Below are 226,956 nucleotides of genomic sequence, written 5' to 3'. Positions count from 1 at the left end.
GACGACGATGGTGAACCGTGACGCGGCCGACGAGCGGTTGCGCGCGGAGTCGACGGCGCAGGGCAGCTCCGTGCGTACCTATCAGGTCCGCACCTACGGCTGCCAGATGAACGTGCACGACTCCGAGCGGCTGTCCGGCCTGCTGGAGGACGCCGGCTACCGGCGTGCCCCCGAAGGCACCGACGCCGACATCGTTGTGTTCAACACGTGTGCGGTGCGCGAGAACGCCGACAACAAGCTGTACGGCAACCTCAGCCACCTGGCCCCGCGCAAGCAGTCCGATCCGAACATGCAGATCGCCGTCGGCGGTTGCCTGGCCCAGAAGGACCGCGATTCGGTCCTGCGCCGCGCGCCCTGGGTCGACGTGGTGTTCGGCACCCACAACATCGGGTCCCTGCCCACGCTGCTGGAGCGGGCCCGTCACAACCGGGCCGCCCAGGTCGAGATCGTCGAAGCACTGCAGGAGTTTCCGTCCACCCTGCCCGCGACGCGGGAGTCCGCCTATGCCGCCTGGGTGTCGATCTCGGTGGGCTGCAACAACACCTGCACCTTCTGCATCGTGCCGTCCCTGCGCGGCAAGGAGGTCGACCGCCGGCCCGGCGACATCCTGGCCGAGGTGCAGACCCTGGCCTCCCAAGGCGTGCTCGAGGTCACCCTGCTGGGCCAGAACGTCAACGCCTACGGGGTGTCATTTGCAGCGGACGAGCGCTTGCGCGAGGACCCGACGAACTGGTCGGATGTACCCCGCGACCGCAGTGCGTTCGCCAAGCTGCTGCGCGCCTGCGGTGACATCGACGGGTTGGAGCGGGTGCGCTTCACCTCACCGCACCCCGCCGAGTTCACCGACGATGTGATCGAGGCGATGGCGCAGACCCCCAACGTCTGCCCGACGCTGCACATGCCGCTGCAGTCCGGTTCGGACCGCATCCTCAAGGCGATGCGCCGTTCCTACCGGGCCGACCGGTACCTGGGCATCATCGACAAGGTCCGGGCCGCGATTCCCCATGCCGCGATCACCACCGACCTGATCGTCGGGTTCCCCGGCGAGACCGAGGAAGATTTCCAGGCCACCCTCGACGTCGTCGAGCGGGCCCGTTTCGCCACCGCGTTCACCTTCCAGTACTCCATCCGGCCCGGCACCCCGGCCGCCGAGATGCCCGACCAGTTGCCCAAAGCGGTTGTCAGCGAACGTTATCAACGCCTGATCGACCTGCAGGAGCGAATCTCGTGGGAAGAGAACCAAGCTCAGGTGGGCCGGGAAGTCGAGTTGCTGGTCGCCACCGGAGAGGGGCGCAAGGACGCCGCCACCGCCCGCATGTCCGGACGGGCTCGCGATGGCAGGCTCGTGCATTTCGCCCCCGGCGACACCGACATTCGGCCCGGCGACATCGTGACCACCACGGTGACCGGCGCCGCGCCGCACCATCTGATCGCCGACGCCCCATTGACCACGCATCGGCGTACCCGCGCCGGTGACGCCCATGAGGCGGGGCGGCGCCCGCGAACCGGTGTCGGCCTCGGCCTGCCGCGGATCGGTGCGCCGGAAACCTCGCCGTCATCAGAAGGATGTGGCTGTTGAGCAACGAACGCGACTTCGATCGGTTCAAGGACGACCTGGCCGCCGTCGAACGCAAGGTCACCCGCGAGTTCGACACGGGTCCGCGGGCGATGGTCGTGGCCATCCTGGTGTTCGTGGTGCTGCTGTCGTTCGTGCTGCCGCACACGGGTTCAACCAAGGGGTTCGACGTCCTGGTCGGTGACGCCACGGCGCTGAACGACGGCATCTCGCTGCCGTCGCGGGTGTTCACCTGGTTGGCGTTGGTGTTCTCGGTCGGGTTCTCCACCCTGGCGCTGATCACTCGCCGCTGGGCGCTGGCCTGGACGGCCCTGGCGGGTTCGGCGGTGGCCAGTGCGCTCGGCATGCTTGCGGTGTGGTCGCGGCAGACCGCCGCGGGGCATCCCGGCCCCGGAATCGGGCTGATCATCGGCTGGCTGGCCGTGATCGTGCTGACGTTCCACTGGGCCCGCGTGGTGTGGTCGCGCACCGCGCTGCAGCTGGCGGCCGAAGAGGACCGGCGCCGTGACGCCGCGCAGCATCAGCAGCGCAGCGTGCTCGGCATGCCCCTGCCCGGCGACACCGAGAGGGGCGCCGGCAAGCCCGACACCACCGGCGAGAAGCCGGACCAGCCGGATCAGACCTAGCCAGGGTTATCCCCCCAGCCCTCAGGTGCTACTTGCGCTCTCCGAGCGTGGCGGCCGCGGCGTCGGCCCACTGACGCCACTGTTCGGCACTGGCCCTGGCCTCGGCCGCGTCCTTGGCGCGGCCGGCGGCCTCGGCCTTCTCGGCCTGCTTCTCGAACTGCTCGGCACGTGAGCGGAACTGGTCGGCGCGAGCCTGGGCCTCGGGATCGACACCGCCCGTCGGAGCGTCGCGGATCTTCTTCTCCACGTTGCGCAGGCGTCGCTCCAGATCGGCGGCGCGCTCGCGGGGAACCTTGCCGATCGCGTCCCACTTGTCGCCGATCGTGCGCAATGCCGCACGGGCCGCATCCAGATCCGTCGTATCGATCTTCTCGGCCTCGGCCAGCAGTGCTTCCTTGGCGGTCGCATTCGCCTTGAACTCGGTGTCACGTTCGGCGTGGGCGGCGTTTCGGGCCCCGAAGAACGTGTCCTGAGCGGCCTTGAACCGGTGCCACAGCGCGTCGTCGACATCCTTGGAAGCCCGTCCGGCGGCCTTCCACTGGGTCAGCAGATCGCGGAAGGCGGCGCCGGTGGCGCCCCAATCGGTCGAGCCGGACAGCTGCTCGGCCTGATCGCACAGCGCTTCTTTGGCCTGACGGGCGCCGACCCGGCCACGGTCCAGTTCGGCGAAGTGCGAGCCGCGACGGCGGTTGAACGTTTCGCGGGCCGACGAGTAGCGCTTCCACAGGGCATCGTCGATCTTGCGGTCCAGCCCGGTGATCGTGCGCCACTCATCGAGGATCTCGCGCAGACGGTCACCCGCGGATTTCCACTGCGTGGCATTGGCCGCCAGATCCTCGGCCTCGACGGCGAGTGCCTCCTTGCGTGCCGTTTGGGCGGCGCGATGCTCGTCGCGCTGGGCCCGCTCGGTCGCCGCGGCGGCATCGGCATGTTCCAGGATGGCGGTCAGCCGCGAGCTCAATGCCTCCACATCACCGAGAACTGCTGCAGTGGGCAGGCTTTCGGCCAAGGACGCCGCCGCAGACTTGATCTTGCGGGCATCCCCGGTACCGGAAGTCAGCCGGCGTTCCAGCAGCGCGATCTCGGTGTGCAGATCATCGAAGCGTCGGCCGAAGTGGACGAACGCCGATTCAGTGTCACCGGCCTGCCACGAGCCGATGACACGCTCGCCGGATCCGGTGACCAACCACACCGTGCCGTCGTCGTCCACCCGCCCGAATTTGCGTGGATCGCTGGATGGCGCCACCGCAACCACCGGGGCGACCCGGCTGGGGCGGGGTGCCGGGCGGGGTGGTCCGGGCCTTGGGGCAGGCGTAGGAGTGGGCCTCGGTGTGGGCCCGGACGCCGGCTGGGGGGTGGCTTCGCCTGGCTCACTAGTTGTCATATCCGCTCCTCGTACTCCGCACGGTTGCCCGCGCATCTGCCGCGCGACGCGGCGCCTGATGCTGTCGCTTTTGTCCGCTATTCAAGCAGGTCGTGCTGTGCCGTGCGCACGCCTTTAGTCGCAATGTCCTGACAAACTCGCCCCGGCGGTGTCCGGAATCCGCCGTTCCGGGCGTCCTACCGGCCCTCGGCGCGAGGCGAACCAGGGGTCGCGCACTAGTTTGGTGAGGTGCTGAACGCCATCGCGATCGTTCCCGCCACCCCGGTTCTGGTGTCCCAACTTGTGGGTGCGGCCGCGGTCGAGGTGGCTGACCTCCGCGAGTCCGTCCTCACCGCGGCGGGCTCGCTGCCGTCACGCTGGCTGGCGATCGGGGTCGGCCCCGATGATGCGGTGTACGGGCCGGACTGCGTCGGGACCTTCGCCGGCTACGGCGTCGACGTCCCGGTGGCTCTCGGCCCCGGGCCCGGGGGAGAGCCGGTCGAGCTGCCGCTGTGTGCGCTGGTCGCCGGGTGGATCCGCGGGCAGGCCACGCCCGGCACAGACATCGAGGTGCATACCTACGCTTCCGCGCACCCGGTCGGCGACGCATTGGCGCGGGGCCGCGCCCTGCGCGCCCGAATTGAGGAATCCCCGGATCCCGTCGGCGTCCTCGTCGTCGCCGACGGGGTGAATACTCTGACCCCGGCAGCCCCCGGCGGGCATGATCCGGACTCGCTGCCGGTCCAACAGCAACTCGACGACGCACTGGCCACCGGCGACCTCTCGGCGCTGGCCGAGCTGCCCGAGACCGTGCTCGGCAGGGTGGCCTACCAGGTGCTGGCCGGACTGGCCGAACCTGGAACGAGCTCGGCCCGGGAGCGCTACCGTGGAGCGCCGTACGGAGTCGGCTACTTCGTCGGCGAATGGCTGCCGTGACCCGGCCGATCGCGATCATCGGGCCCACCGGCACCGGGAAATCGAACTTGGCATTGGCGGTTGCCGAGCAACTGGGCGGCGAAATCGTGAATGCCGATGCGATGCAGTTCTACCGCGGTATGGACATCGGCACCGCGAAGCTGCCGGTCGCCGAGCGGCGCGGCATCCCGCACCATCAGCTCGATGTCCTCGACGTCACCGAGACCGCGACGGTGGCCCGCTACCAGCAGGATGCCGCGGCCGACGTGGAGGCCATTGCGGCGCGCGGCGCGGTCCCGGTGATCGTGGGCGGTTCCATGCTCTACATCCAGTCGCTGCTGGACGAATGGACGTTCCCCGCCACCGACCCGCAGGTGAGGGCCCGGTGGGAGCTCCGATTGGCCGAGGTGGGGGTGGCCGCACTGCACGCCGAACTGACCCGGGTGGATCCCGCGGCGGGGGCGTCGATCCTGCCGACCGACGGCAGGCGCATCGTGCGGGCTCTGGAGGTCGTGGAGCTGACCGGTCAGCCGTTCGCCGCCTCGGCGCCGGCCATCGGTGCACCCCGTTGGGACACTGCGATCATCGGATTGGACTGGGACACCGCCATTCTCGATCAACGTCTGGAACAGCGGACGGACCTGATGTTCGACGAGGGGCTGGTCGATGAGGTGCGCACGCTGAGCGGCCGCGGGCTGCGTGACGGCGTCACCGCGGCGCGCGCACTCGGCTACTCGCAGGTGCTGGCCGACCTGGATGCCGGGGGAGACGGCTCGGCGGCTCGCGAGCCGACGTTCATCGGCACCCGCAGGTATGTGCGCCGGCAACGGTCCTGGTTCCGGCGTGACCACCGAGTGGTGTGGCTGGACGGTGCGGCCGAGGGCCTGGTGCACGACGCACTGCGGGCGTGGCGGCACGTATCCTGATCAGGTGATCTTCGGCTCGATCCCTTTCGCGAAGGGGCACGGCACCCAGAACGATTTCGTGGTGCTGCCCGACCTCGACGCCGCGTTGTCGCTGACGCCGGCCGCGGTGGCCGCGCTGTGCGACCGACGCCGCGGCCTCGGCGCCGACGGCGTACTGCGGGTGACGACGGCCGGTGCCGCGCAGGCCGCCGGGGTTTTCGAACGACTTCCGGACGGCGTGGCAGTATCCGACTGGTACATGGACTACCGCAATGCCGACGGGTCGATCGCGCAGATGTGCGGCAACGGCGTGCGGGTGTTCGCGCACTACCTGCGGGCCGCCGGGCTGGAATCGGCTGACGAGTTCGTGGTCGGCTCGCTGGCCGGCCCCCGCCCGGTCGTGCTGCACAGCGTCGACGCCACCACCGCGGACGTCACCGTCGAGATGGGCAAGGCGAACCAGTTCGGTACGGGCACCGCCGTGGTCGGGGGCCGCAGCGTCAGCGGAGTGGCCGTCGACGTGGGCAATCCGCACCTGGCCTGTGTCGGGCTGACCGAGGACGAACTGGCGGCCCTCGACGTCGCGGCGCCGGTGTCCTTCGACCCGAAACTGTTCCCCGACGGCGTCAATGTCGAGGTCCTGACCGCACCGGTCGACGGCGCGGTGTCGATGCGTGTGCATGAGCGGGGCGTCGGCGAGACCCGCTCATGCGGTACCGGCACTGTTGCGGCCGCACTCGCGGCGCTGGCCCACCAGGGTGCCGACACCGGGATATTGCGGGTGCGCATCCCGGGCGGTGAGGTCACCGTGACGATCACCGAGTCCACCAGCTATCTGCGCGGGCCCTCGGTACTGGTGGCGCGCGGCGAACTCAGCCCCGTGTGGTGGAGTGCCGCCCATGCGTAATTGGAGTGCGCGCGGCCCGATCCACGTGACAATCTGTAAGTACATATGACACATCCAGAACATCCCGTCATCCCCAGCACCGGTGAGCTCGCCCTCGAAGACCGCGCCTCACTGCGCCGCGTCGCCGGGTTGTCCACCGAACTCACCGACGTCACCGAGGTCGAATACCGCCAGCTGAGGCTGGAGCGGGTGGTCCTGGTCGGCGTGTGGACCGATGGCAGCGCGGCCGACGCCGATGCCAGCTTGGCCGAGTTGGCCGCACTCGCCGAGACCGCCGGTTCGGAAGTACTCGAGGGGCTCATCCAACGCCGGGACAAGCCCGACCCGTCGACCTACATCGGCTCGGGCAAGGCCATCGAACTGCGCGAGATCGTGCTGGCCACCGGCGCCGACACCGTCATCTGCGACGGCGAACTCTCACCTGCGCAGCTCAACTCGCTGGAGAAAGTGGTCAAGGTCAAGGTCATCGACCGCACGGCGTTGATCCTGGACATCTTCGCTCAGCACGCCACCAGCCGGGAGGGCAAGGCACAGGTGTCGTTGGCGCAGATGGAGTACATGCTGCCCCGGCTCCGCGGCTGGGGTGAATCGATGTCGCGCCAGGCCGGCGGTCGCGCCGGCGGTGCCGGTGGTGGCGTCGGCACCCGTGGACCCGGTGAGACCAAGATCGAAACCGACCGCCGCCGCATCCGGGAGCGGATGGCCAAGCTGCGCCGCGAGATTCGCGACATGAAGAAGATCCGCGACACCCAGCGCAGCCGACGGCTGGGCTCGGAAGCTGCGTCGGTAGCCATCGTCGGCTACACCAACGCCGGCAAGTCGAGCCTGCTCAACGCACTGACCGGGGCCGGCGTGCTGGTGGAGAACGCCCTGTTCGCCACGCTCGAACCCACCACGCGGCGTGGCGAATTCGACGACGGACGGCCGTTCGTACTGACCGACACCGTCGGCTTCGTCCGGCACCTGCCGACCCAGTTGATCGAGGCATTCCGGTCCACTCTGGAAGAGGTGGTCGACGCCGAGCTGCTGGTGCACGTGGTGGATGGTGCCGACGAACATCCGCTGGCGCAGATCAACGCGGTACGGCAGGTGGTCAACGAGGTGATCGCCGAGTACGACATCGCGCCACCGCCGGAGTTGTTGGTGGTCAACAAGATCGACGCGGCCACCGACCTCGGTCTGGCCTCGCTGCGGCGTGCGCTACCCGACGCCGTGTTCGTCTCGGCGCATACCGGCGACGGGCTGGATCGGCTACGGTCCCGGATGGCCGAGATGATCCCTCCCACCGACGCCACCGTGGATGTGACGATTCCCTACGACCGCGGGGATCTGGTGGCGAAGGTGCATGCCGACGGCCGGGTGGACGCCACCGAGCACACTGCCGACGGCACGCGGATCAAGGCGCGGGTGCCCATGGCGTTGGCCGCGAGCCTGAGCGAGTTCGCCACCTTCTGAGCGCGAGCGTCAGGCCGCCGGCTTCTTCTTGTTGCTGCTGGTCTTGCTGCGGGTGTCCTTGTTGCCGGTGTTCTTGTTGCCGGTGTTCTTTGCCTCGGCACGATCCTTGTCGTTGTCCTTCGCGCCGTCCTGGCCCAGCGCCTTGCGCACGGTGCTTCGGATCGACTTCGCCATGTCACGAGCCGGATGCCCCTTGAGGCCCAGGGCTTTCGGCACGGACGGACGCTGCTTCACGGCCGTCGTGCCGTCGTCGGACGCGGTCAGCGCTGTCCCGGACTCGGCGAGCGTGGCCAGTCGCCGAAGCGGCTTGTCATCGGATGTGGCGGCGACCTTCGTGGTCTCGACAACAGTGTTGTCCGCGGTGTCCGGCACTCGGGCGGTAACGCCGGACTGCGTCGGATCGGTCCATCCGGGCAGTGGATCGAGCCCGGGGTTGAGTGCCGCGTTGATGCCTTCGGGGATGTCGTTGATCAAATCCGATGCCAGCTTGACCGGGTTGAAGTTCGGCAGCAGCTGGAACGGCGTCGGTTTGCCGTAGTCGGTTCGGGTGTAACCGGTCTCGATCAAGGTCTGGGTGATCGGTGAGACCAGGTCGACGATCGGTATCACCAGCGCCGATGTGCCGGTGGCCGCACCGAGGTCGAGGAACGGTTGCATGATCGGCAGGGTCTTGGCGGGCAGGGTGATGTAGTACGTGTCACCGTGCTGCTGGCAGTGGGTCGCCGCACTGCAATCGGCTTCGGCGTTCTCGAGCGCGGCCTGCACCTGCTCGGCGGTGTAGCCGTACGGTGTTGCGTCGGCCGGATCGTCGCCGCGGGGATCCAGGTAGGTGCCGTGCACGTACTGGAAGCCGGCCAACGCGTTCAGCAGGGCGAGAGGATTGAGCACCCACGATGGCGCATCGGCCACCCCGTCGTACTGCAGTGCGATGTCGTGGGTTTCGATGCCGGTGTCCGTCGGTGTGGGCTGTCCGAACGTCGCGTCGAGGATGGGGACCGTGCCCAGGATCGCAAGCCGCTCGAAGAGTCCGCCGTCAGGCCGGTTCGGGTTCCCGATCAGGACGAAGGACAGGTTCGCCTTCTGCTCATCGGTCAGGTCCGCCAGGTTGGCTTTGACGATGCTGGCCACCGTGGCGCCCTGCGAATAGCCGAACACCGTCACCGGATGCGTCCCACTCGGATTGTTGGCACCGACGAGTTCGCTGGTCAGCCGGGTGACCCCGCTGGCGACCGATACGTTCCATTTCGCGCCCTCCAGACCGCCCCAGCCCTCGAATGGGAACGGCCAGAACTGGGCGATGTAGGGGATTGCCACCGGGGCCGCGCAGTCCTCGGCGCCACAGCTGCCGCTTGGCTGGACGTAGTACGAGACGGCGTTGGCCATGTAGTTGTTGGAGTTCTGCGGGTTCGGGGTCCCGGTCCCGGGTACGACGAGTGGCGTCACCGCCACCACCAGGCCGATTGCCGCCGTGCCGATGGGCGTCAGGCCGATGACGACCGAGCCGGATACAGCTACGGCGCCCACCAGCAGTGACCTGGCGGCAGAACGGGGTGAGAATCGCATCGGCCCGGATCTCCTTCCGCCGACCCCTCGTCAGCGCTGAGGGGATCTTTGCACCGGCACGCAACAGTTCACGGGCAAACGGCCGAAGTGATGCTCGCCCAACGGCTTCAGCGGGTCCGGATCACCGGTGGTCGGTGCGCCCGCACCGGCGGCAGCGGGTGAGCGAACTTCTCGATCTGCACCAGGACATGGGCCCCGGTGCAGCCGCGCGCCAGCGACGACGTGCCGACATCCTCGGTCAGCACGTTGGGGTTCCCGTGCACGCACATCGCGTCGGGGTCGGCCGGATCGGCCGGGTCGAACCATGCCCCGGTGGACAGCTGCACGACCGCAGGACGCAACCGGTCGTCGATCACCACCCCGGCCAGGCACGCCCCGCGGTCGTTGAACACCCGCACCACGTCGCCGCCGGCGAGTCCGCGGTCCGCCGCATCGTCGGGGTGGATCCGGATCGGTTCGCGCCCTTGGACTTTCGATGACTGGCTGGTGGCGCCGCCGTCGAGTTGGCTGTGCAGGCGGGTGGCGGGTTGGTTGGCCAGCAGATGCAACGGATAGGTCCGGGCGCGCTCGCCGCCGAGCCACTCCGTCGGCTCGTACCACCGGGGGTGGCCGGCGCAGTCGTCGTAGCCGAACCCGTCGATGGCGTGCGAGAAGATCTCGATACGGCCGCTCGGGGTGGCCAGTCGGTGCCCGACCGGGTCGGCCCGGAAATCGGCGAGTAGCGTCAGCCCCGGTTCGGTGGGCAGTCGCAGGTGTCCCGCGGCCCAGAACTCATCGAATCCGGGCACCTCGAAATCCAGCCCGGCAGACCACTTTTCATACATGTGGACCAGCCACTGCCGCGCCGTGCGGCCCTCGGTGAACTCTTCGCCGAACCCGAGCCGCTCGGCCAACGCCGAGAATGTGGCGTAGTCGTCGCGGGAGTCGGCATACGGCTGCGTCAGCGCGGGCATGGCCACCAGCAGCGGGTCGTTACGCGAACCCGAGTAGTCCTCTCGCTCATAGGCCGTGGTCGAGGGCACCACGATGTCGGCGTGCTTGGCCATCGCCGTCCAGTACGGGTCATGCACCACGATGGTGTCGACCCGGGCCAGGGCCCGGCGCAATCGCGGAATGTTCTGGTGGTGGTGGAACGGATTGCCGCCGGCCCAGTACACGCATCTGATGTCCGGGTAGGTCAGCTGCATGCCGTTGTAGTCGAACGGCTGCCCCGGCTGCAGCAGCATGTCGGTGACGGCGGCCACCGGGATGAATGTCTGCACGGGGTTGAGGCCCTGCGGCAGCACAGGCAGGCCGCAGCGCAGCGGTGGCAACCCCGGCTCGTTCATCGAGCCGTAGCCGTGCCCGAAACCACCTCCTGGGATACCCACCTGGCCCAACATGGCTGCCAGGGTCAGTCCCATCCACGGAGCCTGCTCGCCGTGCCGGATCCGCTGCAGCGACCAACTGACGGTGACCAGGGTGCGCGCGGTGGCCATGCGCCGGGCCAGTGCCCTCAGCTCCCCGGCGGGCAGACCGCTGAGGCGCGACGCCCACTCCGGGGTCTTGGCGACGCCGTCGTCGCGGCCCAGCAGGTAACGCTCGAACCGCTGGTATCCGGTGCAGTGCGTGTCGAGAAAATCCAGATCGGCCAGGCCTTCGGTAGCCAGGACGTGGGCCAGCGCGAGCATCACCGCGACGTCGGTGCCGGGTACCGGAGCCAGCCATCGGCAGTCACCGTCGACATCGTCGCGCAGTGGGCTCAGCGACACGATCTGCCCACCGCGCTCACGCATCCGCCGCAGCGCGTCGCGGGCCGGATGAGCCGTGGTGCCACCGTGATTGATGCCGGTGTTCTTCAGCGCGACACCGCCGAAACACACCAGCAGGTCGGTCTGTTCGGCGATGACATCCCAGTCGGTGGAGCGTTTGAACAGGTCGTCGTGGGTTCCGACCACCCGGGGCATGATCACCCCGGTCGCGCCCAGGCTGTAGGAATGGCGGGAAAAGGTATAGCCGCCGAGCATTTTCAGAAAGCGGTGCACCTGACTCTGGGCGTGGTGGAAGCGCCCGGCGCTGGCCCAGCCGTAGGAGCCGCCGTAGATCGCCTCGTTGCCGTGGGTGTCCACGACCCGTCGCAGCTCGTCGGCCAACAATTCGGTGAGCTCGTCCCAGGACACCGCGACGTACTCGTCGGCACCCCGCTCGGCGCTGGGGCCGGGGCCGTGGCGCAGCCAGCCGCGACGGATCGCGGGTCCGGCGACGCGGGAGCGGTGCCGGATCGAGCCCGCGAGGTTGCCCAGCAACGGGGAGGGGTCGGTGTCGCCGGACATCGGCGTGACGGCGGCGATGTCACCGCCGGCGAGGTCGGCGGTGAAGGCGCCCCAGTGCGCGAGGCTCGCGGGCGACCGGGGCATGGTCCGAGTTTACGGTCGGCGACCCTCCCCGGAGCTGACCAACCACCCGGTTGGTATAGGTTGGCCTCCAAATCCGTAACCAGTACCGGAGGTCACACCATGGGCAGTGTTGTGAAGTACGAACGCACGTTGTTCGAGCCGGAGCACCAGCTGTTCCGCGAGTCGTACCGGGCGTTCCTGGACAAGCATGTGGCGCCGTTCCACGAGCAGTGGGAGAAGGACAAGATCGTCGACCGTGGTGTCTGGCTGGAGGCTGGTAAGCAGGGCTTTCTCGGCATGGCGGTGCCCGAGGAGTACGGCGGCGGCGGTAACGACGACTTCCGGTACAACACGATCGTCTGCGAGGAGACCGTGGCCGGCCGCTACAGCGGCATCGGTTTCAGCCTGCACAACGACGTCGTCGCGCCCTACCTGCTGCGGCTGGCCAACGAGGAGCAGAAGCAGCGGTGGCTGCCCAAGTTCTGCACCGGGGAATTGATCACGGCGATCGCAATGACCGAGCCCGGCACGGGCAGTGACCTGCAGGGCATCAAGACCCGCGCGGTCCGCGACGGTGACCACTACGTGCTCAACGGGTCGAAGACGTTCATCACCAACGGCATCAACTCCGATCTGGTGATCGTCGTCGCTCAGACCGACCCGGAGAAGGGTGCCCTTGGCTTCTCGCTGTTGGTGGTGGAGCGGGGGATGGAGGGCTTCGAACGCGGACGGCATCTGGACAAGATCGGTCTGGACGCCCAGGACACCGCCGAGCTGTCGTTCACCGACGTCAAGGTGCCCGTGGAGAATCTGCTCGGTGAGGAGGGCCAGGGTTTCGTCTACTTGATGCAGAACCTGCCGCAGGAACGCATCTCGATCGCGATCATGGCCGCCGCGGCGATGGAGGCGGTTCTGGAGCAGACGGTGCAGTACACCAAGGAGCGCAAGGCGTTCGGCAAGCCCATCGGCAGCTTCCAGAACAGCCGGTTCCTGCTGGCCGAACTGGCGACCGAAGCCACCGTGGTGCGGATCATGGTCGACGAGTTCATCCGTTTGCACCTCGATGAGAAGCTCACCGTGGAGCAGGCGGCGATGGCCAAGTGGTACTCGAGCGAGAAGCAGGTGAGCCTCATCGACCGCTGTCTGCAGTTGCACGGCGGATACGGGTACATGCGCGAGTATCCGGTCGCGCGGGCCTACCTGGACGCCCGCGTTCAGACCATTTACGGCGGCACCACCGAGATCATGAAGGAGATCATCGGACGCGGTTTGGGCGTCTGATTTCCCCGCTTAACTCGGCGCGAGGCCCCGAAAAGCCCCAAATCTGGGCCGTCGGACCCAGATATTGGGGCTTTTTTGGTCATGATCGGCCGCGTTCCTTGGTTATCGTCACGTGCTGAAGCAGAGTTGTCGGGCGGGACATCTCTACGGAAACTTTGCCGAACGAGCGGGGGAGGGCGCATGACTAGGCCGGGAGTGAGGCTGAATGCGGCCGTATTGCGGTTGGCGGTCGGCCTGCTCGCACTCATCGTCGCTGCTTTGATGGTGCCGGCGGTGGCCTCGGCCACCCCCGAGGCGGATGCCGATGCCGCGATCGTCGCCGCCTGGGAATCCAACGGCGGCGACGGCGGTCCGCTGGGCCCGAGGCAGGGCGGTGTGTACGCGGCCGGTTCCGGCTTCGCTCAGAACTTCGCCGGCGGGAAGATGTTCTTCACCCCGGCGACCGGTGCCCACTTCATGCAGGGCGCCATCCTGGAAAAGTACGAGTCGTTGGGTGGTGCAGCGGACGGCGATCTGGGATTCCCCACCATCGACGAGGGCGCCGGGCGTGCTGCCGACAGCCGCAACTCGACCTTGAGCGCGCCGGACCACCCGGTCATCTTCTGGACTCCGTCCACCGGTGCCCGCGTGGTGCGGGGCGCCGTCAATGCCGCATGGGACAAGCTCGGTGGCTCCGCGGGGGTGCTGGGCGTCCCCGCGGACGACGAGATGTTCAACGGCGATGTGATCTCACAGAAGTTCACCGGCGGTGAGATCTCCTGGAACCGCAAGACGAAGGCATTCACCACCGAACCACCGGAACTGGCCGGTCAGCTTGCCGACCTGGACGTACCGTCGGATCCCGCTTCGGCGATCGCCGCCGCGCGTCGCGCGGCAGGTGGCGCGATGGGACCACTGGGAGCCAAGGACGGCGACCAGTATCCGATCGGCGACGGCGGGTTCGGCCAGAAGTACGCCGGTGGCACGATCTTCTACAGCCCGGCCACCGGAGCCAATGCCATCACCGGTCAGCTGCTCGAGAAGTACGAAAGCGTCGGTGGTCCCGAAGGTGATCTGGGCTTCCCGACCGCCGGCGAAACCGAGGGCGGTCTGGGCCCCAACAGCAGGATCAGCACGTTCGCGGCTGCCGACAACCCCGTCATCTTCTGGACTCCCGACTACGGCGCGGTGATCGTGCGTGGTGCGATGAACGCGGCCTGGGAGAAGCTCGGTGGCGCGAAGGGCGCACTGGGCGCCCCCATGGCCGACCAGACCGAAGACGGCAGTGTCATCAGCCAGCGCTTCAGCGGGGGAGCGATCTCGTGGGACCGCGACTCCAACGCGTTCACCACCGAGCCGTCGAAACTCGCCTCCGAACTGAGTGGACTGGAGGTTCCTGGACTCGGACAGACCCCGGCCACGGCGCCGCAGCCCTCCGGTACGGACACCAAGAAGCCGTTCTCCTGGCATTGGAGCTGGTGGTGGCTGATCGCGGTGGTCCCGGTCGTGCTGCTCGCCGGGCTGATCGTGGGGGCTGCGCTCTGGCACCGTCGCCGCGCCGGTGGCGATGACGACTTCGACCATGACCCGTTCGACGACGACTACGCCGACGGCCCCAAGGCTTCGTCCTATGACGAGGACCGATACGGCGATGCTCGGTATGGATCGGGTGGGTACGACCGCGACGAGTATCGCGATGATCGCGGGTCCGATGTGGCGAACGACTACGGGCCGAGCGCTGCCTATGGCGGCGAGGTCGCGACGACGCGGTTCGCCGAACCCGGCGAGCAATCGACGAGTGCGGCATCTCCGTACGACGAGCCCACCGACATCGCCATCCCGGTCAGTCAGTGGGCCGCCCCGCACGGAGCGGCCGGCGGCTACGGGGCACCGGGCGAGGACGAGGAACCGCCGGAGGATTCCTCGCGGCTGGCCGGCCCGGAGCAGGGCTTTGACGACTATGACGACTTCGAATCCGACTATGACGATGAAGACGACGATTTCGAGGACGATGGATTCGACGACGAAGACCTCGATACGCCCATCGACGCCGACTTCGAGGAAGTCGCCGAAGACGACGACGTCGATGACTTCGAAGCGGAGCTCGTAGACGAGAACCCGCCGGACACCCGGTCGCTCGGCGGTGCAGTCGGCGGGATGCGCGAGGCCGGGGCTTTCGCGGCGCTGAGCGGACTGGTGCCGGGCGATCAGGACAACGTGGACACCGCGCCCACCCGCGTCATCACCGAGGCGGAGGCCTACAGCGGTGAGGCCTACAGCAGTGAGGCGCACAGCGGGCGCCATGCCGCCATCGAACTCGACGAGATACCCAGTGCCACCGCGATCCACCTACCGTTGGAGGACCCGAACCGCGCGCCGGAGGGCTATCCGATCAAGGCGGACACCAAGTCCGGCCGATACTGGGCGCCCGACAGCAGTGAGTACGACGATGCAGTGGCCGAGATCTGGTTTGCCAGTGAGGAATTCGCCCGTACGAACGGATTCGTGCGCACGGATTGAGCGGTAGGGCCCGGGCCGCCATCCGGTGCAACCGGGCCCGCCGGACGGTCAGATCTTGCGGATCACGGTGACAACCTTGCCGAGCACCGCGGCGTCGTTGCCGGGGATCGGCTCATATGCCGGGTTGTGCGGCATCAGCCAGACCTGACCGCGGGTCCGCTTGAACGTCTTGACCGTGGCTTCGCCGTCGATCATGGCTGCCACGATGTCTCCGTTGTCGGCCACACTCTGCTGGCGCACGACCACCCAGTCGCCGTCGCAGATGGCGGCATCGACCATCGAGTCGCCGACGACCTTGAGCAGGAACAGCGACCCTTCGCCGACCAGTTCGCGCGGTAGCGGGAAGACGTCCTCGACGGCCTGTTCGGCCAGGATGGGACCGCCCGCGGCGATACGCCCGAGCACCGGCACGAAGGTCGGCTCGGGAAGCGCATCGGAACCGGCCACGTCGGTGGACACCAGAGCGGTGGGCGACGGATCGTCGGCGACACGTACGTCGACCGCGCGCGGGCGGTTGGGATCCCGACGCAGGTAGCCCTTGCGTTCCAGGGTGCGCAACTGGTGGGCGACCGACGAAGTCGAGGTCAACCCGACCGCATCGCCGATCTCGCGGATGCTCGGCGGGTAGCCGCGACTGCTCACCGACGCGCGGATCACGTCGAGAATGGTGCGTTGCCGGTCGGTGAGCCCTTCGGTTCGGCGTGGGCCGGCGCCGTCCGATCCGGCCGGGCTGTCGGTGCTGCCGTCCCTGCTGCGATCGTCGCTCATGGGGCCGAATGTAGTCGTTGATCGAACATTAATCAAACATGTGTTCGACGCGTGTTGTGGGCGTGTCTGCTGGTGGGGCCGCGTGGTGGGGTGCGCGACGGGTGTTTCCGGCCCGGGTGCGGGATCGGCGACCCCGGAGTCGTCGGTGCCCTGCTCTATCGTTTGGCAACAGTTCGATCACATGTTCTATCAATCGAACACCTGAGCGAGTACATTCGAACACAAGAGCGAATCCGTCCCACCGAAAGGCAGTCAGATGGCGATCATCGATATCCCCGCCGATAGCCGTTCCCGCGCGGCTCGGGCCGTGCCCCAGTCGCCACCGCAGCGCGCCAGGGTTCGGGGCGGTGCCGGCACTGCCGGTGCTGTAGGTGCGAAGGGCAGCGCCACCTTCGGTAGCGGTGCGGCCAGGCCGGTCCGCCGGGTGCAACGCCCGGCCCCGGACCGCCCCGCTGCCGGCACGGTCCGCTACCGCGGAACCGGAGTGCTGATGTCGCGCGCATCCCATCGCAGTCGGCCCATCACGCCGGTGACCACGGTGTTGCTGGCCCTGGTCGCCGCCGGCATCACGGTGTGGCTGGGCCTCGTGGCCCAGTTCGGTGGGGTGATGGGGATCGAGAGCCCGGAGCCGACCGAGCTTGCGGTGGTCCAGGTGAAATCGGGGGAGACGCTGCAGCAGGTGGCGCGCAGGGTCGCCCCGGATGCCCCGGTGTCCCGGGTCGTCGAGCAGATCCGTGACCTCAACCAACTGGAATCCGCAGCAGTCGACCCCGGGCAGACGCTGCTCGCGCCGGTGGGCTGAGCAGCCCGATGCCTGCTGAATCGTCCTGGCCGGCAGCCACACTGGCCGGCGTCGGAGTGAGTCCCTACATGCCACTGGACCCGGCGGTGAGTCTCCCGCGGGCATCGCGGGTACGCTCAAGGACGCTCGAACTAGTTGTCCGGCGGTATGACGAAGGAGCGGTAATGCACTGTCCGTTCTGCCGTCATCCTGATTCGCGCGTCGTCGATTCCCGGGAGGCCGACGAGGGCCAGGCCATTCGGCGCCGGCGATCATGCCCGGAGTGCGGACGTCGGTTCACCACCGTGGAGACCGCGGTGCTGGCTGTGGTGAAGCGCAGCGGCGTGACCGAGCCCTTCAGCCGGGAGAAAGTCATCCGTGGCGTGCGCCGGTCCTGTCAGGGCAGGCAGGTCGACGATGATGCACTCAATGTTTTGGCGCAGAAGGTCGAGGATGCCGTCCGGGGGCTCGGCACGCCGGAGATCCCCAGCAATGAGGTCGGCTTGGCGATTCTCGGACCGCTCCGCGAGTTGGACGAGGTCGCCTACCTGAGATTCGCCTCGGTGTACCGGTCGTTCTCGTCGGCCGAGGACTTCGAACGCGAGATCGAGGCGCTACGGGCGCATCGCGGCGCCGAGGCGTAGAGGCGTAGATCAACCCACTCGCGTGGTGCCGTCATTGACGACGTGGCCGGCGAGACGAACCCAGCCCTCCGGACTCCAGCGGGTCTCGATCACCGAACCCTTCCCCTGGATGATCGTCAGATCCCGGCTGAGGTAATCCGTCATCCGTACCGCCGCGGCTCCGGTGGCCTCGTCCTCGGGGATTCCCAGGTGCGGAGCGAACGATCTGGCTCGCAGCGTGCCGTGCGCCTCATCGATCCAAGCCCACAGATAGTTCTCGTCGGCCTCGGCGAAATCATCGGGATCGGCGGCAAGTAGTTCCTCGACGGAAGGCAAGTTGTGGATTGCGAACTCCGGGGCCCATTCCGAGCGGGCATTGACCACCGCGCGATCACCGTCGTATTCCACCTGGATGATCCCGGCCGGCACCCGCAATGTATTGACCGGCGATCCGGTTTCGCGCAGCCACCACGCTGCGCCCACCGTGGGGTGCCCCGCGAACGGCAGTTCGGAGACCGGGGTGAAGATGTGGGCCACGGCCGAGTTGCCGCCCGGCGACGGCAGATCGATGAATACCGTTTCGCTGTAGCCCAATTCGGTCGCGATTCGCTGGCGATCGGCAGGAGCGACAGTGCTGTTGTCTACCACGCCGAGCGGATTGCCGTACCTGCCGTCTGAGTCGGTGAATACCCGCAGGACGGTGACGCCGATGGCCATGATTCGATGCTACGTCGCGGCTCGGGTCAGGTGGCGCTGCGCTCGTCTGCGTCCATCGCGTCGAGCACCGCAAGCTGAGTGTCGAAGGGCCCGCTGATCGCCGATGCGCTCCTGCCGTCACGCAGGAGGCTGCGCAGCCGATCCTGGTCGTACACCGACGGTTCGGTCGAGTCGATGAAGCGTTCGATGACCTCGACGAAGCGGTCGGGATCGGTGCGGAACGGAAAGTGCCCGGCTCCCTTGAAGATCTCCAACCGGGAACCGGGCATTGCGGCGTGTGCCATCTGGGCGTGGCTGACCGGGATGACCGAATCTCGTTCACCCCAGATCAACTGGACCGGAACGGATTCGGTCAGGTAACAGCGATCCAGCATCGTCACCACCTGACCACGCCAGTCCACCACAGCGCGCAACGTCCGAGCGAATGCCGAGGACGCCGTCGGCTCCGGCAGATCTGCCAGGACCCGCAGCATGTCCGGAATGTCGTGGCCGAGCCCGGCTGAGCCCAACAGCGTGCCTGCGGCCCGACCGAACAGTTGTAACGCGGGTAGCACCAGGGGGATTCTCAGCAGGGCCAGTGCCTCACTGCCCATCGGGAGTGACGCGACCCGCAGTGCCACATTCACTTCCTTGGTGACTCCACCGGCGCCCACGAGGATGAGACGATCCACCAACTGCGGGAATTGGTAGGCGAACTGCATGGCCACGCCACCGCCGAGCGAATGACCGACCACGGTCACCCGGTCGATGTCGAGCACGCTGAGTAGGTCGCGCATGCCGTTGGCGTAGGCCGCGACCGAATAGTCCGCCCGGGGTTTGTCGGAACTACCGTGGCCGAGCAGATCCGGGGCGATCACGGTGAACCGCTGGGCCAGCGCCGATTGCACGGTGTGCCAGGTGGTGGAGTTGTCACCGATGCCGTGGATCAGCAGGATCGCCGGACCGGATCCGGCGATGCGGAACGCCCGCCGATATCCGTGGATCCTGCGGTATTCGAGAGTCGGGGTGTGCTCGCGAACGGTCCGCAGATGGGGTTTGCGCTCGGTCATGCTGGTCAACCTCGCCCTCGGCCCGGCGTCGGGCTGCCTATGAGTGGTTGTCGCCGTTCGGGAAGCCGTCGCCGAAGCCGTCCCGTCCGTCCTTGTACCTGTCGTCTTTGTGCTTGTCACCGGTCTGCTGGGCGAGGAACCGTTCGAACTCGGCTCCCAACTCGTCACCGCTGGGCAGTTCCTCGTCGCGCGCCAGCAGAGACCGATTTTCCTGTGCGGCAACGAACGCATCGTACTGGCGCTCCAGCCCGGTCACCACCTGAGCGACCTCGGTGCTGGCCTCCACCTGCTCGTTGATCTTGCCGTACACCTCGGCTCCGGCCTCGGAAAGTTTGCCCAGCGGCAGTTCTAGCGAACCGGTCCGGGCCACTTCGGACAACAACGCCTCGGCGGCCGGCGGATAGGCCGTCTGGGCCAGGTAGTGCGGTACGTGCACCGTGTAGCCCACCACCTCATGTCCGTGCTGGGCCATGCGGTATTCGAGCAGGTTGGAAACGCTCGCCGGAACTTGGACTTCGCCGACCCACGGGGTGTGGTCGAGGATCAGATCCTTGTTGTTGGCGTGCGCCGTGAGCATGACCGGGCGGGTGTGGGGCACCGCCATCGGAATGGCGCCCAGCCCGATCACCTGTCGCACGCCCAGTTGCCCGCAGAGCAGTCGCACCGCGGTGATGAACCGTTCCCACCGCAGGTCCGGCTCCAGCCCGGCCAACAGCAGAAACGGCGTCCCCGCGTTGTCACGGAGCGCGTACAGATTCAGCGCGGGTTCTTCGTAACTGGTGAAACGGTCGGTCTTGAACGTCATCAGCGGCCGGCGCGACCGATAGTCGAGCAGCTCGTCGATGGCGAAGGAGGCCACCAGTTCGGTGTCGAGGGTGTCCTTCAGATGCTCGGCGGCCAGTCGGATCGCGTGACCGGCATCGGAGAACCCCTCCAGGGCATGGATCAGCACCGGGCCGCGGCCATCGGACGCCGACAGCTGCGGAGCCGGGAACTCGAGCTCGTACATGCCGCTCTGGTCGGGTTGGTAGTGCTGATCGGGGGTGTCGCTGTTGTCGGTCATCTCGCTTCGTCTCCTCGCTGCGGTAGGACGCGGTGACGGCCTACCGCCGTGTCACCTAGTGTCCCGCATACCCGGACGGCGGGTTCGTTCCGCCCCGCTTGCGCGTTCGAACGCGCCGGGCCGGAGCAGGCATTCCGGCGGTGATCCCCGCGGTGGGGCAAAATCGTGAGGATGCGCGGGACCCGGATCACGAAGTTCGCCGTCGCGGCGGCCATGCTGGCTGCCGGGGCCGTGGCGTGCACGGTCCCGGGCACCACCACCGGCGGAGCGGCCGGCCCTCCCACGTCGGTCCCGCCCAGCTCGGCGGCCGCGGCCAGTGCGCTGTCGCAAGCCGGCGTCGAATCGGTGACGCCGGATCGGCGGGTGGGGGCGTTGTTCCTGGGCGACACTACGACGCACACCTGTAGCGGCTCGGTCTTGGCAACCGTGTCGGCCGACCTCATCCTGACGGCTGCGCACTGTCTGCTCGACGGTGTCGACACCACCTTCGTCCCCGGTTTCGGTGCCGGCGCCGGCGATACCTGGCACGTCAGCACGGTGTACCTGGATCCGCGCTGGCTGGCCGACCAAGATCCCGAAGCCGATTACGCCATCGTGCGGGTGACCGGGGATTCCGGCGCGAGCCTGATGTCCGCGGCTGGCGGCGGACTGGTCCTCGGGTCGGCCCCTGGGTCGGGAAACCCGGTGACGGTGACCGGTTACCCGATGGGTGAGGGCGGTAGCCCGCTGGCCTGTCAAGGTGCGGTCGAGTCGTCACCGCAGGGGTTTCCGTCCCTGGCCTGCGCGGGCCTGACCGATGGTTTCAGCGGTGCCCCATGGGTTTCCGGGGCAACGGTGACCGGGTTGGTCGGCGGACTCGACGGTGGCGGCTGCGACGACGACGTGTCCTATTCACCGCGCTTCGACGATCGGATCGCCCGGTTGCTGACCCGTGCCGAGGCCGGCGGGCCCGGCGACGCGGCGCCCGCTGCCCCCGAATCCGACTGCTAGTCGACCGGGCTGTCCCCAGCGCAGGATCCATCCCCAACCGGCTGCCACCGCCCGGTCGGGCAGCAGTTCGTGACGGCACACGTTGGCACCGTCGGGCCATGACCACACCATCGCCTTCCTCGCCAGAGTTCGACTTCCACCTCAACCGCCCCGGTGCGCTGATCGCCGCGCTGCCCGCGGTGCTCGGCTTCGTCCCCCACAAGAGCCTCGTCCTGGTCACCGTCGACCGGGGCGAGCTGGGCTGCGTCATGCGCGCCGATCTTGCCGATGACATGACCGGACGCGTCGAGCACCTGGTTGACCTCGCGGCCACTGCAGGAGCGGATGCGGTGATCGCCGTGGTGGTGGACGACGAGAGTAGGGACTGCCGGGTGTGCGATGACCGCTACCGCGACTTGGCGGCGGTGTTGGACCAGGCCCTTGCCGCAGACGGCATCGTCCTCTACGCCGCACATGTGGTGGACAAGGTGGCCCCCGGTGGGTCCTGGCACTGCGCCGACGGTTGTGGCGAACAGGGGTGGGTGGATGACCCGGGGGCTTCGCCGCTGGCGGCCGCGGCGGTGCTGGACGGTCGTCGGCTCTATGCGAGTCGGGATGAGCTGCTGCAGGTGATCCGGCCGGATCCGGTCGCCTGTGACTCGATGAAACGGCCGTTGGCTCTCGTGGCGCAGCGGCCTGGATATCAGGAAACCCGGCCCGACGTCGAGGTGCGCGGTGATGTCGAGGCCACGATGCGGGCGGCGGTGCAGATCGCCGAGGGAGATCGACCCGCTGACGCCGAGTTGGCGCGGTTGGCCGTCGGATTGTCCGATCCCAGGGTCCGCGACACGCTCTATGCGCTGGCGGTCGGGGAGCGCGCCGAGCAGGCCGAAGCGCTGTGGGCGCTGTTGGCCCGCAATCTACCCGACCCGTGGCGTGCCGAAGCGCTTGTCCTGCTGGCCTTTTCCGCTTACGCCCGGGGTGACGGACCGCTGGCCGGGGTATCGCTCGACGCCGCGTTGGAGGCGCGGCCGACGCACCGGATGGCCGGCATGCTCGACACCGCGCTGCAGGCGGGCATGCGACCGGAGCGGATTCGGGAGCTGGCGGTCACCGGCTATCGGCTGGCCGAACAGCTCGGTGTGCAATTGCCGCCTCGACGGACGTGGCGGCGCAGGGCCGGTTGAGTGGCTAGACCTTCTCGACGCGAACCGCGTGGGCCATGTGATGGGGAAGTTCGACCTGCTCGTGTCCCGGGATCACGATCATCACACCCCCGTGGTCGTTGGCCTCGACGGTGACCCGCGCATTCGGCACCACGCCGGCGTCCTTGAGTCGGCCGATGAGCTCGGTGTCGCCCTGCACGTGTTCGGTGAGCTGGCGGACCACCACGGCGACCGGCAATCCGACCGGGAGTTCGGTGAGCCGGACCAGGCTGACATCGTCGTAGCGCGCCGCACCGACGCCGAGGTCCGTCAGGCCCGGGATGGGGTTACCGAACGGCGAGGTAGTGGGGTTGTCGAGCACCTGCACCAGGCGCCGCTCCACGTCCTCGCTCATTACGTGCTCCCACCGGCATGCTTCGGCGTGGACCTCTTCCCACGGCAACCCGATCACATCGACGAGCAACCGCTCGGCCAGTCGGTGCTTGCGCATCACGGCCACCGCGAGGGCTCGACCCTTGTCGGTCAGCTCCAGATGGCGGTCGCCCGCGACGTGCAGCAGACCGTCGCGTTCCATCCGCGATACCGTCTGGCTGACCGTCGGACCACTTTGGTCGAGCCGTTCGGCGATACGGGCACGCAACGGCACCACGCCCTCTTCTTCGAGGTCGTAGATCGTCCGCAGGTACATCTCGGTGGTATCGACCAGATCGTTCATGCGCGCCTTCCCAGCCCCAACGTCACGGCACAGTCTACCGTTCCCGGCTGTTTAACTGCGGCGCAACATCGGGTCGTCGGGTACCTCACTCAACAACGACAAACCCCAGGACAACGGCCTGTCACCGGCTGGTGAGGTCCCAAAAACACCCGGATACGCGATGTGCCCGCCGGAAACCGGCGGGGCACATCGGGAAAACGACTAGCTGGCGTAGGAGCGCAGGCGGTCCGCACGCTCGCCGTTGCGGAGCTTGGACATCACCTCACGCTCGATCTGGCGGACCCGCTCGCGGGACAGCCCGAACAGCTTGCCGATCTGATCCAGCGTCCGGGGCTGGCCGTCGTCGAGGCCGAACCGCAAGCGGATCACCTGCTGCTCACGCTCGTCGAGCGTGGCCAGCACGTGGCGGATGTCGGTGTGCAGCAGCTCGGAGATGACGGCGTTCTCGGCCGACATCGCGTTCTCGTCCTCGATGAAGTCGCCCAGCGGGGCCTCCTCGTCGGTGCCGACCGGCATATCCAGGCTCACCGGGTCGCGGCTGTGCTCGAGCAGGTCGTTGATCTTCTCGACCGGGATACCGGACTCCTCGGCCAGTTCCTCGTCGGTCGCCTCACGGCCGAGGTTCTGGTGCATCTCCCGCTTGATCCGGGCCAGCTTGTTGACCTGCTCCACCAGGTGGACGGGCAGGCGGATGGTACGGCTCTGGTCGGCCATCCCACGGGTGATGGCCTGCCGGATCCACCAGGTGGCGTAGGTGGAGAACTTGAAACCCTTGGCGTAGTCGAACTTCTCCATCGCGCGGATCAGGCCCAGGTTTCCTTCCTGGATCAGGTCCAGCAGTGGCATGCCGCGTCCGGTGTAGCGCTTCGCCAGCGACACCACCAGGCGGAGGTTGGCCTCCAGCAGGTGCCGGCGTGCTGCCTCACCATCGCGGACCACGGTGGCCAGGTCGCGTTTGCGATTCTCGCCCAGGCGCTTCTTGGTGTTGAGGACGTGCTGGGCGTACAAGCCCGCCTCGATGCGCTTTGCGAGCTCTACCTCATCGGCGGCGTTGAGCAACGCCGTTTTGCCGATGCCGTTCAGATACACGCGCACGAGGTCGGCGGCAGGACTCTGGGCGTCCAGATCACTGTCGACGCGGCTTGTGGTGGCATTTGCCATGGCGGCCTCCTGATCAGCTCGAACTGTCATGATCTACAACGTCGTAGGTGCCATGAGAGTTCCCGCTGATCCCCGGATTCATGCCTGCTGAGCTGCGGTTTTTCCGGAACGACCTGAGAATGTCCTGAGAATGGCTAAAGAAGTCGCTCAGCTGGGGTCATCGGGGTCGGATCGCGCTGGGTCCGGTTGCGGTGGCATAACCGCGTCACTCTGTAACGCTGGACGCTCCGCGGTGGGGAACAGCGGGATCCGCTCGCCGCGACCGGCGTATCGCCGTGGCTCCTCGGCCGAACGCGGAGGACGATCGTTGGCGATCAGTACCGCGATCCACGGCAGCGGTATCGACGCCACGATGATCGCCAGCGAGATGAGCCCGTTCTGCCAGATGTTGTAGGCAACAGCGGCCAGCAGGAGTGCCGGGATGCGGAACGCCATCAGCGTGAGGTACTTGCGGACGCGCTGACGGTGCTGCACTTCGTAGGCGGGTGCGGCTTGGGTGATGAGAACCGGGCGGGCTTCCTTGCCGAAATCGTCGCCGAAATCGTCGTCGAAACTCAGCTCGTGGCTTTGTTTCATGCTTCTACTGTTCCACACCTGCGCCCGATGGCGACAGGTGGATTTCGCTAAGCCGCGCAGCCAGGCACAATAAGAATATGGAGACCCAGACCATCGAGCGCCCGGACACCGACGAACGCGTCGACGACGGGACTGACGACGACAGCCCCAAGTTCTTCCATTACGTCAAGAAGAACAAGATCGCCGAAAGCGCCGTCATGGGTACGCATGTGGTCGCGCTGTGTGGCGAGGTGTTCCCGGTGACGAAATCAGCCAAGCCCGGCTCCCCGGTGTGCCCGGATTGCAAGAAGATCTACGAATCGCTCAAGCAGTAGGCGGCCGCAGCGGCGGTTCGGCGGCCTCGGGCACGGGAACGGGAGTGTCGTCCGGTGCCTGGGCTTCGTCGTTGTGGGAGCCGTTGAGAGCTTTGTCGCCCAGCCATTCCCGCAGTCTCCTGGCGTGGGTATCCGACGCCGGCCACTCCTCTTGGATCGCCGCGTTGAGTTCGGCGCCGAGCATGATGGCGAATCCCAGGAAGAACGCGAACAGCAGGAACGCGATCGGCGTGGCCAGCGCACCATAGGTGTAGCCCGTGCTGGTGATCCAGGTCAGGTAGATCCGCAGCCCGAAGGTGGCGACCAGGAACACCACGGTCGCCAGGACGGCGCCGAGCACCAGACGGTGGGTCGGAATCGGAGCAGGCAGCGAGACCCGGTACAGCACGGTCACGCCGACGAATACGGCCAGGAACAACGCCGGGTAGTACCCGTAGCGCAGCACGTTGTCCCAGCTTTCGGGGATGTGCTCGGAGATCGCCCGCGGCCCGAGCGCCAGCAGCGGCGCCACCCCGATCGCAGAGACCAGCATGATCACGTAGAGACCCAGTGCGTAGAACCGCTGACGCACCGGATGTCGCAGCAGTGTCTGATCGTGCGCCTCCACGATCGAGTCCACGAAGGCCGATACAGCCGATGATCCGGCCCACAACGAGATCACGAAACCGACCGACACCACCTCGCCGCGGGCACCCTTCACGATGTCGCGGATCGTCGGTTCGATGATCTCGTTGACGACGTTGGGGGAGAAGAAGCTGTTCGCCGCGGTGATCAGCTGATCCTGGATCGTCGGCAGGGTGTCCGGCCCGAACATCGGTGCGATGTACGCCAAGCTGCCCAGCATCCCCAGCAGCAGCGGAGGCAATGACAACGCGCACCAGAACGCCGCCTGCGCCGACTCCGAGAAGATGGAATCGTCCCAGCTCTTCGACAATGTGCGTCGAGTGATGTGCCAGATGTGGTGGCGTGTTGGAGGTACGGGAAGCGGCTGGCGAGTCATGACCAGTCAAGCATTACTGACGGAACGTGCTCCTGCCCAGGCGGGTGGTGTCGGCCGGTGGCGGTCAGGCGTCTGCCGCGCTGGTCTCCAGCACTGCAGCCAGCTCGACCAGCTTTGCCTCGTGCTCGTTGGCGTGGTGTTGGCAGAAGAGCAGCTCGGCCCCCGAGGGCAGCTTCGCGCGCACGCGTGCGGCTGCGCCGCAACGATCGCAGCGATCGGCTCTGGTTAGCTCCGGACTGGTCAGAGTTGCGTTCACGGCTCCTCCGTCTTCTGCTCTGCGCATCTCGGCAAAGGCGCCTTGATTGCGTATGTCTACTGTGTCAGACGTTTTGGATTCCGGCCTTGTTCCCCGGGGGTTCACCGGTGTGTCGTGTCTCACTTGGCCGGCGTGTTGCTGGCCGGGCAAGCTGACACCGTGCATCCGTCGACGCGTGTTCTGGTTCACCTGTGCAGCGCCGAGGAGTGGTTGGCGGCCCAGCGCAGCGGCGAACTCCGTCCGGACTCGCTGAGCGTGCAGGGCTTCGTCCACCTATCGGCTCCTGAGCAGGTACATCTGCCGGCGAACCGGCTCTACTCCGGACGCCGCGACCTGGTGCTGCTGCACATCGATCCCGCGAAGCTGACGGATCCGGTGCGTTGGGAGCCGGGGGTTCCGACGGACCCCGACGCGATGTTGTTTCCGCACCTGTTCGGTCCGCTGCCGGTGGGCGCCGTGATGACCACCACCACCTACGTGCCCGACGCCCAGGGGCGGTTCGCGCCGTTGGCCGGCGACCCGCCGTCGGGGCCGTCAGCTACGTGAAGGCGCGGTGATCAGGCGTGGGTACCGCCGTCGATGCGGATCTCGGTGCCGCTGATGAACGCGCCGTCGTCGGACACCAGCATGGCGATCACCCCGGCGACCGCGGACGGGTCACCCATCCCGGCGCCGCCGGAGGCCAGGTCGGTCGGCATGATCGGCGACAGCTTGGCGAACAACGACCAGTCGCTGTCGGCGGGGAGGAGTCCCGGTGTGGCGTCGGTGATTCCGGACTTGATGCTGCCCGGTGCGACACACACCGCCCGCAGACCCTGCTTGCCGTATTCCAGGGCGAGTGCGTGGGTCATCGCCTGGATACCGCCCTTGCTGGCCGCGTAGGCCGCCATGTACGGGTGGGCGAACGCCGCCGACGTGGAACTGAAGTTCACGATCGCGCTCTGCGGATTCTCCAGCAGCGCCGGCAGCGCCTCGCGGATCACCAGGAACGTCCCGGTGAGATTCACGCCGATGATCTGGTTCCAGGCCGCCAGGCTCATCTCGTGGGTGTGCACCGCGCGCAGTATGCCCGCGGCGTTGACCACCGAGTCGAGGCCGCCCAACGCCTCCACGGCGGTGCGCACGCCGTCGACCACCGATGTCTCGTCGCCGACGTCCGTGGTGCGCACCGTGAGCTTGCCGGCGGTGCCTGCCTGTTGCGCGCTCTGCCGGGTGGCCTCCAGACCATCGGCAGAGATGTCGGCGCCCACCACCGCGGCGCCCTCGTCGAGCAGTCGCAGCGCGGTGGCCTGCCCGATGCCGGATGCGGCGCCGGTAACCAGGATCCGGCGCCCCTCAAGTCGTTTCATGATTGTCACTGTCCCATGACGTACTTCGTCCCATGACGTACTTCGCGGTCGGGCCTGCGGTCCATCCTCGGCAGCCGCCGGCCAATAGATCCGGACGGGGTGTCAGTGCGGGCAGCAGATCGGCCCCTCCGTCAGACGGAGGGGCCGATGTCGTTGTCTGTCGGCGACGCGACCGGACTAGTCCAGGTAGTCGCGCAAAACCTGCGAGCGGCTGGGGTGGCGCAGCTTGCTCATGGTCTTGGACTCGATCTGGCGGATGCGCTCACGCGTGACGCCGTAGACCTGGCCGATCTCGTCGAGCGTGCGCGGCTGTCCGTCGGTGAGGCCGAAGCGGAGCCGGACCACGCCGGCCTCGCGCTCGGACAGCGTCTCCAGCACCGACTGCAGCTGATCCTGCAGCAGCGTGAAGGACACCGCATCCACGGCCACCACGGCTTCGGAGTCCTCGATGAAGTCACCGAGCTGGCTGTCGCCCTCGTCGCCGATCGTCTGGTCCAGCGAGATGGGCTCACGCGCGTACTGCTGGATCTCCAGCACCTTCTCCGGCGTGATGTCCATTTCCTTGGCCAGCTCTTCGGGCGTGGGCTCGCGGCCCAGGTCCTGCAGCAGCTCACGCTGGATGCGGCCGAGCTTGTTGATCACCTCGACCATGTGCACCGGGATACGGATGGTGCGGGCCTGGTCGGCCATGGCGCGGGTGATGGCCTGACGGATCCACCACGTCGCGTAGGTCGAGAACTTGTAACCCTTGGTGTAGTCGAACTTCTCGACGGCGCGGATCAGGCCCAGGTTGCCTTCCTGGATCAGATCGAGGAAGGCCATGCCGCGGCCCGTGTAGCGCTTGGCCAGCGACACCACCAGGCGCAGGTTGGCTTCCAGCAGATGGTTTTTCGCGCGGTCTCCGTCACGGCAGATCCACTGGAAGTCACGCCGCACCTGAGTGGTGAGCTTCTCGCCCTTCGCGGCGAACTCGGTCATCTTCTGGGTGGCGAACAGGCCGGCCTCGATGCGCTTGGCGAGCTCGACCTCTTCCTCGGCGTTGAGCAGCGCGACCTTGCCGATCTGCTTGAGGTACGCACGGACCGAGTCGGCCGAGGCCGTCAGCTCGGCATCTTTACGTGCCTGTCGCAGTGCCTCGGACTCTTCCTCGTCCCAGACGAAGTCGCCGGAGGCCTTGTCCTTCTCGGACGGCTCGGGGTGCTCCTCGGCGGCCTTGCCTGCCTTGGCCGCAGCCGGTGCGGCTGACTTGGCGCTCTTGCCTTCCTCGGCCTCGTCGTCATCGTCGTCGTCGGACTCCTCGACGTCATCGTCGGCGCCGAGATCGTCGTCGAGCTCGAGGTCGGTGTCCTCGGCATCGAGCTCCTCGCCCGGACCTGCCTCCAGATCGTCGGTGCTGTCCGGATCGTCGTTGACGTCCTCTGGCTTGCTCGCCGCGGGCTTGGTGGCCTTCTTGGCGGGCGCCTTCTTGGCGGCGGCCTTCTTGGCTGGGGCTTTCTTCGCCGGTGCGGCGCCCGCGGCCTTGGCGGCGGTGGTCTTGGCTGCCCGCTTGGCCGGTGCCTTCTTGGCGGGAGTCTTGGTAGCGGTGCGCTTCACCGGCTCGTCGGTCGCCGGGCTTGCTTCTGTCGCTGCCACGTACACCCTTTCGGTCTCGCAAAATCTCGGCGGGTATGGGCATACTCCACCGACGGCGTCTGCTATCGAATGTTGGCGTTCTTATCGGCTGGGATATTCACCGCTATTCGGTAGGCGGCCGCCGAGGACCATTGTAACGACAGTGTGGGAGTTCCCCGTGCCGAGCGGCAAATTTCGCCCTGCGGACCGGCCCGGTCGGTGAAGTTACCGGTTGGTAGCTTGCGGGTCGGTGGTCGTCGGGAGCTCACTGGCCATGGCCGCCCCGACGATGCCTGCGGTGTTGAGCAATGTCGCGGGCACGATCGGGGTGCGGATCTTCAGCAGGGGTAGCCACTTGTCCGATTTGCGGCTGATGCCGCCGCCGGCGATGAACAGGTCCGGCCAGATCGCGTTCTCGATCGTCACGAGAACCTTGTTCACCTCTTCGCTCCAGCGCGCGTAACTCCAGTCCTTGCGCTCCTTGACCGACGACGCCGCACGGTGCTCGGCTTCCTTGCCGTCGACCTGCAGATGGCCGAACTCGGTGTTGGGCAACAGCACACCGTCGTGGATCACTGCCGAGCCGATGCCGGTGCCGAAGGTCAGGAGCACCACGACGCCGGAGTTGTCCTTGCCCGCCCCATACCGTTCCTCGGCCAGACCCGCCGCGTCGGCGTCGTTGAGTACGCGCACCGGCAACCCGCCAAGCGCGGTGCTGATCACCTCGGAGGCGCTTACGCCGATCCAACCCTTGTCGACATTGGCCGCGGTGCGCACGATTCCTTCGGTGACAACCCCCGGGTAGGTGACGCCCACCCGGCCGGTCCAGCCGAACTCGGCCACCACCGCAGCCACCGTCTCCGCCACGGATTCGGGGGTGGCCGGCTGCGGCGTGTCGAGTTTGAACCGCTCGCCGACGAGTTGTCCGGTGTCGAGGTCGACGATGCCGCCCTTGATCCCGCTGCCGCCGACGTCGACACCGAATCCGCGGTGCTGGGATGCGGTCATGGTTGCTCCTTTGCGGGACAGGGTGCGGGACTAACCAAGGCGCGCCCCCACCCTAGTAGTTCACCAACGCCCGTGCCTGCGGTCCGGCATCCCCCCCGGAAGCGACTTTTCGGTCCGAAGGTGTTGCGATGGAGCCGTGACCGACAACAGTTTCGATGCGCCCGCGCTGAGCGTGGTGGCCGAGCAACTCGCCACCGAAGCCGCAGAATTCGTCGCACGCCGGCGTGCCGAGGTGTTCGGCGCCGTCGCGAACTCCGACGGTGCCGGGGTACGTGACGACGTGCGGACTGTCAGATCTAAGAGCACCCCGACCGACCCCGTCACGATCGTCGACACCGAAACCGAACGGTGGCTGCGTGAGCGGCTGGCCGTATTGCGGCCGGCAGAGGCGATCCTGGGGGAGGAGGAAGGCGGTCAGCGGGAGGGCCGCGACGGGCTGAGTTGGGTGCTCGATCCGATCGACGGCACGGTGAACTTCGTCTATGGGATCCCGGCCTATGCGGTGTCGGTGGCCGCGCAGTACGACGGCCGCTCGGTGGCCGGAGCCGTGGCGAATGTGCCCGGCGGTGAGGTGTACTCGGCCGCCCTGGGACACGGCGCGGAGGTGGTGCGGGCCGGGGTGCGGACCCCACTGAGGTGCAGTGCGGTCGAGGAATTGTCGATGGCGCTGTTGGGTACCGGGTTCGCCTATGAACCCGTCCGGCGCGCGCGGCAGGCAGGCGTGCTGGCACAGGTTCTGCCCGTCGTGCGTGACGTGCGCCGCATCGGCTCGTGTGCGCTCGACCTGTGCATGGTTGCCGCCGGCAGGTTGGACGCCTACTACGAAGACGGTGTCCAGGTCTGGGACTGGGCCGCGGCGGCGCTGATCGCGGCCGAGGCCGGGGCGACGGTGTGGTTGCCGACTACTCCCGGCGCCGCGTACGCGGCGGCATCGGCGCCTGGCATCGCCGAGGATCTGCGTGACGCGTTAGCAGGCGCCGGCATGGATCTTTGACAGCAGCGCGGAATCCGACGGCGCGGTGGCGTCGGGTCGCAGGCTGGCCAGCACGGCCCTGATGTCGTCGTTGCTGGCGAGTTCACTGAACTCGGTGCCCAGCGCCAAATCGACTCCGGCATCAGGTCTTTCGTCCTGGAACAGTTCGGTGCACGGAGCCACCAGCCATACCGCGGCGGCGGCGGTGCGGCCGGACGGGCCGAACCGGATCTGACCGTGGCATTCCAGCCGGGTGTTGGCGTAGATCGGGTCATTCGCCGCCTCGGGCTGGGCGAAGCCCAGATCGCGCAGCGCGCCGGCCACCTCGCCGGCCTGGCCGCCCTGGCCGCTGGCGTTGAGCACCCGGATCCTGGTCTCGGCCAGTGGTGCCGGGGTGACGTCGGTCATCGCCGAGAACGCCACCTGCTCACCGAGCTTGGGGGCCGCCGGATCGGTAGCGGGCGGCGGGTTGTTGCACACCGCGGCCTCGTGCACATCTGTCGGCTGGTTGAGCGCGATGATCCACACGATCATCGTCACCACCGCAAGTGCGACGAACAGCACGATGCCGGGAACGAAACTGCGCCGACGGAACGGTCGACCATGCCGGTCGAAGGCGGTGCCATCGGTGATTTCTGCGACCACACCAGCACTCTAAGCGCTGGCGAGTCCGCCGATGCAGCAGAGCTCAGACGCCAGTGTGATGTAAATCACACTGGAACACGTGGCAATACGGGCACGAATCATTTGGGGAATGCGTTCGACGCTGGTACAAAGCTCTGCTGCAAGGTAAGGGAGGGGACACAGACGATGGCTACCGACTACGACGCTCCGCGGCGTTCCGAAGCAGACGAGGTTTCCGAGGATTCACTGGAGGAGCTCAAGGCGCGCCGCAACGAGGCGCAGTCCGCCGTGGTGGACGTTGACGAATCGGAATCTGCCGAGTCGTTCGAGCTGCCGGGAGCGGACCTGTCCGGCGAGGAACTGTCCGTGCGGGTGGTTCCGAAGCAGGCCGACGAGTTCACCTGCTCAAGCTGCTTTCTGGTGCACCACCGGAGCCGGCTGGCAAGCGAGAAGAACGGCGTGATGATCTGCACGGACTGCGCAGTGTGATTTCGCGGCTCAGCCGCCTGAGCTGGATTCGCGGCTCAGCCGCCTGAGCTGGATTCGCGGCTCAGCCGCCTGAGCTGGATTCGCGGCTCAGCCGCGGAGCGCAGCCAGGACACGATCCGGATGCCGCGAACTGATCAACCAGTACGGGGTGGGGTCTTCCGGATCTTCGAGCACCACCAGGATCATCGGGCCCACCCAGGCCCGGTGCACGACATAGGCCGCGGGATCGAGCTGGCGACCCAGTGCGGCCGTTTTCGCTGACCTCGGAACCTCCGCGGTACGCGAGATCACGCTTGTCGGCAGGTGGGCCTCACCGATCCACAACTCGGTGTCGCCCCCGCTGTCGCGTGTCACCTTCAATTCGGTCTTGCTGAACCACATCAGCACGGCCGCCGCCACGCCGAAGAGCAGCACGTAGGGCAACCATGCCGGAATGGCCGGGGCGGCCAGGCCGATCTCGAATGCGATCACCCCTGCCAGCACCGCAGCGGGCAGCGACCACCACCACGGGACCCACAAACGTTCGCGGTAGTGAACGTTTTGGGCGGTTGCGCGCGTGTCTGACACGGGGCTCAGAGTAATCTGTGACGTCGTGTCCACCTCTCTGGCGGTCGTCCGATTGGACCGCGAACTACCGATGCCTACCCGGGCGCACGATGGTGACGCGGGTGTAGACCTCTACAGCGCGCGCGATGTCGAGCTGGCCCCCGGGCAGCGCGAGCTCGTGCCCACCGGTCTCGCCGTGGCCATCCCGCACGGAATGGTGGGCCTGATCCACCCGCGCTCGGGTTTGGCTGCACGCGTGGGCCTTTCGATCGTCAACAGTCCGGGCACCGTCGACGCCGGCTACCGCGGCGAGATCAAGATTTCGCTGATCAACCTCGATCCCGACACGCCGATCGTGGTCAATCGGGGTGACCGGATTGCCCAGCTGTTGGTTCAGCGGGTAGAACTGCCCGAGTTGGTTGAGGTGACCTCGTTCGACGAGGCAGGCCTGGCTGACACCTCCCGTGGCGATGGCGGCCACGGTTCCTCCGGCGGACATGCGAGTTTGTGATGGCATTCGGAAAACGCAAGAACGATGCAGCTGATGACACGGCTGGCCAGAACGACGACGAGCGGGTTGAGCAGTCGGCGCCGGTAGATGCGGCTGCCGACGACCGGGGCCCGTTCGACGTCGAGGACTTCGACGACCCCGCCGTCGCGGTGCAGGGTCGGCTCGACCTCGGCTCGGTGTTGATTCCGATGCCCGACGGCGGCCAGGTGCAGGTTGAGCTCAACGAGGCCGGGGCCCCGAGCGCAGTGTGGGTGGTGACCCCCAACGGGCGGTTCACCGTCGCCGCCTACGCCGCGCCCAAGAGTGCGGGCCTGTGGCGTGAGGTGGCCGGTGAGCTCGCCGATTCGCTGCGCAAGGACGCCAGCTCGGTGGCCATCCAGGACGGACCGTGGGGTCGCGAGGTGGTCGGCGCGGGTAATGGCGGCGTGGTGCGCTTCATCGGTATCGACGGCTACCGCTGGATGGTGCGGTGTGTGGTCAATGGCGCTCCGGAAACCATCGATGCGCTGGCCGACGAGGCGCGGACCGCACTGGCCGACACCGTGATTCGTCGCGGGGAGACTCCGCTGCCGGTGCGCACACCGCTGCAGGTGGAGTTACCCGAGCCGATGGCCGCCCAACTTCGCGCCGCGGCGCAACAGGCCGCGATGCAGCAGGCTGCCCAGCAGGTCGCCGCCGCGGCACCGGACCAGCCGCAGGACCAGCCGCCGGCCGAGCCGGTGGCACGGCGCAGTGTGCAGGGTTCGGCGATGCAGCAGCTGCGCACCATCACCGGGGGCTAAGGCCAGCGGTACCTCAGGTCGCGACCGTATCGCTGGCGGCCTCCTGCAGCGCTGCCACGCATGCCGCCCCCAGGACGCCGGTGTCGCGCCCCATCTGTTCGAGCGTGACCGAGCGCAGTGCGGCCTGCGGTGCGGCCGCCACCCACTCGTAGCCGACCTCGGCCGGATGCACGGGATCGTCGGTTGCCACCGCGACGCCCATCGGCACCCGAAGTTGTTCGAGTTCGTCGCTGCCGGGTGCGCGGTACCCGGCCGCTTCCTCCATCGCGTCGGGCAGGGTGGGCCACTGGCACACCCAGGAACGGGCCAGTTCGTCGGCCAGCCACGGCGGGCTGGAGGCCCGCATCTGCGCCACCGTGGCCGCCAGTCCGTCCCGGCGCAGCAGATCCGCCGACTGGCGGGCCAACAGCGCGGCGGGAGCATGCTGGGAGCTGCCCGTCCAGGGCGGCAGGGCGGCCAGTACCGCCACGGCCCGGCCGGGATGGTCCAACGCCCACCGTGCTGCGACGACGGCGCCGATGGACACCCCGCCGACCGCGATGGGGCCCGACCGGGCGGCGTCGTCCAGTGCCTGCAGATAGCCCTCGATGAGCCGGTCCGGGGTCGGTGCCGGCGTCACCACCAGCGCGCCTGCATCATGCAAGGCTTCGGAAAAAGCCCGGTAGACGTAGTTGTCGTCGGACCCGGTGCCGGGCAGGAGAACGGTTGGGACGCCGCGCAGAATGACGCTCATCACACGATCGTGCCTGCCCCGTCAAATCGTCGGCGTGCCGACCCGCACCCCACGTGGCATTCGGTGAACAAGAGGTCTACGGTGGCGTTGGTTGGGCGGATTCACAGTGGATCCGCAGAAGGTCAGGAGAGGCCATGGCTACGGCCGAAGGGTATCTGCGCCGACTTACGCGACGCCTGACAGAAGACCCCGAACAGCTTGATGTAGAAGAGCTCAGCGATGACGCCGCCAATACCGGCGCCCTGAAGGCGATCGACGCCCGGCGCGGCCAAGAAGTGACGATGGTGGGCACCCTGCGCAGCGTGGAATGTAACGGCAAGGGGTGTTCCGGCGGCATCAAAGCCGAGTTGTTCGACGGTACGGACACGGTGTTGTTGGTGTGGCTGGGGCAGCGCCGTATTCCGGGTATCGAATCCGGGTGCACGCTGAGGGTGCACGGCCGGGTGGGCAAGTTGGAGAACGGCGCCAAAGCGATTTACAACCCCCGGTACGAAATTCAGAAGTGAGTCAGGCCGACAACAACGCGCCCGCGCAGCCCGACAGTGATCCGGCGCCGCCCCCTTCCCATGGTGGCGGACGTGCAGTGCTGGACCAGATGGGCGGCGTCAGCGGCCTGATCTATTCGTCGCTGCCGGTGGTGGTCTTCGTCCCGGTGTCCACGACGTTCGGGCTGATGCCGGCGATCTCCGCCGCACTCGGCGTCGCGACCCTGATCCTGATCTGGCGGTTGATCCGCCGTGAATCCGTTCAGCCCGCGGTGTCGGGATTCTTCGCCGTGGGTGTCAGTGCCCTGATCGCCTATCTGATGGGCGAGTCGAAAGGCTATTTCCTGCTTGGTATCTGGAGCTCACTGGTGTACGCCGTGCTGTTCGGGGTATCGGTGATCATCCGGCGTCCGGTGGTCGGCTACGTCTGGGGTTGGGTGAATTCACACGACCGCGACTGGCGCAGCGTGCGCCGGGCGGTGCTGGCCTTCGATGTCGCCACGCTCACCTGGGTAGCGGTGTTCGCGTCCAAGTTCGTCGTCCAGAAGTATCTCTACGACGCCGACGAGACCGGCTGGCTCGGCGTCGCCCGCATCGCCATGGGGTACCCGTTGTCGGCCGTGGCCGCCTTGGTGACCTATCTGGCCATCCGCTCTGCACAACGCGCGATGCACGCTCAGGATGCGGCCGCGGCGCACTGAGCCGTCATCAGCGTGGCGCCGGGCGCAGCAGCAGCTCGCGCAGTTCGTCCTCGGACTCGGTGACGGCGACGAACAACAATTCGTCTCCACCCTCAAGCGGGTCATCGGATTCGGGCACGATCACCCTGGCTCCGCGCAGGATCGTCACCAGTGCGGTGTCCCGGGGCAGCTCGAGCCGCTTGACGGGCTTGCCGCCCCACGGGGTGTCGTCGGGCAGGGTGATCTCGACCAGGTTGGCCTGTCCCTTGCGGAACTCCATCAGGCGCACCAGATCGCCGACCGCGACGGCCTCCTCGACGAGCGAGGCCAGCATGCGCGGCGTCGACACCGCCACATCCACACCCCAGTTCTCGTCGAACAGCCACTCGTTGCGGGGATCGTTGACGCGGGCCACCACGCGTGGAACCGTGAATTCGGTCTTGGCCAGCAGGCTGACCACGACGTTGACCTTGTCGTCACCGGTCGCCGCGATCACCACATCGAATTCTTCGAGCTTGATCGACTCCATCACGCTGAGCTCACAGGCATCGCCCAGCCGCCAGTGTGCGGCCGGAATGGCGTCGGCGTCGATGTGGCCGGGGTTGCGCTCCAGCAGCGTCACATCGTGGTTGTTCTCGAGCAATTCGCGGGCTATGGAGCGGCCCACGGCGCCGGCCCCGGCGATCGCAACTTTCATCAGTGGGACTCCAGGTCGTCACTCGGTGGCAGTGCCGCGATCGCCAACGCCTCGGCGATGTGACCTGATACCGCCGCGATGTACACCTGATCGCCGGCTTGGATCACGGTCTTGGGCTCGGGCAGGTAGCCGCTGCCGAACCGGATCATGAACGCCACCCGGCCGCCGGTGGCCGCTTCCAGGTCGGTGACCAGGTGCCCGGCCCAATCCTGGTGCAGCGGAAGTTCGGCCACGCCCACGTTCCCGGACGGATCCCGCCACTTGGTGGTCTCGGTTTCCTTGGTCAGCACGTTGAGCAGACGATCGGTGGTCCACGGCACAGTGGCCACGGTCGGGATGCCCAGCCGCTCGTAGACCGCGGCGCGCTTGGCGTCGTAGATACGCGCGACCACGCGCTCGACGCCGAATGTCTCGCGGGCCACCCGGGCCGAGATGATGTTGGAGTTGTCACCGGAGGACACCGCGGCGAACGCACCGGCCTCCTCGATGCCGGCACGCAGCAGCACATCGCGATCGAAGCCCATGCCCAGCACACGTTCACCGGCGAAGTCGGGCGAGAGCCGGTGGAACGCGGTGCTGTCGCGGTCGATGACCGCGACCTCGTGGCCGATGTGGGCCAGGCTGTCTGCGAGGGATGCGCCGACCCGGCCGCACCCCATGACGACTACACGCACCCGACGGTCCTTTCCGGTGGCAGCGGAGCGCTGTTGCGATTATCCGTTGGACTCGAACGCTACAGCTTTGTCACGACTATTCCCCTTCGGGCTTAGTCTTGGCTCTCGTGTCCAAGCTTTCGACGGCGGCGCGCCGTCTGGTCCTCGGGCGGCCGTTCCGCAGTGACAAGCTGTCTCACACCCTGCTGCCCAAACGGATCGCTCTTCCGGTGTTCGCCTCCGACGCGTTGTCGTCGGTGGCCTACGCCCCGGAAGAGGTCTTTCTGGTGCTCTCGGTGGCGGGGCTCACGGCGTACTCGCTGACACCCTGGATCGGCCTGGCGGTGGCCGGCGTCATGCTGATCGTGATCGCCAGCTACCGGCAGAACGTGCACGCGTATCCCTCCGGCGGCGGTGACTACGAAGTCGTCACCACGAACCTCGGGCCGACGGCGGGGCTGACCGTGGCGAGCGCGTTGATGGTGGATTACGTGCTGACCGTTGCAGTGTCGATGTCCTCGGCGATGTCCAACATCGGTTCTGCCGTGCCGTTCGTTGGTCAGCACAAGGTGCTGTTCGCGGTGGTGGCGATCCTGCTGCTGGCCTCGATGAATCTGCGCGGGCTGCGGGAGTCGGGCACGGCGTTCGCCATCCCCACGTACGCCTTCATGATCGGCATGTACATCATGCTGGGGTGGGGTCTGTTCCAGATCTACGTTCTGGGCCACCCACTTCGGGCGGAGTCCGCCGGTTTCGAGATGCATCCCGAACACGGGGAGGTGCTCGGTTTCGCGCTGGTGTTCCTGGTGGCCCGGGCGTTCTCCTCGGGCTCGGCCGCGTTGACCGGTGTCGAGGCGATCAGCAACGGCGTACCCGCATTCCGGAAGCCGAAGTCGCGTAACGCGGCAACGACCCTGCTGCTGCTCGGGGTGATCTCGGTGAGCCTGCTGATGGGCATCATCGTGCTGGCCAAGGCCACCGGGGTGAAGATCGCCGAACGCCCGCACGAGCAGCTGATCGGGGCACCCCCGGATTATGACCAGAAGACGCTGATCGCCCAGCTCGCCGATGCGGTGTTCCACAACTTTCCGGTGGGCCTGTTCCTGATCGCCGGGGTGACTGCGCTGATCCTGATGTTGGCCGCCAACACGGCGTTCAACGGGTTCCCGGTACTCGGGTCCATCCTGGCCCAGGACCGTTACCTGCCACGGCAGCTGCACACCCGGGGCGACCGGCTGGCGTTCTCCAACGGCATCCTGTTCCTGGCCTTCGCCGCGATCGCTTTCGTGGTGGCGTTCCGCGCCGAGGTGACCGCGCTGATCCAGCTCTACATCGTCGGGGTGTTCGTATCGTTCACGCTCAGCCAGATCGGCATGGTGCGCCACTGGACGCGGTTGTTGCGTACCGAAACGGACCCGATGGTGCGGCGGAAGATGATGCGCTCGCGCGTCATCAACGCGATCGGTCTGACCGCCACCGGAACGGTGCTGGTGGTCGTGGTGGTGACCAAATTCGTCGCCGGTGCGTGGATCGCGATCCTGGCGATGGGCGCGCTTTTCGTGATCATGAAGCTCATCCGCAGGCACTACGACACCGTGGCCCGTGAGCTCGACAAGGAGGACGAGGAAGCGGGCGACATCGTCCTGCCGAGCCGCAATCACGCCGTGATCCTGGTTTCGAAGCTGCATCTGCCGACCAAACGGGCGCTGGCCTACGCCCGTGCCACCAGGCCGGACCTGCTGGAGGCGATCACGGTCAGTGTCGACGACGCCGAGACCCGCGCCCTGGTGCACCAGTGGGAGGACAGTGACATCAGCGTGCCGTTGAAGGTGATCGCCTCGCCTTACCGCGAAATCACCCGGCCGGTACTCGATTACGTCAAACGGGTAACCAAGGAATCTCCGCGCACGGTGGTGACGGTGTTCATCCCCGAATACGTGGTGGGCCGCTGGTGGGAACAGGTGCTGCACAATCAGAGTGCGCTGCGGCTGAAAGGCCGGCTGCTGTTCATACCCAACGTGATGGTGACATCGGTTCCGTGGCAACTGAGTTCGTCGGAGCGGCTGAAGTCGCTGCAGCCTCGTGCCACACCGGGTGACGCGCGGCGGGGGTTCCTGGAGTGACTGACCTGACGCTGACCACGGGTGCGGCGGCCAACGGCGGCAGTTGCGTGGCCCGCCACGACGGCCGGGTGGTGTTCGTCCGCTATGCCCTGCCCGGCGAGACGGTACGGGTCAAGGTGCTCGACGAACGCGGATCGTATTGGCACGCCGAGGTTGTCGAGGTCATCGAGGCTTCCCCGGACCGTATCGACCCGCTGTGCCCGATCTCCGGCGTCGACGGTGCCGGGTGTTGCGATCTGGCATTCGCCGAGCCGGTCGCGGCACGGCGGCTCAAGGGCTCGGTGGTGGCCAACCAATTGGCCCGGCTGGGCGGATACACGTGGCGCGATGAGCAGACTGCGGTGGCCGAAGCGGTCGGTGCCGGTGAGGTGCGCGGCTGGCGTACGCGGGTGCGGCTGGACACCTCGTCCGACGGCCGGGCCGGATTCCACCGCTACCACAGCGCCGAGTTGGTCACCGATCTGAGCTGCGGACAACTACCCGCGGAACTGACCGACGGATTGGCCGGGATGCGGTGGACACCGGGGGCCCATGTGCATGTGGTGCTGGATTCCGACGGCCGCAGACACGTCGTGCAGTCCGGCCCGAAGAACGATCGCAAGGGTGGGCGCAAGAATGCCACGCGCGTCGTCGAGGGCGAGTACGAGGCTGTGCAGCGCATCGGCGGGCGGTCGTGGATGCTGCCGGTGACGGCGTTCTGGCAGGCCCACCGCGACGCGGCGGCCCTCTACAGCGGGCTGGTGGCCGAATGGTCCGGGCTGCAGCCGGGCATGACGGCATGGGACCTGTACGGCGGCGCCGGGGTTTTCGCCGCCGCCCTGGCCGAACAAGTAGGCCCGGACGGACAGGTGCTCACCGTCGACACATCCCGCGGAGCAGCACGCGCGGCGCGCAGCGCACTGGCCGACCTGCCCTGGGTCTCGGTGGTCACCGATTCGGTGCGGCGGGCACTGTCCGCGCAGTCGGGACGCGCCGACGTCGTGGTGCTCGATCCGCCGCGCACGGGTGCCGGCCGCGAGGTGATCGATGCGCTGGCTGCCACCGAGGTGCCGCGGATCATCCACATCGGTTGTGAGGCTGCGTCATTCGCCCGTGACGTGGGACTGTATCTGCGGCACGGTTACGCCGTGGAGGAATTGCGGGTGTTCGATTCCTTCCCGCTCACCCACCACGTGGAGTGCATCGCGGTGCTGACGCGCTGAGCCTATGGACGAGCGTGGCTCACTCCTAAGCGTCGGGGTCCATCGTCGGGGTGGGGAAGTGGGCGTAGGTGGCGCGGTTTCCGCCCTGTGCCTTCGACTGGTTCATCGCGGTGCCGGCCAGCGCCACCAGGGCGTCGACGACCTGCGGGGTGGGCAGTTCGGTCAGCGGACGCAACTGGCTGCAGGCCGTGCCGATGCTGGCCGTGAGGCGCATGGGCGTGGTGGTCAGGGCCATCCGGATCCGGTTGACCAGCGGTGAGGGATCGTTGGTCTTGAACACGTCGGCGATCAGGAACTCGCTGTCGGACACGTGGGCCAGCGGAACCTTGTGGCGCACGGTCTCGCGGATCGCCTGTGCGACGGCGATGCGGGCGTGCAACGTGCTGTGGTTGCCGTCCATGTCGCCGAGCAGCGCCATGTCGTCGATGCCCACGGCCACGACCACCAGGTACTGGTCGTCGTGGCGGCTGTGCGACCCGAGCATCGTGGCGGTGTGCATGTCGAATGCCCCGCGGTTGAGCAGACCGGTCAGCGGGTCGATCTCGCCCGGGTGCTGGAGGCGGTCGGGTTCGATCAACTCGACGGCGATCCGGCACAACGCCGAGGTGCTCAGGATCACCAGCAAGGCGACGAGCGTGCCCGCCACACCCAGCCAGACGTCCGTCAGCGCCACCCGTACGCCCAGAAAGACCACGATCGCGCCGGAGGCGACCCAGATCAGATGCAGCACCCGGCGGCTGTGCAGGAACGCCGTATAGGCGGCGACCAGGCTCAACGAACTGGAACCCATGAGGCCGACGACCGGGTCCACCAGCAGGATGCAGGTGGCGCCGATACAGGCCGTACCGAGGGACACGACGGTCCATGACTGGGTGCGGCTGGGCCACTGCCGCCGCCACCACCACTGGGCCAGGGTGAGTCCGCCGATACCGACCGCCACAGCCACGTACTGGAGGCCGCCGTGCGGACCCTTCGGGCTGACCAGCACCAGCAGGGGGACCAGGCTGAGTCCGATGATGGTGACCCCGATGAGCCGCTGCATCTGGGTGCGCTTGCCCTGCGCAGCCAGCAGGGCGGTACGCGCGTAATAGTGATCGAATGGATTCAACCCGCACCCCGGAGTGATCGACTGCATCTACACCTTACGTAATCACGACCGTGGGGTTCTTGCCGCCGGTTTGACGTGCTGCCACGGTCTTTGCCGACGGTTGCCGGTGGGCCCGGCCTGTTAGCGTGAACCGCAGGTGTGCCGGGAAGTCTGGTCGGCGTGCATCCCATGCTGACTTCAGGAGACCGAATGCGTGACCGTCGTGAGCCCGATAACCGGCGCCGCCTGCTGGCGCGGGGATCGTGGCCGGAATGGCAGCGGGTCTCGGACCTACTGCGCACCGAGACGACGGGTGGGGCGTTGCTGCTGGCGGCCGCGGGCGCGGCGCTGGTGTGGGCGAATTCACCGTGGTCGAGTGGCTATCACCGACTGTCGGAATTCGTCGTCGGTCCGCAGTCCCTGCACCTCGACCTGAGCCTGTCGGCCTGGGCCGCCGACGGCCTGTTGGCGGTCTTCTTCTTCGTCGTCGGCGTGGAGCTCAAACGCGAGTTCGTCGCCGGTGATCTGCGGGATCCGGCCCGCGCCGCGCTGCCCATCGCGGCTGCCGTCGGCGGCATGGCGGTGCCTGCGGCGATCTTCGTCGGGATCAACCTGTTCTCGGGCCATCCGGAGACCATCGACGGGTGGGCGGTGCCGATTGCCACGGATATCGCCTTCGCGCTGGCCGTGCTGGCCGTGGTGTCCACCCATCTGCCCGCAGCGCTGCGGATCTTCCTGCTGACGTTGGCGGTCGTCGACGATCTGCTGGCGATCGTCGTCATCGCGGTCTTCTACACCGATGACGTAGCGCTGGGTCCGTTGGCGGGGGCGCTGATCCCGATCGCGTTGTATGCGTTCGCGGTGCAGCGGGGTGCGCGCCAGTGGTGGATCCTGATGCCGCCGGCGATCGTGGCCTGGGCGCTGGTCCATGCCAGTGGCGTGCACGCCACGGTGGCCGGGGTGGTGCTCGGGTTCACCGTGCCGGTGCTGGGTCGCCACGCTTCGGCCAAACACTTCGAACATCTCGTACGGCCGCTCTCGGCAGGGTTCGCCGTGCCCGTGTTCGCGTTCTTCGCCGCGGGGGTGACGGTCGGCGGGTGGTCGGGCTTCGCCGACGCCCTGTCGCACCCCGTGACGATCGGGGTGATCGCCGGGCTGGTGCTCGGCAAGCCCATCGGCGTGCTGGGCACGACGTATCTGTTGGCCCGCTTCACCCACGCCAGCCTCGATGAGGACCTTGCGTGGCGGGATGTGCTCGGCGTCGCAATGCTGGCCGGGATCGGCTTCACGGTGTCGCTGCTCATCGGCGAGCTGGCTTTCGGACCCGGCAGCGTTGCCACCGATGACGTCAAGATCGCGGTGGTCACCGGATCGGTGGTGGCGGGGCTGCTGGCGTCGGTGGTTCTGGTGTCGCGCAATGCCGCATACCGCCGGATTCACCAGTGGGAGACCCTCGATGCCGACCATGATGGTGTGCCCGATGTCTATCAGCCTCGCCAGGACTGACCCGACATGCGTGCGTACACTGGCTGGATGCTTGAACAGGTCCGCGGTCCCGCTGATCTGCAGCACCTGTCACAGTCCGAGTTGACTGATCTGGCACAGGAAATCCGTCAGTTCCTGATCCACAAGGTGGCTGCAACCGGGGGACATCTTGGCCCCAACCTGGGTGTCGTCGAACTCACCTTGGCGCTGCACCGGGTGTTCGATTCGCCACACGATCCGATCATCTTTGACACCGGCCATCAGGCCTATGTCCACAAGATGCTGACCGGGCGTGCCCAGGATTTCGACACCCTGCGGAGCAAGGACGGCCTGTCGGGGTACCCGTCGCGCAGCGAGAGCGAGCACGACTGGGTGGAGTCCAGCCACGCCAGTACGGCGCTGTCCTATGCCGACGGTCTGGCCAAGGCCTTCGAGTTGACCGGGCACCGCAATCGCCACGTGGTGGCGGTCGTCGGTGACGGCGCCCTGACCGGCGGCATGTGCTGGGAGGCGCTGAACAACATCGCCACGGGTGGCCGGCCGGTGGTCATCGTCGTCAACGACAACGGCCGCAGTTACGCGCCCACCATCGGCGGCTTCGCCGACCATCTCGCCGGTCTGCGGTTGCAACCGGGCTATGAGCGGATCCTGGAGGGGGGCCGCAAGGCCGTCCGCGGGCTGCCGGTCGTCGGCGAGTTCTGCTACCAGTGCATGCACAGCATCAAGGCAGGCATCAAGGACGCGATCTCCCCGCAGGTGATGTTCACCGATCTGGGCATCAAGTACGTCGGCCCGATCGACGGTCACGACGAGCATGCGGTGGAGAGCGCGCTGCGCAACGCCCGTGGCTTCAACGCCCCGGTGATCGTGCACGTGGTGACCCGCAAGGGCATGGGTTATGCGCATGCCGAGAACGACGAGGCCGAGCAGATGCACGCCTGCGGTGTCATCGACCCGGAGACCGGACTGCCGACGAAGGCTTCGGCCCCCGGTTGGACGTCGGTGTTCTCCGACGAGCTGGTCAAGATCGGCACCAAACGCCGCGATGTCGTGGCGATCACCGCGGCCATGCCCGGGCCGACGGGTCTGAGTGTGTTTCGGGATCGGTTCCCGGACAGGTTCTTTGACGTGGGTATCGCCGAGCAGCACGCCATGACCTCGGCGGCCGGCCTGGCCATGGGCGGTCTGCATCCGGTGGTGGCGATCTACTCCACGTTCCTCAACCGGGCGTTCGACCAACTGATGATGGATGTGGCGCTGCACAAGCTGCCGGTCACCATGGTGCTGGACCGGGCCGGGGTCACCGGGCCCGACGGCGCCAGCCACAACGGGGTCTGGGACCTGTCGGTCCTCGGCATCATCCCGGGTATCCGGGTCGCCGCCCCCCGCGACGGCGCCAGCCTGCGCGAGGAACTCGGCGAGGCGCTCGCGGTCAATGACGGTCCGACGGCTCTGCGGTTCCCCAAAGGGGATGTCGGCCAAGACATTCCCGCGCTTCGGCGGCACGGTGGTGTCGATGTGCTCGCCGTCCCGGCAGACGGTCTGACCGAGGACGTGCTTCTGGTCGCAGTGGGGTCGTTCGCGGCGATGGCGCTTGCGGTCGCCGAGCGGCTGCGCAACCAGGGCATCGGTGTCACGGTGGTGGATCCGCGCTGGGTGCTACCGGTCCCGGAAGCGGTCGGTGAGCTGGCCCGCCGTCACAAACTGGTGGTCACGGTCGAGGACAACGGGGTACACGGCGGCATCGGCTCCTCGGTGTCAGCGGCGCTGCGCCACGCCGAGATCGACGTGCCGTGCCGGGATCTCGGTGTCCCGCAGGTGTTCCAGGAGCACGCCTCGCGTGGGGAGGTCCTCGCCGCGGTTGGTCTGACCGACCAGCACATCGCCCGCCAGATCACCGGGTGGATCGCTGCAATCGGTGCGCCGGTGGGCGAGCAGGAAGTCAGCAACCAGGTCGACTAGGAGTCATCGTCCGGCTTGTCGCGCATGTGGTCGGCGCCGCGGCGCTGCAGCCGCAGCACGAAGATGGCGATCGCCAGGACGAGTACCAGGCCGCCGAGCACGCCGACCTGAACGATGGCGCGGGCGAACTCCGGCCCTTTGTCGAGCAGTTTGGCCGCGTCTACCGACACCACCACGATCTCCTTGATGCAGGCCAGGATGCCGACGATCAGGAACGGTTCGGCGACGAGTTCGCGCGATCGCAGTGAGGTCCGCACCGCATACAGCAGTTCCACGAAGATGAAGACGAGCAGCAGGCCGTCGAGTAGTTCCAGCATGATCTGCGCGGCGGGTGCGCTCCTCAACTGCAGCATGAGGTTGACCTGGGCGGCGATCAGCACGACCGAGCCCGCAAATAGCAGGATGGCGATCGACCAGTAGATCGCGTCCTCGGCGATCCTCAGGACGCGGTCGGCGAAGCGCTCGCGTTCCTGCTCGGCTTCGGTTTCTTTCGACTGCGCCACCGCACTGACGTTATTCCGGTCTGTCCCGGCCCACGTGCGAAATCACCGTCAACCTCCGAAACCGGCGTGGGAGATTCAGTCGGTTTCGAGTGCAGCGGTCAGCACCGGGACCGTCAGTTCCCGCTGCCACGGCCGGACCTTGGCGTCGACGAGAAATTCCTCCACCGCGGTGGCCGTATCGCCGACCGGATGCCAACCCCAGCACAGTCGGCGCACCACTTCCGGGGTGATGAGGTTCTCGGCGGGCACCGAGACCCGCTGGGACAGTTCGGCCAGACTGGCCTTGGCGGCTTCGAGGCGGGCTGCGGCCTCCGGTTTGCGTCTGGCCCACCGCGCCGCCGGGGGCGGGCCGCTCTGGGCCTCGTTGGCCTCGGGCGGGTCGGTGTTGTCCCTGGCCCGGGCCAGGGCGTCCAGCCAGACCTTCGCGCTCTTGCGCTGCTTGGAGCCACCGAAGACCGGTAGTGCGATCAGTTCGTCGAGCGTCTTGGGGTCGGTTGTGGCGGCGTTGATGATGGCGGCGTCGGGCAGGATCCGTCCCGGTGCGATGTCGCGGCCACGGGCGATGGTGTCGCGGGTGGTCCACAACTCGCGCACGGCCGAAAGTGCCTGAGGGTTGCGCACTTTGTGGATGCCGGAGGTGCGCCGCCAGCGGTCGCGCCGGGTGGGTTGTGCGACATAGGTGCGCAGGTGCTCGAATTCCTGTGCCGCCCAATCGGTTTTGCCCTGATCGTCGAGTACAGCGGCGATCGCGTTGCGCAATTCGACGAGTACCTCGACGTCCAGTGCGGCGTAGTTCAGCCAATCGGCCGGCAGCGGGCGCTTGGACCAGTCGGCGGCGCCGTGGCCCTTCATCAGCTGCAGGCCGAGCAACCGCTGCACCATCGCGGCGAGGTTGACCCGCTCGAAACCGGCCAGTCGACCGGCCAACTCGGTGTCGTACAGCTTGCCGGGGCGCAGGCCGATCTCGGACAGGCACGGCAGGTCCTGATCGGCGGCGTGCAGCACCCATTCGTCGGCGGCCAGCGCGTCGGCGACCGGAGCCATCGCGTCGATGGGGGAGCCGCCGTGGTTGACCGGGTCGATCAGTGCGGTGCCGGAACCGGAGCGTCGGATCTGTACCAGGTACGCCCGGTTGGAGTAGCGGAATCCCGACGCGCGTTCCGCATCGATCGCGAACGGACCGCTGCCTTTCGCCAGAGATGTTGCGGCAGATGATATTTCACCGGCTGTGACGCATACCTCGGGTACTCCGTCGGCGGGGGAGAGCAGCGGAGTCGATTCGGCTTCGTCGGGCTCGGCAGCGTCTAGGTCTGCTGAAACTTGAGGGTCTTCGTCCATCATTTACGCGCGGGTACGGGAATTCAGGTCGGTCACGCCGGCGGGAGGCAACCCGGCGGCGTGCTCGAGAACTTCGCAGAATGCCTCCACGTGCGGTCCCAGCTCCAGATCGGTGGCAGTCCAGGAGGCCCGCAGCTCGAGCTGGTGGGCCCGTGGTGGGCCGGAGATGTCGCCGTAGCGCACCGAGGTGGTGGCGGTGACGGTGCCGCCCAGCGCGGTGACGTGCTCGGCACGGGCTTCGAGGGAATCGACCAGCCAGCTCCAGGCCACCTCGGGCAGGAGCGGGTCGACGGCTTCGCTGGAGTCCAGGTCGGCCTGGATGTAGGCGACCAGCCGCATGGTGCCGTCCCAGGCCTCGGCGCCCTCGGGGTCGTGCAGCAGGATCAACCGCCCGAAGGCGTCACCCTCGGAACGCTCCGGGACGACCGTTGTCTCGGGATGTCGAACCTCAGCGCCCAGCGCGTAGCTGTAGGGCGCCAGCCGCTGGGGCGGTCGTATCGGACCCAGTTCGATTTCCGGCCGCACGGTGGTGGCACTCATCGCCGCCACCGCCGTCCGGAACTGGGCCGGTTCGGCAGAGGTCACGGCATTTGACGCTAGCTGATAAGGCCACGACGGTACGCAGGCGCGCCGAAGTGGGGCCGTCACGAACAGGCAACGGCCGGCGCCACGGGACACATGGCACCATGGGACCCGATGAGTACCCGCCGGGAGCTGCCCGAATCCCCCTACCTAGCCGCCGCCAGCGGCCGCACCCCGCACCGTGTGCCGGTGTGGTTCATGCGGCAGGCCGGCCGGTCGCTGCCGGAATACCGCGCGCTGCGTGCCCAGCACCGCATGCTCGAGGCCTGCTTCGACCCCGAACTGGTCTGCGAGATCACGCTGCAGCCCGTACGCAGGCACGGCGTGGACGCCGCGATCCTGTTCTCCGACATCGTGGTGCCGTTGAAGGCGGCCGGGATCGGACTGGACATCGTCCCCGACGTGGGCCCGGTGATCGAACAGCCGATCCGGACGCGGGCCGATGTCGAGGGCATGAAGGCGCTCGATCCGGGGCAGGTGTCGCCGGTCACCGAAGCGGTCTCGATGCTGGTGCGCGAACTGGGCGACGTGCCGTTGATCGGCTTCGCGGGCGCCCCGTTCACACTGGCCTCGTACCTGGTCGAGGGCGGTCCGAGCCGTCACCACGAACGCACCAAGGCGATGATGCTGGGCGATCCGGCCACGTGGCACGCGCTGATGACCGCGCTGACCGAGCTCACCATCACCTTCCTGCAGGCCCAGGTCGATGCCGGGGTGGATGCGCTGCAGGTGTTCGACTCCTGGGCCGGGACGCTGTCGCTGGCCGACTACCGCACCTACGTGCTCCCGCACACCACCCGGGTGTTTGCCACGATGGCCGCCGCAGCCGTGCCGATGACGCACTTCGGCGTCGGCACCGCAGAGCTGCTGGGGGCCATGTCCGAGGCGCTGGGTTCCGCGCCGGCCAGCGTGGTCGGGGTGGATTGGCGGACCTCCCTGGTGGATGCCGCGGCGCGGGTGAAGCCCGGCACCGCCCTGCAGGGCAACCTGGATCCGGTGGTGTTGCTGTCGGGTTGGCCGGTGGCCGAGGCGGCGGTGCGCCGGGTGGTCGACGATGGGCGGGCCGCGGTGGCCGCGGGAGCTGCCGGTCACGTCTTCAACCTGGGCCACGGTGTGTTGCCGGCGACCGATCCCGGCATCATCACCGAGGCGGTGACCCTGGTGCACTCCCTGTGAGTGCTTCCTATTGCGTTGTCGGCGGCGGCATTTCAGGGCTCGTCGCGGCGTATCGGTTGAGACTCGCGGCCGGACCTCGGGCGCAGATCACGCTGCTCGATCCGGCTGACCGGCTCGGCGGCGTGCTGCGGACCGAACGCGTCGGCGGGCAGCCGTTCGATGTCGGTGCCGAGGCGTTCATCGTGCGCAGACCCGAGATGCTCGATCTGCTCGACGAGCTGGGCCTGACCGGCCGCCGGCTCAGTCCCACCGGCACCCGCCCGCTGATCTACAGCGGCGCGCGACTCCATCAGTTGCCGCAAGGCACTGTGCAGGGCATTCCGGCGCAGGCGTCGTCGCTGCTCGGGCTCGTGGACGACGAGACCGTGGCGCGCATCCTCGACGAGCGCGCCCGGCCACTGCAATGGACCCCGGGCGTCGATCCGTCCGTCGCCGACCTGGTCGGTGACCGATTCGGCCCGCAGGTGGTGACGCGGTCCGTAGACCCTCTACTCACCGGCGTGTACGCGGGGTCATCGGCCACGATCGGGGTGCGTTCGGCGGTGCCGTCGGTGGCCGCCGCGTTGGACCGCGGGGCCCGAAGCCTCACCGAGGCGGTGCGCGAAGCACTCCCGCCGCCATCGACCGCGCCGGTGTTCGGTGCGGTCGACGGCGGCTACACCGTGCTGCTCGACGAGTTGCGCCGGCGGGCCGATGTGCGGTGGGCCCAGGTCGCCGCGGTGCGGGTGGATCGCCGCGGGCACGGCTGGTCGGTGCTCGACGACGAGGGTGCGAGCTGGCACGCCGATGCGGTCCTGCTGGCGGTCCAGGCGCCGCACCTGCCCTCGCTGATCGAGCACATCGCGCCGCAGACGGCCGCCGCGGCCCGACGCATTCGGGTGGCGTCGGCGGCGGTGGTGGCCCTGGCATTGCCGGGCGGGACACCGTTGCCGCAGCAGTCGGGTGTGCTCGTGGCCGCAGGGGAGCGTCTCAACGCCAAGGCGATCACGATGTCTTCGCGCAAGTGGGGACGTCGCGGGAACGTCGAGATGGTGCGACTGTCGTTCGGCCGATACGGCGACGACATCGCCGCGCACACCGGTGACGACGATCTACTGGCCTGGTCGGCCCGCGACCTGAACACGCTGTTCGGGGTCACGGTGGACCCGGTGGACAGCCATGTGCACCGCTGGATCGATGCGATGCCGCAGTACGGTCCCGGCCACGGCGATCTGATCGCCGAACTACGGTCCGGGCTGCCCCCCACCCTGGCCGTGGCCGGCGCATATCTGGACGGGATCGGGGTGCCCGCATGTGTGGGATCTGCCACACGAGCGGCCACTGAACTGGCGAACCGGCGCGTGGCACGATAGGCGTATGGCCAAGCTCGACTATGACGAACTGAACTCCACTCTCCGCTACCTGATGTTCTCGGTGTTCGCCGTGAGCCCGGGGGAACTGGGTGAGGACCGCGCCGAGGTGACTGAGGAGGCCGCGGCCTTCTTCAAAGCCCAGGAAGAGCGTGGTGTGATCGTGCGCGGCCTGTACGACGTGGCGGGCCTGCGTGCCGACGCCGACTTCATGTTCTGGACCCACGCCGAGACCATCGAGGCGCTGCAGGCGACCTATTCGGACTTCCGTCGCACCACCGCACTGGGCCGGATCAGCGACCCGGTGTGGAGCAGCGTGGCGCTGCACCGCCCGGCCGAGTTCAACAAGAGCCACGTTCCGGCCTTCATCGCCGGTGAGGATCCGGGCGACTACATCTGCGTGTACCCGTTCGTGCGGTCCTACGAGTGGTATCTGCTGCCCGACGAGGAGCGCCGTCAGATGCTCTCCGAGCACGGCATGGCCGCCCGCGGCTACAAGGATGTACGGGCCAACACGGTGCCGGCGTTCGCACTCGGTGACTACGAGTGGATCCTGGCCTTCGAGGCTCCCGAACTCGATCGCATCGTCGACCTGATGCGCGATCTGCGGGCCACCGACGCGCGTCGCCACACCCGCGAGGAGACGCCGTTCTTCACCGGCCCGCGGGTCACCGTCGAGAATCTGGTCGCCAAGCTGCCCTAGGCGCATTGACCTGGCCTTTCAGCCCGCGGGTCTACCCTCGCGGACATGACTGCTCCGCAAGAATCCGATCGCTTCGAAGAGATGTACCGCGACGAGCGGACTGCGCACGGACTGCCCGCCGCGACACCATGGGACATCGGTGGGCCGCAGCCGGTCGTGCAGCAGCTCGTCGCGTTGGGCGCGGTCAAGGGTGAGGTGCTCGATCCCGGTACCGGACCCGGTCACCATGCCATCCACTACGCGTCAAAAGGCTTGTCGGCCACGGGTATCGACGCGTCACCGGCCGCAATCGAACGGGCTCGGCAGAACGCGCAGAAGGCCGGCGTGACGGTGGACTTCCGGGTGGCCGATGCGACCAAGCTGGAGGGACTGGAAGCGAAGTTCGACACGGTCGTCGACACAGCCTTCTATCACGTCTTCACCGATGAGCCCGAGCTGCAGAACTCGTACGCGCGAGCCTTGCACCGGGCCACGAAACCCGGTGCGCGGCTGTACATGTACGAATTCGGCGACCACACCGTCAACGGCTTCAAGATGCCGCGCTCGATGACGGCCGACGATTTCCGTGGTGTGCTTCCCGACGCCGGCTGGGAGATCACCTATCTCGGCACGACCACCTACCAGGGCAACGTCAGCGTCGAGGTCTTCGAGATGATGGCGGCCCGCAATCCCGACATGGCCGACCAGGTGGCCCCGCTGCTGGAGCGATTGCGGGTCATCGAGCCGTGGCTGGTCGACGGACGGGTGCACATGCCGTTCTGGGAGGTGCATGCCACCCGGGTCGACTGAGGCCCGGCCTCACTCCGTCGTGGGCACCAGCTTCAGTGAGATGGAGTTGATGCAGTACCTCTGATCGGTCGGGGTGGGGTAGCCCTCGCCCTCGAACACATGCCCCAGGTGGCTGTGGCAGTTCGCGCAGACCACCTCGACGCGGCGCATGCCCAGCGAGGTGTCCGACCGCAAGATCACCGCGGCCGAATCGGCGGGGTCAAAGAACGACGGCCAGCCGCAGTGGGATTCGAACTTCTCGGTGCTGCGGAACAACTCGGCGCCGCAGGCCCGGCACTCGTATACCCCGTCGGTCTTGGTGTCGGTGTACTCACCGACGAAAGGGCGCTCGGTACCCGCCCGGCGCAGCACGGCGAACTCCTCGGAGCTGAGCTTGGCGCGCCACTCATCGTCGGTCAGTTGCACCTTGGGGCCCTCGGTCGTCATGTCCCCAAGTTACGTTCTGCGCGGGGGTTGGCGCCAGCGACCGGGCAAGCTGGAAGATCGGCCAGGCTGTGCTTGGCCGCAGTTCACCTCAGACTGATTCGGCTTCCTTGGGGCGGCCCAGCCACACCGGGTCGATGCCCTCGTCGAGCCTGCCGTCCTGCTTGGCGTCCAGGTAGCGGAAGTACAACGCGCAGAACACCACTACCAGCAGCAGTGACCAGCCGTAGGTGATCTTCATGTACTCCAGGAACCGGCCCGTGGTCGGCCAGCGCCACATCAGCCAGCGGTCCATCGTGAGGAAGCCGTAGACCGCCAGCCAGGCCGGCCAGTTCCGTAGCACCGAGTTCGGCAGCACGACCGTCATCAGGAACGGGAACAGCATCATCGAGTAGTAACCCTGTGCCAGCCCCATCACCAGCCACCAGGTGACCAGCAGCACCCCCGATGAGGTCAGCATCCAGAAAAGTTGATCGCGTTCGCGGTAGTAGCGGTACAGCAGCCACAGGCTGATAACCGCCAGCACGAGCGCCGTCAGTCGCATCACCACGATCAGCCAGATCGGCAGGCCGTAGTAGATGCCGTTGCCCTGGATCGAGGAGTTGAAGTAGTCGCGGGTCTCCAGGATGTAGGGGATCGTATTGTGCACGAAGCCCATCGGGTCGGCCGACAGCGGCCAGGCGACTGCGTTGAACACCAGGGGCACACCGAATGCGGTGATCAGGGTTCGCCACTGACGGTTGAGCAACGGCAACAGCAGCAGGGGCGCCAAGGACGGCTTCAGCACCAGCGTCAGTCCGATCGCCGCTCCGGCGAGCAGTTCGTTGCGGGTGCCGCCCTTGAGGAGGAACCAGAAGAACACCACCTCGCCCAGCAGGATGCAACCGTTGATGTTGGTGAAAACCAGCGTGTTGGTGACTGATTCGGTGCAGAACATGGCCAGCAGCAGGGCCGGTAGCGCCACCGAGGTCAGCGAGAACTTGAACAGCCGCACCAGAATGCACGCCGCAATGATGATGGCCACCGCGTTGATCGCGACGAACCAGAAGCGCGAGGCGAACTCTGGCAGGAACCCGAACGGAGACAACAGCAGAGTGCCGCCAGGTGGGTACAGGTAGTGCGGATCGACGAAATTGAAATGCTCGTTGTAGATCGCCCAGTGCCGACGGAAATTCGAGACCGCGCGGTATACGGGACCGAAGTCGTCGGTGATGTAGCCGTTGGTGGCCAGCACATAGCTGCGGTGGATGATCGACATGATCGCGATCGGCCACAGCACCGAGCGCAGCACCGCAGCGGTGCTCGGCGCTGAGGTGCGGGGACGGAAGGAGTTCAGAAGACCGACTCTGACTGAATTGGTCGGGGGTTCTGCTTCGGCCACCAGCGAACCGTACACCGACGCCGATCGAGCTCGGCGTCAGGCAGGACAGTACGTGTCGGTCTCGGGCAGTTGGCCGCTGTCGAGATAGCCCGTCATCGGCGGGAGCGCACACGCGGTGTAGATGCTGGCGCCGTGGCCGATGCCCTGCCACATCACCCGCCGGTTGTTGGCGCCGGCGTTGATGATGGTCGCCGCGACAGCGGCGACGCCCTCGTTGCCGACGATCGGGTCGTTGCGCACGCCGAGCAGCAGCACCGGAATCTTGAGATCCTGCGGGTCTTTCGGTGCCGAGCCGCTGGGCCAGTTGAGGCATTTGACGAGGTTCAGCGCCCCGACGGCACCGAACTGCGGGTAGAGCTTGCCCCAGGCGACCACCAGTTCGCGGACCCGGTCCGGGGTGGGCCGGTTGAGTGCGTCGCTGCAGGAGTTGACGAACTGGCCATCGGATTGGCGCAGGTTGTCGGACTGGGTGATGAGGCCCGAGATCGGGCCGACGTCACCGGCGCGCGCTGCGGCCAGGGCACCGGCCAGGTTGTTGGTGGCGGCCACCCGGTCACCTTGCGGGAAGCCCATTCCCGTGGTGATTGCGTCGGCCAGGGTGGCCACCGAGGCCCCGCCGGGGCCGCGGCCGGCCCGGGCTTCGGCCAGCAGCGCGTCGACGGCGCCCTTCGGGTCGGGAGCCAGGGCACAGTTGGTGGCCACGCACTGCGCGGCGAACGCGTCCAGCGCGGCCTGCTGGCCCTTGACGCGTTGTTCGGCCGCTGCCTCTGCACTGATCGCCAGCGGCAGCGGGGAGTCCAGGATCAGCCGGGACACCTTGTTGGGGTGCGAGCCGGCGTAGGCCAGTGCCACCTGGGCGCCGTTACCGATGCCCAGCAGTGCCAGCGTGGGCACATCCCAGGTGCTGCGCAGCTGTTCCAGATCCTCGGCGGTGTGCGCGTTGTCGTAGGCCGAGTCGCCCGGGGCGATGGTGTCGGTGCAGCTGGTGGTGGCGGTCATGGTGACCGCACCCAGGTTGGCCACCGGATCGTCGCCTGCCTGAAACTGTGTCTGGTCGAGCATTTCCTGACGGTCGTAGGCGTCACGGCAGTCCACCGCGCTGGACATCCCGATGCCGCGCCGATCCACCGCGACGATGGGATGCGATTTGAGGATGTCGGTTCCCGAGCGCGCCAGCCACGCAGGCAGTTGCACCGAGGTGGGGACGTCGGATCCGGTGGTCATGACGAGCGGGCCGGTATCGGGCGGGGTCTGTGTGGACCGGGCCCGCACCACGCCGATGCTGAGCGTTCCGGTGGCCCCGTTGATCGAGTCGAGGTCGGCATCGTAGGTCGCGCAGTCCAGCGTGATGTCGGGGAGCGGCGGGATGCCGGCGCCGTTGAACACCCGCGGGGTGCAGTCGCGCCACGACAGGTCGTTCTTGGGTGCTTCGATGCCGGGGGGACCGGGCGGGAGCGCCACGGTGGTTTCCGGCTGACCCTGCGGGTGGGCGCCGGAGTCGGTGGCATAGTGCGGATCTGCGGCCAGCAGGGGTGCGCATGCGGTGAGCAGAAGTGACAGGACGGGCGCGGCGACGGCCGACCTCCGCAGGGCTTTCACCAGCTGATGACGCATGGTGACCACAGTAGCGACCTGGGCGGTGTGCTAACCGCGGACGTAGCGCATGTAGAGGTAGCCCTCGTCGTCGGTGAGCAGGTGCGCGGGTCGCATCCGGGTGAACGTGTGGCCGGGCCCGGTGGCGATGCGCCGGGCCACGCCCCCGACCAGCACGGGCGCCACGGTCAGGCACAGTTCGTCGAGCAGATCGTTTTCGATCAACAGGCTCAGCAGCGACGGGCCGCCCTCGGTCAGGACCCGGAAGAGCTTGCGTTGAGCGAGGATTCGCAGTGCGACTGCCGGGTCGACGCGGGTCGGGTCGGCGCCGGATGCGTCGAGCACCTCGGCGACCGCACCCAGCCGGTGCTTCGCGTCGGCCACTGTCTTTGTGGCAGTGAGGATCAGCGGCGGCGTCTCGGTGCGGGTGAAGAACTTGGTGTCGGGTTCGAGTGCAGCCGATGCGGTGACGACAGCGATCGGTGGAACTTCGGCCTGTCCGCGGCGCTGGCGTTCCTGCCGTTGCGCGACGGACAGCTGCACCCCGGAATAGTTCTCGATCCGTACCGTGGCCGCGCCCATCAGGATGACGTCAGCGGCCTGGCGCATGAGATTGAACACAGCCCGGTCACCCGGACTGCCCAGCCCACCGGACTTGCCATCCTCGGTGGCACCGCCGTCCAGGCTGCTGATCATGTTGCCCCGCACCCAACATTTCTGCAGGTCATCGGGGTAGGCGTAATGGTCGGCCAGCTGCCCGTCGGCGATCTTGTCGACGTTTCCCAGCACGGTCAGATCTGCCCCGGCGGTGTTATCGGACATGAACTGAATTGGATCACGTGGCTACGCTGCCTGCATGCACGGGCCCAGCGGCGTCGCTCATCTCGCCGATCGTCATCCCACCGTCACGCCGGAGCGGTTGGTCGCACAGTTGACTCCGCCGCCGACGTTCGCCGACGTCAGCTACGACAGTTACCGGCCGGATCCGGGCGAACCGTCTCAGGCCGCCGCGGTGCAATCCTGCCGCAGTTTCTGTGAGCAGGCCGCAGTTCAGCGGGCGGGAAAGAAGAAGCTGTTCGGTAAGCGCGAGGTGCTGCCCGGGGTCGGGCTGTACCTGGATGGCGGGTTCGGTGTCGGCAAGACCCACCTGCTGGCCTCGACGTATTACACGCTGTCGCAGGGCGATGCCCCGACCGCGTTCGCCACCTTCGGTGAGCTGACGCAGCTGGCCGGTGTGTTCGGCTACAACGAGTGCATCGACTTGCTCTCCGAGTACTCCGTGGTGTGCATCGACGAGTTCGAGCTCGACGACCCGGGAAACACGACGCTGATCTCGCGGCTGCTCTCGGCGTTGGTGGAGCGCGGCGTGTCGGTCGCGGCCACCTCGAACACGCTGCCCGAGCAGCTCGGTGAGGGCCGGTTCGCCGCCCAGGACTTCCTGCGCGAGATCAATACGCTGGCCCAGATCTTCACCACGGTGCGGATCGAGGGGCCCGACTACCGGCATCGTGATCTGCCGCCCGCCCCCGAGCCGTTGTCCGATGACGAGGTGGCCCAGCGGGCCGAGGGCGTCACCGGCGCGACCCTCGACGACTTCGACGCGCTGTGTGCGCATCTGGCCACCATGCATCCGTCCCGCTATCACGCGTTGGTCGAGGGTGTCACCGAGGTGTTCATCACCGGCGTGCACCCGATCGAGGATCAGAGTGTGGCGTTGCGGTTGGTGGCGCTGACCGACCGGCTCTACGACGCGGGTGTCCCGGTGCTGGCGTCGGGGACCAAGCTCGACACCATTTTCAGCCCCGAGATGGTGGCCGGTGGTTTCCGGAAGAAGTACCTGCGGGCGACTTCCCGGCTGCTGGCGTTGACCGCCGCGGCGCAGAAGACCGTCTAGACCGACGGGCCGACCGACCGGACCATCACGTAGTCGCTCTCCACACCCGTCCCGAGCCGGAATGTCTTGGTGCCGCTGACGGTGAAACCGTTCTTGGCATAGAAGCGCTGGGCGCGCCGGTTCTCCTGGTTGACCCCCAGCCATACGCACCGCACGCCGGAATCGGCCGCGGCCTGCAGGGCCTCGGTCATGAGGGCCTGGGCCACCCCGCCGCCGTGGCGATCTGGCAGCACGTAGATCTTGGACAGCTCGAGTGCGGGCCGTTGCGTCACCGCCCGCTGCACATCGGCGTCGTCGGGAACACCGTGAATCAGCATGGCGTAGCCGGTGATCGCGGGGTCGCGGGCCACCAGCACGATCCGGTTCGGATCAGCGAGATACTCGCCGAAGCGGTCCTCCGAGAGCGTTGCGGCGACGAACGCGGCGACGTTGTCCGGTGTCACCGATGGGGGACAGGCCAGGGGAAACGTGGCGGCTGCGACCGCGGCGAGTTCTGGAACATCAGCCGCCGTCGCGCGGTCTATCAAGGAAGCGGTGCGCCTGGCTGCCACAGATTCCACTGCGCCAGGTGTTCGCCGGTCTTGGTGTCGGTCAACACCACATTGGTGACCAGCGCGCGGTAGACGTCCCAGTAGACGTCGCCGTTGACGGTGGCTCCCGGGGGCGCGTTGCGCAGCGCTGCTTCGAGCCGGTTGGGTGCATCGGTGTGCTTGGGTGCGTACGCGTCGGCGTACGGGGTGACGCCGTTGAACGTGAACGCCAGCGCCATCGCGTAGGGGTTGGGCGCAGCGACGGTGGTCACCGTGATCGGCACCCGCCACGGGCCGCCCTGTGCGCGCCAGCGCGGCGAGCCGTTCCAGCCCCAGCCGGGCGGAACGTCACTGGGGAGCACGTCGTGCACGGTGACGTCGGCGACGATGCCGTTGGCCGTCTTCACCCGCAGCGTCTGGCCGACGTTGCCGATCGGGGTTCCTTCGGCCGAGGCCGCCGGCGGGGCGACCAGGGCGGTAACCGCCACCACCATGGCCGTGAACATGAGCGCAAACCAGCGAGGCATGCCAGGCATGATCGCACAGAGTGAAACGTGTTACAGCCGGATGGGTCAGGACACACCAGGGCCGTCGTCCTGATTCGGGGCGGTGAGCTGTGCCAGGGCTGCGGTCAGCTCGGTTTCGAACCGGTCGGGGTCGGCGCCGAGTCGGTGTAGCGGGCCGTCGTCGCCTTCGGCCTCGGCCAGGGCGAGCAGGATGTGCTCGGTGCCGACGTAATTGTGTCCCAGCCGAAGGGCTTGGCGGAAGGTCAGTTCCAGCGCCTTCTTGGCCCCCGGATTGAACGGAATCAGGGCCGGCACCGCCCCGGTGGGTGGCGGCAGAGTGATGGTGGCGCGGGCGGTCTCGGCGGTGATGCCTTGGTTGGCCAGGAGTGTGGCGGCCAGTCCGTCGGGTTCGGCGAACAACGCCAGGACCAGGTGCTCGGGGGCGATCTCGGCATTGCCCGCTGCATGGGCGGTGTTCTGGGAGGCCACGACGACGTTGCGGGCTCGCGGGGTGAATCGGCCGAATCCGGCATTGGGGTCAAGGGCGGCCGGGTCGAAATCGGGAACCTTTGGCACGAAGCGTTTCTGGGCGGCCTGTTTGGTGACACCCATGGACTTGCCGATGTCGGTCCAGGATGCGCCGGAACGCCTGGCCTGGTCGACGAAGTGTCCGATGAGGTGGTCGGCAATGTCGCCGAGGGCGTCGGCGGCGATCACGGCGTCCATCAACTGCTCGAGTGGTTCGGTATGAGCCTTCTTGATCGCACCGATGAGGTCGTCGAGACGAACGGGGTTGGTGAGGGTGACGGGTTTGCTCATTCGTCAACTGTAGGTTGACGATGCGCGATCGTCAACCATAAGTTGACGCTCTTTCGGCTGTCGGTGCGGTGCTGGAGGAGCCGACCCGCACGGATCGGGCAAGATGGCGGCGGTGAATCTCGAAGATCGCGTCCTTCAGCTGCTGCGCCCGGTGCTGCGGCCGGTGATGCGCGTGCTGTCGCTGCGCACGATCGTCATCGTGGGTGCGTTGTCGGTGGTGATCACCGTCATCACGCTCGGGACCTGGGTGTGGATCGGCGTCACCAACGACCAGTACAGCCAGCTGGACCGGCGGCTCGACTCGTTGAGCAGCCTCGGTGACGTGAGCACGCTTCTCACCGCCACGAGGCAGGGAGCGACCGACAAGCCCCTCACCGACGACGGCGGGCTGGTCCGCACCGCGCACATCGGCGGCGTGAGTGTCTCGGTGCCCAGCAACATCGTGCTGCCGAAGCTGGAGAACGGTTACACGAACACGACTATCGACGGCGTCGAGTACCGCGTCCGGACGTTCACCGCGGGGCCGGCCGTCATCGCGCTGGGGGCGCCGCTGGCCGAGACGCAGCGCCGCATCGATGAACTGCATCTGCGGGTATTGCTGATCTGCGCCGGCGTCATCGGCAGCACCATCGTGGTCGGCTGGATGATCTCGCTCGTCATGATCACCCCGTTCCGGCTGCTGGCACAGCAGGCTCGCGCCATCAACGCCCAGTCCAAGCCCGACGAGGTACAGGTGCGCGGTGTGCGTGAGGCGGTGCAGATCGCCGAGGCGGTCGAGGGCATGCTGGCGCGCATCGGCGACGAGCAGGAACGCACCAAGGCCGCCCTGGAATCGGCCCGCGACTTCGCCGCGGTGGCGTCCCATGAGCTGCGCACTCCGCTCACCGCGATGCGCACCAACCTGGAAGTGCTGTCCACACTGGACATGACCGATGAGCAGCGCGATGAGGTGATCGGGGACGTGCTGCGCACGCAGAGTCGGATCGAGGGCACCCTGACGGCCCTGGAGCGATTGGCGCAGGGGGAGTTGACCACCGTCGAGGATTTCGTGCCGATGGACGTCACCGAACTGCTCGACCGTGCGGCACATGACGCTCTGCGGACGTATCCGGGCCTGCGCGCCACGCTGATGCCCTCGCCGACGGTGTTGATGCTGGGCATGCCCGCGGGCCTGCGACTGGTGATCGACAACGCCATCGCCAATGCCGTCAAGCACGGCGGTGCCACCGAAATCCGGCTCAGTGCCGTCAGTTCGGCCGACGATGTGCAGATCGTGGTCGACGACAACGGCTCGGGCGTGCCCGAGGCCGAGCGGGCCGAGGTGTTCGAGCGGTTCGCGCGTGGATCGACCGCGTCCCGGTCGGGATCGGGCCTGGGTCTTGCCCTGGTGGCTCAACAGGCGGAATTGCACGGTGGCACAGCCGCTTTGGTGGAAAGCCCGCTGGGAGGCGCGCGGTTGTTGCTACGGCTGCCGTTGACCCGGGGCCGGGTGGACGACGCCCCGTTCTGAGACGGGGCCGGGTGATGTCCGGGCCAGGATCTCGTCGAGGAACCCCGCGGCCTCCAGGCCGGCACGGTCCACGTCGCCGTCTGCGATCGCTTCGACCAGATCGTCGTGCGCGAACATGCCGCCGGGGCCTGCACTCGCGGTCGCGACGCTGGCGGTGATCGCCTCCAGGAGCCCGCGGTAGATCTCGATCAGCACCGGGTTGTGCGATGCCCGCACCACGGCCAGGTGGAATTCGGTGTCGGAGTGGGTGAATCGCGCGTGGTCGGTGGTGTCGGTGTGGGCCAGGTGGGCGCGCAGCCCGACCAGGTCCTCTTCGGTGCGGGCCACGGCGGCCAAGCGGGCGCCCTCGACCTCAAGGCAGCGTCGGACCTGGAGCACGTCGCGCAGTTCGGACCCGCAGAGTCGGCGCAGGGCGGCTGATACCTCGCTGGTGGCGCGCACGTAGGTGCCTGCGCCCTGTCGTACTTCGAAGATGCCGTTGTGTGCCAACGCGCGGATCGCTTCGCGCACCGTATTGCGGCCCACGCCGAGCGCCTCGACCAGTTCGGGTTCGGTGGGAATCCGGCTGTCGACCGGCCATTCGCCCGAGGTGACCAGAGCGCGCAGTTGGTCGATCACCTGGTCGACCAGGCCGGTGCGACGCGTTGTGGCGAGGGGCACTCAAAAACCCTTTCATCCAATCATGGGATGTATGGCACCATAGCCGAGTGAACCGGCCCCTGCGCAATAAGGCGCGTGACAGTTACGAGCACGATCTGGAGCTCGAGCTGGACGGCGCCGTAGAGGTGCGCCCCGCGGCGATGGCGGCCGGCGGTGCCCTGCTGATCGTGGCAGTCGTCCTGACCGCGCTGAACCTGCGCCCGGCGATCACCAGCATCGGGCCGGTCCTCGGGGAGATGCGCGAAACGCTCGGTGCCTCGGCGGTCTGGGCCGGCGTGCTGACCACCCTGCCCGGACTGTGCTTTGCCGCCGCCGGCCTGGCCGCACCGTGGCTGGCCCGGCGGGTGGGTCTGGGCCGGGCGATTTCGCTCGGGTTGGTGGTCCTGAGTGTCGGTCTGGTCATCCGGGTGCTGGACGGTCCGTACGTGGTCATCGGCGGAACGCTGGTGGCCACCGGCGGCATCGCGGTGGTGAACGTGCTGATCCCGGTGGTGATCAAGGGTTCGTTCCCGGCGCAGATCGGCCTGATGACAGGTGTCTACACCGCGGCGCTCCAGGGCGGTGGCGCGTTGGGTTCGGCGATCACCGCGCCGCTCGAACCGCTGCTCGGCGGTTGGCGCGGGGCGTTGGGCTCGTGGGCGGTGGTGGCCACCGTCGCGCTGCTCTTCTGGCTCGTGGGTGCCCGGGGCATCAGCCAGGCTCGCACCGAGCACGCCGCTGCCGGTCGACCCGCGCATTCCCTGTTGCGCAGCCCGTTGGCGTGGACGATCACGTTGTTCTTCGGCTGCCAGTCGTTCCTGGCCTACATCGTCATGGGCTGGCTGCCCGAGGTGTTCATCGACAGCGGGGTGAGCAAGACCGACGCCGGCCTGCTGCTCGGGTTGGTGTCCATCCTGGCCGTCCCGATCAGCCTGATCGTTCCGCCGTTGGCGGCCAGGCAGAAGAACCAGAGTGGCTGGATCGTGGGGCTCGGCGTGGTCGGCATGGTCGGCATGATCGGCCTGCTCGTGAATCCGGGCGCGGCACCGTTGGTGTGGAGCTTCTTCGTGGGCATCGGGATGAGTGTGTTCTCGTTGGCGCTCACGGTGATTGCGCTGCGCGCCCGTAATGCCGAGGACACCGCACGACTGTCCGGGATGGTGCAGGGCTTCGGTTATCTGCTGGCCGGTGTGGGTCCGTTCTCCTTCGGGCTGCTCCACAGCATGACCGCCGGCTGGACCGCGCCGTTTGCCATGGTGCTCGTCATCTACGTGGTGCAGATGGTGGCGGGGGCGCTCGCCGGTCGCAGTCGCTACGTGTGAGTGCGGGTTGCGGGGCTGCCCTGGCCGTGGTGTAGCCTGGGCGACGTGATTATCGGTGTGTGTGCCAGCTATTGGCGCTTTATTGAGGCTCCGGGCGGAGCCGATAAAGCGCAGCACTAAGCACGCATCCACCCGGAGCCCAGGCAGTGACCATCGGTCGCTGCCTTTCGTCGTTACAGGGCGCCGGAATCCTTGCCAGGTGCCCACCACCAGGAAGGCCCCTGACAATGAACTTGGCGCAGATCGCCAACGCCCCGGCCACATCGGACCGGCGCGTCCGAAGTTTCAGCGCGATCCCCAGCCCGCACGATGTGCTGACCGAATTCCCGTTGGGGGAGCGTCGCGCCGAACGGGTGGCGCGTGACCGCGACGAGATCGCCGACATTCTGGCCGGCCGTGACGATCGGCTGCTGGTCGTGGTCGGACCGTGTTCGGTGCACGATCCCGCCGCCGCTCTGGAGTACGCGAGCCGCCTGGTCAAGGTGGCCGATGAGCTCAAAGATCAGCTCAAGATCGTGATGCGGGTGTACTTCGAGAAGCCGCGCACCACGATCGGCTGGAAGGGCCTGATCAACGATCCGGGGATGGACGGCACCTACGATGTCGCGCGTGGCCTGCGGGTGGCTCGCCGGTTGTTGCTCGACATCATCGACATCGGCCTGCCGGTCGGGTGTGAATTCCTGGAGCCGACCAGCCCGCAGTACATCGCCGACGCGGTGGCCTGGGGTGCGATCGGAGCCAGGACCACCGAGTCGCAGGTCCATCGCCAGTTGGCATCGGGTCTGTCGATGCCGGTCGGGTTCAAGAACGGCACCGACGGCAACATCCAGGTCGCGGTCGACGGTGTGAAAGCCGCTGCGGCCCAACATGTGTTCTTCGGTATGGACGATATGGGCCGCGGCGCGGTGGTGAGCACCGCGGGCAATGAGGACTGCCACGTCATCCTGCGCGGTGGCACCGACGGCCCGAACTACGACGCCGACGCGGTGGCGGGCACGGCGGCCAAGTTGGCCGCGGCCGGGCTGCCCGGCCGCGTGGTGATCGATTGCAGTCACGCCAATTCCGGCAAGGATCATGTCAGGCAGGCGTCCGTGGCCACCGAGATCGCCCGAATGGTCCGTGACGGACTGCCGATCAGCGGTGTGATGCTGGAGAGCTTCCTGGTTGCGGGCGCGCAGTCGCCCGAGGCTCGGCCGCTCACCTACGGACAGTCGGTCACCGACAAGTGCATGGATTGGGCCGCAACCGATCTGGTGCTGCGGGAGCTGGCCCGGCGCGAGGGCTAATTTCCGCCCGGGTCGTCGCCGTCGGCGTCGATCTGCCAGCTTCCCGGCATCATCGGGATCGTCGTCCCGTTTCCGAAGGTGTCGTCGGCCAATGTGGTCATGCCGACCGGTCCGGCCGGGGTGGACTTCACTGCGGTGCCGCTGAATCCGAGATTTCCGACACCGCTGTCGCAGGCGCCCGTGGTGACGGGCGTCTCGGGCAGCGGCGCGGCAGCGGGTCCGTCGGCCGTCATGAACTCGTAGCGGTACCCGCGGTCCTTGGCGGTCCCGTCACGTCGCTTACGGGCCTGTGACCGTCGTTTGTTGATCGCGGCGGCTGTGGCGGCGGCCGCCGCGGACGTCCCGACGGAGTCCGAGGCCTTGGCTGTGGCGCTGTATTTCGACGTCGAGCCGAAACCGAATCCTGAACCTTCATAAGCTAAGTTGCCCCGATTTGGGGCGTGGCCGTCCCCGGTAATTGGCGGGGTGTGATCAGCGCCGGTAGGCGGGCAGGTTGGCCGTGAGTTCGTCGAACAATGCCTGGTTCAGGGCGAACGCCACCTTCACCTCGTCGACGACGCGGTCGATGTCGTCGAGGTCGAGGCCGAGGCCGTCCAGGCGGGCCCGGTAGGCATCCTTGTACGGCTTGGCGCGCATCGGGAATTGGTAGAAGGACAGGCCGTCGCCCTGCAGGTCGAATGCGCGGTCGAGTACCCGACCGATGGCCTGGCCGCCGGACAGGTCGCCGAGGTAGCGGGTGTAGTGGTGGGCCACAAGCGCACCGCCCCAGGCGGATTCGGTGATCCGGGTGCAGTAGGCGCGGGCGGCGGGGGAGTCGACGTCGCGTGCTGCGCCCGGGGCCCAGTGATCGAGATCGGCATCGATGGTGGCCAACCGCTCCAGCATCGGGTCGTAGAACGCGGCGACGAGGGGGTCGGCCTGTCGGGCTCGGACCGTCTCCTCAAGCGTGCGGTAGACCGCGCGCAGTCGCAACAGGTAATCGACGTAGCCCTGGCTGTTGACCCGCCCGCTGAGCAGCTCCGACATGAACGACGACTGCTCGGCCGCGTCGTGTTCGCTGCGTGAATCCTCGCGCATGGCGACGGACAGCGATCGGACGGTTTCGGGGGCAACGGCGCTCGGCATACTCAGGCTCCAGGTGTTTTAACGACAGGTTGTCAACATCATGCCGACAGTCTGTCAATAAACCTAGCACCGGGTCGCGTGCCGTGGGGTCCTACGTTTTCGCGGACAGTGCGCGCAGGACGAACTGCTCGATGGCCGCCACCGGAAGATGGCGTGGGGCCAGGCACGCATGAATCAACGACATCGTGGCGGTCGCGTCGTCGACGACGAACTGTCCGGAACCCTGGCCCTGGCTCAGGATCTCGCGCAGCACGTCCTCGACGGCCACCACATGTTCACGGATGGCCAGCATCGTTTCGGTGGACAACGCACCGTAGAGCTGCATGCCCATGCCCATGTGGAATTCCTGCCCGGCCTCGAGCTGATGCCGGATGTAGACCTTCAGGCGCTCGACGGGATCATCGATCTCGGACAGAGCCGCCCGCAATCCGTCGAGGTACCGGGTCGTCTCGTGTGAGGCGAACGCGATCACCACTGATTCCTTGTCGGGAAAGTGGTGATAGATCGCAGTCCGCCCGATCCCGGCCTCGGCCGCGAGCTTGGCCATCGTGATCGCGTCGAAGCTCTGGTCGGCCATCAGTGCCGCGAAAGCCTCGAAGATGCGCTGTTGGACCAGCTCGCGGTGTTCTTCGACCGATGAGGCGCTGATCCTGGGCACGCCCGACTCTAACGCCGGCTTTGCCTGCGGATCCTGTTAGTGCAGGCTTAGCTGCCGGGCCGTGACCGCACGGTCCACTACAGTTTCGAAACCCATCTGAATGAAGGACGGTACTTCGTGCTGCGTGCCTTGCGGGACTTACCCATCCGTGGGCGCGTGGCAACTGCCGCGCGCACTCTGCATCCGGTCGGATTGTCCGGCGCGCTGCTGTTCTTCGCCTGGTCGATGAGCCCGTCACTGCTACCGCGGGCCTGGTATCTGCAGGGGGTCGCGACGGGCATCAGCGTCGGGATCGGATACGGGCTGGGATGCGCGACGGCGTGGGTGGTGCGACGTTGCGGCATCAGTCCGCAATGGTCCTCGCGCACCCGGCGGATCGGGTGGTGGATGCTGGCCGGTGCCGCCGTCGTGGTCGTCCCGGCGTTTCTGATGCTCGGATCATGGTGGCAGCAGATCCTGCGTGACCTGATCGGCATGCCACGCGCTGAGCGGTCCTTCTACATCCTGGTGTTGGTGATCGCGGTGGCCATCGCGTTGGCACTCGTGGCGATCGGGCGTGGGTTGCGTTGGGCCACCAATCGCCTGACCGATCTGGGCGGTCGGGTCGTGCCCGGTCCGGTGGCCCGGTTGGCCGCGGTGGTGATCATGGTCGTGCTGGCGGTGGCGGGGCTCGACGGTGCCTTGCACCGCGGACTGCTCAGCACGGCCGAACGATCTGCGAAGGTGGCCGACAAGAGCACGGCCGACGGCGTGACCCAGCCGAGCGCGCCCGAACGCTCCGGTTCGCCGGCCTCGATGCAGGCGTGGGACACCCTCGGCAGGGAAGGTCGGAATTTCGTGGCCGGTGGCCCCAGCGCCGAACAGATCTCGAAGGTGACCGGCGCCCCGGCACGTACCCCGATTCGGGTGTATGCCGGTCGCACCTCCGCAGACGGTGTCGCAGGCATCGCCGAGCAGGTGGTCGCCGAGCTGCACCGCACCCACGCCTTCGAGCGCAAGGTATTGGCGGTGGTGACCACGACGGGGCGCGGCTGGGTGAACCCAAATGTCGCGGCCGCCCTCGAATACGTCAACGGCGGCGACACCGCCATCGCATCGATGCAGTATTCGTTCCTGCCCAGCGCGCTGTCCTTCATCGCCGATCGCGAGACTCCGCCGTTGGCCGGGAAGGCACTGTTCGAAGCGGTGTACCGGGTTTGGGCAGCGCTGCCGGAGGCCAAACGGCCGAAACTGGTGGTGTTCGGGGAGAGCCTGGGGTCCTTCGGCGGACAGTCGGCATTCGCCTCCGGTGCGGATATCGTTGCCCGTACCGACGGTGCGCTGTTGGTCGGCACGCCCAACTTCGCCCAGCCCTGGGGGAGGCTCACCGCCGACCGGGACCCTGGATCGCTGGAACGCCTGCCGGTGATCGACGAAGGACGCCACATCCGCTTCGCGTCCCGGACCTCCGATGTGAATCTTTCTGGGCCCTGGGAGTTTCCGCGTGTGGTGTTCTGGCAGCATGCCAGCGATCCGATCACCTGGTGGTCGTTCGATCTGCTGCTGCACCGGCCGGACTGGTTGCGGGAACCGCTGGGGCCCGATGTGGATCCGGGAATGCGGTGGCTGCCGGTCGTGACGTTCTGGCAGGTGACGCTGGACATGATCTTCTCGGCCGACGTGCCCTACGGGTACGGCCATGCCTTCGGTCCCGATGCCGCTGACCTCTGGGTCGATATTCTCGCGCCACGCGGGTGGGATCCCGCGCTGACCCAGCGGATCCAGGACGCCATAGCCGGGGCTGAGAGCGGATGACGGGATTCGAACCCGCGACCCTCACCTTGGCAAGGTGATGCGCTACCAACTGCGCTACATCCGCGCGCCACGAGCGAGATCGTCGCCCGTCGCGATGCCGAACACTAGTGCACCGAAGCGTGCGGGCACAAATCCGTCATTCTGATTTGCATTGTGGGGCAACGTAAAAAGTGTGCAAGGGGGCAAAGGTGTCGGCGAGCGGGATGCCGGCGTCGGGCGTCCGGGGGCAGTTCGTAGGATTCCTGGATGCCGCTCGACGTCGGTGAGACGTTCTCCGTGTTCCGGATTGTTCGACCGCTGAGCTCAGGCCGGGCAGGGGATGTCTACCTCGCTCAGCATCCCAGGCGTCCTGGGCCTGACGCGCTCAAGGTGTTGTCCAAGGAGCGTTCGGCCGACCCTGAGCGGCGGGCGAGATTTTGCCGTGAGGCCGATGTGGCGGCCACGTTGTGGCATCCCAGCATCGCCAGGGTCCATGGCCGCGGGGAACATGACGGTCAGCTCTGGATCTCGATGGATTTCGTCGACGGTGTGGATCTCGCTGGTCTCCTCGAGCAGCGATACCCGAACGGCCTACCGCGCGAACAGGTTTTCCGCACGGTGCTCGCGGTTGCCGGTGCGCTCGACTATGCGCACAAGCATGGTTTGCCGCACTGCGACGTCAGGCCGGCCAACATCATCGTCGCTGACGTCGAGGGTGATGCGGAACCGCGCGTCGTTCTCGCCGACCTCGGTATTGCCCGCGATATGCCGGCCGTGGACAAGCCCGGATACGCCGCACCCGAACAACTGATGGGGGAGGACGTCGACGGCCGCGCTGACCAGTACGCCCTGGCCTGCACCGCGTACCACCTCTTGACCGGCACGCAACTGTTCGCGCACCCCAATCCCGCAGTCGTGGTCAGCCGCCACGTCAACTCCAAACCGCCGGCGTTGGCCGACACCCGGCCCGAGTTGGCCGACCTGGACCCGGCGCTGGCCAAGGCCCTCGCCAAGAGCCCGGCTGACCGATTTCTCAGCTGCGGCGCTTTCGCGCACGCCCTGGCCGATGAAACCCCGGTGCCCGCGCTGACTTTGGTGCCGACGCCGGGCGCGCCGGTGCCCACGACCGGGTTTCGGTGGCCCGAGAAACCAGGCTGGGTGCCCGTCGCGGCGATGGCGGCCGTCGGCGTCATCGCCGGCGTCGGAATGTGGCAGCTTTGGCCATCCGCTGATGCCGCAGCGAGTGAGCAGTCGAGTTCAGCGCCGAGCACAGCGACGGCAAGCGCCGCCAACGCGGCGGCCACCCCAGCGCCGGGCGGTCCGGTCTTCGACGGGCTCTACCGCCTCGACTACGACAACCTCGCCGCCTCCCTCAACGGCAATCCCTGGCCGGCGGCGGGCAACCAGATCGCCAGCTACTGGTGGGCATTCCGCTCGACTTGCAAGCCCTCGGGGTGCGTTGCGACGTCGACGCGCATGGACAGCAGCAACCATGCCGTCCCCTTCATCGAAGGTGGCGGCATGACAGCGGTATTCCGCTTCGTCAACGATTCTTGGCAGGGTGATCCAGCGAGGGGTTCACTGCCCTGCGAGGCGCCGAACGTCATGCAAGCGCAGGCGATGGATACGGCCTTGGCATTGACGCCGCAGCCGGACGGTGCACTGGCGGGTGTTCAAACCACCACCATCCAATCCAACGAGTGCGGGCTGCAGGGTGCGGTGATCACAGTGCCGGTTCGCGCGACTTGGCTCGAAGGCGTTCCACCGGGCAGCCCGATTGCCGACCCTGCCGCGGTCCCCGATCCGCTGCCGCCCGCTCCGCAACTGCCGGTACCGGTCGGCCCGCCGGTACTTGCGCCGCCTCCGCCGCCCGCCGATCCGATGCTCCCGCCACCACCCGCCCCACCGGTACCCGCCCCACCGCCAATCGGCACGATCATGCCGAATCCCATCCCGGACGTCGCTCCGCCGAGCTGATCGAAGGGGCGCTCGGCCCTCCCTTGACCTGCCGCCACACGCCGCGTCCTGGTCGTCGGCGTGGGATCCGTCGTTCCGGGTCCGCGGGCCGCATGATTGCCCGATGACGAAGCGCGCGGAATACACCTTTGCGCTCTACTCCGGCTCACTCGCCGAACCCGGCGACCGCAACCCGTATGCAGGCCGATCGCTGGTCCTCGCGAAGCTGTGGATGCGGGGATACATGCGGATGTTGCGGGTGAGGACCGAGACAGGGCCGGCGATGCAGCGTTATCGCGCGGGTGATCGCTGAGCGCAGCCGTGGCCGCGCCGACCCGGGTGCTGGGTGGGGGTTGTCATGCGGCGAAGCTGACCTGAATCAGTCACGAATTTTCAAGGGCTGCACGGAAAGTCGTATCCAGGTCGTGGGGCACAGAAACAAGAAAGGCCCGGGGATGCCGGGCCTGACCTGCATAAAACGTGGTGCGCGATACTGGGATTGAACCAGTGACCTCTTCCGTGTCAGGGAAGCGCTCTCCCGCTGAGCTAATCGCGCGGGTTGAAAATATTCCTTGGAGGTGGAGACGGGAATCGAACCCGTGTGCACGGCTTTGCAGGCCGTTGCCTCACCACTCGGCCACTCCACCGCTGGGGTTGATGCCACAATCGCACCTTCGAGCGGATGACGGGATTCGAACCCGCGACCCTCACCTTGGCAAGGTGATGCGCTACCAACTGCGCTACATCCGCGCGCCACGAGCGAGATCGTCGCCCGTCGCGAAGCAGAACATTAGTCCACCGATGCTTGCAGACACAAATCGCCATGACGAGCGGGCAACGTGCGGCTGAAAACGGTCTTTCAGAACAGGTGATAGGCAGCTCGCGAGAGGGTGAATCCGCGGCGGGTCTTCGTGTCGCGACATGTAATCCCCGCCGCAACGCTCTCGCACCGCAGCGTCCCGGCGGTGACCGAGTCGTGGTCTCCCAGTGGGACACCCGCACTCGGCCTGGCGCCGCCGGCGCAGACGAATTGCGCGGGCCGTCCCGGGTTGAGGGTGATTCCGTGGCCGTAATCGGATGCGCAACTGGCCGGTCGCAGTGGCGGAGCCCAGTTACGTTCGTCGATGTCGCAGCGCGCGGTCGTGGCATCGAGGTAGCACTGCACGTTGCCCGACGGTGCGCTGAAGCTCGTCGGGCCCGTGACCTGCCGGTTCACCACGTCGGAGACGCTGCGGAAGTGCGGCGTTACGGCCGGAGCTGATTCTGTCACGGGGCCCGGAGCGCTGTGGCAACCGGAAAACAGTGCACTAGCAGCAAAAACAGTGCCACTGACGGCCGGCCAGCGGACCCGCAGGTGAACCATGACGGGTGACCATACGCCCGCATCGGGGTGCATATTTGGCAAATCAAACAAGTCGATTCGGCGGGCGTCGATTCGGGCCCGGCCGAGGACGCGTGCTAGTGTTCGACGTCGTTCCCACGGTCTCGTAGCTCAGTGGGAGAGCGTCCGCCTCACACGCGGAAGGTCGCTGGTTCGATACCAGCCGGGACCACCATCGGCACCAGCAGCCTCGGAGATATCCGGGGCTGTTTTTTCGTGGCCGAACACTTTTCGTGGCCGAACACACAGCTCTTTGTGACCGGGTGTTGTCGGTTCGATTCGGTAGGGTCCTCCGACGTGACTCAGAGCGTGACCGTCGGAACCATCAAATCCGTAACCGCCCGTCTGGCCGAGGAACTCGCCGTGCGCGAGGGGCAGGTCGCCGCCACGGTGGCCCTGCTGGACGAGGGCGCGACGGTGCCGTTCATCGCCCGCTACCGCAAGGAGGTCACCGGCAGCCTCGACGACGGCCAGCTGCGCACCCTGGAGGAGCGCCTGGGTTACCTGCGTGAGCTCGACCAGCGTCGTGAGGCGGTGCTGGCCTCGATCCAGGAGCAGGGCAAGCTCACCGACGAGCTGCGGGCGGCCCTGATGGCCGCCGAGACCAAGGCGCGGGTCGAGGACATCTACCTGCCCTACAAGACCAAGCGGCGCACCAAGGCCCAGATCGCCAGGGAAGCCGGCCTGGAGCCGTTGGCCGACCGGCTGCTGTCCGATCCGACGCTGGTGCCCGACGAGGCGGCCGGGGAGTTCCTCAACGACGACGTCGCCGACGTGGCCGCTGCGCTCGACGGCGCCCGGCACATCATCATCGAGCGTGCCTCCGAGGACGCCGAGTTGGTCGGCGCGACCCGGGAGAAGTTCTGGGCCGACGGCGCACTGCGCACCGGTCCGTGGTCCGAGGAGGCCGCGAAGAGCGCTGCCGCACAGAAATTCCGGGACTACTTCGAGTTCTCCGAACCGCTGGAGAACATGCCGTCGCACCGGGTTCTCGCCGTGCTGCGCGGCGAGAAGGAACAGGCGCTGTCGCTGAACTTCGACGGCGGCGAGGACGAGCTGTATCAGGCGATGATCGCCCAGTCCCTGGGCATCGACATGGCTGCCAAGACACCGGCCACCCCGTGGCTGACCACCACCGTGCGGCTGGCTTGGCGCGCCAAGCTGATGATCTCGGCCGCTGTCGACGCGCGCATCCGGCTGCGGCAGCGCGCCGAGGAAGAGGCGGTCGCGGTATTCGCCCGCAACCTCAAGGACCTGCTGCTGGCCGCCCCGGCCGGCACCCGCGCGACCCTGGGGCTGGATCCGGGTTTCCGCACCGGGGTCAAGGTCGCCGTCGTCGATGCCACCGGCAAGGTCGTCGACACCTGCGCGATCTTCCCGCACCAGCCGCAGAAGCAGTGGGACCAGTCGAAAGCCGTCCTGGCGGCCCTGATCGCCCGGCACAACGTCGAGCTGATCGCCGTCGGCAACGGAACCGCCTCGCGGGAGACCGATGCGCTGGCCGCCGAGCTGATCGCCGATATCCGGTCGGCCGGGGCGAAAGCGCCGGTGACGGCCATGGTGAGTGAGGCCGGTGCCTCGGTGTACTCGGCGTCGGAATACGCGGCTCGGGAAATGCCCAACCTGGACGTGACGCTGCGCGGGGCGGTCTCGATCGCGCGTCGCCTGCAGGACCCGCTGGCCGAGCTGGTGAAGATCGACCCGAAGTCGATCGGGGTGGGGCAGTACCAGCACGACGTGACGCCGGGCTCCTTGGCGCGCAGCCTCAATGCCGTCGTCGAAGACGCGGTGAACGCGGTGGGAGTGGATCTCAACACCGCTTCGGTGCCGCTGCTGGCCCGGGTTTCGGGAGTGACCGAGTCGCTGGCCGAGGCGATCGTGGCGTACCGGGAGAGCGCCGGGGCCTTCCGCAGCCGCAAGGCGCTGCTGGACGTTCCGCGCCTGGGGCCCAAGGCCTTCGAACAGTGTGCGGGCTTCTTGCGGATCCGCGACGGTGAGGACCCTCTGGATGCGTCCGGGGTGCACCCCGAGTCCTACCCGGTGGTGCGGCGCATCCTGGACCGCTCAGGCGTGACGCTGGCCGAGTTGATCGGTGACGAGCGCACGCTGCGGGGCCTGAAGCCCGCTGATTTCGCCGATGAGCGCTTCGGTCTGCCCACGGTGACCGACATCCTGGCCGAGCTGGAGAAGCCCGGGCGCGACCCGCGGCCGGCGTTCTCCACCGCCACCTTCGCCGCCGGTGTCGAGAAGGTCGCCGACCTCAAGCCAGGCATGGTGCTCGAGGGCGTGGTGACCAATGTGGCTGCGTTCGGTGCCTTTGTTGATGTGGGTGTGCACCAGGACGGCCTGGTGCACGTCTCGGCGATGGCCGACCGGTTCGTCTCCGATCCGCACGAGGTGGTCAAGTCGGGACAGGTCGTCAAGGTCAAGGTCGTCGACGTCGATGTGGAGCGGCAGCGGATCGGACTGACGCTGCGGCTCAACGACACCCCGCAGGCGGGCAAGCGGCCCGACCGCAACGACGGAGGCGGCAATCAGGGTCGCGGCGGTGATCGGCGGAACCAGAACCAGAAGCGCGCCAACAACTCCGGTCGCCGGGACTCGAATCAGCCCACGGGCTCGATGGCCGACGCGCTGCGCAACGCCGGGTTCGGCAAGTAGCGGTTACGGGGCCTGATCGGTCCCGGAGCGATGGCGGCGCCAGGAGCGGTAGCCGCGATGGGCGGCGAACGCTCCGATGACGGCGGTGACACACCACACGCCGATCGCGGTGTAGGCGAGCGGCGCCGACAGATCGCCGATCGAGGCGCCCAGCGCGGTGTAGACGAACGCGCGCGGCACCGACCCGATGAATGCGCCCGCGGCCATCTGCCACAACGGAACCCCGAAGGCGCCGAAGGCGTAGGAGGCCAGCGCGTCGGACACGCCGGGGACGAAACGCTGCCCGACTACCGCCCACAGGCCGCCCTGTTGGATCTGGCGGTCGAGCCGGTCGGCGCGTTGGGCCCCGAGCAGGGCCCGGGCGCTGTCGCGTCCGGCCCGTCGGCCGATCAGGCTGGCCACCACGGCGGTACCCACCGTCGCGCCCAGGGTCACGAAGGTGCCCAACACCGGGCCGAACAACACGCCGCTGCCTGCGGCCAGGATCGGGCCGGGTACGAACAGCGCGCCCAGACAGGCCGAGACGAACACGTAGGCCAGCGGGGCAGCGGGTCCGGTGGCGGCCACAGCGCCCCGGATGTCGCCGACGTCGATCAGCCGGGCGACAGCCACCAGATAGAACAGTCCGAACAGGAATGCCGCGAAGGCGACGAGTCGCAGGATGTGCGGTCGTCGATCGGTGCCGGGAGAATCGTCGCTGTCAGTCATGGCGGCGACGATTCTTCCCTACCACCGCGACCTCGGAGGGCCGTCAGTTACCGGTGTGCGCGGTGATTCTCGGTGCTGTGCGCGCATTCGCAGCGCTGGGCCGGTGGCACCGACCCCATCACCTCGTCGGCGTGCTGTCCGCAGCCGTCCCAGGTGGTCTTCGCGCAGCGCGGACATTTCGCGGGGTAGCACATGGTCTTACCTTTCAGTGGGTGTTGGCGGTTTCGGCGGCGATCGAGGCCCGGACCTTGTCCATGTCGAGCGCCGCGATCTGGGAGATCAGGTCCTCCAGGGCGGCCGGCGGCAAGGCTCCGGCCTGGCGGAAGACCAGTATTCCCTCGCGGAACGCTGCGATGGTCGGGATGGACTGGATCGCCATCGCGGTGGCGAGTTCGTTCTCCGCCTGAGTGTCGACCTTGGCGTGCACGATCTCGGGGTGGGCGGCCGCGGACTTCTCGAAGGTCGGGGCGAACGCCCGACACGGGCCGCACCATGAGGCCCAGAAGTCGACCAGGACGATGTCGTTGTCGCGGATGGTGGATTCGAAATCCGTGTAGGTGAGGTTGCGGGTGGTCATGATGTTCTCCTTCGTTTGAGACGGATCAGTTGGCGTGGACGTGTGCTTCGGCCCAGGCGTTGTAACCACCGACCAGGTCGGCGGCGCCGGCGAAACCTTCGGCGCGCAGCAGTGATGCGGCCACGCTGGAACGCCAGCCGCCCGCGCAGTGCAGCACGATTGGCTTGTCGGTGGGAATGTCGGCGAAGCGGGTCCGCAACTGCGCCAACGGGATTGGCAGCGAGCCGGGAATGACGCCGGATTCGCGCTCACCCGGGTTGCGGATGTCGATCAGCGTCACCTCGTGCTGGTCGAGCATCCGGTCGAGCTCGGCGATCCCCACCCGCGGTGCGGCGACCACGAGATCGGACAACTCCGCGGGGAAGGTGCCGTCGGCGGCCACGTTGAGGTAGCCGATGGCGTTGTCGGAACCGATGCGGGCCAACCGCAGCGCGGCCTCCTGTTCCTCGCCCGGGTAGGCGATGAGCACGATCTGCTCGCCGACCTCGGCGACCATGCCGCCGGTCTCGGCGAAGCGGCCGTCGAATCCGACGTTGACCGAACCACCCAGGTGGGCCGCGGAGAAATCGTCCACGCTGCGGGCATCGACCACCCGGATGCCGGCGGCGAGCGCCTCGCGCACCTGAGCCGGGCTGAACTCGGGGATTGACCGGGATTGGTCCAGCAGCGGATGCTGGCGCTTGTTCATCGCGGCGTTCACCGAGAAGTACGACGGTGCGGCGGGTTGACCGTTGGTGATCAACTCGACGAAGTCGGCCTCGCTCATCGGCTGCACCGACGGATTGGTGCGGCGCTGCTCGCCGATGGTCGACGTCAGCTCCGTGGACAGGTTCTTGCCGCAGGAGGAGCCCGCACCGTGGGCGGGCATGACCGCCACCTCGTCGGGCAGCGTGAGCAGCGTGTCGTGCACGGTGTGGTACATGGCGCGGGCCAGATCGCTGGTCGAACCGTTGCCCAGGTTGACCAGATCGGGTCGGCCGACATCGCCGATGAACATCGAGTCACCGGTGAGCACGGCCGTGGGGGTGGCCCCAGGACGTTCGCGGACCAGCACGCTGATCGACTCCCAGGTGTGACCCGGCGTGGCCAGGATCTCCAGTTCGACGGTGCCCAGCGAGATGCGTTCGCCGGCCGCGAGACGGCGGATCGGGTAGTCGGTCTCGGCCGCCTCGCCGAATCCGATCCATGCGCCGGTGGCTTCGACGAGCTCGAGGTGCCCGGAGACGAAGTCGGCGTGGAAGTGCGTGTTGATCACACCTTCGATGGTCAGCCCGAAGCGATCGGCATCGGCCAGGTACTCGGTGATGTCTCTCCGGGGGTCCACGACGATTGCCCGGCCTGACGTGGGGTCGCCGATCAGATACGAGGCGTGCGAGAGGCATTCGATGTAGTACTGCTCGAGGATCATCTGGACTACTCCTTGGTTCTTTTCGTCGGGCTCGGGTCCTGCGGGATTGCTTTCGATTGATTCAACCATACCCCCGGGGGTATTTATTTCGTGGTTCCGATACCCCTACCGGTATGTGGTAACCTGACTGCGAACATACCCCAGGGGGTATAAAAATCAAATGTCTCTCCAACAGCTGAAGGTGTCCCATGACTGACGTCGCCACTCCCAAGACCATCGATTCGCACGGTCTTGCCGAACGTCTGCAGGCAGCCAATCCGCCCAGGCTGCTCGATGTCCGCACCACCGCGGAGTTCGAGACCGCGCACATCCCCGGTTCCTACAACGTGCCGTTGGATCTGCTCCGCGAACACCGCGCCGAGATCTCGAACACCGCCCAGGCCGGCGGTGCCGAGGAGTGGGTCCTGGTCTGCCGTTCAGGCCAGCGTGCAACCCAGGCAGAAGAGGCGCTGCGGGAGCACGGACTGCCCAATGTCCATATCCTCGACGGCGGCATTGTCGATTGGGAATCAAAGGGATTCAAGGTCAATCGCGGTGCGGCGAAGTGGGACCTGGAACGCCAGGTGCGCCTGGTGGCCGGATCGATCGTGCTGACCTCGATCGTGGGCAGCATTGCCGCCCCCAAGCTCAAGTGGCTCGCGGGCGCGATCGGTGGCGGGCTGACCTTTGCGGCACTGTCGAACACGTGTGCCATGGGAATGCTGTTGTCGAAGCTTCCCTACAACCGTGGCGCCGGCTGCGATGTCGACTCGGTCGTCGGCCAGCTCTCCAGCTGCCCGGCAAGTAGGCCACGATGATCGGCCTGACACTGGCCCTGGCCGTCGTCGTCGGGATCACGCTGGGCGTGCTCGGCGGCGGCGGTTCCATCCTCACGGTTCCGCTGCTGGCCTACGTCGCGGGCATGGATGCCAAGCAGGCCATCGCCGCCTCGTTGCTCGTCGTCGGCGTGACCAGTGCCGTCGGCGTGATCTCGCATGCCCGGGCGGGACGGGTGCAATGGCGGGTCGGCCTGATCTTCGGTGCGGCCGGCATGGCCGGGGCATATCTGGGCGGCCTGCTGTCGCGGTTCATTCCGGGCACGGTGCTGCTGATCGGGTTCGCCCTGATGATGGTCGCCACCGCCGTGGCCATGCTGCGTGGCCGCAAAGCCACCGAGAACGCCGACCCCGATGGTCAGCAGCGGCCTTTGCCGGTGGTGAAGATTCTGGCCGAGGGCCTGGTGGTCGGGCTGGCGACGGGACTGGTCGGTGCCGGTGGCGGCTTCCTGGTGGTGCCGGCCCTGGTGCTCCTCGGCGGGCTCTCGATGCCGGCGGCCGTGGGCACCTCGCTGGTGGTGATCGCCATGAAATCGTTCGCCGGTCTGGCCGGATATCTGTCCACCGTGCAGATCGACTGGACGCTGGCCCTGATGGTGACCGCTGCAGCGGTGGTCGGTGGATTGATCGGTGCCCGGTTGACCGCGTTGATCAAACCGGATGTGCTGCGTAAGGGCTTCGGCTGGTTCGTCCTGCTGATGTCGTCGGTCATCTTCGCTCAGGAGGTGCACCCGGTACTCGGCGCCACGGTCGGCGGTCTCACCGTGCTCGCTGCGGTGCTGAGCGGAGTCTGCGCCCGCGTCGCGCGGTGCCCGCTGCGGCGGATCACGATGACGGCGCCTCGGCAGACGGTGTCGGCGGGCTGACGGTGTTGGCGGGCTGACCCGTCGGCCTGAGATGCAAACCTGGGTGGCACCCCCGCCGCCACGGGTAGCTTGAGGTCTTGGCCTGGGAAATGAGAGGAACCACGAGATGGACATCGCATTAGCGACCACCACGCAAGGACCGTTCGACGAGGCTGTTGCTCGTACCCGAAACGCACTGGGCGAGCAGGGGTTCGGAGTACTCACTGAGATCGACATCCGGTCCACGCTCGACGCCAAACTGGGCGGTGGTGCCGGCGACGAGCTGGGGGAGTACCTGATCCTGGGCGCGTGCAATCCCCAGTTCGCTCAGCAGGCGCTGCGCGCATTTCCGCGGATCGGCGTGCTGTTGCCGTGCAACGTGGTGTTACGGGCACCTCGTGACGGTGACGGGGTGGTCGTCGTCGAGGCGATGAACCCCAGCCTGATGGCCGAGGTGACCGACGAACCGGCGCTGGTCGATGTCGCCGCCGAGGTCGGCCGACGCCTGCAGGCGGCACTCGACAGCCTCTAGCGCACACGGTTGGGCGCGCCCCGTAGGTTGACAGCCGTGGATATCCCGATCGCCGTGGTCACCGGGGCGAGTCGTGGCGCGGGCCGCGGCATCGCCGCAGCCCTGCTCTCCTCGGGTTGGCGGGTGTACGTCACCGGCCGGACCGTGACCGACCCGGGGGAAGGCGGTATCGCCGTCCAGCTCGATCACTCCGACGACGCTGCCGTGGGTGCGCTGTTCGAGCGGGTCGCCGAACAGGAGGGCCGGCTGGACCTTCTGGTCAACAATGCCGCCGCCGTGCACGATGACCTGGTCAACCCGAAACCGTTCTGGGAGAAGCCGATCGAGTTGGCCGATGTGCTGGAGGTGGGATTGCGGTCGGCGTATGTGGCGTCGTGGTACGCCGCGCCGCTGCTGTTGGCCGCCGATCATGGTCTGATCGCGTTCACCTCCTCGCCCGGATCGGTCTGTTACATGCACGGACCCGCTTACGGCGCCCAGAAGGCCGGCGTGGACAAGCTGGCGGCGGACATGGCGGTCGATTTCACCGACACCAGGGTCTCGACGGTGTCGATCTGGATGGGCATCCTGCTCACTGAGAAATTCAAGGCCGCGTTCGCCGGCCACCCAGACGCGCTGGCCAAGACTGCCGAGCACGCCGAAACCCCGGAATTCACCGGTCATCTCATCGACGCGCTGTACCGGGATCCTGATCTGAAGCAGTTGTCCGGGCACACCGTGATCGGTGCCGAACTCGCGGCCCGCTACGGGATCACCGACGAAGGTGGCCGGGTGCCGCCGTCACACCGGGAAATGCTCGGCTCACCGAGGGAACCGAGTTCGGCCGTCGTCCGGTAGTCGGTGACGCTCAGATGCCGCTGAGATAGCGCCGCGTCACCACCCGCTGGAGCAGCCGCGTCACCGGGCCGCCCAACCGGCTCCACCACGTGGCCGGCCGGGAGAACGCGACCACGTCGGCGTGCACGATGTCGGTCGCCGGGTCGTACCGGACCGAGAACAACTCCTCACCCGATTCGGGATGGCCGGCCAGGGTGCCGTAGGCGAAGCCGCGCCGGTCGGTCTCGTCGAGCACATAGACCACCCGGCACGGCGCCGGAACGGGTCCGAGCCGGACGACCAGTTCGGTGCCCACCGCGGCGGTCTCGGCGGTGGCCCGCACCCGCAGGCCCGCGCCGCGTTGCATACCCCACCGCAGCACGTCCGCGCCGGCCCGCTCGAAGCGGTCGCGGCCGGTGCCGATCTGCGCCGACGCCCGGGTGTGGCGGTAGCCCGCGGGCAGATCGCCGGCCGTGGCGCCCACCTCCGGATAGGTCAGGGGCAGCCGTGCCAGGTCGTCCAGTTTCACGTCCACCACCATGGCACCTTTACGGTGGCGGTGTGGCCCCAGAAAACGACACCGCCGGCACGCACCCCGGCGGCGGGTTCAATCCGCCCGACCCCACCGATCGCGGCGGCCCGGATTACGGCCGATTCATCGAAGCGGTGCGCACTCTGCAGGACCACGCGCGCGGTGCGGACGCCCCTGACGAGGTCATCACCGAGGCCGCGGACCTGATCGAGCAGGTGTCGGCGCTGCTGGCGCCGTATGAGGCCGACGAGTGGAATTCACCGTCGGGCCGGCGGATAGACCTGCCCAACCGGGGCAACGTCAACAACGTGCCGGTGCATCTGGAACGGACCGCCGACGACCGGATCGCCGGAACCGCCCACTTCCGGCGCTTTCACCTCGGCCGCAACGGCGCGGTGCACGGCGGGTCGCTGGCGCTGCTGTTCGATTCCCTGCTCGGCTATACCGCCGCCAAACTGACCGGCAGCATGTATCAGCGCACCGCATACCTGCACGTCAACTACCGCCGGATCGCTCCGATCGAGAAAGAACTTCAGGTACAGGCCGGCATCGACCGCATCGAGGGCCGCAAGATCTTCGTCGAGGGACGGCTGCTCGACGGCGACGACGTGCTCGCCGAGGCCGAGGCATTGTTCGTCCGACTCAAGCCGGGACAGCCGTGAATCCGGCGGCAGTGAAGCAGCGCTGGACGCGCTGGCGGGAGGGGTTGCGGTCACGCCCGGCCGCCGAATTCACCTACCGGATCGTCGTCGGCGTCGTCGGCACACTCGTGCTGGCGGTCGGCATCGTGGCGATCCCGTATCCCGGTCCCGGTTGGGTCATCGTGTTTCTGGGCCTGGCGATCCTGGCCAGCGAATTCGACTTCGCGAAGCGGGCGCTGCGCTACGTCCGGGCCCGCTACGACGCCGTGATGGCGTGGTTCGATCGCCAGCACATCGCGGTCAAGGGGGTCAGCGCGGTGTTCACCGGACTGGTCGTGCTGGGCACGCTGTGGCTGTTCGGCGTGGTCGGTTGGAGCGCCGGACTGGTCGGACTGGAGCAGCAGTGGCTCAAGAGCCCCATCGGGCTGGGGTCCTGATCAGGCCCACCGATAGCATGACAGCGTCCGCATCAGCCCTTGCATGGTAGGAGACTCCCCGATGAGCGCCGCCCCCAGCCCAGCCCCCGCTGCCCCGATCCGGGTCGCGGCCGGGACTACCGCCGGCGCGGCGGTGCGCGAGGCGGATCTGCCCAGTCGTGGCACCCCGGACGCGATCGTGGTGGTGCGCGACAGCGAGGGGCGCCTGCGGGATCTTTCCTGGACCCCGGACACCGATGTCGAGGTGACGCCGGTGGCGGCCAACACCGACGACGGCCGCAGCGTGCTGCGGCACTCGTGCGCCCACGTGCTGGCCCAGGCCGTGCAGGACCTGTTCCCGCAGGCCAAGCTTGGTATCGGCCCGCCGATCACCGACGGTTTCTACTACGACTTCGCCGTCGCCGAGCCGTTCACGCCCGAGGACCTCACCAAGCTTGAGAAGCGGATGCAGAAGATCGTCAAGGACGGTCAGCTGTTCTCCCGGCGCGTCTACGAATCCAAGGATCAGGCGCGCGAGGAACTGGCCGGCGAGCCCTACAAGCTCGAGCTGGTCTCCGGAGATTTCGCCAAGTCCGACAACCTGGACGAGGTGATGGAGGTCGGTGGCGACGAGCTCACCGCGTACGACAACCTCAACGCCCGCACCAAGGAACGGGTGTGGGGTGACCTGTGCCGCGGCCCGCACATCCCGACCACCAAGTACATCCCGGCCTTCAAGCTGACCCGCAGCAGCGCCGCGTACTGGCGCGGCGATCAGAACAACGCCAGCCTGCAACGCGTGTACGGCACCGCCTGGGAGTCGCAAGAGGCCCTCGACCGTCACCTCGAGCTCATCGAGGAGGCGCAGCGCCGCGATCACCGCAAGCTGGGCGTCGAACTGGACCTGTTCAGCTTCCCCGACGAGCTCGGCTCCGGACTGCCGGTGTTCCACCCCAAGGGCGGTGTGATCCGTAAGGAGCTGGAGGACTACTCGCGGCGCAAGCATTCCGAGGCCGGCTACGAGTTCGTCAACACCCCGCACATCACCAAGGAGCACCTCTACATCACGTCGGGTCACCTGGAGTGGTACGCCGACGGCATGTACCCGCCGATGCACATCGACGCGGAGTACAACGACGACGGCACGGTACGCAAGCCCGGGCAGGATTACTACCTCAAGCCGATGAACTGCCCGATGCACCACCTGATCTACCGGGCCCGCGGGCGCTCGTACCGCGAACTTCCGTTGCGGCTCTTCGAGTTCGGGTCGGTGTACCGCTATGAGAAGTCCGGCGTGGTGCACGGGCTGACCCGGGTGCGCGGCATGACCCAGGACGATGCGCACATCTACACCACGCGGGAGCAGATGCGCGGCGAGCTGACCTCGCTGCTGCAGTTCGTGCTCGACCTGCTCTCCGATTACGGGCTGGACGATTACTACCTGGAGCTGTCCACCAAGAATGCCGACAAGTACGTGGGCTCCGACGAGATGTGGGACGAGGCCACCGAGACCCTGCGGTCGGTGGCCGAGGCCTCGGGCCTGGACCTGGTGCCCGATCCAGGTGGCGCGGCGTTCTACGGCCCCAAGATCTCGGTTCAGGTCAAGGACGCGCTGGGTCGCAATTGGCAGATGTCGACCATCCAGCTGGACTTCAACATGCCCGACCGCTTCGAGCTCGAGTACACCGCCGCGGACGGGAGCAGGCAGCGCCCCGTGTTGATCCACCGCGCCCTGTTCGGCTCGATCGAACGCTTCTTCGGAGTGCTCACCGAGCACTACGCGGGTGCCTTCCCGGCCTGGCTGGCGCCGGTGCAGGTGGTCGGCATCCCGGTCGCCGATGCCCACCTGGACTATTTGTATGACGTTGCGGCCCAACTGAAGTCACGTGGCGTACGGGTCGAGATCGACGGCAGCGACGACCGGATGGCGAAGAAGATCGTCAACCACACCAACCAGAAGGTGCCGTTCATGCTGCTGGCCGGGGACAAAGACCTCGAAGCCGGCGCGGTCAGCTTCCGCTTCGGTGACCGCACCCAGATCAACGGCGTGCCCGTCGACGAGGCCGTGGAGGCGATCGTGAAGTGGATCGCCGACCGCAACAATGCGGTGCCGACCGCCGAACTGGTCAAAGTGGGAACCAGCCAGTGACCGACGACGAGCGGTCGATCATCGACCACGGCGGCGGAGACGCCATCATCGACCACGGCGGCGGAGACGCCATCGTCGACCGTGGCGTGGGTAGGCCGGACCACCTGCAGCGGCTCTGGACGCCGCACCGGATGAGCTACATCGTCGATGCGGTCAAGGGCGATAACAAGGTCGGCTCGGCCGGTTCGTCCCAGCCGTTCACCGACATCCCCGAGATGTCCGACGAGGACGGGCTCATGGTCGCCCGCGGCGAGCTGGTGTATGCCGTGCTCAACCTCTACCCGTACAACCCGGGCCATCTCATGGTGGTGCCGTACCGGCGGGTGTCGGAGCTGGAGGACCTGACCGAGGCCGAGAGCGCCGAGCTGATGGCGTTCACGCAGAAGGCAATTCGTGTCATCAAGGCCGTGTCGCGCCCGCACGGGTTCAACGTGGGCCTGAACCTGGGCATCTCGGCGGGCGGATCGCTGGCCGAGCACCTGCACATGCACGTGGTGCCGCGCTGGGGCGGCGATGCGAACTTCATCACGATCATCGGTGGCGCCAAGGTCATTCCACAGTTGCTGAGCGAGACCCGGGAACTGTTGGCGACGGAATGGGCGCGCCAGTCGTGAGCAATCTCTTTCTGATGAGCCGGGCGGCCTACGCGAAGCTGTCGCGGCCGGTGGCCAAGGCGGCGCTGCGCGCGGGCCTGACCCCCGACATCGTCACCATCGTCGGTACCGCCGGAACGGTGACCGCCGCGCTGACGCTGTTCCCGATGGGCCAGTTGTGGTGGGGTGCGTTCGCCGTATTCGTCTTTGTGCTCGCCGACATGCTCGACGGGGCAATGGCCCGCGAACGCGGTGGCGGCACCCGGTTCGGTGCCGTGCTGGACGCGGCCTGCGACCGCATCGCCGACGGCGCGATATTCGCCGGCCTGCTGTGGTGGGCGGCGTTCGGCATGCACAACCCGACGCTTGTGGTCGCGATCCTCATCTGCCTGGTGACTTCACAGGTCATCTCCTACATCAAGGCCCGCGCCGAGGCCAGCGGCTTGCGCGGTGACGGCGGCATCATCGAGCGCCCGGAGCGGCTGGTGATCGTGCTCGTAGGCGCGGGGCTGTCGGGGGTGCCGTGGCTGCATGTGCCGTGGCTGCTGCACGTCGCGGTATGGCTGTTGGCCGTGGCCAGTGTGATCACCGTGGCGCAGCGACTGCACGCGGTGCGCACATCGACGGGCGCCATGGATCTGATTCAACCCCCGGGGGCCTCGTGAACATTCCGTTCTCCGGGCAGGTGACCGATCTGGGTTACGCAGCAGGGTGGCAGCTGGTTCGCTCGATGCCGGAGTTCGTGGCGCGCAACCTGTTCGACGCGGGTGCCCTCTACGCCTCCCGCGGCGGTGGGCCGCAGCAGCTGCGCAAGAACCTGTCCCGGGTCATCGGGGTGCCTCCGGCCGAGGTGCCCGACGACCTGATGCGGGCGGCGCTGGCCTCCTACGCCCGGTACTGGCGCGAGGCGTTCCGGCTGCCGTCGATGGACCTGACCGCCGTGGCCACCCGTCTCGACGAGGTGTTCGTCGGCGCGGACAAGCTTCGGGCTGCCAAGAAAGCAGGCCGCGGCGCAGTGCTGGCGCTGCCGCACAGCGGGAACTGGGACATGGCCGGAGTGTGGCTGGCCCAGCAGTTCGGCACCTTCGCCACCGTCGCCGAACGACTGAAACCCGAGTCGCTGTATCGGCGTTTCATCGACTATCGGGAGAGCCTCGGATTCGAGGTGTTCCCGCTGTCCGGTGGTGAGCGCCCGCCGTTCGAGGTGCTCTCGGACCGCTTGCGGGACAACATGTTCGTCTGCCTGATGGCCGACCGGGACCTCACCCGCAACGGTGTGGAGGTCAACTTCTTCGGCGAGCCCACCCGGATGCCCGCCGGGCCGGCCAAGCTGGCGATCGAGACCGGCGCCCCGCTGCATCCGGCGCATGTCCACTACGACGGAGAGGATTGCGTGGTCGAGATTTTCGATGCACTCGACACCTCGTCGGGAGACGTGTCGGTGGTGATCCAGAAGTTGGCCGATCGGTTCGAGGCGAACATCGCGGCGCATCCCGCCGACTGGCACATGCTGCAGCCGCAGTGGCTGTCCGATCTGTCCGACGAACGTCGTGCCCGACTGGGTACCACCTGATGAGCGCTTGCGCGAAGAGGCGACGGAGCTAGCCATGCGTATCGGGATGGTCTGCCCGTATTCGTTCGATGTGCCGGGCGGAGTGCAATCCCATGTGCTGCAACTGGCCGAGGTGATGCGCGCGGGCGGACACTACGTCAGCGTCCTGGCGCCGTCGTCACCCCATGTGAAGCTGCCCGATTACGTGGTGTCGGGCGGCAAGGCCGTTCCGATTCCGTACAACGGCTCGGTGGCCCGGTTGCGGTTCGGGCCGGCCACCCACCGCAAGGTCAAGAAGTGGATTGCCGAGGGTGACTTCGACGTGCTGCACCTGCACGAGCCCAATGCCCCCAGCCTGTCCATGCTGGCGCTGCAGGCTGCCGAGGGTCCGATCGTGGCGACATTTCACACCTCGACGACGAAATCGTTGACGCTCAGCGTGTTTCAGGGGCTCCTGCGACCCTTCCACGAGAAGATCGTCGGCCGCATCGCGGTGTCGGACCTGGCCCGTCGCTGGCAGATGGAGGCGCTCGGCTCGGATGCGGTCGAGATCCCCAACGGGGTCGACGTGCCCTCGTTCGCGAATGCGCCGCGGCTGGAAGGGTATCCGCGGCCCGGTCGCAGTGTGCTGTTCCTCGGCCGGTTCGACGAACCTCGCAAGGGCATGCCGGTGTTGCTCGGCGCGCTGCCGAAGCTGGTGCGGCACTTCCCCGATGTCGAGGTTCTGATCGTGGGCCGCGGCGACGAAGACGCGCTGCGGCAGGAAGCCGGCGAGTTGGCCGGGCATCTGCGTTTCCTCGGGCAGGTCGACGACGACGCCAAGGCGGCCGCGATGCGCAGCGCCGACGTCTACTGTGCGCCGAATCTGGGCGGGGAGAGCTTCGGCATCGTGCTGGTGGAGGCGATGGCAGCCGGCACAGCCGTGGTAGCCAGCGAATTGGACGCCTTCAGCCGCGTTCTCGATCAGGGGCAGGCCGGCCGGCTGGTGCCGGTCGGCGACGCCGACGCCCTGGCCGATGCGCTGATCGAGGTGCTCGGAGATGACGCACGGCGCGAGCAGTACATCGCGGCGGCCACCGAGCGGGTGGCGCGCTACGACTGGTCGGTGGTGGCCGGCCAGATCATGCGGGTATATGAGACGGTGGCCAGTGCCGGAGTGAAAGTACAGGTGGGCGACTAGACATGGCCGTCTGGATAGTGATCGCGGCGGTGACCGCGCTGGTCGTCCTGCTGCTCGTCGGCGGGTGGGCCTATCAGACCGCCAACCGGCTCGATCGGCTCCATGTGCGCTACGACCTGTCGTGGCAGGCGCTGGACAGCGTTCTGGCTCGCCGCGCCGTCGTGGCCCGCGCCGTCGCGGTCGATGCCTACGCCGGCGCTCCTGCGGGCAAACGTCTTGCGAAGCTGGCGGACTCCGCCGAGCGGGCCTCGCGTCCGGCACGTGAGGCCGCCGAGAACGAACTTTCTGCCGCACTGGCCGCGGTGGACCCCGCCGAGCTTCCGGTGGCGCTGGTCGCCGAGCTTGCCGATGCCGAAGCCCGGGTGCTGCTGGCACGGCGTTTCCACAACGATGCCGTCCGCGACACCCTGGCGCTGCGGGAGCGCCCGATGGTGCGGGCGCTTCGACTCGGTGGAACCGCTGCGTTGCCAACCTATTTCGAGATCGTCGAACGTCCGGACTCCCAAGCCGAGGCGAACCCGGTGAGCCGTCGGACCTCCGCACGGGTGGTGCTGCTCGACGAGACGGGCGCGGTGTTGCTGCTGCACGGCAGCGACCCGGCGATCGACGATCCGGACCAGGCGCCGCGGTGGTGGTTCACCGTCGGCGGCGCTGTCCGCCCGGACGAGGAGAAGGCGGCCGCCGCGGTGCGTGAGCTCGCCGAGGAGACCGGGTTGCAGGTGACGGCCGCCGAACTGGTCGGACCGGTGTGGCGGCGCGAGGCCGTCATCGACTTCAACGCCTCGGTGATCCGCAGCGAGGAGTTCTACTTCATCCACCGGACCACCCGGTTCGAGCCGTCGGCAACCGGGCGCACGACGCTGGAACGGCACTACATTCACGGGCACCGCTGGTGCGATGCGACAATGATCGCCGAGTTGGTTGCCGGCGGAGAGGCCGTGTATCCGCTGCAACTGGGTGAGCTGCTGGCTCAGGCCAATGATCTGGCCGAACAGCCGACGGCGCCGCCGGCGAATACGCGCACAACCGCGGATCGGGAGCTGCAGGCCATCCGGTGATTGCGGATTTAACGGATTTGGCAGCTCTACTAGACTGAATCAGTGGGAATTTGGAGGTGATTGCGATGGATATCGGTGGGCAGGAGCGCAGCGACCGGGGAATCGTTGGCGCAGCGCAGAACGGTTCGAGCAACCAGACCGGCACCGCGCGCGTGAAGCGCGGGATGGCTGAGATGCTCAAGGGTGGCGTGATCATGGACGTCGTCACCCCCGAACAGGCGAAGATCGCCGAAGGTGCGGGCGCCGTCGCCGTCATGGCCCTGGAGCGGGTCCCCGCCGACATCCGCGCCCAGGGCGGGGTGTCGCGGATGAGCGATCCCGACATGATCGAGGGCATCATCTCCGCGGTCACCATCCCCGTCATGGCCAAGGCGCGCATCGGGCACTTCGTCGAGGCGCAGATCCTGCAGAGCCTGGGCGTGGACTACATCGACGAGTCCGAGGTACTCACCCCGGCCGATTACGCCAACCACATCGACAAGTGGCGCTTCACCGTGCCGTTCGTGTGCGGTGCCACCAACCTGGGCGAGGCGCTGCGCCGGATCACCGAGGGGGCGGCGATGATCCGCTCCAAGGGCGAGGCCGGCACCGGCGACGTCTCCAACGCCACCACCCACATGCGTCAGATCGGCGGCGAGATCCGTCGGCTCACCTCGATGAGCGAAGACGAGCTCTACGTCGCGGCCAAGGAACTGCAGGCGCCGTATGACCTCGTCGTCGAGGTGGCCCGGGCCGGCAAGCTGCCGGTGACGATGTTCACCGCAGGCGGCATCGCCACCCCGGCCGACGCCGCGATGATGATGCAGCTCGGCGCCGAGGGCGTGTTCGTGGGGTCTGGCATCTTCAAGTCCGGCAACCCCGCCGAGCGGGCCGCCGCGATCGTCAAGGCGACGACGTTCTACGACGATCCCGACGTGTTGGCCAAGGTGTCGCGCGGCCTCGGCGAGGCGATGGTCGGTATCAATGTCGAGGAGATCGCCCAGCCGCACCGGCTCGCCGAGCGCGGCTGGTAAATACCTCCTATGGCGATTGAAGAGATCCTCGATCTGGAGCAGCTCGAGGTCAACATCTATCGCGGCGGGGTATTCAGCCCCGAGTCGGGTTTCCTGCAGCGCACCTTCGGCGGCCACGTGGCCGGTCAGTCGCTCGTTTCGGCGGTGCGCACGGTGGAGCCGACGTTCCAGGTGCACTCTCTGCACGGTTATTTCCTGAGGCCGGGCGACGCCCGGGCACCGTCGGTCTACATCGTCGAGCGCATCCGGGACGGCGGCTCGTTCTGCACACGACGGGTGAGCGCGATCCAGCACGGCGAGACGATCTTCACGATGTCGGCGTCGTTCCAGACCGACCAGACCGGCATCGAACATCAGGACGCGATGCCCGAGGCGCCCGGGCCCGACGATCTGCCCGGGTTCCGGTCCGGGGGAGCGTTCGACGACGCCGGCTTCGCCCAGTTCGCCGAATGGGACGTGCGGATCGTGCCGCGGGACAAGGTGGCGCGGCTGCCGGGCAAGGCCTCGCAGCAGCAGGTGTGGTTCCGCCACCGTGACCCGCTGCCCGACGATTACGTGCTGCACATCTGCGCGCTGGCCTACATGAGCGATCTGACCCTGCTCGGTTCGGCGCAGGTCAACCACCTCGACGTACGCAAGCATCTGAACGTGGCGTCACTCGACCACGCCATGTGGTTCATGCGGCCGTTCCGCGCCGACGAATGGCTGCTCTACGACCAGTCCTCGCCTTCGGCGTGCGGCGGGCGCTCGCTGACCCAGGGCAAGATCTTCAACCGCTACGGCGAGCTGGTGGCCGCGGTGATGCAGGAGGGTCTGACCCGCTACCAGCGCAATTTCACGCCACCGGAGGGCTCATGACCCCCCGGGTCGGTGTGCTCGCGTTGCAAGGCGACACCCGCGAGCATCTGGCTGCGTTGTGTGAGGCAGGCGCCGAGGCGGGCACCGTGCGGCGGCTTTCCGAACTCGACGCGGTCGACGCCCTGGTGATCCCCGGCGGCGAATCCACGGCGATGAGCCATCTGCTGCGCGAGTTCGACCTTCTCGAACCGTTGCGGGCCCGCATCGCCGCGGGGCTGCCCTGTTACGGCTCCTGCGCGGGGATGATCCTGCTGGCCAGTGAGATCAAAGACGCCGGTGTGCCGGGCCGTGCGGCGCTGCCTCTCGGTGGCATCGATATGACAGTGCGGCGCAACGCCTTTGGCCGCCAGGTCGATTCCTTCGAAGGGGACATCGACTTCGTCGGCCTCGACACTCCGGTGCATGCGGTATTCATCCGGGCGCCGTGGGTCGAGCGGGTCGGCGCCGAGGTCGAGGTGCTGGCCCGTGCCGCTGACCACATCGTGGCGGTGCGGCAGGGCTCGATGCTGGCCACGTCCTTCCACCCGGAGGTGACAGGGGACCGGCGCATTCACAAGCTGTTCGTCGATTCGCTCTGAGCCGATACGATCCGGCGGTGAACTGGCTGGGCGCCTGGTGGCAGCACGACGTGGTGGACGGTTACAAAGGGCCACTGCTGCTGAGTTTCGTGGCTTTCGTGGTGACGTTCGTGACCACCCGCACCATCACCCGGCTGATCCGTGACGGCAGAGGGCCGTTCCACAACGTCAGCACGGGCGGTGTGCACATGCACCACTCGACACCCGGCGTCATCCTGCTGATCGCGGGTGCCTTCACCGCCGTGGGTTGCCCGCCGCTGTCGGGCTGGGCCTATCTGGCCGCCCTCCTCGTCGGCGTCGGCGCCTCACTGGTGCTCGACGAGTTCGCGATGATCTTCCGGCTGCAGGATGTGTACTGGAGCCAGGAGGGCCAGCTGTCGGTCAACATCGTCACGCTGGCCGCGGCTTGCGTCGGCCTGGCCGTCGCCGGCGTGTCGCCCATCCACACCGACGATCTGCCCGCCGGGGTGGCCGCGCTGCGCTACACGGCCGTGGTGGCCCTGCTGCTGCACTTTCTGGTCGTCTCGGTGGTCGCCCTCAAAGGCAAGTACCCGACCGCGTTGATCGGCTTGTTCGTGTCGCCGGTGGCCTGGGTGGCCGCGGTGCGGCTGGCCAGGCCGACCTCACCATGGGCCCGTTGGCGGTACAGCCCGAAGCGGCTCGAGCATGCCCGCCGTCGTGCGGCCGAATTCGACGCACGATGGGCGCCGGTGCGCCGGCACTGGGACGACCTCGTCGGGGGCACGCCGACGGCGCCCAACCCCGATCAGTAGTCGGCAATCCCGCCGTACGCAGGAACTACCCGGCTGGCACTCAGCTCGGTCAAATCTCGGCACGCCTTAATCGAGTGGTGACATCGACTCTTGACCAACGGTCGGCGGCGGATCCGGATCTTGCACCGATCGAGGGCGCCCGACCGGTGCGAGGGGATTCCTCCCGGGCCGAACGCCTGGCGCCGCCCGCTCTGCTGGCCGCCACGGCCCTGGCCTACCTGTGGCACATCACCGTCAACGGCATGGGCAACCAGTTCTACGCTGCCTCCGCCTGGGCGGGGTCGCGGAGTTGGAAGGCGTTGCTGTTCGGATCGCTGGATCCGGCCAATTTCATCACCGTGGACAAGCCGCCGGTGTCGCAGTGGGTGCTGGGGCTGTCCGGTCAGCTGTTCGGGTTCACCAGTGCCGGCATGCTCATCCCCGAGGCGTTGATGGCCGTCGGTTCGGTCGCGCTGCTCTACGGTGCGGTCCGCCGTATCAGTGGTCCGCGGGCGGCGCTGCTGGCCGGTGCCGTGCTGGCGCTGACGCCGGTGGCCGCGCTGATGTTCCGGTTCAACAATCCCGACGCGGTCATGGTGTTGCTGATGACGGCCGCCGCCTACTGCGCGGTGCGCGCGTTGCAGGGCGCTGGTGCCCGGTGGCTGATGCTGGCCGGCGTGGCGCTGGGGTTCGCGTTCCTGGCCAAGATGCTCGAGGGGCTGATGGTGATGCCGGCCATCGGGCTGGTGTATCTGGTGGCCGCACCCGTCACAGCGCGCCGCCGGCTCATGCACCTGGCGGGCTCGCTGGCGGCGTTCCTCGTCTCGGCCGGATGGTTCGTGGTGCTCACCCTGCTGTGGCCCGCCTCGTCGCGGCCCTACCTCGCCGGGTCCACCGACAACAACTTCATGAATCTGGTGTTGGGCTACAACGGATTCGGCCGGGTTCTCGGCCACAACCATGACGGCATGCACGTCGACGTCGATCCGGCGGCCGCGGCGGCGCAGCACCACGGTGGCTTCGGTGGCTTCGGTGGGTTCGGCAACCAGGCCCAGGGCCTGCCACGCCTGTTCACCGGCGAGTTCGGGTTCGAGATCGGCTGGCTGCTGCCGGCCGGCCTGCTCGCCGTGGTGCTGGTCGTGATCTCGCGGCGCGGCCGGCCCCGAACTGACCTCGTCCGTGCCGGAACCATCCTGTTCGGCAGCTGGCTCGTGATCGACGGCTCGGTTCTCAGTTTCATGAAGAGCATGGTCCACCCGTACTACTGCCTGTCGCTGGCGCCTGCCGTGGCCGCGATGTTCGCGATCGGTGTCACCGAGATGTGGCGCCGGCGTGATGACCGGCTGGGTCAGATCGGTTTGGCGACAATGCTTCTGGGCACCGCAGGGTGGAGTTTCTGGATCCTGGCCCGTAATGCGTCGTGGCTGCCACCGCTGCGCTGGGCAATCGTGGTGACCGCCGGCGCCGCCACGACCACCCTGTTGTGGGCACTGCGGAGGGGACACCGCGCCACCGCCGCCGCCGCGCTCGCAGTGGCGATCATCGGTGGGCTGGCCGGATCCACCGCCTACACCGTCGCCACCCTGGAACAGTCGCACACCGGAGGCGGCCCGAGTGTGGGGCCCGCCGACCCCGACGGCAACCACAACCACGGATGGAACTCGGACAATCCCGAGGTGAACGCGATGCTGCGCGGCACCGACACCACGTGGTCGGCGGCCATCAACAGGTCCGGGGCTGCGGCCGGCCTCGAATTGTCCACCGACACAGCGGTGATGGCGATCGGCGGCTTCACCGGAACCGATCCGGCGCCGACGCTGGAGCAGTTCCAGACCTACGTCGCCGACCGGCAGATCACCTACTACATCCTTCCGGAGTCCAAAGCCGACCGCGGCGGCTTCTTCGGCAACAATTCCCACACCGACATCTCCGAATGGGTGAAAGCGAACTTCACCTCGACCAAGGTAGGTTCGGACACGGTCTACGACCTGAGTGCACCTCTCACCGGGACCCTCCCTCGACAGTGACGCCCGCGGCCGCCTCCATCGGTTTGATCACGGAGGTGAAGTCGGATTCGGGTCCCTCGGTGTGCAGGGTGTGCTCCCAGATCCGTTGCACGGTCTGGGCCATCTCCACCGGTAGGCCGAGCGTGGTGGCCTCGGCGAGGTAGAGCCCGACATCTTTGGTCATCAGGCCGGTGGCAAACCCGTAGTCGAACGTGCGGGGGAGTACCGCGCGCGGGAACTTGTCGCGGCTGGCATGCGTGCCACCGGATCCGGCGTTGAGCACGTCGATCATCACGTCGGCGCTCAGACCGGCCTTGACGCCCATCACCATCACCTCGGCGGTCGCGGCCAGGGTGGTGGCGGCCATGAGGTTGTTGATCAGCTTCATGGTCTGCGCTGCGCCAGGCTGTTCGGATACGAAGATCGCCCGACCGAGAACCTCGAAAACAGTTGCCAACGAATCGAATTCGCTGCGCGGTCCGGAGACCATGATCGCCAGGGTGCCGGCCTGGGCGCCGTGCATTCCGCCGCTGACCGGGCTGTCGAGCGCGGCGATGCCCCGTGCGCCGAGGAGTGCGTGATTGCGTTGTGCGGCTTGGCCTCCCACTGTCGACAGGTCGACGAAACGCTGTACCCGGGATCCGGTGGCGACGTCGGCCACCACGGACTCGGAGATCTGCGGGGTCGGCAGGCTGGCCAGAACCGTCTCGGCCCGGTCGGCCACATCGCGCACCGACCGCGCCGGCTGAGCACCCAGCGCGGCTGCGTTGGCGAGCACGTCCGCACGGACGTCGAAGACCACCACCGGAAATCCGGCCGTCGACAGCCGGCTGATCATCGGAAAACCCATGTTGCCCAGGCCGATGAAGCCGATCGGTTCACTCATCGGCTGCCGGGCTCTCGTCGAGGTCGGCGAACACGGCGCGGGCCAGCCGGAAGCTGTCGACCGCGGCCGGGATGCCGGCGTAGATGCCCACCTGCAGGAAGATCTCGCAGATCTCCTCCCGGGTGACGCCGTTGGTGAGGGCGCCGCGGAGGTGTGTGCTCAACTCGTTCGGCCGGTTGAGCACCGCGATCATCGCGAGGTTGAGCATGCTGCGGGTCTTCAGTTCCAGACCGTCGCGGCCCCAGACTGCGCCCCAGCAGTATTCGGTGACCAGGTCCTGCAACGGTTTGGAGAAGGCGTCGACGTTGCCGGCAGCCGTGCGGACGTACTCCTCACCGAGGACTGCGGTGCGGATCGCCAATCCCTTGTCGTACGTGTCTTGATCCATGGTGTCCTCTCGGAAGTAGCGAGCCGTCATGGTCTGCGCGGCCTCCAAGTTACGTCCCACGGTGCGGCGTACGCTGCCGACATGTCTGCGTCGCCAACGGCCGTTCGGCGCAGGCCGGGTGTCGTCGAGTCGGTGATCAGTTGGGCCGCGTGGGCGGTGGTCGGCCTGCTCGTGCTGTTGTTGGTGTACGCCTCGATCATTCCTCTGGGTTTCAGTGGGGCGTCCCCCGAACAGGCCGATGCGGCCGGGACCCTGGTGGGGTGGTTGGTACTCACCCTGGCGATCGTGGTGCTCGCGCCGATCGGGATGGCGATCGGACATTGGCGGCGGTGGCACATCTGGTACTGGCCGGTGCTGTGCAGCGCCGCGGCGGCTGTCACTTTCGTCGTGCTGCGGGCACTATAGGCGTCGTATCGAGTGGGGCAGGACCGGCCACGTAGACTGGGGGGCCGGAGTTTTAACCGGGAAAGAGGGCAGAACCTGCATGAGCGGCCATTCCAAGTGGGCGACCACCAAGCACAAGAAGGCCGTCGTCGACGCCAAGCGCGGCAAGATGTTCGCCAAGTTGATCAAGAACATCGAGGTCGCAGCCCGTGTTGGCGGCGGTGACCCGGCCGGCAACCCCACGCTCTATGACGCGATCCAGAAGGCCAAGAAGTCTTCGGTTCCCAATGACAACATCGAGCGGGCTCGCAAGCGTGGCGGTGGTGAAGAGGCCGGTGGCGCCGACTGGCAGAACATCACCTATGAGGGCTACGGCCCCAACGGGGTGGCCGTGCTCATCGAATGTCTGACCGACAACCGCAACCGCGCCGCCGGTGAGGTCCGCGTCGCGATGACCCGCAACGGCGGCAACATGGCCGACCCGGGTTCGGTGGCCTACCTGTTCACCCGCAAGGGCGTGGTGACGCTGGAGAAGAACGGCCTGACCGAGGACGACGTGCTGATGGCCGTCCTGGAGGCGGGCGCCGAAGAGGTCAACGACCTAGGCGACGCCTTCGAGATCATCGCCGAGCCCACCGACCTGGTCGCGGTACGCACCGCGCTGCAGGATGCCGGCATCGACTACGACTCGGCCGAGGCCAGCTTCCAACCCTCGGTGAGCGTGCCCGTCGACCTCGAGGGCGCCCGTAAGGTGCTCAAGCTCGTCGATGCGCTGGAAGACAGCGACGACGTGCAAGAGGTGTACACCAACATCGACATCCCCGACGATGTCGCCGCACAGCTCGACGAAGAGTAGTGGCAAGCGTCCTCGACCCTGAGGGCGTCACATGGACGGTGCGCCGGCGTTGGTTGCCCTGGCGTCCGCGTCGAAAGATGCCCGACGAGTGGGGTTTTGGCGATACGTCCTTCGGCAACGGGGACGACATCATCAGCATCGTGCTGAACATCGCCCTGATAGTGCTGTTGATCCCGGCGCTGGTGTTGGCGTTGCTGGTGGCCGCGGAGTTCCTGCTGTTGCTGCTCCTGCTGCCGCTGTGGGTGCTGGCCCGCTCGTTGTTCGGCACGCCGTGGATCGTCGTGGTGCGCCGTGACCACAAGATCGTCGCCGAGGAAGCCGTGCCCGGATGGGCCGCAACCACCGCCCGCATCGTTCAGATCAAGTCGGTCATCGCATCTGGCGCAGCGCTGCGTCGATAGGCGTCTCGCCCGAGATGACCTCGAAGGTGCGTCCGGTGGTCTCCGGTTCATGCAGGACGGCGAGCAGCACGCGGGCGACGTCTTCGCGGGGAACGCTTCCGCGGCCGGTCGATTCGGCGATGGTGACGTTTCCGGTGCCCGGTTCGTCGGTGAGCCCGCCCGGTCGCACGATCGTGGTGCGCAGTCCGGTGCGTGCCCGCACGTCGGCGTCGGCCTCAGACTTCGCCCGCATGTACGCCAGGAACACCTCGTCGTAGTTCTTGTCGAGCGACCGGTCGTCGGCGGCCAAGGCCGAGACCATCACGTACCGGCCCACACCCGCGGCCTCGGCGGCGTCGGCCAGCACGATCGCGGCGTCGCGATCCACGGTCTGTTTGCGGTCTGCCCCGCTGCCGGGACCGGCACCGGCGGCAAACACCACCGCGTCGGCGCCGCGCACCGCGTCGGCCACCTCGGTAACCGACGCTTGCTCCAGATCCACAACGACGGCCTTGGCCCCTGCGGCCTCTAGATCGGCCGCCTGGGCCGAGTTGCGGATGAGGCCGACTGCCTCGTCGCCCCGCGCCGACAACAGCCGCTCGAGGATCAGGGCGATCTTTCCGTGTCCACCTGCAATCACTACTCGCATGTCCCTACCTCCCTCGGACACGGTATCCCCGTTCGCTCACTGGGCCAGGAACCGGCCGATCTCGGAGGCGGTCTGTTCGGGTTGATCGAGCATGACGAGTACCCGGGCGTCCTCGATGTGTCGGAGCTGTCCGTTCGGGAGCAGGTCGGCCAGCCGTTGCCCATGCGCGGTGGGCATCACGGTGTTGTCGCTCCACAACACCAATGCGGGGCCGGTGAAATCGGCCAGGGCGTTGGTGGCCCGGATCAGCTCCGGCTTGTCGAATCGGCTGCGGCAGTAGCGGATCAGGTCGCGGCGAATTCGCGGATCGGCCAGCGCGGCATTGGTCCATCCCTCGAAAACATCTTGGGGAATCGGCTTTTTCGACATCTGCCCGAACATCATCGGTAGCCTGCGCAGCCAGCTGATCCGCATCTGGCGCAGGGCGAAGGCCACGGTGCCGGTGGTGCGGGTGGCGAGCCAGAGCACCTTGGCGGCCGGAGCCGGCGGGAAGTTGTCGAACGCTTCCGCAGGGCAGATCACCAACCGCGCAATCCGTTTGTCGCGGCCGGTATCGGTCAGCAACAGCGGCCCGCCCCAGTCACTGATGACCAGGGTGACATCGGCCAGGTCCAGGGCATCGAGGAAATCGGCGAGGATGTCGAGCATCCCGTTCATCTTGAGGTCGGCGTCCTCGCGCATCGGGATGCGGTGCCCGCCCATCGGGAGTACCGGCAGCAGATAGCGGAATCCGGTGGGCAACAGGGGCAGCGTCGAACTCCACTGGGTGTCGTTCATGAGCAGCCCGTGTAGCAGCACCACCGGCGGACCTGTCGGGTTGCCTTCCTCGCGGTATTCGACGGTTCCAGCGGACAGGTCTACTGACTTCATGGTGGCCTTCCCATTGTTAGAACGCTGATTCTAGAACTAATGCTCTAGTGTGTCGGCAGGAGGTTTGAATGGCAAGGTCTACGAGGGAGGCGATCTTGACCGCCGCGGCCGAGCTGATGCGGCACAAGGGCTACGCGGCGGTCGGGATGAAGGACATTGTGGTGGCGTCGGGGGCTCCGATCGGTTCGCTCTACCACCACTTCCCGGGTGGGAAGTGCCAGATCGCCCGCGAGGCGCTGGTCGACGCGGGCGCCGCCTACGGATTGCTCATCCCGACGATCGTCGACGAGTACGACGACCTGGGTGAGGCGATCGAGGGAGTGTTCACCCAGGCCGCGGCGGACATGGCCGCCACCGGCTTTGCGAACCTGTGCCCGGTCGGCACCGTGGCGGGCGAAACCGCCGACACAGTCGAGGAATTGCGGGTCGCGGCGGCCGGCGTGTTCAATGCGTGGTTCGACGGCGGTGCAGCTTATTTCGCGCAACGCGGTGTCGACCCCGCGAATGCTCGCAACGTCACGATGGCGCTCGTCGCCGCACTCGAAGGCGGGTTCATCCTGGCCCGCACGCTGCGCGACGTCGAGCCGTTGCTGGCCGCCGGCCGCGCACTGGGCCCGCAATACCGGGGGATCACGCTCGGGGTGAGCGTATTCGCCGAGGACTGAGCGTGTCCCTGCGGCCGGCTGTCGTCGGCTCGCGCTAGGCTATCGAACAGGTGTTCTGACGAAGGGGTTCGTGTGCGGGTGATGGGAGTGGATCCCGGGTTGACGCGCTGCGGCCTGTCGGTGGTCGAGAGTGGCAAGGGTCGGCAGGTCACCGCGCTGGATGTGGACGTGGTGCGCACCCCGGCGGACGCACCGCTGCAGAAGCGGTTGCTGGAGATCAGCGACGTGGCCGAGTACTGGATGGACACTCACCGGCCCGACGTGATCGCGATCGAGCGGGTCTTCGCTCAACAGAATGTTTCCACCGTGATGGGTACGGCCCAGGCCGGCGGGGTGATCGCGCTCGCCGCCGCCCGGCGGGACATCGAGGTGCACTTCCACACCCCCTCCGAGGTGAAGGCGGCAGTCACCGGCAATGGCCGCGCCGACAAAGCTCAGGTCACCGAGATGATCACCAGAATTCTTGCGCTGCAAGCCAAGCCGACCCCGGCGGACGCCGCCGACGCGCTGGCCCTGGCTATCTGCCACTGCTGGCGCGCCCCGATGATCGAGCGGATGGCCGCCGCCGAGGCGATGGCCGCCGAACAGCGCCGCAAATACCAGGCCCGGTTGAAGGCCACGGCGAAGGCGGCCCGGGCATGATCGCGTCGGTGCGCGGTGAGGTCATCGACATCGCTCTCGACCATGCCGTGATCGAGGCCGCCGGCGTGGGCTACAAGGTGATGGCGACCCCGTCGACCCTGGCCAACCTGCGCCGCGGTACCGAATCGCGGCTGATCACCGCGATGATCGTGCGCGAGGATTCGATGACGCTGTACGGGTTCGTCGACGGTGAGGCCCGCGACCTGTTCCTCACACTGCTGGGGGTATCGGGCGTCGGCCCGAAGATCGCATTGGCGACGCTCGCGGTCTACGACCCGCAGGCTCTGCGCCAGGCGCTGGCCGACGGAGACGTGACGGCGTTGACCCGGGTTCCCGGCATCGGCAAACGCGGTGCCGAACGTATGGTGCTCGAACTGCGCGACAAGATCGGGCCGGTCACTCCGGGGGCCATCGGTGCGGCGATCGGTCACGCGGTGCGGGCACCGGTGGTGGAAGCCCTTGTCGGACTTGGCTTTGCAGCCAAGCAGGCCGAGGAGGCCACCGACAAGGTGCTGGCCAATGATCCGGAGGCCACCACGGCGTCCGCGCTGCGGGCGGCGCTGTCCATGTTGGGTAAGAAGTAATGGGCCGCTTCGACGATACCGAGGAGCCCGACGATCGGGAGGTTTCACCGGCGCTGACCGTCGGTGAGGGCGATGTCGACGCCAGCCTGCGCCCACGCTCGCTGGGGGAGTTCATCGGTCAGCCCCGGGTCCGAGAGCAGCTGCAACTGGTCCTTGAGGGCGCCAAGAACCGCGGTGGCACACCCGATCACATCCTGTTGTCGGGTCCGCCCGGGCTGGGTAAGACCTCGCTGGCGATGATCATCGCCGCCGAGCTGGGCTCCTCGCTGCGGCTCACCTCCGGTCCCGCGCTGGAGCGGGCCGGTGACCTGGCCGCGATGCTGTCCAACCTCGTCGAGCACGATGTGCTGTTCATCGACGAGATCCACCGCATCGCGCGGCCGGCCGAGGAAATGCTGTATCTGGCGATGGAGGACTTCCGCGTCGACGTGGTGGTGGGGAAAGGCCCTGGGGCCACGTCGATCCCGCTCGAAGTCGCACCCTTCACGTTGGTGGGGGCGACCACCCGATCCGGGGCTCTGACCGGTCCGCTGCGTGACCGGTTCGGTTTCACCGCGCACATGGATTTCTACGAACCGGTCGAACTCGAGCGGGTTCTGGCCCGGTCGGCCGGCATCCTCGGCATCGAATTGGGCAGCGAGGCCGGTACCGAGATCGCCCGACGCTCCCGGGGTACGCCCCGCATCGCCAACCGGCTGCTGCGCCGGGTACGGGACTACGCGGAGGTCCGCGCGGACGGGGTGATCACCCGCGATATCGCCAAGGCTGCGCTGGAGGTCTACGACGTCGACGAACTCGGGCTCGATCGCCTGGATCGTGCCGTGTTGTCGGCGCTCACCCGCAGTTTCGGCGGCGGTCCGGTCGGCGTGTCGACCTTGGCCGTGGCGGTGGGGGAGGAAGCCACCACCGTCGAAGAGGTCTGCGAGCCTTTCCTGGTGCGTGCCGGCATGGTGGCCCGCACGCCCCGGGGCCGGGTGGCCACGCCGCTGGCATGGACACATCTGGGTATGCAACCGCCGATCACCGGACTGGGGCAGACCGGGCTGTTTGAATAGACCGCATGGTCATCGCCGGTCTGGTGTTCGCCGCGCTCGCCGCGGCCCTGCACGTCTACATCTTCGTGATGGAGTCGCTGACCTGGACGTCACCACGCACCCGCGCCACCTTCGGGATCAGTGTGGAGGAGGCGACGGCCACCAAGGAGCTGGCCTTCAACCAGGGCTTCTACAACCTGTTCCTGGCGATCGTCACGGCCGTGGGCATCGTCGCGATGGGTGTGGGGCACAACGCGGCGGGAGCCGCCCTGGTGTTTGCCGGCGTCGGCTCCATGCTGGCCGCGGCCGCAGTGCTGCTGACCAGCTCGCCGGACAAGGCGCGGGCAGCCATCACGCAGGGTGTATTCCCGCTGATTGCGGTCGTGTTGCTGGCCGCGGCGCTACTGATCTAAGCGGCGCCCTTGTTGGTCACCACGTGGATTTCGCGGTTGAGTGTCCGGATCCCGCCGGGCAGTGGCGGCGCGGTGGAACGGTAGACCGCGCCGGTGGGGGTGATGTGTTCGGTGCAGTGGCGGCCGAACTCGTCGACGGTGGCCACCACGCGCCAGCCCGGTGATTCTTTGACGTAATTGCAGCGTTCACACAGTCCTTCGCCGTTGGCGGCGCTGGTCGGCCCATGGTGGTGATGCGGGGTTACGTGGTCGATGTGTCGTATCGGGGCATTGCAGTACGGGGTGCGGCAGATTTCGTCACGCACGGCGATGAAATGGGCGAGGCCTCTGGGAAAGCGTCGTGATCGGGATTCCATGGCGACCAGGGCACCGGTGTCGGGGGCGGCGTAGAGGCGGCGCAGGGTGGCCCAGGAATCGTCGTCGGCGACGGCATCGCTGATCAGGCGGCGCGCCATGGTGGCAGGGATGGGTCCGTAGCCCTCCAGGCGCGCGGGATGGGCGGACCCGCCGAACAGGGTGTTGTCGGAGAGCACGAGTTTGACCGCGACCGGGACGGGCACCGTGACATCGCGACCGGTCACGCGGGCCACCAAAGTATCGGCCATGGCCTGCCCGCGGTTGCGCCCGTCGGCGCAGCGATCGGCCGCTTCGGTGAGTGCAGAACGCACCGAAGCCGCATCCGTCGCGCGTAGCAGGGCGGTGACGATGGCCATGTCGTCGGCGGCGGGCCGAAACGTCACCGCCCGGTCTTCGGGGGCGCGGGCGGCGCGGTCGATGACAGCTTGCGGGTCCAGTTGGTAGGCAATGGTTTTGGCGTTGCCTCTGATGAGTTTGTCGCCGAGGCCGATCAGCGTCGTGGGGTCGGCGCAGAGTTGTTCGTCGAGACGGCGCCGATCGGCGGGGCACAGGCAGGTGGCTTCGCGAGCGATCAATCCTGCTCGCCACTCGGTGAGCGCCCCGCATTCCAGGGCGGCCAGGGTGTACGGCAGGTCATCGACGAGGACGCGGGCGTCGCTCAGGTGTTGCTGACCGCGGGTCGGGGAGTCTTGACGGGCCAGCCCGATCTCGGAGCCCAGCCCGCGGCCCCGCCGGGTGATGGATACCCCGGCCGCGGCTTCTGCGGCATGGCGGGCGGTTTCCAGAGCGGCGGTGGCACGCGCCTGGCCGGCCGCGGCGGCCGACTTGAGTCGTTCGAGCTCGGCGATGCGATCCCGCAGCGCCGCCTCGCCGGCAGTGGGGTCCACTTTCGAGAACGTATCGAACATATGTTCGAGTCTATGCGCGGGGTCTGACATATTTGGAAAAGTGGGTCCAGGTGCGGTTTTCCACCCAAGCGGCCAGTTACTGATCGGCCGCAGTCCTGGATAAGGACCGCGGCCGCTCAGGGGATTCTTCCCTGGTGGGGAAGTCGGTTACAGCAGTCCGAGCTGCTGCAGGTTGGTGATGTACTGCACGATGACCGCCGGGGTGACATGCGGGATGTCCTTGTCCGGCCCGATCTTGGCTTCCTGTACCGCGGCCCGGAACCGGTCGGTCGGCGCGATTGCGCCGAGCAACGGGTACGACGGCTGCTGGTAGTTGTGCAGCAGCGGCAACAGTGAGGCCTGACGCTGCCTGTCTGGAAGGGCGCGCAGCGCAGTGTCGAAGCGCTGCAACCACTGGCCGTAGTCGTCGATGCGGTGCACCGGGTAGCCGGCCTCGATCAGCCAGTCGGTGAACTCGTCGAGTCCGAGACCGTCGTCGTACGGGTTCATCACGTGGTAGGTCTCGAACCCCTGGGTGACGTGCACACCCAGCGTCGAGATGGCCTCGGAGATGAACTCGACCGGAAGCCCGTCGTAGTGGGCCCGTTGGCGGTTGCCGTCAGCGTCGAGCTCGTAGAACGATCCGGGTGCGATGCCGGTGGCCACCAGGCTGAACATCAGCCGGGTGAACATGTCGGGCAGGTTGAGCTGGCCGGAGTAGGTGGTGTCGGCCAGGATCATGTCGCAGCGGAACACCGAGGCGGGCAGCCCGCACAGATCGTGCGCCTCCCGCAGCAGGACCTCGCCGGCCCACTTGCTGTTGCCGTAGCCGTTGGCGTAGGAATCGTCGACCTGCCGGGTCGGGCTGATCACCCGGATATCGGCATCCTCGACGAAGTCGCCGGGCTTGATGCCCCCGGCCACACCGATCGTCGAAACGTACACGAACGGCTTGATCTTCGTGGTGAGCGCGATGCGGATGAGCTCGGCGGTGCCGAGCGCGTTCGCGTCGAACATCTGGCTGTAGGGCAGCACGTGGTTGACCAGTGCGGCCGGGTCGACGATCAGGTCGACGTCGTCGGCCAATCGCTGCCAGGTGTCGTGGTCCAGACCCAGATCGGCTTCGCCCTTGTCGCCGGCGATCGCCTCGAGGTGGTCGGCCGCCAGTTCCCGGTAGTGGGCAAGCAGTTTCGGGTCACCCACATCGAAGGTGGCATCGAGGCGCGTGCGGGCCTCGGCGTCGCTCTTGGCGCGGACGAGACAGATCAACGTGCCGTCGACGAGGTCCATGCGCTCGAGCCATTCCAGGGCCAGGTAGCGGCCTAGGAAGCCGGTGGCGCCGGTGAGCAGCACGGTGCGAACCTCGGCCGGGGCCTTGGGCAGCGACGGTGCTGCGGCCAGGGTGTCGGCGTCGAGGAACTTGTCCAGCGTGAGGTCGCGGGCATGTACCTCGGTGGCGTCACGTCCGTGCACCGAGGCGTAGGTCGGGCGCTTGGATCCGTGCCGCTGCGCTTCGATGTAGCCGGCGATGCCGGCCAGATCGGTGGCCGGGCTGACGATCACACCGACCGGCACGTCCACGTCGAAGATCTCGTGCAGCAGGTTGGAGAAAGTCAACGCCGACAATGAATCTCCGCCCAGATCGGTGAAGTGGGCATCGGGCGCGAGGTCGGAGGTCGCGGCACTCAGCAGTGCCCCGGCGGCCCGGCTCACGGTGTCGAGGACCGGGGCGTCGGCGCCGCTGCGCCGCAGTTCACTCAACTCGTTGGCCTGACCTGCGGCCAGGTCGCTGTACAGCTGCTCCAACCGGTCGCCGTAGTGGTTCTTGAGATTGGGGCGGGCCAGCTTGCGGATACCGGTCAGCATGCCGTTCTCCAGGCTGAAAGGCGTTGTCTCCACGATGAAATCACGCGGCACCTCATACGACTGCAGCCCGGCCGCACGTGCCGCGTCCTGTAGGGAGTCGTTGATCGCCTGCTTCGACACGGAAGGATCGGTGGGCACGACCACGGCCAGCAGGTAGGAGCGTGCGCTGTTGCCGTAGATGAAGATCTGCCGCACCAGCGGGCTGTCCCCGAAGGCCGCCTCCAGCTTGGACACGGCGACGAACTCGCCCTGTGAAAGCTTGAGCACGTTGTTGCGCCGGTCGAGGTACTCCACGTGATCCGGTCCGAGTTCGGCCACGATGTCACCGGTGCGGTAATAGCCGTCCTCGTCGAACATCTCGGCGGTGATCTCCGGACGCTTGTAGTACCCGGGGAACATCTGCTCGGACTTCACCAGCAGCTCACCGCGCGGGTGCGGTCGGTCGGTGCGGAAGTAGCCCAGATCCGGAACGTCGACGAGCTTGTAGTCGATCACCGGCGGACGCTGGATCTGGCCGTCCACGAAGACCGAACCGGCCTCCGTCGAGCCGTAGCCTTCCAGCAGGTGCATGTCCAGCAGGCGTTCCACCCACGCCTTCATCTCGGCAGAGATCGGTGCGGAACCCGACATCGCGGAGACGAACCGCCCGCCGAGCAGCTTCTCGCGGACCTCGGTGAGCACCGCGTCTTCGTTGCCGCCGGCGCGGTCGAGGCGGCTCTGGTACTCACCGAACAGCATGTCCCAGATCCGCGGCACGAAGCTGAGCTGGGTGGGCCGGATCAGCGCGAGGTCGTCCAGGAAGGTCGAAAGGTCGCTGCGCGCAGCAAAATACGCGGTCCCGCCCGAGCTCAGGGTGCCGATCAGGATGCCGCGGCCCATGACATGGCTCATCGGCATGAAGTTGAGGGTGATCGCGGGCAACACGGCTTGCTGCGGGTCCCAATTGGCCTTGGCGGCGAGCTTCCACATGTTGGCGACCTTGCTCTCCGGGTACATCGCACCCTTGGGGGTGCCGGTGCTGCCCGAGGTGTAGATCAGCATGGCCAGCGGGTCGGCCTGGTCCGGGGTGTAGAGCGGTGCATCGGCCAGTGAGCGGCCGCGGTCCAGGACGTCGGTCAACGGCTCGACGACCACATCGGTATCCGACAGGGCCGCCTTGGCGGCGTCGAAGGCCTCGCGCTGAGTGTCGACCTGGGGAAGGTAGTCGAACACCACGAGGCGGCGGGGCGCGGGGCCGGACCGGACCAATTCGACTGCGTCGTCGAGGAAGTCGATGCTTGCCGCGATCACAACCGGTTCGGTCTCGGTGACGATCGGTTGCAGTGTGCTGACCGGGGCGCTGGTCTGCAGCGGCACCGACACGGCGCCGAGTTCGATGAGCGCGGTGTCGATGGTGGTGTAGTCGACGCTGGTGAAGCCGAGGATGGCGACGCGGTCGCCGGGCTTCACCAGGTGGTTGTGCCACGCATTCGTGACGGCCTGGACGCGGTCGCCCAGCTGGCGGTACGTGATGGTCTCGAAGCGGGGGAGCAGCTGGGCCGACGTGCGGCCGGCGGCATCGGTGACGAGGTCGACGGCCCGCTGTCCGAGCGCGGGGCGATCGGCGTACCCGGTGAGCACCGCTTTGACGACGGCCGGCAGCCGCATCTCGGGCTGGCCGACGGCGGCGTTGACGGTGTCGCTGGGGTAGGCGTCGGCGAACTGGGAATCAGTCTCTTGCAGGCGCGTGATGCGGCGTTGGAGCCGGTCCTCGCGTGTTTCGGTGGTCATATCAGGTCCCCTGAGCAAATCAAGATAACTATGGTCGGCACGCTTGCCGTGCCTACGAATTACTACGTTAGTAAAACTAATTATATTTCGACATTCCAGTTCTGGGGCTGCGAGATGCGTCACCCCGCCGTGCGCCCGCCCCGCTCCGATGTGGGACGGGCGCACAGGTCTTCGCGGGTATCAAACGGCATCGAACAACCCTCTTTGCAGATAGCGGAATTAGTCACCGGCGCGACGTTGCGCTATCGGACTACTACGTTAGTGAAACTAAACTTATTTCCAGAAAACCGACTGCCGCGCTGTCAATGTGCTGTGAGTCTGGCCGTGCCTGAGCGCTGTCTGGGTAGGGCCGTTACTGCCGCTGAGTTTGGGGTACCCACCGGGGTGTCAAAGGAGGCATCATGACCGAATTCGATACCCGTGGCAGCCGTCTGCGCATGCCACGCAGCCGCGGGGCTGCCAGCGGGTTTCTGCTGGTGTTGCTCGGGATCTGGGGTGCGCTGATCCCGTTCGTGGGACCGTACTTCGACTTCGCCTTCACGCCGGATCAGGACTGGGTGTGGACGTCGGCGCGCGGGTGGTTGGAGGTGCTTCCGGGCGCCGTCACGGCGCTGGGCGGCCTGCTCCTGCTGGTTTCGGGTAACCGGGCCACGGCCCATTTCGGCGCATGGCTGGCTGTACTCGGCGGAGCGTGGTTCGTAATCGGCCGGGCGCTCGCGGGGCCGTTGGGCATCGGCGACGCCGGGATGCCGATCGCCGTGACCGACGCCAAACGCGTCAGCCTCGAGCTGGCCTACTTCTCAGGCCTCGGGGCGTTGATCGTGTTTCTGGGAGCCGTCGCGCTGGGCCGACTGTCGGTCCGCACCGTGCGTGACGTCGAATACGTGCGGCGACCCGCCGAACCTGTCGCGGTCGCCGCCGCGCCGCCGACCGAATCCCTTACTGCGCCGCCACAGCGGAAGTGGCGCGGAATGTTCGGCCGGCGTCACACCCACGCACATTGATGTGTGCGATACGTCAGAGGTCGCGCAGGATCAGCTCGAGTACGTCGAGCCCCTCGATCAGCAGTTCGTCGCTGATCGTCAACGGCGGCAGGAAGCGCAGCACATTGCCGTAGGTGCCGCAGGACAGCACGATCACCCCGGCCGCATGGGCGCCGGCGCACAGTGCCTTGGTCAGCTCCGGGTCGGGCGTGGTCGTGCCGGCCTTGACCAGTTCGACGGCGATCATCGCTCCCCGGCCGCGCACGTCGCCGATGCGGTCGTCCTCGGCCTGCAACCGGCCCAGTCGGTCCTTCATCAGCACCTCGATGTGCTGGGCCCGGGCGACCAACCCATCGGCCTCGATGGTCTCGATGGTGGCCAGCGCCGCCGCGCAGGCGATCGGGTTGCCGCCGTAGGTGCCGCCCAACCCGGAGACATGCGGCGAGTCCATGATCTCGGCGCGGCCGGTCACCGCCGACAACGGCAGGCCGTCGGCGATCCCCTTGGCGGTCACGATGAGATCGGGATCGATGCCCTCGTGTTCGCAGGCGAACATGGCGCCGGTCCGGGCGAACCCGGTCTGCACCTCGTCGGCGATGAACACCACGTTGTTGTCGCGGCACCACCCCAACAGGGCGGGCAGGAAGCCGTCGGCCGGGACGATGAACCCGCCCTCGCCCTGGATTGGTTCGATGATCACCGCTGCCAGGTTGTCCGCGCCGATCTGCTTTTCCATCACGTCGATGGCCCGCTTGGCCGCCAGCGCGCCGTCAGTGGCCAGCTCCTTGCCGAACTCGGCGTCGCGATAGGGGTAGGACAACGGCGCCCGGTAGATCTCGGGGGCGAACGGGCCGAAGCCGTGCTTGTAGGGCATGGCCTTGGCGGTCAGCGCCATCGTGAGGTTGGTGCGCCCGTGATAGGCGTGGTCGAAGGCGACGACGGCGGTCTTGTGGGTGTAGGACCTGGCGATCTTGACGGCGTTCTCGACGGCCTCGGAACCGGAATTGAACAAGGCCGAACGCTTCTCGCCGTGCACCGGCGTGAGGCGGTTGAGGTGCTCGCAGACCGCGACGTACCGCTCATACGGCGTCACCATGAAGCACGTATGGGTGAAGTTGCCGGCTTGTGCGGCCACCGCCTCGACCACCCGCGGCGAGGAGTTGCCGATGGTGGTGACGGCAATGCCCGAGCCCAGATCAATGAGCCGATTACCGTCGACGTCCTCGACGATGCCGCCGCCGGCGCGGGTGGCATACACCGGCATGGTGGTGCCGACACCACGGGCGACAGCGGCCATCTTCCGGCCGCTCAAAGCCTCAGATTTCGGTCCCGGGATGGTGGTGGCCAGATGGCGGCTCTGCTCGGGATGACTCAACACAGCCTCCTGAATTCTCCAAGGGCGGCGCCGGAAAGAACGCGTTTCGAGCCTAGTCGTCATATCCGCCTGTCGGCGGCGAATGGGGTGGTCCGGGTCGGCGGCGGTATCGTGGCCTCGGTCGCCCTGACTTCTGACACAACACGAAAGACATAACTGACATGGATCTCGTCATTTTCCTGCCCCTGCTGATCGTCATGGGCGCGTTTATGTTCTTCGCGTCGCGTCGTCAGCGCAAGGCCATGCAGGCAACCATCGACCTGCACAATTCCCTGCAGATCGGGGATCGCGTCCACACCACCTCGGGCCTGCAGGCCACGATCACGGGTATCACCGACGACAACGTCGACCTGGAGATCGCTCCCGGTGTCGTCACCACCTGGATGAAGCTCGCGGTGCGCGATCGCATCGAAGAGGACACCGACGACGATTTCGACGATGCGGTGGGTGCGACCGAATTGACCGAGAGCGCCGGTGTCACCGATGCCGACGGCTTCAAGAAAGACTGACCGCAGAGCACCCAGGACAAGCACGTACCCTTTGCCGTGCTGACGAACTGATCTCGAGGAGACCCTAGAAACGTGGCATCGTCTTCGGCGCCGGTGCGTCCTGCGCGCTACCTGTCGCTCTTCCTGGCCCTTCTGGTCGGCGTTTACCTGCTGGTGTTCCTCACCGGCGACAAGCAGGCGAAGCCCAAACTAGGCATTGACCTGCAGGGCGGTACCCGGGTGACGCTGACGGCGCGCACCCCGGACGGCTCGACGCCGACCAGAGAAGCACTCAATCAGGCCCAACAGATCATCAGTGCCCGCGTGGACGGTCTCGGCGTCTCGGGCTCGGAGGTCGTCATCGACGGCGACAACCTGGTGATCACCGTTCCCGGCAATGACGGCAGCGAGGCCCGCAACCTGGGCCAGACCGCCCGCCTGTACATCCGGCCCGTCGTGCACTCGATGCCCGCCAAGCCGCCGGCCGCGCAGGGACAGCAACCGGGCGCCCCCGCGGCTCCAGGCGCCCCGGGCGCCCCCGCGGCTCCGGGTGCACCTGCGGCTCCGGGCGTTGTGCCGGGGCTTCCCGGTGCGGTCCCAGGCCTCGAGCCGGGCGCGCCCGGTGAGGCTCCGGCGGTACCGCCGGCCGGCGAGCAGCCGGTGCCTCCGGCCGGTGAGCCGGTCCCGGCGCCCCAGCCGCGGCCCTACCCGCTGGACCCGGCACCCACTCCGGGTGAACCGACTCCGGCCCCGGCCCCGGGTGAGCCCGGCCCGGCACCCGCTCCCGCACCGGCACCCGCACCGGCTCCGCAACAGCCCAAGCCCGGTGATGCCAAGGCTGCTCTGGCGCAGCGTATTTCCGATGAGAAGGAACTGCGGCAGAGCACCAACCCGTCGATCCAGATCCTGGCGCTTCAGTACCAAGCCACCCGCTGCGGTGAAGAAGATGTACTCGCCGGCAACGACGATCCGAACCTGCCGTTGATCACGTGCTCGCAAGACGGGCAGACGGTGTACCTGCTCAGCAAGTCGATCATGAGCGGTGAAGAGATCGAGACCGCCTCCTCGGGCCTGGACCAGCAGCAGGGCCAGTACGTCGTCGACGTGACCTTCAAGAGTGGGGGAGCCAAGACCTGGGCCGAGTTCACCGCGGCGAACGTGGGCACTCAGACCGCCTTCACCTTGGACTCGCAGGTGGTCAGCGCACCCGAGATCCGGGAAGCGATTCCCGGTGGCAACACCCAGATCACCGGTCAGTTCAACGCGGACACGGCCAAGGAACTGGCCAACGTGCTCAAGTACGGATCGCTGCCGCTGTCGTTCGAGTCGTCGGAGGCCGAGACCGTTTCGGCGACCCTGGGCCTGTCCTCCATGCGAGCCGGTCTGATCGCAGGCGCGGTTGGTCTTGCGGCGGTGCTGCTGTACTCGTTGCTGTACTACCGGGTGCTCGGCCTGTTGGTGGCGCTGTCGCTGATCGCTGCCGGCGCGGTGGTTTTCGCCATCCTCGTGCTGCTCGGCCGCTATATCGGCTACACGCTGGACCTGGCCGGCATCGCCGGTCTGATCATCGGTATCGGCACCACCGCGGACTCCTTCGTGGTGTTCTTCGAGCGAATAAAGGACGAGATCCGCGAGGGCAGATCTTTCCGGTCGGCGGTGCCCCGAGGTTGGGCACGTGCCCGCAAGACGATCGTGTCCGGCAACGCCGTGACCTTCCTGGCTGCCGCGGTGCTGTACTTCCTGGCGATCGGTCAGGTCAAGGGCTTCGCGTTCACGTTGGGGCTGACCACGATCCTGGACATCGTGGTGGTGTTCCTGGTGACCTGGCCGCTGGTGTACCTGGCGTCCAAGTCCCCGACGATGGCAAAACCTTCCCTCAACGGCCTCGGCGCGGTGCAGCAGATCGCGCGGGAACGCCGGGAGGCTTCGCATGCGACCTCGGGACGGGGATAAGCAGATGGCAGCAAAGAATGACACCACCGGTGAGGACGTGAAGGACACCTCGGTGGAGACGCCGAGCATCGAATCCACGTCTGCGGCACTGCCCAAGCACGGATTCTTCGTCCGCCTCTACACCGGCACCGGTGCCTTCGAGGTGATCGGTCGCCGCAAGCTCTGGTATGCGGTCAGCGGCATCATCGTCGCGATCTGTATCGCCAGCATGGTGCTGCGCGGGTTCACGTTCGGGATCGACTTCGAGGGCGGCACGAAGGTGTCGATGCCGTCGGCCGGTTCCGGGGGCAACGTCTCGGTCCAACAGGTCGAGGATGTCTACAGCAAGACCCTGAACCGGACGCCCGAGTCGGTGGTGCTGGTCGGCAGCGGCGCCTCGGCAACGGTCCAGATCCGTTCGGAGACACTGTCGGAACCCGAGATCGCACAGTTGCGCACCGCGCTGTTCGACGAGTTCCACCCCAAGGGCAGTGACGGCCAGCCCAGCGAACAGGCGATCAGCGACTCGAAGGTGTCGGAGACCTGGGGCGGCCAGATCACCCACAAGGCGCTGATTGCGCTCGTGGTGTTCGTCGTGCTGGCCTCGATCTACATCGCCTGGCGCTATGAGCGCTACATGGCGATGGCCGCGATGGCCACCCTGGTGTTCGACCTCGTCGTGACCGCAGGGATCTATTCGCTGGTCGGATTCGAGGTCAGCCCGGCCACCGTGATCGGTCTGCTCACGATCCTGGGCTTCTCGCTGTACGACACGGTGATCGTGTTCGACAAGGTCGAGGAGAACACCCACGGCTTCGAGCACACCACTCGCCGAACTTTTGCCGAGCAGGCCAACCTCGCCGTCAACCAGACATTCATGCGTTCGATCAACACCAGCTTGATCTCGGTGTTGCCGATCGTGGCGCTGATGGTGGTCGCGGTATGGCTCCTGGGCGTCGGAACCCTGATGGACCTGGCTCTGGTCCAGTTGGTCGGCGTCATCGTCGGTACGTACTCGTCGATCTACTTCGCCACGCCGCTGCTCGTCTCGTTGCGCGAACGCACCGAACTGGTGCGCAAGCACACCAAGAAGGTGCTCAACCGCCGGGAGCGGGGCGCCAAGCCGGCGACGGCCACCAATGACACCGCCGCGACCTCTGAGGCCGACGACGCCGATGACAGGGCCGTGTCGGCATCGGCCGTCGCCGCACCTGCACCGGCCAAGCCGGCACCGGGCGCACGTCCGGAATCCCGGACCGGACGTCCGTCGGGCAAGCGGAACACCCGGCGGTAATCCGCATGGTTCAGTGGCGGGCCGCGGCCCGGGCCCGGACAACGGCAACCGTGGCCACCCTGTCCGTGGTCGCCGGATTGGGTCTGGCGGCATGTTCGGGCAGTTCGGCCGACGAGATCGACTACGCCGTGGACGGCACACTGACCACGTACAACACCAACACCATGGCCGGAGCCGCCTCCGCCGGGCCGCAGGCCTTCGCCCGGGCATTGACCGGGTTCGCGTATCACGGGCCGGAAGGCCAGATGGTGGCCGACAACGACTTCGGCTCGGTGTCGGTGGTGGGTCGCGCCCCACTGGTGCTCGACTACGTGATCAGCGACAAGGCCGTCTATTCCGACGGTAAGCCGATCACCTGTGACGACCTGGTGTTGACCTGGGGCGCACAGTCCGGCCGGTTCCCCGTGTTCGACGCCGCCAGCCACGCCGGCTACCGCGACATCGCATCGGTGGACTGCGTACCCGGCCAGAAGCGGGCGCGGGTGTCCTTCGCCCAGGACCGCGGATTCCTCGACTACGGCCATCTGTTCGCGGCCACCTCGCTGATGCCCGCACACGTCCTCGCCGACGAACTCGACCTGGACGACGGGGGTGTGGCCACCGCGTTGCTCAACGGCGACCAGCCGACCATCGACCGCATCGCCAAGGCGTGGAACAACAGCTGGGATCTCAAGCCCGATCTCGACCTGAAACGGTTCCCGTCGTCGGGCCCCTACCGGATCGACTCGGTGTCCGAGGACGGCGTGGTGGTCCTGGTCGCCAACGACAAATGGTGGGGCACCGCCCCCGTCACCAACCGGATCGCGGTGTGGCCGCGCGGGGCTGACATCCAGGAGCGGGTCAACCAGGGATCCTTCGACGTCGTCGACATCGAGTCCGGATCGTCGGGCCTGCTCAATCTGCCCGACGACTATGTCAGCACCGAAAGCCCGTCCGCCGGTATCGAACAGTTGATCTTCGCGCCGGGCGGTCCGCTGGGCGCCCCGGCGGCGCGACGGGCCGTCGCGCTGTGCACCCCGCGTGACGTGATCGCCCGTAACGCCGCGACGCCGATCGTCAACTCGCGGCTCAGTCCGGTCAGCGACGACGCGTTCAGTGCAGCCGAGAATGTCGGCGAGGCCGCGCAATTCGGTGTCGCCAACCCCGATGCGGCCCGCGCCACCCTGCACAACAAGCCGTTGACCGTGCGCATCGGGTATCAGACGCCCAACGCCAGACTGGCCGCGACCGTCGGAGCCATCGCGAAATCGTGTGCCGCCGCGGGCATCACCGTGCAGGACGCCGGATCGGCGACGGCGGGGCCGGTGGCGTTGCGCAACAACGAGATCGACGGATTGCTCGCCAGCACCGGTGGGGCCGCGGGCAGCGGTTCCTCGGGCTCTTCGGCGATCGACGCCTATGCCTTCCACTCGGGCAACGGCAACAACCTGTCCGCTTACTTCAACGAGCGGATCGACGGCATCATCGATGCGCAGGCCGTCACGAGCGATCCGAAGGAACTGGCCCGGCTTGCCGGGGAGGGCGCGACGATCCTGTGGAACGACATGCCGACCCTGCCGCTCTATCGCCAGCAGCGCACCGTGCTGACATCGAACAAGATGTATGCGGTGAGCAGCAATCCGACGCGGTGGGGGGCGGGCTGGAACATGGACCGCTGGAAGTTGTCGACGTGAGTGCCGATGTTTCCCGGCTGGTCAAGAAACTGATCCGGGAGGTTCCCGACTTTCCCGAGCTCGGCGTGCAGTTCAAGGACCTGACCCCGTTGCTGGCCGACGCCGAGGGCCTGGGTGCGGTGACCGATGCGTTGGCCGCCACCGCGGCCGACGCCGATCTGGTCGCCGGCCTGGACGCGCGCGGTTTCCTGCTGGGTGCCGCGGTCGCGACCCGACTCGGTATCGGCGTGCTGGCGGTACGCAAGGGCGGCAAGCTCCCGCCTCCGGTGCACAGCGTGACCTATCAGCTCGAGTACGGCAGCGCGACCCTGGAGATCCCGGCCGACGGGATTGATATCGCCGGGCGCAACGTGGTGATCGTCGACGATGTCCTGGCCACCGGCGGGACGCTGGCAGCGGCGATGCAGCTGCTCGAGGACGCCGGCGCCAACGTCCTCAGCGCCGCTGTGGTGCTGGAATTGACGGCCCTGGGTGGCCGGGACGTGGTGGCGCCGCTGAGGGTCAGCAGCCTGCACACGGTGTGAGGGATATCCTCGATATCTCAGATCAACAGCGGGAGGTGACGGTGGCCAGCGAACCGGTTACGGACACAGGCACGGGCCAGACCGCCGAGTTGCCGCCGACGCCGCCGGGTGGCACTCCACCGGCTCCCGATACGACCAAGACCAGTGCCTCGCGCCGGGTACGCGCCCGGTTGGCCCGCCGGATGACCGCGCAGCGCAGTGCCTTCAACCCGGTCCTGGAGCCCCTCGTCGCGGTGCACCGCGAGATCTATCCCAAGGCCGACCTGCAGTTGCTGCAGCGGGCCTACGACGTCGCCGACCAGCGACACGCCGACCAGTTGCGCAAATCGGGTGATCCGTACATCACCCACCCGCTGGCGGTCGCCAACATCCTGGCCGAGCTCGGGATGGACACCACCACGCTGGTCGCGGCTCTGCTGCACGACACGGTGGAGGACACCGGATACACCCTGGAGGCGTTGACCGCCGAGTTCGGGGCCGAGGTGGGGCACCTGGTCGATGGGGTCACCAAGCTGGACAAGGTGGTGCTCGGCTCGGCCGCCGAGGGCGAGACGATCCGCAAGATGATCATCGCGATGGCCCGTGACCCGCGGGTGCTGGTGATCAAGGTGGCCGATCGGCTGCACAACATGCGGACCATGCGGTTCCTGCCCCCCGAGAAGCAGGCCCGCAAGGCCCGCGAGACCCTGGAAGTCATTGCGCCGCTGGCACATCGGCTTGGTATGGCGACGGTCAAGTGGGAGCTTGAGGACCTCTCGTTCGCGATCCTGCACCCCAAGAAGTACGAGGAGATCGTGCGACTGGTCGCCGATCGGGCACCGTCGCGCGACACCTACCTGGCCAAGGTGCGCGCCGAGATCGGCGTGGCACTGAGCGCGATGAAGATCAACGCGGTGGTCGAGGGCAGGCCCAAGCACTATTGGTCGATCTACCAGAAGATGATCGTCAAGGGCCGCGACTTCGACGACATCCACGACCTGGTCGGCGTGCGGATCCTGTGCGACGAGATCCGGGACTGCTACGCGGCCGTCGGCGTCGTGCACTCGCTGTGGCAGCCGATGGCGGGCCGGTTCAAGGATTACATCGCCCAACCGCGCTACGGCGTCTACCAGTCGCTGCACACCACCGTCGTCGGCCCCGAGGGTAAGCCGCTGGAGGTGCAGATCCGCACCCGCGACATGCATCGCACCGCCGAGTACGGCATCGCGGCGCACTGGCGTTACAAAGAAGCCAAGGGCCGCAACGGAGTTCCGCCCAGCCACGCCGCCACCGAGATCGACGACATGGCCTGGATGCGCCAGTTGCTCGACTGGCAGCGGGAGGCCGCCGACCCCGGCGAGTTCCTCGAGTCCCTGCGTTACGACCTTGCGGTCAAGGAGATCTTCGTCTTCACCCCCAAGGGCGACGTGATCAATCTGCCGACCGGATCGACGCCGGTCGACTTCGCCTACGCCGTGCACACCGAGGTGGGGCACCGCTGTATCGGGGCCCGGGTCAACGGCCGGCTCGTCGCGCTGGAGCGCAAGCTGGAGAACGGTGAAGTCGTCGAGGTGTTCACCTCCAAGGCGCACAACGCCGGACCGTCACGAGACTGGCAGACCTTCGTGGTGTCGCCGCGGGCCAAGGCCAAGATCCGGCAGTGGTTCGCCAAGGAACGCCGCGAAGAAGCCTTGGAGTCCGGCAAGGACGCCATCGCGCGGGAGGTCCGCCGAGGTGGACTTCCGTTGCAGCGCTTGATCAATGCCGATTCGATGGGCGCGCTGGCCCGCGAGCTGCGCTATGTCGACGTCTCGGCCCTGTACACCGCTGTCGGTGAGGGCCACGTCTCGGCGCGCCACGTCGTGCAGCGGCTGCTCGCCCAGTTCGGCGGCGACGACGCGGCCGAGGACGAACTCGCCGAGCGGTCCACGCCCTTGACCATGCCGGTGCGTCAGCGCAGCACCGACGACACCGGCGTCGCGGTACCGGGAGCGCCGGGAACCCTGACCAAGCTCGCCAAGTGCTGTACCCCGGTGCCCGGCGACACCATCATGGGCTTCGTGACCCGCGGTGGCGGCGTCAGCGTGCACCGCACCGACTGCACGAATGCGGCGTCCCTGCAACAACAGTCGGAACGCATCATCGAGGTGAACTGGGCGCCGTCTCCGTCGTCGGTGTTCCTGGTGGCCATCCAGGTCGAGGCGCTCGACCGGCACCGTCTGCTGTCCGATGTGACCCGCGTGCTGGCCGACGAGAAGGTCAACATCCTTTCGGCGTCGGTGACGACCTCCAACGACCGGGTGGCGATCAGCCGGTTCACCTTCGAGATGGGCGATCCCAAGCACCTCGGCCACCTGCTGAGTGTGGTGCGCAACGTCGAAGGCGTGTACGACGTCTACCGCATCACCTCCGCCGCCTGAGGCCTAGCCTTCGCCCTTCCAGATCAGCAGGTCGTGGCCTCCGGCGTTGTAGACCACACTGTCCGGTTCCGCCCCGGTGACGTCGAAATACAGTTCGCCCTCGGCGGACTGACCCTGCTGCAATGTGCTCGGGTTGAGCCCTTCGGGCGCAGGCAGGACCACGACGACGCGGTAGGTCTCGCCGTTGGCGGCCCGGACGTTGAAATTCGGGATGATCGGCGTGACGCTGCCCTTGACTGCCTCGACGGTGACGTCGGCCTCCCACAGCGTCCCGGCGGGGTGGTAACCCGGGATCGTGTCGTCGGCGGGCTCGAGTTCCTCGACCGTCCAGCCGGTGACCACGGCGCCGCCCGCATCGACCAGTTCCAGGGTGGTGTCGAACGGAGTCACGGTCGGTTCGGCCATTGCGATCGGTGCGGTCGTCAAGCCGATCGCCGCGATACCGGCCACCGCCACCGATGTTCCGAACATGCGGATCTTCATGCGCCACTTCCCATTCGTCGTAGACGTTGTGTCCTGGTCACCTTGCCACAGCCACACCCGCCCGCTCCCTGAAATTGACGCAGTGCGGGTTAATCGAGTGCGACCGATGTGATTTCGACGGGGCTGGCTGGTTGGCCGTCCGTGCCGCCGTCGGCGACGCCGGCTGCGGCGATCGCATCGAGGGTGTCCAGTCCTGTCTTGTCGACGGTGCCGAACACCGTGTACGTCGGCGGCAGGAGTGAATCCTCGTACACGAGGAAGAACTGGCTGCCGTTGGTACCGGGCCCGGAATTCGCCATCGCCACGGTGCCGCGTGGGTAGACCACGGGTTGCTGCACCGCGGGGTCGGAGAGTCGATACTGGTTGGTCGGGTACTCGTTGGGGAATCGGTAACCGGGCCCACCGGTTCCGCTGCCCGACGGGTCGCCGCACTGCAGCGCCGCGAGCTCGCCCGTGGTCAGCCGGTGGCACGGGGTGCCGTCGAAGAATCCTTGGAAGGCCAGGCTGGCGAAGTTGTTCACCGTGCACGGCGCCTTGCCGTTGGCGAGCTTGAGTCCGATGCCGCCGCGATTGGTGATGATCCCGGCTTCCACCGTGGCCGGTTCGGTCGGCACCGTGCCGGTGCGCGGCGGGGTGACCGGCCTGGTGGCCGGTTCTGTGGTGGCCGGGTACTGGCAGTTGGCGCCGAGGTTCGCCGGTGGTGCGAACGCGGGCAGTCGACGGTCTGAACCGGGAGCGGCCGTGTAGCGGTCCTGCCGCGGCGTGTCGTCTGCGACTTTCACGAGGATAAAGGCGAACACCACGGCCAGCACCACCGTCACGATCGCCAGTGCCGTCATCAGGTATCCGATGACTAGACCCGCGATCGCGATGCCGCGGCCCTGTTCACCGCTGTGTTTGAGCTGCGACAGCGAAATGTGCCCGAATACGATGCCCAGCGGCGCGAACAGGACGGCACCGACCAACGACGCGACCGCCATCCCGTTGGTGCGGGCGGGCGGGGGATAACCAGCCGGATATCCCACCGGGTGACTGGGATACTCCGGCTGGTAACCGCCGTAGGGGGGCGGGACAGTCAACGGGACTAGTCCAGTGCCACGGACTTCAGCTCGACCGGCAGATTCGGCTTACCGTCGCCTCCGCCTCCGGCCACGCCGGCCGCCGCGATCTTGTCGAGGGTGGCCAGGCCGGTGTCGTCGATCTTGCCGAACACCGTGTAGTTCGGGGGCAGCTGGGAGTCCTGGTACACCAGGAAGAACTGGCTGCCGTTGGTGTTGGGCCCGGCGTTGGCCATGGCCAAGGTGCCGCGGGGGTAGAGCACGGGCTGCTGCAGCGCCGGGTTGTCCGGCTGGTACTGGTTCGTCGGATACTCGTCGGCGAACTTGTAGCCGGGGCCGCCGGTGCCCTGGCCGGTCGGATCACCGCACTGCAGCACCGACAGGCCACCCGCGGTCAGCCGATGGCACGGGGTGTCGTTGAAGTAGTTCTGGCCGGCCAGGCTCGCGAAGCTGTTCACGGTGCAGGGCGCCTTGGCGTTGTCGAGCTGCAGCCCGATGTTGCCCTGGGTGGTGACCATGCTGACGCTGACCGTGGCCGGATCGGTCGGGACCTTGCCGGTACGCGGTGGCGTGGCAGGCTTGCTGGCCGCGGCGGCGGCCGGGTACTGGCAGTCGGCGCCGAGGTCGGCAGGTGCGGCGAAGACCGGGAGCTGCCCCTGGGCGGCAGGCTGCGCCGGCGCTCCGGACGTCGCGGTGGTGGCATCCGCCGAGGCGGTCGTGCTGCCCGAGTCCTTGCCGGTGAACACGAATGTGGCCACCACCGCCCCGATGACGACGAGGGCCGCGACCGCCGTGCCCGCGATGGTCACGATGCGTCGTTTGCGTTCCTGGGCGGCACGGCGCTCCAGCTGGCGGTCCAGCTTGCGCTTGGCCGTCGCACGCCGTTGTTCGTTGGTCGGCACCGCAGCAGTCCTCCTTGTAGGCGGTCGAGATCGGCAACGAGTCTGCCAGGCGAACCTGAGTGCCGGTGCTGCGACCCGCGGTAACCGCAGGTCGCGGTGCGTCGGGAAAGCAGCGACGTGGGAAACTGGGGTCGTGTTCATTACCGGATTTCCGGCCGGGATGCTGGCGTGCAACTGCTATGTCCTGGCTGAGCGGCCAGGAGCCGACGCGATCGTCGTCGACCCGGGGCAGCGGGCGATGGACCGGCTGCGCCGGATCCTCGACGAGAACCGCCTGACCCCGGCGGCGGTCCTGCTGACCCACGGTCACCTCGATCACATCTGGTCGGCCCAGAAGGTCGCCGACAGCTACGGCTGCCCCGTCTACATCCACCCCGAAGACCGATTCATGCTGACCGACCCGATCAAAGATTTCGGGCCTGCCCTCGTGGGCCGGTTGTCCCGGCTGGCGTTCGGTGCACTGCTCTCCGAGCCCAGGCAGGTGGTCGAGTTGGACCGGGACGGCCAAACTCTCGATGTCGACGGTGTCTCGGTCACGGTCGAGCACACCCCGGGGCACACCCGGGGATCGGTGGTGTTCCGGGTGCACACGACCGTGTTCACGGGCGATACGCTGTTCCGGTCCTCGGTGGGCCGCACCGACCTGCCCGGTGGCAGCGGACGTGACCTCCTCGAGTCGATCGTGACAAAGCTGTTGGTACTCGACGATGACACCGTGGTATTACCAGGGCACGGCCCGCGCACCACCATCGGGCATGAACGCCGTACCAACCCGTTTCTCGAAGGTTTGACTCTGTGACTTCTGCATTCCAGGCCCCCAAGGGCGTGCCCGACTATCTACCGCCCGAGTCGGCGCAGTTCGTGGCGGTTCGGGACGGTCTGCTGGCCTCGGCGCGCCGGGCCGGCTACGGCGACATCGAACTGCCGATCTTCGAGGACACCGCGCTGTTCGCTCGCGGTGTGGGTGAGTCCACCGACGTGGTGTCCAAGGAGATGTACACGTTCGCCGACCGGGGTGACCGCTCGGTGACCCTGCGTCCCGAGGGCACCGCAGGGGTGATCCGCGCGGTGATCCAGCACCGCCTGGACCGGGGCGCGCTGCCGGTGAAGCTCTGCTACGCCGGGCCGTTCTTCCGCTACGAACGCCCCCAGGCCGGACGCTACCGTCAGTTGCAGCAGGTCGGCGTGGAGGCCATCGGAGTCGACGATCCGGCATTGGACGCCGAGGTGATCGCGGTCGCCGATGCCGGTTTCCGGTCGTTGGGTCTGGACGGCTTCCGCCTCGAGATCACCTCGCTGGGCGATGACACCTGCCGGCCCGCGTACCGGGAGCTGCTGCAGGCCTTCCTGTCGAAACTCGATCTGGACGAAGAAACCCAGCAACGCGCCCGGTTGAACCCGTTGCGGGTGCTCGACGACAAGCGGCCCCACGTGCGGGAGATGACCGCAGACGCCCCGCTGATGCTCGACCACCTGTCCGACAGCGCCAAGGCCCACTTCGAGGTGGTGCTGGCGCACCTCGACGCACTCGGTGTGCCGTACGTGATCAACCCGCGCATGGTGCGCGGGCTGGACTACTACACCAAGACCACTTTCGAGTTCGTGCACGACGGGCTGGGCGCGCAGTCCGGCATCGGAGGCGGTGGCCGTTATGACGGGCTGATGAGTCAGCTCGGCGGGCAGGATGTCTCGGGGATCGGCTTCGGGCTCGGTGTCGACCGCACGCTGCTCGCGCTGCAGGCCGAGGGCAAGTCGGTGACCGGTGTCGGCGGTGTCGAGGTGTTCGGTGTGCCGCTGGGCGAGGCCGCCAAGCTGGACTTGGCGAAGCTCGCCGCGCGGCTTCGGGCCGGCGGGGTGAGCGTCGACCTGGCCTACGGCGACCGCGGGCTCAAGGGGGCGATGAAGGCCGCCGACCGCTCCGGCGCCAAGTACGCGCTGGTGGCCGGCGACCGCGACATCGAGGCCGGCACCGTCGGACTCAAGGATCTCTCGACCGGCGAGCAGGTCGATGTCGCGGCCGATTCCGTTGTCGCCGAGGTTCTTTCCCGCCTCACCTAACCTTTTCACCGCGAGCGTGCATGTGCTGCCCGGCGCGCCGTCATTCGGTGACCTTTTGTACACGGTCACGCGCGGTGCTGTGCGGGCAGCACGTGGTCGGCGACCCTGTCGGTGCTCACGCACAGCGAGCACACGAAGGCATCGTGCGTCTCACACTTGAGCATGTCCGGCCGCTCGTAATCGTGATGGCAGACATGGCATTTGAGGTGAGCACCGGAGGGGTTGCCGAATTCGTCGAACATCGGCAGGTCGATACCGTCGTCGGTGCGACGCAGGTAGTACTTCCCCTTGGTGGCGACGGCGATGATCGGCGGCAGCACCAGCGCGAGGCCGATGGCGACCAGCGGCGAGTACGGGCGGATGGCCTCGCCGAGTCCGCCGAAGAATGCGATCACCGACAGTCCAGCGGCGATCAGCATCGAGCCGAAACCGACGGGGTTGAACGCATACAGCATGCCGCGCCGGAACTCGGGCTCTTTCGGGGACAGCTTGAGTAGGTACTTGTTGAACACGATGTCGCTCGCGACCACGACCACCCACGCCATGCCGCAGTTGGCGTAGAAGCCCAGGATCGTGTTGAGGAAGTCGAACATGTTGGCTTCCATCAGGATCAGTGCGATCAACAGGTTGAGTCCGAGGAACACCAGACGTCCCGGGTAGTGCTTGGTGACGCGGGTGAAGGCGTTCGTCCACGCCAGCGAACCCGAGTAGGCGTTGGTGACGTTGATCTTGATCTGGCTGATCACCACGAGCACCACGGCCAGTGTCATCGCAAGCCAACCGGGCAGGAAGTTCTCGTAGATCTCCAGGAACTGGTGCACGGGCTGGTTGGCGATTCCGGCGCTGTCGGCGACATTGGCGATCAGGTAGACCGCGAGGAAGAGCCCGACCACCTGCTTGACGGCGCCGAAGAACACCCACCCCGGCCCGGCCAGGATGAGCCAGGTCCACCAACTCCGCTTGTTCTCCGGGGTCAGCGGCGGCATGAACCGCAGATAGTCGTTCTGTTCGGCGATCTGGGCGATGAGTGACAGGCACACGCCCGCGGCCAGCAGCGTCGAGCCGAGATCGAAGCCCTTGACCCCGTTCTCTCCCTGATAGGCGAAGAACTGGCCGACCGACTCCGGATGGCTCACCACGAGGTAGACGAACGGTGCCACCATCAGGACCAGCCACAGCGGTGTCGTCCAGACCTGGAGTGTGGAAAGCGCTTTCATCCCGTAGATCACCAGGGGGAAGATGACCAGGGTGGACACCGCGTATCCCACCGACAGCGGGATGTGCAAGCCCAGCTGAAGTCCCTGGGCCATGATCGAGCCTTCGAGCGCGAAGAAGATGAAGGTGAACGTCGCGAAGATGACGTTGGTGACCACCGAGCCGTAGTAACCGAATCCGCTACCGCGCGTGACGAGGTCGAGGTCGATGTTGTACCGCGCGGAATAGTAGGCGACCGGAAATCCGGTGAGGATGACGACGACCGCGAAGATCAGGATGCCCCACAGCGCATTGACGGTGCCGTACGAGATACCGATGTTGGCGCCGATCGCGAAGTCGGCCAGGTAGGCGATGCCGCCGAGCGCGGAGATGCCCACCACCCCCGTCGACCACTTTCGGTAGCTGCGCGGCGCGAACCGCAGCGTGTAGTCCTCCAGGGTTTCCCTGGTGGCATTCATGGTGTCGAGGTGGTCCTCGACAGTGTCATCCGCCGGCTTACTGCCGAGGTCTTGTGTCATGCGGAAAAATTAAGAGCGGCTTGTTACCTCCCGATGACGGCCGTGTTCCCAGCGTGAACAGATTTCGGACGGTGTCCTTAGATCGGTGTGAACACTGGTCCTGTCCCGGGTGTAACAACGCGGTAGCGTGCTGGGATATGACGTATGTGACGAATATGCGAAAAGCGACAACCACGGTCGGTGCGGCGCTCGTTCTGGCGGCTGCGGGTATGGCGGTTTCCAGCGCAACGTCGTATGCGGACCCGGCGGGCCAAGGTCATCAGGTGACGTACACGCTCACCTCCGGCGCCCCTTACGAATTCGACCTCTATTACCTGACGGCGCAGCCGGCGAGCATGGCCGCCTACAACGCTGACGCGTACAAGTACCTGCAGAAGGCGACGGTCAACGTCGGTCCCGACACGCCCTGGGTGTTCGAGACCACGCTCGCCGATCCGCAGTGGGCCATCTTCACCGTCGCGAGCACGACGCACGGGGGACAGGCCCAGCCCAACGCGCACTGTGAGATCACCGTCGACGGTCAGATCGCGGTCCAAAACGATCATCCGTACAGCCCGCGCTGCCAGCTCGGTCAGTGGTAGTCGACCCGCACGCGGGCGTGGTGATCTGACCCGCCGATCCCAGAGACTGGGATCCGGCTTGACTCATTGTTCGAACTTTTGTTCGATATAAATGTGCGCGTCGGGCGGTTCCGCTTCCGCTCCGATGCGCCAGCGACTGGGCAAGCGCCCACGGCGCGCGCCGATGCCGTACCCGAAACCGCGGCATCGGCGCACCCGGTCGTTATTCAGGCCGTGTGGAATAGCTGACACGCACGGAATTACCTTGACATCTATATCGAACAATTGTTCGATAATTGCATGCGGTGGGATGACCAGGTGGTGCGCGCCGACGACGGGGCGCTGCCGGGTCTGCAGCGGCTCGGTTTCGTTCGCAGCGTGCGTACACCGCAGTTCGAGGGCATCACGTTTCACGAGGTGCTGTGCAAGTCGGCGCTGAACAAGGTGCCCGCGGCGTCGATGCTGCCCTTCCGGTACACCGTGAACGGCTACCGCGGTTGCAGCCACGCCTGCCGGTACTGCTTCGCGCGTCCGACCCATGAGTATCTGGAGTTCGACAGCGGTTCAGACTTCGACACCCAGGTGGTGGTGAAGACCAACGTCGCCGAGGTGTTGGCCCGCGAGTTGCGGCGCCGGTCCTGGACCCGTGAGACGGTTGCGCTCGGGACCAATACCGACCCGTATCAGCGCGCCGAAGGCAGGTACGCCCTGATGCCAGGAATCATTGCGGCGCTGTCTGATTCGGGAACTCCGTTCTCCATCCTGACCAAGGGCACGCTGCTTCGCCGCGACCTGCCGCAGATCGCCGAGGTGTCGCGTCGTGTCGAGGTGAGCGTCGCGGTGTCACTGGCGGTCGGCGATCCGGAGCTGCACCGCACGGTCGAACCCGGAACCCCTTCGCCGGAAGCGCGATTGGGATTGATCACGGCGATCCGCGACGCCGGGCTGAGGTGCCATGTGATGGTCGCACCGGTGTTGCCGTACCTCACTGATTCGGCTGACCAACTCGACGCTCTGCTCGGCCGGATCGCTGCGGCAGGGGCCAGCGGAGTGACCGTGTTCGGTCTGCATCTGCGGGGGACGACGCGCGGGTGGTTCATGTCCTGGCTGCAGCGTGAACATCCGGAACTGCTCGCCGATTATCAGCGGTTGTACCGGCGCGGAGCGTATCTGCCGCCGGACTATCGCAACATGCTTCGGACCCGGGTGAAGCCGTTGGTGGCCCGGCACGGGTTGACGGGGCCTGCACCAGCTGCGCGCGTCGGTGCCGTGCGTGAACCCGAGCTACCGACGCAACCAGCCCTCTTCTAAGGTTCCAGCGCCTTGGCGCAATGGGCCAGGATGGCGCGGAAGTTCCACGGGAGCAGCCGTGAGCTGACGGCCTCCAGCGCCTTACCGCCGGCGAGTATGGGGTGGGTGTAGCTCGTCGTCCAGTCGATGTGCGTACCGTCGCCGCGGGGTGTGAAAGTCAGTGTGCCGCCGTCATGGTCGAACGGCGGGAAAGACCCGATGATCAGATACGAGTAGCTGTTCGGGCGGTCGTAGGCGGTGATCTGCTCCCGAAACCACATGCCGGCGCCGGTCACCGTCCGCACGGCCCCGACGGCGGGTGCCGAGAAACCCGCCGCCCAGCCGGCCCTGAGCACCAGCGGTGCGGTGGCCAGACCCGCCGGGTCGGCCATCCAGTCGAAGACCCGCTCGCGCGGTGCTGCGATCACTCGTTCCAGATGAATGGTGGGCATCAGGATTCCCCCTGCGTTGTCTGGTCCCCACCGTACGCGCCACACCCCGTCGGTACGACCGTGCCTCAGCGCCGAAGTGCAGTCAGCTCTTGTTGCGCTTGACCTGGTTGAACGGCACGCCGCGGTCGGCCGCATGTTCACGTGGGAAGCCCAGAATCCGCTCGCTGATCACATTGCGCGCCATCTCCGAGCTGCCACCGCCCAGCGACCCCGTCTGCCGGGACAGGTAGCGCACACCGATCTCCATCAGCCCGGCCAACTCTGGGGCATTGTCCGAGCCCTCGTCGATCACACCGGCCGTGCCTGCGATGGCCAGCGCGGTATCCACCTCGAGCTCGGTGGTCTCGGCATGGAACAGCCGGATCAGGGTGCCCGCATTCGGCGGCAGTGAACCGTTCCCGATCGCTGTGCCGACATGGTCGATGAGCTGCTTTTTGACCATGCGCCGCACCAGGGCGCGTCCGGCCAGATCCTGCACCCGGGCGTCGTCACCCTGGCCGGTGGCCTCGGCCAGCCCGACGTGATCGGGCGGCATCTCGTTGGCATTCTCGGCGCCGGTACCGCTGGCGAACTCCGAACCGCCACCGACAGCGCGACGTTCGTGATGCAGCTGACGGGAGGCCACGGTCCAGCCGTCATTGACCTCACCCACGACGGCGTCCGCAGGAAGCTCCAGGTTGTCGAAGAACTCCTCGCAGAATTCCTCGTTGCCGTTCACCTCGGTGATCCGGCGCATCGTGATACCCGGTGCATTCAGCGGCACCAGGAACATGGTCAGGCCCTCGTGCTTGGGCACGGTCCAATCGGTGCGGGCCAGCATCAACCCGTAGTCGGCGGCGAAGGCGCTGGTGCTCCAGGTCTTGGCGCCGTTGATGACCCACGTGTCGCCCTGACGTTCGGCCCTGGTGATCACGCCGGCGAGATCCGACCCGCCGCTGGGCTCGGACAGCAACTGGCAGAGCACCTCGTCGCCGCGGATCGCCGCCGAGATGCGTTCGCGCTTCTGATCTTCGCTGCCCATGTCGAGAATCGTTGCGCCGCAGATGGTGAACGACGGGGTGTTGAGGATCAGCGGCATCTCGTACGCCGTGCACTCGTCGTTGAATGCCTTCTGGTAGGCGTAATCCAGGCCGAGTCCGCCGTACTCGCGGGGGAAGCAGATGCCGGCGAATCCACCTTCGTAGAGCCGCTTCTGCAGTTCCTTTGCCCGTTCCCAGGATTCGGATTCCGCACGCACCGCGAACGGAGGGTTGTCCGGATCGATGGACGGCATGTTCTCGGCCAGCCAGGTCCGGGCGCGAAGGGCGAACTCCTCGACAGACTCTGTGGTTGCGGCGGTACTCACGGTGTCGGTCATGCCCCGATCTCCTCGGCTGCGCGGGTCTTGCGGCTCAATGCATATACGGCGCGGTGGTGATCTTCGGGTGACCCGTACATCGCCCGATACAGCGCAACCCGCCGCAGGTACAGGTGCAGATCGTGCTCCCAGGTCACCCCGATGCCGCCGTGCAACTGCACACAGTCCTGCAGCATCACCGGAGCCCGTTCGGCCACATAGGCTTTCGCGACGCTGACGAGCTTCGGCGCATCCGGGGACCGCTCGGCCACCGCGGCGACCGCGCCCGCGGTGGTCGCGCGCGCGGCTTCGAACCACATCTTCATGTCAGCAGCACGATGTTTGAGGGCCTGATACGAGGCCAGCGGGCGGCCGAAACTGTGTCGGTCTGCCAACCACTGATTGGTCATCGTGAGCACCGCATCGAGGATTCCGACGATCTCGGCACACTGCAGCACCAGGGCGACCTGACGCTGGCGTTCGATGACCGCCGGTGTCTGATCGGCGGTACCCACGGCTGCGGACGCGTCGACCTCGACACCGTCGAATTGCACTCGGGCGTAACGCTTGACCAGGTCGACCGAGTTCTGTGGCGTGACCGTCACCCCGGCGGCGTCGGTCGGCACCACGAACTGACGGATCTGGCCGTCGCAGGCGGCAACCACCAGCAACGCGGCACTCTGGTCGCCGGCTTCGACGCGGTCCTTGACACCGTCGATGCGGTAGCCGGCCTCGGTGCGGGTAGCGGTGGTCCCGATCCCGGTGACGGCCTGGATGGCGCCGAACGGCCGCTTGGGTTCATAGGCCGCCCAGGACGCCACCGTTTCGCCGGCGACCAGCGATTCGATCAATTCCGCGTGCCCGTCGGGTGATTCGACGAGGCCGGCCAGCACGATGCTGACCGGATGCAGCGGGCCGGGGGCCACGGTGTGGCCGGCCTGCTCGGCGAGCAACGCCAGGTCGGTGACACCGTCCCCGGACGGACTGCCGCCGCCCAGTTCCTCGGGCACCAGCAGGCTGGCCCATCCCAACTCAGCTGCACGACCCCACCACCGGGTATCGAACGAGTCGCCCTCGGCGTGCAGTTCGCGTACCCGGGTCAGCGGCACCTCCTTCTCCAGGAAGGCCTGCGCGGTGGAGGTGAACAGCATCTGTTCGGGATTTGCCACATCGGTCATGTAGTCGGCCCAGCTTCTTGTGTATGAGGAGAGGACGAGGTCAGTTCAGTACGAGCGCGGGGACGTCGGGCCGGTACATCTTCTTGTTCTCGACCTTGAACAGGTCGACCATGTTGCCGCCCATCACCTTTCGGACACCTTCGTCGTCAAGGCCATGGGCTACGAGGTCGTCGACCAGATTGATCGGATCGGCCAGACCCTCTGGATGCGGCCAGTCCGAGCCGAAGATCACCCGGTCGATGCCGCACAGGTCGGCCATCTTCTTGAAGTCGTCCTCCCAGAACGGGGCGACGTACACGCAGCGCTTGAACGCCTCGATCGGATCCTCCGGGAACCCGTCGGGCATCTTCGAGTAGACGTCGGAGAACTGGTAGTGCAGGTAGGGCACCCAGGAGGCGCCGTTCTCCACCGAGAGGATGCGCAGGTCGGGGTTGCGGGTCAACGCGCCGTGGCAGACCAGCGCCGCCATGGTGTCCTCGATCGGACGCTTGCCCATCGCCACCATCCGGAACGAGGTGGGGGAGAACGGTTTGAACTCGGTGGCCGGCTCCCAGTCGTTGAGGTAGGTGGAGTAGCCGCTGTCCGAGGCGTGCATCGATACCGGGATGCCGGCCTTCACACAGGCGTCCCAGAACGGGTCGAACTCCTCCACACCCATGGACCGGCTACCGCGGTACCCGGGCACCGGTGCCGGACGGACCAGGACGGTTTTGGCGCCGCGCTCCACGCACCATTCCAGCTCTTCGAGTGCACGGTCGACATTGCCCAGATTGATGACCGGCGTGGAGAAGATGCGGTCCTCGTAGTTGAACTGCCAGGTCTCGTACATCCACTCGTTGAGTGCGTGCACGATGTCGAGGATCAGGTCGGGATCATCCTTGAGCCGCTCCTCGACCAGGCTGGCCAGGGTCGGGAACATCAGGGTGTAATCCAGGCCGAGGCTGTCGAGAACCTCAAGGCGCGCTTGCGGATTGCGGAAGGCGGGGATGGCCTTCATCGGCTTACCCATCACCTCGCGGTAGGTCTTGCCGCCGCTGCCGTGGCGGAAGTAGTCCTCCTGCGCGCCCGGTCGGGCCACGACTTCGAACGTCGGATTCGGGATGTAGTCGCTGACGACGTTGCGAACCATGATCTTGGTCCGGCCCCGGACGTCGATGTAGTCGATGACGCCCTTGCGGTGTTCCGGCAGGAACTTGGTGAGGGCTTCCTTGGGCTCATAGAAGTGGTTGTCGGCGTCGAACACCGGATAGGAAAGCTCGCGTGACGGCATCTTCGCCTCCTGGGAGAGTCTTGTTTTCGAAACTGGTAATGACGTTACCACGCGATGGCGGGCGCCGACGAGCCCATTCGGGCGATCGCTCAAAATATCGGGAAAGTCCTGGTCAGGCCCGAGATCCTGGTGCCAGGACGCCGCGCACGCAGAACTCGTAGATGTGCTCACCGTCGATCGGCGCGCCGTTGAGTTCCACGCCCAGCGAACGTAGGCGCATCGCACCCAGTACCGACTGCATGATCAGGGCAGCGGTGCTCTGGACATCCATGTCGGACCGGAAGGCTCCCGAGTCCATACCGCGCCGCAGGATGTCGCCGATGAGCTTGTGCAATGGCGTGAGCACCCGGGCGTATTCACGGGGCAGTGACTCGGCGAGATGGTCGTTGTAGAAGGTCAGGCCGCGGTTGATGCTGTCCTGGGTGCTCGACGAGGCCGGGATGGTGATGCGCTCGATCAGTGTCCGAAGCGCCTCGGGTCCGGCCAGTCCGTCGGTGTCCGCGCGCCAACGCTGCGTCGACTCGGCCATGATCTTGTCGATAAGGGCCAGCAGCAGCTCATCCTTGGTGGAAAAGTGCTGGTAAAAGGATCGCAGCGAAGTCTTGGAGCGTTCCACCACCTCCAGCACGGTGAAGTCGGTGCGTCCGGTCTCGCCCAGGATCGCCAACGCCGATTTCATGAAGCGCCGGGCCCGGTCCGCCTGCGCCTCGGCGCGCGCGCCCACGGACGATTGTTCGGCCGGCCTAGCCATTGCGCCATCACCTCCGTCATGCTGCACTTGCGAGAATGACGTTACCGTTTCTGTAGAAGCAATTAGGCGGCTTGTGATTATGTGTTGCAGCGATGAGTGAATGGTTCCTGTTCCTGCCTCAGGTACGCCTCGGCGTCGACGGCATCGTTGAACGTGCACGGGTGGCCGAGGCCAGTGGGTTCGACGGCATCGCCTTCATCGACCATCTGGAGGCCCCGGGTGCGACCCACCAAAGCCTCTGGGAGGCAATGACTGTCGCCACCTGGGTGGCAGCCCGCACCGAACGCCTGCGGATCGGCCATCTGGTGTTGTGTGACGCGTTCCGGCATCCGGCGGTGCTCGCCAAACAAGCTGTCACGCTGTCGGAGGCCAGCGGCGGCCGCTTCGAACTCGGTCTCGGATCCGGTTCGTGGCCACAGGAGTTCGAGCGGTTCGGCATCGAGAGTGGCGACGCGGCAGCGCGGGTGCGCAGGCTGGGGGAGAACCTGGAGCTGCTGCACCAGTTCTGGGGTGAGCATGAGCGCGGGCAGGTGCCGCGTCCATCCCATCCGATTCCGTTGGTACTGGGCGGAACCGGCAAGCGCATGATGGACCTGGTGCGTGCCCACGCCGACTGGTGGAACATCCCGTCGCATCAGCTGGACCGGCTGCCCGCCCTGCTCCCGACGGTCGGCACGGCACGGGTCTCCCTGCAACAGATGGTCGGATTCGTGGGTCGCGATGCCGACCGGACCGCGGTGACCGAGCGCAGCGCCCGGCTGTTCGGCCACCTCGGTGACGGTTTGGTATGCGGCGACGCCGCCGAACTCACCGCCCACTTCGCCGGCCTGTCCGCACAGGGGGTTGAACGTTTCTACGTGTGGTTCGCCGATTTCGCCGCACCCCAGACCATTTCAGAATTCGCCGAGACAGTAATCAACGCGTGAAAAGAGAGGACACCATGACCGCAGAAGCCGAGGCACCGAAAGAGGCAGAACCGACGCAGTGGACACTGCAGATGCTGCTCGACCTGTTCGATGCAGAACCCGCGGGGGAGAACCGCTTCACGATCCCGACCGGTATCGCCGGGGTTGACGAGCGCCAGGTGGTGGAGGGGACCCAGATCGTCGGTGCGGCCATCGTCGCGGCGGCAAAGCGCTTCCCGGACAAGTCGGTTCGCTCGGCGACCGCGGTATTCGCCCGGGCAGTCATGGTGGGTCCGCCGGTGCAGCTCGACATCGACGTGATCAGCGAGGGCCGCTCAACGGCCACCGCGGTGATCGCCGCCTCGCAGAACGGCAAGCGCTGCATCACCATCACGGTGTTCACCGATGTGCCGTCCGGTGACGTGATCCGTCATCACCTGCCGCGGCCCGAGGTCGCCGGCCCGGCTGACTCCCACGTTTCGCACATGCCGATGATCGGTCGGGAGCTGCGTCTGGTGGACGTCGTCGACGTCAACAGCCCCGACGAGGTCGGCCCGCCGGAGCTCTACGCCTGGCTGCACTACGACCCCGTCCCGGCTCGTGACGATCTGGCCAAGGCGCTGATCGCGTATTTCACCGGACACCTGGGTATTTCGACCACCATGCGGGCACACGAGGGGATCGGAACCGCACAAGCCCACCTCACCGTCTCGACCGCGCCGATGACCGTCACGGTGAGCTTCCACGAGCCGGTGCAGTGGAACGGCTGGCTGCTCTACAGCCACGAGAGCACGCAGGTCGGCTCGGGCATGTCGTACGTGCGCGGTGCGGTACACACCGAAGCGGGCGAACTCATCGCGTCGTTCAGCCAGGACGCGCTGATCCGTCCGCTGCGCACCACCGACACCAGCATTTCCGCGCACTCGCGGCTGTGAGTCCGGCGCCGCCGCTCAGATCTTCAGATACCCCTTGTCTGCCGGGATCTGGGCGGCGGTGACCAATGACGACGCATCGCCGGCCAGCCAGACCACGATGTCGGAGATGTTGTCGGGCGGGGCCAGCGAGTCAGTCGGCAGGGCACCGGGGGAGAAGCTGTGGATGTATGTCGGATGGTCGGCGAACATCTGGTACATCGACAGGTCGTTGCCCATCGGGGTGTCGGTGCCGTACGGGTGAATCGAGTTCACCCGGATCCCGAACTCGCCCAACTCGACTGCCAGCGCATTGGTGAGACCCACCACGCCGAACTTGCTGGCACAGTAGTGACCGCACCCCGGCACTGCCTTGATCCCGGCGGCCGAGCTCACCGCGATGATGGACCCGCCGTTGCCTGCCTCGATCATCGGTGGCACCACCGCCTGCACGGTGTTGAACACCCCGGTGAGGTTGATGTCGAGGATGTCCTGCCACTGCTGCGCCGGAATCTCCCACAACCGGCCCCAGTTGAGCACACCGGCATTGGCGACCACGATGTCGAGACGGCCGAATTGTTCGACCGCATCAGCCACCAGTCGGCGTTGGCCGTCGGCATCGCGCACGTCGACCTCGCGGGCCAGGATCTTGCGTCCCTCGCCCTCGACCAGTGCCACGGTCTCGGCGAGATCCTCCGAGGTGGCAGCGGCATATCCGTTGTGCTCGGCAACCGGCGCGCAGGCGTCGAGCGCGATGATGTCGGCTCCGGCGCGGGCCAGCCGCACGCAGTGCGAGCGGCCCTGCCCACGCGCGGCGCCGGTGACATAGGCGACCCGCCCGGCCAATGGGAGATCAATCATGCGGGTTGCTCCTTGGGTAGTGCGGTGACGTGGACATTGGTGAACTGATAGTCGGACAGCGGGGAGTGGCGGGCGAACTGACGGGATCCGGTGATCGTCTGCGGCCGGTAGTACGGGGTCTCGTACTGGGAGTTGACGAAATAGGAGTTCAGGCCCGACGCCGCGGTGTAATAGAGGTGGGCGACACGGCCATCCCGACGCATCCGGGCATTCCACACGTTGAACGCGTCCTGACTGACGGTGGCGACCTGCGCGCCGCGGTGGCGGGTCTCATCGATGATCCGCACGGCGTGTGCGGCCACGGTCTCGACATAGTCCAGCCAGGCGAATCCCACGAAGCCGAGCGGGCCGACGATCTCCCAGCGGTTGGGCAGGCGCGGATGGGCCGTGCCCGCGTAGCTCTGCAGACCGTGCGCACGGTAGTACTGAGCGAGGTCGAAACCGCATGGGCCCAGGACGGTATCCGGGCGGTAAGTCTCGGGGTCGATCCACAGTTCGTAGCCAGTGGCCAGCACCAGCAGGTCGGCCGGATGATCGACGCCGTCGGTGGTGCGGATCCCGGTTGCGGTGATCCGTTCGATCGGCGTGGTGATCAAATGGGTGTTGGGATTGTTCAGCGCCGGCAGGAACGCGCTGGAGATTACCGGCCGTTTGGCGAGGATGCCGTAACGCGGCACCAGCTTTCGCCGGGTCGCGGCATCGTCGACAACCGCGCGCAGCAGCAGCCGGTACAGCAGCCGGGACCAGCCGTCGTAGAGCGGCATGAGGCGGCGCAGCCATTTGTCCGGCAGCCGGGAGAAGACGTGGACGATGGGCGCCACCATGAAAATGTCCATGGCCAGCCGGCCGGCGGCGTTGACGACCGGGACAACCCCGGGCAGCCGGAACAGCCGGCGCATCCACGGTGAGATGTCGAAGTCGACCTTCGGTAGCACCCACGCCGGGGTGCGTTGGTAGACATCGAGATTGGCTGCTTCCGCAGACAGTGCGGCGGTGATCTGCACGCCGGAGGATCCGGTGCCGATCACCGCGATGTGCTTTCCGTTGGTGTCGTAGCTGTCGTCCCAGGCGTTGGGGCGCAGGACCGTTCCGGTGAAGTCTTCGACGCCGTCGATGTCGACGGTGTTCTTGGCGTTGACGTATCCGCCCACCGAACTGACCACGAAACGTGCCGTCACCGGTGCGCCGTCGCGGATCTGCAGTCGCCACAGGCCGTGTTCGTCGTCCCACTGCTGGCGGATCACCTCGGAGTTGGGACGCAGGTGATCGTAGAGTCCGAGGCCGGCGGCCGTGTCCTGCAGGTATCGGTGGATCTCCGGGCCGGGCGCGAAGAACCTGCTCCAGTTCGGGTTGGGGGCAAACGACAGCTGGTACCACAGGGTGGGGATGTCGACGGCCAGGCCGGGGTAGTGATTGTCGCGCCAGGTGCCGCCGAAGTCACTGCCGCGTTCGATGATGACGAAGTCGTGAATACCTTTCTGGTGCAACAGGTGTGCCGTTGCGATGCCGCCGGGCCCGGCGCCGATGATCGCCACCTCGTAATCTGGCTCGGTCATTACTACCTTCCGGTCAGGCCGACGACGATGTGGTCGGACACGAATCGTTTCACCGCACGCGGACTGTCGAGGTTCACTCCGATCGGTGGGAGGAGCTCGAAGCTCAGCAACAGGCGCACGATCCATTCGCTCGCCCGTGCCGGTGCAATCCCGGGCCCGACCTCGCCGCGTCCCTGGGCTGCGCGGACGAACGGCTTCCACAGGTCGATCGAGCGCCCCATCAGATCGTCGCCGGTATTGCGAAGCAGTAGCACCAGGATGCTCTCGTTGATGCCGCGTGGTGCCACGGAGTCCGACTGCTGGCGGTGCGCGCAGATGACGACCGCGGCCGCGGCGACCTGATCGGTCAGGGTGTCGTGGCGGCCGACCTCGCCCGCGACGGTCTCGATGAATGCGCCCGCCAGGTGGTCGAGCCCGATTCTGATGGCATTGTCCCGGCTGCCCAGCGCGTTGTGGACGGTACCGCGGGATACTTCCGCGTGTTCGGCAACCGCGGTGAGACTGAATTGCCTTGGGCCCAAAAGCCTGAGCGTCGCGGCGGTGGCGGCGAGCAGCGCGGGTGACACCGCTCGGTCCGTATCGCGCATTTGAACAAATTAGCGGAATCTGTTCAATATGGTCAGCGTTTGGCCGGATCTGTCGCGGTGGCCCAGTACGTCGTCACGGATGAGGCCGCCCGCCCGGCTGGTCCTTGCCTCGGGCGAGAGGTCGTCCGTGTCGCCGGTGTCGTAGCCGATCAGTCGACTGACAATGCCGATCTGAGCACATCGAGTGGCAGCCCGCCCAGATCGAGTGCACGGCTGTGGAACTCCCGCAGTGTCGAGCCATGCAGCAGGGCCTCGTCGCGGAGTTCGTGCCAGATCCGTTGGCCGATGGCATACGACGGCGCCTGGCCCGGCCAGCCCAGATAGCGATCCAACTCGAAGCGCAGGTTCTCCTCGGCCATGGCCGAATGCGAGGTCAGGAAGTTCCATGCCCGCTCGGCATCCCAGACATCCCCGTCGGGTGCGGTCAGGCCGCAGTGCACGCCGATGTCGATCACCACGCGGGCTGCGCGGAACCGTTGTGCATCAAGCATTCCCATGCGGTCGCCGGCATCGTCCAGCCAGCCCAGCTCGGCCATCAACCGCTCGGCGTACAAGGCCCAGCCCTCGCCGTGGCCCGATACCCAGCAGCCCAGCCGGCGCCACCGGTTGAGCCGGTCGGACAGGGCCACCGCGCGGCCGATCTGCAGATGGTGGCCGGGGACACCTTCGTGGAACACCGTGGTGGTTTCCTGCCAGGTGTGGAACCGGTCGACGCCCGGCGGAACCGACCACCACATGCGTCCCGGGCGCGACCAGTCCTCGGACGGCCCGGTGTAATAGATGCCGCCGGTCTGGGTCGGCGCAATGCGGCACTCCAATGTGCGAAGCGGCCCGTCGATGTCGAATTCGGTGCCGGCCAGCGCGTCGACCGCACGATCGGAAAGATCCTGCATCCACGCCTGCAACGCATCGGTGCCGGTGATGACGTACCGCGGTTCGTCGTCCAACCGGCGCAGCGTCTCGGCTACGGTGGCGCCGGGATAGAGCTGTTGGGCGATCGATTCCTGTTCGGCCACAACGGTATCGAGGAGTTCCAAGCCCCACTCGTAGGCCTCGTCGAGGTCGACAGCGGTACCCAGGAACAACCGTGACATCAGCCGGTAGGTGTCGCGGCCACAGGCGTCGGACTGGCGGGCGGTCGGGGCGATGTCCGCACGCAACACGTCGCCCAACTGCCGGTAGGCATCGGCCGCAGCGTGGGTGCGTTGCTGTAACTGCGCCTGGAGTCGCCGGTTCCCCGGTAGCGCGCCGGTAGCCATCTCGGCGAACAACTGGGCGATCTGCCGGGCCTGGGTGACACCGCGGGTGACCTGGCGCAGGGCCGGGCCGTGACTGCTGCCGACCGCTGCACGCAGCGCATCGGCGTAGCCCGCGGCACGTTCGGGCACCTTCGCCAATCTCGCGGCGATCAGTGCCCAGTCGTCCTCGGTGTCGGTGGGCATCAGGTCGAATACGTCGCGCATGGTTTGCAGTGGCGAGGCGATGACGTTGATCTCGCCCAGATCCAGGCCGGCATCGTGCACGTCGACGGCTGCGCCGAGGCGTTCGCGCAGCGCGGCCACGGTGACCACGTCGACCTCGTCGACGGGCTCGAGCCCGTCGAGTTCCCGCAAGGTCGCGCGGGCAGCTTCGGCGCGGGCGGCGACTCCATGAGGGGAGTAGTCGGTCACGTCATCGTCGTGGCCGGTGATGCCTAATTCTGTTGCCGCGCACGGATCCAGCCGGGCATAGGTATCGAGGTAGCGCTCGGCTACCGCGTCGACGGCAGTGGCGGCCCTAGCCAAGGGTATTCGTGGCGAAGGTGTCGCACTTGTTCGGATCACCGGTCTTGTAACCGAGCGTGAACCACTTCTGCCGCTGCTCAGAGGAACCGTGGGTCCAGGCCTCGGGGTTGACCCGGCCGGTGGCCTGCTTCTGGATGCGGTCGTCGCCGACCGAGGATGCCGCCGACAAGGCGTCGGCGATGTCCTTGTCGCTCAGCGGTTCCAGGTACGGCACGTCAGTGCCCTCCTGTCGGGTGATCGATGCGTAATGCGCCCAGACACCGGCGAAGCAGTCGGCCTGCAGTTCGGTGCGGACTCCGCCGCCGGTGGCACCTTCGGGGTCGCGCTGGGCCCGGCCGAGAACGCCGAGCAGGTTCTGCACGTGGTGGCCGAACTCGTGGGCGACGACGTACTCCTGTGCGAGGGGGCCTCCGCTGGAGCCGAACCGGTCGACGAGCACCTGGAAGAAGTCGGTGTCGAAGTACGCCGTCTTGTCCACCGGGCAGTAGAACGGCCCGACGTCGCTGGTGGCCGGACCGCACCCGGTCTGGACCTGTCCCTTGAACAACTGAACCTGGGGACGGGTGTATCCCTTGAGTAGCTGCTGCCACACACCGTCGACCGAGTTGCCGGTGGCGACCACGCGGCACTCGACCTTGTCGTTGGCGTCGGCGCCGGTCTTGCACTGGCTCAGGTCGAAACCCTCACCCCCGACGCCGCTGGTGTCGATTTGCTGCTGTTGCTGCTGCGGCAGGACCGTGCCGGGGTCGACGCCCAGAAACAACGCGAGCACAACGATCAACAGACCGCCGAGACCTCCGCCGACCGCGATGCCACGGCCGGGGCCGCGGCCACCACCGGAACTGGACGTGGTGCTCGTATCGATCTGCATACCCTCGTTGAAGGTCATCGCGTCACTCCATCGCATTCGCCGGTACGTGCGTGCTCAACAGCCCGTTCAGCTTGCCACACTAAGATTCAGACGTGTCCGTCGTTGCGGAACATTCGACCATCGCCCACACCTCACTGGGGCGGCTACGCGGTGCCCGCGAAGGCGGGGTCAGCGTGTGGCGAGGTGTGGAGTACGCGCAGCAGCCCATCGGCGCGCTGCGCTTCCTGGCGCCGCGGCCTGTGCTGCCCTGGACCGGGGTGCGCGACGCGGTCGAGCACGGTCCGTTGCCACCACAAGGCCGTTCATTCGTCGGGGGAGGCCGCGATGACCCCAAGGTGCGGGACGAGGCGTGCCTGACCGTCACCGTCTGGTCTCCCGATACCGGTGGGACGTTGCCGGTGATGGTGTGGATCCCTGGCGGCGCCTTCGTCTACGGTGCCGGCCAGTTGCAGCTCTACAACGGTTCCCGGCTGGCCGCCAACGGCAACGTGGTGGTCGTCAACGTCACCTACCGACTGGGCGTGTTCGGCGGTTTCGAACTCGGTGACCTCGGTGAGGGATTCGACGACAACCTGTGCCTGCGGGACCAGATCGCCGCCCTGGAGTGGGTGCGCGACAATATCGCCGCATTCGGCGGTGATCCCGGACAGGTGACGGTCTTCGGTGAATCGGCCGGTGCCACATCGGTGTTGGCTCTGCTCGCCAGCCCGGCCGCCGAGGGGTTGTTCGCCCGGGCGATCGCGCAGAGTCCGGCGTTGCCGTTGATTGCCGACCGGGAAGACCGGGCCCGTCAGTCGCGCCGCTTCATGCAACTGCTCGGGGTGGGGGTCGAGCAGCTCAAGGGGCTGCCACAGCGGCAGCTGCGCCGGGCCGCGGGTCAACTGCAACTCGAGAGTGCCCAGCAGACACCGACGTTGGCCTACGGGCTGACCCACGGTGTCGACCTGCTGCCGTTGCATCCGACCGAGGCGGCGCGCGCGGGTGCGGTGTCCGCGGTGCCGTTGATCATCGGCACCAACAGTCACGAGGCGTCGATGTTCGCCTGGGGGAAACCGCCGATGCTGCCGACCACATCGGACGGCGTCGAAGACTATCTGCGACGCCACGGCCTGCACGCCAGGGACCGGGTGCTCGCCGCCTATCCCGGTTTCCCGCGTCGCCGAGCGCGCATCGCATTCGGCTCGGACGTCATGTTCGGCGCACCGACGTGGGCCTTCGCCGATGCCTACAGCGCGCATGCGCCGACACATGCGTACCGGTTCGACCACACCACCTGGACGCTCAAGGTGCTGGGCCTGGGCGCCACCCACGGCAGCGAGATCGTGCACATCCAGCACAGCTATGCCTCGTATCTGGGGCGCAAGCTGCACCCGCTGGGCCGCCGGGTGCAACCGTCGGTGGGACGGCGGATGCAACGCACCTGGCTCGATTTCGCCCGGGCCGAGGTCGCCGACTGGCCCTGCTACGACGTGGACCAGCGGTTGACCCGGGTCATCCGGTCCACGCGTGATGAGACCGTCTCCGATCCCGATGCGGTCCGGCGCACGGTGTGGGAGGCGCTGGGTTAGCGCCCTACGTGCCGAACCGCTCGTTGGTATAGCGGCGCAGGTTGTGCAGGAACCGCTGGAACATCCACGCCATCACCGGCTGGCCCACGGTCATCCCGAGCCGGCCGGCCAGCCCGCTGGGCTTCATGGCCATAACCCAGGTCAGGTGGCAACCCTCGGGGGTCTCCACCACGCGGTAGTCCTCGGCGAAGGCCGATATCGCGTTCGAGGTGCTGGTGTTGAATCGAAAAGCCATGTGGGTGAAGGGTTCCCAGGCGAGGAACTCCTCATCGCCGGTGATGTGCCCGCGCATCGTGACGGTACGGGTGGTGCCCACGCCGCGGGGTTCGGGGCTGGTCCATTCCACATTGGTGATGACCGTCGCCCAGTGTGGCCAGGAGGTCGCGTCGGCGAGCACCTCGAACAGCTGCTCCGGAGTGATCGCCAGGTCGACGGTGCTGACGAAGCGGAACGGGGCACGGTCGATGAAGTCCAACTCGACGCGTTCACACGGGTAGGTGCGGGCCATGGGTAGACACCCTAGGGGAGAGTGTCTAGTGGTGGGTCAGTCCGGCCCGTCGCCGGCCGCCGCCAACAGCGGGACGACCACGTCGCTGATCGGGGTGGACAGGCCGTGCGCGGCGGCCTTGCGGGCAATGACCCCGTTGCGGATGTCCCACTCCAGTGGCCGGCCGGCCTGATGATCGGTCAGCATCGAGGTGGTCATATCTTCCGGTGCGGCCGCCAGCATCGTGGTGATCTCGTCGGCCACCTCATCGCCCAGCGCGGCTCCATCGGCCCGGGCCACGGCCAGGCATTCGGTCAGATAGCGCCGCGCCAGCGCGGCCACGTCGTCACGGCGGAACATCCCCGCGCGCCGGTCGGCCAGCACCATGAACCCGACCACGGCGTTGACCAGCAGTTTGCGCCAGGCCGCGGTGCGGAAATCGGGATCGAGTTCGACGCCGATCGCGGTGCCGCGCACGGCATCGGCCACGCTCGCCGCCGCTGGGTTGTCGGGCAGCACCAGTCGGGCCTCGCTGCGCAACCGCACCCAGCCCTCGGGCTGCGTCTCCGAGGAGATCCACACCGCCGCGGGCACGACGTGGGCCTCGTCGGTGTGGCGGCCGATCCCGCTCACCCGCTCGGCCTGTTCCACGCCGTTCTGCAGCGCGCACACCACGGTGTTCTCGTCACAGAGCCGCTCCAGCCACGGCGCCGCCCGGGCGTTCTGGGTGTCCTTGACTGCGAGAAACACCACGTCGAGCGGTCCGGCGACGGTAGCCGGATCGGTGTGCACCGGGCCGGGCACCCGGATGGGCTGCCCCTCGTCGGGCCGGACCTCGATGCCGTCGCGCGGGGTGCGTCCACACAGCAGGACCGGCCGTCCGGCGGCATACAACAGTGCCGCGATGGTGGATCCGATGGCGCCCGGACCGATGACGGCGATGGGGGAGGCCGATGCCGCCTCGTCTTCGCGCAAGCGCTCATCCATAACTGCTGGGTCTTCGCGCAAGCGCTCATCCATAACTGCTGGGTCTTCGCGCAAGCGCTCATCCATGTCGCCAAGTTACTGCCGCAAGCGACTCTCTAGACTGGTCAGTCGTCACCACCAGTCTTTCTCGACTCAACACTCAGGAGTTTTCGTGCTGCGCAGTCATGCCGCCGGTTCGTTGCGGGCCACCGATGCCGGTCAGACGGTGACACTGGCGGGTTGGGTGGCGCGCCGCCGTGACCACGGCGGCGTCATCTTCATCGATCTGCGCGACGCTTCGGGAGTGTCGCAGGTGGTGTTCCGCGAAGGTGATGTGCTCGCCGCCGCGCACCGGTTGCGTGCCGAGTTCTGCATCGCCGTCACCGGCACGGTCGAGGTACGTCCCGAGGGCAACGAGAACGCCGAGATCCCGACCGGACAGATCGAGGTCAACACGACCTCGCTCACGGTGCTGTCCGAGAGCGCTCCACTGCCGTTCCAGCTCGACGAGACCGCAGGCGAGGAAGCCCGGCTCAAGTACCGCTACCTGGATCTGCGCCGCGAGGGCCCCGGTAACGCAATCCGGTTGCGCTCCAAGGTGAATGCGGCTGCCCGCAACGTGCTGGCCGACCATGACTTCGTCGAGATCGAGACCCCGACCCTGACCCGCTCGACCCCAGAGGGTGCCCGCGACTTCCTGGTGCCCGCGCGTCTGCAGCCCGGCTCGTTCTATGCGCTGCCGCAGAGCCCGCAGTTGTTCAAGCAGCTGCTCATGGTCGCGGGCATGGAGCGCTACTACCAGATCGCCCGGTGCTACCGCGACGAGGATTTTCGTGCCGACCGCCAGCCGGAGTTCACCCAGTTGGACATGGAGCTCAGCTTCGTCGACGCCGACGACGTGATGGCGATCGCCGAGCAGGTGCTGAAGGCGGTCTGGTCGACGATCGGTTATGAACTCCCGCTGCCGTTGCCCCGGATCAGCTACGCCGACGCGATGCGCCGGTTCGGCTCCGACAAGCCCGACCTGCGATTCGGGGTCGAACTCATCGAATGCACCGACTACTTCAAGGACACCCCGTTCCGGGTGTTCCAGGCGCCGTACGTGGGCGCCGTCGTGATGCCCGGCGGGGCATCGCAGCCGCGCCGCACCCTCGACGGCTGGCAGGAGTTCGCCAAGCAGCGCGGCCACAAGGGGCTGGCCTATGTGCTGGTCGCCGAGGACGGCACGCTCGGCGGCCCGGTCGCCAAGAACCTCACCGACGCCGAGCGGGACGGCCTGGCCGCCCATGTCGGCGCCAAGCCCGGCGACTGCGTGTTCTTCGCGGCGGGCCCGGTCAAGTCGGCGCGTGCGCTGTTGGGTGCCACCCGCATCGAGATCGCCAAGCGGCTGGACCTGATCGACCCGGCCGCCTGGGCATTCACCTGGGTGGTGGACTTCCCGATGTTCGAACCCGCCTCCGAAGCGGTGGATTCCGGCGATGTCGCAGTCGGTTCGGGCGCCTGGACGGCCGTACACCACGCCTTCACCGCGCCGAAGCCCGAATCGGAGGGCACCTTCGACACCGATCCCGGCAACGCGCTCTCCGACGCCTATGACATCGTCTGCAACGGCAACGAGATCGGCGGCGGCTCGATCCGTATCCACCGGCGCGACATCCAGGAACGGGTGTTCGCGATGATGGGGATCGACCATGCCGAGGCCCAGGACAAGTTCGGATTCCTGTTGGACGCCTTCGCCTTTGGTGCACCGCCACATGGTGGCTTGGCGTTCGGCTGGGACCGCATCACCGCGTTGCTGGCCGGGGTGGACTCGATCCGCGAGGTCATCGCCTTCCCGAAGTCGGGCGGCGGCGTCGATCCGCTGACCGACGCGCCGGCGCCGATTACCGCGCAGCAGCGCAAGGAGTCGGGAATAGACGCCAAGCCCGAGGAGCTCAAGAAGGCATGAGCGATATCGACAAGCGCAAGTTCTACACCGACACGGCATTCCTCGATGAGTTCAACCGCAATGTCGTCGAGGAATTCCGAACGAACGAGGGCAAGGTCGGTGGGCAGTTCGAGGGTGCTGACCTGCTGTTGCTGCACACTACCGGCGCCAAGTCGGGTAAGCCGCGCCTCTCGCCGCTGGCCTATCTGACCGTCGAGGGCAGGATGCTGATCGTGGGCTCGTACGCGGGTGCGCCCAAGGACCCGGCCTGGGTACACAATCTGCGGGCCGATCCGAAGGTGCGTATCGAGTTGGGCACCGACGCGTACGACGCGACAGCCCGGGAGCTGCCCGACGCCGAGCGAGATGCCGCCTATCCGAAGATCACGGCAGTCGCCCCGGTCTTCGCGGAGTATCAGTCGAAGACCACCCGGGCCATTCCGCTCTTCGAAATCGTCCGCGCCTAACTCTTGCGCCGAAACGGTATTCCGGCAGCTGAGTACTCGTACTTTCTCTGCCGGAATACCGTTTCGGCGGGTATCAGCGTCAGAGCCGCTCGATGATGGTGGCGTTGGCCATGCCGCCGCCCTCACACATCGTCTGCAGGCCGTAGCGTCCGCCGCGCTGTTCGAGCGCATTGACCAGGGTGGTCATGATGCGGGCCCCGCTGGCGCCGAGCGGATGCCCGATCGCGATCGCCCCGCCGTTGACATTGGTCTTGCCCAGATCGGCGCCGGTGTCCTGCGCCCAGGCCAGCACCACGGGTGCGAACGCCTCGTTGACTTCGAACAGGTCGATGTCCGCCAGTGTCAGACCCGCACGCGCCAGGACCTTTTCGGTGGCCGGGATGACGCCGGTAAGCATGTAGAGCGGGTCCGATCCCACCACGGTGGTGGTATGGATACGCGCGAGCGGGCTCAAACCCAGCTTCCGGGCCGTCGCGCCGCTGGTGATCATCACCGCCGCGCTGCCGTCGGACAGTGGCGACGAGTTACCGGGGGTGATCGCCCAGTTGATCTGGCCGAACCGGGCGGCATAGGCCTCGTTGTAGAACGCCGGCTTGAGCCCGGACAGGGTGTCGACCGTGGTGCCCGGCCGGATGATCTCGTCGGTGCTCAACCCGGCGATCGGCGCGAGTTCAGTCTCGAACAGTCCGTCCTTGGTGGCGCGGGCCGCCTTCTCGTGGCTGCCCGCGGAGAACTCGTCGAGCTGGGCGCGGGTGAATCCCCACTTGGCTGCGATCAGCTCGGCGCTGATCCCTTGCGGGACAAGCCCTTCGGAATAGCGCTCGGCGAAGGCCAGGCCGAACGGGTCGCTGCCGGGCAACACCGAGCTGCCCATCGGTACCCGCGACATGGACTCCACGCCTGCGGCGATCGCGATGTCGTAGGCGCCGGCCAGCACGCCCTGGGCGGCGAAGCTGATTGCCTGCTGGCTGCTGCCGCACTGACGGTCGACGGTGGTCCCGGGAACGGTCTCGGGGAAACCCGCGCCGAGCAGGGCGTTGCGGGCGATGTTGACGGCCTGGTCGCCGACCTGCGTCACGGCGCCCGCGATGACGTCGTCGACGAGTACCGGGTCGACGCCGGTGCGGGTGATCAGCTCCCGCAGGCTGTGGGCCAGGAGGTCAGCCGGCAGGACGCCGTTCAGTGCGCCGTTGGCCTTGCCTTTGCCGATCGGGGTCCGGACCGCTCCGACGATGACTGCGTCGCGGTTTGCATATCCGGTCATTCCGTGCCTCCTCGTGCTCCACGCTGAGTATTGTGATGACTACCCAGGTATAGCACCTGGGTATAGTTGAAACAACTCAGGGATGGGGTTTGATTCCGTGGGAATGCTGCAGGGCAAGCTCGCCGACCGGGACAGCTGGTCGGCGGTGGGGCACTGTCCGATCGAGCGGACCATGGCGTTCGCCGGCACCAAGTCGGCGATGCTGATCATGCGCGAGGCCTTCTACGGCACCACCAGATTCGACGACTTCGCCCGCCGGGTCGGGATCACCAAGGCGGCAACCTCGGCACGCCTGTCCGACCTGGTGGCAGCCGGTCTGCTGGCGAAGCGGCCGTATCGCGAGCCGGGTCAGCGGGAGCGTGACGAGTACGTCCTCACCGAATCCGGTACCGACTTCATGCCGGTGGTGTGGGCCATGTTCGAGTGGGGTCGCAAACATCTCGGCGACACGGGCCTGCGGCTCGCACACGACGGGTGCGGTGCCTCGGCCGGAGTGGAAATCCGTTGTGAGGAAGGACACCAGGTGCCGCCGGAAGAGCTCGTCGTCCGCTACGAGCGTTGACTTTGAATCTGCGCACACCGCTACTCGCACAAATACAGCGCCAGTTCCAAGTCAACGCTGGCCGGGCAGCGTATCCGCTGTGGGTCTTCTGGTGGGACTGACGAACGCTACTCTCGGGCCGTGTTGCACTTACGCGTGATCGCGCCTGCCGATCTCCGAGAGCCGATCCTGAACGTCCTCGACCGGGAACCGGGCGTCACGAGTGTCGTTGTGCACGCCGGGGATGCGCGGGATCCGGTCGGTGACGAGATCACGGCCATCGTGGTCCGGGAGGCAGCCAACGATGTGGTGGAGCGGCTGAAGTCCCTCGATGTGCCCCACTTGGGTGCCATCACCCTGGAACCACTCGACACCGTGCTGTCCAAGTCGGCCTTCCATGCCGAGGACGCCGCCGAGGGCGACGGTGCCGATGCGGTGATCTGGGATGAGTTGGTGTCGCGTACCCGCGAGGAGTCCCGACTCAACACGACGTACCTGATGTTCCTGTGCATCGCGTGCCTGCTCGCCGCGATCGGTGTGATCAACGACTCCGCGGTCACTGTGGTCGGCGCCATGGTCGTCGGACCCGAGTTCGGGCCGCTGGCGGCGCTGGCGGTTGCCCTGGTGCAGCGGCGGATGTCGCTGGCCCGCCGTGCCGGCGCGGCGCTGTTGGTCGGCTTCCCCGTCGCGATGGGCGTCACCGCACTCGCGACGTTGGGCTTCGAGGCCCTGGGATGGGTGTCGCTGACCAGCTTCCGCGAGCTCCGGCAGGTGGATTTCATCTTCCAGGTGGGCCCCTTCTCGTTGGTGGTGGCCCTGCTCGCCGGCGCGGCCGGGATGTTGTCGCTCGTGTCGGCGAAATCCGAGGCACTCGTGGGTGTCTTCATCTCGGTGACGACGGTTCCGGCGGCCGGATTCGCGGTGGTCGCCGCGACGGTGGGGGAATGGGACATCGCCGCCCGGTCCGGGCTGCAGTTGGGTATCAACCTGGTCGGCATCACGACGGCGGGTGTCCTGACGCTCGCGGCCTACCGCAGATTTACCGGTCGCCGACGCGACCGCGCCGTTACAGGTGGCTGATGCCGGTGGCCACGAAGTACACGCCCACCGCGCCGGCGATCACGGCGACCACGAGCCGATGGTGGATTCCCATCCACTCGTAGACCCGCTCGACGCCGGACCTGGTGGCCGCCGGAGCGACCCAGAAACTGATGAGCGGAATGATCGCCGCCAGGAAACCCACCAGATTGAACACGACCATCGCGGCCATCTGCTCGGCGACCGCGGTGCCCGATGTCAGGGCGGCAGCCATCGCGGCCAGGTAGTACGGGGTGGGAAAACCGTTGATCAGGCCCAGCAGTCCGGCCGCCCACGGCGCCTCGCCGCGCAACGCGGCCTGCATCCCGGCCGGCAGATTCGACAGGCCCGGCACCGAGTCAGCGGTGGGCCCGGCCGGCACAGCCCGGCGCGTCCGCACTCGACTGACCAGGCGTTCGAGCACCCCTGTGACGGACAGCACGGCGATCGTCAGTGCCACGACACCGATGCCGATCTCCAGGCCCGGGGGCATGGTGCGCCCGCCGTCACCGGTGACGTTCTTGAACACCGATACCACCGCAACGCCCACCGCGACGTTGGCGATGAAGGCGAGCAGGAAGAAGGGGAGCAGCAACCGCACCGGCCGGGACCGCGACAGCATGAAGGCGACGACCCCGATCCGTAGGGGGTCGACTGCCGCCACGACGGCCATCACCAGCACGGTGCTCCACATCGTGGGCGGCCACATCCCTTCGCCTCGGTTACCTCACCGCTGAATTCAACCAGCGTCGGGCGAATCCGGCCGAATCCGGGCCGCATGATCGTGCGCATACGGTGCGCCAGCCAGCCCGGATCATCGTCGGGTGCGTACCGTTCTTCACTGATGGTTCTTCACACCGATGCGGGCGGCGTGGTCGACGGGATGGACGTCGACGGTGTGCTGGCCGCCTACCGCCGTTCCCGGGCGCAGCGCGCGTTGTTCGAGGTTCGGGACGCCGGCGCAGGCGCCGGCTACGACGAGTTGATCGACGCCTCGGGCGACGTCCGGCCGGCCTGGCGTGAACTGGCCGCCGGCGTCGGCGAGCGTGGCCGTGACGGCCTGGACCGGCTGCGTGCCATGGTCCGCAGCCTCGTCGACAACGACGGCATCACCTACATCCAGATGGATCGTCATGGCGACGTGGTCACCGATGATGACGGCACCGCGGTGCCCGGTCCCTGGCATCTTGACGCCCTGCCCCTGGTGCTCTCGGCCACGGACTGGGACTGCCTCGAATCAGGTCTGGTGCAGCGGTCCCGACTGCTCGATGCGGTGCTCACCGATCTGTACGGCGCCCGCCGCTCGATCACCAGCGGGGTGCTGCCGGCCCAATTGTTGTTCGCCCATCCCGGATATCTGCGGGCCGCCCGCGGCATCGTGGTGCCCGGACGCCATCAGCTGTTCCTCCATGGCTGCGACGTCAGCCGCGGCGACGACGGCGCCTTCATGGTGAATGCCGATTGGACACAGGCACCTTCGGGTGCCGGCTATGCCTTGGCCGATCGCTGTGTCATCGCACACGCGGCTCCCGACCTGTACGAGCGGGTCGGTCCCCGGCCCTCCTCGCCGTGGGCTCAGACGTTGCGACTCGCGTTGCTCGACGCCGCGCCCGAGACCGCCGAAGAGCCGATGGTCGTGGTGCTCAGCCCCGGGATCCATTCCGAGACCGCTTTCGACCAGGCCTACCTGGCTGGGGTGCTCGGCTTTCCGTTGGTCGAGAGTGCCGATCTGGTGGTCCGGGACGGCACGTTGTGGATGCGGTCGCTGGGCACCCTCAAACGCGTCGACGTGGTGTTGCGTCGCGTCGACGCCGACTATGCGGACCCACTCGACCTGCGTCCCGATTCCCGGCTCGGTGTAGTGGGTCTGGTCGAGGCGCTGCGCCGCGGTTCGGTGACGGTGGTCAACACCTTGGGTAGCGGAATTCTCGAAAGTCCCGGTCTGGCAAGGTTTCTGCCGCAGCTGGCGGAGCTGTTGCTCGATGAGACCCCGCAGCTGCCGACCGCGCCGATGTACTGGGGTGGAATCGATATCGAACGCTCTCATCTGCTGACCAAGCTGTCGTCGTTGTTGATCAGGCCGGTGAGCGGCGGCGCCACGATCGTCGGGCCGACGTTGGCGGCCCGCGAACGCGACGACCTGGCCGCACGCATCGAAACAGATCCCACCCAGTGGGTGGGGCAGGAGCTGCCCCAGTTCTCCACCGCACCGACCAATTACCGGTCCAAGGGGTTGTCGGCGGGCAACATCGGCATGCGGCTGTTCACCGTGGCCCAGCGCGGCGGATATGCGCCGATGATCGGCGGACTGGGCTATGTCGTCGCTCCCGGGAATTCCGCCTACCGGATGAACACCCTTGCCGCCAAGGATGTCTGGGTACAGACGCCGCAACGTGTCACGGCCGAGCGCATCCCGCCGGTCTCGGGTGAACCGGTTTCTGTGGGCGCGATCCCCAGCCCGACCCTGGCGGTCAGCTCACCACGGGTGCTCGCCGATCTGTTCTGGATGGGCCGGTACGCCGAACGTGCCGAGGGCATGGCGCGACTGCTCACCGCCACCCGCGAGCGCTACCACGAATACCGCTACCGTCGGGATCTCGAGGAAAGCCAGTGCGTCCCGGTGCTGCTGGCCGCCGTCGGCGCGATCACCGGCGCCGACACCGGTGACGCCGCCGATGCCCACGAGATGACCGCAATCGCCCCGACCACACTGTGGTCGGCCACCGCCGACCGGCATCAGCCGGGATCGCTCGCCCAATCGGTGGACCGGCTCGGGTTGGCCGCCCGGGCGGTCCGCGACCAGATGTCCAACGACACCTGGATGGTGCTGGCCGGCGTCGAACGCGCGGTGATCCGGCCCTCGGTCGTCCCGCCCCGGTCGCCCAACGTCGCGGAGGCCTACCTCGCCACCGCGCACAGCCAGACTCTGGCCGGGATGTTGGCGTTGTCCGGAGTGGCCGCGGAATCGATGGTGCAGGACGTCGGCTGGATCATGATGGATCTCGGCAAGCGCATCGAGCGCGGGCTGGCGCTGACCGCGCTGCTGCGAGCCACCTTGACGACGGTGCGCAGCATGGCCGTCGAACGCGCGGTGGCCGAGTCGACCCTCGTGGTCTGTGAATCCTCGGTGATCTACCGGCGGCGTAACCCCGGGCAGATCAGCATCGCCGCGATCGCCGAACTGCTGTTGTTCGACGCCGAGAACCCGAGATCGCTGATCTACCAGTTGGAGCGCATCCGTTCGGACCTCAAGCCCCTGCCCGGAACGTCGGGCTCGTCGCGTCCGGAACGTCTGATCGACGAACTGGCCACCCGATTGCGTCGTCTCGACCCGGCGGACCTCGAGGTGGTCGCCGAGGACGGGACCCGGGCCGAACTCGCCGGACTACTCGAGGGTGTGCATACCGGCCTGCGCGATCTCTCGGGTGTCATCACCGCGGCGCACCTGGCACTGCCCGGTGGGATGCAGCCGCTGTGGGGGCCTGACGAACGGCGGGTGATGCCATGACCGGTCCCACCGGCGTGACGGGAACCCGCTGCTACGAGATCACCCACCGCACCGTCTACCGCTATTCCGACGATGTGACCAGCTCCTACGGGCGCGGGTTTCTGACACCGCGAGACCTGCCGTGGCAGCGGTGCCTGTCCCACCTGCTGGTGATCGACCCGGACGCGGCCGACAGCTCCACCAGCCGCGACGCCTACGGCAACATCAGTTCGTATTTTCATGTCACCGAGCGCCACCGCACTCTGAGTATCACCAGCCGATCCGTGGTAGAGGTGGATCCGTTTGCGCCCGAACACTATTCGGGTGCGTCGGCCAAGGCGCCGTGGGAGCTGGCCCGTCCGGTCGGCGGTGATGGCGCGCTGGCCGCGGAGTTCACCCTCGACCTCGCGCCGCCGGAGATCACCGATGCCGTGCGCTCGTACGCCGCACCCAGTTTCGTGCCCGGCCGGCCACTGATCGAGGTCCTTCGGGACCTGACGTCGAGGATCTACTCCGACTTCACCTATCGGTCGGGTTCGACGACGGTGTCCACCCAGGTTGCCGAGGTGCTGGCGGCGCGGGAGGGAGTCTGTCAGGATTTCGCCCGGTTGGCGATCGCCTGCCTGCGGGCCAACGGCCTGGCGGCCAGCTATGTCTCCGGGTACCTGGCCACCGACCCGCCGCCCGGTAAGGAACGCATGATCGGGGTGGACGCCACGCATGCCTGGGCGTCGGTGTGGACGCCGCAGAACCTCTGGCTGGGAATGGATCCCACCAACGATCAGATGGTCGACGAGCGCTACATCGTGGCCGGATTCGGCCGCGACTACGCCGACATCGCCCCGCTGCGCGGCATCATCTACACAGATTCGGTCAGCAGCGTGATCGAGGTGTCGGTCGACGTGGCGCCGTACCCGCTCGATCGAGAGGGTACGCGCCATGCGTGATTTCACCTGTCCGAACTGCGGCCAACGTCTGGCGTTCGACAACTCCCTGTGCCTCTCGTGCCATAGCGCCCTGGGTTTCTCGCTCGAGGACATGGCGCTGCTGGTGATCGCCGACTCCCAGCACAGCGGCCACGCCGGTGCGGTCGACGAGAATCAGTATCGGTTGTGCGCGAATCTGCATCGGGCCGAATGTAATTGGCTGGTACGCATCGGCGGCGACCCGTTGTGTGCGTCATGCACGCTCACCAGGATCCGACCCGCCGACACCGATACCGCGGCGATGGTGTCGTTCGCCGAGGCCGAACAGGCCAAGCGCCGGTTGATCGCCGAACTGCACGAACTGAAGTTGCCGATCGTCGGCCGCGCCGAGGACCCTCGGTTCGGGCTGGCTTTCGACCTGCTCTCCAGCAAGTTCGAGACGGTGTACACCGGCCATCACAACGGGGTCATCACGCTCGACCTGGCCGAGGGCGACGATGTGCACCGCGAGCAGTTACGGATCGCGATGGACGAGCCGTACCGAACCCTGCTGGGCCACTTTCGCCACGAGATCGGGCACTACTACTTCTATCGCCTGGTGGCGCCGTCTGTGGAGTTCCGCGCGCGGTTTATCGGACTGTTCGGCGACCCGGACGCCGATTATCAGGCCGCACTGGACCGGCACTATCGGGACGGGCCGCCGCCGGGCTGGGACAACGATTTCGTCTCGTCCTATGCGACCATGCATGCTGCCGAGGACTGGGCGGAGACCTTCGCCCACTATCTGCACATCCGTGACACCCTCGACACCGCCGCGGCTTTCGGGTTCGCCCCCGCCGGCGCGGCGTTCGGCCGGCGTCTGCTGGGGCCTGCCGCATTCGACACGATCATCGAAATGTGGCTGCCGCTGGCGTGGTCACTGAACATGGTGAACCGGTCGATGGGCCACGACGATCTGTACCCGTTCGTGTTGGCGCCCGCGGTGCTGGAGAAGATGCGGTTCGTCCACACCGTGATCGACGAGATCACCGGCGGCTGAGTTAACAGCACGATCACGACGGCATGTCGCGACCCCGCTGCCGCCGCGGGCGTTTCTAGGATCGCCGCGTGACTGATCGCTACGGTTCCGACATCCTGTCCCGAAACCCGCACACCCCGAAGCTGACTCGATCGATTGATCAGCCCGCGGAGAAGGGCCTGGTCGTGGAGGACGCCCAGAGTGGATTCGTGGGTGCGGTGGTTCGGATCGAGGGCGGTCGGGTCGAACTCGAAGACCGCCGCGGCAAGGTCCGGGCTTTCCCGATGGGCCCGGGTTTCCTGATCGACGGCAAGCCGGTCAGCCTGACCGTACCCAAGCGGACCGCGACCCAGGCACGTACCGCGTCCGGCTCCGTTGCGGTACCGAACGCCAAGGCCCGCGTGGCGCGGGCCAGCCGGATCTACGTCGAAGGCCGTCACGACGCCGAGTTGGTCGAACAGGTCTGGGGCGCGGATCTGCGTATCGAAGGTGTCGTCGTCGAATATCTGGGCGGTGTCGACGATCTGGCCGACATCGTGGCGGAGTTCGCGCCCGAGCCGGGCCGTCGGCTCGGCGTGCTGGTCGATCACCTGGTCACCGGATCCAAGGAGGCGCGCATCGCCGAGGCGGTGCGCAGGGGCCCCGGTGGTGAGCACACCCTGGTGGTCGGGCACCCGTTCGTCGACATCTGGCAGTCCGTCAAACCGGCCCGGCTCGGGATCAAGGCCTGGCCGACCATCCCGCGCAACGTGGAGTGGAAACACGGCATCTGCGACGCGCTGGGCTGGCCGCATCGGGAACAGGCCGACATTGCCCGGGCCTGGCAGCGGATCCGCGGCCGGGTCCGGGACTGGAACGACCTGGAGCCCGCGCTGATCGGCCGGGTCGAGGAACTGATCGACTTCGTCACCGCGCCGGCGTAGTCCGTCGCGTCGGCGTGGTAAGCAGAAGGCGTGTCCGACGGTTTGTTCGACGTGCCCGGTGAGCCCGCACCCGCAGGGCCGGGTGCGTCGGCTCCCGCTTCGGCGCCGCTGGCGGTGCGAATGCGCCCGGCCGACCTCGACGAGGTTGTCGGCCAAACCCATCTGCTGCAGGCCGGTTCGCCCTTGCGCCGCCTGGTGGAGGGATCCGGCGCCGCATCGGTCATCCTCTACGGCCCGCCCGGCACCGGCAAGACCACCCTGGCCTCGCTCATCTCGCAGGCCACCGGCCGCCGGTTCGAGGCGCTGTCGGCGCTGAGCGCCGGCGTCAAGGAGGTCCGCGCCGTGCTGGAAAAGGCACGGGTGGCTCTCATTCATCACAGCGAACAGACCGTGCTGTTCATCGACGAGGTGCATCGCTTCTCCAAGACCCAGCAGGATGCGTTGCTGGCGGCCGTGGAGAACCGGGTCGTGCTTTTGGTGGCGGCCACCACGGAGAACCCGTCGTTCTCGGTGGTTGCGCCGCTGCTGTCGCGGTCATTGATCCTGCAGTTGCAACCGCTGACCCCGCCGGACATCGAGATCGTGCTGCGTCGTGCGATCACCGACCCGCGGGGGCTGGGTGGTGCGGTCGAGGTCACCGACGAGGCCGTCGACCTCATGGTGCAGCTCTCCGCCGGTGATGCGCGGCGGGCGCTCACTGCGTTGGAAGTCGCTGCCGAGCCCCGGGAGCGGGTCACCGTCGAGGTGATCGAGCAGTCGTTGGACAAGGCCGCGGTGCGCTACGACCGTGACGGCGATCAGCACTACGACGTCGTCAGCGCCTTCATCAAGTCGGTCCGCGGATCCGACGTCGATGCGGCCCTGCACTACCTGGCCCGGATGTTGGTGGCGGGGGAGGATCCGCGTTTCGTGGCGCGCCGCCTGATGATCCTGGCCAGCGAGGACATCGGGATGGCCGATCCCACCGCGTTGCAGACCGCGGTCGCCGCCGCCCAGACCGTGCAATTGATCGGAATGCCTGAGGCGCAGTTGACCTTGGCGCATGCCACCGTGCACCTGGCCACCGCGCCCAAGTCCAATGCCGTCACCACGGCGCTCGGTGCGGCGATGAACGACATCCGGGCCGGCAAGGCGGGGGCGGTCCCAAGACACTTAAGAGATGGGCATTACAGCGGGGCGGAATCACTGGGCAACGCCATCGGCTACAAGTACGCGCACGACGATCCCAGCGGTGTGGTGGCGCAGCAATATCCGCCCGACGATCTTGTGGGGGTGGACTACTACCAGCCGACCGGGCGCGGTTTCGAACGTGAACTCATCTCGCGGGTAGACAAGCTGCGGGCCATCATTCGCAAAATGCGGCGGTGAATGACAGCTCCCGCGCGTGGCAGCCCGCCGCCTACCCTGACCGCCCGTAAGGTGCCGCTATGAGCGTCGTGCAGACTGTCGCGGCTGGCCTGGGGATCGCTACCGGCGTCACCGGGCTGATCACCTTCGGCACGAGCTTCGTAACGGCCCGTAGCAGCAACCAGCGCCAACTCAGGGATCGGCTACGCAAACAGTTGCGTGAGATGAACCTCGCCTGCCTCGTGTACTTCCAGCATGAAGGTTGGGAGGTGGTTGACCGGTCGCCGCAATACAGCTTTCAGGCACTTGACCAGATTCACGAGGACGGGCTTATCTCGCCAAGCCGCTCACACCTGGAGCGCCTGAAGTGGATTCTCCGTGATGTGCGCGGTAGATCCACGTTGCAGCTATCGAAGGCGGCTCACGGTGCTGAACTCCACGCCAAACTGACAGCCGAAAACCAGCGCCGACTCGGCATCGCATGGGAGAGCCTGGACACGGACTCGCAGAAATACCTACGAGCGTTGGGCAAGATGGACAACCACGGACTCGGGGGATATTGGACGTATCTGCGCTACCGCTTCCTTCCGGCACGCGAGTACGTCAACTGATGACAGATCCAAGACAGCCAATCCTGGAGCGAACCTACAGCAGGGCCAAGCGGGGACGCGCCCTCAAAGTCTGGGGCGTACGACCACAGCTGTGCGACGCTGGCAGCAGCCTGGCACTCGATGACGAGGGCTTCATGGTCGACGGCCTCGTGAATCTCACCGCGTCGTTCCCGATCATGAACGCCACCGACAACCTTGCGGCAGTTGCCGACCTAATCGAGTTTCGACCCCAAAGCAAGAACGCCCACATCTCCTCGATCTGTGCCCTATGCCGGGGGGCGGTGGAGTCGGCAGCCAAGACGATCTGGCTACTGTCACCGACCGAACGCGCCGAGCGGCGCGCTCGGTGCGTCGGATTCACTAACTCGGAGCTCGATGCACAACGTGGCTTTCTCGCGGCTGAACGCAAACGGTTACGCCTGAGGCCCGGGTACCAAAATGAACCGGTCTATGCAAAGTTCGAGGAGCACGTCCGATTGTTTGACGAGCAGGTCGACATGCTGAACGGCTTGAAACGTGAGAAGCCGCCGAACTCTTCGGGGTTCGTGACGAAAGCCGGAACGTGGATAGACGCGCACCCGCCTGCCCACGATCAGGGCCTATTTGGCAGCGGGTTCGAGGCGGGCGTGGAGCGGTTCTACGTGCTCGGTTCTAGCTTCGTCCACGGCTTCAAATGGGCGTTGCGCTATGTGCAGACCGGCGAACTGGAGACGTTTCGCATGGTCGCTGACGGACTAGCGGCGGCAGTCGGTATGGCCGAATGCGCAGTCGCACTTTACGAAGCACAGGCACAGCGAACTGACGCGCCTACCAGTCGGCAGCAACTTCACCCGCACACCCTCAACCCGACAATTGCGAACTGGTCAGCGCTCTATCACTAAGCCGCCTCACATGCCCGGGTCAACCACAACCATCTCGCCGTGGTCGCGTGGCAGAAACTCTGACGGCACCCGCCAAAACGGCACCTCAACCGTCTCCCCGCGCTCCAGGGCATCCAACAGATGCCGGGGGCGGCGATGCTGGCCCACCACACCAAACCGCCTCTGCAAGTCCCGTTCCCGATCCAACAGTCGCCGGTACACCGGCCCCAAACCGTCCCGACTCGGCGCCACCAACGCCGGATTACGGCGGGGCATCAGTCCACCGCCCGAATCGGACGCGGACCCACCCGGGCAGCATCCCGCCGACGCTTACGATTCCACCGGGAATTTACCGCCGCCTGATGCCTCGCACTCTTCGGCACATCCTCCGGCGCCGCCAACTGCGAAACCATCTCCAGCACCCGGCGCTCATGGTGCCGACACTCGGCAGCCAACCTCGCCAGGGCCGACACGCTCGGCGACTCACCCGTGAGGTTCTGGTCATACACCCGCTGGAGTTGTTCGGCCCGGTCCGCGTGGCGGGCAGCCGAGTCGATTACCTCCAGGTCCAGGGCAGTCCATTCCCATCCGGGACCGCGTTCGGCCAGGGCGGTATCCAGCCGTTCCCGCAGTGCCTCACCCGCAGTCTTCACCATGACATTGAGTGTAGGCCGCATGGCAGTCACCAAAACCGTTGGTAGACAATGCGATACGTACGCTGACAGACGTTGCCACACAACGGGATTCGGACACGCCAAAAATATGCCCTGACCTGCCGCAAACGTGAGAATTGTTGTGCCGCAAAGCGTCCCGGTGGGCCAAAAATAGCCCCTGACCTGCGCAAATGTACCGCGTAGTACGGAGAATGCGAGCGAGACCGTTCCGGTCGCGGGAGAAGTGGGGTTAGCGGGACATCCCCCAGGGCATTGTTTACGCAGGTCAGAGCCCTATTCATCGCGTCCACATGTTAGCTGTGTCCACAGATGTCACCACGTCCCGCGTTGCTGGTGGATGCTTGTAATACGTTGCGGCACACCAGATTTGGTGATTTCGGATGTGTTGTGACGCAACACTTTTGACGTGTTTGCTGTGCCGAATGTTGTTGCGGTTGGCGCACTTCGGTGGGGTTCGTCCTGGTCAGGGTAGGACACCGGGGTGGCGTTCCTTCTCCCGCATGACGCGGGTGCCCACATTGCTGCGGGCAGCAGAGTTGCGGGCACTGACGTGACGGTGACATTCCGCGCAGACCCCGACCAGCTGCGGTGAGCCGTCCGGATTGAATTCGGTATCGGTTCCACCATCGGCGTCATCCCGCACATGGTGGACCTCGACAGAGGTGATCGTGCACCTACCGGGAATGTTGAGCCAGCAGACAGGGTATCGGCGCAGGACTCGTTGCCGTAGCCGTTCGGGGAGTCGCCGTGCACCGTTGCGGGGACGGGTCCTGCGGTCACCTGTCCACGTCATGGTTTGTTCTCCAGGGGTGTGTGGCACCCGGCTGCCCGTGGCGGGGACTTCACGGGCAGCCGGGTGGCTTGGTGCACCGCTACCTGCCCAGGCCAGGAGTAGCCAGGAAGGCTCACCCGGTCAGGCAGCGGTGGGTCTGTCAGCTGCCGCCGTCGATGGCGACACGCACCACGGCAGCCTCGTGCGGGAAGGCGATGCCCACCCGCAGCACCGCGCGGATAGCCGTGCGGGCACTGGAGAAGAACGCGCTGGTGTCTGCAATGACTTCGGGATCGTCCCGCAGCACCACGAACACACGGTCCCGGGGAATCAGCCACGCGGTGCCCTGCTCACATGCGGGTGCCGAAAAGATCGGGACACCCAACGCGGAACGTCCGGTGACTTTGGTCGCGTCGGGTCCCAGTAGTGGCTGGTGGCTGTCGTCGGAGACCTTGGCGGTGCTGAGTGCCAACACATCGGAGGGATTGGCGACCAGTGAGAAGTTGGGCAGCCCATCGGGGTGGACGGTGGGTGCACCGGCATTCTCCGCCAGCGACACAGCTTCGGCGATCACGTCGAGTGAGCCGTCGAAACTCAGCGTGGTTTCGCTTACCCCGGTCAGGGACTCGATTCCGCTGGGGCCATTGGCAACAGTGTTGCCCAGGAACGCGGCGTCCAGTTTGGTGCGCAGGTCGCGGACAAGTCCTTGTCCCACCACGTCGAGCGCGGACGGGTCACTGTCAGCGACCAACTCATTAGTCACCACCACCAAACCCTTAAGGCCGGAAGGGATTACATCTATCTCATTAATGTCCGGGTCTGACACCGGTATCTCGGCTCCGTTTTGGGTCCACGAATTCGACGGGTCCTCAACGATCACCGGGAATCTGGTGCTATTGGACCCGGTGATCCGCCCCGGCGTGTCTGGAGAGTTCTTCCGTTGGGAAGGATGGGCACGTGGGATCGAAGTCATCGAGGCGGTATCCAGACGAGCTGAAGGTGCGGGCGGTGCAGATGGTGGCCGATCTGCGCAGCGAGACAGTTTCGGAGTGGGAGGCGATGGGCCGGGTTGCTGACCTGCTGGGCGTCGGTACTGCCGAAACGGTGCGCAAATGGGTTCGCCAGGCTGAGATCGACGCCGGCTCTCGGGCGGGGCAGACCAGCGAGGAATCCGAGGTCCTGCGCAAGCTGCGCCGGGAGAATGCCGAACTCAAGCGGGCCAACGCGATCTTGAAGGCGGCCTCGGTTTTCTTCGCCGCCGAGCTCGACCGGCCCTCTCAGTAGTCGTGGAGTTCATCAGCGCCCACCAGCACATGCGGGTGGGCGTTGATGGTCAAGTGGGGTGTCGAGTCGATGTGCGCTGTGCTTTCCGAGTACGGCGTCACGATCGCCCGTCGACGTATTACGCCCACCGCGCCCGTCAGGGCCCTCGAAAGCCGACTGGGCCGATGCGCAGGTGATCGATGCGATCTGGCAGCTTCGCCAATCGCAGAGTCTGTACCGAGTCCTGGGCGCTCGTAAAACATGGATTGTATTGCGCACCAATGGTATCGACGTATCGCGCTGTGTCGTGGAACGGGTCATGCGGGAGATGGGTTGGCGGGGTGCGTGCAAGCGCCGGCGGGTGCGCACCACCGTCGCCGATCCGGCAGCGACGCGAGCCCCGGATCGGGTCCGGCGTAATTTCGTCGCCGGTGCGCCTGACCGATTGTGGGTGGCCGATTTCACCTACTGCCGGACTCGTGCCGGCTGGGCCTACGGCGTTCGTCACCGATGTCTATGCCCGCAAGATCGTGGGTTGGAAGGTGGCTACCGAGATGACCCAGAAGCTGGTGACCGATGCGATCGACCACGCTATCGACACCAGAAAGCGTTCGGGTGCAGCATCTTTGGATTCACTTATCCACCACAGCGACGCGGGCTCGCAATACACCGCGGTCGCGTTCACCGAACGTCTGGCCGCTGAGGGGATCCTGCCTTCAGTCGGATCCGTCGGGGATAGTTTCGATAATGCTCTGGCCGAATCGGTGAACAGCAGCTACAAGACCGAACTCATCGACCGCCAGCCGCTCTATCCCGGTGCCACCGAACTGGCGCTGGGGACCGCCGAATGGGTGGCCTTCTACAACCGTCAGCGACCCAACGGCTACTGCCAGGACCTGACCCCCGATCGGGCCGAAGCGCTCTACTACCATCGCCAACGGCACCCTCATGCCGAGGAGGCACTCAGATAAGAGAACCTCCCGACATGCCGGGGCGGATCATCTCCTCGCAGAGCTGGCGGCACTGTGCCAAACATGGACATTGGTGGCACAACGCGATGCACTCGCGGACGCGAATTTTGTTGCCATTCTCGGCTTCCCAGAACCGCCCCCGCGCACCAACACACAATGCGCCGTGCAACATGGGGACACCCCGCAGGACGGCAGCTATTAGACTCACAGGTCCCTGTTCGGCCCGGTTCACGCTCATGCTGCACCCCAAGCTTCTCGGAGCCGATAGAACGCTCCGGCCACGTCGTCTGTCGAGGACGAGATGGCCTGTCCTGCCAGCGCGGTAGCCATCACCACGATATCCACCACGGCGATTTGGCTCCCGGCGCAGAGCGCGTCAACTGCCGCCCAATCGTCTCGGGTGAGCGCTTCGGCCATACCTAGAGTTTCCAGCGCGGCGTTGACTGTGCGGTCGGGTGCGCCGGTACAGCTGGCCAACGCCAACACTTCTCGCCGTATCTCATCGGCGCTCACACCTTCAGCGAGCACCCCGGCCAGGAGACGAATACCGACCACCGCGAGCACCCGAACGTCCTGCCCCGACTCGATGAGCGCTCCGGCACTGCGGGTCCGGTCGCCGTGGGCGGCGTACTCCGCAGAATCCACCACGGCGCACCATTGTTCGGCGGTTGGGGTGATAGTCCAGGCCGGTGCAGTCATTTGCGATTCTCTCCTCGACTCCATCGTGCTCATGCCCGCCGACGACGAATATCCCGGCTAGGTGCGCACGAGAAGTGAACTGTGCCTTGACCAGCCACGACAGCACTCCCGCAGACCTCGCAGGACGGGTACGCGGTGCTCGCTCTGGCGATATTTGCGGCACGTTCACGTGCGCGTGCCCTACAACTGCGGCATGCGCAGCGAGACCTTTTGGGATTGTGGCGCCGACTGTTGCGCACCCGATCTTGTCGGTTCTGGTCGTCGGTGCCCCAGACCAAATTTTCGGCGCGATTGTCCCGGCAATCGTCATTCCAGTGACGGCACATTTCCATGCCGGGTGGGGCGGGTCCTGAGAATGCCTCCAAAACCAATCGGTGGACGTAGCGCGTGGCCCGCTTGCCGTTGCGGTGGAGCATCACTCGCAGATGCCCGCTGCGATGCGTGGTCGGGCGAATCATCCGACCTAGGACGCGTTGGGTACTGCCGTCGCTGCGGGCGACGATGCGATCCACCGAGCGCACGTGTCCCAAGTCGGAAACCTCGTATCCCCACCCGGGGACCGGACGCCAGCGTTCACGGCGACCGCGATGCCACAGCGGGTGGAGGTCGCTGCGGAGGTCGGCAACGCGCACGATGCGATACCCGAAACGCGGCCCTGTGCGGCCCGTAGAGCTTTTGGTGGTAGAACCACCCTGCCCGCGAGCCGTTCGATGCTGTGCGGGCGACTCAGCCCCAGTAATCGCCATCGTGGCGTCGTCGGCGATCGGGCGCGCAAGTTGTTCACCACCAACTGATTTGGTGGGGATTTGCGCAGTAGTTGGTGTCGGTGTCATGGTCATCCAAAAAGCTCCCTCACCGAAAATTCTCGCCTCCGGTCGTCTTCTGCATCTGCCATGCAATCGGGGCAAAGCTGATCGTCCGACGCGAAATGAGCCGGATTCTTTTGGCAGCGCACACACAAGAGCTCGGCATCAAAATCCACCACCTGCTTCTCGTCCAGGCCCGGTGAGCGAAGCGAACCGTGTTCTTGTTCAGGTTCAAGATCAACGAGACGGACGTCCGGTTTATTGATCGGCGCGTTTTCGGCAGAAAATGCGCATAGTTCACCCGTTGTAGTTACTTCACCCTTGTATCCACCCTTGTTAACCACCCTTAGGTCTGACGTTTCCGCAGGTAGATGAGTTGGCTCTGACGCCCGTTTTGCGTCAACCTGACGCCCGTTATGCGTCAACCTGACGCCCGATACCCCACTGGGAATCACCAGCCGATGACAGTCGGCGTCGTGATAGCCGCGACCCTGACGGCGAGTCTGATCGGCAAGTAGGACGAGATAGCCAAGCTCCCTTGCCTTCCCGATGGCTCGCTGAATAGTGCTGCGACTAACGCCAAAACTCTTGGCCATGACAATCTGGCGGACATAGAACGTGTCCTTCTCGTGCTTCACATATTCGACGGCGGCGGCATGAAGGACGTACTTGTCCGCAGGTGACAGCCGGGAATCGGCCCGAATCGCCTTTAGCCACTTGAACTTGTCCGTGCGCTCCGCCTTGTCGGCACTTTCGTCTACCATTGGAGTCTCGTTCCTCGGTTTAGGAATCTCAGAGACCGTCCCGCATGTCCACCACGCGGGGCGGTTTCCGTTTTCAGTCGGAGGATGCAGACTGCACCCGTTCGCGCAGCGCGGCCAACATTTCGGCGGGCCGATCAGATGGGTCAGATAGGCGCACGAGGTAGGCCAGGAGTTCGACGGCCTCACAGAGGCGCAGGGACACTTGCCGCCCCGTGCCCCGCAGGGTTTTCACCATCGCCTCACCGTCGTGATTCATTCGGTGCTCTACGGCTCGCAGCACGGTCAGGGCAGCAAGTTCCTGTTCGTCCGGACGGTTCACGGTGGTCTCCCTGGTGTTCTTCTCCAGCAGTTCGCGCACATGCCGGGGCTGGACGAGCACGCGGCGACCGATCTTTGACGCGGGCAACTCGCCGCTTTCGATGAGCTTGTCGATTACCCGTAGGGACAGCCCGGTCATACTCACGGTTTCATGGCGCGATAGCGCACGTTCTAGCGTTTCCATGCGTCGAGTACAGCGCTCGGCTCCGACGACGATTGAGCCTGAAAGTCGTTGGCGTGGACAGTGGTTGACAATGTCGGTACACCGCAGGAATTTTCCGTGAACCACAATCGGCGCATTTACGCAGGTCGCAGGCAGTCCACCTGGACAGCACGGAGGTTTTTCGGCGTGTCGTGCCGGTTTCCGCAGTCGGGAGTGTCGGTTTCGTAGGCCGATGCCGAAGAAGCCAGACCGGTTGGCGCGGTGGCATATTCGCAGGACCGGCGCCCACCGCCCCAAACATGATGGTGTAGGGCGGCGCGCCGTTTCCGCAGCGCAACCGGTGGGCGGGGACCGAATGATGTTCGGTCACAAGAGCCGTCGTCGGCTCTGAGTACCTTCTGGACTTATGGGAACGCCAGCCGACCGCAGCGATTTTGCCGCTGCCGTGCGTGCTGTCGTAGATGCCGCCCCGACGATGACTGCCGAGACAGTGCGGGGGATCGGTCGGATAACCGGTGCCGGTCTATCGCTTCCAGGTGATCTTGACGCCCTCGGGGCTGAACCCCTTAGTGCCGCGTCCTAGCCGAACGATCTTCACATCGGCGAGATAGTCCACGACGGCGCGGCGCTGGCCCATCGTGAGGGACTGCCACAGTTCCGGAATGTCCACAGTGGTGTCCGTGATGAAGTCCAGCGGGCTGCGGCCTCCAAGGTGGGCGAGGGTCGCGGTAATCGCGGTGTCTCGCGCCGTGAGTTTCTTGGTGCCAGCGGCCAGCTGTGCGCGGTCAATCTCACCATCGGCGAACGCCTCGGCCAGTTGCTCCAGGCGCAGTCTGATCGCGTCCTGCTCGGTGCGCAGCGCCGCCAGCTCTGCGGAATCGTCTCGCCGTTTCGCACTGTCGATCAGGCCAGGGCGGGAGAGCCGCTCCACCATGACGGCCTCCACGTAACCGTCGAGCTGTGCGGCGCGGCGACTCACATGCCCCCCGGTAAAGCGCACGTCACGGTTACCGCAGCGGTAGGCCGGTTCCTGGCCGCTCGCACGCCCAACGCGCAACGTGCGCTCACCACACACCCCGCAGATGTAGATACCCGAACCGAGATGCTTGGGTGCGGGTCCACCCCCAGGATTTGTACGGCGACGGGGATCGTTGAGGATGTGGCGGGCAGCCTCCCAGGTTTCGCGGGGGACTAGGGCAGGCCAGACGGCGATCCCGGCAATCTCGCCGTGGTGGACTGACAAACCAGCGATACGCGGGGCGCAGATCAGCTCCCGGACATACTGGGACCTCCACGGTTTACCGGTCGCGGTAAGGACGCCACGCTCATTGAGGTCACGGACGATCGACCGCAGCGAGATGCCCCCGACGACGGACTCCACCATCTTCACCACCTCAGCGGCCTCCACGGGGCGGACGGTCACGCCGTCAGACTCAAACCCGAACGGGCGGATACCGCCGTGGAATCGTCCGGCTTTGGCCTGTTGCTCGCGTGCGCGCCGGATGCGTTCACCCTTGTGCTCGGATTCGTACCTGGACACCGCACCCAATTGACGCGCCAGCATGCGGCCCGAAGGCGTGGACAGGTCCCATATTCCGGTCTGCACCGTGTGGGTGACTGCGCCGTGGCGCTCGCTGGTGTCGATGTAAGTCTCCAGCTCGCGGGGGGAGCGGTGCAGTCGGTCGGGATGCCAGGCCAGCACCCCCTTCACTTCACCGGCCTCGATGGCAGCCAGCAGGGCCTCGTATTGCGGTCGGCGTCGGCCTGAGTAGGCGGATGTGTCGTTATCGCAGAACACTTGGGCGACTCGCCAGCCGAGTGATTCGGCCAGCTTGCGGCAGTCCTGTTCCTGGCGTTCCACGCCGAGACCGGCGCCGCTGCGGTCCTGGGATATCCGCACGTAGATCGCGGCGGGGATTCGGTTCGCCTTACTCATCCCTCTAGTGTGTCATAACTGCAGAGCCGTAAAGGCCGGATTGGTGCCTCCGCATCTGCGGGACGGCCACTATTCGGGCGCGGAGAAACTGGGCAACGCCGTGGGCTACAAATACGCCCACGATCATCCCGATGGTGTTGTGCCGCAACAGTATCCACCAGAAGAACTGGTGGGGACCGACTACTACCGGCCGACCGGGCGCGGCTTCGAACGCGAATTGACCAGCCGGGTGGACAAGCTGCGGGCCATCATTCGACGCGCGCGGCGCTGAGCCTTTCGCAACCGAAAGCCACGGTCCCAGTTGAATGTTCAACCGGGACCGTGGCGCGGGGGCAGTTGTCAGCGCAGCAGGCCGGACCGTCGAGCTCCGAAGATGCCGGTCTTCCTGCGCCCCATCAGGGCGGACAGCAGCGCCACGCCGAGCGCAGCCACGATGACCTGGACGAGCAGTTCGAGCCAGTCGACGCCGCTGGTCGCGGTCGCGATGCCCATGGTGCGCGCCAGCGCGGTACCGATGAATGCGGAGACGATACCTACCAGGATCGTCACCAACATGCCGATGGGTTGTCTGCCGGGGACGATCAAGCGGCCGATCACCCCGACGACGATGCCGATCAAAATCGCACTGATGATGCCGGTGATGGTCATGTTCTCCTCCGAGGTTGGATTGGGCTGACCAGGAAGTACCCGGCACCGTCATATCGCAAACGGTGCCGTCAATTCGTTTTCGTCAGCGGGTCACGCCATCTCGGGTACCCGCAGGTGGGCCAGCACGAGTTCGAACTCGCCGACATCGATCTGATCGGCGCTCAGATCGCGGAGCCGGGCCGTGCGCAACGCCCTGGCCTGATCGCGGTTGTGGTCCATCGCCTCGGCGCTGTCGAAAGTGGCCGAGGACACCGCCCGGCCCGTCCCACGGTCGAGCATCAGGCTGGCGCTGCAGAAACCCTCGAGGTCTTCCATCGCCGGCAATACCGAGGTGCGGTAGAACTCGACGGCCCGGTCGAACAGTTCGGGGCGGGTGCGCAGCCACGTTGCCCGGACACAGGCGCCCGGTCCGGAGTACTGCTCGCGGTGCACCACCGCGATCTCCCATTCGTCGACGGACGCGGTGCCGGCGAATGTATCCACCACCCGATGGCGCATCGGCGCGATCGCGGCGGCGCTGGCATGCATGGCTTCTTCGGACCGCCAGGCCGTCGTCAGGACACAGTCGCCCGACTGCCGATCCACCATCAGGGAAAGCCCGACGCAGCCGTCGATGGTGTCGAGGGCGGGCATGACCGCGTCGCGGACATGGGCGATGCCGGCGTTGATGGCCTGGGTGCGCGCCGCGATCGTGGTTGAACGTGCGAACACGATCCACCCCTTCCTGCCAGGGCGGCGCCCCGGTGGCGCCACCGGTTCCACCTCAACCATCCTCCGGTGTGTCGCAGGTGGCAATGGTCTGGCGGAAGGCTCGCGGGCTGCAGCGATCGGTGCGGCTGAGCTTTCTCGAGGCGTGAGGATCGTCGCCTTTTCGGGGCGAACGCGCAGAACGGTAATGTAAAGCGGTCTCACTGGTGGTTGCCTGCGCAACCCCAGCCACCCACGAACACGAGGACACGAGCAACGTGCAGACACACGAGATCAGGAAGCGCTTCCTCGATCATTTCGTGAAGGCGGGCCACACCGAGGTGCCCAGTGCCTCGGTGATCCTCGACGACCCCAACCTGTTGTTCGTCAACGCCGGCATGGTGCAGTTCGTGCCCTACTTCCTCGGTGCCCGCACCCCACCGTGGGACCGCGCCACCAGCGTGCAGAAGTGCATCCGGACCCCGGACATCGACGAGGTGGGCATCACCACCCGGCACAACACCTTCTTCCAGATGGCCGGCAACTTCTCGTTCGGCGACTACTTCAAGAAGGGCGCCATCGAGCTGGCCTGGACCCTGCTGACCAACCCGGTCAGTGACGGCGGCTACGGGTTCGATCCGGAAAGACTGTGGGCGACGGTCTATCTGGATGACGACGAGGCGATTCAGCTGTGGCAGGAAGTCGCCGGGCTGCCACTGGAGCGCATCCAGCGCCGCGGCATGGCCGACAACTACTGGTCGATGGGCATCCCCGGGCCGTGCGGACCGTGTTCGGAGATCTACTACGACCGTGGCCCGGAGTACGGCATCGAGGGTGGACCCGAGGCCAACGAGGACCGCTATATCGAGATCTGGAATCTCGTGTTCATGCAGAACGAGCGCGGGGAGGGCACCTCGAAGGACGACTTCGAGATCCTCGGCCCGCTGCCGCGAAAGAACATCGACACCGGCATGGGCGTCGAACGGATCGCCTGTCTGCTGCAGGATGTGGACAACGTCTACGAGACGGACCTGGTCCGTCCGGTGATCGACCTGGTCGCCGGGATCGCCCCCCGCGGATACGGCGCCGGCAACCACGAGGACGACGTCCGCTACCGCATCATCGGCGATCACAGTCGTACCGCGGCGATCATCATCGGCGACGGGGTCAGCCCCGGAAACGAGGGCCGCGGTTACGTGCTGCGGCGGTTGCTGCGCCGCATCATCCGCGCCGCCAAGTTGCTCGGCGTCGAAGAGCCGATCATGAGCCGGCTGATGACTACCGTGCGCGACGAGATGGGCCCGTCGTACCCGGAACTGGTCACCGACTTCGACCGGATCCACCGCATCGCGGTGGCCGAGGAGACGGCGTTCAACCGCACCCTGGTCGCGGGCTCGAGGCTGTTCGACGACGCCGCCGCGGCGACGAAGAAATCCGGCGCTTCCGTGCTTTCCGGCAGTGACGCGTTCACCCTGCATGACACCTACGGCTTCCCGATCGACCTCACCCTGGAGATGGCGGCCGAGGCCGGCCTCGCGGTCGACGAGCAGGGCTTCCGGACGCTGATGGCCGAGCAGCGTCAGCGCGCCAAGGCCGATGCCGCCGCGCGCAAGCAGGCCCACACCGATCTGTCGGCATACCGTGAGCTGGTCGACTCCGGGCCCACCGAGTTCACGGGCTTCGACGAATTGTCCACTGAGGCACACATTCTCGGTATCTTTGTGGATGGCAAGCGGGTGCCGGTGGTGACCCACGGGGACGTGGACGGCGAGCGCGTCGAGCTGATCTTGGACCGCACTCCGTTCTACGCCGAGGCCGGCGGCCAGATCGCCGACGAGGGCGCGATCACCGGAACCGGGGCATCGGCCACCGCCAAGGCTGCCGTCACCGATGTGCAGAAGATCGCCAAAACCCTGTGGGCGCACCGGATCAACGTGGAGTCCGGAGAGTTCGTCGAGGGTGACACGGTCACCGCTGCAGTGGATCCCAACTGGCGTCGCGGTGCCACCCAGGGGCACTCCGGTACCCACATGGTGCACGCCGCGTTGCGACAGGTGCTGGGCCCCACCGCCGTTCAGGCCGGTTCGCTCAACCGTCCCGGCTACCTGCGGTTCGACTTCAACTGGCAGGGCGCGTTGACCGAGGACCAGCGCTCGCAGATCGAAGTGGTCACCAACGAGGCCGTCGAGGCCGACTACCAGGTCAACACCTTCGTCACCGCCCTGGACAAAGCCAAGGCCATGGGTGCGATGGCGATGTTCGGTGAGAACTACCCCGACCAGGTGCGGGTGGTCGATATCGGTGGGCCGTTCTCGCTGGAACTCTGCGGCGGCACCCATGTACACAACTCGGCCCAGATCGGACCGGTCACCATCCTGGGCGAATCCTCGGTCGGGTCGGGGGTGCGCCGTGTCGAGGCCTACGTCGGGCTGGAGTCCTTCCGTCATCTGGCCAAGGAACGCGCGCTGATGGCAGGGCTGGCCTCGTCGCTCAAGGTGCCCTCGGAAGAGGTGCCCGCCCGGGTGGCGAACCTGGTGGAACGACTCAAGGCCGCCGAGAAGGAACTCGACAAGGCCCGTCTGGCCAACGCCCGGGCCGCCGCGGCGAACGCGGCCGCAGGCGCGGAGACCATCGGCAAGGTCCGCGTGGTCGCACAACGGATGGCCGGCGGCATGTCGGCCGGTGATCTGCGCAGCCTCGTCGGCGACATCAAGGGCAAGCTCGGCTCCGACCCCGGGGTGGTCGCCCTGATCGCCGAGGGCGACGACGACTCGGTGCCCTTCGTGGTGGCGGTCAACCCGGCAGCACAGGATCTGGGCCTGCGCGCCAACGAACTGGTCAAGCAGTTCGGCGCGGCAGTCAACGGCCGCGGGGGCGGCAAGGCGGACATGGCACAAGGTTCCGGTAAGGGGGCGGCGGGTATCGACGCGGCGTTGGCCGCGCTGCGCGCCGAGATCGGCCGGGGTTAGCCGTCGTGTCCGACCCGATCGACGACCGGTTACCGGACCGCCCAGGGGACGATGACCCCGGACGTGGGCGGCGCATCGGCATCGATGTCGGCACCGTGCGGATCGGTGTGGCCAGTTGCGATCCCGACGGGATACTGGCCACGCCGGTCGAGACCGTGCAGCGGGACAAGCGGGATCGGTCGGGCAAGCACCTGCGCAGGCTGGTGACACTGATCGGCGAGTACGACGCCGTCGAGGTCGTCGTCGGCTTGCCGCGCACCCTCGCGGACCGGGCCGGCACGTCCGCCGCCGACGCCATCGCACTCGCGGAACTGCTGGCCCGTCGGATCGCCCCCATACCGGTGCGGTTGGCCGACGAGCGGCTGACTACTGTGTCGGCGCAGCGATCGTTGCGCGAAGCGGGGGTCCGGGCAAAGGGGCAGAAGGCGATGATCGACCAGGCCGCTGCGGTGGGCATTCTGCAAAGCTGGCTGGATCAGCGACGTGCGGCGCTGTCCGCGCGTGGAGAGGGCATGGATGGCTGAGAAGTGGGGTGCCGACAAGGCCGAGCCCGAGGCGATCGGACCACCGCGACGCGGGATGAGCAAGGCCGAGCGGGCCCGTAGAGCCCGCAGTGACCGGAAGCGACGCGCCACCCGGGGCCTCTCACTCGCAGCGCTCATCATGGTGGTGATCGGCGCGGTCTTCCTGGGTTCCAAGCTGTGGCACGGCATGTCCGGGACCACCGGCGACTACGCGGGTGACGGCGTCGCCGATGTCGTCATCCAGGTCCACGACGGTGACTCCACGACGGCCATCGCCAAGACCCTGCAGGACCAGAAGGTGGTCGCCACGGTCAAGGCGTTTGTCGAGGCGGCCCACGAGAACGCGGCGATCTCGGCGATTCAACCCGGCTTCTACAAATTGCGCACCGAGATCCCGGCGGCCAACGCCGTTGCGCGCCTGGCTGATCCGGAAAGCCGGGTGGGCAAGCTGACCATCCCGGAGGGACGCCAGCTCGACGACATCGCCGATGTCAAGACCAAGGCGGTCACGCAGGGCATCTTCGCGCTGATCTCACAGGCCTCCTGTGTCGAACTCGACGGCACACAGCGCTGCGTACCGGTCGATCAGCTGCGCGCCGCCGCGCAATCGGCTCCCGCTGCCGCGTTGGCGGTACCCGAATGGGCGGCGGCTCCGGTGGCGGCGATGCCCAACGATCACCGGCGGCTGGAAGGCCTGATCGCGCCCGGCACCTGGAACGTCGATCCGGCGGGGTCGGCACAGGAGATTCTGTCCACCCTGATCGGCGGCAGCACGACCCTCTACACGCAGAGCGGTCTGCTCGACACTGCCGCAGCAATGCAGATGTCGCCGTATCAGATCCTCACGGTCGGATCCCTGGTGCAACGCGAGGCCAAGCCACAGGACTTCGACAAGGTCGCCCGGGTGATCTACAACCGGCTGGCCGAACACCGCAAGCTGGAGTTCGACTCGACGGTGAACTATCCGCTGGACCGCCAGGAAGTGGCGACCACCGATGACGACCGGGCCAAGATCACCCCGTGGAACACCTATATGAGTGAAGGGCTTCCGCAGACTCCGATCTGTTCGCCCGGTACCGAGGCGCTGGCCGCGGCCGAGCATCCGGCGGCAGGGGACTGGTTGTACTTCGTGACCATCGATCTGCAGGGCACCACGTTGTTCACCCGCGACTACGACCAGCACCTGGCCAACATCGAACTGGCGCAGAACAACGGTGTCCTCGACAGCGCCAGATGACAACAGGAAATAGCGCCCGCAAGGCCGCAGTCCTCGGCTCCCCGATCACCCATTCGCGGTCGCCGCAGCTGCATCTGGCCGCCTACCGGGCGCTGGGGCTGCCGTCGTGGACCTATGAGCGCATCGAGTGCACGGCCGAACAACTGCCCGGACTCGTCAGCGCCATGGGCCCGGAATGGGTCGGCCTTTCGGTCACCATGCCCGGCAAGTTCGCCGCACTGGAGTTCGCCGATCAGCGCACCGAACGCGCCGAATTAGTGGGCTCGGCCAACACCCTGGTCCGGATGCCCACGGGCGGTTGGCGTGCCGACAACACCGATGTCGACGGAGTGATCGGTGCGCTCGGCACGGCCGGCGATTCGGCGCTGGTCATCGGATCCGGCGGCACGGCCCCGGCGGCGGTCGTGGCCCTGGCCGAACTCGGCGTGCAGCGGATCACCATCGTGGCGCGCGACGAGGGTAAGGCTGCACGGTTGGTGGAGCTGGCCGGTCGCTGTGGGGCGCACAGCAGCTGGTGCAACATCGACAGCTCGGCGTTGAGCGACGCGGTGGCCACCGCGGACGCCGCCGTCAGCACCATCCCGGCCGACGCGGCGGCCGCCTACGCGGGCACCCTGGCCGCGGTGCCGCGCGTACTCGACGCCATCTACGACCCATGGCCCACCCCGCTGGCCGCGGCGGTCGAGGCCGCGGGCGGTGAGGCGATCAACGGGCTGCAAATGCTGCTGAACCAGGCGTTCGCCCAGGTGGAGCAGTTCACCGGCCGGGCGGCTCCCAAACAGGCGATGAGAGACGCGCTGATCGGGGCTTAGCCTCGGTAGATGGGGGTGGGGGAGGCCGTCATCGCGGGCGCCTGGCTACTGGCGTTGAGCGGCTATGACATTGCCGAACGCAGGTTGCCGAACTGGTTGACGTTTCCCGGCGCGGTGCTGGTTCTCGGCGTGGCGACACTGGGTGGACGCGGTCTGGCCGCACTGGCCGGCGCGGCGACATTGTCGGTGCTGTACCTGCTGGTGCACCTGGTATCGCCGCGGGCCATGGGCGGCGGTGACGTCAAACTCGCGGTCGGATTGGGTGCGATGACGGGTGCGTTCGGTATCGATGTGTGGCTGCTGGCAGCGTTGGCCGCCCCGATGTTCACCGCCGTCCTGGCGTTCGTCGCGGCCGTGCGTGGCATCCGGACCGTGCCGCACGGACCGTCGATGTGTGCGGCCAGCGCGGCGGCGGTTGCCCTGGTTCTGGCCTAGCTTCGTCGCCGACAACCACGGATTTCGGGGAGGCAAACCCCACGTGGGAGAATGACAGCCGTGTTGCGATGGACTACCGCAGGTGAATCTCATGGCCGTGCCCTGGTGGCGATGGTCGAAGGCATGGTTGCAGGCGTACCCATCACCTCCGAGGAGATCGGGGCGCAGCTGAAGCGCCGTCGCCTCGGCTACGGGCGGGGTGCCCGGATGAAGTTCGAACAGGACCAGGTCACGATGCTGGCCGGGGTGCGTCACGGCACCACCCTGGGCGGGCCGATCGCCATCGAGATCGGCAACACCGAATGGCCCAAGTGGGAGACGGTGATGTCTGCCGACCCGGTAGATCAGGACCTGCTTGCCGAAAAAGATTCAGCGCGCAACGCCCCGCTGACCCGTCCCCGCCCAGGGCACGCCGATTACGCAGGCATGCTCAAGTACGGCTTCGACGATGCCCGCCCGGTGCTGGAACGTGCCAGCGCACGCGAGACCGCGGCGCGGGTGGCGGCAGGCACCGTGGCCCGCGCCTTCCTGCGGGCGGCCCTCGGTGTCGAGATCGTCTCGCACGTCATCTCCATCGGTGCCTCCAAGCCCTACGACGGTCCGCCGCCGCAGTTCTCCGATCTGGAGGCGATCGACGACAGCCCGGTCCGGGCGTTCGACAAGGACACCGAGGCAGCGATGATCGCCGAGATCGAAGATGCCAAGAAGGACGGCGACACCCTCGGCGGTGTGGTCGAGGTCGTCGTGGCGGGCCTGCCGATCGGTTTGGGCTCGTTCACCAGCGGCGACAACCGCCTCGACAGCCAGCTTGCCGCCGCGGTGATGGGCATCCAGGCGATCAAGGGCGTCGAGATCGGCGACGGCTTCGAGACCGCGCGCCGTCGTGGCAGCGTCGCCCACGACGAGATGTACCCCGGCCCCGACGGCGTTCTGCGCTCGACGAACCGGGCCGGCGGACTGGAAGGCGGCATGACCAACGGCCAGGCGCTGCGGGTCCGGGCCGCGATGAAACCGATCTCGACCGTCCCGCGGGCACTGGCAACCGTCGACATGGCGACCGGTGAAGAAGCCGTTGCCATTCACCAGCGTTCCGACGTCTGCGCGGTGCCGGCCGCCGGTGTGGTGGTGGAGACCATGGTCGCGTTGGTGGTGGCCCGCGCCGTGCTGGAGAAGTTCGGTGGAGACTCCCTGGCCGAGACCCGCGCCAACATCGACGCCTACCTGCGGGCCGTCGCCGAGCGCGAGCCGGCGGCGCAGGCCCTGGGCTGATGGTCCCCAAGGCGGTACTGATCGGCCTGCCGGGTTCGGGCAAGTCGACCATCGGCCGCCGGCTGGCCAAGGCGCTGAACCTCACCATGCTCGACACCGACGCGGCGATCGAGGAGACCACCGGACGCACGATCGCCGAGATCTTCGCCACCGACGGCGAGGCGGAGTTCCGTCGTATCGAGGAAGAGGTCATTCGCTCGGCGCTGGCAAGCCACGATGGCGTGCTGTCCCTGGGTGGCGGCGCGGTCACCACCGCCGGTGTACGTGAGGCGTTGGCCGGGCACACCGTCGTCTACCTGGAGATCAGCGCGGCCGAGGGGGTGCGCCGCACCGGTGGTTCCACGGTCCGGCCACTGCTGGCCGGGCCCGACCGTGCCGAGAAGTACCGCGCCCTGATGTCCGAACGGGTGCCGCTCTACCGTCGCGTCGCGACCATGCGGATCAACACCAACCGGCGTAACCCCGGCGCGGTGGTTCGCACTATCGTCACGCGACTGGAGAACCCCCCGATCCAGAAACAGCCTCAGAAGCGGGACGAGCAGCCGCGAACGACGAGGCGGCGCCGACGGCGTCCGCCGTGGCGGCGTGGTGCGGCCTCCGCATCCCCGTCCGGTTCCGAGTCCGCCGGCGGCACGACCGCATCCGAACCTGAATCGAAAGCCATACCCACCCCAGCGGCCCTGGCCGCCCGCAACGTGGAGCGACACAATGACTGACCCGGTAATCGTCGAGGTACTGGTGGACCGGCCCTACCCGGTCATCATCGGAACCGGCCTGCTCGGCGAGCTGGGAAACACGCTCGAGGGCCGTCACAAGGTGGCGATCTTGAATCAGCCGGTGCTCACCCAGACCGCCGAAGTCATCCGGCAGCACTTGGCCGACAAGGGAATTGAAGCCCACCGCATCGAGATTCCGGATGCGGAGGCGGGGAAGGAACTGCCCGTCGTCGGATTCATCTGGGAAGTGCTGGGGCGCATCGGTATTGGCCGCAAGGACGCCGTAGTCAGCCTGGGCGGGGGAGCAGCCACCGACGTCGCGGGCTTTGCTGCGGCCACCTGGCTGCGTGGCGTCGACATCGTGCACGTGCCGACCACACTGCTGGGCATGGTCGACGCGGCGGTGGGCGGCAAGACCGGGATCAACACAGAAGCGGGCAAGAACCTCGTCGGCGCGTTCCATCAGCCGGCCGCTGTGCTGGTGGATCTTGCGACCCTGGAAACCTTGCCGCGCAACGAGATCGTCGCGGGCATGGCCGAGATCGTGAAGGCCGGCTTCATCGCCGACCCGGTGATCCTCGATCTGATCGAGGCCGATCCCGAGGCGGCACTGGATCCCACCGGGACCGTTCTGCCCGAACTCATTCGTCGCGCGATCGCCGTCAAGGCCGAGGTGGTTGCTGCCGACGAACGCGAATCGCAGTTGCGCGAGATCCTTAACTACGGCCATACCCTCGCGCATGCCATCGAGCGCCGCGAGCGGTACAAGTGGCGCCACGGCGCCGCCGTGTCGGTCGGTCTGGTGTTCGCGGCAGAGTTGGGCCGGCTGGCCGGGCGTCTCGACGACAAGACCGCCGACCGGCACCGCTCGGTGCTGACCGCGCTCGGGTTGCCGGTCACCTACGACGGTGACGCTCTGCCCCAGCTGATGGACTACATGGCAGGCGACAAGAAGAACCGCTCGGGCATCCTGCGGTTCGTCGTGCTGGACGGGCTGGCCAAGCCGGGGCGCCTGGAAGGACCGGATCCGTCACTGTTGGCGGCCGCATACGCAGAAGTGGCGCGGGCCTGATCGCCCGCGCCACCTGCGCCTGAAATTCTGTTCTGCCCGCGCGGGCAGGGGATCGCTACTGCTTGGGCTGGTCGGGGTAGTCGACGGGTTGCGTGGTGTCTGGGGTTTCCGTGGCGCCGTTGGCGCTCACAGCGGCGAACACATCGGTGTCGGCGCGATCCTCGGCGGCCAGGCCGTGGTGGCGTTGACGGGGCTGCGGCGGGGCCTTGCGGTCCACCAACCAACGGCCCACCGTCACACCGGCCACCCCCAGCAGGAACACCAGCAGCGCGGTGAACGCCGCGAAGGTGGTGACCTCGTTGAGCAGCGCATCGGTGTACAGGCTCTTGTAGAAGAGCCCGATGAACCACGCCACCGCGCCGCTGACGATGCCGGCGAACAGGCCGGCGATCAGCCAGATCATCGCCATGTCGGCGCGACGATCCGGGTCCGGATTGGCACGTGCGTCGCTCTGGCCGTCGAGCAGGCCCCAGATCAGCACGCCGATCCCGAACAACGTGATCAGGCCCAGGCTGAACCAGGTGGCATTACCCGGCGAGGCGTTGATCAGTGCTCCTTGCAATAAGCGCACTATGACCATCGCTGTTGCGAACACCACTCCGCGCAGTAACCACTTGCTCATGGGGGCACACTGTAGCGAGTAGCGTCACCGACCGTGACTATTTCCCAGCGCAGAGACCGATTGCGCCGTCGGCTGGCCGAATCGGGCCTGGACGCGATGCTGGTAACTGACCTGGTCAATGTGCGTTATCTGTCCGGATTCACCGGTTCGAACGCGGCCCTGTTGATCTTCGCCGAGGATGTCGCGCCGGTGCTGGCCACCGACGGGCGCTACCGCACCCAGGCTGCGCATCAGTCGCCGGACGCCGAGGTGGTCATCGAGCGAGCCTGTGGGTCGCACCTGGCCGGGCGCGCCGCCCGGGCCGGCGCCCTGCGGTTGGGTTTCGAGAGCCATGTGGTGACCGTGGACGCCTACACGGCCCTGAAGAAGGCGGCCGGTGACTCGGTCGAGTGGGTACGCGCGGCCGGCACGGTGGAGGCCCTGCGGGAGGTCAAGGATGCAGGCGAGATCGCGATGCTGCGGTTGGCCTGTGAGGCCGCCGACGCGGCGCTCACGGATCTGCTGGAGCGCGGCGGTCTGCGGCCCGGTCGTACCGAGCGCGAGGTCCGCAACGAACTCGAAGCCCTGATGCTCGACCACGGTGCCGACGGACCGTCCTTCGAGACGATCGTGGCGACGGGCGCGAACTCGGCCATCCCGCACCACCGGCCCACCGATGCCCTGCTCGCCGCCGGGGACTTCGTGAAGATCGACTTCGGCGCCCTGGTGGAGGGTTACCACTCCGACATGACGCGCACATTCGTGCTGGGCCCGGCGGCACAGTGGCAGCGTGACATCTATGACCTGGTTGCGACCGCGCAGCAGGCCGGGCGCGACGCGCTGGCCCCCGGCGTGTCACTGAGCGCTGTGGACGCCGCATCGCGCCAGGTCATCGCCGATGCCGGTTACGGCGACAACTTCGGCCACGGGCTCGGCCACGGCGTCGGACTGCAGATCCACGAAGCGCCGGGAATCAACGCCGCGGCCGCCGGTACACTGCTTGCTGGCTCTGCGGTCACCGTTGAGCCCGGTGTCTACTTGCCCGATCGCGGCGGTGTCCGGATCGAGGACACCCTGGTCGTGGGCGAGGGGGCGCCCGACCTGCTTACCCGGTTCCCCAAGGAACTGGCCATCTTGTGACAGAAACTTAGGAGCAACACCCTCATGGCATCGACTGCCGACTTCAAGAACGGGCTCGTCCTGCAGATCGACGGCCAGCTGTGGCAGATCGTGGAATTCCAGCACGTCAAGCCCGGCAAAGGCCCGGCCTTCGTCCGCACGAAGCTGAAGAACGTGGTGTCCGGCAAGGTCGTCGACAAGACCTACAACGCCGGCGTGAAGGTGGAGACCGCCACCGTGGACCGCCGCGACGCCACCTATCTGTACCGCGACGGCAGCGACTTCGTGTTCATGGATTCCGAGGACTTCGAGCAGCACCCGCTGCCGGAGGCACTGGTCGGCCGGCTGGCCGACTTCCTGCTGGAGAACATGGCGGTGCAGATCGCCTTCCACGAGTCGTCCCCGCTGTACCTGGAGCTGCCGGTGTCGGTCGAGCTCGTGGTCAGCCACACCGAGCCGGGCCTGCAGGGCGACCGCTCCAGCGCCGGCACCAAGCCGGCCACCATGGAGACCGGCGCCGAGATCCAGGTGCCGCTGTTCATCAACACCGGTGACAAGCTCAAGGTCGACACTCGTGACGGCAACTACCTCGGCCGCGTGAATGGCTGACCATGCCTGACCGCCGTGGCGACCGGGGCCGCCACCAGGCCCGCAAGCGGGCCGTGGATCTGCTGTTCGAGGCCGAGGCGCGTGGTCTGACGCCGGAGGCGGTGGCCGATGGCCGTGCCGCGTTGGCCGAGGATCAGCCCGAAGTCAGTCCGCTCAATCCCTACACGGTGTCGGTGGCGCGCGGCGTCACCGAGCACTCCGCCCACATCGACGATCTCATCTCGGCGCACCTTCAGGGATGGACGCTGGAGCGGCTGCCCGCCGTGGATCGCGCCATCCTGCGGGTGGCAGTCTGGGAGCTGCTGCACGCCGAGGACGTTCCCGAGCCGGTGGCCGTCGACGAAGCCGTCGAACTCGCCAAAGAGTTGTCCACCGATGAATCGCCCGGATTCGTCAACGGGGTGCTCGGCCAGGTGATGCTGGTGACCCCGCAGATCCGTGCCGCGGCCGCGGCTGTGCAGGGCGCGGTTCAGGACCGGCCCGAGCCGTAGCTGCAGGGTTTCCCGAACATCGGGAACACCGGTGCCCTTGGGTGCCACGATGTTGTTACGTGTGTCCGCACATGTAACAACATCGGAGGCCGCTGATGGGACACGAGCCGAGAAGAATCGCGGAGATCGGCGAGGACGGTCTACACCTGCACGCCTGCCCCCTCTGTGAGGCAATGTGCGGCTTGGAGATTCAGGTCTCCGACGGCAAAGTGGCGAGTGTGCGGCCGAACAAGGTCGACCAGTGGAGTGCGGGTCACATCTGCCCGAAGGGCGCGTCGCTGGCCGCACTGCACGACGACCCCGACCGGATCCGCCGGCCGATGATCAAGATCGACGGCCGGTGGCACGAGGTTGACTGGGATACCGCGTTCCGTCGCTGCACCGAACTGCTGGCACCCGTCATCGAGAAGTACGGTATCGGCGCCGTCGCCGCGTACACCGGAAACCCACTGGCGCACTCGTTTTCGTTGTCGCGCTACGCGGCCGTCCTGCTGGGCCTGTCCGGTATGCCGATCACCTACTCGCCCGGGACCATCGACCAGTGGCCGAAGAATCTGTCGTCACATCTGATGTACGGCAGCTGGTGGGCGTTCCCAACCCCCGACATCCAGCGCACCGACCTGCTGGTGATCATGGGCGCCAATCCCGCGGCGTCCCAGGGTTCGTTGCTGGCCGCGCCGGACGTGATGGGCATCATCGGCGGTATCCGTCAGCGCGGCAAGGTGATCGTTGTCGACCCGGTGCGGACCCAGACCGCCGCCAAGGCCGACGAGTGGGTGCCGATCACGCCCGGCACCGATGCGGCACTGCTGCTCGGGATCGTCCACACCGTTTTCGACGAGGGGCTGGTCAACCTCGGTGAGTTGGAGCGCCATCTCGACGGGGTGTCGACGCTGCAGCAGGTGGTGTCGGACTGGTCGCCCGAAAGGGTCTCTGCCACAACGGGTATCGATGCAGAGCGGATTCGTGGTCTGGCCCGTGAGCTGGCCGGCACACCGCGGGCGGTGGTTTACGGCCGGATCGGCACCTGCAATCAGGAGTTCGGCAGCCTGGCCAGCTGGCTGGTGGACGTGGTCAACATCGTCACCGGCCATTTCGACACCCCGGGCGGCGCAATGTTCGCCACCCCGACCGCCTGGACCGTCACCAGCCAGCCGATCCCGGGACTGGAGGACGGGGCGCCCAACTTCGGCCGCTACCGAACCCGGGTCCGCGGGGCCAGAGAGGTGATGGGCCAGGTCCCGGTGTCGTGCATGCTCGAAGAGATCGTCACCCCCGGCGAGGGACAGCTCAAGGCGCTGATCACGGTGGCGGGTAATCCGGTGTTGTCGACTCCGGGTGGCGACAAACTCGACGAGGCGCTGCCGCAGCTCGACGCGATGATCTCGGTGGATCTGTGGCTCAACGAGACGACCAAGCACGCCGATGTCATCCTGCCCGGTGCCTCGGCGCTCGAGCAGCCACATTCCGCCGATCTGCTGCTGGGCTCGGCGATCAACAGCTTCGCGCGTTACTCGCCGCCGGTGTTCCGTCGCGAGGATCCCGATGCGCCCGAGGAATGGGAGATCCTGATCCGGCTGACCGGGCTGTGCACCGGCACTCCGGCCGAGGACGTCGACATCGCCGCGCTCGACGACGGCTGGTTCGACTACCTGTGCTTCACCCAGGGTCTCGACGGCGCAGACATTCGTAGGCACTACGACCACGGCGGACCGGAACGCATGCTCGATCTGACGCTGCGGACTGCGGCGTTCGGCGATCGGTACGGCGAGAACCCGGACGGACTGACCCTGGAGAAGCTCAAGGCTCATCCGGACGGAATCAACTTCGGCCCGATGGTGCCCCGCGTGCCCGACGTGCTCGGGACCGCCGATCAGAAGATCCGGGTGGCACCGCAGTATCTGCTGGACGACCTGCCCCGGCTGGCCGAGCGACTGGAACGTGCCCCCGATGATCTGGTACTGGTCAGTCGGCGGCATCTGCGGTCCAACAACTCCTGGCTGCACAACGTCGGCCCGCTGATGAAGGGCCGTGACCGGTGCACCCTGCTGATGCACCGCCGCGATGCCGCCGAGCGCGGTATCGCCAACGGCGACAACGCGGAAGTGGCGTCGACCGCCGGCAAGATCGTGGTGCCGGTCGAGGTGACCGAGGCGATCAAACCCGGTGTGGTGTCCATGCCGCACGGCTGGGGACACGGCCAGCCCGGTACCAGGCTCGGCGTCGCCAACGCGGCACCCGGGGTGAACACCAACATCCTGTCGCTGCCGGACTTCATCGACGAGCCGTCCGGAAACGGCGCGCTCAACGGCATCCCCGTCACCGTCAGCCGGACGATGATCTAGCGGTGAGGGACGGGTGTCACCCGTCATCGGCCGCATCGGGTGGAGCCAGTAGTTCTTCGGGGTGGAAGTGGTGGTTGAGGGTGTCTTGGCCGGTGTTCATCAGGGGTGGGGGGTGCCAGTGGATGCGGCCGGTGTGTGGGTCGATGTTGGTGGTCCAGCCGAGTCCGGCTAGGCGGTTGTCGGGTCCGCAGCTCAGGGCGAGGTCGGGGGCGTCGGTGTGTCCGCCGTGTTGCCAGTCGGTTTTGGCGTGGTGGGCCTGGCAGTGGTCGGCGGGGGCGGTGCATCCGGGGCGGGTGCAGCCGCGGTCGCGGTTGTAGAGCAGTAGGCGTTGGGCTTTGGTGGCCAGTCGGGTGGTGCGGGCCATGTAGAGCGGTTCTGCGGTGTGGTGGTCGTAGACGATCAGGTAGTGAAAGCTGTGCGATGCCAAGCGGATGAGGTCTGTCATCGGCATCCGCAGGCCCGCCCCGGTGATGGCGATGCCGGCCCCGGCTTCCAGTTCGGCCAGGGTGGTGGAGACGACCACGGTGACCGGCAGGCCGCCGTGCTGGCCGAGTCGTTTGGACATCAGCAGTTCGCGCAGTGCCACTTTGAGTGCGTCGTGGTTGCGTTGGGCCTGGGTTCGGGTGTCACGGTCGGCGGCGGCCTGCTGGGCTTGCTGGGCGTGGGAGGTGTCGGGCTCGGGCGCGGCGGCCTTGTGTACGTCGGGTTCATCGAGTGGGTTGGGTGTGGGGTTGTGGACCGGTTCTTGATCGTTGGGGTTGTTGAGGCCGGGTGCGCCCCACGCCCCGGTGACGGCTCGCAGATAGGACGCGGTCTCGGGGTCCAGCCAGCCCTGCACGTGGACCAATCCGTCGGCGTCTTGTTTGCCGATCCGCAGCCCGCGCAGGTGTGCGGCGATATCGGGGCTGTCGCCGTCCTGGTTGAGCAGGTACAGCAGTTTGTCTGCCGCGGCTTTCAGTGTTTCGGGGGTGTCGCGGGTCGCCGCGGTGACCAGGTCGGTTTCGATCTGGGCGAGTTCGGTGGTGCTGACGTATTTTTCGGCATTCGCCAGAGTGTTGCCGATGATGGTGATGTGTTCGGTGTTGATCGTCCCCGCTGCCAGCGCCTGGGCGCATGCGGGCAGTAGCGGTTGCAGCATCTCACCGCCGATGGCATATCGCGGCCCTAGTTCGGTGGCGGCGGTGACGCGGCGTGCGGCTTCCTTGCCGCTGAGGCGCATCCGGGTGGCCAGCACATCTTTCCAGGACTTGCCGCCGATCTGGTGTGGGGTGGCCTGAGCCATCAGGGCGGCCTGGATGCGGTGATCGATCATGGCCGCGGTGCGGGCCTGCTGCTCGCGTTGGGACTGGATCGCCAACAATTCCGCGGTGTCGAATCCGGTGAAGTCCACATCGGCCAGCGTCGCGGTCGCGGCCAGGTGGCCGGCCAGCGCGGTCTGCACCGTGCCCCGGTTCTGCGCCAACCCGACCTTCATGATTCGAACACTAGTTCGATAGCCCGACAAGAAACCGCTGTTTGGGGCTGTTATGTCTCAAGACATCGGTGACAGTTCTGCATCAGGACATCGGTGACAGTTCGGATGGTCTTGGTGGTGACACTTCTGCCCGCAGGCTCAGGCGGTGGCTGTCAATGAACCCATCGATCCTCGGATCCGCCTGGCGATCTCCCAGTGGCCCGATGACGCGCCCCGCGGGGCGGTATCAACCTTTTGCGCCGAGCACGGAATCTCCCGAAAAACGTTCTACGAGTTGCGCAAGCGGGCGAAGGCCGACGGGCCGGCCGCGGTGCTCGAACCCAGGACCCGACGACCGAAGTCCAGTCCGGCAACGTTGAGCGACGAGCTCAAACAACAGGCCGTGGCCGTGCGAGCCGCTCTGGAGGCCTCCGGCCTAGACCACGGGCCGATCAGCGTGTACGACAAGATGGGTGCGATGGGCCTTCAGCAGGTCCCCTCCACCGCGTCGCTGGCACGCATCTTCCGTGAGGCCGGGGTCGCTCGGCTTGAGCCGAAGAAAAAGCCCCGCTCGGCGTGGCGACGGTTCGTCTATCCAGCCCCGAACGCGTGCTGGCAACTCGATGCCACCGAGTACGTCCTCGCCGGTGGCCGCAAGTGCGTGATCTTCCAGCTCATCGACGACCACTCCCGCTACGCGGTTGCCTCCCACGTCGCCTGGGGCGAGACCGCCAAGGACGCAATCACTGTGGTGGACAAGGCTATTGCCGCCCACGGCGTCCCGCAACGACTGCTCTCTGACAACGGGGCTGCGCTGAATCCGTCCCGACGCGGGCAGAACGGCCAACTCGTCGCGCATGTGTCGCGCCTGGGCGTGGAGGCGATCACCGGCAAGCCCCACAAGCCCACCACCCAGGGCAAAAACGAACGCTTCCACCAGACCCTGTTTCGCTACCTCGACAAACAGCCCCTCGCTGAGACGCTCGAAGAACTACAGGCCCAGGTCGACGCCTTCGATGTCATCTACAACACCGAACGTCCTCACCAAGGACTACCTGGACGTGTCACGCCGCGCGCGGCGTGGGAGGCCACCCCCCAAAGCCGAAGCTCCTCGCCCCAAGCCTGACAAGCCGTTATTCGCCCCACCCACACCCAAGAAGCACCGGCCCGCGCCGACACCCAAGGACCTACCCGCAGGCACCTTCGTCAAGACGCTGACCAGCACAGGCTCGTTCAGCGTCGCCGGAATTCACTACCAAGTCGACGGCCGACGCAGTTTCGACCAGGTCCTCGTCGTCATCGACGGCGACAGCATCACCGTGGCCGACCTCGACGGCGAAGTCCTCATCGAGCACACACGACCCGCACCCGGAGTGCGATACGTCGGCAACGGACAACCCCGCGGCCCACGCCAAGACCGATGAAACGTCACCAATGTCCTGATACATCAACTGTCACCGATGTCCTGATACAGAACTGTCACCGATGTCCTGATACATCACAACCGCTGTTTGGGGCCGATGCGACCAAAGTGGCCAAAGTTTTTTGACGACCTTTCGATCATCGGGATTTGTAAATTCGTGTCACCGCGGAGGTGGCGCAATGCGAGCCCTCGAGGACGGTTTCGCCAGGTACTTCGACGGCGGTAGGCGGCGCAATCCGTTAACTTGCGCCGACGGTGAATTCGCCGCACTGCGACGCCCCTGGATCGCCCTTACCTTGAGTGCGTGTCGTCGCAGCCCGAAGCCCATCCCGTATCGCTGTCGAGCCGCCGTGCGCGCGCCGATCAGGCCCGCCAGGTGGCCGACGTGCTGCGTCACCAGATCTACGAAGGCACGTATGACCGCGCGCTGCCGGCCGAGGCGGAGCTGGCCGCCGAATTCTTCGTCTCCCGCAACACCATCCGCGAAGCCCTCGCCGTCCTCAAGGCCGAGGGCTTGATCGACCGTGGCACCAAGGTGGGCACGCATGTGGCGGCCCGCAAGTACAACCACGGCCTCGACGCGCTGGTGGGGCTGAAGGAGACTTTCAAGGACTACGGCGACGTGCGCAACGAAGTCCGTGCCGTGCAGCGACTTTCAGCCCCGCCAGCAGTGGCCCGGAAGTTGGCACTCGAGCCGGGATCGCAAGTGGTCTTCATCGAGCGTCTGCGTTACCTCGCCGACCTGCCGCTGTCGCTCGATCTGACGTACCTGGCTCCCGATATCGGCGACCAGGTGATCGGTCACCCGTTGGAGGACAACGATATCTTCGCGCTCATCGAACGTGTGAGTGGTCGGCGATTGGGCGGTGCGGGCCTTGCCCTGGAAGCGATTTCGGCCGACCCGCACTCCGCCGCGGCGCTGCAGATTCCCGCCGGATCGGCGCTGCTGATGGCCGAACGGCTCACGAGTCTGGACGACGGAACTCCCGTGGACCTGGAGTACATCAGGATGCGTGGTGATCGAATCACCATGCGCGGCAACCTTGTCAGGAGAGATGCATGACGCTGGTCAATCAACGCGCCGATGTCCCGGTGACCATAGACGAATCCCTGTGCATCGAGGGCTGCACGTTGTGCGTCGATGTGTGTCCGCTTGACTCGCTGGCCATCAACCCCGCCAACGGTAAGGCCTTCATGCACGTCGACGAGTGCTGGTATTGCGGTCCCTGCGCGGCCCGTTGCCCCACCGGCGCCGTCACCGTCAACATGCCCTACCTCATCCGCTAGAGGACCCGAAGTGAAAACAGCCCTGATCGCTCTGGCCGCCGGTCTCACGGTCGCGACCGCCGGTTGCTCCCTGGACTCGGCGACGAAATCGGCCGGTACCGTCGACGTGGTCGTCGGCTACCAGTCCAAGACCATCAACACCGTTACCGCCGGAACTTTGTTGCGCGCCCAGGGATACCTGGAGCGCCGCCTGGCCGACATCACCATCCGTACCGGCACCAAGTACAACGTGACGTGGCAGGACTACGACACCGGCGCCCCGATCACCGCGCAGATGGTGGCCGAGAAGATCGACATCGGGTCGATGGGTGACTATCCGATGCTCATCAACGGGTCCAAGACCCAGGCCAACGAACGCGCCAAGACCGAGATGGTCTCGGTCACCGGGTACAACCCGAAGGGTGCGCTGAACATGGTTGTGGTGGCGCCGGATTCGCCGGCCAAGTCGTTGACCGATCTGGCCGGCGAGAAGGTCTCGGCCAGTGTTGGATCGGCCGGCCACGGCATGCTGGTGCAAGCCCTCGCCAAGGCCGGCATCGACGCCAAGGCCGGTCTGGAGGTGCTCAACCAGCAGCCTCAGGTCGGCGCGTCGTCGCTGGAATCGGCTCAGGTTCAGGCACTTTCGCAGTTCGTCGCCTGGCCGGGGCTGTTGGTCCAGCAGGGCAAGGCCAAGCTGCTCTACGACGGGGCCGAACTGAACTATCCGACCCTGCACGGTGTCGTGGTGCGCCGGGCGTATGCGGCCGATCACCCGGAGGTAGTCGATGCCTTCCTGCAGGCACAACTGGATGCCACCGACTTTCTCAACACCAAGCCGTTGGAGGCTGCCCGCCTCGTGGCCGAGGGCAGTGGGCTGCCGCAGGAGGTCGTCTACCTGTACAACGGGCCGGGTGGAACCTCGTTCGACACCACGCTCAAACCGTCGCTGGTCGACGCGCTCAAAGGCGATGTGCCCTACCTGAAGTCGATCGACAACTTCGCCGACCTCGATGTGCCCGGCTTCGTGCAGGACGCACCGCTGCGGGCGGCGTTCGCCGCGCGCGGCCAGGACTACGAGAAAGCACTGGCCTCGAACGCCAACCCGTCGGCGCTGAGCGGCGCCGATCCGGTGTGCCACAGTGCTGTCGACAATTCCGCCACCGCAGGCGAGCTCTGGCTCGACGGTTCGGATACCACCACGGCCGCCGCAACGCCGGTATGCCTGCTCAAGGCGATCCGGCAGGCTGAGGGCGAGGGCAAGAAGATCCGCGCCGCCTACATCACCGACGCCGAACTGGGTACGCGATGGTTCGCGGACAAGGCGGTGTGGGTGCGCCTGCCTGGGCCGGCCACCGAAGGCTATCTGCCGTTCGGAACCCAGGCGGGTGCCGAACGCTACACCGCGGCGCATCCCGGTGCGGCGATCGTCGACTACCGGCAAGCGCTGGCAGGTGCGGCATGACCACCACCGAGACCCCGCCCGTCGCGGTCAGTGATCCTCCGGCCCCGCCGCAAGCGGAGCATTCTCACCGGACGCCCTCGGTCTGGCCTCATCGCCTCGTGCGGCTGGCGTCGGTGGTGAGTGCCATCGTGCTCTGGCAGCTGTTGACCGCCAACGACGTGCGGTTCGGTCTGCGATTCGACACTCTGCCCACCGTCACCGACATTACTGCGGCGCTGATCAACCGGCTGGGGACGCCGGAGTACTGGTTGGATCTCGGGCAGTCCCTGATCCGGATTCTCAGTGGGTTCGGTCTGGCCGCGGTGGTCGGTGTGATCACCGGAATCCTGTTGGGACGGACCGCGTGGTTCGCCGACATCTTCGGCCCGCTCACCGAATTGGCCCGACCGATCCCGGCGATCGCGATGGTGCCGGTGGCGATCCTGGTGTTCCCCAGCGATGAGGCGGGGATCGTATTCATCACGTTCCTGGCGGCCTACTTCCCGATCATGGTCAGTGTCCGGCACGCGGTGCGTGCCCTTCCGACCATCTGGGAGGACTCGGTTCGCACCCTGGGCGGCGGTCGCCTCGACGTGCTCCGCCGGGTGGTGCTGCCCGGCATCCTGCCCGGCCTGTTCGGTGGGCTTTCGGTCGGCATGGGTGTGGCCTGGATCTGTGTGATCTCCGCCGAGATGATCTCGGGCCGACTGGGTGTGGGTTACCGCACCTGGCAGGCGTATACGGTGTTGAACTATCCCGACGTGTTCGTCGGCATCCTCACGATCGGTGTTCTCGGTTTCCTCACCGCAGCGGCGGTCGAGCTGATCGGGCGCCGGGCCACCCGCTGGCTGCCGCGCGCAGAGGAGAATGTGCGATGACCACAACATTTGCCAGTAATGGAATGCAGCTGGAGCTCGACGGAATCACCTTGTCCTACACCGGCACTCCGGTAATCAAGGATCTGAGTCTCGCAGTGGAACCCGGTGAGATCCTGGTGCTCACCGGGCCGTCGGGCTGCGGTAAGTCCACAGTGTTGCGTGCACTCACCGGGCTGCTGCGGCCCGACGGCGGCCGGGTACTGGCCGACGGCGAACCGGTCACCACTACGTCACGCGACCGCGGCATGGTGTTCCAGGACAGCGCGTTGCTGCCGTGGCGCACGGTGCGGTCCAATATCGAACTGGCCCTGCAGCTCCGCGGCGAGCCGCGCAATGGTAAAAGGGGCGAGCCAAAGGCGGGTCGGCGCGAACGTGCCGACCGGTGGATCGCCGAAGTCGGACTGGCCGGGTTCGCCGACTTCCTGCCGAAGAGTCTCTCCGGCGGCATGCGGCAGCGGGTCCAGCTCGCTCGAGGCCTGGCCGGTGCACCCCGCGCCGTCATGATGGACGAGCCGTTCGCCGCGCTGGACACGCAGACCCGGGCGGCCATGCAGCGGCTGTTGATCGACACCTGGAAGGCCCATCCGACGACGATCGTGTTCGTCACCCACGACGTCGACGAGGCACTCACCCTCGGTGACCGAGTTGCCGTACTCGGCCGCGCCGGGCAGCCGTTACGCGCCCTCATCGAGGTGGGCCAGCCCCGAACCGACGATCCCGAACGAACCGCGCTGCGCGCCGAGATCATTGCCGCCCTGGAGCAACCGTGACTGAAATGACCGAGATCCCCACCGAGATCCCCGCTGTAGACGATGCGGTCCGGATCGACTGCGACGTGCTGGTGATCGGCGGCGGGACCGCGGGCACCATGGCCGCACTCACCGCTGCCGAGAACGGTGCCCAGGTGCTGCTGCTGGAGAAGGCCCACGTACGGCACTCCGGTGCCTTGGCGATGGGGATGGACGGCGTCAACAACGCCGTCATCCCCGGCAAGGCCGAGCCCGAGGACTACGTCGCCGAGATCACCCGCGCCAACGACGGAATCGTCAACCAGCGCACGGTCTATCAAACCGCCACCCGTGGATTCGCCATGGTGCAGCGGCTGGAGCGGTACGGGGTCAAGTTCGAGAAGGACGAGCACGGGGAGTACGCGGTGCGGCGGGTGCACAGGTCCGGTTCCTACGTGCTGCCGATGCCCGAGGGGAAGGACGTCAAGAAGGCGCTGTACCGGGTGCTGCGGCAGCGGTCGATGCGAGAGAAGATCCGCATCGAGAACCGGCTCATGCCGGTCCGTGTGCTCACCGAAGCGGGCAGGGCGGTCGGTGCGGCCGCATTCAATACCCGCACGGGAGAATTCGTCACCGTCGCGGCCAAAGCAGTAATCCTGTCGACCGGGGCGTGCGGGCGCCTCGGGCTGCCCGCGTCGGGGTATCTGTACGGCACGTACGAGAACCCGACCAACGCCGGTGACGGGTACGCCATGGCCTACCACGCCGGCGCCGAACTCTCCGGAATCGAGTGCTTCCAGGTCAATCCGCTGATCAAAGACTACAACGGCCCGGCCTGCGCCTACGTGGCCAACCCGTTCGGCGGCTATCAGGTGAATGCGCTGGGGGAGCGGTTCGTCGATTCCGACTACTGGTCGGGGCAGATGATGGCCGAGGTGAAGGAAGAGATCGAATCGGCGCGCGGACCGATCTACCTCAAGGTCAGCCATCTGCCCGACGAGACGCTGGCCACGCTGGAGAACATCCTGCACACCACCGAACGGCCTACCCGCGGAACCTTCCACGCCAATCGCGGGCATGACTATCGGACCCACGATATCGAGATGCACATCTCCGAGATCGGCTTGTGCTCAGGGCATTCCGCCTCGGGTGTGTGGGTGGATGAGCATGCCCGGACGACGGTGCCGGGCCTGTATGCGGCGGGCGACCTGGCGTGCGTTCCGCACAACTACATGATCGGTGCCTTCGTCTACGGTGATCTCGCCGGTGAGCACGCGGCCTCGACGCTGTCGGAAGTGGCTGCACCCGAAAGTCTTCCGGCCGATCAGGTGGCGCAGGCGCACGAGCTGATCTACCGCCCGCTGCGGCACCCGGACGGCCCGCCGCAACCGCAGGTCGAGTTCAAGCTCCGCCGATTCGTGAACGACTATGTGGCCCCACCGAAGACCGCGACCAAGTTGTCGATCGCGGTGCAGACCTTCGAGCGCATGACAGCCGAGGTCGAGGGTATCGGAGCCCGTACCCCGCACGAGTTGATGCGTGCCGCTGAGGTGTCCTTCATCCGTGATTGCGCGGAGATGGCGGCCCGATCCTCGTTGACCCGGACCGAATCACGCTGGGGCCTCTACCATGAGCGGGCCGATCTGCCCCAGCGCGACGACACGGAGTGGCGCTACCACCTCAACCTGTACAAGGACGCCGACGGCGCCATGAAGTTCGTGAAGCGGCCCGTGGCACCGTATTTCGTCGCGGTTCCCGAGTTGAACCATCTGACTTCGCAGGACCCGGTGACCACTGTCGAACAACCCCACCTCCACGGCGGCCGGGCTCCGGCGGCCGAGAATTCCCGGGTCCGCCCAGCCTCATCCGCGCAGCCGCCGTCACCACGCATCGCCGCGGTACTGGCACTGGAGGAGCCCACATTGGAGGATCTGAGCACCTACCTGACCGATCCGGACGCGGGCGTGCGCCGTACCGCGGTCGCCACCCTCGTCGAGCATCTGCCCGACGGATACCAGCCCGCCCTGGTGGCCGCCCTGGCCGACGACGACGCCGAGGTGCGCCGCGAGACCGCTGACTCCGTCCGCGAACTCGTCGAGGTCCTGCCGGATCCGGGCACGTTGGTCGACCGGTTGGCCTCCGCGGACCCGGTGGTCCGTGCCGTGACGGTGTACCTGCTGAGTTCCCGGCGCGTCGGCAGCGCCCACGCGTACCGGGTCGCCTCGACCGACGCCGATCACCGAGTCCGGATCGAAGCGGTGCGCGCCCTGGTGTCGGTCGACGATCACGCCGGCGTGGCGGCCGCCACGACCGACGGCAACCGGGAAGTGCGGATCGCCGCGGTGGGCGGCCTGGCGACGCTGCGGGCCGGCGCCGATGCGGTGCGCGTGGCACTCGATGATCCCGACCCGCTGGTGCGGGCGACGGCACTGGCCGCCCTCGGCGCGGTCGGTTGCACCGACGGCGACGTGGTCAGCGTCGAGAAGGCGTTCACCGAGTCGGCCTGGCAGATCCGCCAGGGTGCGGCACGCGCGTTGGCCGGGGCCCGATCCGAGTTGGCCGTTCCGACCCTGTCACGCGCGCTCGAAGATCAGCATCTCGACGTCCGCAAGGCCGCAGTGCTGAGCCTGAGCCGGTGGGCGGGATCGGAGTCGACGGCCCGCCGGGCGCTCACCGCGGCATTGGACGACAGTGATGCCGACGTGCGCGCCTACGCGCGTCAGGCGTTGACCGGTTGAGCGTGGCACTCACCCACAAGATCAGACGTATCCGAACTGTTCAGGCTGTTCGCGTACCCGCACCTCATCGCCCTCGAGATTGAGGCCGATCCAGGTCTCGTGTCTGATGCTCACCTCGTGGCGGGTGATGATGCCGCGATCAGGAAGGCGGACCTCGACGGTCACCGATTCTTCCGGGTCGGGTAGATCAACTTCGACGCCGGCGGCATAGCCCGTCTGCATTCGGGTTGTGGGGCGGCCGTCGTATGCTCGCTTGCCGCCGACGCTGACCTCGACGAGATCGCCGCCCCATCCCTCCTGCAGTTCGATGTGCAGCTTCACGAGTTCCGACGTTTCTGCACCCGCAGGTCCCCGTTGCCGCCGTTGGTTCGCCGGTTCTTCCCGGACCCCGTCGACGCCGCGGCAGCGAGCGCCCTGGCTTTGTCATCAACTGCCTCGACCACGGAAGGTAAAACGCCACGTTGTCCGAGGATGTCGCCCAATGACTGCTGCATTGCCGCAGCGGGCTGGACTGCACCACTGGTGGCCAGAGCCTGGTTGATCGCCTCCACGTTGCGGCGGAAGGTGATGTGACCAAAGGTTTCTGCAGCTTCTTGCGTCGTCACGCTATCTCCGACCAACTTCACCGCAGCGTCGACGCGAGCGGGCCGCTGCTCGACGATGCCGCCCGCCTCAGCCACACGATTCGCCGCCATCGGCGACGCCTCTGGTATCACGAGCATCTTGTAGTCCTTTGCGAGTGGGGCCGCGAGAGCCGCCGCGGCATGGATCGCTGCCCGGGTTTGAGGTAACCGCTCGACGGTGTCCCGCAGCACTTCGTTCGCTGAGGCCAGGACCGCTGTACCGGTGAACGACAGTGTGCGGCCCACCTCCTCGGAGAAGAACTCCTGGGCAACGTCTTCCTCGTCCCAGCTTCGGGGTGGTGCGATTCTCAGCTGCAGCGGGCTGCTCGTGACCACCGAACCACCAACGTCGACCGCAACCTGAATCTGATAGACCCCGGGATCAGAAATGTCCCAACCGTTCAGCCCGGCGAAAACCGGTAGCGCTTGGTAGATCGATTCACCCGGTTGCAGCACAGTCATGTCGAGTTCGCGGCACTGTCGCGAGTACGGCATCCATTGGCGCGCCGGCTTACCCTTCTGTTTGAGGATTACCAGCACTTCCTGCGGGTCGACAACAGTCGAGGGTAGAAGCTTGGGCTGGCTGCCGGTATTCGTAAGTTTGACTTCGAGTATGACGGGCTCAAGAAACTCGAATACCGGCCTATCTCGATTGACCCGGACCTCGACGCGATACGTCGACTGGCCATCAAGCTCGGCTTGCTCGAAACCGTGGTGGTCGAACCATTCGGCGTTCCCCATCTGTACGAAGCGAGAGGGCGCGTGGCGCATGAACAGCAACTCGGGATCGCTGAAACGGAAGGGGAAGTCGGCAAAGAACGCTCCCTGACCCCCCTGGACGTTGTAGGGGTAATTCATGAATGAACGCGCCTCAGGCTCATTGGAAAGCGGAAGCCACGGTGTACCAAGCGCCTTCTGCCAAGAATGGGCCAAGTTGAAAGCGTGACCCATCTCGTGCACTGCAGTCCAGAACCGCATACGTGCCACCCAGGCACCGGGAGCCGCGTCACCTGCGGGCGGATCCTTGATGAAGGCTTCGGTGAAGATTGCCGTGCCTTGGCGGTGGTTGGGGCCGATGTCGTCGAACATGATTCCGCCCAACGACGTTCCCTGGTCATGCAGCGCTGCCCAGAAGGTCCACATCGACCATTGCGGCGCATTCTTGAAACGCGACCAGTAGGTCTGCATGGCATCGTGCATCTCGGCATCGCTCCACGTTCCGTTGGCGCCGGAGCCACCGATGGGAACGACACTGTCGCCGCTTGACTTCGTCACCTTGAATCCCGCGCGGCCGAACACATCCTCGATCGACAAATTCTCCGCTGGCAACGACGCCGGCCGGTTGGGGTGCGCATGGGTATCAATGGCATACACCGGGTTGGCGTCCGGCGTGTGGTCGAACTCGAATTCGACCGGATGAAACGCTGACGATGTCCAGCGATAGATCCGGGTGAAGGCTCGCTGTCCGCCGCCACTGAAGGTCACCTTTGCCGACCGCTGATCGACAAAGGGGCTCTTCACAACGGTGACATCGATATTGGTGTATCCGAAGGCTGCGGCATTGCCATCCTTGAACCAGATCGGACCAGCCCAATGGTTGGCTCCGATCTTGGCCAGCGAAGCGACCCAGTGGTAGCGCTCGGTCACGGCGAACGAGGTCCCACTCGCGGTCATCTGCGGGTACTGTCGATCGACATCAAGACGTAATTCCTCGCGCCGCAACAGGACCGGAGAAAGCGTGGCGTCTCGACCGTTTCCGTTCAGGATATCCACGAGTCGCCATGTGTAGAGCCCGCTTGCCGCCGGGATGAGCCACGGCGGAATAGGAATCACCGGGGCTTCGAGTTCATCAAAGCCTTCGGTGAGATCGCTGTCCGCAAGGTCGATATTGTCGCGGCTGCGATACGCCGGAATCTCGATATCAGTCATGTCTACGGCCCTTTCAACTCGCGCCAGATCGCTCATGGATCGACAGATACTCAGCGTTCCAGCGCTGACTCAGAGTTGACGCGCGTACCGCACTACTTCAATTTCGCAACATGGCCCCGCCAAGTTTGTCGTTAACGCTGCTAACGACCGGGTAGAGGGTTCAGAGTTCCAGAGCCTGATACGTGCGCCGGACGAATCGGGGTTGTGCCATCTGAAGTTTCGCGGTCGAGGTGTTGCCGCTGATGGCGGCCGCATCCACCGAGAGATTCGGATGGTTCTGGATCAGATAGATGAGGATGAGATCCGCCGACGGGTCGGCCTGCCACCAGGTGCCGTAGGCGCCGGGCCAACTGAAAGTGCCCAATCCGCCGGGGCCGAACAACTGACGTGACTTCGCCGCGTCGGTCACCACCGACAGGTTCAGGCCGAAGCCCCGGCCGACCCAGAACGGTGCCCCGAGGAACGGGTGCTGCTTCTGTTCGGCGGTGAGTCGGTCGGTACGCATCATCCGTACCGACTCCTCGGACAGCACGCGCACCCCGTCGAGCGTGCCGCCGGCCAGCAACATCCTGGCGAATTTCAGGTAGTCGTCGGCGGTGGAGAACAACCCTGCCCCGCCCGTGCAGAACGGGGGATCGGTGATCGGCGCCGGTCCCATCACATCGTGGGTCAAGGCGTTGTCGGCGGTGAGTTGGTACATCGTCGCCGCCCGTCGCCGGCCGGCCGCATCGACCGAGAACCCGGTGTCGACCATGCCCAGTGGCGCGAAGATCCGTTCGGACAGCACCTGGGCCAGCGGCTTGCCCTCGATCCGGGACAACGCGATCCCCAGGACATCGGTGGAGTGGCTGTAGGTGAGGCGTTCATCCGGCTGATGGGCCAACGGCAGTGTGGCCACCTCGCCGAGCCAGCGGTCCTGATCCTGGCGCAGCGACAGCCTGCCGTAAGCCGATGCCAGCGGGCCCAGGACTGAGAACACATAGGCCAGGCCGCTGCGATGGGTCATCAGGTCATCGAATGTGATGGGCCGCCGCGCGGGCTCGGTGCGGTCCAACGGGCCGCGGGCCTCGCGCAACACACGCATGTCGGCCAGTTCCGGCAGCCATTTCGTCACCGGTTCGTTCAGCGTGAACTTGCCCTCCTCCGCCAAACTCATCGCCGCGGCCACTGTGACGGGCTTCGTCATGGAGGCGATCCGGAAGATGGTGTCGCGCTGCATCGGCAGCCCTGCATCGACGTCGCGGTGGCCCAGGGCATTGACCTGGAGGATGCGGCCCGCCTGCCACACGAGGGTCACCGCTCCGGCAAGCAGGCCGGCGTCGATGGCCTCACGGATGGACGATTGATTGCCGTCGAGGTTCACCCGCGCCAGGTTAGCGGGCGACCGCCCGCTCCCGGTGGCTCACCGTGACCGCATCGGGCCGGACCTTGTCGGCCTGCTAAGCTGCTTCGCAGTTCGACGTCCTTTAACGATCCGTCCAGAGAGGCGGAGAAGGAGGTCAGGGTCACCTCATGGGCTCTTCAGGGACCGACCGGGAATTGCTGTCTGCGTCGGACGTCGGCCGCACCATTTCCCGGATCGCTCACCAGATCATCGAGAAGACCGCTCTCGACGATCCCGCCGAACGTCAGCGGGTCGTCCTCCTGGGCATCCCCACGCGCGGTGTGACCCTAGCCACCCGCCTGGCGGAAAAGATCAACGAGTTCGCCGACATCGCCCTGCCGGTCGGCGCCCTGGACATCACGCTCTACCGCGATGACCTCAACTTCAAGCCTCCGCGACCACTGGAGACCACCTCGATCCCGCCCGGCGGCATCGACGACGCAGTGGTGATCCTCGTCGACGACGTCTTGTACTCCGGGCGTTCGGTGCGCTCGGCGCTGGATGCGCTTCGTGACATCGGCCGCCCACGGGTGGTGCAACTCGCGGTGCTGGTCGACCGCGGTCACCGGGAACTGCCGGTCCGCGCCGATTACGTCGGCAAGAACGTGCCGACCTCGCGAAGCGAGAGTGTCCATGTGCTGCTGGCCGAGGACGACGACCGTGATGGGGTGGTGATCTCGAAATGACGACGCGTCATCTTCTGTCGGCGGCGGACCTCAGCCGTGAGGACGCGACGGCGATCCTCGACGACGCCGACCGTTTCCGGGAGGCGCTGCTCGGCCGTGAGGTCAAGAAGCTGCCCACGCTGCGCGGCCGCACCGTCATCACCATGTTCTATGAGAACTCGACCCGGACCCGGGTGTCGTTCGAGGTGGCGGGCAAGTGGATGAGCGCCGACGTGATCAACGTCAGCGCGTCGGGATCCTCGGTGGCCAAAGGGGAATCGCTGCGCGATACCGCGCTGACCCTGCGCGCCGCCGGTGCCGACGCCCTCATCATCCGCCACCCAGCTTCGGGCGCCGCGCAACAGCTCGCCGAGTGGACCGCCGAGGACGGGGGCTCGGGTCCCACCGTGATCAACGCCGGTGACGGCACTCATGAGCATCCGACCCAGGCCCTGCTCGATGCCTTGACCATCCGGCAGCGGCTGGGCTCCATCGAGGGCAAGCGTGTGGTGATCGTCGGCGACGTGCTGCACAGCCGCGTGGCCAGGTCGAATGTGTTGCTGCTGGCCACCCTTGGTGCCGAGGTGGTGCTGGTGGCGCCGCCGACGCTGCTGCCGGTAGGGGTGTCCGGGTGGCCGGTCACGGTGTCGCACGACCTGGATGCGGAGTTGCCCGCGGCCGATGCGGTGTTGATGCTGCGTGTGCAGGCCGAGCGGATGAACGGTGCCTTCTTCCCTTCGGCCCGTGAATACTCGGTGCGCTACGGGTTGTCCGAGAAGCGTCAGGCCATGCTGCCCGGCCACGCCGTGGTGCTGCACCCGGGCCCGATGCTGCGCGGCATGGAGATCGCGTTCCCGGTCGCTGATTCTTCGCAATCAGCTGTTCTGCAACAGGTTTCAAATGGTGTCCACGTGCGGATGGCGGTGCTGTTCCATCTTCTGGTGGGCGCGGATCGGGAGGCGATCAGCGTATGACGAAACACATCGCAGACTCGAATCCGCCGGTGCTCATCCGCGGGGTCCGGCTCTACGGCGAGGGGGACCAACTCGACGTACTGATCGCCGATGGCCAGATCGCCGAGATCGGTTCCGCGCTCAAGGCTCCCAAGAGCGCCGAGGTGATCGATGCCGCAGGTCAGGTGCTGCTGCCGGGCCTCGTCGACCTGCACACCCATCTGCGCGAGCCGGGCCGCGAGTACGCCGAGGACATCGAAACCGGCTCGGCTGCAGCGGCTCTCGGTGGCTACACCGCGGTGTTCGCCATGGCCAACACCGATCCGGTCGCCGATTCCGCCGTCGTCACCGACCACGTCTGGAACCGCGGCCAGCAGGTGGGCTTGGTCGACGTGCACCCGGTCGGTGCGGTCACGGTCGGCCTCGAAGGTAAGCAACTCACCGAGATGGGCCTGATGTCCGACGGTGTCGGCCAGGTACGGATGTTCTCCGACGACGGGCTGTGTGTCGATGATCCGCTGGTGATGCGGCGGGCGCTGGAATACGCCACCGGCCTCGGGGTGCTCATCGCCCAGCACGCCGAAGAGCCGCGGTTGACCGTCGGTGCGGTTGCCCATGAAGGGCCCAACGCCGCCCGGCTGGGCCTGGCGGGCTGGCCCCGGGCGGCCGAGGAATCGATCGTAGCCCGCGACGCGATCCTGGCCCGCGATGCAGGTGCCCGGGTGCACATCTGCCACGCGTCCACCGCGGGCACCGTGGAATTGCTGAAATGGGCCAAAGCGCAGGGTATTTCGATCACCGCCGAGGTGACCCCGCACCACCTGTTGCTCGATGACAGCCGGCTGGCCAGCTACGACGGTCGTAACCGGGTCAACCCGCCGCTGCGGGAGTCCAGCGATGCCGAGGCCTTGCGTCAGGCGTTGGCCGACGGGGTGATCGACTGTGTCGCCACCGATCACGCGCCGCACGCCGAGCACGAGAAGTGCTGTGAGTTCTCGGTCGCCCGCCCGGGCATGCTCGGCTTGCAGACCGCACTGTCGGTGGTGGCCGAGACCATGGTGCGGCCCGGCCTGCTGACCTGGCGCGGCGTGGCGAAGGTGATGAGCGAGGCTCCGGCGGCGATCGTCGGCCTGCCCGATCAGGGCCGGCCGCTGGAAGTGGGGGAGCCGGCCAACCTCACTGTGGTCGATCCCGACGCAAGCTGGACGGTCGAAGGTGACGGGCTGGCCAGCAGGTCGGACAACACGCCCTTCGAATCGATGACGCTGCCGGCGACGGTGACCGCCACCCTGCTGCGCGGCAAGATCACCGCGCTGTACGGCAAGTCGGGATCCAAGCTGTGAACACCCCCACGCTGATCGCCTCGCTGATCCTGGCCGCGCTGCTGGCCGTGCTGATCGCCTTCCTGATCCGCCAGATGATGCGCGGCTGGCTGCATCGCGCACAGCGCCAGGCCGAACTGATCGGCACCCTGCCGCCCCTGCCCGACACCGTCAGCGCATCGATCATCCCGCCCATGAAGGGCATGTACGTCGGCAGCACGGTGGTGCCGCACTGGAACGACAAGGTGGCGGCGGGCACCCTGGGCTTCCGCGCCAAGGCCGTGCTGACCCGCTACCCCGAGGGAATCATGTTGCAGCGCAGCGGGGCCGGTCCGGTCTGGATTCCCGCCGAGTCTGTTACCGCGATCAGGACCGAACGCGGAATCGCAGGCAAGGCACTGACTTACGACGGGATTCTGGCGATCAGGTGGCGGCTGCCCTCGGGCACCGAGATCGACACCGGGTTCCGCGCAGACAATCGCGCAGAGTACGACCGCTGGCTGGAGGAAGAGGCATGACGAGCAACGCAGACAACCACAACGGCAAGGCGGTCCTGGTACTCGAGGACGGACGCGTCTTCACCGGTACGACATTCGGAGCGGTCGGGCAGACCCTCGGCGAGGCGGTGTTCTCCACCGGAATGTCGGGCTATCAGGAAACCCTCACCGACCCCAGCTACCACGGCCAGATCGTGGTGGCCACCGCGCCGCAGATCGGCAACACGGGCTGGAACACCGAGGACGGCGAAAGCCGCGACGACAAGATCTGGGTGGCCGGTTATGCCGTGCGTGACCCCTCGCCGCGGGCATCCAACTGGCGTGCCAGTGGGACACTCGACGACGAGTTGGTCCGGCAGGGCATCGTGGGCATCGCGGGGATCGACACCCGAGCGGTGGTGCGCCACCTGCGCACCCGCGGGTCGATGAAGGCCGGGGTGTTCTCCGGAGAGGCGGCTGCGGCGTCAGTCGACGCGCTGGTGGCCCGGGTTCTCGACCAGCCCTCGATGCTCGGCGCGGATCTGGCCGGACAGGTCAGTACTGAGAGCTCCTACATCGTGGAACCCGAAGGTGGGCACCGGTTCACCGTCGCGGCGATCGATCTGGGTATCAAGACCAACACGCCGCGCAACTTCGCCCGGCGCGGAATCCGCAGCCACGTGCTGCCGTCGTCGGCGACCTTCGATCAGATCGCCGACCTCAAGCCGGACGGGGTGTTCCTGTCCAACGGCCCCGGCGATCCGGCCACCGCTGACCAGATCGTCGCGGTGACCCGTGAGGTCCTCGGCGCCGGAATCCCGTTGTTCGGCATCTGCTTCGGCAACCAGATCCTGGGCCGCGCACTGGGTCGGTCCACCTACAAGATGGTGTTCGGCCACCGCGGCATCAACATCCCGGTCATCGATCACATCACCGGGCGGGTGGCGATCACCGCCCAGAACCACGGGTTCGCCTTAGAAGGCGAAGCGGGGGAGAGGTTCGACACCCCCTTCGGCTCAGCCGAGGTCAGCCACACCTGCGCCAACGACGGTGTGGTGGAAGGGATCCGGTTGGTCGATGGCCGGGCGTTCTCGGTCCAATACCACCCGGAAGCCGCAGCCGGGCCACATGACGCGGAATACCTGTTCGACCAGTTCGTCGACCTGATGGCAGGAGAGAAGTAGATGCCACGTCGCTCTGACCTCAACCACGTATTGGTGATCGGCTCCGGCCCGATCGTCATCGGCCAGGCCTGCGAGTTCGACTACTCGGGCACCCAGGCCTGCCGGGTGCTGCGTTCCGAGGGCATCCAGGTCAGCCTGATCAACTCGAACCCGGCGACGATCATGACCGATCCGGAGTATGCCGACCACACCTACGTCGAACCCATCACCCCGGAGTTCGTCGAGAAGGTGCTGGCGCAACAGGCCGAGCGCGGCAACAAGATCGACGCCGTGCTGGCCACGCTCGGCGGCCAGACCGCGCTGAACACCGCCGTCGGCCTCCACGATCAGGGCATCCTGGAGAAGTACGGGGTCGAACTCATCGGCGCCGACTTCGAGGCGATCCAGCGCGGTGAAGACCGGCAGAAGTTCAAGGACATCGTCGCCAAAGTGGGCGGTGAATCCGCCCGCAGCCGAGTGTGTTTCACCATGGACGAGGTCCGCGACACCGTCGCCGAACTCGGCCTGCCCGTCGTGGTCCGGCCCAGCTTCACCATGGGCGGGCTGGGATCCGGCATGGCGTACTCCGCCGAGGACGTCGAGCGGATGGCCGGTGACGGCCTGGCCGCCTCACCGTCGGCGAACGTGCTCATCGAGGAATCCATCTACGGCTGGAAGGAATTCGAGCTCGAGCTGATGCGCGACAGCCGCGACAACGTGGTCGTGGTCTGCTCCATCGAGAATTTCGACCCGATGGGCGTACACACCGGAGACTCGGTGACCGTGGCACCGGCGATGACGCTGACCGACCGCGAGTACCAGACGATGCGTGACCTGGGCATCGCGATCCTGCGCGAGGTGGGCGTCGACACCGGTGGCTGCAACATCCAGTTCGCGATCGACCCACGCGACGGACGTCTGATCGTCATCGAGATGAACCCGCGTGTGTCGCGGTCGAGTGCGCTGGCCTCGAAGGCCACCGGTTTCCCGATCGCCAAGATCGCGGCCAAGCTCGCCATCGGCTACACGCTCGACGAGATCCTCAACGACATCACCAAGGAAACACCGGCCTGCTTCGAGCCCACGCTGGACTACGTCGTGGTGAAGGCGCCACGGTTCGCATTCGAGAAGTTCCCCGGCGCCGATGCCACGCTGACCACCACGATGAAGTCGGTCGGTGAGGCGATGTCGTTGGGCCGCAACTTCATCGAGGCATTGGGCAAGGTGATGCGGTCGCTGGAGACCAGCCGGGCCGGGTTCTGGACTGGTCCGGACCCCGATCTCACGGTCGAGCAGCTGTTGACCGGCCTGCGCACCGCGGTCGACGGCCGGCTCTACGACATCGAGCACGCACTGCGGCTGGGCGCCGGCGTCGAGCAGGTGGCCGAGGCCTCCGGCGTCGACCCGTGGTTCATCGAGCAGATCGCGGGTCTGGTCGCGCTGCGTGTCGAGCTGCTCGAGGCGCCGGTACTCGACGCCGAGCTGCTGCGCCGGGCCAAGCACAGTGGGCTGTCGGACCGTCAGATCGCCGCGCTGCGACCGGAACTCGCGGGTGAAGCGGGTGTGCGCACGCTGCGCCGCCGGCTCGGTATCCACCCGGTGTACAAGACCGTGGACACCTGCGCGGCCGAGTTCGACGCCAAGACGCCGTACCACTACAGCAGCTATGAACTCGACCCCGCCGCCGAGACCGAGGTCGCCCCGCAGACCGAGAAACCCAAGGTGCTGATCCTGGGCTCCGGGCCGAACCGGATCGGGCAGGGCATCGAATTCGATTACAGCTGTGTGCACGCCGCCACCACGCTGAGCGCGGTCGGGTTCGAGACCGTGATGGTCAACTGCAACCCCGAGACGGTGTCCACCGACTACGACACCGCCGACCGCCTGTACTTCGAGCCGCTCACCTTCGAGGACGTGCTGGAGGTCTACTACGCCGAGGACGCCTCGGGTAAGGGTGCAGACGGGACCGGTCCCGGCGTCACCGGGGTGATCGTGCAGCTCGGCGGCCAGACGCCGCTGGGCCTGGCGCAGCGGCTGGAGGACGCCGGGGTGCCGATCGTGGGCACCGGGCCCGACGCGATCGATCTGGCCGAGGACCGTGGGCTGTTCGGCGAGGTTCTGGTCAATGCGGGCCTGCCCGCCCCGCGGTTCGGCACCGCCACCAGCTTCGAGCAGGCCCGCCGCATCGCGGCCGACATCGGCTACCCGGTGCTGGTGCGTCCGTCCTATGTGCTGGGTGGGCGCGGTATGGAGATCGTCTACGACGAGGCCACCCTGGAGGGCTACATCGCCCGGGCCACCCAGTTGTCCCCGGAACACCCGGTGCTGGTCGACCGGTTCCTCGAGGACGCGATCGAGATCGACGTCGACGCCTTGTGCGACGGCACCGACGTGTACATCGGCGGCATCATGGAGCACATCGAGGAGGCCGGTATCCACTCCGGCGACTCGGCGTGCGCACTGCCTCCGGTGACTCTGGGCCGCAGCGACATCGAAGCGGTGCGCCGTGCGACCGAGTCCATCGCCCATGGCATCGGGGTGGTGGGGCTGCTCAACGTCCAGTACGCACTCAAGGACGACGTGCTCTACGTGCTGGAAGCCAATCCGCGGGCCAGCCGTACCGTGCCGTTCGTCTCCAAGGCCACCGCGGTGCCGCTGGCCAAGGCCTGCGCCCGGGTGATGCTCGGGGCCACCATCGCCGAGCTGCGGGCCGAGGGCCTGTTGAACAAGGACGGCGACGGAGCCACCGTCGCCCGCAATGCGCCGGTCGCGGTCAAGGAGGCCGTGCTGCCGTTCCACCGGTTCCGCCGCGCCGACGGCCGCCAGGTCGACTCGCTGCTGGGACCGGAGATGAAGTCGACCGGCGAGGTGATGGGTATCGATCACGATTTCGGTACCGCGTTCGCCAAGAGCCAGACCGCGGCCTACGGGTCGCTGCCGACCTCGGGCACCGTCTTCGTGTCGGTGGCCAACCGCGACAAGCGTTCGCTGGTGTTCCCGGTCAAGCGGCTGGCCGATCTCGGATTCCGGGTGCTGGCCACCGAGGGCACCGCGGAGATGCTGCGCCGCAACGGTATTCCCTGCGGTGAGGTGCGCAAGCACTCTGAGGAGCCCACGGGCGCCGACCCGCTGCCGTCCTCGGTCGAGATGATCAAGGCCGGCCAGGTCGACATGGTGATCAACACGCCGTACGGAAACTCGGGGCCGCGCGTGGACGGTTACGAGATTCGTTCGGCGGCGGTGTCGATGAACATCCCGTGTGTGACGACGGTGCAGGGAGCCTCGGCCGCGGTGCAGGGGATCGAGGCCGGCATCCGCGGCGACATCGGGGTGATGTCGCTGCAGGAACTGCACAGCGAGTTGGAGTCCCGCTAGCGATGGAGGCTTTCGGGCAGCTGTTGGCCGCAGCGGTGTCGGAGCGGGGCCCGCTGTGCCCCGGCATCGACCCTCATCCAGAACTGCTGCGGGCCTGGAATCTCTCCGTCGACGCCGACGGTCTGGCCGCGTTCTGCGACATCTGCGTCACGGCGTATACCGGGTTCGCGATCGTCAAGCCTCAGGTGGCGTTCTTCGAGGCCTACGGTTCGGCCGGTTTCGCCGTACTGGAACGCACCATCGCCGCGCTGCGTGAGGCCGGCGTGCTGGTACTGGCCGACGCCAAGCGGGGGGATATCGGCTCGACCATGGCGGCCTACGCCACCGCCTGGGCCGGCGACTCGCCGTTGGCGGCCGATGCGGTGACCGCATCGCCCTACCTGGGCTTCGGGTCGTTGCAACCCCTGCTGGACACCGCGGCGGCCCACGGTCGCGGGGTGTTCGTACTGGCCGCCACCTCCAATCCGGAGGGGGCGAGTGTGCAGCGGGCGATGGCCGGGTCACGCACCGTGGCCCAGTCCATCGTCGACGATGTGGCCTCCGTCAATCGAGCCGCAGGCACACCCACCGGGTCGGTCGGTGTGGTGGTCGGGGCGACGGTGACCGACCCGCCCGATCTCAGCGCACTGGGGGGCCCGGTGCTGGTGCCCGGGGTGGGAGCCCAGGGCGGCCGCGCCGATGCGCTGGGCGGGTTCGCAGGGGCCGAATTGGTGCTGCCCACGGTCTCGCGGGAGGTGCTCCGGGCCGGCCCGGCGGTGGCCGATCTGCGTGCGGCGGCCGAACGCCTGCGCGACGAGGTCGCCTATCTCGTCTGACGGCGTCCCGCCCATTACGTCGTGTCCCCGCGCCGGCTTCCACACCAGGGTCGTATCCGCCCGCGCTATCGCGACCCGGGTGTAGAAAGCGATGGCTGGGTCGAGAAGCGGTCGAGCCCAATCGGATTACTCGGTCGACCGTTCAGATCTGTTGCGGTGCAACCGGTCAGAGCGGGATCCAGATACCGAACAGCCAGAAACCCCAATTGTTGAACTGTGGGTTGAAGAACGGTGAAACCCAGCGCCGGTTGTAGTTGAACGGCTGGTGATGGAAGCGGCCCTGGTCGATTCCACGCCAGGGCAGGTCGGGCGGAGTCGGGGGAGGGTTGTCCCATGGGCCCGGCATACCCGGGCCGCCCGTTCCCTGGCAGTTGCCGAAAGCCGCACGGTGGTCCCGGTTGAGCCGCCGCCACGCCGCTCCCCGCCGCCAGACTGGTGGTTCCCGGCGCGATCGCGATAGCAGAAGCGCAGGTCAGACGCTTGATGTTCATGTCCAGCTTGCCTTCGGGGGTCATGCAAACCCGACCAGGGGAGGCTATTTAGCCACGCTGTGTAATCGTTAGGTGGCAATTAGGCGCGAGCCGGATGTCGCAAAACGCACGCCGCTCGACGTGCGTGTCGCCGGTTCCGACACGCCCGACACGCCGTGACCAGCGAAAATTTTCTCGAATACCCGGCGGTAACCAGGGCCGGGGGTGTCGGAACCGGTGTCGGACAGCCGAGCAGTTAGCTGTCGGTCCCTCGAAAACCATTGACATGCAGGAATATCCGGCTCAATGCGGCGTCGTGTGCGATGCCCAGCGGCCGATTCGGCGGAAATTCACAGGCTGTCGGAGCGCACTACACGCTGGGCTTTTAGCGCCGTTACCAGGGGGTGGGGTTAGCGTTAGTCGGCCTGCGTGGGTAGGTTCGTCGTCGCTGGCTGGTTTGTACTCCAGCCGTACAAAACAAGTGATGGCCGAAGATAAATCGCCAGGAGACGGAGGAAACCGTGGCCCTTCCCCAGTTGACCGACGAACAGCGCGCGGCAGCGTTGGAGAAGGCTGCTGCCGCACGTCGAGCGCGAGCTGAGCTCAAGGATCGGCTCAAGCGTGGCGGCACCAACCTCAAGCAGGTGCTTACCGACGCCGAGACCAACGAGGTCTTGGGCAAGATGAAGGTTTCCGCACTGCTGGAAGCCCTGCCGAAGGTCGGCAAGGTCAAGGCGCAGGAAATCATGACCGAGCTGGAGATCGCCCCGACCCGCCGTCTGCGCGGTCTCGGTGATCGTCAGCGCAAGGCCCTCCTGGAGAAGTTCGACCAGTAGAGGCTCCCGCATTGAGCGCTGGTAGAGGGGCTGGGCAACACACAGCGACGGCTCCGGTCGTCGTGTTGTCCGGCCCCTCCGCCGTCGGGAAGTCCACTGTGGTCCGCCGTCTGCGCGAGCAGCTTCCCGACCTGTATTTCTCCGTCTCGGTCACGACCAGGGCCCCGCGCCCCGGCGAGGTCGACGGCGTCGACTACACATTCGTGTCCAAAGAACGGTTTCAGCAGCTGATCGATGACGGTGAGCTGCTCGAATGGGCCGACATCCACGGCGGATTGCACCGATCGGGGACGCCGGCCCAGCCGGTTCGGGATGCCACCCGTGCCGGGCGCCCGGTGCTGATCGAGGTCGATCTCGCCGGGGCGCGCGCCGTCAAGCAGGCCATGCCCGAGGTGGTATCGGTGTTCCTGGCGCCGCCGAGCTGGGACGAACTGGTCAACAGGTTGTCCGGCCGCGGCACCGAGACGCCCGAGGTGATGGCCAGGCGTTTGGAGACGGCGCGGGCCGAAATGGCCGCAAAATCGGACTTTGACCAGGTTGTGGTGAACCGCCAGTTGGATACCGCATGCGCTGAATTGGTATCCTTGCTGGTGGACAGTCGTTGACTCATCGTGGCGGGACCGACGCGATCGGATCCGCGAGCCACCAGCAGGCTGTTCAGTAACCGCATTCACGCAACCGCCAGGAGACCTTTTCGTGAGCACCCCGCACGCCGATGCGCAGCTGGCCGCTGCGGACGACATCGATTCGTCCGTCGCCAGCGCCTACGACACGCCGCTGGGCATCACCAACCCGCCCATCGACGAGTTGCTGGACCGCGCGTCGAGCAAGTACGCGCTGGTGATCTACGCCGCCAAGCGGGCGCGACAGATCAACGATTACTACAACCAGCTCGGCGACGGCATTCTTGAGTATGTCGGCCCCTTGGTCGAGCCCGGTCTGCAGGAGAAGCCGCTGTCGATCGCGATGCGGGAGATCCACGAGGACCTGCTCGAGCACACCGAGGGCGGCGAGTAGCACAGGCCGGGGCCGGCACGTGAGCGCCAGTAAGCGAATTGTCGTCGGCGTCGCCGGCGGCATTGCCGCATACAAGGCGTGCACCCTGGTACGCCAACTCACCGAGGCGGGCCACTCCGTGCGGGTACTTCCCACCGAGTCGGCGTTGCGCTTCGTCGGTGCGGCTACGTTCGAGGCCCTGTCGGGCAATCCGGTACACACAGGCGTCTTCACCGACGTCCACGAGGTACCGCACGTCCGCATCGGGCAGGAAGCCGATCTCGTCGTCGTCGCCCCCGCCACTGCCGACCTGCTGGCACGTGCGGTGGCGGGCCGTGCCGACGACCTGCTGACCGCCACCCTGCTCACCGCGCGATGTCCGGTGCTGTTCGCCCCGGCGATGCACACCGAGATGTGGTTCCACCCGGCCACGGTCGACAACGTGGCCACCTTGCGCCGCCGGGGTGCGGTGGTGCTGGAACCCGCATCCGGACGGCTCACCGGAGCTGACAGCGGTGCCGGACGCCTACCTGAGGCCGAAGAGATCGCGACGTTCGCGCAGTTGCTGCTGGAGCGGGCTGACTCCCTGCCCTACGACCTGGCCGGCGTCAAGGCCCTGGTGACTGCCGGCGGTACCCGTGAGCCCGTCGACCCGGTGCGGTTCATCGGCAACCGCAGCTCTGGCAAGCAGGGATACGCGGTGGCCCGCGTCCTGGCTCAGCGGGGCGCGGAGGTGACCCTGGTCGCCGGTAACACCGCCGGTCTGGTCGACCCGGCCGGGGTCGATGTGGTGCGCATCGGGTCGGCAACGCAACTGCGTGACGCCGTGTCCAAGTACGCGGCCGAATCGAATGTCCTGGTGATGGCCGCGGCGGTCGCGGACTTCCGGCCTGCACAGGTGGCCACCAGCAAGATGAAGAAGGGCAGCGCGTCGGAGCCCAACTCGATCGACCTCGTCCGCAACGACGACGTGCTCGCCGGAGCGGTCCGCGCCCGGGCCGAAGGGCAGCTGCCGAACATGCGGGCGATCGTCGGCTTCGCTGCCGAGACCGGCGATGCCAATGGTGACGTGCTGTTCCACGCCAGGGCCAAACTCCAGCGCAAGGGATGTGACCTGCTGGTGGTGAATGCGGTGGGGGAAAACCGTGCGTTCGAGGTGGACCACAACGACGGTTGGTTACTCAGCGCCGACGGCACCGAGGCCGCATTGGAACACGGTTCGAAGACTCTGATGGCCACCCGTATCGTGGACGCGATCGCGGCGTTTCTGGGCACGCACGATGGGTGATCCGACGTAGGCATCAAAGTTGCGGATAAGGGTTGCGCATTTGCGTCCGACGCGCTTGGGTGCAACAGGGCACAGGTATTATTCGCCTAACTAAGTAGTTTTGAGACTGAAAAAACTTTTTCAGATCCGCAAGGAAGGAAGCAGACCGTGAGCCAAGGTCGCCTGTTTACCAGTGAGTCGGTAACCGAAGGACACCCCGACAAGATCTGTGACGCGATCAGCGACTCGGTGCTCGACGCGCTGCTGGAGCAGGATCCCAAGTCGCGGGTCGCGGTGGAGACGCTGGTCACCACCGGTCAGGTGCACGTAGCCGGTGAGGTCACCACCTCCGCCTACGCCGACATTCCGAAGATCGTCCGTGACCGCATCCTGGAGATCGGCTACGACTCCTCGACCAAGGGGTTCGACGGCGCCTCGTGCGGAGTGAACATCGCCATCGGCGCGCAGTCGCCCGACATCGCCCAGGGAGTCGACACCGCCCACGAGGCACGCGTCGAGGGCGCGGGGGATCCATTGGACGCGCAGGGCGCTGGTGACCAGGGCCTGATGTTCGGTTACGCGATCAGCGACACCCCGGAGCTGATGCCGCTGCCGATCGCACTGGCCCACCGATTGGCCCGCCGGCTGACCGAGGTGCGCAAGGGTGGGGTGCTCGATTACCTGCGCCCTGACGGCAAGACCCAGGTCACGATCCAGTACGACGGCACGACGCCGGTGCGCCTGGACACCGTGGTGCTGTCGACGCAGCATGCCGACGGCATCGACCTCGAGGGGCAGCTCACCCCGGACATCCGGGAGAAGGTCGTCAACACCGTGCTGGCCGATCTCGGCCACGAGACCCTCGATACCTCGGACTACCGCTTGCTGGTCAACCCGACCGGCAAGTTCGTCCTCGGCGGTCCGATGGGTGACGCCGGTCTGACCGGCCGCAAGATCATCGTCGACACCTACGGCGGCTGGGCCCGCCACGGCGGCGGCGCCTTCTCCGGCAAGGATCCGTCAAAGGTGGACCGGTCGGCCGCGTACGCGACGCGCTGGGTGGCCAAGAACGTCGTCGCCGCCGGTCTGGCCGAGCGGGTCGAGGTCCAGGTCGCCTACGCGATCGGCAAGGCCGCCCCGGTCGGCCTGTTCGTCGAGACCTTCGGCACCGAGACCGTCGATCCGGCCCGCATCGAGAAGGCCATCAGCACCGTGTTCGATCTGCGCCCCGGCGCGATCATCCGCGACCTGGATCTGCTGCGGCCGATCTACGCCCAGACGGCGGCCTACGGGCACTTCGGGCGCACCGACATCGAGCTGCCCTGGGAGCAGCTCAACAAGGTCGACGAACTGAAGGCCTCGGTCTAGTTTTTCCTGACAGCAGTCCCCGGTCACTGATCGGGGGCTGCTGCGTTTTCTGGGCAGCATCACCGCGAGATCGACGCCATGGTCGTGATTCGTGAGGCGGAACGACCACAGCGTCGATCTCGGCGTGAGTGTGGGTGCCTACGAGGTGAACGCGTAGTCGTCCAGCGGGAAGCTCCGGCTGCGCCAATACGCCTCGAATGTGGTGGCGGGCCGCAGCGGCACATCCCCGTTGCGGTCGAAGTAGTAGCTGTTGGCCAGGCTGCAGCTGTCCTGCCAGAAGATCTGGCGGTGACGCTTGCGCATCATCTCGGCGAAGTACCGGTCGTTGGCCTCCCGGCGGACCTCGACGCGGCGGGCGGTCCGGCGGTCGGCCTGCTCGATGCACCGCACCAGATGACGGGTTTGAGCCTCGATCAACGCGAAGTACGACGAGCCGACGTAGCCGTACGGGCCCATCACGGAGAAGAAATTCGCGAAGCCGGGAACGCTCACACCTTCGTAGGCCTGCATCCGGTGCTGCATCCAGAATTCGCTCAGCGACTGCCCACCCGACCCCACGATGTCGAACGGCAGCGCATCCACGTCCATCACCTTGAACCCGGTGGCCAGGAGCAGCACGTCGACGTCGTGGCTCTCCCCGTCGGTGGTGGCGACACCCGAACCGGTGATCTTGTCGATCGGTTCGGTGACCAACCGGACGTTGTCGCGGTTGAATGTGGCCAGATAGGTGTTGTGGAACCCGGGTCGCTTGCATCCCACCGCGTACCGCGGGGTGAGCTTGTCGCGCACCTGCGGATCGCGCACTTGCTGGCGTAGGTAGGCGCGGCCGGCCGCGCCGGCCCGCTTGGCGAACGGGTTGATCGTGAAGTACTGCGCGGCCAGCGGGAAGGTGAACTCCACATACGCCTGGCTGATCAGCCGGTGCAGCGTCCGGCCGCCGGGCAGCCGCATCAGCCTGCGGGCGACCGGCGGGATGGGCACGTCGAACTTCGGGAAGCACCAGATGGGCGTGCGTTGAAATACGGTGAGCTGCTTGACCGTCGGGGCGATCTCGGGGATCAACTGCACCGCAGAGGCGCCGGTGCCGATGATCGCCACCCGCTTGCCGGTCAGATCCAGGGTGTGGTCCCAGCGGGCGGTGTGCACGGTGACCCCGGCGAAGGAGTCCACGCCGTCGATGTCGGGCAGCTTCGGGATGGTCAGCACACCGCTGGCGTTGACCAGAAACCGCGCCGTCAGTATCTCGCCCGAGTCGAGTTCGGCCCGCCACAGGTTCTCGTCGTCATCGAAGACCGTGCGTGTGACGGTGGCGTTGAACCGGATCCGGGGGCGCAGGCCGTATTTGTCGACGCAGGAGTCGGCGTAGGCGCGCAACTCATTTCCGGGTGCGTAGGTACGGGACCAGTCCCGCGACTGCTCGAACGAGAACTGGTAGGAGAACGACGGGATATCCACCGCCACACCGGGATAGGTGTTCCAGAACCAGGTCCCGCCGGCCCCGTCACCGGCCTCCAGGATCAGGTAGTCGTGCAGGCCGGCCTTGTCGAGCGCGATGGCGGTGCCGATGCCGGAGAATCCGGCGCCGACGATGAGGGTGTGAAAGTCGGGCATCGGGCCACCTCCCGGTTGCGTCAGATCAACGTAACCCCCAGCTCCACCGAGTGACCAGGATTGAGAAAGTCCCGCCGAGCGCGTTTCTCGCAGACACGCCTGCCAGTTGAACCGCGGCGAACTGCAATCCGTTCACACTGGGGTGAGGCCGGCGCAGGAAAGGGACACAACCACGATGGCATCCGACGATGACTCCTCGATGGCAAATGACCAGGGGGAGGTCGTAACGCCATCCCCATCCCCGGATTTCGGATCGGTGCTCAGTCGCCGAGGTGCGCTGCTCGGTTTGGCCGCGGTCGGCGGAGTTGTCGCCGTCGGCGTGGGCGGCCTGGCCGAGGCGGCGGGCTGGCTGCGGCCCGACGCGCTGACTCCGGCCGATTTCGCCGACCGCTTCGAACAGATCGCCGGCCGTCACGACGGATTCCGGCGCAACCACGCCAAGGGCCTGGCCGCCACCGGGACGTTCACCAGCACCGGTGCCGGTGCCGAGGTGAGCAAGGCCGCGGTGTTCAGACCCGGCACGATGCCCGTCGTCGGACGGTTCTCGCTGTCCGGTGGGCTGCCCGATCAACCCGATAAACCCGACACGGTCAGAGGGCTGGGCCTGATGTTCCTGCTTCCCGACGGCGAGCAGTGGCGCACCGCAATGATCAACCTCCCGGTGTTCACGGACAGTGCGCCGCAGGGCTTCTTCGAGCGCATGCTGGCTTCCCGGCCCCAGGTGCAGACGGGCAAGCCGGACCCGTCGGCGATGGCGGCGTTCCTGGCCGCCCATCCGGAAACCGCGGCGGCGATGAAGATCATCAAGGCGGCTCCGCCGAGCGCAGGATTCGCCGACAGTACGTACCGCAGTCTCAACGCTTTTCGAGCCACCAATGCCCAGGGTGAGACGACGGCCATCCGTTGGGCGGCCGTGCCGATGGCATCGGATCGGCCCGCCGAGCAGACGCATGGCAACGGCGAGAACGTTCTCTTCGACGCCCTCATCGACACGGTCGAACGCGGACCGGTCAGCTGGAAACTGATCCTCACCCTGGCCGATCCCGGCGACCCCACCGATGACCCGACACTGCCGTGGCCGGCGAACCGACCGACAATCGAGGCGGGCACCATCACCCTCGACGGCGTCCACACCGAGGCTGTCGGAAACGCCCGCGACATCAACTTCGACCCACTGGTGCTGCCCGACGGGCTGGCCGCTTCCGACGATCCGGTGCTGGCTGCGCGATCGGCGGTCTATGCCCGCTCGTTCAACCGGAGGGCCCGAGAACCCAAGTCGCCCAGCGCAGTCGTCGTTCCCGGTGGTGCGCAGTGACCACCGAAACGGAACAGTTCAACCTGGCGGCGCGACTGCTGCACTGGTCCATGGCCGTCATGGTGATCGCCCAGTTCTTCATCGGTGTCACCATGATCGCAGCGCTCAGTTACTACCCGCTGTTACTCGCGATCCACCGGCCGCTGGGGATCGCGATCCTGGTGTTCGCGGTCGTGCGGTTGGCCAACCGGCTCACCCGCCGACTCCCACCGTTCCTGGCGACCATGAGCCCGCTGGAGCGTCGCATTGCCAGCTACTCCGAATATCTGCTGTACGCACTGCTTTTGGTGCAGCCCCTGATCGGGTGGGCCATGCTGTCGGCAGCACAGTCGCCGGTCGTCTTGGCCGGGGCGCTGCACCTTCCGGCGATCGCCCCGCACAACATCACCCTCTATGCAGCGCTGCGCACCGCCCACACCGTCGCCGCCTACCTGCTGTTCGCGACGTTCACCGCACACATCTGCGCGGTGCTGTTCCACACCCTGGGGCTCCGCGACGGGATTATCCGTCGAATGTCGTTGTGGCCCAGCAAAAACAGTCAGTCGTGAAGGGCCGCCCGCAGCGCGGCCATCGCCCGATCGAACGCCTCGGTGGCGGCCGGAACCACACCGACATAGCCGACGTAGCCGTGGACCAGGGTCTCGGCATTGTCCAGCTGCGCCGGAACGCCTGCGGCAGCCAGCAGCTCGGCGTAACGGATGCCGTCGTCGCGCAACGGGTCGTGCCCGGCTACGGCGACGTAGGCCGGTGCGAGGCCGGACAGGTCCGCCGCGCGGGCCGGCACCAGTGTGGCCGGCGGATCGGACAGATCCACATGCCCGGCATACCAGCGGGAGAACCCCTCGACGGCGTCGAGACCCAGGATCGGCGCCGCGGCGTTCTCGGTGAACGACGGCAGGCTGGTGTCCCACGTGGTCGCCGGGTACCAGAGCAGCTGGAAGCGTAGCGGGGGAGCGCCGGCGTCTCGGGCCAACTGCGCCACGACGGCGCTGAGGTTGCCACCCGCCGAATCCCCGGCGACGGCCATCCGGTCGGCGTCGACACCCAGTTCTGCGGCGTTGGCGGCCACCCACTGCGTCACGGCCCACGCGTCGTCGACCGCGGCGGGATACGGATGCTCGGGGGCCAGTCGGTAGTCCACCGACACCACGACCGCGTCGGCGGCCACCGCGTGCTGGCGCGCGGTGCCGTCGTAACTGTCCAGGTCACCCAGCGCCCAGCCGCCGCCGTGGATGAACACCACCACCGGCAGAGTCGCGCCGTCTGCGGCCGGTGGCCGGTACACCCGAACCGGGACCGGGCCGGCCGGCCCGGGGACCTCGCGGTCCTCGGTCTTCACGTCGGGATGGACCGGCAACCGCGGAATCTCACTGAACTGGCGGCGGGCCTCTTCGACACCTATGTCGGTCGACAGTTGGAACGGCACCGCCTCCAGTACCTTCTGCAGGATGGGATCAACAGCTGGTAACGCGTCAGCAACGGACATTCCGCAACCGTACGCACACCGCGTCACCGTGTGGTTGTGGGTGGCGGCCGCGGTCGTCGCGGCGGGCTACGGGGTGTTCCTGATCGTCACGGCGACGCGGTTGCCCACGGGCGCCGATCTGACCGGTCAGTTCACCCTCCAACCTGCGGTGAAGGCGCTCGCCGCGGTCCTGCTGGCCGCGGCGGCGTGCGCGCATCCGATCGTGCGGGAACGGCGCTGGCTCGTCGGTGCGCTGGTGTTCTCGGCACTCGGCGACTTCCTGCTCGCGATCCCGTGGTGGGAGCCGTCGTTCGTGCTGGGGTTGGCCGCCTTCCTGGTCGCGCATCTGTGCTTTCTCGGCGCGCTGGTGCCGCTGGCGCGACGTTCGACACCGCGGCTGATCGCCGTCGCACTCACCGTGCTGGCCTGTGTGGCGCTGCTGACCTGGTTCTGGCCTCGGCTCGTCGAACAGGGGATGGCCATTCCGGTGGTCGCCTACATCGCGGTGCTCGGCGCGATGGTGTGCGCGGCGCTGCTGGCGCGGCTGCCCACGCCGTGGACCGCGCTCGGGGCCGTGTGCTTCGCGGTGTCGGACGCGATGATCGGCATCAGCCAGTTCGTCCGTGGCGACCAATTGCTCGCTGTCCCGATCTGGTGGGGCTATGCGGCGTCACTGGTGCTGATCACGGCCGGTCTGTTCTTCGGCCGATCGTCACGGCCGTCTGCTAAACCTGGCCAGTGACCATCACCCGCCGCGCCGCAGATCATGAGCCCATCGCGCGGGTGCTTCCTCTGCTGACAGTGCCGCACCTGGACCGGGAGTTCGACTACCTGGTGTCGGAAGAACAGTCCGACGACGCCCAGCCCGGTGTGCGGGTCCGGGTGCGGTTCAACGGCAGGCTGGTCGACGCATATCTGTTGGAGCGACGCTCCGACACCGACCACACCGGCAAGCTCGGCTGGCTCGACCGCGTCGTCTCACCTGAGCCGGTGCTCACCCCCGAGGTCCGGCGGCTCGTCGACGCCGTCGCCGCCCGCTACGCCGGGACACGTGCGGACGTCCTGCGCCTGGCGGTGCCGCCGCGCCACGCCAGGGTCGAGAAGCAGACCCCGGAGGAACCCGAGCTGGTGCCGGTTGCCCCTGTCGACACCGGTGCCTGGGCCCGCTATGGCCGCGGTGAACAGTTCCTGACCGCGGTCGGTGAGGGCCGGGCGGCGCGGGCGGTGTGGCAGGCACTGCCCGGGGAGGACTGGGCACGGCGGCTGGCTGAGGCGGCCGCTGTCGCGGTGAACGCCGGGCTGGGCGTGGTGGCCGTGCTGCCCGACCAGCGCGACGTCGACGCGCTCCACGCCGCGGCGATCAAACGGGTGCCCGCGTCGCGGGTGGTCGCGTTGTCGGCCGGTTTGGGCCCGTCGGCTCGGTACCGCCGCTGGCTGGCGGCGCTGCGGGGACAGGCCCAGGTGGTGATCGGCACCCGCAGCGCGGTGTTCGCCCCGGTGGCCAACCTCGGGTTGGTCCTGGTGTGGGACGACGGTGACGACAACCTCGCCGAGCCGCGCGCGCCCTATCCGCACGCCCGTGAGGTCGCCATGCTGCGCGCCCACCAGTTGCGCTGCGCCGCCATCATCGGCGGTTACGCGCGCACCGCCGAGGCGCAGGCGCTGGTACGCACCCGCTGGGCCCACGACGTGGTGGCGACCCGGGCGGTGGTCAGGGACGCTGCGCCGAGGGTGGTCGCGTTGGAGGACAGCGGCTACGCCCAGGAGCGTGATCCGGCCGCCCACACCGCCCGACTGCCGTCCATGGCGCTGCAGGCGGCCCGCTCGGCGCTGCAGGCGCAGCACCCCGTGCTCATCCAGGTTCCACGACGCGGATACGTGCCCGCGTTGGCTTGTGCTCGGTGCCGTGCGGTGACGCGCTGTCGGCATTGCACGGGCCCGCTGGCCCTGCCGGACCGGGGCGGTGCGGCCGCGGAGTGTCGGTGGTGTGGCCGGGCCGAGCCCGCATTGCGTTGTGCGCGTTGCGGTTCGGATGCGGTGCGGGCGGTCGTGGTGGGGGCCCGACGCACCGCGGAAGAGTTGGGGCGGGCCTTTGCCGGTACCTCGGTGATCACCTCGGGCGGCGACGCCATGGTCAGTGCGGTGGGGGATGGGCCGGCCCTGGTGGTCTGCACGCCCGGCGCGGAGCCGATCGCCGAAGGCGGCTACGGCGCAGCCCTGCTACTCGACGCGTGGGCACTGCTGGGCCGGCAGGATCTGCGGGCCGCCGAGGACACGATGCGCCGGTGGATGGCTGCGGCGGCCCTGGTGCGACCGCGCACCGACGGCGGCGTGGTGGCCGTGGTCGCCGAGTCGGCGATCGCCACCGTGCAGGCGCTGATCCGGTGGGATCCGGTGGGGCATGCCGATGCCGAGCTCGACGGTCGCGGTGAGGTGGGCCTGCCGCCGGCTGTGCACATGGCGGCCATCGACGGCACGACGACGGCGACCGCGGCCCTGCTCGACACCGCCCAATTGCCCGAGTCCGCGGAAATCCTCGGGCCGGTGGATCTGCCGACCGGTGCGCGTCGCCCGCCCGGCCTGGACGCCGACGCCGAGGTGAGCCGGATGCTGGTCCGGGTTCCGCGCGACGGGGGCCTGGAGATGGCGGCGGCACTACGCCGGGCCACCGCGGTGCTCAGCGCCCGCAAGGATCAGCAACCATGTCGCATCCAAATCGACCCTCTGCACATAGGGTAAGGCGGATACTTCACCCGTTGTCGGTGAGTGCCGAACCAGGAGGCTGCCATGCGCCGGGTGTGGTCGTGGTTGTTCGCGTTGGCGCTCATCGCCTTTGGTCTGCTGTGGCCGCTGGTGTTCACCGGCGGGTCTTCATCGGGCCCCGGCCCGGCCGATCCGGTGGTGATCACCGACTACCGTGCTGATTTCACCGTGGACGGCACCGGGCGCATGGTCGCCGTCGAAACCGTCACCGGCAATTTCCCCAGCGGGCGACACGGCATCTTTCGGTACTGGGACGTGGCAAATCAGAACAACTCCCGGCTCCGGCAGGTACCCGAGATCACCTCGATCACGATGGATGGGTCACCGATGACCTATCAACTGCTGTGGGAGAACGGAAAACGCTTCCGGGTGGCCAAGATCGGAGACCCGGACTCCACTCTCGACTGGGGCAGCCACGTCTTCGAGATCCGCTACACGATCGACGGTGTCCTCGATCCGGGCGGTGTCGGTGCCGGGCGTGAGTTCGCCTCGAACATCGGTAGCCCCGATGCCCAGTCGGCCTTCTACTGGAATGTCGTCGCACCGGCCTGGAACAACACGATCGAGCGGGCCGATATTTCGGTCACTCTGCCGGCCGGGTTGACCGGCGCCGGATGCAGTGTCGGATTCGGTGTCGGGAGCGCCTGCACGGATCTGCGCACCGAAGGCAACACCGTACGACTGGTGGCGACCGACCTGGAGCCGCACACACCGGTGACGCTGCGCGCCGGAATCGACGTGGCGACACCGCCTCAGGTGACCCTGCCCTGGCCGTACACGTGGGACCGGATCCTCGGCCGATCGGTGAGCGCACTGTTGTGGATCGCCCTGCTGAGCGTCGGCATGGGGCTGCTCGCCTACCTCTGGACCCGCACGACCGTCGAACCGGCACCGGGATTTCCGGTGCAGTACGCCCCGCCGGAGGGGCTCGGGCCGGTGCAGACCGAGTACATCCGCACCGAGACCGTCCCCAAGAATGGGCTGAGCGCCACCCTGTTCCACCTGGCCGAGCGAGAGCTCGTGGAGTTGCGGCAGGTCAGCGACAACCACTGGAAGATCAAAGGTCGGGCGAAGCCGGCGCATTGGGCCGAAGTCGATCCGGTCGGCATCGCCGTGGGCGCGGCGCTCAAGGTGATGTCGGTGGGGGCCGAGTTCTCCGCCAAGGACACCGCGGCATCGGGCAAGAAGCTGAGCAAGGCCAAGGCCGACATGGTTGTCGCGGTGCGCAAATGGGCCCTCGACGGCGGCTTCATGGTCAAGCGTCGCAAGGAACTGTGGATCCGGGTCGCCAATGTCGCGGCGTTCTTCGCCACGCTGGCCGGCTTCTTCCTCTGGTTCGGTATCACTTTGTGGGGGTTGCCGTTCGCGGCGTTCTTCGTGTTCTCCGTAAGTTCGTGGAAGGGCGGTGTGGGGACCCGTCGGACCCCGGCCGGTCGCGAATTGTGGTCGCGGGCCGAGGGTTTCCACCGGCTGTTGTCCACTGACTCGGCCGAGACCAGGTTCGACTTCGCTGCCCGCAAAGACCTCTACCTGGCCTATATTCCGTTCGCGGTGGCCGGCGGTACCGCCGCACTGTGGGCCAAGAAGTATCAGGACACCGTGGGGGCCGCTGCACCCCAACCAAACTGGTACAACTCGTCGTCATCGTCGGACAGCAGCCACGGTTTCACCGGCGGATCCGGGGGCGCGGACTTCGACAGTTTCGAATCGGCACTATCGTCGTCGATCGGGGCGTACACCGCCTCGCAGTCGTCCTCCTCGTCGTCGAGCGGCGGATCATCGTCGTCCGGTGGAGGCGGTGGGGGTGGCGGAGGAGGAGGGGGAGGCTCGTGGTGAGACTGCTGTTGATCGTGGTGCTGGTACTCGCGGTGGCGGTACTGGTGGGCTTCGTCGTGGGCTACAACAAACTGCGGGCGGCGGACGTGCGGGTCGCCGAGGCGCTCGGTGGCATCGACGTCGAGTTGACCCGCCGGGCAGCACTGATTCCGGCGCTCGTGCAGGCCGTGGCAACGTTCGCCTCGCACGAGACGGCGGTCCTCGGCCGGGTCAGCGGGGCCCAGGCCGCCCTGGCCGCGGCGACCGGTGGTGCCTCGGTGGTGCAGCGCAGCGCCGCCGAACACGATCTGGACAGTGCGCTGACCGGCATGCTGGCGTTGGGATCGTCCTACCCGCAACTCAATTCGTCCGCCAACTTCATGAACCTGCAGGAGAACCTGACCGACACCGAGAACAAGCTGGCGTTCGCCCGCCAGTACTACAACGACGCTGTGGCCACCCTCAACCGGCTGGTCGGATCCATCCCTTGGGTGTATCTGGCGCCGCTGGCCGGAGTATCGGAACGGGAGTACTACCGCTCTCCCCAATAGCTTCGAGGTTCCAGGCAGACCCGCCTGAGCTCCTGCCAAAAAACTTTGGCCACTTTGGTCCCGTGGGTCCCAAACTCGGCGCTTCTGTCAGGATATCGAACTAGTGTTCGAATCATGAAGGTTGGGTTGGTGCAGAGCCGGGACGCGGTACAGACCGCACTCGCCGGCCACCTGGCCGCGACCGCGGCGCTGGCTGACAGTGATTTCACCGGGTTCGACACCGCCGAGTTGTTGGCGATGCAGTCCCAGCGCGAGCAGCAGGCCCGCACGCAGGCGATGATCGATCACCGGATTCAAGCCGCCCTGATGGCTCAGGCCGCCCCGCACGAGATCGGCGGCAAGTCCTGGAAGGATGTGCTGGCCACCCGGATGCGGATCAGCGGCAAGGAAGCGTCACGCCGCGTGGCCGCAGCCGTCGACCTCGGGCCGCGCTATGCCATCGGCGGTGAGGTGCTGGAACCGCTACTGCCCGCATGCGCCGAGGGGCTGCTGTCCGGGGCGATCAACACTGAACACATCACGATCATCGGCGACACCGTCGCCAAAGCCGAAAAGTACCTGAGCCCCGCTGAACTCGCCCAGATCGAAACCGACCTGGTGGCCGCAGCCACTCGCGACACCCCCGAAACGCTCAAGGCCGCCGCGGACAAACTGCTCTATCTGCTCAACCAAGACGGCGACTCACCCGATGTCGCCGCCCACCTACGTGGACTACGTGTCGGCAAACAAGATCCCGACGGACTGGTTCATATCCAGGGCTGGCTCGACCCCGAGACAGCGGCATATCTGACCACTGTCACCGGCGTGTGGGGCGCACCCGGCATCAACAACCCCGGTGACCAACAACCAGTCCACAACCCCACGCCCAACCCGCTCGACACTCCCGACGCCCCAGGCGCCGACGCCCCAGACGCAAAGGCCGAACCCGAGCCCGAGCCCCAGCCTGAGCCGGCTGCTACCGACGAGTCCCCAGGTCAGCGAGCGCAGCGGGAGGCGGCGAGCCGCGACACCCGAACCCAGGCCCAGCGCAACCACGACGCACTCAAAGTGGCACTGCGCGAACTGCTGATGTCCAAACGACTCGGCCAGCACGGCGGCCTGCCGGTCACCGTGGTCGTCTCCACCACCCTGGCCGAACTGGAAGCCGGGGCCGGCATCGCCATCACCGGGGCGGGCCTGCGGATGCCGATGACAGACCTCCTCCGCTTGGCATCGCACAGCTTTCACTACCTGATCGTCTACGAGCACCACACCGCCGAACCGCTCTACATGGCCCGCACCACCCGACTGGCCACCAAAGCCCAACGGCTCCTGCTCTACAACCGCGACCGCGGCTGCACCCGCCCCGGCTGCACCGCACCGGCCGACCACTGCCAGGTCCACCACGCTCAAGCCGACTGGCAACACGGCGGACACACCGACGCCCCCGACCTTGCCCTGAGCTGCGGACCCGACAACCGCCTCATCGGACTGGGCTGGACCACCAGCATCGACCCACACACCGGCCGCATCCACTGGCATCCACCACCCCTGATGAACACCGGCCAAGACACCCTCAACCACCACTTCCACCCCGAAGAACTCCTGGTCCCACCGGAAGAATCTGGCGACGGCTAGAACCCGCCCCAATTCAGCCCAACCACGCTGCTGCACAACATGATTGAGCTCCGACACGCGCAAACTCGACATGCTGGGCCTGATTCCTTGAGTCGGGGGCAGCGATGGGCAACTGCTCGAGCCCGGACGGCAGCTCTGCGTCAACTCGACGTCGATGAGCCGAGCCATTAGGGGAGCAGCGGGCCGGATACCTAAACTGATTCGGTGCGTCTTGTCTTTGCCGGAACTCCAGAGCCTGCCCTCCCGTCGTTGCAGCGGCTGATCGACTCGCCCCGTCATGAGGTGGTCGCGGTGCTGACCCGGCCCGACGCCGCGGCCGGACGTCGCGGCAAACCCGCTCCATCGCCGGTCGCGCAGCTGGCGCTCGAACACGACATCCCGGTTCTGCGACCGGCCAAGCCCAACTCCGACGAGTTCGTCGCCGAGCTGTCCGAGCTGGCACCGGACTGCTGTGCGGTGGTCGCCTACGGTGCGCTGCTGAGCGAGCGCCTGCTCGCCGTGCCGCAACACGGCTGGATCAATCTCCACTTCTCGTTGCTACCGGCCTGGCGCGGGGCGGCACCGGTACAGGCCTCCCTGGCGGCGGGCGAAGAGGTGACCGGAGCCACGACGTTCCTGATCGAGCCGGCACTGGACTCCGGCCCGGTCTATGGGGTGGTGACCGAGCGGGTACGCGACACCGACACTGCGGGCGATCTGCTTGGGCGGCTTGCTGATTCGGGAGCCGAACTACTGGAGTCCACTCTTGACGGCATCGCCGAAGGGGCGCTGACCGCGGTACCGCAACCGGCCGACGGAGTCAGCCTGGCACCCAAGATCACGGTGGAGTCGGCCCGGGTGCGCTGGGATCTCCCGGCCCACGTCATCGACCGGCGTATCCGGGCGGTCACCCCGAATCCCGGCGCCTGGACGACAATCGGGGACCTGCGGATCAAGGTCGGTCCGGTCACCCTGGCGCAGTCGGACGTCTCGTTGGAACCCGGTGACATCCGGGTCGAACGCAACGCGGTGCTGGTCGGTACGGGCTCGCAACCGGTACAGCTCGGGCAGATCCAGCCGCCCGGAAAGAAACTCATGAACGCCGCCGACTGGGCCCGCGGCGCACGGTTGGAGGAAACGGTGCGCGCATCATGAGCAGGCCAACCAACCGTCCGAACCGGCCCAATCGTGCGTCGCAAGGCAAGCGCCCGACCAGACGCACGCCACTGGACCCGGCCCGCCGGGCGGCGTTCGACGTGCTGCGCGCGGTGTCGGAACGTGACTCCTACGCCAACCTGGCCCTGCCCGCCCTACTGAGGGAGCGGGGGATTGAGGGGCGCGACGCGGCGTTCGCGACCGAGCTGACCTACGGCGCCTGCCGCAGCCGGGGGCTGCTCGACGCGGTCATCGCTGCGGCAGCCGGGCGCCCACCCGAGCAGATCGATCCGGTGTTGCTCGACCTGTTGCGCCTGGGCACCTACCAACTGCTGCGTACCCGGGTCGAGCCGCATGCCGCGGTATCCACCACCGTCGAACAGGCCGGCATCGAATTCGATACGGCCCGAGCCGGTTTCGTCAACGGCGTACTCCGGACGATCTCCCGCAGCGCCGAAGCGGAATGGATGGAGCAGCTGGCACCGCCGATGGCCACCGATCCGGTCGGGCATGCGGCGTTCGTGCACGCCCACCCGCGATGGATCGCCCAGGCCTTCACCGACGCGCTCGGGGCCAGGGCCGGTGAACTCGACGCCCTGCTGACCAGTGACGACGAGCGTCCCCTGGTGCATCTGGCGGCGCGGCCCACCGCCCTGACCGCCGCCGAACTGGCCGCACAGGCCGACGGCACGGTGGGCCGCTACTCGCCGTATGCGGTCTACTTGCCCGGCGGTGATCCCGGTCAGTTGGCAGCCGTGCGTGACGGCGCCGCCCAGGTCCAGGACGAGGGCAGCCAGTTGGTGGCCCGTGCGCTGACGCTGGCCGGACTCGACGGCCCGGACACCGGCCGCTGGCTCGATCTGTGCGCCGGACCGGGTGGCAAGACCGCCCTGCTGGCCGCCATCGGCGCGGCCTCGGGTGCACGCGTCACCGCGGTCGAACCGGCACCACGCCGCGCCGATCTGGTCGAGGAGAACGTTCGCGGGCTCGACGTCGACGTGCACCGTGTGGACGGACGGGAATCCGGTCTGGAACCCGGATTCGACCGGGTCCTCGTCGATGCCCCCTGCACCGGGTTGGGCGCGCTGCGCCGGCGCCCCGAGGCGCGGTGGCGTCGTCAGCCCGCCGATGTCCCCGGGCTGGCGAAACTGCAGCGTGAGCTGCTGGCCGCGGCCATCAAGCTGACCCGCCCCGGTGGTGTGGTCCTCTACGCGACCTGTTCGCCTCATCTGGCTGAAACGGTCGGGGTGGTGGCCGATGCGGTGCGCCGGTATCCGGTGACTCAGCTGGATGCGCGGGAGTTGTTCGCCCCGGCCGACGATCTCGGCGACGGACCGCATGTCCAGCTGTGGCCGCACCGGCACGGGACCGATGCGATGTTCGCCGCCGTGCTAAAAGTAGGCTGATCGCCATGGCAGAACCCCTGATCGCCCCGTCCATCCTGTCCGCCGATTTCGCGCGGCTCGCCGATGAGGTCGCCGCGGTGGCCGGGGCCGACTGGCTGCATGTCGATGTCATGGACAACCACTTCGTGCCCAACCTGACGCTGGGCATGCCGGTCGTGGAGTCGCTGCTGAAGGTGACCGACATCCCGATGGACTGCCACCTGATGATCGATCAGCCGGAGCGCTGGGCGCCGCCGTACGCCGAGGCGGGTGCCTACAACGTCACGTTCCACGCCGAAGCGACCGACAACCCGATCGGCGTGGCCCGCGATATCCGCGCCGCCGGTGCCAAGGCCGGCCTTTCGGTGAAACCGGGCACTCCGCTGGAGCCGTACCTGGAGATCCTCAAGGAGTTCGACACCCTGCTGGTGATGTCGGTGGAGCCCGGGTTCGGCGGACAGAAGTTCATCCCGGAGGTGCTCTCCAAGGTGAGCACGGTGCGCCGCCTCGTCGACTCCGGAGAATTGACCATCGTCGTCGAGATCGACGGAGGCATCAATGCCGACACCATCGAGCAGGCCGCCGAGGCCGGCGTGGACTGCTTCGTAGCCGGGTCCGCGGTGTACAGCGCGGCCGATCCGGCAGCTGCGGTGAAATCCCTGCGCCTGCAGGCCGCGAGCGCCTCAAGACATCTGGCGCTATGACGCCCGAGGCCGCGATGCGGCTGGCCATCAAACAAGCCGAACAGGTCAAGGGCTCGACCTATCCCAATCCGCCCGTGGGTGCGGTGATCTTGGACCGCGACGGGCAGATCGCCGGGGTCGGCGGGACGCAACCGGTCGGTGGTCCGCACGCCGAGGTGGTGGCGTTGCAGGTGGCCGGCGACCGTGCCAAGGGCGGCACCGCCGTCCTCACCCTGGAACCGTGCAATCACCACGGTCGCACCCCGCCGTGCGTGGATGCGCTTCTCACAGCGGGTATTTCGACGGTCATCTTTGCGGTGTCCGACCCCAACCCGGAAGCGGAAGGCGGGGCGCAACGCCTCTCTGATTCCGGCGTCACCGTCAGTGCCGGGGTGTTGGCCGACGAGGTCGAAAAGGGACCGCTGCGCGAGTGGCTGCACAAGCAGCGCACCGGATCGCCGCATGTCACATGGAAATTCGCGACCAGCGTGGACGGACGCAGCGCTGCTGCCGACGGGTCCAGCCAGTGGATCACCAGTGAGGCCGCACGTGCCGACGTGCATCGTAAACGCGCTGTGGCGGAAGCGATCGTGGTCGGCACCGGCACGGTGTTCGTTGATGATCCGACGCTGACCGCACGCAGGCCCGACGGGTCGCTCGCCGACCGTCAACCGCTGCGCGTGGTGGTGGGTATGCGCGAGGTGTCGCCGGACGCCAATGTGCTCAACGACGATTCGCGCACCATGCTGATCCGCACGCATGATCCACATGAGGTGCTGCGGTCCCTGGGGGACCGGACCGACGTGATCCTGGAGGGCGGGCCGACGCTGGCCGGGGCCTTCCTGCGGGCCGGCGTGATCAACCGGATCGTGGCTTATGTCGCACCGATATTGCTGGGTGGACCGATCACTGCGGTCGACGACATCGGGGTGCTCAGCATGGTGCATGCTCAGCGTTGGCGATTCGACGGCATCAACGCGATCGGTCCGGATGTCCGTCTGAGCTTGGTGCCCAACGGATAGCAGGCTCGCAGCAGTTGGCCAGCTTTAGTTAGGGTGACCTAAATTACGGCCCTGAAATACCGGGCATTGTCGGTGACGATCGGTACACTCGTACCAGAGCGCGTTTCACTGCCGAATGTGCGCCAGGTGAACACGAGCAAAGGACGCGAGCATGACTGCACTGCAGGACTGGGTCCCCATTCCCGCATGGACCCCTCGCACGATCCGCGCGCTGGTGCGTGTCCCACTACGTATTGCGTTGCCCGACCGGCCAACTGAGGCCGGCCGGGCGCCACGCTTGCTGAGCCCCGGGGTCGAGCGCTGCTGAACCGATCAGCTGGATCGGTGACCCGTCGGCTGCTCCTGGGGTAGCTGCACCGGCTCGTCGACGTGGACGTTGCGCGCGGCGATCAGCAGGCCGAGCACCGCACCCACCACGCAGACGAGCGCGGTGATCCCGAAGATATCGCCGTACATGGCGACGTACGCCTCGCGATAGCGGACTGCCTGCGACGCCAGCCGCTCCTGCAGCGACATTTCGGTGGAGTTCGCCGCGGCCGCCAGGCCGGCCAGGTGCTGATTGAAGCGGAACAGGCCCCAGGCGGACAGCCCCGCCATGCCGATCAGCATGCCGATCATCCGAGCCACCACCACGAATGCCGAGGCGATCCCGTGCTGTGCGGCAGGCACCACCCGCAGCGCTGCGGAGGTGAGCGGAGCGATCACCAGCCCGAGTCCCAGACCCACGAGCGCCAGATCGGTGTCCAGCACCGGCACACGGAACAGACCCAGGTCGTAGGAGGCGTCGAGCACGTCCATCGACCAGTGGGTGATCAGCCAGAAGCCACCGGCCGCGATCATCAGGCCGACGAAGGTGACGATGCGATCCCCGACGCGGGTGGCGATCCAGCCGCCGACCAGCGCGCCGATCGGCAGGGCGCCCAGGAACCACAGCAGCAGGAAGGCGGTCTCGTACTTGTCCTTGCCGAGAACGCCCTGCCCGAACAGTTCGACATTGACCAGCGTGACCATCAGCGCCGCACCGGTACACAACGAGGCGGCAAGCGCAGCCAGGAACGGCCGGAACTTCACCCCCGCAGGTTCGATCAGCCGGGTCCGGGCCACCTTCTCCCACACGAAGAACGCGACGGCTGCCACCAGCGCACCGATCAGGAGCGGCAGACCCCAGCTGGGCAGGATCTGCTTGCCGTCCGGTTCGGGGTTGTACAGACCGACGACGGCCAGGCCCAACGCAATCGCCAGCAGGACGCCGCCGACGACGTCGACCTTCTCCGGCTGGTCGCTCGGCTCCTTGCCCGGCAGGCTGAAGTGGATCATCACCATGGCGATGACGGCCAGCGGCACATTGATCCAGAACACGGCCTGCCAGTGATGGAACAGCGCGACCGCGCCGATGCCGTAGAGCGGGCCCAGGACACTGCCGAATTCCTGTGCGGCGCCGACGCCGCCCAGCACCGCGGCGCGGCTACGTGCGGCCCACAGATCGGCGGCCAGCGCGAGGGTCACCGGCAACAGCGCACCGCTCGCGGTGCCCTGGACGATGCGGCCGATGACCAGAGTGGTCAGGTTGCCGGACAGTGCGGTGATCACCGAACCGACCGCGAAACCGGCCAGTCCGACCTGGATCAGCATCTTGCGCCCGAACCGGTCCGAGGCCCGGCCCAGCAGCGGCATGGCGGCGATATAGCCCAGCAGATAGCCCGTGATGATCGGTGTGACCTGCTGGATCTTGTTTATCGGGATGCCGACGTCGGACATGATGTCGGTCATGATCGTGACCACGACGTAGGTGTCGAGGGCACCGAGCAGCACGGCAAGACTGCCCGCGCTGATCGCGATGTGGCGGTTGCGGCCGGCGCTCACCGACTGCGCACCCCGCATCAGGACGCGGGCTTGGTGACGGTGACCTGCTTACCCCAGTCAGTCAGGGTCATGGTGACGCTGTTCCCGGGGGTGGGTTCGAGCTTGGCCTGCAGCAGGGTGTGGTTCCCGTCCTCGGTGATCCAGGCGGTTCCCGGGACCGGGCCGGTGGCCTTGAGCTGCGGGGCGATCTTGTTGACCGCGTCGGCGCTGACGGTGCCGGTCACCCGGACACCCTCGGTGCCGCCGATCGATTCACGGCCGTCGGCCTTGGCGTCGCTGAAGTTCGCCAGCACGTTGGCGAGGCCGGTGTCGGGGTTCAGGATGGCCGAGATGTCGTAGATCTTCTCGGCCGGTCCGTAATTGGACAGCGGGTCGCCGGGGGTCAACGCGGCGTAGAGGTTTCCGTCGGCGACGACGAACTTTGCATCCTCGATCTTCTGGCCGAAAGCGATGAGGTCGGTGGTGCCCTCGGCGGCCACCTCGGGAGTATTCGTCAGGTCACCGTCGAGCTTCTCGATGGGAAGGCCGTCGATCGTGCCCTGGACGGTCAGCAGCAGGTGAACGCTCTGCTGGGCCTTGGTGCTGGCCGCGGACTCCTGGAGGACCTGTGCCGCATCGGGCAGTGGCGCTGTCGACGTCTCCGTGGACGACGACGACGAGCAGCCCGCGACAAGCGCGGTCGCTGCGAAGAAAGTGGCGAGTAGGGACTGGACTGCGAAGCGTGGGCGCGTCTGCATGACTTGCATCGTAGAGGCTCGCGGCGGTCGGGCGTTTTCTCCAACCCGAGGTGGACTGAATACTCTGGTCGACGTGTTCACCGGAATCGTTGAAGAGCTGGGTGTCCTGGTCGATAAAGCGGAGCTCACGGATGCCGCCCGGTTCACCATCCGCGGCCCTGTGGTCACCTCCGATGCCGGTCACGGCGACTCGATCGCGGTGAACGGGGTCTGTCTCACCGTGGTGGACGTGCTGCCCGACGGTGCGTTCACCGCAGACGTCATGGGGGAGACGCTCAGCCGCTCGAGCCTGGGTGGGGTCGGTGTCGGCAGCCAGGTGAACCTGGAGCGGGCCGCCGCGGTCAACAGTCGCCTCGGTGGACACATCGTGCAGGGGCACGTGGACGGCACCGGCACTGTGGTTTCCCGCACGCCCTTCGACCACTGGGAAGTGGTGCGCATCGGTCTGCCTGCCACGCTGTCGCGTTATGTGGTGGAGAAGGGCTCGATCACCGTGGACGGGGTCTCGCTGACGGTGTCGGCGGTGGCTGATGACTGGTTCGAGGTGTCGTTGATTCCCACGACGCGTGAGCTCACCACGCTGGGCCAGGCGGCCGTGGGGACGACGGTCAATCTCGAGGTCGACATCATCGCGAAATATGTTGAGCGGTTGATGGCCGGTACCGGTGAGTAAGAGCTGGCAATAACCGCTGGATTTCGGTGGTTCATACTGGAGTCGGCATATGGTCCCGCCGTGGGGACCTGGCATGAGAACAGGCAAGGTGGCGCAGATGACCAGGCTCGATTCCGTCGAGAGGGCGATAGCCGATATCGCGGCGGGCAAAGCCGTGGTGGTGATCGACGACGAGGACCGCGAGAACGAGGGCGATCTCATCTTCGCTGCCGAGAAGGCCACCCCTGAACTTGTCGCCTTCATGGTCCGTTACACCTCCGGTTATCTGTGCGTGCCGTTGGACGGTGAGGTCTGCGACCGCCTGGGCCTGCTGCCGATGTACGCGGTCAACCAGGACAAGCACGGAACTGCCTACACCGTCACGGTGGATGCGAAAAAGAATGTGGGAACCGGTATTTCGGCGTCCGACCGGGCTACCACCATGCGAGCGCTGGCCGATCCCGGCTCGGCGATCGACGACTTCACCAAACCCGGCCATGTGGTTCCGCTGCGTGCCAAAGACGGTGGCGTGCTGCGCCGCCCGGGCCACACCGAGGCCGCGGTGGACCTGGCCCGCCTGGCCGGGCTGCAGCCCGCCGGGGCGATCTGCGAGATCGTCAGCCAGAAGGACGAGGGCGACATGGCGCGCACCGACGAGCTGCGCGTGTTCGCCGACGATCACGACCTGGCGCTCATCTCCATCGCCGATCTCATTGAGTGGCGCCGCAAGCACGAGAAGCACATCGAGCGCATCGCCGAGGCGCGGATCCCGACCCGGCACGGCGAGTTCGTGGCAGTGGGTTACAAGAGCATCTACGAAGACGTCGAGCATGTCGCGCTGGTCCGCGGCGACATCTGCGGGCCCACCAGTGACGGCCACGATGTCCTGGTCCGGGTGCACTCGGAATGCCTGACCGGTGACGTGTTCGGCTCCCGGCGCTGTGACTGCGGACCGCAACTGGACGCCGCGATGGCGATGGTGGCCCGCGAAGGCCGTGGTGTGGTGCTCTACATGCGTGGGCACGAGGGCCGGGGCATCGGTCTGATGCACAAGCTGCAGGCCTATCAGCTGCAGGACGCCGGCGAGGACACCGTCGACGCGAATCTGAAGCTCGGCCTGCCTGCCGACGCCCGTGACTACGGCATCGGGGCGCAGATCCTGGTCGACCTGGGTATCCGGTCCATGCGCCTGCTGACCAACAACCCCGCCAAGCGGGTCGGCCTGGATGGTTACGGGCTGCACATCATCGAGCGGGTTCCGCTGCCGGTGCGGGCGAACTCGGAGAACATCCGCTACCTGATGACCAAGCGGGACCGGATGGGCCACGACCTCGTCGGCCTCGAAGATTACGACGAAGCGGTGAGTATGGACGACTACGACGAGGCGGTGTACCTGCTCGGTGACCGCCGGCCGCCCAGCGCGACCGATTCGGGTTCGAGCCTGTGAGCGGCCACGGAGTTCCCGACCTGCCCCGGGTGGACGCTGCGAATGTGAAGCTGGCGATCGTGGCAAGCACCTGGCACACCCAGATCTGCGATGCGCTGCTCGACGGTGCGCGCAAGGTCGCCGCTGACGCCGGTATCGGCGATCCGACGGTGGTGCGGGTACTCGGGGCCATCGAAATCCCGGTGGTGGCACAGGCATTGGCGGCCACTCATGATGCGGTGGTGGCGCTGGGTGTGGTAATCCGCGGCCAGACCCCGCATTTCGACTACGTGTGCGACGCGGTGACGCAGGGCTTGACCCGGGTGTCGCTCGACGCGTCCACTCCGGTCGCCAACGGTGTGCTGACCACCGACAACGAGGCCCAGGCCCTGGACCGAGCCGGTCTCCCGGACTCGACGGAGGACAAGGGCGCCCAGGCGGCGGCAGCAGCGTTGTCCACCGCGCTGACGCTGCGGGAACTGCGTGCCAAGGCGTGACATGCCATGGCTGAAGATATGACGACGGAAACCTGGGATGTTGACATCCGGCCTCATCGCACACCGTATTTCGCCTACGGTGCGGCGCTGATCATCTTCTTGGCGCACGTGACGGTCGGAGCGCTGCTGAAGGTGGGATCTACCGGCGTGGTCTTCCAGACCTCCGATCAGGTGGCGATCGCCCTGCTCGGGGCAATCATCGGCGCGGTTGTGCTGATGTTCGCACGGCCGCGGTTGCGGGTGGGCCCGTCGGGAGTAGCGGTCCGGAATCTGATCAGTTTCAAGGTGATTCCATGGCCGGAGGTGCTCGGACTGTCGTTCCCGGTCGGCGCCCGCTGGGCCCGGCTGGATCTACCCGACGATGAGTACATCCCGGTGATGGCGATCCAGGCAGTCGACAAGGGTCGTGCGATCGAGGCGATGGACGAGGTTCGGGACCTGATCGACCGTTACCGCCCGAATCCGGGCTGAGGCGCCCGGTCAGCCGGTATCGCCGAGCGCCAGGCCTTCGCGGCGGGGGTCCGCCCCGCCGATCCAGCCCGGCGACGCCCGTACCAGGGCTGAGAGCCCACTGGGCTGATCGGCCAGCGAAACCTGATGCCCGAGTGCGCGCAGGCCCTCGACCAGTTGATCGCGGTCGCCGTTGGCGGCGGTGTCGACCAACGGATGCTCACCGCCCACGTTGGTGACGGGCGTGTTGGCCGCGCCGAAGTTGATCATGGATATCGCCTGCTGTGGATCCAGACCCCAATCCAGCATGCCGACAAGGGTTTTCACGATGAACTGGATGATGAGCGGGCCACCGGGGGAGCCCAGGACCGCATAAAGCGGACCCCGTTGCGGCCCGGTCTTGTCGAAGACCAGGGTGGGGGCCATGGTGCTCCGCGGGCGCTTGCCGGGCTGGACGCGATTGGGTATCGGCTGACCTTCGACGCTGATCGGCTCGGCCGAGAAATCGGTGAGCTGGTTGTTCAGCAGGAATCCGTCGACCATGTGGAACGATCCGAACGCCGACTCGATCGAGGTGGTCAGCGACGCCGCGTTGCCGAAACGGTCGACCACGCTGATCTGGCTGGTGCCGTGCTCGG

Annotated in this window: 219 protein-coding genes, 5 tRNA genes and 3 pseudogenes (1 of these 227 only partly in view); 136 read left to right on the top strand and 91 right to left on the bottom strand. The window is 67.0% G+C overall.

What is annotated here, in order from left to right; translation table 11 throughout:
• Positions 1-7: 7 nt before the first annotated feature.
• Together miaB and G6N44_RS06220 are read left to right on the top strand one after the other, a co-directional pair.
• Entirely contained in the window at positions 8-1,579 is a 1,572-nt protein-coding gene (gene miaB / locus G6N44_RS06225; protein ID WP_235683050.1) for a tRNA (N6-isopentenyl adenosine(37)-C2)-methylthiotransferase MiaB, read from the top strand.
• Positions 1,567-2,202, top strand: a complete 636-nt coding sequence (locus G6N44_RS06220; protein ID WP_163662082.1) for an Rv2732c family membrane protein — start codon at positions 1,567-1,569, stop codon at positions 2,200-2,202. The genes miaB and G6N44_RS06220 overlap by 13 nt, the downstream gene beginning before the upstream one ends.
• Before the next feature lie 28 nt (positions 2,203-2,230).
• Here G6N44_RS06220 and G6N44_RS06215 read toward each other — a convergent pair whose 3' ends face one another.
• Positions 2,231-3,586, bottom strand: coding sequence for a DUF349 domain-containing protein (locus tag G6N44_RS06215; protein WP_170309384.1), 1,356 nt, complete (start codon positions 3,584-3,586; stop codon positions 2,231-2,233).
• 228 nt (positions 3,587-3,814) lie between these two features.
• Here G6N44_RS06215 and G6N44_RS06210 point away from each other — a divergent pair, with 228 nt between their 5' ends.
• Genes G6N44_RS06210 through hflX form a run of 4 tightly spaced genes read left to right on the top strand, consistent with a single transcriptional unit; the run spans position 3,815 to position 7,747 of the window.
• Entirely contained in the window at positions 3,815-4,501 is a 687-nt protein-coding gene (locus G6N44_RS06210) for a class III extradiol ring-cleavage dioxygenase family protein (protein WP_163662077.1), read from the top strand.
• A complete protein-coding gene (miaA, locus tag G6N44_RS06205; RefSeq protein ID WP_163669658.1) occupies positions 4,498-5,406 on the top strand; it encodes a tRNA (adenosine(37)-N6)-dimethylallyltransferase MiaA in 909 nt (302 codons plus the stop codon). Before G6N44_RS06210 ends, miaA begins: the two co-directional genes overlap by 4 nt.
• Positions 5,407-5,425: 19 nt before the next feature.
• The gene (gene dapF, locus G6N44_RS06200; RefSeq protein WP_163669659.1) at positions 5,426-6,292 is read left to right on the top strand and encodes a diaminopimelate epimerase; all 867 of its coding nucleotides are present in this window, start codon (positions 5,426-5,428) and stop codon (positions 6,290-6,292) included.
• Positions 6,293-6,337: 45 nt separating this feature from the next.
• Positions 6,338-7,747: a GTPase HflX gene (hflX, locus tag G6N44_RS06195; RefSeq protein ID WP_163662075.1), complete on the top strand. Its 1,410-nt coding sequence runs from the start codon at positions 6,338-6,340 to the stop codon at positions 7,745-7,747.
• Positions 7,748-7,756: 9 nt separating this feature from the next.
• Here the strand turns inward: hflX and G6N44_RS06190 are convergent, their stop codons facing one another.
• Positions 7,757-9,310: a PE-PPE domain-containing protein gene (locus G6N44_RS06190; RefSeq protein WP_163662073.1), complete on the bottom strand. Its 1,554-nt coding sequence runs from the start codon at positions 9,308-9,310 to the stop codon at positions 7,757-7,759.
• Between the two features lie 107 nt (positions 9,311-9,417).
• Positions 9,418-11,706: a molybdopterin-dependent oxidoreductase gene (locus tag G6N44_RS06185; RefSeq protein WP_163662071.1), complete on the bottom strand. Its 2,289-nt coding sequence runs from the start codon at positions 11,704-11,706 to the stop codon at positions 9,418-9,420.
• A gap of 99 nt (positions 11,707-11,805) precedes the next feature.
• Between G6N44_RS06185 and G6N44_RS06180 the strand changes: the two genes are divergently transcribed.
• A complete protein-coding gene (locus G6N44_RS06180; RefSeq protein ID WP_163662069.1) occupies positions 11,806-12,966 on the top strand; it encodes an acyl-CoA dehydrogenase family protein in 1,161 nt (386 codons plus the stop codon).
• Between the two features lie 180 nt (positions 12,967-13,146).
• Complete coding sequence (locus tag G6N44_RS06175; protein WP_163662067.1) at positions 13,147-15,465, top strand: LGFP repeat-containing protein; 2,319 nt, start codon at positions 13,147-13,149, stop codon at positions 15,463-15,465.
• Positions 15,466-15,513: 48 nt separating this feature from the next.
• Here G6N44_RS06175 and lexA read toward each other — a convergent pair whose 3' ends face one another.
• A complete protein-coding gene (gene lexA / locus G6N44_RS06170; protein ID WP_163662065.1) occupies positions 15,514-16,233 on the bottom strand; it encodes a transcriptional repressor LexA in 720 nt (239 codons plus the stop codon).
• Between the two features lie 256 nt (positions 16,234-16,489).
• Here lexA and G6N44_RS06165 point away from each other — a divergent pair, with 256 nt between their 5' ends.
• Both G6N44_RS06165 and nrdR read left to right on the top strand, forming a co-directional pair.
• The gene (locus tag G6N44_RS06165) at positions 16,490-17,035 is read left to right on the top strand and encodes a LysM peptidoglycan-binding domain-containing protein (RefSeq protein WP_163662063.1); all 546 of its coding nucleotides are present in this window, start codon (positions 16,490-16,492) and stop codon (positions 17,033-17,035) included.
• Between the two features lie 164 nt (positions 17,036-17,199).
• Complete coding sequence (nrdR, locus tag G6N44_RS06160; RefSeq protein ID WP_163662061.1) at positions 17,200-17,658, top strand: transcriptional regulator NrdR; 459 nt, start codon at positions 17,200-17,202, stop codon at positions 17,656-17,658.
• 9 nt (positions 17,659-17,667) lie between these two features.
• Here the strand turns inward: nrdR and G6N44_RS06155 are convergent, their stop codons facing one another.
• From G6N44_RS06155 to G6N44_RS06145, 3 genes are read right to left on the bottom strand one after another with little or no spacing between them, the layout of a single operon-like run.
• Positions 17,668-18,354: a PhzF family protein gene (locus tag G6N44_RS06155; protein WP_163662058.1), complete on the bottom strand. Its 687-nt coding sequence runs from the start codon at positions 18,352-18,354 to the stop codon at positions 17,668-17,670.
• A 26-nt stretch (positions 18,355-18,380) separates the two neighbouring features.
• Positions 18,381-19,403 carry an alpha/beta fold hydrolase gene (locus G6N44_RS06150; protein ID WP_163662056.1) on the bottom strand — a complete coding sequence of 341 codons (1,023 nt, stop codon included), beginning with the start codon at positions 19,401-19,403 and terminating at the stop codon, positions 18,381-18,383.
• A gap of 37 nt (positions 19,404-19,440) precedes the next feature.
• Positions 19,441-20,466: a proteasome assembly chaperone family protein gene (locus tag G6N44_RS06145; protein ID WP_163662054.1), complete on the bottom strand. Its 1,026-nt coding sequence runs from the start codon at positions 20,464-20,466 to the stop codon at positions 19,441-19,443.
• 171 nt (positions 20,467-20,637) lie between these two features.
• Between G6N44_RS06145 and G6N44_RS06140 the strand changes: the two genes are divergently transcribed.
• Together G6N44_RS06140 and G6N44_RS06135 are read left to right on the top strand one after the other, a co-directional pair.
• Positions 20,638-21,456 (top strand): trypsin-like serine peptidase, encoded by an 819-nt coding sequence (locus G6N44_RS06140; RefSeq protein ID WP_163662052.1) that lies wholly within the window; start codon positions 20,638-20,640, stop codon positions 21,454-21,456.
• A gap of 98 nt (positions 21,457-21,554) precedes the next feature.
• A complete protein-coding gene (locus tag G6N44_RS06135; RefSeq protein ID WP_163662050.1) occupies positions 21,555-22,622 on the top strand; it encodes a DUF4192 domain-containing protein in 1,068 nt (355 codons plus the stop codon).
• 4 nt (positions 22,623-22,626) lie between these two features.
• Here the strand turns inward: G6N44_RS06135 and G6N44_RS06130 are convergent, their stop codons facing one another.
• The 3 genes from G6N44_RS06130 to G6N44_RS06120 form a co-directional block, all read right to left on the bottom strand.
• Positions 22,627-23,316, bottom strand: a complete 690-nt coding sequence (locus G6N44_RS06130) for an iron-dependent transcriptional repressor DtxR (protein ID WP_163662047.1) — start codon at positions 23,314-23,316, stop codon at positions 22,627-22,629.
• Positions 23,317-23,517: 201 nt separating this feature from the next.
• Positions 23,518-24,477, bottom strand: coding sequence for a sigma-70 family RNA polymerase sigma factor (locus tag G6N44_RS06125; RefSeq protein ID WP_163662045.1), 960 nt, complete (start codon positions 24,475-24,477; stop codon positions 23,518-23,520).
• 147 nt (positions 24,478-24,624) lie between these two features.
• Positions 24,625-25,071 carry a DUF3099 domain-containing protein gene (locus tag G6N44_RS06120; protein ID WP_235682959.1) on the bottom strand — a complete coding sequence of 149 codons (447 nt, stop codon included), beginning with the start codon at positions 25,069-25,071 and terminating at the stop codon, positions 24,625-24,627.
• 59 nt (positions 25,072-25,130) lie between these two features.
• Between G6N44_RS06120 and G6N44_RS06115 the strand changes: the two genes are divergently transcribed.
• Complete coding sequence (locus G6N44_RS06115; protein WP_163662041.1) at positions 25,131-25,367, top strand: DUF3039 domain-containing protein; 237 nt, start codon at positions 25,131-25,133, stop codon at positions 25,365-25,367.
• On the opposite strand, the gene G6N44_RS06110 is transcribed toward G6N44_RS06115, so the two are convergent.
• Both G6N44_RS06110 and G6N44_RS06105 read right to left on the bottom strand, forming a co-directional pair.
• Positions 25,357-26,367 carry a YihY/virulence factor BrkB family protein gene (locus G6N44_RS06110; protein WP_163662039.1) on the bottom strand — a complete coding sequence of 337 codons (1,011 nt, stop codon included), beginning with the start codon at positions 26,365-26,367 and terminating at the stop codon, positions 25,357-25,359. The two genes, G6N44_RS06115 and G6N44_RS06110, sit on opposite strands and share 11 nt — an antisense overlap.
• A gap of 64 nt (positions 26,368-26,431) precedes the next feature.
• Complete coding sequence (locus G6N44_RS06105; RefSeq protein ID WP_055113266.1) at positions 26,432-26,623, bottom strand: DUF7455 domain-containing protein; 192 nt, start codon at positions 26,621-26,623, stop codon at positions 26,432-26,434.
• Positions 26,624-26,746: 123 nt separating this feature from the next.
• Between G6N44_RS06105 and G6N44_RS06100 the strand changes: the two genes are divergently transcribed.
• Positions 26,747-27,169, top strand: a complete 423-nt coding sequence (locus G6N44_RS06100; RefSeq protein ID WP_235683049.1) for a DUF952 domain-containing protein — start codon at positions 26,747-26,749, stop codon at positions 27,167-27,169.
• Between the two features lie 11 nt (positions 27,170-27,180).
• On the opposite strand, the gene G6N44_RS06095 is transcribed toward G6N44_RS06100, so the two are convergent.
• The 3 genes from G6N44_RS06095 to ppgK all read right to left on the bottom strand — a co-directional run bounded on the left by G6N44_RS06095 (position 27,181) and on the right by ppgK (position 30,591).
• Positions 27,181-27,972 carry an SDR family NAD(P)-dependent oxidoreductase gene (locus G6N44_RS06095; protein WP_163662035.1) on the bottom strand — a complete coding sequence of 264 codons (792 nt, stop codon included), beginning with the start codon at positions 27,970-27,972 and terminating at the stop codon, positions 27,181-27,183.
• Between the two features lie 177 nt (positions 27,973-28,149).
• Positions 28,150-29,604 (bottom strand): RNA polymerase sigma factor, encoded by a 1,455-nt coding sequence (locus tag G6N44_RS06090; RefSeq protein ID WP_163662033.1) that lies wholly within the window; start codon positions 29,602-29,604, stop codon positions 28,150-28,152.
• 204 nt (positions 29,605-29,808) lie between these two features.
• The gene (gene ppgK / locus G6N44_RS06085; RefSeq protein ID WP_163662031.1) at positions 29,809-30,591 is read right to left on the bottom strand and encodes a polyphosphate--glucose phosphotransferase; all 783 of its coding nucleotides are present in this window, start codon (positions 30,589-30,591) and stop codon (positions 29,809-29,811) included.
• 136 nt (positions 30,592-30,727) lie between these two features.
• Here ppgK and G6N44_RS06080 point away from each other — a divergent pair, with 136 nt between their 5' ends.
• Complete coding sequence (locus G6N44_RS06080; protein WP_163662029.1) at positions 30,728-31,585, top strand: inositol monophosphatase family protein; 858 nt, start codon at positions 30,728-30,730, stop codon at positions 31,583-31,585.
• Here the strand turns inward: G6N44_RS06080 and cei are convergent.
• On the bottom strand, positions 31,559-32,209 hold the full coding sequence (gene cei / locus G6N44_RS06075) for an envelope integrity protein Cei (protein WP_163662027.1): 651 nt from the start codon (positions 32,207-32,209) through the stop codon (positions 31,559-31,561). The genes G6N44_RS06080 and cei overlap by 27 nt on opposite strands.
• A 165-nt stretch (positions 32,210-32,374) precedes the next feature.
• On the opposite strand from cei, the gene G6N44_RS06070 reads away from it, so the two are divergent.
• Complete coding sequence (locus tag G6N44_RS06070) at positions 32,375-32,677, top strand: DUF4193 domain-containing protein (RefSeq protein ID WP_163662025.1); 303 nt, start codon at positions 32,375-32,377, stop codon at positions 32,675-32,677.
• A gap of 87 nt (positions 32,678-32,764) precedes the next feature.
• Here the strand turns inward: G6N44_RS06070 and G6N44_RS06065 are convergent, their stop codons facing one another.
• A complete protein-coding gene (locus G6N44_RS06065) occupies positions 32,765-33,244 on the bottom strand; it encodes a DUF3093 domain-containing protein (RefSeq protein ID WP_163662023.1) in 480 nt (159 codons plus the stop codon).
• A gap of 25 nt (positions 33,245-33,269) precedes the next feature.
• Between G6N44_RS06065 and dut the strand changes: the two genes are divergently transcribed.
• Both dut and G6N44_RS06055 read left to right on the top strand, forming a co-directional pair.
• Positions 33,270-33,734, top strand: coding sequence for a dUTP diphosphatase (dut, locus tag G6N44_RS06060; RefSeq protein ID WP_163662021.1), 465 nt, complete (start codon positions 33,270-33,272; stop codon positions 33,732-33,734).
• Complete coding sequence (locus G6N44_RS06055; RefSeq protein ID WP_163662019.1) at positions 33,734-34,516, top strand: DUF3710 domain-containing protein; 783 nt, start codon at positions 33,734-33,736, stop codon at positions 34,514-34,516. Before dut ends, G6N44_RS06055 begins: the two co-directional genes overlap by 1 nt.
• A 13-nt stretch (positions 34,517-34,529) precedes the next feature.
• Here G6N44_RS06055 and G6N44_RS06050 read toward each other — a convergent pair whose 3' ends face one another.
• Positions 34,530-35,249, bottom strand: coding sequence for an alpha/beta fold hydrolase (locus G6N44_RS06050; RefSeq protein ID WP_163662016.1), 720 nt, complete (start codon positions 35,247-35,249; stop codon positions 34,530-34,532).
• Between the two features lie 134 nt (positions 35,250-35,383).
• Between G6N44_RS06050 and G6N44_RS06045 the strand changes: the two genes are divergently transcribed.
• Together G6N44_RS06045 and G6N44_RS06040 are read left to right on the top strand one after the other, a co-directional pair.
• The gene (locus tag G6N44_RS06045) at positions 35,384-35,755 is read left to right on the top strand and encodes an OB-fold nucleic acid binding domain-containing protein (RefSeq protein WP_163662014.1); all 372 of its coding nucleotides are present in this window, start codon (positions 35,384-35,386) and stop codon (positions 35,753-35,755) included.
• Positions 35,752-36,435 carry a DUF3159 domain-containing protein gene (locus tag G6N44_RS06040; protein ID WP_372508197.1) on the top strand — a complete coding sequence of 228 codons (684 nt, stop codon included), beginning with the start codon at positions 35,752-35,754 and terminating at the stop codon, positions 36,433-36,435. The genes G6N44_RS06045 and G6N44_RS06040 overlap by 4 nt, the downstream gene beginning before the upstream one ends.
• A 7-nt stretch (positions 36,436-36,442) precedes the next feature.
• On the opposite strand, the gene G6N44_RS06035 is transcribed toward G6N44_RS06040, so the two are convergent.
• Both G6N44_RS06035 and G6N44_RS06030 read right to left on the bottom strand, forming a co-directional pair.
• Positions 36,443-37,111, bottom strand: a complete 669-nt coding sequence (locus G6N44_RS06035) for a potassium channel family protein (RefSeq protein WP_163662012.1) — start codon at positions 37,109-37,111, stop codon at positions 36,443-36,445.
• Positions 37,111-37,785, bottom strand: a complete 675-nt coding sequence (locus tag G6N44_RS06030) for a potassium channel family protein (RefSeq protein ID WP_179964486.1) — start codon at positions 37,783-37,785, stop codon at positions 37,111-37,113. The genes G6N44_RS06035 and G6N44_RS06030 overlap by 1 nt, the downstream gene beginning before the upstream one ends.
• Positions 37,786-37,883: 98 nt before the next feature.
• On the opposite strand from G6N44_RS06030, the gene G6N44_RS06025 reads away from it, so the two are divergent.
• Entirely contained in the window at positions 37,884-39,887 is a 2,004-nt protein-coding gene (locus G6N44_RS06025; RefSeq protein ID WP_197907494.1) for an APC family permease, read from the top strand.
• The gene (locus G6N44_RS06020) at positions 39,884-41,089 is read left to right on the top strand and encodes a class I SAM-dependent RNA methyltransferase (protein ID WP_163662008.1); all 1,206 of its coding nucleotides are present in this window, start codon (positions 39,884-39,886) and stop codon (positions 41,087-41,089) included. The genes G6N44_RS06025 and G6N44_RS06020 overlap by 4 nt, the downstream gene beginning before the upstream one ends.
• 25 nt (positions 41,090-41,114) lie before the next feature.
• Here the strand turns inward: G6N44_RS06020 and G6N44_RS06015 are convergent, their stop codons facing one another.
• On the bottom strand, positions 41,115-42,224 hold the full coding sequence (locus G6N44_RS06015) for a GGDEF domain-containing protein (RefSeq protein WP_235682958.1): 1,110 nt from the start codon (positions 42,222-42,224) through the stop codon (positions 41,115-41,117).
• Positions 42,225-42,386: 162 nt separating this feature from the next.
• Between G6N44_RS06015 and nhaA the strand changes: the two genes are divergently transcribed.
• Both nhaA and dxs read left to right on the top strand, forming a co-directional pair.
• Positions 42,387-43,682, top strand: coding sequence for a Na+/H+ antiporter NhaA (gene nhaA / locus G6N44_RS06010; RefSeq protein WP_163662006.1), 1,296 nt, complete (start codon positions 42,387-42,389; stop codon positions 43,680-43,682).
• A 27-nt stretch (positions 43,683-43,709) separates the two neighbouring features.
• Positions 43,710-45,623 (top strand): 1-deoxy-D-xylulose-5-phosphate synthase, encoded by a 1,914-nt coding sequence (dxs, locus tag G6N44_RS06005; protein WP_163662004.1) that lies wholly within the window; start codon positions 43,710-43,712, stop codon positions 45,621-45,623.
• Here dxs and G6N44_RS06000 read toward each other — a convergent pair.
• The 3 genes from G6N44_RS06000 to G6N44_RS05990 form a co-directional block, all read right to left on the bottom strand.
• Complete coding sequence (locus G6N44_RS06000) at positions 45,620-46,126, bottom strand: phosphate-starvation-inducible PsiE family protein (protein ID WP_163662003.1); 507 nt, start codon at positions 46,124-46,126, stop codon at positions 45,620-45,622. The genes dxs and G6N44_RS06000 overlap by 4 nt on opposite strands.
• Positions 46,127-46,201: 75 nt before the next feature.
• Entirely contained in the window at positions 46,202-47,464 is a 1,263-nt protein-coding gene (locus G6N44_RS05995; RefSeq protein WP_163669654.1) for an HRDC domain-containing protein, read from the bottom strand.
• A gap of 3 nt (positions 47,465-47,467) precedes the next feature.
• Positions 47,468-48,004, bottom strand: coding sequence for a DUF3000 domain-containing protein (locus tag G6N44_RS05990; protein ID WP_235683046.1), 537 nt, complete (start codon positions 48,002-48,004; stop codon positions 47,468-47,470).
• Between the two features lie 156 nt (positions 48,005-48,160).
• On the opposite strand from G6N44_RS05990, the gene hemE reads away from it, so the two are divergent.
• From hemE to G6N44_RS05970, 4 genes are read left to right on the top strand one after another with little or no spacing between them, the layout of a single operon-like run.
• On the top strand, positions 48,161-49,222 hold the full coding sequence (gene hemE / locus G6N44_RS05985; protein WP_163661999.1) for a uroporphyrinogen decarboxylase: 1,062 nt from the start codon (positions 48,161-48,163) through the stop codon (positions 49,220-49,222).
• Positions 49,219-50,574, top strand: coding sequence for a protoporphyrinogen oxidase (locus tag G6N44_RS05980; protein WP_163661994.1), 1,356 nt, complete (start codon positions 49,219-49,221; stop codon positions 50,572-50,574). The genes hemE and G6N44_RS05980 overlap by 4 nt, the downstream gene beginning before the upstream one ends.
• Before the next feature lie 4 nt (positions 50,575-50,578).
• Positions 50,579-51,274, top strand: coding sequence for a hydrogen peroxide-dependent heme synthase (hemQ, locus tag G6N44_RS05975; protein ID WP_163661993.1), 696 nt, complete (start codon positions 50,579-50,581; stop codon positions 51,272-51,274).
• 45 nt (positions 51,275-51,319) lie between these two features.
• Positions 51,320-52,063 carry a class I SAM-dependent methyltransferase gene (locus tag G6N44_RS05970; RefSeq protein ID WP_179964485.1) on the top strand — a complete coding sequence of 248 codons (744 nt, stop codon included), beginning with the start codon at positions 51,320-51,322 and terminating at the stop codon, positions 52,061-52,063.
• A gap of 9 nt (positions 52,064-52,072) precedes the next feature.
• Here the strand turns inward: G6N44_RS05970 and msrB are convergent, their stop codons facing one another.
• The 4 genes from msrB to G6N44_RS05950 form a co-directional block, all read right to left on the bottom strand.
• Positions 52,073-52,489: a peptide-methionine (R)-S-oxide reductase MsrB gene (gene msrB, locus G6N44_RS05965; RefSeq protein WP_163661992.1), complete on the bottom strand. Its 417-nt coding sequence runs from the start codon at positions 52,487-52,489 to the stop codon at positions 52,073-52,075.
• Positions 52,490-52,577: 88 nt separating this feature from the next.
• The gene (gene aftC, locus G6N44_RS05960; RefSeq protein WP_235683045.1) at positions 52,578-53,870 is read right to left on the bottom strand and encodes an arabinofuranan 3-O-arabinosyltransferase; all 1,293 of its coding nucleotides are present in this window, start codon (positions 53,868-53,870) and stop codon (positions 52,578-52,580) included.
• Between the two features lie 33 nt (positions 53,871-53,903).
• On the bottom strand, positions 53,904-55,481 hold the full coding sequence (locus tag G6N44_RS05955; protein ID WP_163661990.1) for an alpha/beta hydrolase: 1,578 nt from the start codon (positions 55,479-55,481) through the stop codon (positions 53,904-53,906).
• Positions 55,482-55,511: 30 nt separating this feature from the next.
• A complete protein-coding gene (locus tag G6N44_RS05950; RefSeq protein WP_163661988.1) occupies positions 55,512-56,282 on the bottom strand; it encodes a pyrimidine reductase family protein in 771 nt (256 codons plus the stop codon).
• 34 nt (positions 56,283-56,316) lie between these two features.
• Here G6N44_RS05950 and zapE point away from each other — a divergent pair, with 34 nt between their 5' ends.
• Positions 56,317-57,354 carry a cell division protein ZapE gene (gene zapE, locus G6N44_RS05945; RefSeq protein WP_163661987.1) on the top strand — a complete coding sequence of 346 codons (1,038 nt, stop codon included), beginning with the start codon at positions 56,317-56,319 and terminating at the stop codon, positions 57,352-57,354.
• On the opposite strand, the gene G6N44_RS05940 is transcribed toward zapE, so the two are convergent.
• The 3 genes from G6N44_RS05940 to G6N44_RS05930 are packed head-to-tail and all read right to left on the bottom strand — an operon-like array spanning position 57,351 to position 59,209.
• Positions 57,351-57,881 (bottom strand): GNAT family N-acetyltransferase, encoded by a 531-nt coding sequence (locus G6N44_RS05940; protein WP_163661985.1) that lies wholly within the window; start codon positions 57,879-57,881, stop codon positions 57,351-57,353. The genes zapE and G6N44_RS05940 overlap by 4 nt on opposite strands.
• The gene (locus tag G6N44_RS05935) at positions 57,878-58,411 is read right to left on the bottom strand and encodes a hypothetical protein (protein WP_163661983.1); all 534 of its coding nucleotides are present in this window, start codon (positions 58,409-58,411) and stop codon (positions 57,878-57,880) included. The genes G6N44_RS05940 and G6N44_RS05935 overlap by 4 nt, the downstream gene beginning before the upstream one ends.
• Before the next feature lie 45 nt (positions 58,412-58,456).
• The gene (locus tag G6N44_RS05930; protein WP_163661981.1) at positions 58,457-59,209 is read right to left on the bottom strand and encodes a Clp protease N-terminal domain-containing protein; all 753 of its coding nucleotides are present in this window, start codon (positions 59,207-59,209) and stop codon (positions 58,457-58,459) included.
• 166 nt (positions 59,210-59,375) lie between these two features.
• Here G6N44_RS05930 and G6N44_RS05925 point away from each other — a divergent pair, with 166 nt between their 5' ends.
• On the top strand, positions 59,376-60,719 hold the full coding sequence (locus tag G6N44_RS05925) for a sensor histidine kinase (RefSeq protein WP_163669651.1): 1,344 nt from the start codon (positions 59,376-59,378) through the stop codon (positions 60,717-60,719).
• On the opposite strand, the gene G6N44_RS05920 is transcribed toward G6N44_RS05925, so the two are convergent.
• A complete protein-coding gene (locus tag G6N44_RS05920; protein WP_163661978.1) occupies positions 60,672-61,379 on the bottom strand; it encodes a FadR/GntR family transcriptional regulator in 708 nt (235 codons plus the stop codon). The genes G6N44_RS05925 and G6N44_RS05920 overlap by 48 nt on opposite strands.
• Before the next feature lie 140 nt (positions 61,380-61,519).
• Here G6N44_RS05920 and G6N44_RS05915 point away from each other — a divergent pair, with 140 nt between their 5' ends.
• On the top strand, positions 61,520-62,680 hold the full coding sequence (locus G6N44_RS05915) for a CynX/NimT family MFS transporter (protein WP_163669649.1): 1,161 nt from the start codon (positions 61,520-61,522) through the stop codon (positions 62,678-62,680).
• Between the two features lie 227 nt (positions 62,681-62,907).
• Positions 62,908-63,966, top strand: coding sequence for a 3-deoxy-7-phosphoheptulonate synthase (locus G6N44_RS05910; RefSeq protein ID WP_163661976.1), 1,059 nt, complete (start codon positions 62,908-62,910; stop codon positions 63,964-63,966).
• Here G6N44_RS05910 and G6N44_RS29400 read toward each other — a convergent pair.
• The 3 genes from G6N44_RS29400 to G6N44_RS05895 all read right to left on the bottom strand — a co-directional run bounded on the left by G6N44_RS29400 (position 63,963) and on the right by G6N44_RS05895 (position 65,749).
• Positions 63,963-64,199: a PPW family C-terminal domain-containing PPE protein gene (locus G6N44_RS29400; RefSeq protein WP_179964484.1), complete on the bottom strand. Its 237-nt coding sequence runs from the start codon at positions 64,197-64,199 to the stop codon at positions 63,963-63,965. The genes G6N44_RS05910 and G6N44_RS29400 overlap by 4 nt on opposite strands.
• A 238-nt stretch (positions 64,200-64,437) precedes the next feature.
• Positions 64,438-65,097, bottom strand: a complete 660-nt coding sequence (locus G6N44_RS05900) for a biliverdin-producing heme oxygenase (protein WP_163669648.1) — start codon at positions 65,095-65,097, stop codon at positions 64,438-64,440.
• An 85-nt stretch (positions 65,098-65,182) separates the two neighbouring features.
• Positions 65,183-65,749 (bottom strand): TetR/AcrR family transcriptional regulator, encoded by a 567-nt coding sequence (locus tag G6N44_RS05895; protein ID WP_163661975.1) that lies wholly within the window; start codon positions 65,747-65,749, stop codon positions 65,183-65,185.
• A gap of 156 nt (positions 65,750-65,905) precedes the next feature.
• Here G6N44_RS05895 and G6N44_RS05890 point away from each other — a divergent pair, with 156 nt between their 5' ends.
• Positions 65,906-67,543, top strand: a complete 1,638-nt coding sequence (locus G6N44_RS05890; protein WP_235682957.1) for an alpha/beta hydrolase — start codon at positions 65,906-65,908, stop codon at positions 67,541-67,543.
• On the opposite strand, the gene G6N44_RS05885 is transcribed toward G6N44_RS05890, so the two are convergent.
• Positions 67,535-67,607: transfer RNA gene (locus G6N44_RS05885), tRNA-Gly, on the bottom strand. The two genes, G6N44_RS05890 and G6N44_RS05885, sit on opposite strands and share 9 nt — an antisense overlap.
• Before the next feature lie 182 nt (positions 67,608-67,789).
• Between G6N44_RS05885 and G6N44_RS05880 the strand changes: the two genes are divergently transcribed.
• Both G6N44_RS05880 and G6N44_RS05875 read left to right on the top strand, forming a co-directional pair.
• The gene (locus G6N44_RS05880) at positions 67,790-69,499 is read left to right on the top strand and encodes a serine/threonine-protein kinase (RefSeq protein WP_163661974.1); all 1,710 of its coding nucleotides are present in this window, start codon (positions 67,790-67,792) and stop codon (positions 69,497-69,499) included.
• 103 nt (positions 69,500-69,602) lie between these two features.
• Positions 69,603-69,791, top strand: a complete 189-nt coding sequence (locus G6N44_RS05875; protein ID WP_163661972.1) for a ribosome modulation factor — start codon at positions 69,603-69,605, stop codon at positions 69,789-69,791.
• A 168-nt stretch (positions 69,792-69,959) separates the two neighbouring features.
• Here the strand turns inward: G6N44_RS05875 and G6N44_RS05870 are convergent.
• The 4 genes from G6N44_RS05870 to G6N44_RS05855 all read right to left on the bottom strand — a co-directional run bounded on the left by G6N44_RS05870 (position 69,960) and on the right by G6N44_RS05855 (position 70,748).
• A tRNA-Val gene (locus G6N44_RS05870) sits at positions 69,960-70,034 on the bottom strand.
• Between the two features lie 17 nt (positions 70,035-70,051).
• Positions 70,052-70,125, bottom strand: a tRNA-Cys gene (locus G6N44_RS05865).
• 30 nt (positions 70,126-70,155) lie between these two features.
• Positions 70,156-70,228, bottom strand: a tRNA-Gly gene (locus tag G6N44_RS05860).
• Between the two features lie 109 nt (positions 70,229-70,337).
• Complete coding sequence (locus tag G6N44_RS05855) at positions 70,338-70,748, bottom strand: hypothetical protein (RefSeq protein WP_163661970.1); 411 nt, start codon at positions 70,746-70,748, stop codon at positions 70,338-70,340.
• Positions 70,749-70,959: 211 nt separating this feature from the next.
• Here G6N44_RS05855 and G6N44_RS05850 point away from each other — a divergent pair.
• Positions 70,960-71,034 (top strand) — tRNA-Val (locus G6N44_RS05850).
• 122 nt (positions 71,035-71,156) lie between these two features.
• A complete protein-coding gene (locus tag G6N44_RS05845) occupies positions 71,157-73,520 on the top strand; it encodes a Tex family protein (protein WP_163661967.1) in 2,364 nt (787 codons plus the stop codon).
• 3 nt (positions 73,521-73,523) lie between these two features.
• Here the strand turns inward: G6N44_RS05845 and G6N44_RS05840 are convergent, their stop codons facing one another.
• The 4 genes from G6N44_RS05840 to G6N44_RS05830 are packed head-to-tail and all read right to left on the bottom strand — an operon-like array spanning position 73,524 to position 76,213.
• Positions 73,524-74,228, bottom strand: coding sequence for a TVP38/TMEM64 family protein (locus G6N44_RS05840; RefSeq protein ID WP_163661965.1), 705 nt, complete (start codon positions 74,226-74,228; stop codon positions 73,524-73,526).
• Between the two features lie 47 nt (positions 74,229-74,275).
• Positions 74,276-74,422, bottom strand: a complete 147-nt coding sequence (locus G6N44_RS29030; protein WP_170309383.1) for a DUF8730 family Cys-rich protein — start codon at positions 74,420-74,422, stop codon at positions 74,276-74,278.
• A gap of 11 nt (positions 74,423-74,433) precedes the next feature.
• Entirely contained in the window at positions 74,434-74,805 is a 372-nt protein-coding gene (gene trxA, locus G6N44_RS05835; RefSeq protein ID WP_163661963.1) for a thioredoxin, read from the bottom strand.
• 25 nt (positions 74,806-74,830) lie between these two features.
• Positions 74,831-76,213, bottom strand: coding sequence for an MBL fold metallo-hydrolase (locus G6N44_RS05830; protein WP_163661961.1), 1,383 nt, complete (start codon positions 76,211-76,213; stop codon positions 74,831-74,833).
• Positions 76,214-76,401: 188 nt separating this feature from the next.
• On the opposite strand from G6N44_RS05830, the gene G6N44_RS05825 reads away from it, so the two are divergent.
• From G6N44_RS05825 to G6N44_RS05810, 4 genes are all read left to right on the top strand, one after another.
• Positions 76,402-77,010, top strand: coding sequence for a rhodanese-like domain-containing protein (locus G6N44_RS05825; RefSeq protein WP_163661959.1), 609 nt, complete (start codon positions 76,402-76,404; stop codon positions 77,008-77,010).
• Complete coding sequence (locus G6N44_RS05820; protein WP_163661957.1) at positions 77,007-77,894, top strand: sulfite exporter TauE/SafE family protein; 888 nt, start codon at positions 77,007-77,009, stop codon at positions 77,892-77,894. Before G6N44_RS05825 ends, G6N44_RS05820 begins: the two co-directional genes overlap by 4 nt.
• Before the next feature lie 106 nt (positions 77,895-78,000).
• Positions 78,001-78,405 carry a DUF302 domain-containing protein gene (locus tag G6N44_RS05815; protein WP_163661955.1) on the top strand — a complete coding sequence of 135 codons (405 nt, stop codon included), beginning with the start codon at positions 78,001-78,003 and terminating at the stop codon, positions 78,403-78,405.
• 36 nt (positions 78,406-78,441) lie between these two features.
• Complete coding sequence (locus G6N44_RS05810; protein ID WP_163661953.1) at positions 78,442-79,242, top strand: SDR family NAD(P)-dependent oxidoreductase; 801 nt, start codon at positions 78,442-78,444, stop codon at positions 79,240-79,242.
• Between the two features lie 10 nt (positions 79,243-79,252).
• Here G6N44_RS05810 and G6N44_RS05805 read toward each other — a convergent pair whose 3' ends face one another.
• Positions 79,253-79,750: a DUF1990 domain-containing protein gene (locus tag G6N44_RS05805; protein WP_163669643.1), complete on the bottom strand. Its 498-nt coding sequence runs from the start codon at positions 79,748-79,750 to the stop codon at positions 79,253-79,255.
• Between the two features lie 32 nt (positions 79,751-79,782).
• On the opposite strand from G6N44_RS05805, the gene G6N44_RS05800 reads away from it, so the two are divergent.
• The 13 genes from G6N44_RS05800 to G6N44_RS05740 all read left to right on the top strand — a co-directional run bounded on the left by G6N44_RS05800 (position 79,783) and on the right by G6N44_RS05740 (position 92,570).
• Positions 79,783-80,415 (top strand): PaaI family thioesterase, encoded by a 633-nt coding sequence (locus tag G6N44_RS05800; RefSeq protein WP_163661951.1) that lies wholly within the window; start codon positions 79,783-79,785, stop codon positions 80,413-80,415.
• Entirely contained in the window at positions 80,412-80,831 is a 420-nt protein-coding gene (locus G6N44_RS05795; RefSeq protein WP_163661949.1) for a TIGR02611 family protein, read from the top strand. Before G6N44_RS05800 ends, G6N44_RS05795 begins: the two co-directional genes overlap by 4 nt.
• Before the next feature lie 61 nt (positions 80,832-80,892).
• Positions 80,893-82,959: a threonine--tRNA ligase gene (thrS, locus tag G6N44_RS05790; protein ID WP_163661947.1), complete on the top strand. Its 2,067-nt coding sequence runs from the start codon at positions 80,893-80,895 to the stop codon at positions 82,957-82,959.
• 20 nt (positions 82,960-82,979) lie between these two features.
• Complete coding sequence (locus tag G6N44_RS05785) at positions 82,980-83,573, top strand: ATP adenylyltransferase (protein ID WP_372508199.1); 594 nt, start codon at positions 82,980-82,982, stop codon at positions 83,571-83,573.
• Complete coding sequence (gene pgsA / locus G6N44_RS05780; protein WP_163661945.1) at positions 83,570-84,217, top strand: phosphatidylinositol phosphate synthase; 648 nt, start codon at positions 83,570-83,572, stop codon at positions 84,215-84,217. Before G6N44_RS05785 ends, pgsA begins: the two co-directional genes overlap by 4 nt.
• Before the next feature lie 65 nt (positions 84,218-84,282).
• Positions 84,283-85,125, top strand: a complete 843-nt coding sequence (locus G6N44_RS05775; RefSeq protein WP_235683043.1) for a phosphatidylinositol mannoside acyltransferase — start codon at positions 84,283-84,285, stop codon at positions 85,123-85,125.
• A 34-nt stretch (positions 85,126-85,159) separates the two neighbouring features.
• On the top strand, positions 85,160-86,284 hold the full coding sequence (locus tag G6N44_RS05770) for a glycosyltransferase family 4 protein (protein WP_163661941.1): 1,125 nt from the start codon (positions 85,160-85,162) through the stop codon (positions 86,282-86,284).
• A gap of 2 nt (positions 86,285-86,286) precedes the next feature.
• The gene (locus G6N44_RS05765) at positions 86,287-87,342 is read left to right on the top strand and encodes an NUDIX hydrolase (protein ID WP_163661939.1); all 1,056 of its coding nucleotides are present in this window, start codon (positions 86,287-86,289) and stop codon (positions 87,340-87,342) included.
• Between the two features lie 101 nt (positions 87,343-87,443).
• The gene (pdxS, locus tag G6N44_RS05760) at positions 87,444-88,355 is read left to right on the top strand and encodes a pyridoxal 5'-phosphate synthase lyase subunit PdxS (RefSeq protein ID WP_163669640.1); all 912 of its coding nucleotides are present in this window, start codon (positions 87,444-87,446) and stop codon (positions 88,353-88,355) included.
• A gap of 9 nt (positions 88,356-88,364) precedes the next feature.
• Complete coding sequence (tesB, locus tag G6N44_RS05755; protein ID WP_163661937.1) at positions 88,365-89,213, top strand: acyl-CoA thioesterase II; 849 nt, start codon at positions 88,365-88,367, stop codon at positions 89,211-89,213.
• Positions 89,210-89,791: a pyridoxal 5'-phosphate synthase glutaminase subunit PdxT gene (gene pdxT, locus G6N44_RS05750; protein ID WP_163661935.1), complete on the top strand. Its 582-nt coding sequence runs from the start codon at positions 89,210-89,212 to the stop codon at positions 89,789-89,791. Before tesB ends, pdxT begins: the two co-directional genes overlap by 4 nt.
• 17 nt (positions 89,792-89,808) lie before the next feature.
• Positions 89,809-90,564 (top strand): hypothetical protein, encoded by a 756-nt coding sequence (locus G6N44_RS05745; protein WP_163661933.1) that lies wholly within the window; start codon positions 89,809-89,811, stop codon positions 90,562-90,564.
• Positions 90,565-90,638: 74 nt separating this feature from the next.
• The gene (locus G6N44_RS05740) at positions 90,639-92,570 is read left to right on the top strand and encodes a glycosyltransferase family 39 protein (RefSeq protein ID WP_163661930.1); all 1,932 of its coding nucleotides are present in this window, start codon (positions 90,639-90,641) and stop codon (positions 92,568-92,570) included.
• Here the strand turns inward: G6N44_RS05740 and G6N44_RS05735 are convergent.
• Both G6N44_RS05735 and G6N44_RS05730 read right to left on the bottom strand, forming a co-directional pair.
• Positions 92,545-93,435: an NAD(P)-dependent oxidoreductase gene (locus G6N44_RS05735; protein WP_163661928.1), complete on the bottom strand. Its 891-nt coding sequence runs from the start codon at positions 93,433-93,435 to the stop codon at positions 92,545-92,547. The two genes, G6N44_RS05740 and G6N44_RS05735, sit on opposite strands and share 26 nt — an antisense overlap.
• Positions 93,428-93,823, bottom strand: coding sequence for a carboxymuconolactone decarboxylase family protein (locus G6N44_RS05730; RefSeq protein ID WP_163669637.1), 396 nt, complete (start codon positions 93,821-93,823; stop codon positions 93,428-93,430). The genes G6N44_RS05735 and G6N44_RS05730 overlap by 8 nt, the downstream gene beginning before the upstream one ends.
• An 81-nt stretch (positions 93,824-93,904) precedes the next feature.
• On the opposite strand from G6N44_RS05730, the gene G6N44_RS05725 reads away from it, so the two are divergent.
• The 3 genes from G6N44_RS05725 to G6N44_RS05715 all read left to right on the top strand — a co-directional run bounded on the left by G6N44_RS05725 (position 93,905) and on the right by G6N44_RS05715 (position 95,464).
• Positions 93,905-94,228, top strand: coding sequence for a hypothetical protein (locus G6N44_RS05725; RefSeq protein WP_163661926.1), 324 nt, complete (start codon positions 93,905-93,907; stop codon positions 94,226-94,228).
• Positions 94,229-94,307: 79 nt separating this feature from the next.
• The gene (locus G6N44_RS05720) at positions 94,308-95,063 is read left to right on the top strand and encodes a YebC/PmpR family DNA-binding transcriptional regulator (protein ID WP_163661924.1); all 756 of its coding nucleotides are present in this window, start codon (positions 94,308-94,310) and stop codon (positions 95,061-95,063) included.
• The gene (locus G6N44_RS05715) at positions 95,063-95,464 is read left to right on the top strand and encodes a hypothetical protein (protein WP_163661923.1); all 402 of its coding nucleotides are present in this window, start codon (positions 95,063-95,065) and stop codon (positions 95,462-95,464) included. Before G6N44_RS05720 ends, G6N44_RS05715 begins: the two co-directional genes overlap by 1 nt.
• Here the strand turns inward: G6N44_RS05715 and G6N44_RS05710 are convergent.
• Both G6N44_RS05710 and G6N44_RS05705 read right to left on the bottom strand, forming a co-directional pair.
• Positions 95,433-96,092: an SDR family oxidoreductase gene (locus tag G6N44_RS05710; protein ID WP_163661921.1), complete on the bottom strand. Its 660-nt coding sequence runs from the start codon at positions 96,090-96,092 to the stop codon at positions 95,433-95,435. The genes G6N44_RS05715 and G6N44_RS05710 overlap by 32 nt on opposite strands.
• A 36-nt stretch (positions 96,093-96,128) precedes the next feature.
• Positions 96,129-96,962: an alpha/beta fold hydrolase gene (locus G6N44_RS05705; RefSeq protein WP_163661918.1), complete on the bottom strand. Its 834-nt coding sequence runs from the start codon at positions 96,960-96,962 to the stop codon at positions 96,129-96,131.
• Positions 96,963-97,030: 68 nt separating this feature from the next.
• Here G6N44_RS05705 and G6N44_RS05700 point away from each other — a divergent pair, with 68 nt between their 5' ends.
• The 5 genes from G6N44_RS05700 (at position 97,031) to G6N44_RS05680 (ending at position 100,300) form a co-directional block, all read left to right on the top strand.
• Positions 97,031-97,627: a TetR/AcrR family transcriptional regulator gene (locus G6N44_RS05700; protein ID WP_163661916.1), complete on the top strand. Its 597-nt coding sequence runs from the start codon at positions 97,031-97,033 to the stop codon at positions 97,625-97,627.
• A 72-nt stretch (positions 97,628-97,699) separates the two neighbouring features.
• Complete coding sequence (ruvC, locus tag G6N44_RS05695) at positions 97,700-98,269, top strand: crossover junction endodeoxyribonuclease RuvC (RefSeq protein WP_163661914.1); 570 nt, start codon at positions 97,700-97,702, stop codon at positions 98,267-98,269.
• Positions 98,266-98,853 (top strand): Holliday junction branch migration protein RuvA, encoded by a 588-nt coding sequence (ruvA, locus tag G6N44_RS05690; protein WP_163661912.1) that lies wholly within the window; start codon positions 98,266-98,268, stop codon positions 98,851-98,853. The genes ruvC and ruvA overlap by 4 nt, the downstream gene beginning before the upstream one ends.
• The gene (gene ruvB / locus G6N44_RS05685; protein WP_163661910.1) at positions 98,853-99,908 is read left to right on the top strand and encodes a Holliday junction branch migration DNA helicase RuvB; all 1,056 of its coding nucleotides are present in this window, start codon (positions 98,853-98,855) and stop codon (positions 99,906-99,908) included. Before ruvA ends, ruvB begins: the two co-directional genes overlap by 1 nt.
• A 5-nt stretch (positions 99,909-99,913) precedes the next feature.
• Positions 99,914-100,300, top strand: a complete 387-nt coding sequence (locus G6N44_RS05680; protein ID WP_163661908.1) for a DUF1304 domain-containing protein — start codon at positions 99,914-99,916, stop codon at positions 100,298-100,300.
• Here the strand turns inward: G6N44_RS05680 and G6N44_RS05675 are convergent.
• Positions 100,297-101,565, bottom strand: a complete 1,269-nt coding sequence (locus tag G6N44_RS05675) for an HNH endonuclease (protein ID WP_163661906.1) — start codon at positions 101,563-101,565, stop codon at positions 100,297-100,299. The genes G6N44_RS05680 and G6N44_RS05675 overlap by 4 nt on opposite strands.
• Positions 101,566-101,712: 147 nt before the next feature.
• Positions 101,713-105,180: a carboxylic acid reductase gene (gene car / locus G6N44_RS05670; RefSeq protein ID WP_163661904.1), complete on the bottom strand. Its 3,468-nt coding sequence runs from the start codon at positions 105,178-105,180 to the stop codon at positions 101,713-101,715.
• Between the two features lie 401 nt (positions 105,181-105,581).
• Here car and G6N44_RS05665 point away from each other — a divergent pair, with 401 nt between their 5' ends.
• Positions 105,582-106,184, top strand: coding sequence for a hypothetical protein (locus G6N44_RS05665; RefSeq protein ID WP_163661902.1), 603 nt, complete (start codon positions 105,582-105,584; stop codon positions 106,182-106,184).
• 13 nt (positions 106,185-106,197) lie between these two features.
• Here the strand turns inward: G6N44_RS05665 and gabT are convergent, their stop codons facing one another.
• Positions 106,198-107,538: a 4-aminobutyrate--2-oxoglutarate transaminase gene (gene gabT, locus G6N44_RS05660; protein WP_163661900.1), complete on the bottom strand. Its 1,341-nt coding sequence runs from the start codon at positions 107,536-107,538 to the stop codon at positions 106,198-106,200.
• A gap of 161 nt (positions 107,539-107,699) precedes the next feature.
• Here gabT and yajC point away from each other — a divergent pair, with 161 nt between their 5' ends.
• From yajC to G6N44_RS05630, 6 genes are all read left to right on the top strand, one after another.
• A complete protein-coding gene (yajC, locus tag G6N44_RS05655; RefSeq protein WP_163661898.1) occupies positions 107,700-108,047 on the top strand; it encodes a preprotein translocase subunit YajC in 348 nt (115 codons plus the stop codon).
• Positions 108,048-108,119: 72 nt separating this feature from the next.
• A complete protein-coding gene (secD, locus tag G6N44_RS05650) occupies positions 108,120-109,979 on the top strand; it encodes a protein translocase subunit SecD (protein WP_163661895.1) in 1,860 nt (619 codons plus the stop codon).
• 4 nt (positions 109,980-109,983) lie between these two features.
• Positions 109,984-111,252 carry a protein translocase subunit SecF gene (gene secF, locus G6N44_RS05645; RefSeq protein ID WP_163661893.1) on the top strand — a complete coding sequence of 423 codons (1,269 nt, stop codon included), beginning with the start codon at positions 109,984-109,986 and terminating at the stop codon, positions 111,250-111,252.
• A gap of 5 nt (positions 111,253-111,257) precedes the next feature.
• Entirely contained in the window at positions 111,258-112,925 is a 1,668-nt protein-coding gene (locus G6N44_RS05640; RefSeq protein ID WP_163661891.1) for an ABC transporter substrate-binding protein, read from the top strand.
• Complete coding sequence (locus G6N44_RS05635; RefSeq protein ID WP_163661889.1) at positions 112,922-113,449, top strand: adenine phosphoribosyltransferase; 528 nt, start codon at positions 112,922-112,924, stop codon at positions 113,447-113,449. The genes G6N44_RS05640 and G6N44_RS05635 overlap by 4 nt, the downstream gene beginning before the upstream one ends.
• A 41-nt stretch (positions 113,450-113,490) precedes the next feature.
• Positions 113,491-115,848, top strand: a complete 2,358-nt coding sequence (locus G6N44_RS05630) for a RelA/SpoT family protein (protein ID WP_163669635.1) — start codon at positions 113,491-113,493, stop codon at positions 115,846-115,848.
• 3 nt (positions 115,849-115,851) lie between these two features.
• On the opposite strand, the gene G6N44_RS05625 is transcribed toward G6N44_RS05630, so the two are convergent.
• From G6N44_RS05625 to G6N44_RS05615, 3 genes are all read right to left on the bottom strand, one after another.
• Positions 115,852-116,331 carry an MPT63 family protein gene (locus G6N44_RS05625; protein WP_163661887.1) on the bottom strand — a complete coding sequence of 160 codons (480 nt, stop codon included), beginning with the start codon at positions 116,329-116,331 and terminating at the stop codon, positions 115,852-115,854.
• An 89-nt stretch (positions 116,332-116,420) separates the two neighbouring features.
• Entirely contained in the window at positions 116,421-117,410 is a 990-nt protein-coding gene (locus tag G6N44_RS05620) for a peptidylprolyl isomerase (protein WP_163661885.1), read from the bottom strand.
• A gap of 5 nt (positions 117,411-117,415) precedes the next feature.
• A complete protein-coding gene (locus G6N44_RS05615; protein WP_163661883.1) occupies positions 117,416-118,291 on the bottom strand; it encodes a peptidylprolyl isomerase in 876 nt (291 codons plus the stop codon).
• 133 nt (positions 118,292-118,424) lie between these two features.
• Here G6N44_RS05615 and G6N44_RS05610 point away from each other — a divergent pair, with 133 nt between their 5' ends.
• Entirely contained in the window at positions 118,425-119,090 is a 666-nt protein-coding gene (locus G6N44_RS05610) for an MBL fold metallo-hydrolase (protein WP_163661881.1), read from the top strand.
• Positions 119,087-120,349, top strand: a complete 1,263-nt coding sequence (gene hisS, locus G6N44_RS05605) for a histidine--tRNA ligase (protein ID WP_163661879.1) — start codon at positions 119,087-119,089, stop codon at positions 120,347-120,349. The genes G6N44_RS05610 and hisS overlap by 4 nt, the downstream gene beginning before the upstream one ends.
• Positions 120,350-120,414: 65 nt before the next feature.
• On the opposite strand, the gene G6N44_RS05600 is transcribed toward hisS, so the two are convergent.
• Positions 120,415-122,082, bottom strand: coding sequence for a purine-cytosine permease family protein (locus G6N44_RS05600; RefSeq protein WP_163661877.1), 1,668 nt, complete (start codon positions 122,080-122,082; stop codon positions 120,415-120,417).
• A gap of 155 nt (positions 122,083-122,237) precedes the next feature.
• On the opposite strand from G6N44_RS05600, the gene G6N44_RS05595 reads away from it, so the two are divergent.
• Complete coding sequence (locus tag G6N44_RS05595) at positions 122,238-122,663, top strand: Rv2576c family protein (RefSeq protein WP_179964483.1); 426 nt, start codon at positions 122,238-122,240, stop codon at positions 122,661-122,663.
• A 279-nt stretch (positions 122,664-122,942) separates the two neighbouring features.
• Positions 122,943-123,953, top strand: coding sequence for an Rv2578c family radical SAM protein (locus G6N44_RS05590; RefSeq protein ID WP_163661875.1), 1,011 nt, complete (start codon positions 122,943-122,945; stop codon positions 123,951-123,953).
• Here G6N44_RS05590 and G6N44_RS05585 read toward each other — a convergent pair.
• The 5 genes from G6N44_RS05585 to G6N44_RS05565 form a co-directional block, all read right to left on the bottom strand.
• Positions 123,950-124,384, bottom strand: a complete 435-nt coding sequence (locus G6N44_RS05585) for an SRPBCC family protein (RefSeq protein ID WP_163661873.1) — start codon at positions 124,382-124,384, stop codon at positions 123,950-123,952. The two genes, G6N44_RS05590 and G6N44_RS05585, sit on opposite strands and share 4 nt — an antisense overlap.
• Positions 124,385-124,466: 82 nt before the next feature.
• Positions 124,467-125,741 carry an acyl-CoA dehydrogenase family protein gene (locus G6N44_RS05580; RefSeq protein ID WP_163661871.1) on the bottom strand — a complete coding sequence of 425 codons (1,275 nt, stop codon included), beginning with the start codon at positions 125,739-125,741 and terminating at the stop codon, positions 124,467-124,469.
• On the bottom strand, positions 125,738-126,898 hold the full coding sequence (locus G6N44_RS05575; protein WP_163661869.1) for an acyl-CoA dehydrogenase family protein: 1,161 nt from the start codon (positions 126,896-126,898) through the stop codon (positions 125,738-125,740). The genes G6N44_RS05580 and G6N44_RS05575 overlap by 4 nt, the downstream gene beginning before the upstream one ends.
• 40 nt (positions 126,899-126,938) lie before the next feature.
• Positions 126,939-128,168, bottom strand: coding sequence for an amidohydrolase family protein (locus G6N44_RS05570; RefSeq protein WP_163661867.1), 1,230 nt, complete (start codon positions 128,166-128,168; stop codon positions 126,939-126,941).
• 112 nt (positions 128,169-128,280) lie between these two features.
• Positions 128,281-128,919, bottom strand: a complete 639-nt coding sequence (locus tag G6N44_RS05565) for a TetR/AcrR family transcriptional regulator (RefSeq protein WP_163661865.1) — start codon at positions 128,917-128,919, stop codon at positions 128,281-128,283.
• 92 nt (positions 128,920-129,011) lie between these two features.
• Between G6N44_RS05565 and G6N44_RS05560 the strand changes: the two genes are divergently transcribed.
• A complete protein-coding gene (locus G6N44_RS05560) occupies positions 129,012-129,845 on the top strand; it encodes an LLM class flavin-dependent oxidoreductase (RefSeq protein WP_163661863.1) in 834 nt (277 codons plus the stop codon).
• Between the two features lie 14 nt (positions 129,846-129,859).
• Positions 129,860-130,759, top strand: a complete 900-nt coding sequence (locus G6N44_RS05555; RefSeq protein ID WP_163661862.1) for an acyl-CoA thioesterase — start codon at positions 129,860-129,862, stop codon at positions 130,757-130,759.
• 15 nt (positions 130,760-130,774) lie between these two features.
• Here the strand turns inward: G6N44_RS05555 and G6N44_RS05550 are convergent, their stop codons facing one another.
• From G6N44_RS05550 to ypfJ, 5 genes are all read right to left on the bottom strand, one after another.
• On the bottom strand, positions 130,775-131,596 hold the full coding sequence (locus G6N44_RS05550; RefSeq protein ID WP_163661860.1) for a mycofactocin-coupled SDR family oxidoreductase: 822 nt from the start codon (positions 131,594-131,596) through the stop codon (positions 130,775-130,777).
• Positions 131,593-133,152, bottom strand: a complete 1,560-nt coding sequence (locus G6N44_RS05545) for a flavin-containing monooxygenase (protein ID WP_163661858.1) — start codon at positions 133,150-133,152, stop codon at positions 131,593-131,595. The genes G6N44_RS05550 and G6N44_RS05545 overlap by 4 nt, the downstream gene beginning before the upstream one ends.
• 2 nt (positions 133,153-133,154) lie before the next feature.
• The gene (locus G6N44_RS05540; RefSeq protein ID WP_163661856.1) at positions 133,155-133,739 is read right to left on the bottom strand and encodes a TetR/AcrR family transcriptional regulator; all 585 of its coding nucleotides are present in this window, start codon (positions 133,737-133,739) and stop codon (positions 133,155-133,157) included.
• A 149-nt stretch (positions 133,740-133,888) separates the two neighbouring features.
• Complete coding sequence (locus G6N44_RS05535; RefSeq protein WP_163661854.1) at positions 133,889-135,523, bottom strand: DUF885 domain-containing protein; 1,635 nt, start codon at positions 135,521-135,523, stop codon at positions 133,889-133,891.
• The gene (ypfJ, locus tag G6N44_RS05530) at positions 135,516-136,412 is read right to left on the bottom strand and encodes a KPN_02809 family neutral zinc metallopeptidase (protein ID WP_163661851.1); all 897 of its coding nucleotides are present in this window, start codon (positions 136,410-136,412) and stop codon (positions 135,516-135,518) included. Before ypfJ ends, G6N44_RS05535 begins: the two co-directional genes overlap by 8 nt.
• Positions 136,413-136,486: 74 nt before the next feature.
• On the opposite strand from ypfJ, the gene G6N44_RS05525 reads away from it, so the two are divergent.
• Entirely contained in the window at positions 136,487-137,962 is a 1,476-nt protein-coding gene (locus G6N44_RS05525; RefSeq protein ID WP_163661849.1) for a carboxylesterase/lipase family protein, read from the top strand.
• Positions 137,963-137,966: 4 nt separating this feature from the next.
• Here G6N44_RS05525 and G6N44_RS05520 read toward each other — a convergent pair whose 3' ends face one another.
• Together G6N44_RS05520 and G6N44_RS05515 are read right to left on the bottom strand one after the other, a co-directional pair.
• Complete coding sequence (locus G6N44_RS05520; protein WP_163661847.1) at positions 137,967-138,470, bottom strand: SRPBCC family protein; 504 nt, start codon at positions 138,468-138,470, stop codon at positions 137,967-137,969.
• 36 nt (positions 138,471-138,506) lie between these two features.
• Positions 138,507-139,436: an oxidoreductase gene (locus G6N44_RS05515; RefSeq protein ID WP_163661845.1), complete on the bottom strand. Its 930-nt coding sequence runs from the start codon at positions 139,434-139,436 to the stop codon at positions 138,507-138,509.
• A gap of 151 nt (positions 139,437-139,587) precedes the next feature.
• Here G6N44_RS05515 and aspS point away from each other — a divergent pair, with 151 nt between their 5' ends.
• Both aspS and G6N44_RS05505 read left to right on the top strand, forming a co-directional pair.
• Complete coding sequence (aspS, locus tag G6N44_RS05510) at positions 139,588-141,363, top strand: aspartate--tRNA ligase (RefSeq protein ID WP_163661843.1); 1,776 nt, start codon at positions 139,588-139,590, stop codon at positions 141,361-141,363.
• Positions 141,360-141,809: a nitroreductase family deazaflavin-dependent oxidoreductase gene (locus tag G6N44_RS05505; RefSeq protein ID WP_163661841.1), complete on the top strand. Its 450-nt coding sequence runs from the start codon at positions 141,360-141,362 to the stop codon at positions 141,807-141,809. The genes aspS and G6N44_RS05505 overlap by 4 nt, the downstream gene beginning before the upstream one ends.
• A 79-nt stretch (positions 141,810-141,888) precedes the next feature.
• Here G6N44_RS05505 and G6N44_RS05500 read toward each other — a convergent pair whose 3' ends face one another.
• Positions 141,889-143,073: a thiolase family protein gene (locus G6N44_RS05500; RefSeq protein WP_163661839.1), complete on the bottom strand. Its 1,185-nt coding sequence runs from the start codon at positions 143,071-143,073 to the stop codon at positions 141,889-141,891.
• Between the two features lie 82 nt (positions 143,074-143,155).
• Between G6N44_RS05500 and G6N44_RS05495 the strand changes: the two genes are divergently transcribed.
• Both G6N44_RS05495 and G6N44_RS05490 read left to right on the top strand, forming a co-directional pair.
• On the top strand, positions 143,156-143,635 hold the full coding sequence (locus G6N44_RS05495) for a winged helix-turn-helix transcriptional regulator (protein WP_235682955.1): 480 nt from the start codon (positions 143,156-143,158) through the stop codon (positions 143,633-143,635).
• A gap of 120 nt (positions 143,636-143,755) precedes the next feature.
• On the top strand, positions 143,756-144,694 hold the full coding sequence (locus G6N44_RS05490) for a DUF389 domain-containing protein (protein ID WP_163661837.1): 939 nt from the start codon (positions 143,756-143,758) through the stop codon (positions 144,692-144,694).
• Here the strand turns inward: G6N44_RS05490 and G6N44_RS05485 are convergent.
• Positions 144,681-145,400 (bottom strand): GAP family protein, encoded by a 720-nt coding sequence (locus G6N44_RS05485; protein ID WP_235682954.1) that lies wholly within the window; start codon positions 145,398-145,400, stop codon positions 144,681-144,683. The two genes, G6N44_RS05490 and G6N44_RS05485, sit on opposite strands and share 14 nt — an antisense overlap.
• Before the next feature lie 135 nt (positions 145,401-145,535).
• On the opposite strand from G6N44_RS05485, the gene G6N44_RS05480 reads away from it, so the two are divergent.
• The 7 genes from G6N44_RS05480 to G6N44_RS05450 all read left to right on the top strand — a co-directional run bounded on the left by G6N44_RS05480 (position 145,536) and on the right by G6N44_RS05450 (position 153,884).
• Positions 145,536-148,199 (top strand): circularly permuted type 2 ATP-grasp protein, encoded by a 2,664-nt coding sequence (locus G6N44_RS05480; protein WP_235682953.1) that lies wholly within the window; start codon positions 145,536-145,538, stop codon positions 148,197-148,199.
• Entirely contained in the window at positions 148,196-149,125 is a 930-nt protein-coding gene (locus G6N44_RS05475) for a transglutaminase family protein (protein ID WP_163661833.1), read from the top strand. The genes G6N44_RS05480 and G6N44_RS05475 overlap by 4 nt, the downstream gene beginning before the upstream one ends.
• Positions 149,118-150,143 (top strand): zinc-binding metallopeptidase family protein, encoded by a 1,026-nt coding sequence (locus G6N44_RS05470; RefSeq protein ID WP_163661831.1) that lies wholly within the window; start codon positions 149,118-149,120, stop codon positions 150,141-150,143. The genes G6N44_RS05475 and G6N44_RS05470 overlap by 8 nt, the downstream gene beginning before the upstream one ends.
• Before the next feature lie 68 nt (positions 150,144-150,211).
• On the top strand, positions 150,212-151,045 hold the full coding sequence (locus G6N44_RS05465) for a DUF3097 domain-containing protein (protein WP_163661829.1): 834 nt from the start codon (positions 150,212-150,214) through the stop codon (positions 151,043-151,045).
• 30 nt (positions 151,046-151,075) lie between these two features.
• Entirely contained in the window at positions 151,076-152,413 is a 1,338-nt protein-coding gene (locus tag G6N44_RS05460; protein ID WP_163661827.1) for a replication-associated recombination protein A, read from the top strand.
• Between the two features lie 59 nt (positions 152,414-152,472).
• Positions 152,473-153,003, top strand: coding sequence for a hypothetical protein (locus G6N44_RS05455; RefSeq protein WP_163661825.1), 531 nt, complete (start codon positions 152,473-152,475; stop codon positions 153,001-153,003).
• 134 nt (positions 153,004-153,137) lie between these two features.
• Positions 153,138-153,884, top strand: a complete 747-nt coding sequence (locus G6N44_RS05450) for a hypothetical protein (protein ID WP_235682952.1) — start codon at positions 153,138-153,140, stop codon at positions 153,882-153,884.
• Between the two features lie 254 nt (positions 153,885-154,138).
• Here the strand turns inward: G6N44_RS05450 and G6N44_RS05445 are convergent, their stop codons facing one another.
• The 3 genes from G6N44_RS05445 to G6N44_RS05435 form a co-directional block, all read right to left on the bottom strand.
• Positions 154,139-154,519 (bottom strand): hypothetical protein, encoded by a 381-nt coding sequence (locus tag G6N44_RS05445; protein ID WP_163661821.1) that lies wholly within the window; start codon positions 154,517-154,519, stop codon positions 154,139-154,141.
• 481 nt (positions 154,520-155,000) lie between these two features.
• A complete protein-coding gene (locus G6N44_RS05440; RefSeq protein WP_163661819.1) occupies positions 155,001-155,330 on the bottom strand; it encodes an HNH endonuclease signature motif containing protein in 330 nt (109 codons plus the stop codon).
• A gap of 139 nt (positions 155,331-155,469) precedes the next feature.
• Positions 155,470-156,282 (bottom strand): phage major capsid protein, encoded by an 813-nt coding sequence (locus G6N44_RS05435; RefSeq protein WP_235682951.1) that lies wholly within the window; start codon positions 156,280-156,282, stop codon positions 155,470-155,472.
• A gap of 41 nt (positions 156,283-156,323) precedes the next feature.
• On the opposite strand from G6N44_RS05435, the pseudogene G6N44_RS05430 reads away from it, so the two are divergent.
• Positions 156,324-157,543 (top strand): annotated as a pseudogene (locus G6N44_RS05430) (IS3 family transposase).
• A gap of 234 nt (positions 157,544-157,777) precedes the next feature.
• On the opposite strand, the gene G6N44_RS05425 reads toward G6N44_RS05430, so the two are convergent.
• From G6N44_RS05425 to G6N44_RS05405, 5 genes are all read right to left on the bottom strand, one after another.
• Complete coding sequence (locus G6N44_RS05425; RefSeq protein ID WP_163661814.1) at positions 157,778-158,242, bottom strand: hypothetical protein; 465 nt, start codon at positions 158,240-158,242, stop codon at positions 157,778-157,780.
• 29 nt (positions 158,243-158,271) lie between these two features.
• Entirely contained in the window at positions 158,272-158,988 is a 717-nt protein-coding gene (locus tag G6N44_RS29820) for an NUMOD4 motif-containing HNH endonuclease (RefSeq protein ID WP_372508276.1), read from the bottom strand.
• An 89-nt stretch (positions 158,989-159,077) separates the two neighbouring features.
• Complete coding sequence (locus tag G6N44_RS05415) at positions 159,078-159,812, bottom strand: helix-turn-helix domain-containing protein (protein ID WP_163661811.1); 735 nt, start codon at positions 159,810-159,812, stop codon at positions 159,078-159,080.
• 73 nt (positions 159,813-159,885) lie between these two features.
• Positions 159,886-160,269, bottom strand: a complete 384-nt coding sequence (locus tag G6N44_RS05410) for a helix-turn-helix domain-containing protein (RefSeq protein WP_344036066.1) — start codon at positions 160,267-160,269, stop codon at positions 159,886-159,888.
• 547 nt (positions 160,270-160,816) lie between these two features.
• Complete coding sequence (locus G6N44_RS05405) at positions 160,817-162,229, bottom strand: recombinase family protein (RefSeq protein WP_163661807.1); 1,413 nt, start codon at positions 162,227-162,229, stop codon at positions 160,817-160,819.
• A 22-nt stretch (positions 162,230-162,251) separates the two neighbouring features.
• On the opposite strand from G6N44_RS05405, the pseudogene G6N44_RS05400 reads away from it, so the two are divergent.
• Positions 162,252-162,500, top strand: a pseudogene (locus G6N44_RS05400) (AAA family ATPase); the annotation flags it as partial.
• Positions 162,501-162,568: 68 nt separating this feature from the next.
• Here the strand turns inward: G6N44_RS05400 and G6N44_RS05395 are convergent.
• Together G6N44_RS05395 and G6N44_RS05390 are read right to left on the bottom strand one after the other, a co-directional pair.
• The gene (locus G6N44_RS05395) at positions 162,569-162,877 is read right to left on the bottom strand and encodes a GlsB/YeaQ/YmgE family stress response membrane protein (RefSeq protein ID WP_163661805.1); all 309 of its coding nucleotides are present in this window, start codon (positions 162,875-162,877) and stop codon (positions 162,569-162,571) included.
• Positions 162,878-162,967: 90 nt separating this feature from the next.
• Positions 162,968-163,588, bottom strand: a complete 621-nt coding sequence (locus tag G6N44_RS05390) for an antibiotic biosynthesis monooxygenase (protein ID WP_163661803.1) — start codon at positions 163,586-163,588, stop codon at positions 162,968-162,970.
• Positions 163,589-163,842: 254 nt separating this feature from the next.
• Between G6N44_RS05390 and alaS the strand changes: the two genes are divergently transcribed.
• Genes alaS through aroB form a run of 8 tightly spaced genes read left to right on the top strand, consistent with a single transcriptional unit; the run spans position 163,843 to position 172,598 of the window.
• Positions 163,843-166,533, top strand: a complete 2,691-nt coding sequence (alaS, locus tag G6N44_RS05385) for an alanine--tRNA ligase (protein ID WP_163661801.1) — start codon at positions 163,843-163,845, stop codon at positions 166,531-166,533.
• Positions 166,534-166,538: 5 nt separating this feature from the next.
• Positions 166,539-167,057: a Holliday junction resolvase RuvX gene (gene ruvX / locus G6N44_RS05380; protein WP_163661799.1), complete on the top strand. Its 519-nt coding sequence runs from the start codon at positions 166,539-166,541 to the stop codon at positions 167,055-167,057.
• The gene (locus G6N44_RS05375; protein ID WP_163661797.1) at positions 167,050-168,294 is read left to right on the top strand and encodes an endolytic transglycosylase MltG; all 1,245 of its coding nucleotides are present in this window, start codon (positions 167,050-167,052) and stop codon (positions 168,292-168,294) included. The genes ruvX and G6N44_RS05375 overlap by 8 nt, the downstream gene beginning before the upstream one ends.
• Positions 168,291-169,106, top strand: a complete 816-nt coding sequence (locus G6N44_RS05370; protein WP_163661794.1) for a shikimate dehydrogenase — start codon at positions 168,291-168,293, stop codon at positions 169,104-169,106. The genes G6N44_RS05375 and G6N44_RS05370 overlap by 4 nt, the downstream gene beginning before the upstream one ends.
• 9 nt (positions 169,107-169,115) lie before the next feature.
• Positions 169,116-169,541, top strand: a complete 426-nt coding sequence (locus tag G6N44_RS05365; RefSeq protein WP_163661792.1) for a prepilin peptidase — start codon at positions 169,116-169,118, stop codon at positions 169,539-169,541.
• Positions 169,542-169,601: 60 nt separating this feature from the next.
• On the top strand, positions 169,602-170,810 hold the full coding sequence (gene aroC, locus G6N44_RS05360) for a chorismate synthase (protein WP_163661790.1): 1,209 nt from the start codon (positions 169,602-169,604) through the stop codon (positions 170,808-170,810).
• A complete protein-coding gene (locus G6N44_RS05355) occupies positions 170,810-171,526 on the top strand; it encodes a shikimate kinase (RefSeq protein WP_163661788.1) in 717 nt (238 codons plus the stop codon). Before aroC ends, G6N44_RS05355 begins: the two co-directional genes overlap by 1 nt.
• Positions 171,519-172,598, top strand: a complete 1,080-nt coding sequence (aroB, locus tag G6N44_RS05350; RefSeq protein WP_163661786.1) for a 3-dehydroquinate synthase — start codon at positions 171,519-171,521, stop codon at positions 172,596-172,598. The genes G6N44_RS05355 and aroB overlap by 8 nt, the downstream gene beginning before the upstream one ends.
• A gap of 55 nt (positions 172,599-172,653) precedes the next feature.
• On the opposite strand, the gene G6N44_RS05345 is transcribed toward aroB, so the two are convergent.
• Complete coding sequence (locus tag G6N44_RS05345; protein WP_163661784.1) at positions 172,654-173,220, bottom strand: B-4DMT family transporter; 567 nt, start codon at positions 173,218-173,220, stop codon at positions 172,654-172,656.
• 33 nt (positions 173,221-173,253) lie between these two features.
• On the opposite strand from G6N44_RS05345, the gene G6N44_RS05340 reads away from it, so the two are divergent.
• The 4 genes from G6N44_RS05340 (at position 173,254) to G6N44_RS05325 (ending at position 177,763) form a co-directional block, all read left to right on the top strand.
• A complete protein-coding gene (locus G6N44_RS05340; RefSeq protein WP_163661782.1) occupies positions 173,254-174,339 on the top strand; it encodes a M24 family metallopeptidase in 1,086 nt (361 codons plus the stop codon).
• Positions 174,340-174,363: 24 nt separating this feature from the next.
• Entirely contained in the window at positions 174,364-174,927 is a 564-nt protein-coding gene (efp, locus tag G6N44_RS05335; RefSeq protein ID WP_163661780.1) for an elongation factor P, read from the top strand.
• Positions 174,928-174,929: 2 nt separating this feature from the next.
• Positions 174,930-175,418: a transcription antitermination factor NusB gene (gene nusB, locus G6N44_RS05330; protein WP_163661778.1), complete on the top strand. Its 489-nt coding sequence runs from the start codon at positions 174,930-174,932 to the stop codon at positions 175,416-175,418.
• A gap of 95 nt (positions 175,419-175,513) precedes the next feature.
• The gene (locus G6N44_RS05325) at positions 175,514-177,763 is read left to right on the top strand and encodes a molybdopterin-dependent oxidoreductase (protein ID WP_163661776.1); all 2,250 of its coding nucleotides are present in this window, start codon (positions 175,514-175,516) and stop codon (positions 177,761-177,763) included.
• Between the two features lie 16 nt (positions 177,764-177,779).
• Here the strand turns inward: G6N44_RS05325 and G6N44_RS05320 are convergent, their stop codons facing one another.
• Positions 177,780-179,237, bottom strand: a complete 1,458-nt coding sequence (locus G6N44_RS05320) for an HNH endonuclease signature motif containing protein (protein ID WP_163661773.1) — start codon at positions 179,235-179,237, stop codon at positions 177,780-177,782.
• 145 nt (positions 179,238-179,382) lie between these two features.
• Here G6N44_RS05320 and G6N44_RS05315 point away from each other — a divergent pair.
• From G6N44_RS05315 to G6N44_RS05285, 8 genes and pseudogenes are all read left to right on the top strand, one after another.
• Positions 179,383-180,312: pseudogene (locus tag G6N44_RS05315) on the top strand (integrase core domain-containing protein); the annotation flags it as partial.
• Complete coding sequence (locus tag G6N44_RS29965) at positions 180,278-180,640, top strand: hypothetical protein (protein WP_456152505.1); 363 nt, start codon at positions 180,278-180,280, stop codon at positions 180,638-180,640. The pseudogene G6N44_RS05315 and the gene G6N44_RS29965, both read left to right, overlap by 35 nt.
• 303 nt (positions 180,641-180,943) lie before the next feature.
• Entirely contained in the window at positions 180,944-181,702 is a 759-nt protein-coding gene (locus G6N44_RS05310) for a GntR family transcriptional regulator (protein WP_179964482.1), read from the top strand.
• On the top strand, positions 181,699-181,926 hold the full coding sequence (locus tag G6N44_RS05305) for a 4Fe-4S dicluster domain-containing protein (protein WP_036444492.1): 228 nt from the start codon (positions 181,699-181,701) through the stop codon (positions 181,924-181,926). Before G6N44_RS05310 ends, G6N44_RS05305 begins: the two co-directional genes overlap by 4 nt.
• Positions 181,927-181,936: 10 nt before the next feature.
• Complete coding sequence (locus tag G6N44_RS05300; protein WP_163661771.1) at positions 181,937-183,367, top strand: ABC transporter substrate-binding protein; 1,431 nt, start codon at positions 181,937-181,939, stop codon at positions 183,365-183,367.
• Positions 183,364-184,224 (top strand): ABC transporter permease, encoded by an 861-nt coding sequence (locus G6N44_RS05295; protein ID WP_163661769.1) that lies wholly within the window; start codon positions 183,364-183,366, stop codon positions 184,222-184,224. Before G6N44_RS05300 ends, G6N44_RS05295 begins: the two co-directional genes overlap by 4 nt.
• A complete protein-coding gene (locus tag G6N44_RS05290; RefSeq protein WP_163661768.1) occupies positions 184,221-184,994 on the top strand; it encodes an ABC transporter ATP-binding protein in 774 nt (257 codons plus the stop codon). The genes G6N44_RS05295 and G6N44_RS05290 overlap by 4 nt, the downstream gene beginning before the upstream one ends.
• A 5-nt stretch (positions 184,995-184,999) precedes the next feature.
• Positions 185,000-187,690: a fumarate reductase/succinate dehydrogenase flavoprotein subunit gene (locus G6N44_RS05285; RefSeq protein ID WP_163669626.1), complete on the top strand. Its 2,691-nt coding sequence runs from the start codon at positions 185,000-185,002 to the stop codon at positions 187,688-187,690.
• A 21-nt stretch (positions 187,691-187,711) separates the two neighbouring features.
• Here G6N44_RS05285 and G6N44_RS05280 read toward each other — a convergent pair whose 3' ends face one another.
• The 3 genes from G6N44_RS05280 to G6N44_RS05270 all read right to left on the bottom strand — a co-directional run bounded on the left by G6N44_RS05280 (position 187,712) and on the right by G6N44_RS05270 (position 191,605).
• A complete protein-coding gene (locus G6N44_RS05280) occupies positions 187,712-188,011 on the bottom strand; it encodes a hypothetical protein (protein ID WP_163661767.1) in 300 nt (99 codons plus the stop codon).
• Positions 188,008-190,242, bottom strand: coding sequence for a hypothetical protein (locus G6N44_RS05275; protein WP_163661766.1), 2,235 nt, complete (start codon positions 190,240-190,242; stop codon positions 188,008-188,010). Before G6N44_RS05275 ends, G6N44_RS05280 begins: the two co-directional genes overlap by 4 nt.
• A 160-nt stretch (positions 190,243-190,402) precedes the next feature.
• Positions 190,403-191,605 (bottom strand): serine hydrolase domain-containing protein, encoded by a 1,203-nt coding sequence (locus G6N44_RS05270; protein WP_163661765.1) that lies wholly within the window; start codon positions 191,603-191,605, stop codon positions 190,403-190,405.
• A gap of 149 nt (positions 191,606-191,754) precedes the next feature.
• Between G6N44_RS05270 and pyrR the strand changes: the two genes are divergently transcribed.
• From pyrR to pyrF, 7 genes are read left to right on the top strand one after another with little or no spacing between them, the layout of a single operon-like run.
• Positions 191,755-192,312: a bifunctional pyr operon transcriptional regulator/uracil phosphoribosyltransferase PyrR gene (gene pyrR / locus G6N44_RS05265; protein WP_163661764.1), complete on the top strand. Its 558-nt coding sequence runs from the start codon at positions 191,755-191,757 to the stop codon at positions 192,310-192,312.
• Positions 192,309-193,265 (top strand): aspartate carbamoyltransferase catalytic subunit, encoded by a 957-nt coding sequence (locus tag G6N44_RS05260; RefSeq protein WP_163661762.1) that lies wholly within the window; start codon positions 192,309-192,311, stop codon positions 193,263-193,265. The genes pyrR and G6N44_RS05260 overlap by 4 nt, the downstream gene beginning before the upstream one ends.
• Positions 193,262-194,587: a dihydroorotase gene (locus tag G6N44_RS05255; protein WP_163661760.1), complete on the top strand. Its 1,326-nt coding sequence runs from the start codon at positions 193,262-193,264 to the stop codon at positions 194,585-194,587. Before G6N44_RS05260 ends, G6N44_RS05255 begins: the two co-directional genes overlap by 4 nt.
• A complete protein-coding gene (locus tag G6N44_RS05250; RefSeq protein ID WP_163661758.1) occupies positions 194,584-195,084 on the top strand; it encodes a PH-like domain-containing protein in 501 nt (166 codons plus the stop codon). The genes G6N44_RS05255 and G6N44_RS05250 overlap by 4 nt, the downstream gene beginning before the upstream one ends.
• Positions 195,081-196,226, top strand: a complete 1,146-nt coding sequence (gene carA / locus G6N44_RS05245; RefSeq protein WP_163661756.1) for a glutamine-hydrolyzing carbamoyl-phosphate synthase small subunit — start codon at positions 195,081-195,083, stop codon at positions 196,224-196,226. The genes G6N44_RS05250 and carA overlap by 4 nt, the downstream gene beginning before the upstream one ends.
• A complete protein-coding gene (gene carB, locus G6N44_RS05240) occupies positions 196,227-199,580 on the top strand; it encodes a carbamoyl-phosphate synthase large subunit (RefSeq protein WP_163661754.1) in 3,354 nt (1,117 codons plus the stop codon).
• Between the two features lie 2 nt (positions 199,581-199,582).
• Positions 199,583-200,395 (top strand): orotidine-5'-phosphate decarboxylase, encoded by an 813-nt coding sequence (gene pyrF / locus G6N44_RS05235; RefSeq protein WP_163661751.1) that lies wholly within the window; start codon positions 199,583-199,585, stop codon positions 200,393-200,395.
• Between the two features lie 166 nt (positions 200,396-200,561).
• On the opposite strand, the gene G6N44_RS29395 is transcribed toward pyrF, so the two are convergent.
• The gene (locus G6N44_RS29395) at positions 200,562-200,741 is read right to left on the bottom strand and encodes a hypothetical protein (protein ID WP_235682950.1); all 180 of its coding nucleotides are present in this window, start codon (positions 200,739-200,741) and stop codon (positions 200,562-200,564) included.
• A gap of 645 nt (positions 200,742-201,386) precedes the next feature.
• Between G6N44_RS29395 and mihF the strand changes: the two genes are divergently transcribed.
• The 5 genes from mihF to metK all read left to right on the top strand — a co-directional run bounded on the left by mihF (position 201,387) and on the right by metK (position 205,332).
• Positions 201,387-201,701: an integration host factor, actinobacterial type gene (mihF, locus tag G6N44_RS05225; RefSeq protein WP_163661749.1), complete on the top strand. Its 315-nt coding sequence runs from the start codon at positions 201,387-201,389 to the stop codon at positions 201,699-201,701.
• An 11-nt stretch (positions 201,702-201,712) separates the two neighbouring features.
• Entirely contained in the window at positions 201,713-202,306 is a 594-nt protein-coding gene (gene gmk / locus G6N44_RS05220; protein ID WP_163661747.1) for a guanylate kinase, read from the top strand.
• 91 nt (positions 202,307-202,397) lie between these two features.
• Positions 202,398-202,718 (top strand): DNA-directed RNA polymerase subunit omega, encoded by a 321-nt coding sequence (gene rpoZ, locus G6N44_RS05215; protein WP_163661745.1) that lies wholly within the window; start codon positions 202,398-202,400, stop codon positions 202,716-202,718.
• A gap of 19 nt (positions 202,719-202,737) precedes the next feature.
• Positions 202,738-203,985: a bifunctional phosphopantothenoylcysteine decarboxylase/phosphopantothenate--cysteine ligase CoaBC gene (gene coaBC, locus G6N44_RS05210; protein ID WP_163661742.1), complete on the top strand. Its 1,248-nt coding sequence runs from the start codon at positions 202,738-202,740 to the stop codon at positions 203,983-203,985.
• A 147-nt stretch (positions 203,986-204,132) separates the two neighbouring features.
• On the top strand, positions 204,133-205,332 hold the full coding sequence (metK, locus tag G6N44_RS05205) for a methionine adenosyltransferase (protein ID WP_163661740.1): 1,200 nt from the start codon (positions 204,133-204,135) through the stop codon (positions 205,330-205,332).
• Positions 205,333-205,470: 138 nt separating this feature from the next.
• Here metK and G6N44_RS05200 read toward each other — a convergent pair whose 3' ends face one another.
• Entirely contained in the window at positions 205,471-206,943 is a 1,473-nt protein-coding gene (locus tag G6N44_RS05200) for a flavin-containing monooxygenase (RefSeq protein ID WP_163661738.1), read from the bottom strand.
• 199 nt (positions 206,944-207,142) lie between these two features.
• On the opposite strand from G6N44_RS05200, the gene G6N44_RS05195 reads away from it, so the two are divergent.
• Together G6N44_RS05195 and G6N44_RS05190 are read left to right on the top strand one after the other, a co-directional pair.
• Positions 207,143-208,258: a catalase family peroxidase gene (locus G6N44_RS05195; protein ID WP_235683040.1), complete on the top strand. Its 1,116-nt coding sequence runs from the start codon at positions 207,143-207,145 to the stop codon at positions 208,256-208,258.
• A 50-nt stretch (positions 208,259-208,308) separates the two neighbouring features.
• Positions 208,309-208,806, top strand: a complete 498-nt coding sequence (locus G6N44_RS05190; protein WP_235683039.1) for a cytochrome b — start codon at positions 208,309-208,311, stop codon at positions 208,804-208,806.
• On the opposite strand, the gene G6N44_RS05185 is transcribed toward G6N44_RS05190, so the two are convergent.
• Complete coding sequence (locus G6N44_RS05185) at positions 208,797-209,744, bottom strand: alpha/beta hydrolase (RefSeq protein ID WP_163661734.1); 948 nt, start codon at positions 209,742-209,744, stop codon at positions 208,797-208,799. The two genes, G6N44_RS05190 and G6N44_RS05185, sit on opposite strands and share 10 nt — an antisense overlap.
• Between G6N44_RS05185 and G6N44_RS05180 the strand changes: the two genes are divergently transcribed.
• The 9 genes from G6N44_RS05180 (at position 209,707) to ribD (ending at position 220,693) form a co-directional block, all read left to right on the top strand.
• A complete protein-coding gene (locus G6N44_RS05180) occupies positions 209,707-210,465 on the top strand; it encodes a lysoplasmalogenase (protein ID WP_170309382.1) in 759 nt (252 codons plus the stop codon). The two genes, G6N44_RS05185 and G6N44_RS05180, sit on opposite strands and share 38 nt — an antisense overlap.
• Positions 210,462-212,462 carry a primosomal protein N' gene (locus tag G6N44_RS05175; protein WP_163661732.1) on the top strand — a complete coding sequence of 667 codons (2,001 nt, stop codon included), beginning with the start codon at positions 210,462-210,464 and terminating at the stop codon, positions 212,460-212,462. The genes G6N44_RS05180 and G6N44_RS05175 overlap by 4 nt, the downstream gene beginning before the upstream one ends.
• A gap of 48 nt (positions 212,463-212,510) precedes the next feature.
• Positions 212,511-214,322 (top strand): DUF2207 domain-containing protein, encoded by a 1,812-nt coding sequence (locus G6N44_RS05170; RefSeq protein ID WP_163661729.1) that lies wholly within the window; start codon positions 212,511-212,513, stop codon positions 214,320-214,322.
• The gene (locus G6N44_RS05165; protein ID WP_163661727.1) at positions 214,316-214,852 is read left to right on the top strand and encodes a LemA family protein; all 537 of its coding nucleotides are present in this window, start codon (positions 214,316-214,318) and stop codon (positions 214,850-214,852) included. The genes G6N44_RS05170 and G6N44_RS05165 overlap by 7 nt, the downstream gene beginning before the upstream one ends.
• A gap of 114 nt (positions 214,853-214,966) precedes the next feature.
• On the top strand, positions 214,967-216,469 hold the full coding sequence (locus G6N44_RS05160; RefSeq protein WP_163661725.1) for an HNH endonuclease signature motif containing protein: 1,503 nt from the start codon (positions 214,967-214,969) through the stop codon (positions 216,467-216,469).
• A gap of 204 nt (positions 216,470-216,673) precedes the next feature.
• The gene (gene fmt, locus G6N44_RS05155; protein ID WP_163661723.1) at positions 216,674-217,603 is read left to right on the top strand and encodes a methionyl-tRNA formyltransferase; all 930 of its coding nucleotides are present in this window, start codon (positions 216,674-216,676) and stop codon (positions 217,601-217,603) included.
• Positions 217,600-219,009 (top strand): RsmB/NOP family class I SAM-dependent RNA methyltransferase, encoded by a 1,410-nt coding sequence (locus G6N44_RS05150; RefSeq protein ID WP_163661721.1) that lies wholly within the window; start codon positions 217,600-217,602, stop codon positions 219,007-219,009. The genes fmt and G6N44_RS05150 overlap by 4 nt, the downstream gene beginning before the upstream one ends.
• A 5-nt stretch (positions 219,010-219,014) precedes the next feature.
• Entirely contained in the window at positions 219,015-219,692 is a 678-nt protein-coding gene (gene rpe / locus G6N44_RS05145) for a ribulose-phosphate 3-epimerase (protein ID WP_163661719.1), read from the top strand.
• Positions 219,689-220,693, top strand: coding sequence for a bifunctional diaminohydroxyphosphoribosylaminopyrimidine deaminase/5-amino-6-(5-phosphoribosylamino)uracil reductase RibD (ribD, locus tag G6N44_RS05140; protein WP_163661717.1), 1,005 nt, complete (start codon positions 219,689-219,691; stop codon positions 220,691-220,693). The genes rpe and ribD overlap by 4 nt, the downstream gene beginning before the upstream one ends.
• Before the next feature lie 312 nt (positions 220,694-221,005).
• Here ribD and G6N44_RS05135 read toward each other — a convergent pair whose 3' ends face one another.
• Together G6N44_RS05135 and G6N44_RS05130 are read right to left on the bottom strand one after the other, a co-directional pair.
• Positions 221,006-222,574 (bottom strand): MFS transporter, encoded by a 1,569-nt coding sequence (locus tag G6N44_RS05135; protein ID WP_163661714.1) that lies wholly within the window; start codon positions 222,572-222,574, stop codon positions 221,006-221,008.
• Positions 222,574-223,293 carry an LppX_LprAFG lipoprotein gene (locus G6N44_RS05130; protein WP_163661712.1) on the bottom strand — a complete coding sequence of 240 codons (720 nt, stop codon included), beginning with the start codon at positions 223,291-223,293 and terminating at the stop codon, positions 222,574-222,576. Before G6N44_RS05130 ends, G6N44_RS05135 begins: the two co-directional genes overlap by 1 nt.
• Positions 223,294-223,366: 73 nt before the next feature.
• Between G6N44_RS05130 and G6N44_RS05125 the strand changes: the two genes are divergently transcribed.
• The 4 genes from G6N44_RS05125 (at position 223,367) to G6N44_RS05110 (ending at position 226,339) form a co-directional block, all read left to right on the top strand.
• A complete protein-coding gene (locus G6N44_RS05125; RefSeq protein WP_163661710.1) occupies positions 223,367-223,966 on the top strand; it encodes a riboflavin synthase in 600 nt (199 codons plus the stop codon).
• A 97-nt stretch (positions 223,967-224,063) separates the two neighbouring features.
• Positions 224,064-225,392 carry a bifunctional 3,4-dihydroxy-2-butanone-4-phosphate synthase/GTP cyclohydrolase II gene (locus G6N44_RS05120; RefSeq protein ID WP_163661708.1) on the top strand — a complete coding sequence of 443 codons (1,329 nt, stop codon included), beginning with the start codon at positions 224,064-224,066 and terminating at the stop codon, positions 225,390-225,392.
• On the top strand, positions 225,389-225,868 hold the full coding sequence (gene ribH / locus G6N44_RS05115; protein ID WP_163661706.1) for a 6,7-dimethyl-8-ribityllumazine synthase: 480 nt from the start codon (positions 225,389-225,391) through the stop codon (positions 225,866-225,868). Before G6N44_RS05120 ends, ribH begins: the two co-directional genes overlap by 4 nt.
• Positions 225,869-225,874: 6 nt before the next feature.
• Complete coding sequence (locus tag G6N44_RS05110) at positions 225,875-226,339, top strand: PH domain-containing protein (protein ID WP_372508215.1); 465 nt, start codon at positions 225,875-225,877, stop codon at positions 226,337-226,339.
• A 9-nt stretch (positions 226,340-226,348) separates the two neighbouring features.
• Here G6N44_RS05110 and G6N44_RS05105 read toward each other — a convergent pair whose 3' ends face one another.
• A protein-coding gene (locus tag G6N44_RS05105; RefSeq protein ID WP_276039749.1) for a gamma-glutamyltransferase family protein crosses the window boundary here: on the bottom strand, positions 226,349-226,956 show its final stretch. It continues 1,327 nt past the right edge of the window; only the last 608 of its 1,935 coding nucleotides appear in the window; the start codon falls outside the window, past its right edge; its stop codon occupies positions 226,349-226,351.

It is taken from the genome of Mycolicibacterium alvei (assembly GCF_010727325.1).
Taxonomy (GTDB): Bacteria; Actinomycetota; Actinomycetes; order Mycobacteriales; family Mycobacteriaceae; genus Mycobacterium; species Mycobacterium alvei.
The sequence above is the reverse complement of the archived record's forward strand: the minus strand, read 5'-3'. Positions and strand labels throughout refer to the sequence as shown.

Coding starts and splice junctions, on each gene's coding strand:
- miaB (WP_235683050.1), top strand. CDS start 8: ATGGTGAACCGTGACGCGGCCGACGAGCGGTTGCGCGCGGAGTCGACG.
- G6N44_RS06220 (WP_163662082.1), top strand. CDS start 1,567: ATGTGGCTGTTGAGCAACGAACGCGACTTCGATCGGTTCAAGGACGAC.
- G6N44_RS06215 (WP_170309384.1), bottom strand. CDS start 3,586: ATGACAACTAGTGAGCCAGGCGAAGCCACCCCCCAGCCGGCGTCCGGG.
- hflX (WP_163662075.1), top strand. CDS start 6,338: ATGACACATCCAGAACATCCCGTCATCCCCAGCACCGGTGAGCTCGCC.
- G6N44_RS06190 (WP_163662073.1), bottom strand. CDS start 9,310: ATGCGATTCTCACCCCGTTCTGCCGCCAGGTCACTGCTGGTGGGCGCC.
- G6N44_RS06185 (WP_163662071.1), bottom strand. CDS start 11,706: ATGCCCCGGTCGCCCGCGAGCCTCGCGCACTGGGGCGCCTTCACCGCC.
- G6N44_RS06180 (WP_163662069.1), top strand. CDS start 11,806: ATGGGCAGTGTTGTGAAGTACGAACGCACGTTGTTCGAGCCGGAGCAC.
- G6N44_RS06175 (WP_163662067.1), top strand. CDS start 13,147: ATGACTAGGCCGGGAGTGAGGCTGAATGCGGCCGTATTGCGGTTGGCG.
- lexA (WP_163662065.1), bottom strand. CDS start 16,233: ATGAGCGACGATCGCAGCAGGGACGGCAGCACCGACAGCCCGGCCGGA.
- G6N44_RS06165 (WP_163662063.1), top strand. CDS start 16,490: ATGGCGATCATCGATATCCCCGCCGATAGCCGTTCCCGCGCGGCTCGG.
- nrdR (WP_163662061.1), top strand. CDS start 17,200: ATGCACTGTCCGTTCTGCCGTCATCCTGATTCGCGCGTCGTCGATTCC.
- G6N44_RS06155 (WP_163662058.1), bottom strand. CDS start 18,354: ATGGCCATCGGCGTCACCGTCCTGCGGGTATTCACCGACTCAGACGGC.
- G6N44_RS06150 (WP_163662056.1), bottom strand. CDS start 19,403: ATGACCGAGCGCAAACCCCATCTGCGGACCGTTCGCGAGCACACCCCG.
- G6N44_RS06145 (WP_163662054.1), bottom strand. CDS start 20,466: ATGACCGACAACAGCGACACCCCCGATCAGCACTACCAACCCGACCAG.
- G6N44_RS06140 (WP_163662052.1), top strand. CDS start 20,638: ATGCGCGGGACCCGGATCACGAAGTTCGCCGTCGCGGCGGCCATGCTG.
- G6N44_RS06135 (WP_163662050.1), top strand. CDS start 21,555: ATGACCACACCATCGCCTTCCTCGCCAGAGTTCGACTTCCACCTCAAC.
- G6N44_RS06130 (WP_163662047.1), bottom strand. CDS start 23,316: ATGAACGATCTGGTCGATACCACCGAGATGTACCTGCGGACGATCTAC.
- G6N44_RS06125 (WP_163662045.1), bottom strand. CDS start 24,477: ATGGCAAATGCCACCACAAGCCGCGTCGACAGTGATCTGGACGCCCAG.
- G6N44_RS06115 (WP_163662041.1), top strand. CDS start 25,131: ATGGAGACCCAGACCATCGAGCGCCCGGACACCGACGAACGCGTCGAC.
- G6N44_RS06110 (WP_163662039.1), bottom strand. CDS start 26,367: ATGACTCGCCAGCCGCTTCCCGTACCTCCAACACGCCACCACATCTGG.
- G6N44_RS06095 (WP_163662035.1), bottom strand. CDS start 27,972: ATGAAACGACTTGAGGGGCGCCGGATCCTGGTTACCGGCGCCGCATCC.
- ppgK (WP_163662031.1), bottom strand. CDS start 30,591: ATGACCGCATCCCAGCACCGCGGATTCGGTGTCGACGTCGGCGGCAGC.
- G6N44_RS06070 (WP_163662025.1), top strand. CDS start 32,375: ATGGCTACCGACTACGACGCTCCGCGGCGTTCCGAAGCAGACGAGGTT.
- G6N44_RS06055 (WP_163662019.1), top strand. CDS start 33,734: ATGGCATTCGGAAAACGCAAGAACGATGCAGCTGATGACACGGCTGGC.
- G6N44_RS06050 (WP_163662016.1), bottom strand. CDS start 35,249: ATGAGCGTCATTCTGCGCGGCGTCCCAACCGTTCTCCTGCCCGGCACC.
- G6N44_RS06045 (WP_163662014.1), top strand. CDS start 35,384: ATGGCTACGGCCGAAGGGTATCTGCGCCGACTTACGCGACGCCTGACA.
- G6N44_RS06035 (WP_163662012.1), bottom strand. CDS start 37,111: ATGAAAGTTGCGATCGCCGGGGCCGGCGCCGTGGGCCGCTCCATAGCC.
- G6N44_RS06015 (WP_235682958.1), bottom strand. CDS start 42,224: ATGCAGTCGATCACTCCGGGGTGCGGGTTGAATCCATTCGATCACTAT.
- nhaA (WP_163662006.1), top strand. CDS start 42,387: ATGCGTGACCGTCGTGAGCCCGATAACCGGCGCCGCCTGCTGGCGCGG.
- dxs (WP_163662004.1), top strand. CDS start 43,710: ATGCTTGAACAGGTCCGCGGTCCCGCTGATCTGCAGCACCTGTCACAG.
- G6N44_RS05995 (WP_163669654.1), bottom strand. CDS start 47,464: ATGGACGAAGACCCTCAAGTTTCAGCAGACCTAGACGCTGCCGAGCCC.
- G6N44_RS05990 (WP_235683046.1), bottom strand. CDS start 48,004: ATGAGTGCCACCACCGTGCGGCCGGAAATCGAACTGGGTCCGATACGA.
- hemE (WP_163661999.1), top strand. CDS start 48,161: ATGAGTACCCGCCGGGAGCTGCCCGAATCCCCCTACCTAGCCGCCGCC.
- hemQ (WP_163661993.1), top strand. CDS start 50,579: ATGGCCAAGCTCGACTATGACGAACTGAACTCCACTCTCCGCTACCTG.
- G6N44_RS05970 (WP_179964485.1), top strand. CDS start 51,320: ATGACTGCTCCGCAAGAATCCGATCGCTTCGAAGAGATGTACCGCGAC.
- msrB (WP_163661992.1), bottom strand. CDS start 52,489: ATGACGACCGAGGGCCCCAAGGTGCAACTGACCGACGATGAGTGGCGC.
- G6N44_RS05955 (WP_163661990.1), bottom strand. CDS start 55,481: ATGCGTCATCAGCTGGTGAAAGCCCTGCGGAGGTCGGCCGTCGCCGCG.
- G6N44_RS05950 (WP_163661988.1), bottom strand. CDS start 56,282: ATGTCCGATAACACCGCCGGGGCAGATCTGACCGTGCTGGGAAACGTC.
- zapE (WP_163661987.1), top strand. CDS start 56,317: ATGCACGGGCCCAGCGGCGTCGCTCATCTCGCCGATCGTCATCCCACC.
- G6N44_RS05935 (WP_163661983.1), bottom strand. CDS start 58,411: ATGCCTCGCTGGTTTGCGCTCATGTTCACGGCCATGGTGGTGGCGGTT.
- G6N44_RS05930 (WP_163661981.1), bottom strand. CDS start 59,209: ATGAGCAAACCCGTCACCCTCACCAACCCCGTTCGTCTCGACGACCTC.
- G6N44_RS05925 (WP_163669651.1), top strand. CDS start 59,376: ATGCGCGTGCTGTCGCTGCGCACGATCGTCATCGTGGGTGCGTTGTCG.
- G6N44_RS05915 (WP_163669649.1), top strand. CDS start 61,520: ATGGCGGCCGGCGGTGCCCTGCTGATCGTGGCAGTCGTCCTGACCGCG.
- G6N44_RS05910 (WP_163661976.1), top strand. CDS start 62,908: ATGAACTTGGCGCAGATCGCCAACGCCCCGGCCACATCGGACCGGCGC.
- G6N44_RS29400 (WP_179964484.1), bottom strand. CDS start 64,199: ATGACGGCCGACGGACCCGCTGCCGCGCCGCTGCCCGAGACGCCCGTC.
- G6N44_RS05880 (WP_163661974.1), top strand. CDS start 67,790: ATGCCGCTCGACGTCGGTGAGACGTTCTCCGTGTTCCGGATTGTTCGA.
- G6N44_RS05875 (WP_163661972.1), top strand. CDS start 69,603: ATGACGAAGCGCGCGGAATACACCTTTGCGCTCTACTCCGGCTCACTC.
- G6N44_RS05840 (WP_163661965.1), bottom strand. CDS start 74,228: ATGACTGACAGCGACGATTCTCCCGGCACCGATCGACGACCGCACATC.
- G6N44_RS29030 (WP_170309383.1), bottom strand. CDS start 74,422: ATGTGCTACCCCGCGAAATGTCCGCGCTGCGCGAAGACCACCTGGGAC.
- trxA (WP_163661963.1), bottom strand. CDS start 74,805: ATGACCACCCGCAACCTCACCTACACGGATTTCGAATCCACCATCCGC.
- G6N44_RS05830 (WP_163661961.1), bottom strand. CDS start 76,213: ATGATCCTCGAGCAGTACTACATCGAATGCCTCTCGCACGCCTCGTAT.
- G6N44_RS05825 (WP_163661959.1), top strand. CDS start 76,402: ATGACTGACGTCGCCACTCCCAAGACCATCGATTCGCACGGTCTTGCC.
- G6N44_RS05820 (WP_163661957.1), top strand. CDS start 77,007: ATGATCGGCCTGACACTGGCCCTGGCCGTCGTCGTCGGGATCACGCTG.
- G6N44_RS05815 (WP_163661955.1), top strand. CDS start 78,001: ATGGACATCGCATTAGCGACCACCACGCAAGGACCGTTCGACGAGGCT.
- thrS (WP_163661947.1), top strand. CDS start 80,893: ATGAGCGCCGCCCCCAGCCCAGCCCCCGCTGCCCCGATCCGGGTCGCG.
- G6N44_RS05775 (WP_235683043.1), top strand. CDS start 84,283: ATGCCGGAGTTCGTGGCGCGCAACCTGTTCGACGCGGGTGCCCTCTAC.
- G6N44_RS05770 (WP_163661941.1), top strand. CDS start 85,160: ATGCGTATCGGGATGGTCTGCCCGTATTCGTTCGATGTGCCGGGCGGA.
- G6N44_RS05765 (WP_163661939.1), top strand. CDS start 86,287: ATGGCCGTCTGGATAGTGATCGCGGCGGTGACCGCGCTGGTCGTCCTG.
- tesB (WP_163661937.1), top strand. CDS start 88,365: ATGGCGATTGAAGAGATCCTCGATCTGGAGCAGCTCGAGGTCAACATC.
- pdxT (WP_163661935.1), top strand. CDS start 89,210: ATGACCCCCCGGGTCGGTGTGCTCGCGTTGCAAGGCGACACCCGCGAG.
- G6N44_RS05735 (WP_163661928.1), bottom strand. CDS start 93,435: ATGAGTGAACCGATCGGCTTCATCGGCCTGGGCAACATGGGTTTTCCG.
- G6N44_RS05730 (WP_163669637.1), bottom strand. CDS start 93,823: ATGGATCAAGACACGTACGACAAGGGATTGGCGATCCGCACCGCAGTC.
- G6N44_RS05725 (WP_163661926.1), top strand. CDS start 93,905: ATGTCTGCGTCGCCAACGGCCGTTCGGCGCAGGCCGGGTGTCGTCGAG.
- G6N44_RS05720 (WP_163661924.1), top strand. CDS start 94,308: ATGAGCGGCCATTCCAAGTGGGCGACCACCAAGCACAAGAAGGCCGTC.
- G6N44_RS05710 (WP_163661921.1), bottom strand. CDS start 96,092: ATGCGAGTAGTGATTGCAGGTGGACACGGAAAGATCGCCCTGATCCTC.
- G6N44_RS05705 (WP_163661918.1), bottom strand. CDS start 96,962: ATGAAGTCAGTAGACCTGTCCGCTGGAACCGTCGAATACCGCGAGGAA.
- G6N44_RS05700 (WP_163661916.1), top strand. CDS start 97,031: ATGGCAAGGTCTACGAGGGAGGCGATCTTGACCGCCGCGGCCGAGCTG.
- ruvA (WP_163661912.1), top strand. CDS start 98,266: ATGATCGCGTCGGTGCGCGGTGAGGTCATCGACATCGCTCTCGACCAT.
- ruvB (WP_163661910.1), top strand. CDS start 98,853: ATGGGCCGCTTCGACGATACCGAGGAGCCCGACGATCGGGAGGTTTCA.
- G6N44_RS05680 (WP_163661908.1), top strand. CDS start 99,914: ATGGTCATCGCCGGTCTGGTGTTCGCCGCGCTCGCCGCGGCCCTGCAC.
- G6N44_RS05675 (WP_163661906.1), bottom strand. CDS start 101,565: ATGTTCGATACGTTCTCGAAAGTGGACCCCACTGCCGGCGAGGCGGCG.
- car (WP_163661904.1), bottom strand. CDS start 105,180: ATGACCACCGAAACACGCGAGGACCGGCTCCAACGCCGCATCACGCGC.
- G6N44_RS05665 (WP_163661902.1), top strand. CDS start 105,582: ATGACCGAATTCGATACCCGTGGCAGCCGTCTGCGCATGCCACGCAGC.
- yajC (WP_163661898.1), top strand. CDS start 107,700: ATGGATCTCGTCATTTTCCTGCCCCTGCTGATCGTCATGGGCGCGTTT.
- secF (WP_163661893.1), top strand. CDS start 109,984: ATGGCAGCAAAGAATGACACCACCGGTGAGGACGTGAAGGACACCTCG.
- G6N44_RS05640 (WP_163661891.1), top strand. CDS start 111,258: ATGGTTCAGTGGCGGGCCGCGGCCCGGGCCCGGACAACGGCAACCGTG.
- G6N44_RS05625 (WP_163661887.1), bottom strand. CDS start 116,331: ATGAAGATCCGCATGTTCGGAACATCGGTGGCGGTGGCCGGTATCGCG.
- G6N44_RS05600 (WP_163661877.1), bottom strand. CDS start 122,082: ATGACACAAGACCTCGGCAGTAAGCCGGCGGATGACACTGTCGAGGAC.
- G6N44_RS05595 (WP_179964483.1), top strand. CDS start 122,238: ATGCGAAAAGCGACAACCACGGTCGGTGCGGCGCTCGTTCTGGCGGCT.
- G6N44_RS05590 (WP_163661875.1), top strand. CDS start 122,943: ATGCGGTGGGATGACCAGGTGGTGCGCGCCGACGACGGGGCGCTGCCG.
- G6N44_RS05585 (WP_163661873.1), bottom strand. CDS start 124,384: ATGCCCACCATTCATCTGGAACGAGTGATCGCAGCACCGCGCGAGCGG.
- G6N44_RS05580 (WP_163661871.1), bottom strand. CDS start 125,741: ATGACCGACACCGTGAGTACCGCCGCAACCACAGAGTCTGTCGAGGAG.
- G6N44_RS05575 (WP_163661869.1), bottom strand. CDS start 126,898: ATGACCGATGTGGCAAATCCCGAACAGATGCTGTTCACCTCCACCGCG.
- G6N44_RS05570 (WP_163661867.1), bottom strand. CDS start 128,168: ATGCCGTCACGCGAGCTTTCCTATCCGGTGTTCGACGCCGACAACCAC.
- G6N44_RS05565 (WP_163661865.1), bottom strand. CDS start 128,919: ATGGCTAGGCCGGCCGAACAATCGTCCGTGGGCGCGCGCGCCGAGGCG.
- G6N44_RS05560 (WP_163661863.1), top strand. CDS start 129,012: ATGAGTGAATGGTTCCTGTTCCTGCCTCAGGTACGCCTCGGCGTCGAC.
- G6N44_RS05555 (WP_163661862.1), top strand. CDS start 129,860: ATGACCGCAGAAGCCGAGGCACCGAAAGAGGCAGAACCGACGCAGTGG.
- G6N44_RS05550 (WP_163661860.1), bottom strand. CDS start 131,596: ATGATTGATCTCCCATTGGCCGGGCGGGTCGCCTATGTCACCGGCGCC.
- G6N44_RS05545 (WP_163661858.1), bottom strand. CDS start 133,152: ATGACCGAGCCAGATTACGAGGTGGCGATCATCGGCGCCGGGCCCGGC.
- G6N44_RS05540 (WP_163661856.1), bottom strand. CDS start 133,739: ATGCGCGATACGGACCGAGCGGTGTCACCCGCGCTGCTCGCCGCCACC.
- ypfJ (WP_163661851.1), bottom strand. CDS start 136,412: ATGACCTTCAACGAGGGTATGCAGATCGATACGAGCACCACGTCCAGT.
- G6N44_RS05520 (WP_163661847.1), bottom strand. CDS start 138,470: ATGGCCCGCACCTACCCGTGTGAACGCGTCGAGTTGGACTTCATCGAC.
- G6N44_RS05515 (WP_163661845.1), bottom strand. CDS start 139,436: ATGGATGAGCGCTTGCGCGAAGACGAGGCGGCATCGGCCTCCCCCATC.
- G6N44_RS05505 (WP_163661841.1), top strand. CDS start 141,360: ATGAGCGATATCGACAAGCGCAAGTTCTACACCGACACGGCATTCCTC.
- G6N44_RS05500 (WP_163661839.1), bottom strand. CDS start 143,073: ATGACCGGATATGCAAACCGCGACGCAGTCATCGTCGGAGCGGTCCGG.
- G6N44_RS05495 (WP_235682955.1), top strand. CDS start 143,156: ATGGGGTTTGATTCCGTGGGAATGCTGCAGGGCAAGCTCGCCGACCGG.
- G6N44_RS05485 (WP_235682954.1), bottom strand. CDS start 145,400: ATGTGGCCGCCCACGATGTGGAGCACCGTGCTGGTGATGGCCGTCGTG.
- G6N44_RS05480 (WP_235682953.1), top strand. CDS start 145,536: ATGGTTCTTCACACCGATGCGGGCGGCGTGGTCGACGGGATGGACGTC.
- G6N44_RS05475 (WP_163661833.1), top strand. CDS start 148,196: ATGACCGGTCCCACCGGCGTGACGGGAACCCGCTGCTACGAGATCACC.
- G6N44_RS05470 (WP_163661831.1), top strand. CDS start 149,118: ATGCGTGATTTCACCTGTCCGAACTGCGGCCAACGTCTGGCGTTCGAC.
- G6N44_RS05455 (WP_163661825.1), top strand. CDS start 152,473: ATGAGCGTCGTGCAGACTGTCGCGGCTGGCCTGGGGATCGCTACCGGC.
- G6N44_RS05450 (WP_235682952.1), top strand. CDS start 153,138: ATGGTCGACGGCCTCGTGAATCTCACCGCGTCGTTCCCGATCATGAAC.
- G6N44_RS05445 (WP_163661821.1), bottom strand. CDS start 154,519: ATGGTGAAGACTGCGGGTGAGGCACTGCGGGAACGGCTGGATACCGCC.
- G6N44_RS05440 (WP_163661819.1), bottom strand. CDS start 155,330: ATGACGTGGACAGGTGACCGCAGGACCCGTCCCCGCAACGGTGCACGG.
- G6N44_RS05435 (WP_235682951.1), bottom strand. CDS start 156,282: ATGACTTCGATCCCACGTGCCCATCCTTCCCAACGGAAGAACTCTCCA.
- G6N44_RS05425 (WP_163661814.1), bottom strand. CDS start 158,242: ATGACTGCACCGGCCTGGACTATCACCCCAACCGCCGAACAATGGTGC.
- G6N44_RS29820 (WP_372508276.1), bottom strand. CDS start 158,988: ATGGCGATTACTGGGGCTGAGTCGCCCGCACAGCATCGAACGGCTCGC.
- G6N44_RS05415 (WP_163661811.1), bottom strand. CDS start 159,812: ATGGTAGACGAAAGTGCCGACAAGGCGGAGCGCACGGACAAGTTCAAG.
- G6N44_RS05410 (WP_344036066.1), bottom strand. CDS start 160,269: ATGACCGGGCTGTCCCTACGGGTAATCGACAAGCTCATCGAAAGCGGC.
- G6N44_RS05405 (WP_163661807.1), bottom strand. CDS start 162,229: ATGAGTAAGGCGAACCGAATCCCCGCCGCGATCTACGTGCGGATATCC.
- G6N44_RS05395 (WP_163661805.1), bottom strand. CDS start 162,877: ATGACCATCACCGGCATCATCAGTGCGATTTTGATCGGCATCGTCGTC.
- G6N44_RS05375 (WP_163661797.1), top strand. CDS start 167,050: ATGGCTGAGAAGTGGGGTGCCGACAAGGCCGAGCCCGAGGCGATCGGA.
- G6N44_RS05370 (WP_163661794.1), top strand. CDS start 168,291: ATGACAACAGGAAATAGCGCCCGCAAGGCCGCAGTCCTCGGCTCCCCG.
- G6N44_RS05365 (WP_163661792.1), top strand. CDS start 169,116: ATGGGGGTGGGGGAGGCCGTCATCGCGGGCGCCTGGCTACTGGCGTTG.
- G6N44_RS05355 (WP_163661788.1), top strand. CDS start 170,810: ATGGTCCCCAAGGCGGTACTGATCGGCCTGCCGGGTTCGGGCAAGTCG.
- aroB (WP_163661786.1), top strand. CDS start 171,519: ATGACTGACCCGGTAATCGTCGAGGTACTGGTGGACCGGCCCTACCCG.
- G6N44_RS05345 (WP_163661784.1), bottom strand. CDS start 173,220: ATGAGCAAGTGGTTACTGCGCGGAGTGGTGTTCGCAACAGCGATGGTC.
- efp (WP_163661780.1), top strand. CDS start 174,364: ATGGCATCGACTGCCGACTTCAAGAACGGGCTCGTCCTGCAGATCGAC.
- nusB (WP_163661778.1), top strand. CDS start 174,930: ATGCCTGACCGCCGTGGCGACCGGGGCCGCCACCAGGCCCGCAAGCGG.
- G6N44_RS05325 (WP_163661776.1), top strand. CDS start 175,514: ATGGGACACGAGCCGAGAAGAATCGCGGAGATCGGCGAGGACGGTCTA.
- G6N44_RS05320 (WP_163661773.1), bottom strand. CDS start 179,237: ATGAAGGTCGGGTTGGCGCAGAACCGGGGCACGGTGCAGACCGCGCTG.
- G6N44_RS05305 (WP_036444492.1), top strand. CDS start 181,699: ATGACGCTGGTCAATCAACGCGCCGATGTCCCGGTGACCATAGACGAA.
- G6N44_RS05295 (WP_163661769.1), top strand. CDS start 183,364: ATGACCACCACCGAGACCCCGCCCGTCGCGGTCAGTGATCCTCCGGCC.
- G6N44_RS05290 (WP_163661768.1), top strand. CDS start 184,221: ATGACCACAACATTTGCCAGTAATGGAATGCAGCTGGAGCTCGACGGA.
- G6N44_RS05285 (WP_163669626.1), top strand. CDS start 185,000: ATGACCGAGATCCCCACCGAGATCCCCGCTGTAGACGATGCGGTCCGG.
- G6N44_RS05275 (WP_163661766.1), bottom strand. CDS start 190,242: ATGACTGATATCGAGATTCCGGCGTATCGCAGCCGCGACAATATCGAC.
- pyrR (WP_163661764.1), top strand. CDS start 191,755: ATGGGCTCTTCAGGGACCGACCGGGAATTGCTGTCTGCGTCGGACGTC.
- G6N44_RS05260 (WP_163661762.1), top strand. CDS start 192,309: ATGACGACGCGTCATCTTCTGTCGGCGGCGGACCTCAGCCGTGAGGAC.
- G6N44_RS05255 (WP_163661760.1), top strand. CDS start 193,262: ATGACGAAACACATCGCAGACTCGAATCCGCCGGTGCTCATCCGCGGG.
- carA (WP_163661756.1), top strand. CDS start 195,081: ATGACGAGCAACGCAGACAACCACAACGGCAAGGCGGTCCTGGTACTC.
- carB (WP_163661754.1), top strand. CDS start 196,227: ATGCCACGTCGCTCTGACCTCAACCACGTATTGGTGATCGGCTCCGGC.
- pyrF (WP_163661751.1), top strand. CDS start 199,583: ATGGAGGCTTTCGGGCAGCTGTTGGCCGCAGCGGTGTCGGAGCGGGGC.
- G6N44_RS29395 (WP_235682950.1), bottom strand. CDS start 200,741: ATGCCGGGCCCATGGGACAACCCTCCCCCGACTCCGCCCGACCTGCCC.
- G6N44_RS05200 (WP_163661738.1), bottom strand. CDS start 206,943: ATGCCCGACTTTCACACCCTCATCGTCGGCGCCGGATTCTCCGGCATC.
- G6N44_RS05195 (WP_235683040.1), top strand. CDS start 207,143: ATGGCAAATGACCAGGGGGAGGTCGTAACGCCATCCCCATCCCCGGAT.
- G6N44_RS05190 (WP_235683039.1), top strand. CDS start 208,309: ATGGCCGTCATGGTGATCGCCCAGTTCTTCATCGGTGTCACCATGATC.
- G6N44_RS05180 (WP_170309382.1), top strand. CDS start 209,707: ATGGGATCAACAGCTGGTAACGCGTCAGCAACGGACATTCCGCAACCG.
- G6N44_RS05185 (WP_163661734.1), bottom strand. CDS start 209,744: ATGTCCGTTGCTGACGCGTTACCAGCTGTTGATCCCATCCTGCAGAAG.
- G6N44_RS05170 (WP_163661729.1), top strand. CDS start 212,511: ATGCGCCGGGTGTGGTCGTGGTTGTTCGCGTTGGCGCTCATCGCCTTT.
- G6N44_RS05160 (WP_163661725.1), top strand. CDS start 214,967: ATGAAGGTTGGGTTGGTGCAGAGCCGGGACGCGGTACAGACCGCACTC.
- G6N44_RS05150 (WP_163661721.1), top strand. CDS start 217,600: ATGAGCAGGCCAACCAACCGTCCGAACCGGCCCAATCGTGCGTCGCAA.
- rpe (WP_163661719.1), top strand. CDS start 219,015: ATGGCAGAACCCCTGATCGCCCCGTCCATCCTGTCCGCCGATTTCGCG.
- ribD (WP_163661717.1), top strand. CDS start 219,689: ATGACGCCCGAGGCCGCGATGCGGCTGGCCATCAAACAAGCCGAACAG.
- G6N44_RS05135 (WP_163661714.1), bottom strand. CDS start 222,574: ATGCGGGGTGCGCAGTCGGTGAGCGCCGGCCGCAACCGCCACATCGCG.
- G6N44_RS05130 (WP_163661712.1), bottom strand. CDS start 223,293: ATGCAGACGCGCCCACGCTTCGCAGTCCAGTCCCTACTCGCCACTTTC.
- G6N44_RS05120 (WP_163661708.1), top strand. CDS start 224,064: ATGACCAGGCTCGATTCCGTCGAGAGGGCGATAGCCGATATCGCGGCG.
- G6N44_RS05110 (WP_372508215.1), top strand. CDS start 225,875: ATGGCTGAAGATATGACGACGGAAACCTGGGATGTTGACATCCGGCCT.